General features: G+C 63.0%; 193 protein-coding genes, 1 tRNA gene, 3 rRNA genes and 2 pseudogenes (2 of these 199 running past the window's edge). 84 read left to right on the top strand and 115 right to left on the bottom strand.

What is annotated here, in order from left to right; genetic code table 11:
* Window positions 1-741, top strand: partial view of a helicase HerA-like domain-containing protein gene (locus tag OCX61_RS22275; RefSeq protein WP_261941410.1) — the 3' portion only. The gene continues 735 nt to the left of window position 1, outside the view; only the last 741 of its 1,476 coding nucleotides appear in the window; its start codon lies off the left edge, out of view; the stop codon is at window positions 739-741.
* 167 nt (window positions 742-908) lie between these two features.
* Here OCX61_RS22275 and OCX61_RS22270 read toward each other — a convergent pair whose 3' ends face one another.
* Both OCX61_RS22270 and OCX61_RS22265 read right to left on the bottom strand, forming a co-directional pair.
* On the bottom strand, window positions 909-2,381 hold the full coding sequence (locus OCX61_RS22270; RefSeq protein ID WP_261941409.1) for an inorganic phosphate transporter: 1,473 nt from the start codon (window positions 2,379-2,381) through the stop codon (window positions 909-911).
* Between the two features lie 315 nt (window positions 2,382-2,696).
* Window positions 2,697-2,897: a hypothetical protein gene (locus OCX61_RS22265; RefSeq protein ID WP_085675141.1), complete on the bottom strand. Its 201-nt coding sequence runs from the start codon at window positions 2,895-2,897 to the stop codon at window positions 2,697-2,699.
* 457 nt (window positions 2,898-3,354) lie between these two features.
* On the opposite strand from OCX61_RS22265, the gene pcaR reads away from it, so the two are divergent.
* From pcaR to pcaC, 7 genes are all read left to right on the top strand, one after another.
* A complete protein-coding gene (gene pcaR / locus OCX61_RS22260; protein ID WP_261941408.1) occupies window positions 3,355-4,230 on the top strand; it encodes a pca regulon transcriptional regulator PcaR in 876 nt (291 codons plus the stop codon).
* 293 nt (window positions 4,231-4,523) lie between these two features.
* Complete coding sequence (pcaK, locus tag OCX61_RS22255) at window positions 4,524-5,867, top strand: 4-hydroxybenzoate transporter PcaK (RefSeq protein ID WP_261941407.1); 1,344 nt, start codon at window positions 4,524-4,526, stop codon at window positions 5,865-5,867.
* A 152-nt stretch (window positions 5,868-6,019) separates the two neighbouring features.
* On the top strand, window positions 6,020-7,225 hold the full coding sequence (pcaF, locus tag OCX61_RS22250) for a 3-oxoadipyl-CoA thiolase (RefSeq protein ID WP_205524627.1): 1,206 nt from the start codon (window positions 6,020-6,022) through the stop codon (window positions 7,223-7,225).
* Between the two features lie 187 nt (window positions 7,226-7,412).
* On the top strand, window positions 7,413-8,702 hold the full coding sequence (locus OCX61_RS22245) for an MFS family transporter (RefSeq protein WP_261941406.1): 1,290 nt from the start codon (window positions 7,413-7,415) through the stop codon (window positions 8,700-8,702).
* A gap of 9 nt (window positions 8,703-8,711) precedes the next feature.
* On the top strand, window positions 8,712-10,064 hold the full coding sequence (locus OCX61_RS22240; RefSeq protein WP_261941405.1) for a 3-carboxy-cis,cis-muconate cycloisomerase: 1,353 nt from the start codon (window positions 8,712-8,714) through the stop codon (window positions 10,062-10,064).
* Window positions 10,065-10,075: 11 nt separating this feature from the next.
* Window positions 10,076-10,867, top strand: a complete 792-nt coding sequence (gene pcaD, locus OCX61_RS22235) for a 3-oxoadipate enol-lactonase (protein ID WP_261941404.1) — start codon at window positions 10,076-10,078, stop codon at window positions 10,865-10,867.
* A gap of 10 nt (window positions 10,868-10,877) precedes the next feature.
* Window positions 10,878-11,273 (top strand): 4-carboxymuconolactone decarboxylase, encoded by a 396-nt coding sequence (gene pcaC, locus OCX61_RS22230; protein ID WP_261941403.1) that lies wholly within the window; start codon window positions 10,878-10,880, stop codon window positions 11,271-11,273.
* Window positions 11,274-11,390: 117 nt separating this feature from the next.
* Here the strand turns inward: pcaC and OCX61_RS22225 are convergent, their stop codons facing one another.
* From OCX61_RS22225 to ttgA, 6 genes are all read right to left on the bottom strand, one after another.
* Window positions 11,391-11,909: an Mpo1 family 2-hydroxy fatty acid dioxygenase gene (locus OCX61_RS22225; protein WP_261941402.1), complete on the bottom strand. Its 519-nt coding sequence runs from the start codon at window positions 11,907-11,909 to the stop codon at window positions 11,391-11,393.
* A 203-nt stretch (window positions 11,910-12,112) separates the two neighbouring features.
* Complete coding sequence (locus tag OCX61_RS22220) at window positions 12,113-13,036, bottom strand: LysR family transcriptional regulator (protein WP_261941401.1); 924 nt, start codon at window positions 13,034-13,036, stop codon at window positions 12,113-12,115.
* 225 nt (window positions 13,037-13,261) lie between these two features.
* Window positions 13,262-14,518 (bottom strand): OprD family porin, encoded by a 1,257-nt coding sequence (locus tag OCX61_RS22215; RefSeq protein ID WP_261941400.1) that lies wholly within the window; start codon window positions 14,516-14,518, stop codon window positions 13,262-13,264.
* 295 nt (window positions 14,519-14,813) lie between these two features.
* Complete coding sequence (locus OCX61_RS22210; protein ID WP_261941399.1) at window positions 14,814-16,268, bottom strand: AdeC/AdeK/OprM family multidrug efflux complex outer membrane factor; 1,455 nt, start codon at window positions 16,266-16,268, stop codon at window positions 14,814-14,816.
* Entirely contained in the window at window positions 16,265-19,417 is a 3,153-nt protein-coding gene (ttgB, locus tag OCX61_RS22205; RefSeq protein ID WP_261941398.1) for a multidrug efflux RND transporter permease subunit TtgB, read from the bottom strand. Before ttgB ends, OCX61_RS22210 begins: the two co-directional genes overlap by 4 nt.
* 3 nt (window positions 19,418-19,420) lie before the next feature.
* Window positions 19,421-20,575, bottom strand: coding sequence for a toluene efflux RND transporter periplasmic adaptor subunit TtgA (gene ttgA / locus OCX61_RS22200; RefSeq protein ID WP_261941397.1), 1,155 nt, complete (start codon window positions 20,573-20,575; stop codon window positions 19,421-19,423).
* Between the two features lie 255 nt (window positions 20,576-20,830).
* Between ttgA and ttgR the strand changes: the two genes are divergently transcribed.
* Window positions 20,831-21,463, top strand: a complete 633-nt coding sequence (gene ttgR, locus OCX61_RS22195) for an efflux transport transcriptional regulator TtgR (protein ID WP_261941396.1) — start codon at window positions 20,831-20,833, stop codon at window positions 21,461-21,463.
* A gap of 77 nt (window positions 21,464-21,540) precedes the next feature.
* Here the strand turns inward: ttgR and OCX61_RS22190 are convergent, their stop codons facing one another.
* Window positions 21,541-22,992 carry an MDR family MFS transporter gene (locus OCX61_RS22190; RefSeq protein WP_261941395.1) on the bottom strand — a complete coding sequence of 484 codons (1,452 nt, stop codon included), beginning with the start codon at window positions 22,990-22,992 and terminating at the stop codon, window positions 21,541-21,543.
* A gap of 351 nt (window positions 22,993-23,343) precedes the next feature.
* Between OCX61_RS22190 and OCX61_RS22185 the strand changes: the two genes are divergently transcribed.
* Window positions 23,344-24,213, top strand: a complete 870-nt coding sequence (locus tag OCX61_RS22185) for an oxaloacetate decarboxylase (RefSeq protein WP_261941394.1) — start codon at window positions 23,344-23,346, stop codon at window positions 24,211-24,213.
* Between the two features lie 19 nt (window positions 24,214-24,232).
* Here the strand turns inward: OCX61_RS22185 and OCX61_RS22180 are convergent, their stop codons facing one another.
* Together OCX61_RS22180 and OCX61_RS22175 are read right to left on the bottom strand one after the other, a co-directional pair.
* Window positions 24,233-24,406: a hypothetical protein gene (locus OCX61_RS22180; RefSeq protein WP_177408513.1), complete on the bottom strand. Its 174-nt coding sequence runs from the start codon at window positions 24,404-24,406 to the stop codon at window positions 24,233-24,235.
* A gap of 45 nt (window positions 24,407-24,451) precedes the next feature.
* Entirely contained in the window at window positions 24,452-25,360 is a 909-nt protein-coding gene (locus tag OCX61_RS22175; protein ID WP_261941393.1) for a LysR family transcriptional regulator, read from the bottom strand.
* 108 nt (window positions 25,361-25,468) lie between these two features.
* Between OCX61_RS22175 and OCX61_RS22170 the strand changes: the two genes are divergently transcribed.
* On the top strand, window positions 25,469-26,083 hold the full coding sequence (locus OCX61_RS22170) for an NAD(P)-dependent oxidoreductase (protein WP_261941392.1): 615 nt from the start codon (window positions 25,469-25,471) through the stop codon (window positions 26,081-26,083).
* A gap of 42 nt (window positions 26,084-26,125) precedes the next feature.
* Here the strand turns inward: OCX61_RS22170 and OCX61_RS22165 are convergent, their stop codons facing one another.
* Complete coding sequence (locus OCX61_RS22165; RefSeq protein WP_261941391.1) at window positions 26,126-27,007, bottom strand: LysR substrate-binding domain-containing protein; 882 nt, start codon at window positions 27,005-27,007, stop codon at window positions 26,126-26,128.
* A 129-nt stretch (window positions 27,008-27,136) separates the two neighbouring features.
* Between OCX61_RS22165 and OCX61_RS22160 the strand changes: the two genes are divergently transcribed.
* Entirely contained in the window at window positions 27,137-28,774 is a 1,638-nt protein-coding gene (locus OCX61_RS22160) for a 5-guanidino-2-oxopentanoate decarboxylase (protein WP_261941390.1), read from the top strand.
* A gap of 2 nt (window positions 28,775-28,776) precedes the next feature.
* Here OCX61_RS22160 and OCX61_RS22155 read toward each other — a convergent pair whose 3' ends face one another.
* Window positions 28,777-29,697, bottom strand: coding sequence for an AraC family transcriptional regulator (locus OCX61_RS22155; RefSeq protein ID WP_261941389.1), 921 nt, complete (start codon window positions 29,695-29,697; stop codon window positions 28,777-28,779).
* A gap of 202 nt (window positions 29,698-29,899) precedes the next feature.
* Here OCX61_RS22155 and OCX61_RS22150 point away from each other — a divergent pair, with 202 nt between their 5' ends.
* A complete protein-coding gene (locus OCX61_RS22150; protein WP_103449332.1) occupies window positions 29,900-30,193 on the top strand; it encodes a putative quinol monooxygenase in 294 nt (97 codons plus the stop codon).
* A 12-nt stretch (window positions 30,194-30,205) separates the two neighbouring features.
* Window positions 30,206-30,472: a hypothetical protein gene (locus OCX61_RS22145; protein ID WP_079226713.1), complete on the top strand. Its 267-nt coding sequence runs from the start codon at window positions 30,206-30,208 to the stop codon at window positions 30,470-30,472.
* Here OCX61_RS22145 and OCX61_RS22140 read toward each other — a convergent pair whose 3' ends face one another.
* The gene (locus tag OCX61_RS22140; RefSeq protein WP_261941388.1) at window positions 30,473-31,078 is read right to left on the bottom strand and encodes a flavin reductase family protein; all 606 of its coding nucleotides are present in this window, start codon (window positions 31,076-31,078) and stop codon (window positions 30,473-30,475) included.
* A 101-nt stretch (window positions 31,079-31,179) separates the two neighbouring features.
* On the bottom strand, window positions 31,180-31,584 hold the full coding sequence (locus OCX61_RS22135) for a heme utilization protein (RefSeq protein ID WP_261941387.1): 405 nt from the start codon (window positions 31,582-31,584) through the stop codon (window positions 31,180-31,182).
* Window positions 31,585-31,936: 352 nt separating this feature from the next.
* Here OCX61_RS22135 and OCX61_RS22130 point away from each other — a divergent pair, with 352 nt between their 5' ends.
* Window positions 31,937-32,689 carry a COG4705 family protein gene (locus tag OCX61_RS22130; RefSeq protein WP_261941386.1) on the top strand — a complete coding sequence of 251 codons (753 nt, stop codon included), beginning with the start codon at window positions 31,937-31,939 and terminating at the stop codon, window positions 32,687-32,689.
* 347 nt (window positions 32,690-33,036) lie between these two features.
* Here OCX61_RS22130 and OCX61_RS22125 read toward each other — a convergent pair whose 3' ends face one another.
* From OCX61_RS22125 to bglX, 4 genes are all read right to left on the bottom strand, one after another.
* On the bottom strand, window positions 33,037-34,356 hold the full coding sequence (locus OCX61_RS22125) for an MFS transporter (protein WP_261941385.1): 1,320 nt from the start codon (window positions 34,354-34,356) through the stop codon (window positions 33,037-33,039).
* A gap of 255 nt (window positions 34,357-34,611) precedes the next feature.
* The gene (gene mifR, locus OCX61_RS22120; RefSeq protein ID WP_261941384.1) at window positions 34,612-35,946 is read right to left on the bottom strand and encodes a two-component system response regulator MifR; all 1,335 of its coding nucleotides are present in this window, start codon (window positions 35,944-35,946) and stop codon (window positions 34,612-34,614) included.
* Window positions 35,940-37,697 carry a two-component system sensor histidine kinase MifS gene (gene mifS, locus OCX61_RS22115; protein ID WP_261941383.1) on the bottom strand — a complete coding sequence of 586 codons (1,758 nt, stop codon included), beginning with the start codon at window positions 37,695-37,697 and terminating at the stop codon, window positions 35,940-35,942. Before mifS ends, mifR begins: the two co-directional genes overlap by 7 nt.
* Window positions 37,698-37,833: 136 nt before the next feature.
* Window positions 37,834-40,125 (bottom strand): beta-glucosidase BglX, encoded by a 2,292-nt coding sequence (gene bglX, locus OCX61_RS22110; protein WP_261941382.1) that lies wholly within the window; start codon window positions 40,123-40,125, stop codon window positions 37,834-37,836.
* Between the two features lie 187 nt (window positions 40,126-40,312).
* Here bglX and OCX61_RS22105 point away from each other — a divergent pair, with 187 nt between their 5' ends.
* From OCX61_RS22105 to OCX61_RS22090, 4 genes are all read left to right on the top strand, one after another.
* Window positions 40,313-40,930: a TPM domain-containing protein gene (locus OCX61_RS22105; RefSeq protein ID WP_261941381.1), complete on the top strand. Its 618-nt coding sequence runs from the start codon at window positions 40,313-40,315 to the stop codon at window positions 40,928-40,930.
* Between the two features lie 163 nt (window positions 40,931-41,093).
* Window positions 41,094-42,308, top strand: coding sequence for a class I SAM-dependent methyltransferase (locus OCX61_RS22100; protein WP_261941380.1), 1,215 nt, complete (start codon window positions 41,094-41,096; stop codon window positions 42,306-42,308).
* Window positions 42,309-42,486: 178 nt separating this feature from the next.
* Window positions 42,487-42,750 (top strand): hypothetical protein, encoded by a 264-nt coding sequence (locus tag OCX61_RS22095; protein ID WP_261941379.1) that lies wholly within the window; start codon window positions 42,487-42,489, stop codon window positions 42,748-42,750.
* 2 nt (window positions 42,751-42,752) lie between these two features.
* Window positions 42,753-43,241, top strand: coding sequence for a helix-turn-helix transcriptional regulator (locus OCX61_RS22090; RefSeq protein ID WP_261941378.1), 489 nt, complete (start codon window positions 42,753-42,755; stop codon window positions 43,239-43,241).
* 27 nt (window positions 43,242-43,268) lie between these two features.
* Here OCX61_RS22090 and OCX61_RS22085 read toward each other — a convergent pair whose 3' ends face one another.
* The 8 genes and pseudogenes from OCX61_RS22085 to OCX61_RS22045 form a co-directional block, all read right to left on the bottom strand.
* Window positions 43,269-44,279 carry a DUF4917 family protein gene (locus OCX61_RS22085; protein WP_261941377.1) on the bottom strand — a complete coding sequence of 337 codons (1,011 nt, stop codon included), beginning with the start codon at window positions 44,277-44,279 and terminating at the stop codon, window positions 43,269-43,271.
* Between the two features lie 294 nt (window positions 44,280-44,573).
* A pseudogene (gene relB / locus OCX61_RS22075) lies at window positions 44,574-44,747 on the bottom strand (type II toxin-antitoxin system RelB family anti-toxin transcriptional regulator); the annotation flags it as partial.
* Between the two features lie 9 nt (window positions 44,748-44,756).
* On the bottom strand, window positions 44,757-46,457 hold the full coding sequence (locus OCX61_RS22070; protein WP_261941376.1) for a SulP family inorganic anion transporter: 1,701 nt from the start codon (window positions 46,455-46,457) through the stop codon (window positions 44,757-44,759).
* A gap of 200 nt (window positions 46,458-46,657) precedes the next feature.
* Window positions 46,658-46,731, bottom strand: a tRNA-Gly gene (locus OCX61_RS22065).
* Window positions 46,732-46,842: 111 nt separating this feature from the next.
* Window positions 46,843-47,730 carry an alpha/beta fold hydrolase gene (locus OCX61_RS22060; protein WP_261941375.1) on the bottom strand — a complete coding sequence of 296 codons (888 nt, stop codon included), beginning with the start codon at window positions 47,728-47,730 and terminating at the stop codon, window positions 46,843-46,845.
* Window positions 47,731-48,063: 333 nt separating this feature from the next.
* Window positions 48,064-48,756, bottom strand: a complete 693-nt coding sequence (locus OCX61_RS22055; RefSeq protein ID WP_261941374.1) for a pseudouridine synthase — start codon at window positions 48,754-48,756, stop codon at window positions 48,064-48,066.
* A 127-nt stretch (window positions 48,757-48,883) separates the two neighbouring features.
* The gene (locus tag OCX61_RS22050) at window positions 48,884-49,114 is read right to left on the bottom strand and encodes a cysteine-rich CWC family protein (RefSeq protein WP_261941373.1); all 231 of its coding nucleotides are present in this window, start codon (window positions 49,112-49,114) and stop codon (window positions 48,884-48,886) included.
* On the bottom strand, window positions 49,107-50,597 hold the full coding sequence (locus OCX61_RS22045) for a sensor domain-containing diguanylate cyclase (protein ID WP_261941372.1): 1,491 nt from the start codon (window positions 50,595-50,597) through the stop codon (window positions 49,107-49,109). Before OCX61_RS22045 ends, OCX61_RS22050 begins: the two co-directional genes overlap by 8 nt.
* 212 nt (window positions 50,598-50,809) lie before the next feature.
* Between OCX61_RS22045 and OCX61_RS22040 the strand changes: the two genes are divergently transcribed.
* A complete protein-coding gene (locus OCX61_RS22040; protein WP_261941371.1) occupies window positions 50,810-51,250 on the top strand; it encodes a hypothetical protein in 441 nt (146 codons plus the stop codon).
* Here the strand turns inward: OCX61_RS22040 and dspII are convergent, their stop codons facing one another.
* Entirely contained in the window at window positions 51,251-52,366 is a 1,116-nt protein-coding gene (gene dspII, locus OCX61_RS22035; RefSeq protein WP_261941370.1) for an enoyl-CoA hydratase/isomerase DspII, read from the bottom strand.
* A 126-nt stretch (window positions 52,367-52,492) separates the two neighbouring features.
* Between dspII and ung the strand changes: the two genes are divergently transcribed.
* The gene (gene ung / locus OCX61_RS22030; RefSeq protein ID WP_261941369.1) at window positions 52,493-53,185 is read left to right on the top strand and encodes a uracil-DNA glycosylase; all 693 of its coding nucleotides are present in this window, start codon (window positions 52,493-52,495) and stop codon (window positions 53,183-53,185) included.
* Between the two features lie 52 nt (window positions 53,186-53,237).
* On the opposite strand, the gene OCX61_RS22025 is transcribed toward ung, so the two are convergent.
* The 5 genes from OCX61_RS22025 to OCX61_RS22005 all read right to left on the bottom strand — a co-directional run bounded on the left by OCX61_RS22025 (window position 53,238) and on the right by OCX61_RS22005 (window position 58,687).
* Window positions 53,238-54,269 (bottom strand): AbrB family protein, encoded by a 1,032-nt coding sequence (locus tag OCX61_RS22025; protein ID WP_261941368.1) that lies wholly within the window; start codon window positions 54,267-54,269, stop codon window positions 53,238-53,240.
* Window positions 54,262-55,776, bottom strand: a complete 1,515-nt coding sequence (locus OCX61_RS22020) for a tripartite tricarboxylate transporter permease (protein WP_261941367.1) — start codon at window positions 55,774-55,776, stop codon at window positions 54,262-54,264. The genes OCX61_RS22025 and OCX61_RS22020 overlap by 8 nt, the downstream gene beginning before the upstream one ends.
* A 3-nt stretch (window positions 55,777-55,779) precedes the next feature.
* Complete coding sequence (locus OCX61_RS22015; RefSeq protein ID WP_261941366.1) at window positions 55,780-56,238, bottom strand: tripartite tricarboxylate transporter TctB family protein; 459 nt, start codon at window positions 56,236-56,238, stop codon at window positions 55,780-55,782.
* Window positions 56,239-56,373: 135 nt separating this feature from the next.
* Entirely contained in the window at window positions 56,374-57,354 is a 981-nt protein-coding gene (locus OCX61_RS22010; protein WP_261941365.1) for a Bug family tripartite tricarboxylate transporter substrate binding protein, read from the bottom strand.
* Between the two features lie 43 nt (window positions 57,355-57,397).
* Window positions 57,398-58,687 carry an OprD family porin gene (locus OCX61_RS22005; protein WP_261941364.1) on the bottom strand — a complete coding sequence of 430 codons (1,290 nt, stop codon included), beginning with the start codon at window positions 58,685-58,687 and terminating at the stop codon, window positions 57,398-57,400.
* Between the two features lie 198 nt (window positions 58,688-58,885).
* On the opposite strand from OCX61_RS22005, the gene tctD reads away from it, so the two are divergent.
* Both tctD and tctE read left to right on the top strand, forming a co-directional pair.
* Window positions 58,886-59,557, top strand: a complete 672-nt coding sequence (tctD, locus tag OCX61_RS22000) for a two-component system response regulator TctD (protein WP_027594137.1) — start codon at window positions 58,886-58,888, stop codon at window positions 59,555-59,557.
* Window positions 59,550-60,929, top strand: coding sequence for a two-component system sensor histidine kinase TctE (gene tctE / locus OCX61_RS21995; RefSeq protein WP_261941363.1), 1,380 nt, complete (start codon window positions 59,550-59,552; stop codon window positions 60,927-60,929). The genes tctD and tctE overlap by 8 nt, the downstream gene beginning before the upstream one ends.
* A gap of 352 nt (window positions 60,930-61,281) precedes the next feature.
* Here the strand turns inward: tctE and OCX61_RS21990 are convergent, their stop codons facing one another.
* Window positions 61,282-62,088 carry an HDOD domain-containing protein gene (locus OCX61_RS21990; RefSeq protein ID WP_079226737.1) on the bottom strand — a complete coding sequence of 269 codons (807 nt, stop codon included), beginning with the start codon at window positions 62,086-62,088 and terminating at the stop codon, window positions 61,282-61,284.
* A 31-nt stretch (window positions 62,089-62,119) separates the two neighbouring features.
* Window positions 62,120-63,061 carry a CAF17-like 4Fe-4S cluster assembly/insertion protein YgfZ gene (ygfZ, locus tag OCX61_RS21985; protein WP_261941362.1) on the bottom strand — a complete coding sequence of 314 codons (942 nt, stop codon included), beginning with the start codon at window positions 63,059-63,061 and terminating at the stop codon, window positions 62,120-62,122.
* A gap of 133 nt (window positions 63,062-63,194) precedes the next feature.
* Here ygfZ and OCX61_RS21980 point away from each other — a divergent pair, with 133 nt between their 5' ends.
* Together OCX61_RS21980 and OCX61_RS21975 are read left to right on the top strand one after the other, a co-directional pair.
* The gene (locus OCX61_RS21980) at window positions 63,195-63,449 is read left to right on the top strand and encodes an FAD assembly factor SdhE (RefSeq protein WP_008094993.1); all 255 of its coding nucleotides are present in this window, start codon (window positions 63,195-63,197) and stop codon (window positions 63,447-63,449) included.
* Window positions 63,433-63,894, top strand: coding sequence for a protein YgfX (locus OCX61_RS21975; RefSeq protein WP_261941361.1), 462 nt, complete (start codon window positions 63,433-63,435; stop codon window positions 63,892-63,894). The genes OCX61_RS21980 and OCX61_RS21975 overlap by 17 nt, the downstream gene beginning before the upstream one ends.
* Here OCX61_RS21975 and nadB read toward each other — a convergent pair.
* On the bottom strand, window positions 63,881-65,485 hold the full coding sequence (gene nadB, locus OCX61_RS21970) for an L-aspartate oxidase (protein ID WP_261941360.1): 1,605 nt from the start codon (window positions 65,483-65,485) through the stop codon (window positions 63,881-63,883). The two genes, OCX61_RS21975 and nadB, sit on opposite strands and share 14 nt — an antisense overlap.
* 436 nt (window positions 65,486-65,921) lie before the next feature.
* Between nadB and rpoE the strand changes: the two genes are divergently transcribed.
* The 10 genes from rpoE (at window position 65,922) to pdxJ (ending at window position 75,939) form a co-directional block, all read left to right on the top strand.
* Window positions 65,922-66,503, top strand: coding sequence for an RNA polymerase sigma factor RpoE/AlgU (rpoE, locus tag OCX61_RS21965; protein WP_003252049.1), 582 nt, complete (start codon window positions 65,922-65,924; stop codon window positions 66,501-66,503).
* Between the two features lie 31 nt (window positions 66,504-66,534).
* Entirely contained in the window at window positions 66,535-67,125 is a 591-nt protein-coding gene (locus OCX61_RS21960; RefSeq protein ID WP_261941359.1) for a sigma-E factor negative regulatory protein, read from the top strand.
* A gap of 12 nt (window positions 67,126-67,137) precedes the next feature.
* Window positions 67,138-68,103: a MucB/RseB family sigma factor regulatory protein gene (locus OCX61_RS21955; RefSeq protein ID WP_261941358.1), complete on the top strand. Its 966-nt coding sequence runs from the start codon at window positions 67,138-67,140 to the stop codon at window positions 68,101-68,103.
* A gap of 189 nt (window positions 68,104-68,292) precedes the next feature.
* Window positions 68,293-69,729, top strand: a complete 1,437-nt coding sequence (locus tag OCX61_RS21950) for a DegQ family serine endoprotease (RefSeq protein ID WP_261941357.1) — start codon at window positions 68,293-68,295, stop codon at window positions 69,727-69,729.
* 182 nt (window positions 69,730-69,911) lie between these two features.
* Window positions 69,912-71,711 (top strand): translation elongation factor 4, encoded by a 1,800-nt coding sequence (lepA, locus tag OCX61_RS21945; RefSeq protein ID WP_261941356.1) that lies wholly within the window; start codon window positions 69,912-69,914, stop codon window positions 71,709-71,711.
* A gap of 5 nt (window positions 71,712-71,716) precedes the next feature.
* Window positions 71,717-72,571 (top strand): signal peptidase I, encoded by an 855-nt coding sequence (gene lepB, locus OCX61_RS21940; protein ID WP_152954572.1) that lies wholly within the window; start codon window positions 71,717-71,719, stop codon window positions 72,569-72,571.
* A gap of 161 nt (window positions 72,572-72,732) precedes the next feature.
* Window positions 72,733-73,422, top strand: coding sequence for a ribonuclease III (rnc, locus tag OCX61_RS21935; protein WP_027917873.1), 690 nt, complete (start codon window positions 72,733-72,735; stop codon window positions 73,420-73,422).
* Window positions 73,415-74,317: a GTPase Era gene (gene era / locus OCX61_RS21930; protein ID WP_016498176.1), complete on the top strand. Its 903-nt coding sequence runs from the start codon at window positions 73,415-73,417 to the stop codon at window positions 74,315-74,317. The genes rnc and era overlap by 8 nt, the downstream gene beginning before the upstream one ends.
* A 154-nt stretch (window positions 74,318-74,471) precedes the next feature.
* Window positions 74,472-75,155 carry a DNA repair protein RecO gene (recO, locus tag OCX61_RS21925; RefSeq protein ID WP_261941355.1) on the top strand — a complete coding sequence of 228 codons (684 nt, stop codon included), beginning with the start codon at window positions 74,472-74,474 and terminating at the stop codon, window positions 75,153-75,155.
* 61 nt (window positions 75,156-75,216) lie between these two features.
* Window positions 75,217-75,939: a pyridoxine 5'-phosphate synthase gene (gene pdxJ / locus OCX61_RS21920; protein WP_152954894.1), complete on the top strand. Its 723-nt coding sequence runs from the start codon at window positions 75,217-75,219 to the stop codon at window positions 75,937-75,939.
* Window positions 75,940-76,161: 222 nt separating this feature from the next.
* Here the strand turns inward: pdxJ and OCX61_RS21915 are convergent, their stop codons facing one another.
* On the bottom strand, window positions 76,162-77,544 hold the full coding sequence (locus OCX61_RS21915; protein WP_261941354.1) for a heavy metal sensor histidine kinase: 1,383 nt from the start codon (window positions 77,542-77,544) through the stop codon (window positions 76,162-76,164).
* Window positions 77,541-78,215 (bottom strand): heavy metal response regulator transcription factor, encoded by a 675-nt coding sequence (locus OCX61_RS21910; protein WP_261941353.1) that lies wholly within the window; start codon window positions 78,213-78,215, stop codon window positions 77,541-77,543. The genes OCX61_RS21915 and OCX61_RS21910 overlap by 4 nt, the downstream gene beginning before the upstream one ends.
* 269 nt (window positions 78,216-78,484) lie before the next feature.
* On the opposite strand from OCX61_RS21910, the gene OCX61_RS21905 reads away from it, so the two are divergent.
* On the top strand, window positions 78,485-78,688 hold the full coding sequence (locus tag OCX61_RS21905) for a hypothetical protein (RefSeq protein ID WP_261941352.1): 204 nt from the start codon (window positions 78,485-78,487) through the stop codon (window positions 78,686-78,688).
* A gap of 70 nt (window positions 78,689-78,758) precedes the next feature.
* Here OCX61_RS21905 and cmoB read toward each other — a convergent pair whose 3' ends face one another.
* From cmoB to OCX61_RS21870, 7 genes are all read right to left on the bottom strand, one after another.
* Entirely contained in the window at window positions 78,759-79,715 is a 957-nt protein-coding gene (gene cmoB / locus OCX61_RS21900) for a tRNA 5-methoxyuridine(34)/uridine 5-oxyacetic acid(34) synthase CmoB (RefSeq protein WP_261941351.1), read from the bottom strand.
* Window positions 79,712-80,455 (bottom strand): carboxy-S-adenosyl-L-methionine synthase CmoA, encoded by a 744-nt coding sequence (gene cmoA / locus OCX61_RS21895; protein WP_261941350.1) that lies wholly within the window; start codon window positions 80,453-80,455, stop codon window positions 79,712-79,714. The genes cmoB and cmoA overlap by 4 nt, the downstream gene beginning before the upstream one ends.
* 89 nt (window positions 80,456-80,544) lie before the next feature.
* Window positions 80,545-80,937 carry a protease inhibitor I42 family protein gene (locus tag OCX61_RS21890; protein ID WP_110636148.1) on the bottom strand — a complete coding sequence of 131 codons (393 nt, stop codon included), beginning with the start codon at window positions 80,935-80,937 and terminating at the stop codon, window positions 80,545-80,547.
* Between the two features lie 170 nt (window positions 80,938-81,107).
* Complete coding sequence (gene lon / locus OCX61_RS21885) at window positions 81,108-83,528, bottom strand: endopeptidase La (RefSeq protein WP_261941349.1); 2,421 nt, start codon at window positions 83,526-83,528, stop codon at window positions 81,108-81,110.
* A gap of 231 nt (window positions 83,529-83,759) precedes the next feature.
* Window positions 83,760-86,171 (bottom strand): glucose/quinate/shikimate family membrane-bound PQQ-dependent dehydrogenase, encoded by a 2,412-nt coding sequence (locus tag OCX61_RS21880; RefSeq protein WP_261941348.1) that lies wholly within the window; start codon window positions 86,169-86,171, stop codon window positions 83,760-83,762.
* 42 nt (window positions 86,172-86,213) lie between these two features.
* On the bottom strand, window positions 86,214-87,560 hold the full coding sequence (locus OCX61_RS21875; RefSeq protein WP_261941347.1) for a carbohydrate porin: 1,347 nt from the start codon (window positions 87,558-87,560) through the stop codon (window positions 86,214-86,216).
* Between the two features lie 298 nt (window positions 87,561-87,858).
* Window positions 87,859-89,904 carry a TonB-dependent receptor gene (locus tag OCX61_RS21870; protein WP_261941346.1) on the bottom strand — a complete coding sequence of 682 codons (2,046 nt, stop codon included), beginning with the start codon at window positions 89,902-89,904 and terminating at the stop codon, window positions 87,859-87,861.
* A gap of 165 nt (window positions 89,905-90,069) precedes the next feature.
* Here OCX61_RS21870 and OCX61_RS21865 point away from each other — a divergent pair, with 165 nt between their 5' ends.
* Window positions 90,070-90,291, top strand: a complete 222-nt coding sequence (locus OCX61_RS21865) for a VF530 family protein (protein WP_023378991.1) — start codon at window positions 90,070-90,072, stop codon at window positions 90,289-90,291.
* A 1-nt stretch (window position 90,292) separates the two neighbouring features.
* Complete coding sequence (locus OCX61_RS21860) at window positions 90,293-90,928, top strand: Pr6Pr family membrane protein (RefSeq protein ID WP_261941345.1); 636 nt, start codon at window positions 90,293-90,295, stop codon at window positions 90,926-90,928.
* Window positions 90,929-91,002: 74 nt separating this feature from the next.
* Here OCX61_RS21860 and OCX61_RS21855 read toward each other — a convergent pair whose 3' ends face one another.
* The 3 genes from OCX61_RS21855 to OCX61_RS21845 all read right to left on the bottom strand — a co-directional run bounded on the left by OCX61_RS21855 (window position 91,003) and on the right by OCX61_RS21845 (window position 95,523).
* Complete coding sequence (locus tag OCX61_RS21855; RefSeq protein WP_261941344.1) at window positions 91,003-91,761, bottom strand: siderophore-interacting protein; 759 nt, start codon at window positions 91,759-91,761, stop codon at window positions 91,003-91,005.
* Entirely contained in the window at window positions 91,754-92,299 is a 546-nt protein-coding gene (locus OCX61_RS21850) for a PadR family transcriptional regulator (RefSeq protein ID WP_261941343.1), read from the bottom strand. Before OCX61_RS21850 ends, OCX61_RS21855 begins: the two co-directional genes overlap by 8 nt.
* An 86-nt stretch (window positions 92,300-92,385) precedes the next feature.
* The gene (locus OCX61_RS21845; RefSeq protein ID WP_261941342.1) at window positions 92,386-95,523 is read right to left on the bottom strand and encodes a transglycosylase domain-containing protein; all 3,138 of its coding nucleotides are present in this window, start codon (window positions 95,521-95,523) and stop codon (window positions 92,386-92,388) included.
* A gap of 391 nt (window positions 95,524-95,914) precedes the next feature.
* On the opposite strand from OCX61_RS21845, the gene OCX61_RS21840 reads away from it, so the two are divergent.
* Window positions 95,915-97,333, top strand: a complete 1,419-nt coding sequence (locus OCX61_RS21840; RefSeq protein WP_261941341.1) for an amino acid permease — start codon at window positions 95,915-95,917, stop codon at window positions 97,331-97,333.
* A gap of 40 nt (window positions 97,334-97,373) precedes the next feature.
* Here OCX61_RS21840 and OCX61_RS21835 read toward each other — a convergent pair whose 3' ends face one another.
* Window positions 97,374-98,993: an FMN-binding glutamate synthase family protein gene (locus OCX61_RS21835; RefSeq protein WP_261941340.1), complete on the bottom strand. Its 1,620-nt coding sequence runs from the start codon at window positions 98,991-98,993 to the stop codon at window positions 97,374-97,376.
* Window positions 98,994-99,364: 371 nt separating this feature from the next.
* Entirely contained in the window at window positions 99,365-103,651 is a 4,287-nt protein-coding gene (locus OCX61_RS21830; protein WP_261941339.1) for a DEAD/DEAH box helicase, read from the bottom strand.
* Window positions 103,652-103,741: 90 nt separating this feature from the next.
* Here OCX61_RS21830 and OCX61_RS21825 point away from each other — a divergent pair, with 90 nt between their 5' ends.
* Window positions 103,742-104,155, top strand: coding sequence for an NUDIX hydrolase (locus tag OCX61_RS21825; RefSeq protein ID WP_261941338.1), 414 nt, complete (start codon window positions 103,742-103,744; stop codon window positions 104,153-104,155).
* On the opposite strand, the gene metR is transcribed toward OCX61_RS21825, so the two are convergent.
* Entirely contained in the window at window positions 104,139-105,056 is a 918-nt protein-coding gene (metR, locus tag OCX61_RS21820; protein ID WP_003258025.1) for a transcriptional regulator MetR, read from the bottom strand. The two genes, OCX61_RS21825 and metR, sit on opposite strands and share 17 nt — an antisense overlap.
* A 197-nt stretch (window positions 105,057-105,253) precedes the next feature.
* Here metR and OCX61_RS21815 point away from each other — a divergent pair, with 197 nt between their 5' ends.
* Window positions 105,254-106,249: an alpha/beta fold hydrolase gene (locus OCX61_RS21815; RefSeq protein ID WP_261941337.1), complete on the top strand. Its 996-nt coding sequence runs from the start codon at window positions 105,254-105,256 to the stop codon at window positions 106,247-106,249.
* Between the two features lie 36 nt (window positions 106,250-106,285).
* Here the strand turns inward: OCX61_RS21815 and aauR are convergent, their stop codons facing one another.
* From aauR to OCX61_RS21785, 6 genes are all read right to left on the bottom strand, one after another.
* On the bottom strand, window positions 106,286-107,563 hold the full coding sequence (gene aauR / locus OCX61_RS21810; RefSeq protein ID WP_410011124.1) for a two-component response regulator AauR: 1,278 nt from the start codon (window positions 107,561-107,563) through the stop codon (window positions 106,286-106,288).
* A 47-nt stretch (window positions 107,564-107,610) separates the two neighbouring features.
* Window positions 107,611-109,515 (bottom strand): two-component sensor histidine kinase AauS, encoded by a 1,905-nt coding sequence (gene aauS / locus OCX61_RS21805; protein ID WP_261941335.1) that lies wholly within the window; start codon window positions 109,513-109,515, stop codon window positions 107,611-107,613.
* Window positions 109,516-109,584: 69 nt separating this feature from the next.
* Complete coding sequence (locus OCX61_RS21800; protein ID WP_003258023.1) at window positions 109,585-110,319, bottom strand: amino acid ABC transporter ATP-binding protein; 735 nt, start codon at window positions 110,317-110,319, stop codon at window positions 109,585-109,587.
* Window positions 110,316-110,987: an amino acid ABC transporter permease gene (locus tag OCX61_RS21795; protein ID WP_159409110.1), complete on the bottom strand. Its 672-nt coding sequence runs from the start codon at window positions 110,985-110,987 to the stop codon at window positions 110,316-110,318. The genes OCX61_RS21800 and OCX61_RS21795 overlap by 4 nt, the downstream gene beginning before the upstream one ends.
* Window positions 110,988-111,734, bottom strand: a complete 747-nt coding sequence (locus OCX61_RS21790) for an amino acid ABC transporter permease (protein ID WP_103449397.1) — start codon at window positions 111,732-111,734, stop codon at window positions 110,988-110,990.
* Between the two features lie 142 nt (window positions 111,735-111,876).
* Window positions 111,877-112,794, bottom strand: coding sequence for a glutamate/aspartate ABC transporter substrate-binding protein (locus tag OCX61_RS21785; protein WP_261941334.1), 918 nt, complete (start codon window positions 112,792-112,794; stop codon window positions 111,877-111,879).
* 314 nt (window positions 112,795-113,108) lie between these two features.
* On the opposite strand from OCX61_RS21785, the gene OCX61_RS21780 reads away from it, so the two are divergent.
* A complete protein-coding gene (locus tag OCX61_RS21780) occupies window positions 113,109-117,248 on the top strand; it encodes an NEL-type E3 ubiquitin ligase domain-containing protein (protein ID WP_315973261.1) in 4,140 nt (1,379 codons plus the stop codon).
* A gap of 43 nt (window positions 117,249-117,291) precedes the next feature.
* On the opposite strand, the gene glpD is transcribed toward OCX61_RS21780, so the two are convergent.
* The 4 genes from glpD to OCX61_RS21760 all read right to left on the bottom strand — a co-directional run bounded on the left by glpD (window position 117,292) and on the right by OCX61_RS21760 (window position 122,524).
* Entirely contained in the window at window positions 117,292-118,830 is a 1,539-nt protein-coding gene (glpD, locus tag OCX61_RS21775; protein ID WP_261941332.1) for a glycerol-3-phosphate dehydrogenase, read from the bottom strand.
* Window positions 118,831-119,274: 444 nt separating this feature from the next.
* Window positions 119,275-120,030, bottom strand: a complete 756-nt coding sequence (gene glpR / locus OCX61_RS21770; protein ID WP_027918980.1) for a DNA-binding transcriptional repressor GlpR — start codon at window positions 120,028-120,030, stop codon at window positions 119,275-119,277.
* Window positions 120,031-120,131: 101 nt separating this feature from the next.
* Window positions 120,132-121,631 carry a glycerol kinase GlpK gene (gene glpK, locus OCX61_RS21765; RefSeq protein WP_261941331.1) on the bottom strand — a complete coding sequence of 500 codons (1,500 nt, stop codon included), beginning with the start codon at window positions 121,629-121,631 and terminating at the stop codon, window positions 120,132-120,134.
* Between the two features lie 41 nt (window positions 121,632-121,672).
* A complete protein-coding gene (locus OCX61_RS21760) occupies window positions 121,673-122,524 on the bottom strand; it encodes an MIP/aquaporin family protein (protein ID WP_261941330.1) in 852 nt (283 codons plus the stop codon).
* 302 nt (window positions 122,525-122,826) lie between these two features.
* Here OCX61_RS21760 and ybaK point away from each other — a divergent pair, with 302 nt between their 5' ends.
* Window positions 122,827-123,297, top strand: a complete 471-nt coding sequence (gene ybaK, locus OCX61_RS21755; RefSeq protein ID WP_261941329.1) for a Cys-tRNA(Pro) deacylase — start codon at window positions 122,827-122,829, stop codon at window positions 123,295-123,297.
* Between the two features lie 36 nt (window positions 123,298-123,333).
* Here ybaK and OCX61_RS21750 read toward each other — a convergent pair whose 3' ends face one another.
* Together OCX61_RS21750 and argF are read right to left on the bottom strand one after the other, a co-directional pair.
* A complete protein-coding gene (locus OCX61_RS21750; protein WP_261941328.1) occupies window positions 123,334-124,443 on the bottom strand; it encodes an ABC transporter ATP-binding protein in 1,110 nt (369 codons plus the stop codon).
* Window positions 124,440-125,360 (bottom strand): ornithine carbamoyltransferase, encoded by a 921-nt coding sequence (argF, locus tag OCX61_RS21745; RefSeq protein WP_261941327.1) that lies wholly within the window; start codon window positions 125,358-125,360, stop codon window positions 124,440-124,442. Before argF ends, OCX61_RS21750 begins: the two co-directional genes overlap by 4 nt.
* 383 nt (window positions 125,361-125,743) lie before the next feature.
* On the opposite strand from argF, the gene OCX61_RS21740 reads away from it, so the two are divergent.
* The gene (locus OCX61_RS21740; protein ID WP_261941326.1) at window positions 125,744-127,852 is read left to right on the top strand and encodes a molybdopterin-dependent oxidoreductase; all 2,109 of its coding nucleotides are present in this window, start codon (window positions 125,744-125,746) and stop codon (window positions 127,850-127,852) included.
* A gap of 91 nt (window positions 127,853-127,943) precedes the next feature.
* Window positions 127,944-128,279, top strand: coding sequence for a Grx4 family monothiol glutaredoxin (grxD, locus tag OCX61_RS21735; RefSeq protein WP_003254949.1), 336 nt, complete (start codon window positions 127,944-127,946; stop codon window positions 128,277-128,279).
* Between the two features lie 57 nt (window positions 128,280-128,336).
* Here grxD and bfr read toward each other — a convergent pair whose 3' ends face one another.
* A complete protein-coding gene (bfr, locus tag OCX61_RS21730) occupies window positions 128,337-128,810 on the bottom strand; it encodes a bacterioferritin (protein ID WP_003258014.1) in 474 nt (157 codons plus the stop codon).
* Window positions 128,811-129,011: 201 nt separating this feature from the next.
* The gene (locus OCX61_RS21725) at window positions 129,012-129,233 is read right to left on the bottom strand and encodes a bacterioferritin-associated ferredoxin (RefSeq protein WP_085675228.1); all 222 of its coding nucleotides are present in this window, start codon (window positions 129,231-129,233) and stop codon (window positions 129,012-129,014) included.
* A 213-nt stretch (window positions 129,234-129,446) separates the two neighbouring features.
* Here OCX61_RS21725 and OCX61_RS21720 point away from each other — a divergent pair, with 213 nt between their 5' ends.
* On the top strand, window positions 129,447-130,049 hold the full coding sequence (locus OCX61_RS21720) for a peroxiredoxin (protein ID WP_261941325.1): 603 nt from the start codon (window positions 129,447-129,449) through the stop codon (window positions 130,047-130,049).
* Between the two features lie 123 nt (window positions 130,050-130,172).
* On the opposite strand, the gene rnt is transcribed toward OCX61_RS21720, so the two are convergent.
* The gene (rnt, locus tag OCX61_RS21715) at window positions 130,173-130,784 is read right to left on the bottom strand and encodes a ribonuclease T (protein ID WP_400810782.1); all 612 of its coding nucleotides are present in this window, start codon (window positions 130,782-130,784) and stop codon (window positions 130,173-130,175) included.
* A 59-nt stretch (window positions 130,785-130,843) separates the two neighbouring features.
* The gene (gene pyrC / locus OCX61_RS21710; protein WP_261941323.1) at window positions 130,844-131,890 is read right to left on the bottom strand and encodes a dihydroorotase; all 1,047 of its coding nucleotides are present in this window, start codon (window positions 131,888-131,890) and stop codon (window positions 130,844-130,846) included.
* Between the two features lie 130 nt (window positions 131,891-132,020).
* Here pyrC and OCX61_RS21705 point away from each other — a divergent pair, with 130 nt between their 5' ends.
* Window positions 132,021-132,989, top strand: a complete 969-nt coding sequence (locus tag OCX61_RS21705; RefSeq protein WP_261941322.1) for a flagellar protein MotY — start codon at window positions 132,021-132,023, stop codon at window positions 132,987-132,989.
* 465 nt (window positions 132,990-133,454) lie between these two features.
* On the top strand, window positions 133,455-134,672 hold the full coding sequence (locus OCX61_RS21700; protein WP_054885859.1) for an argininosuccinate synthase: 1,218 nt from the start codon (window positions 133,455-133,457) through the stop codon (window positions 134,670-134,672).
* Between the two features lie 74 nt (window positions 134,673-134,746).
* Here OCX61_RS21700 and OCX61_RS21695 read toward each other — a convergent pair whose 3' ends face one another.
* Window positions 134,747-135,187, bottom strand: a complete 441-nt coding sequence (locus tag OCX61_RS21695; protein WP_261941321.1) for a hypothetical protein — start codon at window positions 135,185-135,187, stop codon at window positions 134,747-134,749.
* A 307-nt stretch (window positions 135,188-135,494) separates the two neighbouring features.
* On the opposite strand from OCX61_RS21695, the gene OCX61_RS21690 reads away from it, so the two are divergent.
* A complete protein-coding gene (locus tag OCX61_RS21690) occupies window positions 135,495-136,121 on the top strand; it encodes a response regulator transcription factor (RefSeq protein WP_261941320.1) in 627 nt (208 codons plus the stop codon).
* 43 nt (window positions 136,122-136,164) lie between these two features.
* Here OCX61_RS21690 and OCX61_RS21685 read toward each other — a convergent pair whose 3' ends face one another.
* The 8 genes and pseudogenes from OCX61_RS21685 to metG form a co-directional block, all read right to left on the bottom strand.
* Entirely contained in the window at window positions 136,165-136,341 is a 177-nt protein-coding gene (locus OCX61_RS21685; protein WP_027918964.1) for a PA3496 family putative envelope integrity protein, read from the bottom strand.
* A 104-nt stretch (window positions 136,342-136,445) separates the two neighbouring features.
* The gene (gene nth / locus OCX61_RS21680) at window positions 136,446-137,084 is read right to left on the bottom strand and encodes an endonuclease III (RefSeq protein WP_261941319.1); all 639 of its coding nucleotides are present in this window, start codon (window positions 137,082-137,084) and stop codon (window positions 136,446-136,448) included.
* Window positions 137,085-137,088: 4 nt separating this feature from the next.
* On the bottom strand, window positions 137,089-137,607 hold the full coding sequence (locus tag OCX61_RS21675; protein ID WP_261941318.1) for an Rnf-Nqr domain containing protein: 519 nt from the start codon (window positions 137,605-137,607) through the stop codon (window positions 137,089-137,091).
* A complete protein-coding gene (locus OCX61_RS21670) occupies window positions 137,600-138,202 on the bottom strand; it encodes an RnfABCDGE type electron transport complex subunit G (RefSeq protein WP_261941317.1) in 603 nt (200 codons plus the stop codon). The genes OCX61_RS21675 and OCX61_RS21670 overlap by 8 nt, the downstream gene beginning before the upstream one ends.
* Complete coding sequence (locus OCX61_RS21665) at window positions 138,199-139,170, bottom strand: RnfABCDGE type electron transport complex subunit D (RefSeq protein WP_261941316.1); 972 nt, start codon at window positions 139,168-139,170, stop codon at window positions 138,199-138,201. The genes OCX61_RS21670 and OCX61_RS21665 overlap by 4 nt, the downstream gene beginning before the upstream one ends.
* 22 nt (window positions 139,171-139,192) lie before the next feature.
* A pseudogene (locus OCX61_RS21660) lies at window positions 139,193-139,834 on the bottom strand (RnfABCDGE type electron transport complex subunit B); the annotation flags it as partial.
* Window positions 139,831-140,379: an Rnf-Nqr domain containing protein gene (locus OCX61_RS21655; RefSeq protein WP_261941315.1), complete on the bottom strand. Its 549-nt coding sequence runs from the start codon at window positions 140,377-140,379 to the stop codon at window positions 139,831-139,833. The gene OCX61_RS21655 and the pseudogene OCX61_RS21660, both read right to left, overlap by 4 nt.
* Window positions 140,380-140,469: 90 nt before the next feature.
* Window positions 140,470-142,509: a methionine--tRNA ligase gene (gene metG, locus OCX61_RS21650; RefSeq protein ID WP_261941314.1), complete on the bottom strand. Its 2,040-nt coding sequence runs from the start codon at window positions 142,507-142,509 to the stop codon at window positions 140,470-140,472.
* 156 nt (window positions 142,510-142,665) lie between these two features.
* Here metG and apbC point away from each other — a divergent pair, with 156 nt between their 5' ends.
* Window positions 142,666-143,760 (top strand): iron-sulfur cluster carrier protein ApbC, encoded by a 1,095-nt coding sequence (apbC, locus tag OCX61_RS21645; RefSeq protein WP_261941313.1) that lies wholly within the window; start codon window positions 142,666-142,668, stop codon window positions 143,758-143,760.
* A gap of 181 nt (window positions 143,761-143,941) precedes the next feature.
* On the opposite strand, the gene OCX61_RS21640 is transcribed toward apbC, so the two are convergent.
* A complete protein-coding gene (locus tag OCX61_RS21640; RefSeq protein WP_003254922.1) occupies window positions 143,942-144,151 on the bottom strand; it encodes a cold-shock protein in 210 nt (69 codons plus the stop codon).
* Window positions 144,152-144,478: 327 nt separating this feature from the next.
* On the opposite strand from OCX61_RS21640, the gene dcd reads away from it, so the two are divergent.
* On the top strand, window positions 144,479-145,045 hold the full coding sequence (dcd, locus tag OCX61_RS21635) for a dCTP deaminase (RefSeq protein WP_012313046.1): 567 nt from the start codon (window positions 144,479-144,481) through the stop codon (window positions 145,043-145,045).
* A gap of 98 nt (window positions 145,046-145,143) precedes the next feature.
* Complete coding sequence (locus OCX61_RS21630) at window positions 145,144-145,371, top strand: hypothetical protein (RefSeq protein WP_261941312.1); 228 nt, start codon at window positions 145,144-145,146, stop codon at window positions 145,369-145,371.
* Here OCX61_RS21630 and pdeM read toward each other — a convergent pair whose 3' ends face one another.
* The 10 genes from pdeM to OCX61_RS21580 form a co-directional block, all read right to left on the bottom strand.
* The gene (gene pdeM, locus OCX61_RS21625) at window positions 145,372-146,031 is read right to left on the bottom strand and encodes a ligase-associated DNA damage response endonuclease PdeM (protein ID WP_261941311.1); all 660 of its coding nucleotides are present in this window, start codon (window positions 146,029-146,031) and stop codon (window positions 145,372-145,374) included. It abuts the gene before it with no gap.
* Window positions 146,028-148,478, bottom strand: coding sequence for a ligase-associated DNA damage response DEXH box helicase (locus OCX61_RS21620; RefSeq protein WP_261941310.1), 2,451 nt, complete (start codon window positions 148,476-148,478; stop codon window positions 146,028-146,030). Before OCX61_RS21620 ends, pdeM begins: the two co-directional genes overlap by 4 nt.
* Before the next feature lie 68 nt (window positions 148,479-148,546).
* The gene (locus tag OCX61_RS21615; RefSeq protein ID WP_261941309.1) at window positions 148,547-149,662 is read right to left on the bottom strand and encodes a succinylglutamate desuccinylase/aspartoacylase family protein; all 1,116 of its coding nucleotides are present in this window, start codon (window positions 149,660-149,662) and stop codon (window positions 148,547-148,549) included.
* A 98-nt stretch (window positions 149,663-149,760) separates the two neighbouring features.
* The gene (locus OCX61_RS21610) at window positions 149,761-151,419 is read right to left on the bottom strand and encodes an ATP-dependent DNA ligase (protein ID WP_261941308.1); all 1,659 of its coding nucleotides are present in this window, start codon (window positions 151,417-151,419) and stop codon (window positions 149,761-149,763) included.
* A complete protein-coding gene (locus OCX61_RS21605) occupies window positions 151,416-152,432 on the bottom strand; it encodes a ligase-associated DNA damage response exonuclease (RefSeq protein ID WP_261941307.1) in 1,017 nt (338 codons plus the stop codon). The genes OCX61_RS21610 and OCX61_RS21605 overlap by 4 nt, the downstream gene beginning before the upstream one ends.
* A 405-nt stretch (window positions 152,433-152,837) precedes the next feature.
* Window positions 152,838-155,279, bottom strand: coding sequence for a penicillin acylase family protein (locus OCX61_RS21600; protein WP_261941306.1), 2,442 nt, complete (start codon window positions 155,277-155,279; stop codon window positions 152,838-152,840).
* Between the two features lie 366 nt (window positions 155,280-155,645).
* A complete protein-coding gene (locus OCX61_RS21595) occupies window positions 155,646-155,849 on the bottom strand; it encodes an SEC-C metal-binding domain-containing protein (RefSeq protein ID WP_060486211.1) in 204 nt (67 codons plus the stop codon).
* 7 nt (window positions 155,850-155,856) lie between these two features.
* A complete protein-coding gene (locus OCX61_RS21590) occupies window positions 155,857-156,333 on the bottom strand; it encodes an LEA/WHy family protein (RefSeq protein ID WP_261941305.1) in 477 nt (158 codons plus the stop codon).
* A 2-nt stretch (window positions 156,334-156,335) separates the two neighbouring features.
* Complete coding sequence (locus tag OCX61_RS21585; RefSeq protein ID WP_261941304.1) at window positions 156,336-156,812, bottom strand: YchJ family protein; 477 nt, start codon at window positions 156,810-156,812, stop codon at window positions 156,336-156,338.
* A gap of 2 nt (window positions 156,813-156,814) precedes the next feature.
* Window positions 156,815-157,309: a DUF6231 family protein gene (locus OCX61_RS21580; protein WP_261941303.1), complete on the bottom strand. Its 495-nt coding sequence runs from the start codon at window positions 157,307-157,309 to the stop codon at window positions 156,815-156,817.
* Window positions 157,310-157,469: 160 nt separating this feature from the next.
* Between OCX61_RS21580 and OCX61_RS21575 the strand changes: the two genes are divergently transcribed.
* The 4 genes from OCX61_RS21575 (at window position 157,470) to OCX61_RS21560 (ending at window position 160,089) form a co-directional block, all read left to right on the top strand.
* Window positions 157,470-158,159 (top strand): PA1041 family peptidoglycan-binding anchor lipoprotein, encoded by a 690-nt coding sequence (locus tag OCX61_RS21575; RefSeq protein ID WP_261941302.1) that lies wholly within the window; start codon window positions 157,470-157,472, stop codon window positions 158,157-158,159.
* 88 nt (window positions 158,160-158,247) lie between these two features.
* On the top strand, window positions 158,248-158,961 hold the full coding sequence (locus OCX61_RS21570) for a PA1041 family peptidoglycan-binding anchor lipoprotein (RefSeq protein ID WP_261941301.1): 714 nt from the start codon (window positions 158,248-158,250) through the stop codon (window positions 158,959-158,961).
* 101 nt (window positions 158,962-159,062) lie between these two features.
* Window positions 159,063-159,338 carry a DUF1145 domain-containing protein gene (locus OCX61_RS21565; protein ID WP_079226805.1) on the top strand — a complete coding sequence of 92 codons (276 nt, stop codon included), beginning with the start codon at window positions 159,063-159,065 and terminating at the stop codon, window positions 159,336-159,338.
* Complete coding sequence (locus OCX61_RS21560; protein ID WP_261941300.1) at window positions 159,331-160,089, top strand: collagen-like protein; 759 nt, start codon at window positions 159,331-159,333, stop codon at window positions 160,087-160,089. The genes OCX61_RS21565 and OCX61_RS21560 overlap by 8 nt, the downstream gene beginning before the upstream one ends.
* Before the next feature lie 287 nt (window positions 160,090-160,376).
* On the opposite strand, the gene OCX61_RS21555 is transcribed toward OCX61_RS21560, so the two are convergent.
* The gene (locus OCX61_RS21555) at window positions 160,377-160,841 is read right to left on the bottom strand and encodes a CopD family protein (protein WP_261941299.1); all 465 of its coding nucleotides are present in this window, start codon (window positions 160,839-160,841) and stop codon (window positions 160,377-160,379) included.
* Window positions 160,842-160,939: 98 nt separating this feature from the next.
* On the opposite strand from OCX61_RS21555, the gene dinG reads away from it, so the two are divergent.
* From dinG to OCX61_RS21525, 6 genes are all read left to right on the top strand, one after another.
* Entirely contained in the window at window positions 160,940-163,084 is a 2,145-nt protein-coding gene (gene dinG / locus OCX61_RS21550) for an ATP-dependent DNA helicase DinG (protein WP_261941298.1), read from the top strand.
* An 81-nt stretch (window positions 163,085-163,165) separates the two neighbouring features.
* Window positions 163,166-165,403 (top strand): beta-galactosidase, encoded by a 2,238-nt coding sequence (locus tag OCX61_RS21545; RefSeq protein ID WP_261941297.1) that lies wholly within the window; start codon window positions 163,166-163,168, stop codon window positions 165,401-165,403.
* A 144-nt stretch (window positions 165,404-165,547) separates the two neighbouring features.
* A complete protein-coding gene (locus tag OCX61_RS21540) occupies window positions 165,548-166,693 on the top strand; it encodes a serine hydrolase domain-containing protein (protein ID WP_261941296.1) in 1,146 nt (381 codons plus the stop codon).
* A 99-nt stretch (window positions 166,694-166,792) separates the two neighbouring features.
* Complete coding sequence (locus OCX61_RS21535) at window positions 166,793-167,770, top strand: OmpA family protein (protein ID WP_261941295.1); 978 nt, start codon at window positions 166,793-166,795, stop codon at window positions 167,768-167,770.
* A 19-nt stretch (window positions 167,771-167,789) separates the two neighbouring features.
* On the top strand, window positions 167,790-168,437 hold the full coding sequence (gene pdxH, locus OCX61_RS21530; RefSeq protein ID WP_103449444.1) for a pyridoxamine 5'-phosphate oxidase: 648 nt from the start codon (window positions 167,790-167,792) through the stop codon (window positions 168,435-168,437).
* Between the two features lie 223 nt (window positions 168,438-168,660).
* Window positions 168,661-169,125, top strand: coding sequence for an outer membrane lipoprotein (locus OCX61_RS21525; RefSeq protein ID WP_261941294.1), 465 nt, complete (start codon window positions 168,661-168,663; stop codon window positions 169,123-169,125).
* Between the two features lie 175 nt (window positions 169,126-169,300).
* On the opposite strand, the gene OCX61_RS21520 is transcribed toward OCX61_RS21525, so the two are convergent.
* The 7 genes from OCX61_RS21520 to OCX61_RS21490 form a co-directional block, all read right to left on the bottom strand.
* Complete coding sequence (locus OCX61_RS21520; RefSeq protein ID WP_261941293.1) at window positions 169,301-170,908, bottom strand: NAD(P)/FAD-dependent oxidoreductase; 1,608 nt, start codon at window positions 170,906-170,908, stop codon at window positions 169,301-169,303.
* Between the two features lie 103 nt (window positions 170,909-171,011).
* Entirely contained in the window at window positions 171,012-171,686 is a 675-nt protein-coding gene (locus OCX61_RS21515) for a COG3650 family protein (protein WP_261941292.1), read from the bottom strand.
* Between the two features lie 228 nt (window positions 171,687-171,914).
* Entirely contained in the window at window positions 171,915-172,616 is a 702-nt protein-coding gene (locus OCX61_RS21510) for an ABC transporter ATP-binding protein (protein ID WP_003254879.1), read from the bottom strand.
* Window positions 172,617-173,384, bottom strand: a complete 768-nt coding sequence (livG, locus tag OCX61_RS21505) for a high-affinity branched-chain amino acid ABC transporter ATP-binding protein LivG (RefSeq protein ID WP_003254878.1) — start codon at window positions 173,382-173,384, stop codon at window positions 172,617-172,619.
* Window positions 173,381-174,637, bottom strand: coding sequence for a high-affinity branched-chain amino acid ABC transporter permease LivM (locus tag OCX61_RS21500; RefSeq protein ID WP_261941291.1), 1,257 nt, complete (start codon window positions 174,635-174,637; stop codon window positions 173,381-173,383). The genes livG and OCX61_RS21500 overlap by 4 nt, the downstream gene beginning before the upstream one ends.
* On the bottom strand, window positions 174,634-175,557 hold the full coding sequence (livH, locus tag OCX61_RS21495; RefSeq protein WP_085675265.1) for a high-affinity branched-chain amino acid ABC transporter permease LivH: 924 nt from the start codon (window positions 175,555-175,557) through the stop codon (window positions 174,634-174,636). Before livH ends, OCX61_RS21500 begins: the two co-directional genes overlap by 4 nt.
* 185 nt (window positions 175,558-175,742) lie before the next feature.
* Window positions 175,743-176,858, bottom strand: coding sequence for a branched-chain amino acid ABC transporter substrate-binding protein (locus OCX61_RS21490; protein ID WP_103449448.1), 1,116 nt, complete (start codon window positions 176,856-176,858; stop codon window positions 175,743-175,745).
* Window positions 176,859-177,218: 360 nt separating this feature from the next.
* On the opposite strand from OCX61_RS21490, the gene OCX61_RS21485 reads away from it, so the two are divergent.
* The gene (locus OCX61_RS21485; protein WP_261941290.1) at window positions 177,219-177,524 is read left to right on the top strand and encodes a DUF2288 domain-containing protein; all 306 of its coding nucleotides are present in this window, start codon (window positions 177,219-177,221) and stop codon (window positions 177,522-177,524) included.
* Between the two features lie 347 nt (window positions 177,525-177,871).
* On the opposite strand, the gene OCX61_RS21480 is transcribed toward OCX61_RS21485, so the two are convergent.
* A complete protein-coding gene (locus OCX61_RS21480) occupies window positions 177,872-180,046 on the bottom strand; it encodes a hypothetical protein (RefSeq protein WP_261941289.1) in 2,175 nt (724 codons plus the stop codon).
* A gap of 198 nt (window positions 180,047-180,244) precedes the next feature.
* Between OCX61_RS21480 and OCX61_RS21475 the strand changes: the two genes are divergently transcribed.
* On the top strand, window positions 180,245-181,132 hold the full coding sequence (locus OCX61_RS21475) for an NAD(P)-dependent oxidoreductase (protein ID WP_261941288.1): 888 nt from the start codon (window positions 180,245-180,247) through the stop codon (window positions 181,130-181,132).
* Here the strand turns inward: OCX61_RS21475 and OCX61_RS21470 are convergent.
* Both OCX61_RS21470 and rapA read right to left on the bottom strand, forming a co-directional pair.
* On the bottom strand, window positions 181,032-183,296 hold the full coding sequence (locus tag OCX61_RS21470) for a putative bifunctional diguanylate cyclase/phosphodiesterase (RefSeq protein ID WP_261941287.1): 2,265 nt from the start codon (window positions 183,294-183,296) through the stop codon (window positions 181,032-181,034). The two genes, OCX61_RS21475 and OCX61_RS21470, sit on opposite strands and share 101 nt — an antisense overlap.
* Window positions 183,297-183,492: 196 nt before the next feature.
* The gene (gene rapA, locus OCX61_RS21465; RefSeq protein WP_261941286.1) at window positions 183,493-186,339 is read right to left on the bottom strand and encodes an RNA polymerase-associated protein RapA; all 2,847 of its coding nucleotides are present in this window, start codon (window positions 186,337-186,339) and stop codon (window positions 183,493-183,495) included.
* Window positions 186,340-186,471: 132 nt separating this feature from the next.
* Between rapA and OCX61_RS21460 the strand changes: the two genes are divergently transcribed.
* The 7 genes from OCX61_RS21460 (at window position 186,472) to OCX61_RS21435 (ending at window position 191,316) form a co-directional block, all read left to right on the top strand.
* Window positions 186,472-187,167, top strand: a complete 696-nt coding sequence (locus tag OCX61_RS21460; protein WP_261941285.1) for a M949_RS01915 family surface polysaccharide biosynthesis protein — start codon at window positions 186,472-186,474, stop codon at window positions 187,165-187,167.
* Between the two features lie 106 nt (window positions 187,168-187,273).
* A complete protein-coding gene (locus OCX61_RS21455; protein WP_261941284.1) occupies window positions 187,274-187,603 on the top strand; it encodes an aspartate-semialdehyde dehydrogenase in 330 nt (109 codons plus the stop codon).
* 67 nt (window positions 187,604-187,670) lie between these two features.
* Complete coding sequence (locus tag OCX61_RS21450; RefSeq protein WP_261941283.1) at window positions 187,671-187,832, top strand: hypothetical protein; 162 nt, start codon at window positions 187,671-187,673, stop codon at window positions 187,830-187,832.
* Window positions 187,833-187,967: 135 nt separating this feature from the next.
* Window positions 187,968-188,084, top strand: a complete 117-nt coding sequence (gene ccoM, locus OCX61_RS27235; protein ID WP_060512656.1) for a cytochrome c oxidase subunit CcoM — start codon at window positions 187,968-187,970, stop codon at window positions 188,082-188,084.
* 169 nt (window positions 188,085-188,253) lie between these two features.
* Complete coding sequence (locus OCX61_RS21445; protein WP_261941282.1) at window positions 188,254-190,242, top strand: FUSC family protein; 1,989 nt, start codon at window positions 188,254-188,256, stop codon at window positions 190,240-190,242.
* Complete coding sequence (locus OCX61_RS21440; protein WP_261941281.1) at window positions 190,229-190,435, top strand: DUF1656 domain-containing protein; 207 nt, start codon at window positions 190,229-190,231, stop codon at window positions 190,433-190,435. The genes OCX61_RS21445 and OCX61_RS21440 overlap by 14 nt, the downstream gene beginning before the upstream one ends.
* A gap of 11 nt (window positions 190,436-190,446) precedes the next feature.
* Window positions 190,447-191,316 carry an efflux RND transporter periplasmic adaptor subunit gene (locus tag OCX61_RS21435; protein WP_261941280.1) on the top strand — a complete coding sequence of 290 codons (870 nt, stop codon included), beginning with the start codon at window positions 190,447-190,449 and terminating at the stop codon, window positions 191,314-191,316.
* A 154-nt stretch (window positions 191,317-191,470) separates the two neighbouring features.
* Here the strand turns inward: OCX61_RS21435 and OCX61_RS21430 are convergent, their stop codons facing one another.
* Window positions 191,471-192,229: an SDR family NAD(P)-dependent oxidoreductase gene (locus OCX61_RS21430; protein WP_261941279.1), complete on the bottom strand. Its 759-nt coding sequence runs from the start codon at window positions 192,227-192,229 to the stop codon at window positions 191,471-191,473.
* Between the two features lie 112 nt (window positions 192,230-192,341).
* Between OCX61_RS21430 and OCX61_RS21425 the strand changes: the two genes are divergently transcribed.
* Together OCX61_RS21425 and OCX61_RS21420 are read left to right on the top strand one after the other, a co-directional pair.
* The gene (locus tag OCX61_RS21425) at window positions 192,342-193,283 is read left to right on the top strand and encodes a LysR family transcriptional regulator (RefSeq protein ID WP_261941278.1); all 942 of its coding nucleotides are present in this window, start codon (window positions 192,342-192,344) and stop codon (window positions 193,281-193,283) included.
* An 87-nt stretch (window positions 193,284-193,370) separates the two neighbouring features.
* On the top strand, window positions 193,371-193,691 hold the full coding sequence (locus OCX61_RS21420; protein ID WP_261941277.1) for a DUF2025 family protein: 321 nt from the start codon (window positions 193,371-193,373) through the stop codon (window positions 193,689-193,691).
* 8 nt (window positions 193,692-193,699) lie between these two features.
* Here OCX61_RS21420 and OCX61_RS21415 read toward each other — a convergent pair whose 3' ends face one another.
* Together OCX61_RS21415 and OCX61_RS21410 are read right to left on the bottom strand one after the other, a co-directional pair.
* The gene (locus OCX61_RS21415) at window positions 193,700-196,270 is read right to left on the bottom strand and encodes a bifunctional diguanylate cyclase/phosphodiesterase (RefSeq protein ID WP_261941276.1); all 2,571 of its coding nucleotides are present in this window, start codon (window positions 196,268-196,270) and stop codon (window positions 193,700-193,702) included.
* Window positions 196,271-196,324: 54 nt separating this feature from the next.
* Window positions 196,325-197,398, bottom strand: a complete 1,074-nt coding sequence (locus tag OCX61_RS21410) for a diguanylate cyclase (RefSeq protein WP_261944351.1) — start codon at window positions 197,396-197,398, stop codon at window positions 196,325-196,327.
* Between the two features lie 130 nt (window positions 197,399-197,528).
* Between OCX61_RS21410 and OCX61_RS21405 the strand changes: the two genes are divergently transcribed.
* A complete protein-coding gene (locus tag OCX61_RS21405; protein WP_261941275.1) occupies window positions 197,529-198,623 on the top strand; it encodes an MBL fold metallo-hydrolase in 1,095 nt (364 codons plus the stop codon).
* A gap of 2 nt (window positions 198,624-198,625) precedes the next feature.
* Here OCX61_RS21405 and OCX61_RS21400 read toward each other — a convergent pair whose 3' ends face one another.
* Complete coding sequence (locus tag OCX61_RS21400) at window positions 198,626-199,504, bottom strand: formate/nitrite transporter family protein (protein WP_261941274.1); 879 nt, start codon at window positions 199,502-199,504, stop codon at window positions 198,626-198,628.
* A 458-nt stretch (window positions 199,505-199,962) separates the two neighbouring features.
* Between OCX61_RS21400 and OCX61_RS21395 the strand changes: the two genes are divergently transcribed.
* The 9 genes from OCX61_RS21395 (at window position 199,963) to OCX61_RS21355 (ending at window position 212,952) form a co-directional block, all read left to right on the top strand.
* Window positions 199,963-201,499: ribosomal RNA gene (locus tag OCX61_RS21395) — 16S ribosomal RNA — on the top strand.
* A 291-nt stretch (window positions 201,500-201,790) separates the two neighbouring features.
* Window positions 201,791-204,682, top strand: a 23S ribosomal RNA gene (locus tag OCX61_RS21390).
* Window positions 204,683-204,817: 135 nt separating this feature from the next.
* A 5S ribosomal RNA gene (rrf, locus tag OCX61_RS21385) occupies window positions 204,818-204,933 on the top strand.
* Together the 16S, 23S and 5S rRNA genes form the textbook arrangement of a ribosomal RNA operon.
* Window positions 204,934-205,225: 292 nt before the next feature.
* The gene (locus OCX61_RS21380; protein WP_261941273.1) at window positions 205,226-206,869 is read left to right on the top strand and encodes an acetolactate synthase large subunit; all 1,644 of its coding nucleotides are present in this window, start codon (window positions 205,226-205,228) and stop codon (window positions 206,867-206,869) included.
* A 180-nt stretch (window positions 206,870-207,049) separates the two neighbouring features.
* Entirely contained in the window at window positions 207,050-207,604 is a 555-nt protein-coding gene (locus OCX61_RS21375) for a UPF0149 family protein (protein ID WP_261941272.1), read from the top strand.
* Between the two features lie 123 nt (window positions 207,605-207,727).
* Entirely contained in the window at window positions 207,728-208,351 is a 624-nt protein-coding gene (locus OCX61_RS21370) for a glutathione S-transferase family protein (protein ID WP_261941271.1), read from the top strand.
* 27 nt (window positions 208,352-208,378) lie between these two features.
* Window positions 208,379-210,391, top strand: a complete 2,013-nt coding sequence (locus tag OCX61_RS21365) for a pyridoxamine 5'-phosphate oxidase family protein (protein ID WP_261941270.1) — start codon at window positions 208,379-208,381, stop codon at window positions 210,389-210,391.
* Between the two features lie 173 nt (window positions 210,392-210,564).
* Window positions 210,565-211,461 (top strand): LysR family transcriptional regulator, encoded by an 897-nt coding sequence (locus OCX61_RS21360; RefSeq protein WP_261941269.1) that lies wholly within the window; start codon window positions 210,565-210,567, stop codon window positions 211,459-211,461.
* Window positions 211,462-211,656: 195 nt separating this feature from the next.
* Complete coding sequence (locus OCX61_RS21355) at window positions 211,657-212,952, top strand: MFS transporter (protein WP_261941268.1); 1,296 nt, start codon at window positions 211,657-211,659, stop codon at window positions 212,950-212,952.
* Window positions 212,953-212,996: 44 nt separating this feature from the next.
* Here OCX61_RS21355 and OCX61_RS21350 read toward each other — a convergent pair whose 3' ends face one another.
* The 8 genes from OCX61_RS21350 to OCX61_RS21315 form a co-directional block, all read right to left on the bottom strand.
* Window positions 212,997-213,866 (bottom strand): aldose 1-epimerase, encoded by an 870-nt coding sequence (locus OCX61_RS21350; protein WP_261941267.1) that lies wholly within the window; start codon window positions 213,864-213,866, stop codon window positions 212,997-212,999.
* On the bottom strand, window positions 213,866-214,786 hold the full coding sequence (locus OCX61_RS21345) for an EamA family transporter (protein ID WP_261941266.1): 921 nt from the start codon (window positions 214,784-214,786) through the stop codon (window positions 213,866-213,868). Before OCX61_RS21345 ends, OCX61_RS21350 begins: the two co-directional genes overlap by 1 nt.
* Window positions 214,787-214,936: 150 nt before the next feature.
* A complete protein-coding gene (locus OCX61_RS21340; protein ID WP_254481126.1) occupies window positions 214,937-216,217 on the bottom strand; it encodes a TRAP transporter large permease in 1,281 nt (426 codons plus the stop codon).
* Window positions 216,218-216,745 carry a TRAP transporter small permease gene (locus tag OCX61_RS21335; RefSeq protein ID WP_261941265.1) on the bottom strand — a complete coding sequence of 176 codons (528 nt, stop codon included), beginning with the start codon at window positions 216,743-216,745 and terminating at the stop codon, window positions 216,218-216,220.
* Window positions 216,746-216,812: 67 nt separating this feature from the next.
* Window positions 216,813-217,784, bottom strand: coding sequence for a TRAP transporter substrate-binding protein (locus tag OCX61_RS21330; RefSeq protein ID WP_261941264.1), 972 nt, complete (start codon window positions 217,782-217,784; stop codon window positions 216,813-216,815).
* 74 nt (window positions 217,785-217,858) lie between these two features.
* Entirely contained in the window at window positions 217,859-218,734 is an 876-nt protein-coding gene (locus OCX61_RS21325) for a glucurono-1,5-lactonase (protein WP_261941263.1), read from the bottom strand.
* Window positions 218,735-218,759: 25 nt separating this feature from the next.
* The gene (locus OCX61_RS21320) at window positions 218,760-219,566 is read right to left on the bottom strand and encodes an NAD-dependent epimerase/dehydratase family protein (protein WP_261941262.1); all 807 of its coding nucleotides are present in this window, start codon (window positions 219,564-219,566) and stop codon (window positions 218,760-218,762) included.
* Window positions 219,567-219,760: 194 nt separating this feature from the next.
* The gene (locus OCX61_RS21315; RefSeq protein ID WP_261941261.1) at window positions 219,761-221,005 is read right to left on the bottom strand and encodes an OprD family porin; all 1,245 of its coding nucleotides are present in this window, start codon (window positions 221,003-221,005) and stop codon (window positions 219,761-219,763) included.
* Between the two features lie 307 nt (window positions 221,006-221,312).
* Here OCX61_RS21315 and OCX61_RS21310 point away from each other — a divergent pair, with 307 nt between their 5' ends.
* Window positions 221,313-222,149 (top strand): hypothetical protein, encoded by an 837-nt coding sequence (locus OCX61_RS21310; protein ID WP_261941260.1) that lies wholly within the window; start codon window positions 221,313-221,315, stop codon window positions 222,147-222,149.
* Between the two features lie 543 nt (window positions 222,150-222,692).
* Here the strand turns inward: OCX61_RS21310 and OCX61_RS21305 are convergent.
* From OCX61_RS21305 to OCX61_RS21285, 5 genes are all read right to left on the bottom strand, one after another.
* Window positions 222,693-223,916 carry a type II toxin-antitoxin system HipA family toxin gene (locus OCX61_RS21305; protein ID WP_261941259.1) on the bottom strand — a complete coding sequence of 408 codons (1,224 nt, stop codon included), beginning with the start codon at window positions 223,914-223,916 and terminating at the stop codon, window positions 222,693-222,695.
* On the bottom strand, window positions 223,916-224,218 hold the full coding sequence (locus tag OCX61_RS21300; protein ID WP_261941258.1) for a helix-turn-helix domain-containing protein: 303 nt from the start codon (window positions 224,216-224,218) through the stop codon (window positions 223,916-223,918). Before OCX61_RS21300 ends, OCX61_RS21305 begins: the two co-directional genes overlap by 1 nt.
* Window positions 224,219-224,403: 185 nt before the next feature.
* Window positions 224,404-225,141 carry a BRO-N domain-containing protein gene (locus OCX61_RS21295; RefSeq protein WP_261941257.1) on the bottom strand — a complete coding sequence of 246 codons (738 nt, stop codon included), beginning with the start codon at window positions 225,139-225,141 and terminating at the stop codon, window positions 224,404-224,406.
* Between the two features lie 191 nt (window positions 225,142-225,332).
* A complete protein-coding gene (locus tag OCX61_RS21290) occupies window positions 225,333-226,583 on the bottom strand; it encodes a ribonucleotide-diphosphate reductase subunit beta (RefSeq protein WP_027918055.1) in 1,251 nt (416 codons plus the stop codon).
* Between the two features lie 266 nt (window positions 226,584-226,849).
* Window positions 226,850-228,428, bottom strand: partial view of a ribonucleoside-diphosphate reductase subunit alpha gene (locus OCX61_RS21285; protein ID WP_261941256.1) — the 3' portion only. 1,301 nt of this gene lie beyond the right edge of the window; 1,579 of the gene's 2,880 nt are visible here — the last part of the coding sequence; its start codon lies off the right edge, out of view; it ends in the stop codon at window positions 226,850-226,852.

Below are 228,428 nucleotides of genomic sequence, written 5' to 3'. Positions count from 1 at the left end.
CTGCTGGCTGAACTGTTCGAGCAGTTGCCGGAGCGCGGTGATGCCGACAAACCGGTACTGGCGCTGTTCTTCGACGAGGCCCATCTGTTGTTCAACGGCACGCCGAAAGCGCTGCAGGACCGCCTGGAGCAGGTGGTACGGCTGATCCGCTCCAAGGGCGTTGGCGTGTATTTCGTCACCCAGTCGCCGGGCGATCTGCCTGATAGCGTGCTGGCCCAGTTGGGCTTGCGTATCCAGCACGGCCTGCGCGCCTTCACCGCCAAGGAGCAGAAGTCGCTCAGGGCTGTGGCAGATGGCTTCCGCCCAAACCCGGCGTTCGATAGCCTGGCGGTGCTGACCGAGCTGGGGATTGGCGAGGCGTTGGTCGGCACTCTGGAAGACAAGGGCACGCCGGCGATGGTTCAGCGGGTGCTGATTGCGCCACCGCAATCGCGGATCGGCCCATTGAGTGCTGCCGAACGCAGCGCGTTGATTGCGGCTTCACCCCTGCTGGGGCGGTATGACAAGGCGATTGACCGGGAGTCGGCGTATGAAATGCTGACCCAGCGTAAAGGTGAGCCGACGGAACCGGCGCCAGTGCCGAAGGCGGACGAAGAGAGTTTCGCTGACAAGGCAGGGGATTTTTTGCAGAGTGCGGCGGGGCAGGCGATCAAGTCGGCGGTGCGCCAGGCGGCCAATCAGTTGGGGCGGCAGTTGGTGCGGGGGTTGATGGGGTCGTTGCTAGGCGGCAAGAAAAAGTGACTTTTCGTACCGATCTCGTCGTGCGCAGCCCGCTGCCACAGGTATAGCGTTGCCCTGAGTCCAGGTGCCATCTCTGTGGGAGCGGGCTTGCCCGCGAAGAGGCCGGTACAGGAACGCGCCCACGAAAAAGGCGCCCTAGAGCGCCTTTTTCAGTGCAGCGGAATCGCTCAGGCCAGGGCCTTGGAGGCCAGCCAGAACAGCCCGGCCGCCAGGCCCATCGAGGCCGGCAGGGTCAACACCCAGGCCAGCAGGATGGTCTTCACGGTGCCGCCTTGCAGGCCGCTCTTGTTGGCGACCATGGTGCCGGCAACGCCGGACGACAGCACATGGGTGGTCGACACCGGCAGGGCGAACACGTTGGCCATGCCGATGGCGCAGGCCGCGGTGATCTGCGCCGACATGCCCTGGGCATAGGTCATGCCCTGCTTGCCGATCTTCTCACCGACGGTCAGCACCACACGCTTCCAACCAACCATGGTGCCCAGGCCCAAGGCCAGGGCGACGGCCACGATCACCCAGAACGGGGCGTATTCGGTGGTGGCGGTCAGGTCCTTGCGCAGCTTCTCCAGGTCGGCCTTTTCACGGGCGTCCAGGCCAGGCAGCTTGCCTACCTTCTTCGCGGTGTCGTCCAGGCACAGCAGGTAGCGGCGCACTTCAACACGCTTTTCGGCATCCAGCGCGTGATAGTCGGTCACGCCTTGCAGCGAGGACTGCAGTGCAGCGATGGTCGGTTCGGTCTGCTGCGGGTTGCAGCTGAACTGCTCCGGCAGGTCGGTCGACTGGGCCTTGCCCAGTGCCAGGAACTCGCCCAGGGTGGCGGCGTTGCGCTGGTAGAACTGGCTCATGTGCAGGGTGGCGTCGCGGGTGCGCTCGATCTGGTAGGTGGTGCTGTTCAGGTCGAGGACGAACTTGGCCGGTACGATACCGATCAGTACCAGCATGATCAGGCCGATGCCTTTCTGGCCATCGTTGGAGCCGTGCACGAAGCTCACGCCCATGGCCGAAATCACCAGGACCAGGCGGTTCCAGAATGGCGGGTGCTTCTTGTCGTCGAGTTTGCGGCGCTGCTCCGGGGTTTTATGCATCTTCGACAGTGGGCGCCACCATTTCAGGCCGATCAGCACCAGTGCGGCGACTGCGAAGCCGGCAATCGGCGAGACCACCAGCGACATGGCGATGTCGATCGCCTTCTGCCAGTTGACGCCATCGCCCAGCGGGATGTCGTTGATCAGTGCGTTGGCCAGGCCCACGCCGAGGATCGAGCCGATCAGGGTGTGCGAGCTGGAAGCGGGGATGCCGAAGTACCAGGTACCCAGGTTCCAGGTGATGGCGGCAGCCAGCAACGAGAAGACCATGGCCAGGCCATGCCCGGTATTCACATTGATCAGCAGTTCGACCGGCAGCAGGTGGACGATGGCGTAGGCCACCCCGACACCGCCGAGCAGAACGCCGAAGAAGTTGAACACCCCGGAGAAGAACACGGCCAGGTGTGGTGGCATGGCTTTGGTATAGATGACGGTGGCTACCGCGTTGGCGGTGTCATGAAAGCCATTGATGAACTCGAATGCAAGCACGAAGGTCAGGGCGAGCAGCAGGCTCACCAATACCCAGGCATCCAGTCCGCTGAATAAATCGATCATGAAGGTTGTCTGGCGGTCATAGGGGGGCGGGATTATGCCAGAAAACCTTGGCAATCGATGCACCCACTGCTGACCGATGGCAGCTTCGTGAGCACCCTCTCAGCCCAGCAGGTGACGGAGTCTGGCGGAAAAAGTTCCGTTAAAAACCCAGAAATAGCGAAAAATTCGTTAAATTTCTGGAAAAATCTCAGCGCGGTAGCGCTTCAAACGGTTGTATGAAATTTGTGTAATTCCATTTCATCCTCGGCCATTCGGTAAAGATCAGCCGCGTCGAGGGCGCTTGGCCCGCGACGTGAGGGCGGAGCAGCGGGCAGCTCAGGGTTGCTCGCTGCGCAGTTCCTTTTCCATTTTTTCCAGTTCCTGGCTGAATGCCTGGTCCTGGACAGTGGCACGTTTGCGCCAAGGCTTGCGTTCCGGGTCCGGTTGCGCGGCATAGGTGGTGACTTCACCACCGTAAACTTCCTTGTAACGTTCTGCCTGGCGCTCGAGTTCTGCGCGCAGTTCATCTTTCGTCACAGTAATACCTGAATAAGTAGAAGTGGCTGGTGTTGTATGCAGGTGCAAGTTGCCCGTGCACACGACGTGCTGGTTGGCGGATGAAAGCCGGGCCAGTATTCCATTGCCGGAGTGTCGATCCGGGCCAGCGGAATCGATTATAGCAATCGGTAAATCGCCAAACAGGGATATTTATGCAACAGCGTGCAAACTTTCAAGGCCTGCGGTGGCCTGTACAAACTTTGAGCAAACAGCACCTGGAATAGTTCGCTGTCGTTTTGCGCAAAGCACAAATAAAACGGCCCCGCACGAGGCGAGGCCGTTGCCTGGGGACTTCTACGGTGGGTACCTGACCAGTCTCTCCAAAGAAGCCACATGTGGCAGGAGAAAGGTATAAGTAAATTTGTCGGCGGTCAATTGCGATTATCGGCCGTTCGTTCGATAATCGCACGAGCCAGCGATTTTTTTGAGGTGAGCGATGAACGACGAAACCACGCCCAACGAATCTGCCAACCCAGAGGTGGCCCGCCCGAGCGCACCCGCACTGGCACCGCCGATCGTGGCCTCGCCGGCCAAGCGCATCCAGGCATTTACCGGCGACCCTGACTTCATGACCTCCCTGGCGCGTGGTCTGGCAGTGATCCAGGCCTTCCAGGAGCGCAAACGCCACCTGACCATCGCGCAGATCAGCCATCGCACCGAAATCCCCAGGGCCGCCGTGCGCCGCTGCCTGCATACGTTGATCAAGCTGGGTTACGCCACTACTGACGGGCGTACCTATTCGCTGCTGCCGAAAGTGTTGACCCTGGGGCACGCCTACCTGTCGTCGACGCCGCTGGCGGTTTCGGCCCAGCCCTACCTCGACCGCATCAGCGACCAGTTGCACGAGGCTGCCAACATGGCCACCCTCGAAGGCGACGACATTCTTTATATAGCCCGTTCGGCCACGGTGGAGCGGCTGATTTCGGTCGACCTCTCGGTGGGTGGGCGGTTGCCGGCCTATTGCACGTCCATGGGGCGCATCCTGCTGGCGGCGATGGACGACACCAGCCTGCGCGAATACCTCGAGCGCGCTGACCTCAAGGCGCGCACCAGCCGTACCCTGAACGACCCCGACTCGTTGTTCGCCTGTATCCAGCAGGTGCGGGAGCAGGGCTGGTGCGTGGTCGACCAGGAACTGGAGCAGGGGCTGCGCTCGATCGCAGTGCCAATCTATGATGCGTCCGGGCAGGTGCTGGCGGCGCTGAACGTGAGCACCCATGTCGGGCGGGTGACGCGCAGCGAGCTGGAGCAGCGCTTCCTGCCGATCCTGCTGGCGGCCAGCCGCGACCTTTGCCACCAGTTGTTCGGCTAGCGGCAGTGGCGACACTGTTTCCTGTTCGATAAACGCACAGTGTCGCTCCGGGTCAATTGCGCCTCCCCCGATCGCTGATTAATGTCTCTCGCAACGGTCGGCTCTGCCGACCGATACAAGAAAAACATAAGAGGCGCATCCCATGACCACTGTCACTCGACTGCCGCGGCCGCACCCGTTCGCAGTACCGTTGTATCCAGGCTGATTCAGGCCGCACTTAATCGCTATTGAAGCCCTGTGCTATTGACCCAAGTGCAGCGGCCCGACCGTGCCCCCCTTTCTGGATAACAACAATGAACCAACCACACTCTGTCGGGAACAATCTCGACGTCCAGTCATTCATCAATGAACAACCGCTGTCGCGCTATCAGTGGCGCGTGGTGATCCTCTGCTTCCTGATCGTTTTCCTCGATGGCCTCGATACCGCGGCCATGGGCTTCATCGCGCCTGCCTTGTCGCAGGAGTGGGGCATCGACCGCGCCAGCCTCGGCCCGGTGATGAGTGCCGCGTTGATCGGCATGGTGTTCGGTGCCCTGGGTTCCGGGCCGCTGGCTGACCGTTTCGGGCGCAAGGGCGTACTGGTCGGTGCGGTGCTGGTGTTCGGTGGTTTCAGCCTGGCCTCGGCTTATGCCGGCAACGTCGACCAGTTGATGGTGCTGCGCTTCCTGACTGGCCTGGGGCTGGGGGCGGGGATGCCCAATGCCACCACGCTGCTGTCCGAATACACCCCCGAGCGCCTCAAGTCGCTGCTGGTGACCAGCATGTTCTGCGGCTTCAACCTCGGCATGGCCGGTGGTGGTTTCATTTCCGCGAAGATGATCCCGGCCTACGGCTGGCACAGCCTGCTGGTGATCGGTGGCGTGCTGCCGCTGCTGCTGGCCGTGGTGCTGATGGTCTGGCTGCCGGAATCGGCGCGCTTCCTGGTGGTGCGCAACCGCGGTAACGACAAGGTGCGCAAGACCCTCGCGCCGATTGCGCCAGCGGTGGTTGCGCAGGCGGCCAGCTTCAGCGTGCCGGAGCAGAAGGCCGTGGCTGCGCGCAACGTGTTTGCGCTGATCTTCTCCGGGACCTACGGCCTGGGCACGGTGCTGCTGTGGCTGACCTACTTCATGGGCCTGGTGATCGTCTACCTGCTGACCAGCTGGCTGCCGACACTGATGCGCGACAGCGGCGCCAGCATGGAACAGGCCGCGTTCATCGGTGCGCTGTTCCAGTTCGGCGGTGTGCTCAGTGCGGTAGCGGTGGGTTGGGCCATGGACCGCTTCAACCCGCACAAGGTCATTGGCATCTTCTACCTGTTGGCCGGCGTGTTTGCCTACGCCGTAGGTCAGAGTCTGGGCAACATCACCGTGCTCGCCACCCTGGTGCTGGTCGCCGGCATGTGCGTCAACGGCGCGCAGTCGGCCATGCCGTCGCTGGCCGCACGCTTCTACCCGACCCAAGCTCGCGCCACAGGCGTATCGTGGATGCTGGGCATCGGCCGCTTCGGCGCGATTCTCGGGGCCTGGAGCGGTGCGACGCTGCTGGGGCTGGGCTGGAACTTCGAGCAGGTACTGACCGCATTGCTGGTGCCGGCGGCGCTGGCGACAGTGGGCGTGATCGTGAAAGGTCTGGTAAGCCACGCCGACGCGACCTGACCAGGCGGGGCCCACTGCGGCCCCGTCATTCGACGAACGATAGTAGGGCAACATTTGGTTCGATAATCGCACGAATAGTCGATTATCGAATTGTAAGCGACCCCTGTGTCTCCTTAATCTGGGCTCAACGTAGCACCCCTGGCAGGAGAAGCCTGATGCGTGAAGTATTTATCTGTGACGCCATCCGCACCCCGATCGGCCGCTTCGGCGGCGCCCTGGCCGGCGTGCGTGCCGACGACCTGGCGGCCGTGCCGCTGAAGGCGCTGATCGAACGCAACCCCTCGGTCCAGTGGGACCAGCTCGACGAAGTGTTCTTCGGCTGCGCCAACCAGGCCGGTGAAGACAACCGCAACGTCGCGCGCATGGCCCTGCTGCTGGCGGGCCTGCCAGAGAGCGTTCCGGGCGTGACCCTGAACCGCCTGTGCGCTTCGGGCATGGACGCCATTGGTACCGCTTTCCGCGCCATTGCCAGCGGCGAGATGGAGTTTGTGATTGCCGGTGGCGTCGAATCGATGTCGCGTGCGCCCTTCGTCATGGGCAAGGCCGAAAGCGGCTACTCGCGCAACATGAAGCTCGAGGACACCACCATCGGCTGGCGTTTCATCAACCCGCTGATGAAGAGCCAGTACGGCGTCGACGCCATGCCGGAGACCGCCGACAACGTGGCTGACGACTACCAGGTTTCCCGCGCTGATCAGGACGCCTTTGCCCTGCGCAGCCAGCAGAAGGCTGCTGCGGCCCAGGCTGCCGGCTTCTTCGCCGAAGAGATCGTGCCGGTGCGTATCGCCCACAAGAAGGGCGAAACCATCGTCGAGCGTGACGAGCACCTGCGCCCGGAAACCACGCTGGAAGCGCTGACCAAGCTCAAGCCAGTCAACGGCCCGGACAAGACCGTCACCGCTGGCAACGCCTCCGGCGTGAACGATGGCGCCGCGGCACTGATCCTGGCCTCGGCCGAGGCGGTGAAGAAACACGGCCTGACCCCACGTGCCCGTGTGCTGGGCATGGCCAGCGCCGGGGTTGCTCCGCGTGTCATGGGCATCGGCCCGGTGCCGGCGGTGCGCAAGCTGACCGAGCGCCTGGGCGTGGCGGTGAATGATTTCGATGTGATCGAGCTCAACGAAGCCTTCGCCAGCCAAGGCCTGGCGGTGCTGCGTGAGCTGGGTGTGGCCGACGATGCGCCGCAGGTGAACCCCAATGGTGGCGCGATCGCCCTGGGCCACCCGCTGGGCATGAGCGGTGCGCGCCTGGTGCTGACTGCGCTTCACCAGCTGGAGAAAAGCGGCGGCCGCAAGGGCCTGGCGACCATGTGTGTGGGCGTTGGCCAAGGCCTGGCGTTGGCCATCGAACGGGTTTGACCTGTACCGGCCTCTTCGCGGGTGAACCCGCTCCCACAGGGGGAACCACGCCTCCCTCTGTGGGAGCGGGTTTACCCGCGAAGAGGCCGGCACTTACGGCAGAAGGCCAATTGCCAGCCCGCAAGCGGAACGAGTGTGTTACTAGGTATGTCTAGACTTACCTAGGACCCTCCAGGAGTAAACCGTCATGACCTCAACCTATTACACCGGTGAAGAGCGCAGTAAACGCATCTTCGCCATCGTCGGTGCCTCTTCGGGCAACCTGGTGGAATGGTTCGACTTCTACGTCTATGCCTTCAGTGCGATCTACTTCGCCGCGTCCTTCTTCCCCTCCGGCGACCCTACCGTGCAACTGCTCAACACGGCCGGGGTATTCGCTGCAGGCTTCCTGATGCGCCCTATCGGTGGCTGGATCTTCGGTCGCCTGGCCGACCGCCATGGCCGCAAGAATTCCCTGATGATCTCGGTGCTGATGATGTGCTTCGGCTCGCTGATGATCGCCTGCCTGCCCACCTATGCCAGCATCGGCGCCTGGGCACCGGCGCTGCTTTTACTTGCGCGGCTGATCCAGGGCCTGTCGGTGGGTGGCGAGTACGGCACCACCGCAACCTACATGAGTGAAGTGGCCCTGCGCGGTCAGCGTGGCTTCTTTGCGTCGTTCCAGTATGTGACCCTGATCGGCGGCCAGTTGCTGGCGGTGCTGGTGGTGGTGATCATGCAGCAACTGCTGAGCGAGGAAGAACTGCGCGCCTGGGGCTGGCGCATTCCGTTCGTGGTCGGTGCCATCGCCGCGCTGATCTCGCTGATGCTGCGCCGCTCGCTGCACGAGACCAGCAGCGCCGAAACCCGCAAGGACAAGGACGCCGGCACCATCAAGGGGTTGTTCCGCAACCACACCGCAGCATTCATTACGGTGCTTGGCTACACCGCCGGTGGTTCGCTGATCTTCTACACCTTCACCACCTACATGCAGAAGTACCTGGTCAACACGGCAGGCATGAATGCCAAGACCGCCAGTTTCGTAATGACCGGGGCGCTGTTCCTGTACATGGTGATGCAGCCCTTCTTCGGCATGCTCTCCGACCGCATCGGCCGGCGTAACTCGATGCTGCTGTTCGGTGCGTTGGGCACCCTCTGCACCGTACCGTTGCTGATGGCACTTAAGACCGTGAGCAGCCCGTTCATGGCTTTCGTGTTGATCACCCTGGCCCTGTGCATCGTCAGTTTCTACACCTCGATCAGTGGCCTGGTGAAAGCCGAGATGTTCCCGCCGCAGGTCCGCGCGCTGGGCGTGGGCCTGGCGTATGCGGTGGCCAACGCGGCGTTTGGTGGCTCGGCCGAGTACGTGGCCCTGGGCCTGAAGACCATGGGCATGGAAAACACCTTCTACTGGTACGTGACGGCCATGATGGCGATCGCCTTCCTGTTCAGCCTGCGCCTGCCGAAGCAGGCGCAATACCTGCACCACGATGATTAAGGACGTTGCATGAGCAACCAACTGTTCGACGCCTACTTCACCGCGCCGGCCATGCGCGAAGTGTTCTCTGACCGCGGCCGCTTGCAGGGCATGCTCGACTTCGAGGCTGCACTGGCCCGTGCCGAAGCCGCTGCCGGCCTGGTGCCGCACAGTGCCGTGGCGGCCATCGAGGCGGCCTGCCAGGCTGAGCGCTATGACGTGCGCGCCTTGGCGGATGCCATCGCCACCGCCGGCAACTCGGCGATCCCCCTGGTCAAGGCGCTGGGCAAGGTGATCGCCAGCGGTGTGCCCGAGGCCGAGCGCTACGTGCACCTGGGCGCCACCAGTCAGGATGCGATGGATACCGGGCTGGTCTTGCAGTTGCGCGATGCACTGGAGCTGATCGAAGCCGATCTTGGCAAGCTGGCCGACACCCTGGCGCGCCAGGCCTTGCAGCATGCCGATACGCCGCTGGTTGGCCGTACCTGGTTGCAGCACGCCACGCCGGTGACCCTGGGCATGAAGCTGGCCGGTGTGCTCGGTGCCTTGACCCGCCATCGCCAGCGCCTGCAGGAGCTGCGACCGCGTTTGCTGGTGCTGCAGTTCGGCGGTGCCTCCGGCAGCCTCGCGGCCCTGGGTAGCAAAGCCATGCCGGTGGCTGAAGCGCTGGCCGAGCAACTCAAGCTGACCTTGCCTGAGCAGCCTTGGCACACCCAGCGTGATCGCCTGGTGGAGTTCGCTTCGGTGCTGGGCCTGGTTGCCGGTAGCCTGGGCAAGTTCGGCCGTGATGTCAGCCTGCTGATGCAGACCGAAGCCGGTGAGGTGTTCGAGCCGTCGGCGCCGGGCAAGGGCGGTTCGTCGACCATGCCGCACAAGCGCAACCCGGTCGGTGCGGCGGTGCTGATCGGCGCCGCTACCCGCGTGCCGGGCCTGCTTTCGACGCTGTTCGCCGCCATGCCCCAGGAGCACGAGCGCAGCCTCGGCCTGTGGCATGCCGAATGGGAAACCTTGCCGGACATTTGCTGCCTGGTCTCTGGCGCCCTGCGCCAGGCCCAGGTGATCGCCGAAGGCATGCAAGTGGATGCCGAGCGCATGCGCCACAACCTCGACCTGACCCAGGGCCTGGTGCTGGCCGAAGCGGTGAGCATCGTGCTCGCCCAGCGCCTGGGCCGTGACCGCGCCCACCACCTGCTGGAGCAATGCTGCCAGCGTGCCGTGGCCGAACAGCGCCACCTGCGCGCCGTACTGGGTGACGAGCCGCAGGTCAGTGTCGAACTGAGCGCGGAAGAACTCGACCGCCTGCTCGACCCTGCCCATTACCTCGGCCAGGCCCGCGTCTGGGTGGCGCGCGCCGTGGCTGAACATCAACGTTTGACTGCCTGAAGGAGACCGCTGTGGCGCACTTGCAACTGGCCGATGGCGTACTGAACTACCAACTCGACGGCCCGGCCGATGCTCCGGTGCTGGTCCTGTCCAACTCGCTGGGTACCGACCTGGGCATGTGGGACAGCCAGATTCCGCTGTGGAGCGAACACTTCCGCGTGCTGCGCTACGACACCCGTGGCCATGGCGCTTCGCAGGTCACTGAAGGCCCGTACAGCATCGAGCAGCTGGGCCGGGATGTACTGGCGCTGCTGGACGCGCTGGACATCCAGCACGCGCACTTCGTCGGCCTGTCCATGGGCGGCCTGATCGGCCAGTGGCTGGGCATCCATGCCGGCGCGCGCCTGCACAGCCTGACCCTGTGCAACACCGCCGCCAAGATCGCCAACGACGAGGTGTGGAACACCCGGATCGACACCGTGCTCAAGGGCGGTCACCAAGCCATGGTCGGCCTGCGCGATGCCTCCATCGCCCGCTGGTTCACCCCGGCGTTTGCCGAGCAGCAGCCGCAGGAGGCCCAGCGCATCTGCCAGATGCTCGCGCAGACCAGCCCCGAGGGTTATGCCGCCAACTGCGCAGCCGTGCGCGACGCCGATTTCCGTGAACAGTTGGGCCGCATCCAGGTGGCGACGCTGATCGTTGCCGGTACCGAAGACGTGGTCACCACGCCGGAGCATGGCCGCTTCATGCAGGCCGGTATCATCGGTGCCACTTACGCCGAGTTCCCGGCGGCGCACCTGTCCAACGTCGAGATTGGCGAGGCATTCAGCCGCCGCGTGCTCGACTTCCTGCTGGCTCGCTGAGGAATTGGCCATGGATGAGAAACAACGTTACGACGCCGGCATGCAGGTTCGCCGCGCAGTGCTGGGCGACGCCCACGTGGACCGCAGCCTGGAGAAGCTCAACGACTTCAACGGCGAGTTCCAGGAAATGATCACCCGCCATGCCTGGGGCGATATCTGGACCCGCCCGGGCCTGCCGCGTCACACCCGCAGCCTGATCACCATTGCCATGCTGATCGGCATGAACCGCAACGAAGAGCTCAAGCTGCACTTGCGGGCGGCGGCCAATAACGGCGTGACCCGCGACGAGATCAAGGAAGTGCTGATGCAGAGCGCGATCTACTGCGGCATTCCGGCAGCCAATGCCACCTTCCACCTGGCCGAGTCGGTGTGGGATGAGCTGGGCGTGGAGTCGCGCCAGCAGTAATACCTGTACTGGCCTCAACGCCGGCAAGCCGGCGCCCCCCGGGATAGCATCAAGCCTGAGAACAGTGCAGTACCTGTGGGAGCCGGCTTGCCGGCGATGAAGCCGGCGGCCCTCTTGCTAGGCTGCTTTGTGTCGCAGTGCTACTGGCCCGGCATTGGCCTCCACGGCCTGTTTCAATGCCGGGCACAGGCCCACCATGAACGCCGCTTCAGCCACCACGAACAGCGGGCCGATGATCAGCCCGCTGATATCGTCGACGAACGCCGGCTTGCGGCCTTCGTAATGATGCCCGACGAACTGGATGATCCAGCCCACCACGAACGCACCCAGCCCGGCGCTCAGCCACAGGCCGGTGGACTGCGTGGCCAGTGCCTGGCCGATCCACAGGCACAAGCCCAGCAGCAGGCCCATGACCAGGCCGAAGCGCAGGTCCAGGCGCAGGTAGAAACGCACTGCAGCGGCTGCGGCGAGCAGGGCGGGGGATAGCCAGATGCCGGCCAGGTCCCAGCCGGGGCGCGACAGCAACACCGTGACAGCCACGACGATCAGCGGTATGCCGACGAAGTGGGTGGCGATGTTGCGCGGGTCGCGGTGGTAGTTGGCGTACTGGCTCAGGTGTTCGACGAGGTTTTTCATTGTTGTTCCTCCCTGGGTGGCCTGTTCAGCGTGGTGTTGCCTGTACCTGCCCTTTCGCGGGCAAGCCCGCTCCCACAGGATTACTGCAGCGCTTGAGAGAGCCGCTGTACCTGTGGGAGCGGGCTTGCCCGCGAAGAGGGCGTCACTGGCAACCCATGATCTGATAGTGATCAGAATAGCCCGCAGCCACCACCATCATCAGTTCAGCGAATGGCAGCAGCGCGCATTGGCGCATCCAACCCCACCAAGGTCTCGATCATCGCCCGTGCTGCCGGTGACAAGCGGTATCCGCTACGGCTGACCACCCCGCAGCGCACGCTCAGTACCTCCAGAGCCGGTGGCAGGTTGCGCCAGTGCAGGCGTACCAGGTTGCCCGCCGCCAGGTCGTCGGCCACCGCTTCCTCGCTGGCCGTGCCTATGGCATCGCTGGCCAGCACCACGCTGCGCAATACCGCCAGGTGTTCGGTCTGCAGGTGCGGAGTGAAGTCGCTGCGCCCGCTGAGGTTGGCCAGGCGCTTGCGCACCCCGGGGGCGAGCAAGGCACTGGCCAAGGGGTAGGCGAACAGGTCGTTGGTCGACAGGCTGTCCTTGGCCAACAGCGGGTGGCCGGGCCGGCAGAAGAACAGCCCAGGGCGCGGGGTGAGCGGTTCGGTGTGGAAGTTGGGGTCGGCTTCGAAGGGGCGGATGTCGTCGACGAAGAACTCGATCTGCTCACGGCGCAGGGCCTGGCCGAGGCGTTCGGCGTTGTCCACCAACAGGGCCGTGCGGATACCGGGGTGGCTGGCGATGAAATGCTGCAGTGCTTGAGGGACCAGGCGCACGGCCAGGGCCGGGCCGCTGCCGAAATGCAGTTCGCCGGCGTCGAGCTTGGTCATTTGCAGCACTTCGTTGCTCAGTTGGGTGGCGCCCTGTACCAGGCGGCGGGCGTGCTGCAGCACCACCAGGCCCTCGGGGGTCGGGCGCAGGGCTTTGCTGGCACGGTCGACCAGCGGGCAGCCGAAGGTGTGTTCGAGGCCCTGGATGGCCCGGCTGAAGGCGGGTTGGGTGATGCCCATGGCTTCGGCGGCACGGACGAAACTGCGGTATTCGGTGAGGGCGATGAAGTAACGCAGTTGGCGAAGGTCCATGTCGAGGCTCTGCGGTGGAACAGGGCTCGATTTAAGCGATTGTTTTATATGTCGTCAAAGAAGGTTTTTTGATTTGTTTATTCTTTTTGGTTATTCGTAAAGGCGTCTGGCCTCTTCGCGGCTAAAGCCGCTCCCACAGGGATCGCACAGGATTTGAATTTTGTGGAGGACCTTGTGGGAGCGGCGGTTCGGCGCCCCGATTTACCCGCGAAGAGGCCAGTGAACTCAGAGGAGGTTCAGCGGGTAGCTCACGATCAGCCGGTTCTCATCAAACGAGTTGGTGCTGAAATCCCGGCGCATGGTGGAGTTGCGCCACTTCACCGACAGGTCCTTGAAGGTGCCCGACTGGATCACATAGGCCAGCTCGGTCTCCCGCGCCCATTCCTTGCCGTCGGTCACGCCGCCTGCGGTGACATTGTCGCCCTTGATGTAGCGGTTCATCAGGGTCAGGCCGGGGATGCCGACGCTGACGAAGTTGAAGTCGTGGCGTACCTGCCAGGAGCGCTCCTTGGCATTGTCGAAGCTCGAGTTGTAGCTGTCGTTGGCCAGGGTGCCGCCACTGGTGCCGTTGACCCGCAGCCAGGCATTGTCGCCACTGACCTTCTGCAGGCCGACGTAGAAGGTGTTGCCCTTGTAGCGCGCCGACAGCAACGCCGAGGCGGTTTTGTTGTCCAGCTGGCCTGCGCGTTCCGCGCCATCTTCCTTGCCCCAGAAGTAACCCAGGTTGGCACCCAGGGTCCATTCGCCCAACGGCTGGCTATGCACCAGGTTCAGGTATTGCTGGCGGTAGATGTCCTTGAGCTGGGCGTCCCACAGGCCGATCATGGTGCGCTTGTCGTTGAAGGTGTATTCACCGCCGCCAAAGTTGAAGCGGTCGGAGGTGAAGGCCGCGCGGCCGTTGAGCGACATGTCTTCCATGCTGGCGTCGTTGCGCGGGCTGTTGCCGCGGAACTGGCCGGCGTACAGGGTCAGGCCTTCGATTTCCTTCGAAGTGACCTGGCCACCGCGGAAGGTCTGTGGCAGCGAACGGCCGTCGTCCGAGCGCAAGATTGGCAGTACCGGCATCCATTCACCGACTTTCAGTTCGGTCTCGGACAGCTTGGCTTTCAATGCCACGCCCAGGCGGCCGAAGTCGTCCGCGGGGCGGCCGTCGTCATGCACCGGTAGCAGCTGGGTGTTGGTGGTGCCTTTGCCGCCATCGAGCTTGACCGAATACAGGCCCAGTACGTCCACGCCGAAGCCGACGGTGCCTTGGGTGAAACCGGAGCGGGCATCGAGGATGAAGCTCTGAGTCCATTCTTCGGCCTTGCCCTGTGGGTGGGCCGGGTCGACGAAGTTACGGTTGATGTAGAAGTTGCGCAGGTTGAGGCTGGCCTTGGCGTCCTCCATGAACCCACCATTGTCGGCGGCGCATACAGGCAGGGCGCAGGAAATGGCCAACAGGCCGGGCAGCAGCTGGCGTGCGGGTTGTGAAGTGCTCATCTGTCGTGGATCTCTTGTTTTTATGGTCGAACCTACGCAGCAGGGTGCGGCCTGCAGGCGTGGTCTTTTGATCAACTTGTGCAGCGTTGCGTGGGGGATGTTGCGGGGCTGGGCGGGGGTGAGGCAATTCGCCGCAAACGGTTTTGGGCGATAATCGAACGCTATGTAACGCCTAGTTAATTATTTGCCTGCACCGGCCTCTTCGAGGCGTCGAACCGCCGCGAAGAGGCCGGTGCAGGCAATCGACAAACAAAAAGCCCAGCGCGAGGCTGGGCTTGTTGCTGTTGCGGGTCGATCAGCTCTTCGGTGTGTCCACCGAGGCTTGCTGATTGGCCTGGCCAGTCTGCTCGTACCAGCCACCGCCGAGTGCCTTGTACAGGTTGACCTCGCTGGTCAGCTGCGAGAGGCGGTCGGTGATCAGTGACTGCTGGGACGAGTACAGGTTGCGCTGGGCATCGAGGAACGTCAGGTTGCTGTCGATACCGATGCGGTAGCGGCGTTCGGCCAGGCGGTAGTAGTCCTGGTTCGCCTGCACCAGGTCGCGTTGCGCCTGCAGCTGCTCTTCGAAGGTCTTGCGCGCCGCCAGGCCATCGGAGACTTCCTGGAAGGCGGTCTGGATGGTCTTTTCGTACTTGGCGACGTTGATGTCCTTCTGGATCTTCGAGTAGTCCAGGCTGGCCTTCAGGCTGCCGGCGTTGAAGATCGGCAGGTTGATCTGCGGCTGGAACAGCCAGGTGCCCTGGCCGCCTGCGAACAAGTGGCCCATGTCGGGGCTCAGGCTGCCGGCATTGGCCGTCAGGCTGATGCTCGGGAAGAACGCTGCACGGGCAGCACCGATGTTGGCATTGGCAGCCTTGAGCAGGTGCTCGGCTTCCTGGATGTCCGGGCGACGCTGAAGGATCTCGGACGGCAGGCCGGCCGGTACCTCGGCCAGCTGGTCGGCATTGAGCTCCAGTGGCTTGGCCAGGTCGGCCGGAATGCCGGTGCCCAGCAGCACGGTCAGGCTGTTGACGTCCTGGGCGACCAGGCGCTGGTACTGCGAGTACTTGACCCGTGCACCTTCCACGGCGGTGCGCGACTGGCTGACGTCGAGCGCCGAAGCCACACCGACTTCGTTGCTGCGACGGGTCAGGTTGTAGCTTTCCTCGTAGGTCTTGAGCGTCTCTTCGGTCAGCTTGAACAGCGCCTGGTCGGCCTGCCAAGTGTAGTAGGCGTTGGCCACGCTGGCTACCAGGGCAATCTGCGTGGAACGGCGCGCCTGCTCGCTGGACAGGTAGGTTTCCAGGGCCTGCTCGGTCAGGCTGCGCACGCGGCCGAACAGGTCCAGCTCATAGGCACTGACGCCCAGGGTGGCCGAGTACTGGCTGGTGATGCTGGACTCACCGCTGGTCGACATGTTCGCCGGCACGCGCTGGCGGCTGCCGCTGCCGGTAGCCGAAACTGCCGGGAACAGGTCGGCGCGCTGGATGCGGTACTGGGCGCGGTAGGCGTCGATGTTCAACGCTGCCACACGCAGGTCGCGGTTGTTCACCAGCGAGGTCTGGATCAACTGCTGCAGTGCCGGGTCATGGAAGAACTGGCGCCAGCCCTGTTCGGCGGCGGCCACCTCGGCCGACTGGGTCGGCGAGTACGCAGGGCCTTGCGGCCACTGCGCAGCCACCGGCGATTCCGGGGTCTGGTAGTCAGGGATCAGCGAGCAGCCGCCGAGAATGAAAGCGGTTACCGCCAGGGACAATAAAGACTTGGTCATTGCCCAGCCTCATAACGTGGAGTTTCAGGGGAGTCGTGTTTTTCCGGCTCTTTGCTGCCGAACAGCGACGACACTGCGACGAAGAATAGCGGTACCCAGAAGATTGCCAGTACGGTCGCACTGATCATGCCGCCGATCACACCGGTGCCGATGGCGTGCTGGCTGCCGGCGCCGGCGCCGCTGGCGATGGTCAACGGTACCACGCCGAGGATGAACGCCAGCGAGGTCATGATGATCGGGCGCAGACGCATGCGGCACGCCTCGATGGCCGAGTCGTACAGGCTGCGGCCCTGCTCGTGCAGTTCCTTGGCGAACTCGACGATCAGGATCGCGTTCTTCGCCGCCAGGCCGATGGTGGTCAACAGGCCGACCAGGAAGTACACGTCGTTGGACAGCCCGCGCAGGCTGGTGGCGATCAGAGCACCGATGATACCCAGTGGGACGACCAGCACGACGGCGATCGGGATCGACCAGCTCTCGTACAGCGCTGCCAGGCAGAGGAACACGAACAGTACCGAAAGGGCGAACAGCGCCGGCATCTGCGAGCCGGAGAGCTTTTCCTCGTAGGACATGCCAGTCCAGGAGTAGCCGATACCTGCTGGCAGTTCGCCAGCGATGCGCTCGACTTCGGCCATGGCCTCACCGGTACTGTAGCCTGGCGCTGGCGCACCGAGGATTTCCATCGCTTCGACGCCGTTGTAACGCGACAGCTTCGGCGAACCGTAGGTCCACTCGCCCTTGGCGAAGGAGGAGAACGGTACCATCTCGCCGGCGCCGTTGCGCACGTACCACTTCTGCAGGTCTTCCGGGCTCATCCGCGAGTTGGGTTCACCCTGGATGTACACCTTCTTGACCCGGCCACGGTCGATGAAGTCGTTGACGTAGCTGGCACCCAGGGCAATCGACAGGGTGTTGTTGATGTCGGCGATGGTCACGCCCAGGGCGCTGGCACGTTCGTCATCGATGGTCAGCTGGTACTGCGGTTCATCGTTCAGGCCGTTCGGGCGCACAGCGCTGAGGATCTTGCTCTGCGCGGCCTTGGCCAGGAACTGGTTGCGCGCTTCCATCAGCTTGGCGTGGCCGACACCGCCGCGGTCCTGGAGGAACACGTCGAAGCCGGTGGCGTTACCCAGCTCGAGTACTGCCGGTGGAGCGAAGGCGAACACCATCGCGTCACGGAAGGTGAAGAAGTGCTGCTGGGCACGCTGGGCCAGGGCGAACACGCTGTTTTCCTTGGAGCGTTCATCCCAGGGTTTGAGCATGATGAACGCCATGCCCGAGCTCTGGCCGCGGCCGGCGAAGTTGAAGCCGTTGACGGTGAACACCGACGAAACGGTGTCAGATTCATCCTTGAGCAGGTACTCGCGCATCTGGTCGACCACCACCTGGGTGCGCTCGGCACTGGAGCCGGCCGGGGTCTGCACCTGGGCGAACAGTACGCCCTGGTCTTCTTCAGGCAGGAACGCGGTAGGGATGCGGGCGAACAGCCAGATCATGCCGACCACGATCAGGGCATAGGCCAGCAGGAACGGCACCTTGTTGCGCAGGATGCCGCCCACGCTGCGCTCGTAGCCGTTGACGCTGCGGTCGAAGTTGCGGTTGAACCAGCCGAAGAAGCCACCTTTGGCGGTGTGGTGCTCGCCTTTCTTCAGCGGCTTGAGCATGGTTGCGCACAAGGCCGGGGTGAAGATCAGCGCTACCAGGACCGAGAGGCCCATTGCCGAAACGATGGTGATGGAGAACTGCCGGTAGATCACGCCGGTGGAACCACCGAAGAACGCCATGGGCAGCAGTACCGCCGACAGCACCAGGGCGATACCCACCAGGGCGCCCTGGATCTGCTCCATGGAGCGCTTGGTCGCCTCCTTGGGCGGCAGGCCTTCCTCGGACATCACCCGCTCGACGTTCTCCACCACGACGATGGCGTCGTCCACCAGCAAGCCGATGGCCAGGACCATGGCGAACATGGTCAGGGTGTTGATGCTGAAGCCCGCGGCGGCAAGGATGCCGAAGGTACCCAGCAACACCACCGGTACGGTCATGGTGGTGATGATGGTGGCGCGGAAGTTCTGCAGGAACAGGTACATCACCAGGAACACCAGGACCACGGCTTCGATCAAGGTGTGGATCACGCCGCTGATCGATTCGGTGACCACCGGGGTGGTGTCATACGGGAACACCGCTTTCACCCCAGGCGGGAAGAACGGTTCAAGGTCGGAAATGGTCTTGCGCAGGGCCTTGGCGGTGTCCAGGGCGTTGGCGCCGGTGGCCAGTTTTACCGCAAGGCCGGAAGCCGGCTTGCCGTTGAACTGAGCGCTGACCGCGTAGTTTTCACCGCCCAGGCCTACCTGGGCAACATCACCCAGACGCACCTGCGAACCGTCGTTGTTGACCTTGAGCAGGATCTTCTCGAACTGCTCGGCGGTCTGCAGGCGGGTCTTGCCGATGATGGTGGCGTTCAGCTGGGTGCCAGGCATGGCAGGCAAGCCGCCAAGCTGGCCGGAGGACACCTGCACGTTCTGCGCGGCAACTGCGGTCTTGACGTCGACCGGGGTCAGCTGGAACTTGTTCAGCTTGGCCGGATCGAGCCAGATACGCATGGCGTACTGTGCACCGAACACCTGGAAGTCACCCACGCCGGCAGTCCGCGAAATCGGGTCCTGCATGTTGGAGACGATGTAGTTGGCCAGGTCGTCCTTGGTCATGCTGCCGTCTTCGGACACCAGTCCGATCACCAGCAGGAAGTTCTTCACTGCCTTGGTGACGCGGATACCTTGCTGCTGCACTTCCTGCGGCAGCAGCGGGGTGGCCAGGTTGAGCTTGTTCTGCACCTGGACCTGGGCGGTGTCAGGGTTGGTGCCCTGTTCGAAGGTGGCGGTAATGGTCATGCTGCCGTCGGAGTTACTTTCCGACGACACATAACGCAGGTTGTCGATACCGTTGAGCTGCTGCTCGATGACCTGCACCACGGTGTCCTGCACGGTCTGCGCCGAGGCGCCCGGGTAGGTCACGGCGATGGCGATGGCCGGCGGCGCGATGCTCGGGTACTGGTTGATCGGCAGCTTCAGGATCGACAAGGCGCCGACCAGCATGATCACCAAGGCGATCACCCAGGCGAAGATCGGGCGATCGATAAAGAACTTCGACATGGTTTACTCCGCTTTGGCGTCTGCTTTGGCCGCGTTGGCCTGATCAGGGCTGCCCGGCTTCTTGACGTTGGTGGCGTCGCTGACCTTGACCTCGACGCCTGGGCGTACGTATTGCAGGCCTTCGGTGATCAGGCGGTCGCCCGGGTTCAAGCCTTCCTCGATCAGCCAGTCGCTGCCCAGGGTGCGGCTGGCCTTGAGCTGGCGCAGTTCGACCTTGTTCTCCTGGTTGACCACCAGCGCGGTCGGCGCGCCCTTGAGGTCGCGGGTCACGCCCTGCTGAGGGGCCAGGATGGCGTTGGCGTTGACCCCGGCCTTGAGCCGCGCATGCACGAACATGCCTGGCAGCAGGGTGTGGTCGGGGTTGGGGAAGAGCGCGCGCAGGGTCACCGAGCCGGTGGTCTCGTCGACCGAGACTTCGGAGAATTCGAGGCGACCTTCCTGCTTGAACAGGCTGCCGTCTTCCAGTACCAGCTGCACCGAGGCGGCGTTGTCGCCGGCCTTCTGCAGCTGGCCGCTTTCCAGGTCACGGCGCAGCTTGAGCAGTTCGGCGGTGGACTGGGTGACGTCGACGTAGATCGGGTCGAGCTGCTGGATGGTGGCCATGGCGTTGGTCTGGCCATTGTTCACCAACGCGCCCTCGGTGACCGAAGAGCGCCCGATACGGCCGCTGATCGGTGCCAGGACCTTGGTGTAACGCAGGTCGATCTGCGCGCTTTTCAGCGAAGCTTCGGCCTGCAATCGTTTGGCACTGGCATCGTCGTATTCCTGTTTCGATACCGCCTGTTCGTTGACCAGCTGCTTGTAGCGCTCGGCCAGCGACTTGGTCGACTGCAGGTTGGCCTGGGCATTGGCCAGGTTGGCTTCGTACACGGCTGGGTCGATCTGGTACAGCTGCTGGCCTTCCTTGACCTCGCTGCCTTCCTTGAACAGGCGCTTGAGGATGATGCCGTTGACCTGCGGGCGCACTTCGGCAACGCGGTAGGCGCTGGTGCGCCCCGGTAGTTCCGAGGTCAGGGTGAAGGACTGTGGCTGCAAGGTGACGACGCCGACCAGAGGAGCCTGCGCTGCGGGCGCGGCTTCTTCTTTCTTACAGCCACTTAGCAGGGTTGCCAGGGCGACGGCGGAAACCAGAGCGGTAACGGCTGGCTTGAATTGCATGAGGATCCTCGGGTCGCAAGAGCAGGGAGACGCTCAAGAGTAATGGAAGAGTCTTGTCAGAAAAAAACTATCCGGTGGATAAATAGCTTACTAACGAATATACTTACATTCACGGTTGTTTGTAAATACCGCTGGGTAGTACTTGGCTACTACCACAGCCCTCGATTAGCCCATTCGGGAGGCACCCTGCAGAGGTGACCCCGGCGTTTTTCCCCGGCTGCGCAGCGCAGCGGGCCCAGATGAGGTTGCACTGCCATGGTCCGTCGAACAAAAGAAGAAGCCCAGGAGACCCGCGCCCAGATCATCGAGGCAGCGGAGAAGGCCTTCTACAAGCGCGGGGTTGCGCGCACCACGCTGGCCGACATCGCCGAGCTGGCGGGCGTGACCCGGGGCGCGATCTACTGGCATTTCAACAACAAGGCGGAACTGGTACAGGCGCTGCTCGACAGCCTGCATGAAACCCATGACCACCTGGCGCGGGCCAGTGAAAGCGAAGACGAACTGGACCCGCTCGGCTGCATGCGCAAGCTGTTGCTGCAGGTGCTCAACGAGCTGGTGCTCGACGCCCGTACCCGGCGTATCAATGAAATCTTGCATCACAAGTGCGAGTTCACCGATGACATGTGTGAAATTCGCCAGCAGCGCCAAGGTGCGGTGCTGGATTGCCATGTGGGCATCAAGCTGGCCTTCGCCAATGCCGTGCGCCGCGGTCAGCTACCTGCGGATATCGATATAGAACGAGCGGCTGTGGCTTTGTTCGCCTATGTCGATGGCCTGATCGGGCGCTGGTTGCTGCTGCCTGACAGTTTCGATCTGCTGCGCGACGCGGAAAAATGGGTCGACACAGGGCTGGATATGCTGCGCTTGAGCCCTGCGCTGCGCAAATGACACTTTGTTAAGGATTGTGAGGAAGTGTTTCCCTTGTGTATTAACCAAGCATTAACGCCTGCCGGCAAGCGCAGCCGTCAACGGCCGCGCAATTGCCGGTCCGGCAGTGCCACGGCCGCCAGCAACCCCAGCAGCGCAATCGCAGCACTGCCCAGCAGCAGGTGACGGAAGGTCTCCAGCAGCCTCATCTGTGTGTCTGGGTCCGCCTCGCCCGCCTTCAAGCTCCCCAGCAGTGGGTTGCCCAGCAACTCGAAACCACCCTGTTGCAGCAGCGCCAGCAGCAGGCTGGACATGCACGCCACGCCCATGGCTCCACCCAGCGAACGGAACAGGTTGGTGGTGCTGGTGGCCACGCCGATATCCTTGCTGGCCACTGCGCTCTGCGTACCCACCAGCGAGGTCGGGAATTGCAGGCCGCAGGCAATACCGGTGAGCAGCATGAACACGGCACTGAGCACGCCGGACTGCGGCGGGGTGATGGCCATGGCGAAGATCGCCACGGGCATCAGCACCGCACCTGCCAGAATTTGCGGCTTGAAGCGCCCGGTGCGGCTGGTCATGCGGCCACCGGTGAAGGCACCCATGGGCAGCCCCATGGCCAACGGCAGCAGGTGCAGCGCGGCGCTGTCGGCCCCGGCGCCGGTGATGCCCTGGTAGCGCAGCGGCATCAGCATGGTCAGCGAGATCGACTGGAAGCTGGCGAAGAAGATCACCCCCCAGCACAGCACGGCAACCCGGTTGCCGAACAGGTCCATGGGCAGCAGCGGTTCCTGGCAGCGCCGCTCATGGCCGATGAACAAGGCCAGGCCAAGCGCTGCGCAGGCGAACAAGGCCAGCACGGCAGGCGCGGTCCAGGGCTGGCCCTGGCCGACCAGGGTGATGCCCAGCAGCAAGCTGCCCAGGCCTAGGATCAGCAGCACGGCGCCGAGGTAATCGACCCGGGCCTGACGGCGTTGCACGGGCATGCCGGCCAGGGCGCGGTGGATCGCCCACAGCGCGACCAGGCCCAGCGGCAGGTTGATCCAGAACACCCAGCGCCAGGACAGGTACTCGGTCAGCCAGCCGCCGAGCACTGGCCCGGCCACGCTGGCCACGGCGTACATGCTGCTGAAGTAGCCCTGGTAGCGGCCGCGTTCACGCGGTGGCACGAAGTCGCCGATGATCGCCTGGCTCACCGACACCATACCGCCGGCACCGATGCCTTGCAGCACGCGCGCCATCACCAGCTGCTGCATGTCCTGGGCCAGGGCGCAGGCGATCGAGGCCAGGGTGAACAGGCTGATGCCGGTGAGGATCATGCGCCGGCGGCCATACAGGTCGCCGAGCTTGCCGTAGATCGGCACGGCCACCGTCATCGCCACCATGTAGCCGGAGATCACCCAGGCCAGCAGGCCGACGTCGTTGAACTGGGCCGAGATGGCCGGCATGGAGACGGCAACGATGGTCTGGTCGAGGGCGCCGAGAAAGATCGCCAGCATCAGGGCGGTCAACACGTTGCGCAGGACGGTCGGGGGCAGGGCGGCGGTCACGGGGGTACCTTGTCTGAGGGTGACGCGAATAGCGCGATTGTAACCCGGGTTAGGTAGCTCCCTATGTACTATCTGCATCGCCTATGCAAGATCGGCATTGGCGCATTCATCCAGCGCTGCATGGCTGCGTGATATCGTTGGTATGCCACAGGGGCTGTACGCCGCGGCCTGCACCAGCTTGGTGCAGCATTTTGTCGCAGCACTGCACGCCGCTGTCTCCCACACCTTTTATTCCTCTGCCTGCATGTCGAGCATGACCGCCCAGATGGCGACGGTTGGAACAGGTCAGGTAGACCCGATTCAGGGGTCGGTAGCAACCGTTCAATTTCTACATATATAAGCGGAGTGATCATGCCCAAGGCTTCCCATCAAGATCTGCGTTTTGCCTTCCGCGAGCTGCTCGCTTCAGGTTCCTGCTATCACACCGCCTCCGTGTTCGACCCGATGTCGGCACGCATCGCTGCCGACCTGGGTTTTGAGGTCGGCATCCTCGGCGGTTCGGTGGCTTCGTTGCAGGTGCTGGCCGCCCCCGACTTCGCCCTGATCACCTTGAGTGAGTTTGTCGAGCAGGCCACCCGTATTGGTCGCGTGGCGCAACTGCCGGTGCTCGCCGATGCCGACCATGGTTATGGCAATGCGCTCAACGTGATGCGCACGGTCGTCGAACTGGAGCGCGCCGGCGTGGCGGCGCTGACCATCGAAGACACTCTGCTGCCCGCCCAGTTCGGGCGCAAGTCCACCGACCTGATCTCGGTCGAGGAGGGCGTAGGCAAGATTCGTGCGGCCCTGGAAGCGCGCGTCGACTCGTCGCTGTCGATCATCGCCCGGACCAACGCAGGGGTGCTCACCACCGAGGAAATCATCGTGCGCACCCAGAGCTACCAGAAGGCCGGTGCCGACGGTATCTGCATGGTCGGGGTGAAGGATTTCGAGCAGCTGGAACAGATTGCCGAGCACCTGACGGTGCCGCTGATGCTGGTGACCTACGCCAACCCCAACCTGCGTGACGACGAACGCCTCGCTCGCCTGGGCGTGCGTATCGTGGTTGATGGCCATGCCGCTTACTTCGCCGCGATCAAGGCCACTTACGATTGCCTGCGCCTGCAGCGCGGCCAGCAGAACAAGTCCGAGAACCTCAGCGCCACCGAGCTCTCGCACACCTACACCCAGCCTGAGGACTACATCCGCTGGGCCAAGGAGTACATGAGCGTCGAGGAGTGATCGGCGTGGCGCCGGTCAACTAACGGACGGCACTCAAGGTTGCGGTGTGGGGCACGCAGTGTTCCTGCTCGCAACGGTTGGCCGCACTGGGCTGGCTGCGTAGCAGCTCGGCGCGCCAGCAGGCCGAGCCATACAGCGCTGCGACTGCGGTCAGGGCCATGACCAGGGCGACCCTTCTGGACTTGATTCCCATGGTGCTCGCCTCCTGTGACTGCAACAGGTGATGCTGTAAGCATAGTCAATACAGGTCTCGGTCCCACTCCGGTTCGTCCTTGAACCGTTGCACCAGAAAATCCAGCATGCTGCGCAAGGTCGCTGGCATATGCTTGCGCGAGGTGTATACCGCGTTCAGGCTCAGCTCCCGTGGCCGCGCTTGCGGTAGCAGGCGCACCAGGGCGCCGCTGCGCAGGGCCATGGCCGCCTGGTAGGTCGGCAGCATGGCGATGCCGGCAGCTGCCAGCGTCGCGTTCTGCAGTGTCATGACCTCGTTGGCGCTGATGTTGCCTTGCACTGGCACGGCGATCTGCTGGCCATCCACCTCGAAATGCCACAGGCTGTGGCCGAAGTAGGCATGGGTCAGGCAGTTGTGCTGGCTCAGTTCCTCGACCCGTTGCGGTGTGCCGTGCTCGCGCAGGTAGGCGGGCGAGGCGCAGATCACTGAGCGGCATACGGTCAGGCGCCTGGCGATCAGGTTGGGGTCCAGGTCGTTGCTGGTGCGGATTGCCAGGTCGATGCGCTCATCCACCAGGTTGACCGTGCGATCGAGCATCTGCAGTTCAACCTTCACGCCTGGGTAGCGCCGCACATAATCGGCCACTGCATCCACCAGCTGCGCCTGGCCAAACGATGTACTCACGCTGATGCGCAGGGCCCCCTTTGGTGCATCTTGCGGTTGTTGCACGGCGGCTTGCAGGTCGCCGGCCAGCTCCAGCAGCTGGCGGCAGCGGGGCAGGGTTTCCTGGCCGGCGGCGGTCAGGCTGAGCTTGCGCGTGGTGCGCTGCATCAGCCGTGCGCCGACCCAGTCCTCCAGCTCGGCCAGGTAGCGCGACACCACTGGCCGCGACAGCTGCAGATGGTCTGCCGCTGCCGACTGGCTGCCCAGGTCGACGACGGTGACGAAAACGCGCATGGCGTTGAGACGGTCCATGATTTGCCCGATTTCAGAAACAAACTATGTCTGAGCATCGCATTTTTTGTCATGGATCGGGCAACTAAGCTGTGTGCATTCGTTGTTCAACTGCTGGAGAACCTACCCATGAGCAAGATCGCAATCATCGGTGCCACCGGCCGTGCCGGCAGCCAATTGCTGGAAGAAGCCCTGCGCCGTGGTCACAGCGTCGTGGCCATCGCCCGCGACCCCTCGAAGCTGCAGGGGCGTGATGGTGTAACTACCCGGGCGCTGGATGCCAAGGACAGTGCCGCTTTGCAGCAGGCGGTTGCGGGTGTCGACGCGGTGCTGAGTGCAGCGCATTTCTCGACCCTTGAACCCCACGCCGTCATCGAACCGGTCAAGCGCGCCGGGGTCAAGCGCCTGTTGGTGGTGGGCGGTGCCGGTAGCCTGCTGCTGCCTTCCGGCCACCGTGTGATCGACAGCCCCGACTTCCCTGAAGCCTACAAGGCAGAAGCCACTGCCGGCGTGCGTTTTCTCGAGGTGCTGCGCCAGGAGCCGACGCTGGACTGGACCTTCCTGTCGCCGTCGGCGGAGTTCGTCGAAGGTGAGCGCAGTGGGCACTACACGCTGGGCAAGGACCATCTGCTGATCGGTGCGGATGGCAAGAGCTGGATCACCTTTGCCGACTTCGCCATCGCGATGCTCGATGAGCTGGAGAAACCGGCGCACTCGCGCCAGCGCTTTACCGTCGGCTACTGAATCGTCTGGTTTTTCTGTAGGAGCGCCCCGGCAAGGCCGCTCCTACAGTCGAGGATTGGCGCGATCTTCAAGCCAATCCAGCAACTCCACCAGCCCCGGCGGCAGGCTCTTCGCCTGGCTCGCCAGGTAATACCCTTTACCGGTTTTAACCTTCAGCGCAAACGGCATGCACAACCGCCCGCTGAGTAGGTCATCCCCAATCAGCGACCAGTCACCAATCGCCACGCCAGTGCCTTGGGATGCCATGGCCATCGCCATGTCCAGGGTTTCGAAATGCTGCTTCGGGCCCTGGGCCTCCAGCAGCACGCCTGCTGCCTGCAGCCACAGCCGCCAGTCATGCTCATCCCGTGACGGGTGCAGCAGCATATGGCGCGCCAGGTCCTGGATCTGGTGCAGCGCGATCGGCCCATTCAACAGCGACGGTGCGCACACCGGCGTGAGCTGCTCGTCGAACAGCTTGCGCACTCGCAGCCCATGGTTCGGCGCCTCGCCATAGACCACGGCGGCATCGAAACCTTCACGGCGAAAATCCACCCCGTGCTGCACCGTGGTGGTCAGCTCCACCGGCACGTCGGGCCGCAGCGCCTGCCATTCCATCAGCCGCGGCAGCAGCCAGCGCATCACGCAGGTCGGAGCCTTGAGCTGCAAGGTGGCGCTGCGCCCGCCCACTTCGCGTACACCTTGTTCGATCAGGCCAAAGATCTGCTGCACCCGTGGCAGCCAGTCCTGGCCCTCGCGGGTCAGGCTCAGGCCACGGGCCTGGCGCTGGAACAAGGCGTAGCCCAGGTGCTCCTCAAGCCCGGCGATCTGCCGGCTTACGGCCCCCTGGGTAATGTGCAGCTGCTGCGCGGCACGGGTGAAATTGCAGTGCTGGGCGGTGACCAGGAAGGTGTGCAGGGCGGGCAGGGGCGGTAGCCGTTTCATTGCGCTGAGCCATGATTACAGGACATGGCTAGTATGTGTTTTTTTGCATTGTGGCGGTAGCCATGCCTTGGGTCCAATGGGCGCAGATTCCAACAAGATGCTCCCCAACAAGATCTTAGGTGAAACCCGATGGCTACCTGTGGCGAAGTACTGGTCAAACTCCTTGAAGGCTATGGCGTGGACCATGTCTTCGGCATCCCCGGCGTACACACCGTGGAGCTCTACCGTGGCCTGGCGGGCTCGTCGATCCGCCACATCACCCCGCGCCACGAGCAGGGCGCCGGCTTCATGGCTGATGGCTATGCGCGTACCCGTGGCAAGCCTGGCGTGTGCTTCATCATTACTGGCCCGGGGATGACCAACATCACCACCGCCATGGGCCAGGCCTATGCCGATTCGATCCCGATGCTGGTGATTTCCAGCGTGCAGTCGCGGGATCAACTGGGCGGTGGTCGCGGCAAGCTGCACGAGCTGCCGAACCAGTCCGCGCTGGTGTCGGGCGTGGCGGCGTTCTCGCAGACGCTGATGAGCGCCGATGACCTGCCGCAGGTGCTGGCCCGCGCCTTCGCCGTGTTCGACGGCGCCCGCCCGCGCCCGGTGCACATCGAGATCCCCCTGGACGTGCTGGTCGAGCCCGCTGATCACCTGCTGCCGGGCCGCCCTGTGCGCAGTGCCCGTGCTGGCGCCGCCCCCCAGGCAGTGGCCGCCATGGCCGAGCGCCTGGCCAAGGCACGTCGGCCGCTGATCCTCGCCGGTGGTGGTGCGCTGGCTGCGGGCGCGCCACTGGCGCTGCTGGCCGAGCACTTGCAGGCGCCGGTGGCGCTGACCATCAATGCCAAGGGCCTGCTGCCGGCCAGCCACCCGTTGCAGATCGGTTCGACCCAATCGCTGGTTGCCACCCGTGAGCTGGTGGAAGAGGCCGATGTGGTGCTGGCGATCGGCACCGAACTGGCCGAGACCGACTATGACGTGACTTTCAAGGGTGGCTTCAAGATCCCCGGCAGTTTGCTGCGCATCGATATCGACCCGGACCAGACCGTGCGCAATTACCTGCCCGAGCTGGCACTGGTGGCGGATGCCGAGCTTGCCGCCCAGGCCGTGCTCGAAGCCTTGCGGCAGCTGCCGTCGCCGGTGCGCGCCGAGGGCTGGGGGGGGGGCCGTGCGCAGCGCTTGCGCGAGTCGTTGGCGGCAAGCTGGGACCAGCCGACGCTGAGCCAGACCCGGTTGCTGACTGGCATCCTGGAGCGGCTGCCCAACGCCATCCTGGTCGGTGATTCGACCCAGCCGGTGTACACCGGCAACCTGACCCTGGACATGCCGGCGCCACGCCGCTGGTTCAATGCTTCCACCGGTTACGGCACCCTGGGTTACGCCTTGCCGGCGGCGATGGGCGCCTGGTTGGGCTGCGCCGAACAGATCAGCGAGCGAGCACCTGCGGTATGCCTGATTGGCGATGGCGGCATGCAGTTCACCCTGCCGGAGCTGGCCAGCGCAGTCGAGGCTCAGGTGCCGCTGATCGTTTTGCTGTGGAACAACCAAGGCTACGAGGAAATCAAGAAGTACATGGTCAACCGGGCCATCGAGCCGGTTGGCGTGGACATCCATACCCCGGACTTCATCGGCGTGGCGCGGGCGTTGGGCGCCGACGCCGAGCATGTGGCCGATGTCGAGCAACTGCAGGCTGCGCTGGGCAGGGCAGTGGAACGCAAGGGGCCGACGCTGATCCAGGTTGATCAGAACCAGTGGCAGGCAGCGGTCGCGGGCTGATATCAACCCGCACTGGCGCGCAACCTTGCGACATCTCGAATCGGTGGTGCGCCATATAGCCGGCTGTACTCGCGGCTGAACTGCGACGGGCTTTCGTACCCCACCCGATAGCCCGCTACCGCCGCTTCCAGGCCGTCGTTGAGCATCAGCCGCCGCGCCTCCTGCAGGCGCAGTTGCTTTTGGTACTGCAACGGGCTCATGGAAGTCACGGCCTTGAAACGGTGATGCAAGGTCGAGGTGCTGAGGTTGACCTCGCGGGCCAGGTCCTCGATGCGCAGCGGCTGCTGGAAGTTCTGGTTGAGCCAGGTGATGGCTTGGCACACCCTGTGAGTCTGGCTGTTGGCCAGGGCAATTTCGTACAGGCGATAACCCTGCGGCCCACGCAGCAGGCGGTAGAGAATCTCGCGACGAATGAGCGGCGCCAGCATGCCGATGTCGCGCGGTGAATCCAGCAGGCGGATCAGCCGCAGCAACGCGTCGAGCAGCTGTGGATCGGTGCGCTCCACATACAGGCCACGGCCAGAGGGCAGGTTGGGCACCAGCATCGGCCCGCTCTCTGCGATCAACTGGCTGATTTCGGGAGGGTCGAGGTCCATGCGGATACCCAGGCTAGGGTTCTCCGGGCTGGCGTCCAGCTTCACGCCGCTCAGCGGCAAGGTCACCGAAACCACCATGTAGTGCAACGGGTCGTAGGCGTACTGTTCGTCGCCGAGGAACAGGCTCTTGCTGCCCTGCGCCAGGATGCACAAAGCGGGTTGGGCCAAGGTCGGCACAGATCGAACGTTCTCGGTGTAGCGCACCAGGTAGAGGTCGTCGATGGCCGAGGCGGGGCCATAGGGCTCACCGGCGTGCTTGCGAATCAGCTCGGCCAGTTCCTGGCGTTGCACTTCCAGAGTCGGGTCGATGGACGGGGCGGTGGTCATGATGGCTTTCCTCTGCTGACCGACGCAGCATAGGTTTGGGCAATGGCGGGCGCTAGTCGAAAGCTGCACGTCGATTGCCTGATCCTGCCGTGCTGCAGGATCAGGCAATCGGTGAGCAGTAATGGCCTAACGCGTCGCGCGCGCCAGCCCCTAACCTTGGCAGCCTGGTTTTTCCGCCCGCCTGCTTCAAGGAGATCAAGCAATGACCCTACGACAACCGGTCACCCATCTGGCTTTCATCCGCGCCAGCAGCGGTCGTTCCGCAGAGCTCGGCGCCCGCTTGCGCGACCTGCTGGAGCCATCCTTGCGCACACCGGGTTGCCTGAGCTTCACCGTGCAGCGCTCCCAGGCCGATGCCGACCTGTGGCTGCTCAGTGGCAGCTGGCAGGATCAGCAGGCGATGAGTGGCTACTTCGCCTCGCCCACCCTCAATGTGTTCGGCGAGCTGGTTCAGGCGCAGGTCGTCAGCAGCCTCGACTTGCATACCTTCGATTGAAACACGGTTAGAATGCCGCCCCTCGATCAACAGGCGGATGGCAACATGGCACGTAGAGAATTCCCGCATTTCGAAGCGGTATCGGCGATGGTCCCGGTGGAAGGCGGTGGCTACAACGCCGCTATCGCGGTCAAGGCACTGGGCATGGGCGGCGCACCACGCTTTCACAAGGTGCTCGACGAGCAAGTGTTCAAAAGCGCCATGGCGGCCGACGAGGCCGCCTGCGCCGAACTCGCACGCCTGCAGGGCGTGGGCGAGGAAGGCGAACTGATCTGGTGATCAGGCCTGTGGGCGAGCCATCTTGAACAGGTTGCCCAACTCGAAGTAATCCGCCGGGCCACCGCCACGCAGGATCGGTTCGGCGGCAGCGGTATCGTAGATACCGTTCTTCAGCAGGTGCTCGGCAATGTGCACTGCCACCACTTCACCAAGAATCAGCCAACTCGGCACCGGTTCCTGGTCGGCGCGCTTGAGCTGGACGATCTGAGTCACCTTGCACTCGAAGGCCACCGGCGTTTCGCCCACCCGTGGCACCTTGACGATACTCGATGGCGCCGCAGTCAGGCCGCTGAGTTCGAACTCGTTGATATCGGCGGCAACAGCCGCGCAGCTCTGGTTCATCTGCTCGGCCAGCGGGCGGGTGGCCAGGTTCCAGACGAATTCGCCGGTCTGCTCGATGTTGTTCAGGCTGTCTTTGCGCCCGACGCTGCAGAAACCGATGATCGGTGGAATGTAGTTGAAGGCGTTGAAGAAGCTGTAAGGCGCGAGGTTCAACTGGCCGTCCTGGCTCTGCGAAGAGATCCAGCCGATCGGGCGTGGGCCGACGATGGCGTTGAACGGGTCGTGGGGCAGGCCGTGGCCTTTGGCGGGTTCGTAGTAGTACATCTGGCTACATCCTGGGTGCGAGGCGCCTAGTGTGCCAAGCCTTGGGCCGCCTGGAAATGATCAAGCCCGGCCGAGGCCGGGCTGGTAGCACACAACAGGGATCAACTGATGCGGTGGCTGTTGGTGCGGTCGAAGCCGTCTTCGGCGAAGCGTTGGCCGCCAGTGCGGTCGAAGCCGTCTTCGGCGAAGCGTTGGCCACCAGTGCGGTCGAAGCCGTCTTCGGCGAAGCGTTGGCCGCCAGTGCGGTCGAAGCCGTCTTCGGCGAAGCGTTGGCCACCAGTGCGGTCGAAGCCGTCTTCGGCGAAGCGTTGGCCACCAGTGCGGTCGAAGCCGTCTTCAGCGAAGCGTTGTGCGCCAGTGTGGTCAAAACCGTCTTCTGCGTAGGTGGCCGATTGCGTCTGGGCGGCGGTGAAGGTGTGGGCGTTGGTGCGGTCGAAACCGTCTTCGGCAAATGCGCCAGCAGCGAATACCGAGAGGGCCAGGGTGAGGATCAGTTTGCTTTTCATGGTCGTTGCTCCTTTGGTGCGAGAGGTTGTTTGTTTCTATGGGTTCAATGCTACGCCTATTAATTTGATTAAAAAGCGCAAAAAATAACGCCTAAAAATCGAATTAATAGATGTATTGGTCCGCACACGCTGCAAGTCAGCGTATGCTGCAGCCACTTCTTCAGGAGATTCGAACCCAGGGCGAGCGCAATGCTTCGCCAGCCATTGCAGATTGAGGGAGCGGGATTAATCGGCGGTTAAGAACGAAAAATCTTAATTTGTAACAACGTATGACGCTTTTTTCATATATCGCCAACCGATTTTTCAGGCCTTGCTCAGCACCATCGCCGCACCTAATTCCGGAGCGGTGACAATGAACAAACTTCCGCAAATCACCTTGGTCTTCTGGGTCATGAAGATCTGCGCCACCACCCTTGGCGAAACAGCCGGTGATCTGCTGTCGATGACCCTCAACGTTGGCTATGCGGTCAGCTCCATGGTGCTGATCAGCGTGTTCCTGGTGACGTTGTTCGGTCAGCTGTTTTCGCGTCGCTATCACCCGATGCTGTACTGGCTGGTGATCCTCTCCACCAGTACTGCGGGCACCACCATGTCCGACTTCATGGACCGCACCCTGGGTCTGGGCTATGCCACGGGCTCGGCAATCCTGATCGGTACCTTGCTGCTGACCTTCCTGGTCTGGCGCCTGAGCGGCAACCCGCTTGACGTCACCCGTATCAAGAACCGCACCGGTGAAATCTTCTACTGGGTGGCGATCCTGTTCTCCAACACCTTGGGAACCGCGCTGGGCGATTACCTGGCGGATGATTCGGGCCTGGGCTTTGCGGGCGGTGCATTGCTGGTTGGCAGCGCCATCGCCTTGGTGGTACTGGCCCGCTATTGGACGCGTATCCCGGGCGTGGTGCTGTTCTGGGTAGCCTTCGTGCTGACCCGCCCGTTTGGCGCCACCCTTGGCGACGTGCTGACCAAACCGCACGAGAAGGGCGGCCTGGACTTCGGCACCATCGGTTCTTCCGCGGTGCTGGGTGGTGTGCTGCTGGTGCTGGTGCTGATGGCGAGCTGGTACCAGCGCCGTGAGCCGCGTCAGGTGTTAGAGATGTCGTGAGTGCCTGACTGAACGGTGGTGTGGGCTGAAATCGAGCGCCGCCCGCGCGGCGCATCGCGAGCTGCGCTCGCTCCTACGTTTGTTTCGGGCCAGTAATCTCTGTGACAGGCGCGCGCGACCGCTTTGTTGGTACGACACGATATCGCGTCGAGCACCAAAGGGTTCGCGTGCAAATCTCACAGGAATAATTGGCCCGAAACAAACGTAGGAGCGAGCGCAGCTCGCGATGCGCCGCGCGGGCGGCGCTCGATCTCATAAGCGCTGAAGATCTCCAGGCAAACCCCTGGTAGCCACAAAAAAGGGGGTGTCCGTATTACGGAACACCCCCTCTCAATCGCTGAATACTGTCAGTCAGTAGTAATCCGCGAATGCTGCTTGGTGTCCTTCATGGTCGCGTACACCAGCAGCGAGCAGGCGATGCATGCCGTGACGTACCAGTAGAAGCCGCTTTCCATGCCAGCGCTCTTGAACCACAGGGCCACGTACTCGGCGGTGCCGCCGAAGATCGACACGGTCAGCGCGTATGGCAGGCCGACGCCCAGGGCGCGGATTTCGGTAGGGAACAGCTCGGCCTTCACCACCGCGTTGATCGAGGTGTAGCCGCTGACGATGATCAGCGCTGCCATGATCAGGAAGAACGCGCCCCACCAGGTCTGAATGGTGTGCAGGGTGCTGAGGATCGGCACGGTGAACAGGGTGCCGAGTACGCCGAAGGCGATCAGGATCGGGCGACGGCCGATCTTGTCGGACAGGCCACCGATCACCGGCTGCAGGCACATGAACAGGAACAGCGTGGCCGCCGAGATGGTGGTCGAATCACTGATGCTCATGCCCACGGTGTTGACCAGGTACTTCTGCATGTAAGTGGTGTAGGTGTAGAAGGCCAGGGTGCCGCCCATGGTCAGGCCAACCACGGTCATCAGCTCTTTAGGGTGGCGCATGAGCGTGCGCATCAGGCTTTCCTTGGCCTTTTCCTTCTTGGTGAAGGAGGCGGTTTCTTCCATGCCGCGGCGCAGGTAAAGCGCAACCACCGCGCACAGCGCGCCGATCACGAAGGGTACGCGCCAGCCCCAGGCATACAGCTGCTCGGTGGTCAGGGTCTGTTGCAGGATGATCAGCACCGCCAGGGCGATGAGCTGGCCGGAGATCAGCGTCACGTACTGGAAGCTTGAGAAGAAGCCACGGCGGTCCTTGCTGGCCATCTCGCTCAGGTAGGTGGCCGAGGTACCGTATTCGCCGCCCACCGACAGGCCCTGCATCAGGCGTGCGACGACCAGCAGGACCGGCGCCGCGACGCCGATGGTTTCATAGCCCGGGGTCAGGGCGATCACCAGGGAGCCGGCGCACATCAGCAGCACCGAAGCCATCAGGGCGGCTTTGCGACCCTTGCGATCGGCATACAGGCCCATCAGCCAGCCACCGATCGGGCGCATCAGGAAGCCCACGGCGAAGATTGCGGCGGTATTGAGCAGTTGTGCGGTGGAGTCGCCAGCGGGGAAGAAGGCCTTGGCGAAGTACAGCGAGAATGCGGCGTAGACGTACCAGTCGTACCATTCGACCATATTGCCGATGGAACCACTGAAGATCGACTTGAGGCGGCTGGTGGTGGTTTTTTCAGCGGCGGGCGCGACGGCCGCCCCGGCTGGCAGGGAGGTGGCGTTATCCATCAGGGATACCTTCTCGTTGTTTTTGTGGAGCGCGCCGAAGCGCAGCTTGCCAGGGCAGTTGCAGAAGGTGTGCCAAATGGGTGCGCAACGATCCAAATGGGGGCGTTCGCGGGCACAGGGGCCGCATGCTGCTTGAGCCAGCAGCTCCCTCTGTGGGAGCGGGCTTGCCCGCGAAGGGCTGCAAAGCAGCCCCGGGATGGTCTGGAAATGAGCGGATATTTGCCTATTGATGTCAGGCGATAAGCGGATTTCCGCCTACTGCCGCGCGATAAAGTCTTCACGCACCAAACCATGCCGTTGCATCTTCTCGTTCAACGTTCGCCGAGGCAGCTGCAAGGCCTCCATCACCGCCTTGATCTCCCCGCCATGCTGACGCAGCGCCGCTCGCAGGCACTGGGCCTCGAAGGCCTCGATCTGCTCGACCAGCGATTGCCCTGCGGGCACCGCCTCGATGTTCGGTGAGCCCAGCCCCAACGCATGGCGCTCCGCCGCATTGGCCAGCTCACGCACGTTGCCCGGCCAGTCATGGGTGAGCAATTGCGCCAGCTGCGCGCCCGACAATGCCGGCGTCTGGCGTCCAAGCTTCTCGGCCGTCGCCCGGGCAAAGTGCTCGAACAGCAGCGGGATATCCTCACGCCGCTCACGCAACGGCGCCAGGCGCAGTTCCGCCACGTTCAGGCGATAGGCCAGGTCTTCGCGAAAACGCCCGGCGCGTGCCTCTTCGAGCAAGTCAGGCTTGGTTGCGGCAACGATTCGCAGGTCGACGCTGATGCTCTGGTTGGCCCCCAACCGCTCCAGCTTCTGCTCCTGGATCACCCGCAACAGCTTGGCCTGCTGGGCCAGCGGCATGCTCTCGATTTCATCGAGGAACACGGTACCGCCGTTGGCGTATTCCAGTTTGCCTATGCGTTTGCCCTGGGCGCCGGTGAATGCACCGCTTTCGTGACCAAACAGTTCGGCTTCGAACAGCGATTCGGGAATGGCCGCGCAGTTGAGCGCGACGAACGGTTTGTCGGCACGCGGTCCGAAGTCGTGCAGGCAGCGCGCCACGCGCTCCTTGCCGCTACCGGTTTCGCCGCGGATCAGCACATTGACCGGCAGGTTGGCCAGGTCGAGCACCTGCCGGCGTAGCTGCTGCAGGCCTTGCGACATACCCAGCAGGGTTGCTTCCAGGCGCGACTTGAGGTCGGCCTGTTCATGCAGGCGGCGGTTCTCCAGGACCAGCTGGCGTTTCTCCAGGGCGCGGCGCAGGCTGCCCAGCAAGTGCTGAGGGGTGAAGGGCTTTTCGAGGAAATCGTAGGCGCCGTTGCGCATCGCTTCGACCGCCATTGGCACATCGCCATGGCCGGTCAGCAGGATCACCGGCAGGTCCGGGTCATCCGCCTGCAGGCGTCCGAGCAGTTGCAGGCCACCCATGCCCGGCATGCGGACGTCGCTGATGATCACCCCGGCAAAGTGCGTGGGCAGCTGGGCCAGGCAGTCTTCGGCGCGAGCGAACAGCTGCACGCTGAAGCCCGACAGGCTCAGCCACTGCTCGACTGCAGTGCGGATGCTGGCTTCATCATCGACGACGATCACCGAATTCAACATACAGGCTCCAGGTCACGGGGCAGGGTCAGGCTCAGGCGGGCACCACCCGGCAGGTTCTCGGCGTGCAACTGGCCGCCGGCTTCGACGATGATGCCATAGGAAATCGCCAGGCCCAGGCCCAGGCCTTCGCCCACCGGCTTGGTGGTGAAAAACGGGTCGAAGACTTTCGCCAGGTCCGATTCGGCAATACCGCCGCCGGAATCCAGCACGCTCAGGCGCCACTGCTCGTGCTCAGGTTCGATGCGGACCTCCAGGCGCTTGTAGCTTTTGTCGGCCATGGCGTCGAGGGCGTTGCGCAGCAGGTTGATCAGTACCTGTTCGAGGCGAATCGCATCGCCCCGAACCCAGGCTGGGCGGGCCAGGTACAGGGCCACCTCGACTTCCTCGCTGCGAATGCGGGTGTCCAGCAGGTGCAGGGCCTGGTCGACCACGGTGGCCAGGTCGAGGCGCTCGCGCAAGCCGACCGGGCTGTTGCGGGCGAAGGTCTTCAGGTGGCTGGTCAGCGCGGCCATGCGCGTGAGCATCTGCTCCAGCGGTTCGAGGGCCTTGCGTGCGTCGTCGTAGCGGCCGTGGTCGAGCAGCAGGCGCAGGGTTTCCAGCTGCATGCGCTGGGTGGTCAGCGGCTGGTTGATTTCGTGGGCCATGGCCGCCGACATCTGCCCCAGCGCCGCCAGCTTGGCTGACTGCACCAGGCCTTCCTGGGCGGTGCGCAGCTCGCGGGTGCGTTCCTCGACCTGGCGCTTGAGCTCTTCGCGGCTGCGCTGGCGCAGGCGGGCCAGGCGCAGGCGCTGGCTGACGAACAGCGCGGCGAACACCAGGCTCAACCACACAGCGGCGGCGCCCAGTGCCGCGTTGCGGCCAGCGGCTTCGACCTGCGGCTTGCGCAGCAGGTGCAAGGTCCAGTCCTCGCCTTCCAGCGGCAGGCTTTCCCAGAGGTATTCGGCGGGGCCGTCGGGGCCCTGCACGCGGCTCAGGTAACTGTTGCTGGCGAAGCGGGTAAGTACCTGGTGCTGAAGCGGCACCAGCGGCTGTTTGTCGTATTGGCGAGTTTCGCCAAGCTCGGCGCGGTCGGCGCCGCTGAGCGGTTTGAGTTCGCGGTAGCGCCAGCCGTCCTGGTTGGCGATGAAGGTAATGCCGCGGGCGTCACTGACCAGCAGGATGTCGCTGCCCTGGCGCCATTCGCGCTCAAGCTCGGGGAATTCCAGCTTGACCACCATGGCGCCGAGGAAGCGCCCCTGTTCGTCGCTGACTGCACTGGACAGGAAGTAGCCTGGCACGCCACTGGTCACGCCCACCGCATAGAAGCGGCCGCTACCCTGGCTGCGGGTCTGTTTGAAGTAGGGGCGAAAGCCGTAGTTGGAGCCTACGTAGGTGGTCGGCAGGCGCCAGTTGCTGGCGGCTACGGCCAGCCCGGTGCGGTCGAGCAACTCCAGGGTCGAGGAGTTGGCGGCGCCGTTGATGCGTTCGAGCTTGAGGTTGAGCGCGTGCTGCACCGGCTCGCTGACCGGGCCGCGCAGGGCGTCGATCAGCTCCGGGTCCAGGGCCAGCACGGCGGGCAGGGCGCGGTAGCGATCGATCAGGGTGTGCAGGGCATTGGCGTACAGCACCAGCTGCTGGCTGGCGCGCAGGGCGTCGTCTTCCATTGCCTGGCGTTTGGCCTGGTGCATGGCCCAGCCGGCGCTGAGAACGGTGCCGAGCACGATCAGCAGAGTGATCACCCCCAAACGCAGGGCGCGAAAGGAATAGGGCATGGGGCGGATCCAACTGAAGGAATATCGGGTCCGGCCCTTTCGCGGGCAAGCCCGCTCCCACCCGTGTTCTGCACACAGTCAGATTTGATGGGAGCGGGCTTGTCCCGCGAAAGGGCCAGCGCTGGCGACCAATCAGTTACAGCAGTTCGAAGCTCTTCTGCTGCACAGCCTCGGAATCCAGCCCGACCTGGACATTGAACTCACCAGGCTCGGCCACCCGCTGCAACTGGCCATTGTAGAACTTAAGGTCGTCCTCGCTGATGCGGAAGGTCAAGGTCCGCGACTCACCGGCCTTGAGCATCAGTTTCTGGAAGTTTTTCAGCTCCTTGACCGGGCGGCTCATCGACGCCGACACATCCTGCAGGTACAGCTGCACCACCGTCTCGCCGTCGAGCTTGCCGGTGTTCTTCACCGTCACCTTGGCCTCCAGGGTGTCGCCACGCTTGAGGTCCTTGTTCGACAGGGTCAGGCCCGACAGCTCGAAGCTGCTGTAGCTCAGGCCATAGCCGAACGGGTACAGCGGGCCGTTGGGTTCTTCGAAGTACTGCGAGGTGTAGTTGCCCGGCTTGCCTGGGGTGTACGGCCGGCCGATGCGTGTGTGGTTGTAGTACATCGGGATCTGCCCGACCGAGCGCGGGAAGGTGATGGCCAGCTTGCCCGATGGGTTGTAGTCGCCAAACAGCACGTCGGCGATGGCGTTGCCGCCTTCGGTGCCGGAGAACCAGGTTTCGAGGATGGCGTCGGCTTGCTCACGCTCCCAGCTGATCGACAGTGGGCGGCCGTTCATCAGGACCAGCACCAGCGGCTTGCCGGTTGCCTTCAGGGCCTTGATCAGCTCGCGCTGGCTGGCCGGGATTTCCAGGGTGGTGCGGCTCGACGACTCGTGGGACATGCCACGCGACTCGCCGACCACAGCCACCACCACATCGGACTGCTTGGCGGCTTTGACCGCTTCATCGATCAACACCGCCGCAGGGCGTGGGTCATCGACGATTTCCGGGGCATCGAAGTTGAGGAAGTTCAGGTAATCGAGGATCGCCTTGTCGCCCGTGACGTTGGAGCCCTTGGCGTACACCAGCTTGGCCTTGCCCTCGACAGCGCGGCGCAGGCCCTCGCGCACGGTAACCGAATGCATCGGCTTGCCGTCTGCAGCCCAGCTGCCCATCATGTCGATCGGGGCATCGGCCAGCGGGCCGACCAGGGCGATGGTGCCGGCCTTTTTCAGCGGCAGGGTCTGGTTGCGGTTTTCCAGCAGTACCAGGCTGCGGCGCGCCACGTCGCGGGCCGCGTCGCGGTGCAGGCGGTTGTCGGCGTAGTAGTCTTTCAGGTCGGTTTCGGCCTTGCCGATGCGCACGTACGGGTCCTTGAACAGGCCCATGTCGTACTTGGCGCCGAGCACCTCGCGCACGGCCTGGTCAAGCTCGTGCTCGGTCACCTCGCCGGACTTCAGCAGCCCTGGCAGCTCTTCGCCGTACAGGGTGTCGTTCATGCTCATGTCGATGCCGGCCTTGATCGCCAGCTTGGCGGCTTCACGGCCGTCGCGGGCGACACCGTGGCGGATCAGTTCCTGGATGGCGCCGTGGTCACTGATGGTGACGCCCTTGAAGCCCCACTGCTTGCGCAGCAGGTCGTTCATCAGCCAGGTGTTGGAGGTGGCCGGCACGCCGTTGATCGAGTTGAGCGCCACCATCACCCCGCCGGCACCTGCGTCGAGCGCAGCACGGTAGGGCGGCAGGTAGTCGTTGTACATCTTCGGCAGGCTCATATCGACCGTGTTGTAGTCGCGCCCGCCCTCGACTGCGCCGTACAGGGCGAAGTGCTTGACGATGGCCATGATGCTGTCGGGGTTTGCCGGGCTGCTGCCCTGGAACGAGCGGACCATCACCTGGCCGATCTTCGAGGTCAGGTAGGTGTCTTCGCCGAAGCCTTCACTGGTGCGGCCCCAGCGTGGGTCGCGGGCGATGTCGACCATTGGCGCGAAGGTCATGTCCAGGGCGTCGGCCGACGCTTCGATGGCCGAGGTGCGGCCGACCTTGGCGATGGCGTCCATGTCCCAGCTGGCAGCCAGGCCCAGGCCGATCGGGAAGATGGTGCGTTCGCCGTGGATGGTGTCGTAGGCGAAGAACATCGGGATCTTCAGGCGGCTGCGCATGGCAGCGTCCTGCATCGGCCGGTTCTCGGGAGCGGTGCGCGAGTTGAAGGTGCCGCCGATGCGCCCGGCGGCGATTTCTTCGCGGATCTTGTCGCGGGGCATTTCCGGGCCGATGCTGATCAGGCGCAACTGGCCGATCTTCTCGGCTTCAGTCATCTGGCTGATCAGATGGTCGATGAACGCCTGCTTGTCCTGCAAGGGCGGGGCGGTAGGGGCGGCAAGGGCCGCCTGGCTGGCAAGGCCCATGGCCAGGCCCAGCAAAGACAGTTTCATCATCAATTCCATTGTCGAGGCCCTTGCCGTATCCATGGTGATACGTGCGTGGCCGAAGTTTTCAGGCGGCTATTGTTGTACGATTCGCCGGTAATTCATCCAGCGGCGGATTATGCCTGAATATGTCGGCCGCGGAGGAAGCCCCGAATGCCGGGACAACAACTATAAGAACGCTGAAGAGACCGACGGCATGACTTCCCTCAACGAATACGAACACCGCCAGGTGGCCGAGGCCATTGCCCGTGTGGAACGGCGCACCGATGCGCAGCTGGTGACCGTGCTGGCGCGTCGCGCCGATGACTACGCTTACCTGCCACTGTTGTGGGCTGCAGTGCTGGCGCTGGCCATGCCCGGCCTGCTGCACGGCTTGTTCGGCTGGCCAGGTGTGCGCGGGCTGCTGGTCGCCAACATGCTGCTGTTCATCGGCTTGTGCCTGCTGCTGCGCAGCCCGCGCCTGGCAGCCCTGCTGATCCCTGCAGCCTTGCGCCGCTGGCGCGCTTCGAGCCTGGCGCGCCAGCAGTTTCGCGAGCAGAACCTGCAGGGCACGGAGGGGGCCACAGGGGTGCTGATCTTTGTCGCCGAGGCCGAGCGGCATGTGGAAATCCTGGTCGACCAAGGCATCGACCAACATCTCGATGCCAAGGCCCGGGCAGCGATGGTTGCGCGTTTCACCGAGCAGGTGCGCCAAGGGCGGACCTTGCAGGGCTTTGTCGAGTGCATCGAGGCGTGCGGTGAGCTGCTGTGCGAACACGTGCCGCGCACTCACACACGCAACGAACTGCCTAACCGTCTGGTGATTCTCGACTGAACCGGAAGGCGCTACGGTCTCTGTGGGCGCGGGCTTGGCCCGCGAAGCAGGCACTGCGGTGGATGGCACCGGCTTCGCCGTTGTTCGCGGGGCAAGCCCGCTCCCACAGGGGCCTTGGCACACGGTAGAATGTGCGCTCCGCTACCCAAGGCTGCTTTTCTCCATGTCCGCCAGTACTTCCGCTTCCACCGCGCCGGATGCGCGCGCCCAGTTCCTCGACCTGCTGAGCGCCGCCCTGCACGGCAACACCTTGGTCAAGCTGGTGCTGGCGCGCCATGTCGGTACCGACCAGACCTTGCAGCGCATCATCGCCAAGCCGCTGCTGGTGAAGGGCCAGGCCCAGCTGTCGCTGGTCTACCGCCACCAGACCCGCGACATCACTCGCAACCTGCCGCTGGACCAGGCCCAGGCGCTGGTTGCCGAGCTGCTGCCGGAGAGCTTTCGCAATGCCCACCTGTTCGAGGCCGATGGCGAAGTGCAGCTGACCTTCAGCAAGAAGGGCAAGCCGATGCTGCAGCGCCATGGCGCGCAGGCGCCACGCGAGGCGGCTGCCAACAGCGGCCATGACCGCGAGAAGAAACGCTACCTGGCGCTGTCGCGGCCATTTCTGCGTGACCTGGGCGTGACCGATGCCCAAGGCGCGCTGATCCCGTCGATGTCGCGCAAGTGGAAGCAGATCAACAAGTTCATCGAAGTCTTCGACCACGCCCTGGCCAACGCCCCGGTGTCGGCCGAGCAGCCGCTGCGGGTCGCGGACTTTGGTTCGGGCAAGGGTTACCTGACCTTCGCCATGCATGACTACCTGCGCAACACCCTGAGCCGCGAGGCACAGGTGACCGGGGTGGAGCTGCGCCAGGACATGGTCGACCTGTGCAATGCCGCCGCCCAGCGCCTGGAGCATTCGGGCCTGGAATTCCAGTGCGGCGACGTGCGCAGCGTGGTGCCCGAGGCCATCGAGGTGATGATTGCCTTGCACGCCTGCGACATCGCCACCGACTACGCCATCCACACCGGCATCCGCTGCAACGCCGCGATCATCATGTGCTCGCCGTGCTGCCACAAACAGATCCGCCCGCAACTGCACAGCCCGGGGCTGCTGCAGCCGATGCTGCAATACGGGCTGCACCTGGGGCAGCAGGCCGAGATGCTCACCGACAGCCTGCGCGCGTTGTATCTGGAAGCCTGTGGTTACGAGACCAAGGTGTTCGAGTTCATCTCCCTGGAGCACACCAACAAGAACAAAATGATTCTTGCGGTGAAGCGCCGGCAGGTGGGCGACAACGCGGCATTGCTGGAGAAAATCGGGCAGCTCAAGGCGTTTTATGGGGTGCAGGAGCATTGCCTGGAGACGTTGTTGCAGGCGGACAAGTTGATCTGACAACAGCACGATGGGGTGCATTGAAGCACCGCTCCTGTATTCCTGTGGGAAAATTCCTAAGAGCAACCTGCAGCCGTTTTGACTCTGAAGGGTTCTGTAGTGTGGCGTGATCGTTTGTCAATTCAGTGGGTTGTCATTTGACAACCTGCTATTCACAAGCCCACACTGGAGAAAGCTGATGTCACGCCCCAGTCATGCCAAGAAAGAGGTCGAGCAGGCCTTGAGGCACGCTGAGTCACAGGGATGGACGGTGGTGGTAGGCGGCGGGCATTGTTGGGGAAAGCTGTATTGCCCCTTGAATGATGCTGATTGCCGTTGCGGGGAGTTTTGCATTACCAGCGTCTGGAGCACCCCGAAGAACCCTGGCAATTTCGCCCGTCAGCTCAGGCGCGTCGTGGACAACTGCACCAGCAGCATGACCAAAGCTGGTGAGGAGAGGTAGCAGTGGAATACGAATTCACCCTGAAATATCAACTCATCGAAGACGAAAACGTCGATGCGATGCTGGAGCGTCTGGCCGAATCCGGCTGTGATGATGCAATGGTGGGTGTTGGGCAGCCTGGCCGCCTGGCATTGACTTTTGTACGTGAAGCGCCCTCTGCCAGGGAGGCCATTGAAAGTGCGCTGAGAGATGTGCGTACTGCCGTGCCCAGTGCCCGCTTGATCGAAGCAACCCCCGACTTGGTGGGGCTGACTGACGTAGCTGAAATCATCGGCGTGTCACGGCAAAACATGCGCAAGTTGATGCTTTCGCATATGTACAGTTTCCCGGCACCCATCCATGAGGGCAGCACCTCGCTTTGGCATCTTGCGGATGTTCTGATCTGGCTGCAGGCGCGGGGTAGTTACGCCATTGGTCAGGACATTGTAGATCTGGCTCGGGTAGCAATGTCAGTCAATGTATCCCGAGCGCATCAGCGCATTTTCGGTTGAGCGTTGAACGCGTATCGAACTCGTCATCTAGCGACGCGCTGACGGCACCTCGATCGCCAATCCCGCAAACCCCAACGGATGCGTGCTGGCATCGAAGAAGTGCAGCGCCGTCCCGGTCATGTCCCCGAACCGCTCGACAAAGTGCTGTTTCTGGTTGAGCACCGAAGCCTCGCTCAATGGCCGGATGGCAATCGACAGACGCGCCGGCCGCGCCTGGCGAATGGCTTCGACCAGGTGCTGGTCAGTGCTGTCGAGATGCTGACCGAACAGGCACAGGCCCTGGCTTTCCTGTGCCAGTTGTCCCAACCCCCAGGCCAGGTAGTCCGAGTTGCGAATGGCGCGCAGTTTCTCGTCGCTGCGTTCTTCGTTGACGAACAACGGCACCTCGCCAGGAATGTTCACGGCAAAGCCATCCAGCAACTCGGCGCTGTCGGCGCTGCGCTGGCGGGTGCTACCGTCGGGCAGCTTGAGCAGGTGCAGGCCGCCATGCAGATGCAGCACGCGGGTGCCTTCACTGCGGGTGCGGCGTACGTCGAAGAACCCTTGATCGTCGAACAGCGCGGCGAAGCCCTGTGGATCGTGCAGCAGGGCCCAAGGCAGAATGAGGTCGTAGTTGCTGGTATAGACGCTTTGGTATTCGCGCAGGGCCTGGTTGATCGACGCCAGGGTGGTGGCGGGCATCAGCGGCCAGGGCAGGTGCAGGGTGCGGATGGCGTGGATCAGGCCTTCCTTGATCGAGTAGTAGCGGTTCAACGGCGCGGTGGAGTTGATGGCCAGGGCGGCGTTGGCGCGCACGGTGTGGTTGAGGGTGCTCAGCACCGGCTCGAACAACTCGGTGCCCAGCGACTTGAACAGGGCCTGGTCGCTGATCGCCAGGCCCTTCTTGCGCCCGGCGCGCTGGGCCTCTTCGTACAGCGAGAAGTAGCCGAACGGTTTCCACAGCGCGCGACTGGCGCCGTTGCCCAGCAGCAGGGCTGTGCACGGGTGGCGCTGGTTGAGGTCTGGCCAAGAGGCGAGGCGGGCGTCGAGAGCTGGCATGGGCGGTCCGTTCGGTGGTGCGGGAAACGGCGGGGACTTTAGCATGTCATGCAAGGTGTGCGAGGGTTGCTGTTTACATTGCCGTCTTGTCTTGCCTGCGCCGGCCTCTTCGCGGGTGAACCCGCTCCCACAGTTACCGCACTGCCCTGAAGCAAGTGGTGACCCTGTGGGAGCGGGTTTACCTGAAATCCGGTGTCGACGGGATCTTCACCAACCGGGCGGGAGAGTTGTTGCGTGCTTATCGACGCCCGGCAGAAAGCGAGGCGGTTTTGCTGAAGCGTTTGGGATACTGAACTAATGGGCAAGTGCCCTGAGGACATGGTCAGGCTCGTTGCGTATGGCACGTAACAAAGCCTTGGCCGGCCCGGTAGGCTCCCTGCGCCCTTGCTCCCAGTTCCTAAGCGTGGCGACCTGAACATCGATCATCTCGGCGAAGCGTACTTGGGACAAACCCGTGGATGTGCGGAGTCCGATTCCTCAATCGGCCACCGGCTCCCTGCGACTCCTGTTCCGCCAAACCCGATAAGCCCGTATCCCCGCCCGCACCGAGCCGAACAGCAACTTGTCTTCCATCTCTCGCGCCATCCCCGAGCGCACCAGCATGCGCAGGAAAGTGCCGCGGGCGCGGGCGATTGCAAAGTGGATGCCCTGCGCTGCAAGGGTATCGCGCACCTCGCGCAGGGCGGCGATGCCGCTGACGTCAATGCTGCTCACCGCTTCTGCATCGAACAGCAGCACCTGCGGCTGGGCCTGGCTCTGCACGGCTTCGAGCAGGCGCATCTTGAAGTAGTCGGCGTTGAAGAACAGGATCGCGTCGTCGAAGCGGTATACCACCAGGCCCGGCACGGTGCGGGCGTCTTTGTTCTTGCGGATGTCGACCTGGCCCTCGGTGCCCGGCAGCCAGCCGAGCACGGCGTCGGTCGGTTGGTAGATGGTGTAGAGCAGGCGCAGGATCGCCAGGGTCACGGCAAACACGATGCCCGGCAGCACGCCCAGGCCGAGCACACCGACCGTGGTCAGCAGGCACAGCCAGAACTCGAAGCGGCTCAGGCGTCTGATGCTGCCCAGCGACTTGATATCGATCAGGCCCCAGCCGGCCATTAGCAGCACGGCACCTAGCACTGCCTGCGGGATCCAGGCCATCGGTGCGGTAAAGAACAACAGGATCAAGGCGATGACCAGTGCCGCGATGATGCCGACCAGCTGGCTTTTGCCACCGACCATGTCATTGACTGCCGTGCGCGAGTCGGCGCCGCTGATGGCAAAGCCCTGGGAAATGCCAGCGGCCAGGTTGCTGACGCCGAGTGCGACGAACTCATGGTTGGCGTTGATCGCATAGCCGTGCCGCGCGGCGAAGCTGCGTGCGGTGAGCATGGCGCTGCAGAAACTTACGGTGGCAATACCCAGGGCATCGCGCAGCAGGGCCTTGGTTTCATCAAGGTTGCTGTGGGGCCAGGCGAGCTTGGGGATGCCGGATGGCACCGGCCCGAGAATGGCGACGCCGAAACGGTCCAGGCCGAGCAGGCCGGCCAGCAAGGTAAAGACTGCCACGGTCACCAGGGCCGCCGGCAGGCGAGGGTAGCGGCGCGGCAGCCAGATCAGCAGCGCCAGGCCCGCCAGGCCGATGGCCAGGGTCATCCAGTGGATCTCGTTCAGGCGCTGGAAGAAATTGACCACGCTGAGGATGAACCCGTCACCCTCGATCCTGAAGCCCACGACCTTGGACAATTGCCCGGCAATCAGGCTCAGGCCGATGCCGTTCAGGTAACCGATCAGGATCGGTCGCGAGAAGAAGCTGGCGATAAAGCCGGCACGTGCCAGGCCGGCGACAATCAGCATCAACCCGACCAGCACCGTGACAATCACTGAAAGCTCGGCGATGCGTTGCGGGTCGCCCATGGCCAGTGGCGCCACGGCGCCGGCAATCATCGCGCAGGTGGCGGCGTCCGGGCCGACCATCAGCTGGCGTGAGCTGCCGATAAGGGCATACACCATCATCGGCAGCACGCACGCGTACAGGCCGTATTGCGGTGGCAGGCCGACGATCTGTGCATAGGCGATGGCGATGGGGATCTGGATCGCTGCCACCGACAGCCCTGCCTGCAGGTCGGCATGGAACCATTCGCGGCGGTAGTGCAACAGGTTGGCAAGGCCGGGGAGCCAGCGGGAGAGAAACATGCGTGGTCCTTTCGAAATGTTTCACGGATCCATGAAGCATATGCACTTCAAGCCGTTTCGCTTGCAAGCGAATTGGAACGGAAAACATCGAGCGCGGCCATGGGCCCAGTCAAGGAAGGCGGCAGAAACGAAAAAAGGAGCCGTGGGCTCCTTTTGACAGCGATGACGTTGCTGGAACGCCATGCGGGGAATGCTATGTGTGGAGCGGGTAGAGGGAATCGAACCCTCAACTAAAGCTTGGGAAGCTTTCGTTTTGCCACTAAACTATACCCGCGTCTGCGCTGGACTTTTTACCAGAACCCTCCCTGAAATAGAAGCCCAAGTTATAAAAAAGCTTGTCGGCGACCCATAACCTGCGGGTGTGGGCTACAGGACGCCGATGCGCTCAAATGGCCAATGCATGCTGCCCCTGGGTGTATGAATTACCACGTTGACGGGACTCGCGCACGGTTGGCTTGAGGAAGCCAAGCATGACGTTGCGGGTGTCTTCACAGGCAGACTTGTTTTCCATGTCGAGGAAGTGGCCAGCGTCGCGGATCACGCTGAACTGGCTGTTGCCTACATGCTTGCCGAACTCGCGTGCATCTTCCACGGTGGTGTATTCGTCGCGCTCGCCATTGATGAACAGCACCGGGATGTCGATGTTGCGTGCGCCCCTCAAAGCCCGTTCCAGGTCACGCTGCAGCACTTCGTTGATGTGGAAGTGCATCTGCGCATACTCGTGGCTGTCCAGGCTGCTGACATGCCGGTAGTTGAAGCGCTTGAACAGCGATGGCAGGTGCTTGCCGATGGTGTCGTTGACCAGGTTGCCGACCTGGTAGCGATCGCACGCAGCCAGGTACTGGCAGCCACGCTCCAGGTAGTCGCGCATCGGTTCGTTGATCACCGGCGAGAACGAACTGACCACCGCCTTTTTCACCTGCCGCGGCTGGTGCGCCAGCGCCAGCAAGGTGCAGGCACCGCCCCAGGAAAAGGACATGACGTGGTCGCACTGGAAGCGCTCGATCAGTTCGAGGAGGATATGCGCCTCGTCTTCCTTGCTGATCAGCCGTTCCTGGCGGTTGTGCGGCTTGGACTTGCCGGCATACGGCTGGTCGTACAGCACAACGTTGAATTGGGGGTGCAGGTTACGCACCGTCTGGGCGAACGAAGCCGTGGTGGCCAGCGAACCATTGATCAGGATGATCGTCTTCTCGGCCGCATCCGCGCGATAGAACTCCGTGTAAACCCGATACTGACCTTGGATATCAAGTACAGCAATTTCTGGCCTCATGTCATCGACTCCTGGCGCAAAAAGGGTAATCGCGTCACCTAGGGTGCACGTTCTTTATGACAGGTAGGCATTTGCCTGAATAAATCGGGGGGCCCTGTGTCGATCCTTCGCACACGTGTCGACGATATTGTTTTGGCGGGCAATCTGCCGTGCCCCAAGGCATCTGGGCTTTGGGTGGCCGGCAAAAGGTGTCATGAACTGCGGGCGTGACTGTTTGGTCACTCGCGGACTGACGAGTTAGGAGTCAAGCAGCGGGTCGGGGATCCCGCAAGTGCTGTTTGCGCAAATTTGTGACTTGAGCCGCTCAGCGGTCGTATGCCTGTATTACGGCATTCACACCGAAGCGATTTCTTCGGCCGTCAGGGCCCTGAAATCCCCAGGTTGCAGGGCAGGATCGAGGCGGATCGTCCCCATGCTTTCGCGATGCAGGCCGATCACCTTGTTGCCGAAATGGCCGAACATGCGCTTGACCTGGTGATAGCGCCCTTCGACGATTGCCAGCCGCGCCTGGCGCGGGCCGAGGATATCGAGCTGGGCGGGCAGGGTGGTCAGGTCTTCGAAGGCGAAATACAAACCTTCGCGGAACTTGGCCGCATAGTGCGCGCCAATCTCGTCTTCGGTTTCTACCAGGTAATGCTTTGGCTGCTTGGTGGCCGGCTGGGTCAGGCGCCGTGACCACTGGCCATCGTTGGTCAGGATCATCAGGCCGGTGGTATTGAAGTCCAGGCGCCCGGCGATGTGCAGGTCGTCGCGCAACTCGCCGGGCAGCAGGTCGAGCACGGTGCGGTGCTGCGGGTCTTGCGTGGCGCTGACGCAGCCAGTGGGTTTGTGCAGCATCAGGTAGCGTGCAGGTCGGCCGGCCTGCAGCAATTGATCGTCCACTTCGACGCGGCTGAACTCACGGACCTCGGCTTTGGGATCGCTGACCATTTCGCCGTCCAGGCGCACACGGCGCTGTGCCAGCAGCAGGCGCACTTGCTGACGGTTGTAACAGGGCAGGTTGGCGAGGAAGCGGTCTAGGCGCATGTAAGTCTCTGATTTATGGGGACTCTGTGGGAGCGGCTTTAGCCGCGAACACCGGCATGGCCGGTGCCAGCCACCGCGTCGCCTGCTTCGCGGCTAAAGCCGCTGCCACAGGAGTCGCGGCAAACTTTCAAAATTGAGCAGGATGGTTGCTCCCACTTGCAGTTTTCAACTGCTCTTCCACGGCGGCGCAGCGCGGGCACAGGCAGGCCTTGTCGCGCAGTTCGGCAGGCAGGGCCTGGAGCACGGCGGGGTCGATGCTCACGCTGTAGCACCAGCAGGCCTGGGTGGCGCTGCGTGGGTCGGCCAGGCTGCATTGGTTGAAGGCGCCACAGGCGGGGCAGTGCTGGCTGTCATTCATGTTCGGCTCCGGGTGTTTCACTGCAGACACGGTTGCGGCCGGCCTGCTTGGCACGATAGAGCGCACGGTCGGCGCGGGTCAGCAGGGCGTGCAGGGTGTCGGCAGGCTGCAAGGCGCTGAGGCCGATACTGGTGGTCAGGTGCAAGGGTTGATCTTCGTAACTGAACGTCAGTTGCTCGGTACGACGGCGGATCTTCTGCGCCACTTCGATGGCCTGCCGGCCTTCGGTCTCACGCAGCAGCACGATGAACTCCTCACCGCCCCAGCGGCAGAGTATATCCGACTGCCGCAGGCTGCCCTGCAGCACGTTGGCGAACTGGCGCAGCACTTCGTCGCCTGCCAGGTGGCCGTGGGTATCGTTGAGCACCTTGAAATGATCGAGGTCGATCAGCAAGGCGACCAGCGGTGCGCAATCGCGTTGGGCCTCCTGCAAAGCCTGGGCAGCCAGCAGGTCGAAGCTGCGCCGGTTGGGCAGCCCGGTGAGGCTGTCGAGGGTCGCCAGCGCTTCGGTGCTGGCCTGGTGGCGCCTGAGCATGCCATTGAGCAGTGACAGCACCACCAGGGTGATCATCGTGCAGATCACCAGGTTCAGGTACAGCGAGTGGCGGATGTGGTCGAGGGCGCCGGTCTCGCGTTTGTCGACCAGCAGGTACCAGCCCAGTTCCGGCAATTGCCGGACGTTGAGGAAGTGGCTGTGGCCTTTGCTGTCCTTGTACTCATGGCTGCCCTCGGTGGGTGTCGGGCGCTGCGCCAGCACATCGCTGAGGTCGGCATTGTCGGCCAAGGCTTGCCCGACCTTGAGGCCATGGGGGGCACCCTCCGAGCCAGTCAGAATGACCTTGCCCTTGGCGTCGGTGAAGAATACCGAGCGCTGGTAGCGGCGCTGGTACTTGTCGATCAGCTGGACCACCGCGTTCACGCTCAGGCCGACCCCGGCGGCGCCGATGAAGCGCTGCTGGTAGTCGAGCACCCGATAGTTGATGAACACCGTCAGGCTGTCCTGGTTGGCCATGTCCAGGTCGACGTTGATCTCATAGGGCGCTGTCATTTCGCGCAGGCGGAAGTACCAGGCATCGCGCCAGGTGTTCGGTACCACGTGCTTGAGCACGCCCTTGGCCTGGTAGTAGGTGAGGCTGCGGTCGGAAACGAAGAACGAGGTGAACGTGTCCTGCTTGCCCATGACCTCGCCGAGAAAGCGCGTGATGCGCTGGGTGTCCTGTTCACCTGCCAGTACCCAGTCGCGCAGGAAGGTGTCCTGGGCCATCATCGAGGCGATCAGCACTGGGCGGATCAGGTCTTTCTGGATCTCTGAATAGACGGTATCGGAGGTCAGCGGCAACTCGGTGTTGACGATGCCGTCGCGGATCGCGCTGCGCGAGGCGAAATAGCTGATCAGCGATGTGGCGAGGAAGCCGCAGGCCAGCAACAGCAGCAGGGTGAGGATCAGCGAGCGCTGTGAAAACAGGGCGGAGCGTGAAGGCATGATCTTCCCATGATGTGTGCCGAGGCGCACATTCTAGTGAGATGACAGGTAAATGACTGCATGTATTTCAGGGTTATTTCGACCTGTATCAATTTGTTGCTGAAATGGCACTGCACCTCGGCGCCGTTGTCTGATTCATTGTCGATGAGCGCATTTTCGTCGATGCTCGCCAGCGCCGCTGTTCGGGCACCTTAGCGGTCCAGGAGGCCGCCATGTCCTATCGAATTCTGTTGATCGCCCTGTTGGGGCTGATGACGTCCGCCTGCGCGCCCTACTACGAGAGTGGCGGCTATTCCCGTTCTGAGTACTATTCGACCGATCGCTACGTGACGCCGGGGTACTACCGCTATGACCGCTACTATGTGACGCCGCAGCCCCGCTACTACTACCAGCCGGCACCTCGCTACTACCGCCCGGCGCCGGCACCATACTACCGGCCCTATCCTGCGCCTGGGATGAACCAGTGGCATGGCAACCCGCGTTACGACTATGGCAATCGCCAGCGCAACGACTATGGGCGCGATCGCGACCGCCATGACTATCGCGATGGCAGCCAGCGCTACCAGCACGATCGCTGGCATTCCAACAACCGCGGGGACAACGATCGCCAGTCAGATCATGGGCGTGGAGGGGACCACAACTGGCAACGCTGATCAGCCCATGGCCCCCAGATCGGCCAAAGGATGGCGCCCTTCCCACGCCTTGGCGAAATGCGCCTCGACCACCGCCGCTGGCACCTGAGCCACATCCGGCCAGTGCCAGCGCGGCTGGTTGTCCTTGTCCAGCAGGCGGGCACGCACACCTTCACTGAATTCCGGGTGCCGGCAGCAATTGAGGCTCATGCTGTACTCCATCTGGAATACCTGGGCCAGTGACAGGTGCCGGGCACGCTGGATCTGCTCCCAGACCAGGTGCGCCGTCAGCGGGCAACCCTCATGCAGGCGTTGGCCGGCTTCGGCCAGCAGCGGGTCGCTGTGATGCTTGAGGCCTTCCAGTGCCCGCCAGGCTGCAGCCGGGTCGGCCACATCGAGCAGTGCGTCGATCACCTGGCGCCGCGGCAGCCACTGCGCCGCAGGCAGCTCGGCCCAGGCGCGATGCTGTTCGGCTTTGAGCAGGCTGTTCAGTTGCAGGTCGGTCTGTTCCTGCCAGTTCAGTTGCAGCAGCTCTTCGATCAACGCCTCTTGCTGTGCTTCGCCGAAGAAACGATCAGCCAGGTCCAGGTCGAGAGCATCACGGGCATTGATCGCTGCCCCGGTCAAGCCGAGGAACAGGCCGAGCTTGCCCGGCAGGCGGGCGAGGAACCAGCTGGCCCCTACGTCCGGGTAAAGGCCGATGCTGATTTCCGGCATGGCCAAGCGGCTGCTGGGCGTGACGATACGCACCCCGGCACCCTGCAGCAGCCCCATGCCGCCGCCCAGCACATGCCCGTGGCCCCAGCACAGCAGCGGCTTCGGGTAGGTGTGCAAGAGGTAGTCGAGGCGGTACTCGGCGGCAAAGAAGGTGGCGGCCAGCGGTGGCACGCTGCCGCGGTGGGCCAGGCAGGCCTGGGCCAATGCCCGCACATCGCCGCCAGCGCAGAAGGCCTTGGCACCGCTGCCGCGCAACAGCACGCAGACCACCCCAGGATCGCTGGCCCAGCTGTGCAACTGTTCGCCGAGCACTTCGATCATCGGCAGGTTGAGGGCATTGAGCGCCTTGGGGGCATCGAGGGTGGCGATGCCGATTCGGGCGCCATCGGCGCCGGTGAGTACCTCGCATTGAATGGCCATGGACTACCTCACGCAAGTCATCCCCCAAGTATGGCCTGCGTGGCCGATCATGCCGGTCGTCGGTCGGATCGATTGACAAGGGCAGGTGGCTTACCTAGTGTCGCGCCATTGTTTACGGATGGCCCCATGACTGAAGACGATCGCATCAAACTCGAACCCAGCTGGAAGGCTGCACTGCGCGCCGAGTTCGACCAGCCCTACATGCATCAGCTGCGTGAGTTCCTGCGCCAGGAGTACGCGGCCGGCAAGGAAATCTACCCGCCGGGGCCGCTGATCTTCAATGCGCTGAACTCCACGCCGCTGGAGCAGGTCAAGGTGGTGATCCTCGGCCAGGACCCCTACCACGGCCCGGGCCAGGCACATGGCTTGTGCTTTTCGGTACAGCCAGGCGTGCCGGCGCCGCCGTCGCTGGTCAACATCTACAAAGAGTTGCAGCGCGACCTCAACATCCCGATCGCCAGCCACGGCTACCTGCAGAGCTGGGCCGAGCAGGGCGTGTTGCTGCTCAACACGACCATGACCGTCGAACGCGCCAATGCCGCTTCGCATGCCAAGAAGGGTTGGGAGTTCTTTACCGACCGGATCATCCAGGTGGTCAGCGAGCAGTGCCCGAACGTGGTGTTCCTGCTGTGGGGGGCGCATGCCCAGAGCAAGCAGAAGCTGATCGATGGCACCAAGCACCTGGTGCTCAAGTCGGTGCACCCGTCGCCGCTGTCGGCGTATCGCGGGTTCCTGGGTTGCGGGCACTTCAGCCGCACCAACAGCTTCCTCGAACAGCGTGGCATGGCGCCGATCAACTGGACATTGCCGCCTCTCTGAAGCCGTGTCGCCTCTTCGCGGGTAAATCGTGGCGCCGAAGAGGCCGGCACATCTAATCTGGGTTTGCATTCCATAGTCGGAACAACGGCTCTGCCAGAAACAGCACCAGGATCAACCGTACCACCTGCAGCGCCGTCACCAGCGGCACCGACAGTTGCAAGGTTTCGGCTGTCAGGCTCATCTCGGCGATCCCGCCCGGCATCATCCCCAGCGTCAGCGAGCGCAGGTCCAGTTCGGTCATCACGCTCAACACCCACGCGGCACTGCCGGCAATTGCCATGCACAGCGCCGTGGCCAACAACGTACGCCCGAGAAAGGACGGCGCGCGGCGGAAGAACGCGCGGTTGAAGTGGCAGGCCAGGCCGCTGCCGATCAGCCACTGGCCGATCTGGCTGGCACCGTTGGGCAGGGCGATCTGCAGGCTGCCCGCCAGGTTCACCGAGGCGGCCACCAACAAGGGCCCGAACAGCCACGGGTTAGGCTGGCGCAAGCGTTGCCAGACAAACCCCACCGCCACGCCCAGCGGCACGATCAGCGCCAGCCAACCCCAACTGACGTTGCCATTGTGATTCAGCGCCACGCCGTCACCGAGCAGGAACTTGAACAGTGCCGGTACGCACAGCACCACGGCCAGCACGCGCAGGCTCTGTGCCGCGGCCACCTGGCTGAGCACCGCACCGTTGCGTGCGCCAAGGTTGACCATCTCGCCCGAGCCACCGGGCATGCTGGCGAAGAACGCCGTTGCGCGGTCTTCGCCGGTGCGCCGCAGCAGCCACACGCTGATTACGCTGGAGAGGGTGGTGAACAGCGCGCCGAAGCAGATCAGCGCAAAGTGGCTGGCGACCTGCTCGATCACCGCCGGGGTAAAGTGCAGGCCGATACCGATACCGATGATGCATTGCCCGCATTTGCGGCCATTGGGTATTTCCGAGAGCTGCCAGGGCGTCAGGCAGCGTACCAGGATGATTGCCAGCAACGCACCGATCATCCACGGCAAAGGCCAGCCGACCTTGCTGGCGGCAAAGCCACCCGCAAGGCCGACCAGCCCGGTTGCGACAAACAGCGGCAGTGGCCGGTCAGGCATCAGCCATGGCCCGGCGCTGCAGGCTGCGCTTGCGCCAGCTGCGCAGCAACGGCAGGGTCAGCATGACCGCCACCAGCACCCAGACACCCATGCTGATCGGGCTCGACCAGAGGATGCCCAGCTCACCGTTGGAAATCGACAGTGCCCGGCGCAGGTTCTGCTCCATCAGGCCGCCGAGGATGAAGCCGAGCAGGATCGGCGACAGCGGGAAGTCCAGCTTGCGCAGGATATAGCCCATGATGCCGATGCCGACCATCAGGAACAGGTCGAAGGTGGTGGCATGCACCGCATATACCCCGATCGCGGTGATGATCGCGATTACCGGCACCAGCGCCCAGTTCGGCACGGCGAGGATGCGGGTGAAGATGCGGATCATCGGGATGTTCAGGATCACCAGCATGATGTTGGCGATGAACAGCGAGGCGATCAGGCCCCAGACGATGTCCGGCTGCTGTTCGAACAGCAGTGGGCCTGGGGTGATGTTGTACAGGGTCAGTGCGCCGATCATCACCGCCGTGGTGCCCGAACCGGGCACGCCGAGGGTCAGCATCGGCACCAGGGCGCCGCAGCAGGAAGCGCCAATGGCGGTTTCCGGGGCCGCCAGGCCGCGGGCGTCACCTTTGCCGAACTTGCCTTTGTCACCGGCGATGCGTTTCTCGGTCATGTAGGCCACGGCGCTGGCCAGGGTCGCGCCGGCACCCGGCAGCACACCCATGATGAAGCCCAGCAGGCCGCAACGGATATTGACCACGAACACCGAAGCCGCTTCCTTGAGGTTGAACAGCATGCGCCCGGTGGCCTTGACCGCTTCGTGGCCATGGTGAGTCTTTTCCAGTAACAGCAGGATTTCGCTGACGGAGAACAGGCCCAGTACCAGCACGACGAACTGGATACCGTCGGCCAGGTGCACGCTGTCACCGGTGAAGCGGTATACGCCGCTGTTGGCATCGATACCGACCGCCGACAGGAACAGGCCGATCAGTGCCGCAATGAATGTCTTCAGGGGCTTGTCACCGGCCATGCCGCCGAGGGCGACGATGGCGAACACCATCAGCACGAAGTATTCCGCCGGGCCAAAGGCGATCGCCCATTTCGCCAGCAGCGGGGCGAACAGCACCATGCCGCAGGTGGCGATGAACGCGCCGATGAACGAGCTCCACGCCGACAGCGACAGGGCCACGCCAGCCAAACCCTGGCGTGCCATCGGGTAACCGTCGAGGGTGGTCATCACGGTCGAGGCTTCGCCCGGGATGTTCAGCAGGATCGAGCTGATCCGGCCGCCGTATTCGCAGCCCAGGTATACCGCAGCCAGCAGGATCAGCGCCGACTCCGGCGGCAGGCCGAGGGCGAAGGCGATCGGGATCAGCAGCGCCACGCCGTTGATCGGGCCCAGGCCTGGCAACAGGCCGACCACGGTGCCGATCAGCGTGCCCGACAGGGCCGTGACCAGGTTGTATGGGGACAGGGCGACGCCAAAGCCCTGGCCTAGGTAGCTCAAGGTATCCATGTGTCAGTTCTCCAGTACGCTCAGCAGGCCAAGGGGCAGGGGGACGTCCATGACGCGGTCGAACAGCCAGTACAGCAGCACGCTCATGCCCACCACCACGAGGGTGCTATGCAGCCAGCGGCCGCCATACAGGCGAGCCATGGGGATGCCGACCAGGATGGCGCTGAGAATGAAGCCCAGGGCTTCGAAGGTGCCGGCGAAGATGATCAGCAGGCCGACGCAGGCGGCGATCTTGGTCAAGGTTTCGCGGTCGAGCTCTGGCTCGTCGTCCTTGCGCACGATGGGTGTGGGGCGAATGGCCAGGTACAGCAGGCCCAGGCTCATCAGGCCAAGCATCAGCAACGGGTAGGCGCGCGGCCCTACCGGTTCGTAGGAGAACGCGGCCTGGTAGGGCCAGGCCATCACGGCCAGGGCGGCGCACACCGCCAGCAGGGCCAGGGCGAAGATGCGTTGCAGGATCATCAAGAAGTCCTCGTTGGACGCGGGCCCTGTGGGAGCGGGCTTGCCCGCGAACACCGGCAGAGCCGGTGCCATGCACCGCGGTGCTTGCTTCGCGGGCAAGCCCGCTCCCACAGAGGTCGGTGAAAGATCGGGGGCTTACTGGATCAGGCCGAATTCCCTGGCCAGTGCCTTGTAGTCAGCCACCTGCTTCTTCACGTAGCCGTCCAGCTCCGCACCGGTCATGGCGAACGGGAACAGCTCGCGCTGGTCACGCAGCTTGGCGAAGTCTTCCGAGGCCAGCATCTTGTCGAACGACTCCTTCCACCAGGCGTAGTCTTCGTCGCTCACCTTCGGCCCGAGGTAGAAACCGCGCACCACTGGCCAGACGATGTCGTAGCCCTGTTCCTTGGCGGTGGGGATGTCTTTCATTTCCGGCTCGTCCAGGCGGTTTTCCGAGAACACCGCGAGGATGCGCATGTTGCCGCTCTGGATGTGCGGCATGGAGTCGGAGATGTCGGTGGAGCCGACCTGGATGTGCCCGCCCAGCAACGCGGTGGCGATCTCGCCGCCGCCTTCCAGGGCCACGTAGCGCAGGTCGCGCGGGTTGATGCCGGCAGCCTTGGCGATCAGCGCGGTCTGCATCCAGTCCTGGCTGCCGACCGTGCCGCCGGAGCCAATCACCACTTTGCTCGGGTCTTTCTTCAGCGCCGCGACCAGGTCGTCGAGGGTCTTGTAGGGCGAGTCGCTCTTGACCGCAATGGCGCCGTAGCTGGTGCCGACCGCCGCCAGCCATTTCACCGCGTTCTCGTCGAAGCGGCCGAATTTGCCCTGGGCAAGGTTCAGCAGCGAACCGCTGGACCAGGCCACCAGGGTGCCGGCATCGGCCGGGCGCTGGGCGACCACGGCGTTGTACGCCACGGCGCCGACACCGCCTGGCATGTAGGTCACGCGCATCGGTTTACTGAGGATCTTCTCCTGCACCAGGGCACTCTGCGCCAGTTTGCAGGTCAGGTCGAAGCCACCGCCGGGTGAGGCGGGGGCGATGCATTCAGGTCGTTTCGGTTCGGCAGCGAGGGTGTTGCCTGCCAGTAGCAGGCAGCCGGTGGCGAGGACGAGGCGGCGCAGTGAAAAGGTCATCGAATGTCTCCGTGAGCGTTGTTGTTATGGGTTACCGCATGGGTTACCACAGCGCGACGCTGTAGCTCACCAGCAACCGCACTTCGTCGGCATCGCGGGCGAAGTTGGAGCGGAAGGTGGCGTTGCGCAGGCGCACGGCGACGTTCTTCAACGGGCCGCTTTGTACCACGTACTTGAGTTCGGTGTTGCGTTCCCACTCCTTGCCCTCGCCACCGGCGGCACGGCTGACGTTGTCGCCGTTGATGTAGCGGGTCATGAAGGTCAGGCCGGGGATGCCGAGGGCGGCGAAGTTGTAGTCGTAGCGCGCTTGCCAGGAACGCTCGTCGGCACCTGCGAAGTCGTTGATCTGGACGAAGTTGACCAGGTACGGGTCGGCGCCATCGATGTAGGGGAAGGCGCTGTCACCCGACAGCTGCTGCCAGGCGGCGCTGACCTTGTGCCCGCCCAGGCTGTAGCTGAGCATCGTGTTGAAGGTGGTGTTGTCGATGCGCCCGGCCTTGGCGGCGCCCGCATCGTCGCTGATCGCCAGGCGCATGTCGGCGCCAAAGGTGCCTGGGCCCCACGGTTGGGTGGCGAGCATGCCGACGAAGTGCTGACGGTAGATATCATCGAGCTGGGCGAAGTGATAGCTGCCGGTGATGCGGTCGGTGAATTTGTAGTCCAGGCCAGCCAGGTCGAGATTGTCGGCGCTGAAGGTGCCCCCGAAACGGCCGTTCTTGTTGTTGAGGGCCAGGTCTTCCCAGTTGGTGTCGTTGCGGTCCTTGGCCTTGTCCAGGCGCGCGCCGGTGAAGGTCAGGCCCTTGATTTCCTGTGAGGTCAGCAGGCCGCCTTCGAAGGTTTGCGGCAGGATGCGGCCGTCGTTGGGCTGCAGGGTCGGCAGTTCAGGGATCAGGCTGCCGATCTTCAGCTCGGTCTTCGACACTTTCACCTTGCCGGTCAGGCCGAGCTTGGAATACTCGTCGGCGGCCTTGCCGTCATCGTGGGTCGGCAGCAGGCCGGTGTCGGTGCGGTCGGGGCTGGAGTCGAGCTTGATGCCCAGCATGCCCAGCGCATCCAGGCCGAAGCCCACAGGGCCATCGGTGTAACCGGACTCGAAGTTGAGCATGAAGCCCTGGGCCCATTCGTCGCGCTTGGATTGCTGCGCGCTGGTGCCGTCGCGGAAGTCGCGATTGAAGTACATGTTGCGGGTTTCGAAGGTCGCCGTGCTGTCTTCGAAGAAGGCGGCCTGGCTCAGCGGGGCGACACCGGCAAGTGCAAGGGCACTGGCGATGGCAGAAGGGCGTGCGGACAGGGAACGGCTAGGCGCGAACGCCTGAGGCTGCGATGACAGCATCGGGATGACTCCGTTTTTGTTCTTATTCGTTGCACCTTGCTGGTGCTTTTTTCGGCGCGTGGGGCGACCGTGGTGCGATGCTAGGCAACGAACCTTTCGCTAACCTTTCAGCGTGAAAGGTTTGTGCCGAGGGGCTTCACAGGCTTGCCGACGGCGGTACACTCCGCGCCACCGTCCCACCCGAGCAGGGAGAATCCGATGCGTGTGCTGCTGGTCGAAGACCATCTGCAACTGGCCGAAAGCGTGGCCCAGGCCCTGAAAAGTCACGGCCTGACCGTGGATGTATTGCATGATGGCGTGGCTGCCGACCTGGCCCTGGCCAGCGAGGAATACGCCGTTGCCGTGCTTGATGTGGGGCTGCCGCGCATGGACGGTTTCGAGGTGCTGGCGCGCCTGCGCGGCCGTGGCAAGACCTTGCCGGTGCTGATGCTTACCGCGCGCAGCGATGTGAAGGACCGGGTCCATGGCCTGAACCTTGGCGCCGATGATTACCTGGCCAAGCCCTTTGAGCTGACCGAACTGGAAGCGCGGGTAAAGGCCTTGCTCAGGCGCAGTGTGCTCGGTGGCGAACGCCAGCAGCGCTGCGGGCCACTGGTATACGACCTGGACACGCGTCGCTTCAGCCTTGGCGAGGACAACCTGACCCTGACCTCGCGCGAACAGAGCGTGCTCGAAGCGTTGATCGCCCGCCCAGGCCGGGTGATGAGCAAGGAACAGCTGGCTGCCCAGGTGTTCGGCCTGGATGAAGAGGCCAGCCCCGACGCCATCGAAATCTACATCCATCGCCTGCGCAAGAAGCTCGATGGCCACCCGGTCGCCATCGTCACCTTCCGTGGCCTGGGTTATCTGCTCGAGCACCGCGATGCGTGACAACGGCAGCTTGCGCGGCCGGCTGCTGGGCAACCTGGCGCTGCTGCTGGTGGTGCTGATGCTGGCCAGCGGCCTGAGCGCCTACTGGAACGGTCGCGAAGCGGCCGATACGGCCTATGACCGTACCTTGCTGGCGTCGGCGCGGACCATCGCCGCCGGGCTGTCGCAACGCGATGGCAGCCTCAGCGCCGATGTGCCCTACGTGGCGTTGGACACCTTCGCCTACGACAGCGCCGGGCGTATCTACTACCAGGTGCTGGACATCAACCAGAAACTGATTTCCGGCTACGAGCACCTGCCGTCCCCGCCACCCGGCACCCCGCGCACCGATGACTATCCGGCATTGGCGCGCTTCTACGACGCCACCTACCTTGGCCAGGATGTACGTGTGGTCAGTTTGTTGAAGGCGGTGAGCGAGCCGAACATGAACGGCATGGCGGAAATTCGCGTGGCCGAGACTGAAGAGGCGCGGGTGCGCATGGCTCGCGGGCTGATGGCCGATACGTTGCTGCGTCTGGGCATGCTGGCGCTGGGTGCACTGGTCATGGTGTGGTTCGCGGTGAGCGCGGCACTGCGCCCGCTGGAGCGCCTGCGCACGGCGGTTGAAGAGCGCCAGCCGGATGACCTGCGGGCGCTGCCGGTGGTGCAGGTGCAACGCGAGCTGAGCCCGCTGGTGCGTGCCCTGAACCACTTCACCGAACGCTTGCGCGGTCAGTTCGAACGCCAGGCGCAGTTCATTGCTGAAGCTGCCCACGAACTGCGCACGCCGCTGGCGGCGCTGAAGGCACGGGTGGAGCTGGGGTTGCGTTCGCAGCAGCCCGAAGAATGGCGGCAAACCCTGGAATCCGCAGCACAAGGTACTGATCGCCTGACCCATCTGGCCAATCAGTTGCTGTCGCTGGCGCGGGTTGAAAACGGAGCACGGGCGATAGCCGAGGGCGGCGCCCAGCGCCTGGACCTGAGTCAGCTGGCCCGCGAGCTGGGCATGGCCATGGCGCCATTGGCATACAACCGGGGCGTCGCCTTGGCGCTGGAGGCCGAGGCGCCGGTGTGGTTGAAGGGGGAGCCAACGTTGCTCAACGAGCTGCTCAGCAACCTGGTGGACAATGCGCTGGCGCACACCCCGTCGGGGGGAAACGTGATTTTGCGGGTGCTGGCGCCGGCGGTGCTGGAGGTCGAAGACGATGGGCCCGGAATCCCCGAAGATGAGCGCGAGCGGGTGTTCGAGCGGTTCTACCGGCGGGGTGTGCAGGGCAGTGGGCTGGGGTTGGCAATCGTTGGCGAAATCTGCCGGGCGCACCTGGCGCAGATCAGCCTGCATGATGGTGAGAAGGGCGGGTTGAAGGTACGGGTCAGCTTCATCGCCGACTGATTGGTTGCCTGTCCCGGCCTCTTCGCGGGCAAGCCCGCTCCCACAGGTACAGCGTAAGCCTCAGGCCAGTGATATCCCTGTGGGAGGTACGGGTCAGCTTCATCGCCGACTGATTGGTTGCCTGTCCCGGCCTCTTCGCGGGCAAGCCCGCTCCCACAGGTACAGCGTAAACCTCAGGGCAGTGATATCCCTGTGGGAGGTACGGGTCAGCTTCATCGCCGACTGATTGGTTGCCTGTCCCGGCCCTTTCGCGGGTACACCCGCTCCCACAGGTACAGCGTACGCCTCAGGCCTGTGATATTCCTGTGGGAGCGGGTTTACCCGCGAAGAGGCCGGGGCAGGTAAGGCAGGATCAGCGCAGCATGCTCCGCGCTTCCAGCAGCTCGGCAATCTCCAGTTCGGTGCCATACGGCAGGCCCAGGTGCCGATAGGCCGGCAATGCTGGCAATGGCCTGCTGCGTCCGCGCTGGCTCAGGCACTTGGCGATCTGCACCACATCGATGTAGTCGACCTTGTCAGTTCGACGGTCCAGGTCCTGCACCTGGCTCGGCAGGTTGACCAACTGCTCGGGAAATTCCCACGACGAGAGAATCTTGTCCCCCAGCACCGGCTGGATCTGCTCGATCACATAGTGCAGGCAGACCGGGTCGGACAGCAGCTCGTTGTGCTCTTCAGCGTAGATCAGCACCGGCAGCGCACCGATCTGGTTGACCAGCCCGCCGAGCGTCGCCTGGTCGGGTTTCAGTTGTGTATAGCGACGGCACAGTTCATAGCTGATGCCTGCCACTTCAAGGCTGTTCGACCAGATATCACGCAATTTTTGTTCAACTGCAGACGAGCGGGCATGGAAGATCTGTTCGATTACCAGGCCGATGGCCAAGTTGCAACTGTAGTTGATGCCCAGGCGGGTGATGGCCGTGTGCAGGTCGGTGACTTCGACCGCTGCGCGCAACAGCGGGCTGTTGACCACCTTGATCAGGCGCGCCGACAGGGCAGCGTCGCGTCCGATCACCTTGCTCAGAGCGGCAACGCTGATTTCGCTGTCTTCAGCCGCCTCGCGAATGCTCAGGGCAACCTCGGGCAGGGTTGGCAGGACCAGGTCATCGTTGTCGATGGCAGCGAGCAACTGCGCTTGAACCATCTCGGCCAGCTTGTTCATGAACGTCTCAACGGCAAGGGTGGTGCACTGTTCAGCGCTGGATTTCCCGGTCGCGGTCCAGCTCGTACGGCAGGGTCAACACCCGCAGGCGCGGGCCTTCCGGGCTGCCCAGGTGCAGGTTGTCGTCCTCCACCGACTCGGCGCTCAGTACCGCGAGCAGCTCGCAGCCCTGGCCGCTGCCGGCGGCAATGACCACTTCACCTACCGATGAACCATGGGTCGGCGAGAAGATTTCCGTGCCTGGGGCTGGAACATCCTGCAGGTCGAGCGCCAACCGATACTGACGACGCTTGAGCTTGCCCAGGTACTGCATGCGCGCGACGATTTCCTGGCCGGTGTAGCAGCCTTTCTTGAAGCTCACGCCATCGACTGCCTGCAGGTTGATCATCTGTGGGATGAACAGCTCACGGGTCGGGCCCATGACCTGGCCGATGCCAGCGCGAACTTGCCCCAACAGCCAATCGTTGAGGCTGCCCTCGGGCAGCGTGGCGGCCAGCTGCTGGCGAACGCTGGCGGCCTGGTCTGCCGGTACCCAGAGTTCGCTGCGGTCAGCCGAGACGGCAATGGCGATCAGGCCATCATGGCGCACGGTGCTACCCGCTGCTGTCGGCACGTCCAGCCCCAATGCCTGCAGCGCGGCGCCGCCACCTTGCAGGCCGAAGCGTGCCCAGGCCGCACTCTCGTCGGTGAGCGTGGCCTTGGAGAACACGGCGTACTTTTTCAGGTCGGCCAGTTGCAGCTCCAGCAACTCGCTGGCCATGGCCAGCAGGTAGCCATTGCCCTCGGGCAGGATGCGGAAGCTCGACTGCATGCGCCCCTTGACCATGCAGCGGGCGCCGAGGCTGGCGTGCTCGAGGCTGAGGTAGTTGATGTTGCAGGTCAGCTGGCCCTGCAGGAACTTGCCGGCGTCGGAGCCGCGGACGGCGAGGATGCCCTCGTGGGACAGGGGGCTGAAGAAAGCGGAATCGGCCATGGGTCATCGCGGTGGCTAAAGACTGGCGGCCATCATAGAACGCCAGTAACAAAATAGGTAGGTGACTAGACCAACGCCCTGTGCCGCTTCGTTCACTGCGCGGTATACTGCGCGACCATTCGAGGAGGGCCCCATGGTCGAACAAACTGAACTCAACCGGCTTTTCTGGCACAGCCGCCGCGGCATGCTGGAACTGGACGTACTGCTGGTGCCATTCACCCAGGAGGTCTACCCGACCCTGAGCGAAGCCGACCGCGAACTTTATGTCCGCCTGTTGAGCTGTGAAGATCAGGACATGTTCGGCTGGTTCATGGAGCGTACCGAGTCGGAAGACCCGGAGCTGCAGCGCATGGTTCGCATCATTCTGGATCGTGTCCAGCCCAAGTGAGTGTTTCGAGTGCCGTTGGCAGGGCTCGCGCCTGTTGCTGGCGGCCTATCTGGTTTGCCAGGTGCTGGCACTGCAGGTCTTGTGGCTGAGCGTGCTGCCCTGGTGGCTTGGCCTTTGTCTGCTTGCCGCGTGCATTGCCCACGCCTGCTGGGCCATCCCACGTCGTATCCTGCTGACTGATCCCTGTGCCGTTACCGGTCTGCGCCGAGATGCTTCGGGCTGGCGCGTGTTCAGCCAGGCGCTGGGCTGGCAGCCGGTGCGCTTGTGTCGGGACAGTGTGGCGCTGCCGGGGTTGGTGGTGTTGCGGTTCGTCAGGGCAGGGCACTGGCTTGGCGAGAGCCAGTGCGTGCCTCGAGATGCCCTGGGGGCTGACTTGCATCGACGTTTGCGGGTGAGGCTGAAGTTCAGCCGACGCCGCTTCGACAGCTGCTTCAGATCGGGCTGAGGATGGTGTCCTTGGCCTCGGGCAGCATCCCCGGATAATCCAGGGTGTAATGCAGGCCACGGCTTTCCTTGCGCTGCATTGCCGAGCGGATCATCAGCTCGGCCACCTGGGCCAGGTTGCGCAGCTCGATCAAGTCGCGGCTGACCTTGTAGTTGCTGTAGAACTCGTCGATCTCGTCGAGCAGCAGGCGAACGCGATGTTCGGCGCGCTGCAGGCGCTTGCTGGTACGCACGATGCCCACATAGTCCCACATGAACCGCCGCAACTCGTCCCAGTTGTGCGCGATGATCACGTCTTCGTCCGAATCGGTCACCTGGCTGGCGTCCCAGCAGGGCAGGGCCCTGGGCATGGCGATCTGCTCCAGATGCGCCTCGATGTCAGCGGCGGCGGCGCGGCCATAGACGAAGCACTCCAGCAGCGAGTTGCTGGCCATGCGGTTGGCGCCGTGCAGGCCGGTGAAGCTGGTTTCGCCGATAGCGTACAGGCCGGGGACATCGGTATGGCCGCGATCATCGACCACGACCCCGCCACAGGTGTAGTGGGCCGCTGGAACCACCGGGATCGGCTGGCGGGTGATGTCGATGCCGAAGGCCAGGCAGCGCTCGTAGACGGTCGGGAAGTGGCTCTTGATGAAATCGGCCGGCTTGTGGGTGATGTCGAGGTAGACGCAATCGACGCCCAGGCGCTTCATTTCGTGGTCGATGGCACGGGCGACGATGTCACGCGGGGCCAGCTCTTCTCGCGGGTCGAAACGCGGCATGAAGCGCTCGCCGTTGGGCAGGCGCAGTAACGCCCCTTCGCCACGCAAGGCTTCGGTGATCAGGAAGCTCTTGGCCTGCGGGTGATACAGGCAGGTCGGGTGGAACTGGTTGAATTCCAGGTTCGCCACCCGGCAGCCGGCGCGCCAGGCCATGGCAATGCCATCACCGCAGGCGCCGTCGGGGTTGCTGGTGTAGAGGTAGACCTTGGCCGCGCCCCCGGTGGCCAGCACGGTGAAACGTGCGCCGAAGGTGTCGACTTCTCCGCTGTTGCGGTTCAGTACGTAGGCGCCCAGGCAGCGATCACCCGCCAGACCAAGGCGGCGCTCGGTGATCAGGTCGACCGCCACGCGCTGCTCCAGCAGCTCGATGTTCGGGCGCTTGCGGGCTTGCTCCAGCAAGGTGGTGAAAATCGCCGCGCCGGTGGCGTCGGCGGCATGGATGATGCGCCGATGGCTGTGGCCACCTTCGCGGGTCAGATGGAATTCGAAACCGCCATCATCGACGCTGTAGTGTTCGTCGCGGGTAAAAGGTACGCCTTGCTCGATCAGCCATTCGATGGCTTCGCGGCTGTGCTCGACGGTAAAGCGCACAGCCTCCTCGTTGCACAGGCCGCCACCGGCATTGAGGGTGTCCTCGACATGCGACTGTACGGTGTCGGTGTCGTCGAGAACGGCGGCGACCCCACCCTGGGCCCAGAAAGTCGAACCGTTGGCCAGGTCACCCTTGCTCAGCACGGCAATGCGCAGGTGGCCGGGAAGGTTAAGTGCCAGGCTGAGACCGGCTGCGCCGCTGCCGATCACCAGGACATCATGTTGGAATTGTTGGCTCATGTCGGGACACTAGTAATCTTTGGAAAGGGCGCGGCACAATAGTCACGTGCAGATGGCAATGTGAAACTATCGTGAATGCTGGCCGGGCTGCCTTTATAGCAGCCTGCGGTAGCCAATTTCCATGCCAGTAAGGACGTTGCGTCAATCTTTCCGGGAACTTTCCGACACGGCCGGAAATCCTATGAAGGCTGTCCGCACGCCACCATTTGCCGCGGCGACGCGAGGCGGCAGCTCTATTCGGGCTGACACCCTGCGTATTCGAAACCTGATTATCGACGCAGCGGGCCGTGACCGTGCCGCGTCTTCCGTGCGAGCCGACCAAGGGCCGCAGGAAACTTGCTTGGAGGGGAGAACTTTTGCGTAAAGCCCGAGTCTATGGTTGCAAGCCTGAACAAAGGCTGTTGCAACGCTCCTTCGAGTTCACTGAGGAGTGTTCATGCTAACCCAGGAAGAGGATCAGCAGCTTGTCGAGCGCGTGCAGCGCGGAGACAGGCGAGCGTTCGATCTGTTGGTGCTGAAGTATCAGCACAAGATTCTAGGGTTGATCGTGCGGTTCGTTCACGACACCCACGAGGCCCAGGATGTGGCGCAGGAAGCCTTTATCAAGGCCTACCGTGCGCTTGGCAATTTCCGCGGTGACAGTGCGTTTTATACCTGGCTGTACCGCATCGCCATCAACACGGCGAAGAACTACCTGGTGTCCCGTGGAAGACGGCCACCAGACAGCGATGTGAGCTCCGAGGATGCGGAGTTTTACGACGGCGATCATGGTCTCAAGGATCTCGAGTCCCCAGAGCGCTCGTTGTTGCGGGATGAAATCGAAGGCACTGTCCATCGCACCATCCAGCAGCTGCCCGAAGATCTGCGCACGGCATTGACCCTGCGTGAATTCGACGGGTTGAGTTACGAAGACATTGCCAGCGTCATGCAATGTCCGGTGGGTACCGTGCGCTCTCGAATCTTCCGCGCTCGGGAGGCCATAGACAAAGCCCTGCAGCCGTTGTTGCAGGAAACCTGAGACAGCGGCGACAGCCAAGAGAGGAACCGCCATGAGTCGTGAAGCTTTGCAGGAATCGCTGTCCGCGGTAATGGATAACGAAGCGGACGAACTGGAATTGCGTCGGGTGTTGAACGCCGTCGACGATGCCGAAACCCGTGCCACCTGGTCGCGTTACCAGGTAGCCCGCGCAGCGATGCACAAGGAACTGTTGCTGCCCAAGCTGGATATCGCCTCGGCGGTCTCCGCCGCGCTGGCTGATGAAGCCGTGCCGGCCAAGGTCAAGCAGGGCCCGTGGCGCAGCATTGGCCGCCTGGCCGTCGCTGCCTCGGTCACCGTAGCGGTGCTGGCTGGCGTGCGCATGTACAACCAGGACGAAATCACCGGTGCCGAACTGGCTGCCCAGCAGCCTGCGCAGCAAGGCCTGAGCATGCCACAAAGTCAGGGCCCGGCGGTTTTGGCAGGCTATAGTGAAAGCAGTGAGCAACCGACCGGGCCGATGGCCAACGGCGTGCTGCAGAACCAGGCCGGCTGGGATCAGCGTCTGCCAGGTTATCTGCGCCAGCACGCGCAGGAATCCGCGCTCAAGGGCACTGAAAGCGCCCTGCCGTATGCCCGCGCCGCCAGCCTGGAAAACCGCTAAGTAAGGAGGATCATGCGCGCGCTACCTCTCCTGTCGCTGCTGATAGGCAGCTGCATGACGGTGCCAGCGTTGGCAGCCAATTCTTCGCCTGAGGCGAGCGAGTGGTTGAGCAAGCTGGCACAGGCCGAGCAGAAGCAGAGTTACCAGGGCTCCTTCGTCTACGAACGTAACGGCAGCTTCTCTTCCCACGATATCTGGCATCGCGTTCAGGACGGCAAGGTCAGCGAGCGGCTACTGCAGCTTGATGGCCCGGCCCAGGAAGTGTTGCGCGTGGATGGCAAGGTGCAGTGCGTCAGTGGCGGCCTGGCCAGTGGCGTTGGTGGTCCGCCGGAGTCTGCGCCGCGAACGCTTGATCCCCTCAAGCTGATGGGTTGGTATGACCTGAGTGTGGCGGGCAAGGCACGGGTCGCCGACCGTGATGCCGTGATCGTCACGCTGACTCCCCGCGATCAGCATCGCTATGCATTCGAACTTCATCTGGATCGCCAGACCGGCCTGCCTCTGCGCTCATTGATGCTCAATGACAAGGGGCAGTTGCTCGAGCGCTTCCAGATGATCCAGCTAAATACTGACGCTGTGCCCAGTGACGAGGCAATGCGTGCACGTGCCACGTGCAAACCGGTTGAGCAGGTAGCCAGTGCTGCAACCGAAGCCGTCGCCGGCTGGCGGTCGGACTGGCTGCCGCCGGGTTTCGAGCTGATCAACAGTACGGTGCGTCGCGATCCCGAGCGCAACAGCTCGATAAGCAGCCTGATGTATGACGATGGACTGGCCCGTTTTTCGGTGTTCCTCGAACCCGTGAAGGATGATGCCGGTGCCGATGTGCGCACCCAGCTTGGTCCGACCTCGGCCGTTTCACGGCGCCTGAATACGCCCAAGGGCAAGGTGCAAGTCACCGTGGTCGGCGAAATTCCGCTGGGTACGGCAGAACGTGTCGCGCTGTCGATGCGCCCTCAGGATGCCCAGGCGCGCCAGTGATGGCGCGCTTTTCCGGGCCGGCACCAAGGGCAATGCGCAGGCAAACGGACATGCGGCTGAAATGAAATTAAAGCATTGTCATTTGCAATCCTTCGGCAAATTTTCTATAGGTCAGGCTTCATAGGAGTCTGGCCTTTCCTGCTTTGGGCAGGGCTATTTCCAACTACCGCTCGTTGTGACGGGAGCCGTATGTCAATACCACGCTTGAAATCCTACCTAACGATGTTCGCCGCCGTGCTCATGCTCGGCCAGGTGCTCAGCGCCCAGGCCGATGAAGCCCTGCCGGACTTCACCACCCTGGTCGAGCAGGCCTCGCCGGCGGTGGTCAACATCAGCACCAAGCAGAAGTTGCCGGACCGCCTCGCCTCCGGCCAGATGCCGGACCTCGAAGGCCTGCCGCCGATGTTCCGCGAGTTCTTCGAGCGCAACATGCCGCAGCAGCCGCGTTCGCCGCGCGGTGATCGCCAGCGCGAGGCCATGTCGCTGGGTTCGGGCTTCATCATTTCCAGTGATGGCTATGTACTGACCAACAACCACGTGGTTGCCGATGCCGACGAGATCATCGTCCGCCTGTCGGACCGCAGCGAGCTGCAGGCCAAGCTGATCGGCACCGACCCACGCACCGACGTGGCCTTGCTCAAGGTCGAGGGCAAGAACCTGCCGACCGTCAAGCTGGGTGACTCCGAGAAGCTCAAGGTCGGGGAGTGGGTGCTGGCCATCGGTTCGCCGTTCGGCTTCGACCATTCGGTGACCAAAGGTATCGTCAGCGCCAAGGGCCGGACCCTGCCCAACGACACCTATGTGCCGTTCATCCAGACCGATGTGGCCATCAACCCGGGTAACTCCGGCGGCCCGCTGTTCAACATGAAAGGTGAGGTGGTGGGTATCAACTCGCAGATCTTCACCCGCTCTGGCGGCTTCATGGGCCTGTCCTTCGCCATCCCGATCGATGTGGCCATCGATGTGTCCAACCAGCTGAAGAAAGACGGCAAGGTCAGCCGCGGCTGGCTGGGTGTGGTGATTCAGGAGGTCAACAAGGACCTGGCTGAGTCGTTCGGCCTCGACAAACCGGCGGGTGCCCTGGTGGCGCAGGTGCTGGAAAACGGCCCGGCAGCCAAGGGCGGCTTGCAGGTGGGTGACGTGATCCTGAGCATGAACGGCCAGCCGATCGTCATGTCGGCAGACCTGCCGCACCTGGTTGGCAGCTTGAAGGACGGCGAGAAGGCCAAGCTCGAGATCATCCGCAACGGCAAGCGCCAGACCCTGGACGTTGCCGTCGGTCCAATGCCCGATGACGATGCCGACATCGCTGCCGGTAGCAGCCCTGAAGGCAGCGCCGAGCGCAACAGCAACCGCCTGGGCGTATCTGTATCGGACCTGACCGCAGAACAGAAGAAGACCCTGGAGCTCAAGGGTGGCGTGGTCATCAAGGAAGTTCAGGACGGCCCGGCCGCGATGATCGGGCTGCGCCCGGGCGACGTGATCAGCCACCTGAACAACCAGGCGGTCGCCTCGGCCAAGCAATTCACCGAAATCGCCAAGGACCTGCCGAAGAATCGTTCGGTGTCGATGCGCGTGCTGCGTCAGGGGCGTGCCAGCTTCATCACCTTCAAACTTGCTGAATAAGCGAGCTCAGGGGGAGGAAAGGGCAGCTTCGGCTGCCCTTTTTCATGAAAGTTCACAATTGCAGGTGCGAATGCTGTGTACAGTCCGATAGAGGAATCTCCCATATCCCAGCAGCTTAAGGTACAATTCCCGGCTATTTTTCGGCGGGCGTCCGGCTCGCAGCCTTTTCCGAGTGTTGACCCGTGAGTGATTTGAGTCATATCCGCAATTTCTCCATCATCGCCCACATCGACCATGGCAAGTCGACGCTGGCCGACCGTTTCATTCAAATGTGCGGTGGCCTGTCGGCGCGCGAAATGGAAGCCCAGGTACTGGACTCCATGGACCTTGAGCGCGAACGCGGTATCACCATCAAGGCCCACAGCGTCACGCTCAACTACAAGGCGCAGGACGGCAAGGTCTATCAGCTGAACTTCATCGATACCCCCGGCCACGTTGACTTTACCTACGAAGTCTCGCGTTCGCTGGCGGCCTGTGAAGGCGCGCTGCTGGTGGTGGACGCTGGCCAGGGTGTCGAAGCCCAGTCCGTGGCCAACTGCTACACCGCCATCGAGCAGGGCCTGGAAGTCATGCCGGTCCTGAACAAGATGGACCTGCCCCAGGCCGATCCGGACCGCGTGAAGGACGAGATCGAGAAGATCATCGGCATCGATGCCACCGACGCCGTGGCTTGCAGCGCCAAGAGCGGCATGGGCGTGGACGAAGTGCTCGAGCGCCTGGTGCAGACCATCCCTGCGCCGGAAGGCGATATCGAAGCGCCACTGCAGGCGCTGATCATCGACTCCTGGTTCGACAACTACCTGGGCGTGGTCTCGCTGGTGCGTGTGCGCCACGGCCGCGTCAAGAAAGGCGACAAGATCCTGGTCAAGTCCACCGGCAAGGTGCACCTGGTCGACAGCGTCGGTGTGTTCACGCCGAAGCACACCCAGACCGCCGACCTCAAGGCCGGTGAGGTAGGCTTCATCATCGCCAGCATCAAGGACATTCACGGTGCGCCGGTGGGTGACACCCTGACCCTGTCCACGACCCCCGAGGTCGAGGTGCTGCCTGGCTTCAAGAAGATCCAGCCACAGGTCTATGCCGGCCTGTTCCCGGTCAGCTCCGACGACTTCGAGGACTTCCGCGATGCCCTGCAGAAGCTGACCCTCAACGACTCGTCGCTGCAATACATGCCGGAAAGCTCCGACGCCCTGGGCTTCGGCTTCCGCTGCGGCTTCCTCGGCATGCTGCACATGGAGATCATCCAGGAGCGCCTGGAGCGCGAATACGACCTGGACCTGATCACCACCGCGCCAAGCGTGATCTACGAGCTCGAACTCAAGACCGGTGAGACCATCGTCGTCGATAACCCGTCGAAGTTGCCGGATGTCTCGTCCGTGGCCGATTTCCGCGAGCCGATCGTTACCGCGACCATCCTGGTGCCACAGGAGCACCTGGGCAACGTCATCACCCTGTGCATCGAGAAGCGTGGCGTGCAGCGCGACATGCAGTTCCTCGGCAGCCAGGTGCAGGTGCGCTACGACCTGCCGATGAACGAAGTGGTACTGGACTTCTTCGACCGCCTGAAGTCGACCAGCCGCGGCTATGCTTCGCTGGACTATCATTTCGATCGCTACCAGTCGGCCAACCTGGTCAAGCTGGACGTACTGATCAACGGCGACAAGGTCGATGCCCTGGCATTGATCGTGCACCGCGACAACGCGGCCTACAAAGGCCGTGCGTTGACCGAAAAGATGAAGGAACTGATCCCTCGGCAGATGTTTGACGTGGCGATCCAGGCAGCCATTGGCGGCCAGATCATCGCGCGGACGACCGTCAAGGCACTCAGAAAGAACGTACTGGCCAAGTGCTACGGTGGTGACGTCAGCCGTAAGAAGAAACTGCTGGAGAAGCAGAAGGCCGGTAAGAAACGCATGAAACAGGTGGGCAACGTGGAGATTCCACAGGAAGCCTTCCTCGCCGTGCTCAGGTTGGATAGCTAGGTCCTATGTCGCTAAATTTCCCGCTGTTGCTAGTCATCGCCGTCTTTGTCTGCGGTCTGCTGGGCTTGATCGATCTGCTGTTCCTGGCTCCGCGCCGGCGGGCAGCGATCGCCAACTACCAGGGCAGCGTCACTCAGCCCGAAATGGCGGTGGTCGAGCGCCTGAGCAAAGAACCGCTGCTGGTCGAGTACGGCAAGTCGTTCTTCCCGGTACTGTTCATCGTGCTGGTGCTGCGCTCGTTCCTGGTCGAGCCGTTCCAGATCCCTTCGGGGTCGATGAAACCGACCCTGGAAGTGGGCGATTTCATCCTGGTGAACAAGTTCTCCTACGGCATCCGCCTGCCGGTGATCGACAAGAAGGTCATCGAGGTCGGTGACCCGCAACGCGGCGATGTGATGGTGTTCCGCTACCCGAGCGACCCGAACGTCAACTACATCAAGCGTGTGGTCGGCCTGCCGGGCGACAAGATCAGCTACACCAGCGACAAGCGGCTGTTCGTCAACGGCCAGCCGATCGCCGAGCAGCTGGTTGGCGCCGAACCCGGTACCTTGGGCAGCGCCGAGCTGTACAAGGAAAAACTCGGCGAAGCCGAGCACCTGATCCGCAAGGAGATGACCCGTTATCGCATGCCGCCGGACCAGCAATGGACCGTGCCGGCCGGCCATTACTTCATGATGGGCGACAACCGCGACAACTCCAACGACAGCCGTTACTGGGATGACCCGAAGATCCCTCAAGCGCTGCACGGCATGGTTCCGGACCGGAACATTGTCGGCAAGGCCTTCGCGGTCTGGATGAGCTGGCCCGAGCCCAAGCTCAGCCACTTGCCCAACCTGTCGCGGGTCGGTCTGATCCATTGATACCCTTCGGCGCTGTCCTGCAGACAGCGCCGAATGCATTTCTGACATAGGCTGTGTTCTCAAGGAACGAGAGATTCGCCGCTCGCCGCGACGGACCACAGCCAAACAGTCTTTCAGGATGTTGATTTGAACAACGCGTTGAACAACCAACGGGTGGCTGCATGAGTGCTTCCCTTGCCCGTCTCGAGCGCAAGCTCGGCTATACCTTCAAGAACCAGGAGCAGATGCTGCTGGCCCTGACTCACCGCAGCTATGCCGGGCGCAACAACGAGCGCCTGGAGTTCCTCGGTGACGCCATTCTCAACTTCGTTGCCGGCGAGGCGCTGTTCGAGCGCTTCCCGCAGGCCCGTGAAGGCCAGCTGTCGCGTCTGCGCGCCCGCCTGGTCAAGGGCGAGACCCTGGCCCGGCTGGCCCGTGGTTTCGACCTGGGCGATTACCTGCGCCTGGGTTCGGGCGAACTCAAGAGCGGTGGCTTCCGCCGCGAGTCGATCCTGGCCGACGCCCTGGAAGCGCTGATCGGCGCCATCTACCTGGACGCGGACATGCAGACCGCGCGCGAGCGTGTGCTCGCCTGGCTGACCGACGAGTTCGAAGGCCTGACCCTGGTCGACACCAACAAGGATCCGAAAACCCGCCTGCAGGAATTCCTGCAATCGCGCAGCTGCGAGCTGCCGCGTTACGAGGTGGTCGACATCCAGGGCGAACCGCACTGCCGCACCTTCTTCGTCGAATGCGAAGTGGTGCTGCTGAACAACAAGAGCCGTGGCCAGGGCGTTAGCCGGCGTATCGCCGAGCAGGTCGCCGCCGCTGCTGCATTGATCGCCCTGGGCGTGGAGAATGGCAATGACTGATAACAACCCGACCCGCTGCGGTTACGTGGCCATCGTCGGCCGCCCGAACGTGGGCAAGTCGACCCTGCTCAACCACATCCTCGGCCAGAAGCTGGCGATCACCTCGCGCAAGCCGCAGACCACCCGCCACAACATGCTCGGCATCAAGACCGAGGGTGACGTGCAGGCGATCTACGTCGACACCCCGGGCATGCACAAGGCCAATGACAAGGCCTTGAACCGTTACATGAACCGTAACGCATCGGCGGCCCTGAAGGACGTCGACGTGGTGATCTTCGTGGTCGACCGCACCAAGTGGACCGACGAGGACCAGCTGGTGCTGGAGCGCGTGCAGTACGTGACCGGTCCGCTGATCATCGCCGTCAACAAGACCGACCGCATGGAAGAGAAGGCCGAGTTGATTCCGCACCTGCAGTGGTTGCAGGAACAACTGCCGAACGCTGAAGTGATGCCGATTTCCGCGCAGCAGGGCCACAACCTGGAAGCGCTGGAAGCCCAGATCGCCAAGCACCTGCCGGAAAACGACCACTTCTTCCCGGAAGACCAGATCACCGACCGCAGCAGCCGCTTCCTCGCTGCTGAACTGGTGCGCGAGAAGATCATGCGCCAGTTGGGTGCGGAGTTGCCGTACCAGATCACCGTGGAAATCGAAGAGTTCAAGCAGCAGGGCCATGTGCTGCACATTCATGCCCTGATCCTGGTCGAGCGTGATGGCCAGAAGAAAATCATCATTGGTGACAAGGGCGAGCGCATAAAGCGCATTGGCTCTGAAGCGCGCAAGGACATGGAAGTGCTGTTCGACTCCAAGGTCATGCTCAACCTCTGGGTCAAGGTCAAAGGCGGCTGGTCCGACGACGAGCGCGCCCTGCGTTCGCTGGGCTACGGCGACCTTTAACTCACCCTGAGCAATCGACGTACCCTGTGGGAGCGGGCTTGCCGGGGCGCCGAACCGCCGCGAATGCGATGGTGAATTCACCGCCGCTTTCGCGGCGGTTCGGCGCTCCGACAAGCCCGCTCCCACAGTTACATCTGACCTTCAGAGATAGCGCATGGACCAACCCACGCCGCAGCCGGCCTACGTCCTGCACAGCCGCGCCTACAAGGAAACCAGTGCACTGGTGGACTTGTTCACGCCCCAGGGCCGCCTGCGCGCGGTGCTGCGCCGTGCGCGGGGTAAGGGCGGCAGCCTGGTGCGGCCGTTCGTACCGCTGGAAGTGGAACTGTTCGGCAAAGGGGAGCTGAAGAACGTCAGGCGCCTGGACACCGTTGGTATTGCCGCGTGGCTGCATGGCGACGCGCTGTTCAGCGGCCTCTACCTCAACGAACTGCTGATGCGCCTGCTGCCCGCCGAGGCGCCGCAACCAGAGCTGTTCGAGCATTACGCCCTGACCCTGCAGGCATTGGCCGAGGGAAGGCCACTGGAGCCACTGCTGCGTTCGTTCGAGTGGCGGCTGCTGGAAGACCTGGGCTACACCTTTTCGCTGAGCAACGACATCAACGACGACCCGGTCGAAGGCGACGGCCTGTACCGCTTGCGGGTCGATGCCGGCCTCGAGCGCGTGCACCTGGCCCAGCCTGGCCTGTTCAAGGGCACCGAGCTGCTGGCGCTGGCCCAGGCCGACTGGGACGCACCGGGTGCATTGCTGGCGGCCAAGCGCCTGATGCGCCAGGCACTGGCGGTGCACCTGGGGCCAAAGCCGCTGGTCAGCCGGGAACTGTTTCGCAAGCGCTGAGCACGTCGTATGCTGTGCGGCTCAAACTTCAGGAGAGCCTTTCGTGACTCACAGCAACCGCATGCTTCTCGGCGTCAACATCGACCACGTGGCGACCCTGCGCCAGGCCCGCGGCACCCGTTACCCGGACCCGGTCAAGGCGGCGCTGGATGCCGAGGAAGCGGGCGCCGATGGCATCACCGTGCACCTGCGTGAAGACCGTCGGCACATCCAGGAGCGCGACGTGGTGCTGCTCAAGGACGTGCTGCAGACGCGCATGAACTTCGAAATGGGCGTCACTGAAGAGATGATGGCCTTTGCCGAGAAAATCCGCCCGGCGCATATCTGCCTGGTTCCCGAAACCCGTCAGGAGCTGACCACCGAGGGTGGCCTGGACGTGGCCGGCCAGGAGGCGCGGATCAAGGCAGCGGTCGAGCGCCTGTCGCGTACGGGGGCAGAAGTGTCGCTGTTCATCGATGCCGACGAGCGGCAGATCGAGGCTTCGCGCCGAGTGGGCGCGCCGGCCATCGAGCTGCACACCGGGCGCTATGCCGATGCCGAAACACCGACCGAAGTGGCCGAGGAACTGCAGCGCATCGTCGATGGCGTAGCGTTTGGCGTGGGCCAGGGGCTGATCGTCAATGCCGGCCATGGCCTGCATTACCACAACGTCGAGGCGGTGGCGGCGATCAAGGGGATCAATGAGCTGAACATCGGCCATGCGTTGGTGGCGCATGCCTTGTTCGTTGGCTTCAAGGCTGCCGTGGCCGAGATGAAGGCCCTGATCGTCGCGGCTTCGCGCTGATTCATCAGTCGCCTGCACTGGCCCATTCGCGGGCAAGCCCGCTCCCACAGGGACAGCACTGATCCAAGGTACTGTGCAGTACCTGCGGGAGCCACAGGGACAGGGCTGATCCAAGGTGCTGTGCAGTACCTTCGCAAGCCACAGGGACAGTACTTATCCAAGGTACTGTGCAGTACCTGTGGGAGCGGGTTTACCCGCGAAGAGGCCAGTGCAGGCTGCGCTTTACTCTGCTTGAAACACCAGTGTGAAGCGAGTCGGGCCTGATGGGCTGCTGCTCACCTCGACTCGCCCACCATGCAGTTGCATGATCGACTTCACGATCGCCAACCCCAGGCCCGTGCCGCCCTCCAGCCGCGAACGCCCAGACCCCACGCGGTAGAACCGCTCGAACAATTGCGGCCAATGTGCTTCGGCAATCCCCGGCCCCTGGTTCTCCACCCACATCAGCACTTCACTGCCTTGGCGCTCGATGCCCAGCTTCACAGCCTGTCCGTCCGGGCCATGCCGTATGGCATTGCTCAACAGGTTCGACAGCGCCCGCTGGAACATCAAGCGGTCCGCCAGTGCGGTCCCCCAGCCCTGCAGCCGCAGCTCGATGTCCTTGAGCTCGGCACTGAAGGCAAACAGCTCGCTGACCTGCGCCGCTTCATCTGCCAATGCCAGCGGCTTGAGCGCTACCTGCGCCTGTGGCTGGCTGACCTGGGCGAGGAACAGCATGTCGTTGATGATGCGGTTGAGCCGGGTCAGCTCTTCGATGCTGTCTTCCAGCACTTCCCGGTAGTGCTTGCCATCACGCTCGCGGGCCAGGGTGACCTGGGCCTTGCCCATCAGGTTGCTCAGCGGGGTACGCAGTTCGTGGGCCAGGTCGTCGGAGAACTGCGACAGCTGGCGCACACCCTGGTCCAGGCGGTCGAGCATCACGTTGATACTGCGTGCCAGCTCCGTCAGCTCCAGGGGCAACCCGCTCACGGGCAGGCGGTGTTGCAGGTCCTGGGCAGAGACTTGCCCGGCGATGCGGCGAAAGTGGCGCAGAGGCTTCAGGCCGCGTTGCACGAGCCACCAGGCGCCAGCGCCAATCAACAGCAACAGCAGTGGCAGGGCCAGCAGGGTCGAATGCAGATAGGCCTGAAGCAAGGCATGGTCGTCGGCGCGGTTGAGCGACATCATCACCCGCACCGGGGTGTCGTCGCGCAGGCGCATCTGCCGGGTGACAGTGAGGATCTGGTTGCCGCTGCTATCGCGCCATTGGTGATAGTTCAGGTGTGAATCGGTATGCAATTCGCCAACCCGGGACTCAAGGGCAGGGCCGAGGCTGAGCAGGTGCGAGTGGCGGCCCTCAAGGGCCAGTACGCTGAGGCTGAGGTTGTCGTGGCCCATCACCAGGTCGAGCAACGGATGGGCGCGGCTACCCAGGTCTTCGCTGCGCAGGTCGACCCGCAGGTTGTGCTCCACCTGCAACATCTTGCGCGCCAGGTCCTTGCGGGCGCGGCTGTCCAGTTCGTGGTCGAGGGCGAACACGGCCAGGCAGGCGAGCAGCAACACCAGAGCGGCACCCATCAGGGTCACGCTCAGGCCCAGGCGCAGTGACAGGCTGGCGTGCTTCACACACGGGCCTCAAGGACATAGCCGACGCCGCGCAGGGTGTGGATCAGCTTGTCGTCGAACGGGTCGTCGATCTTCGCCCGCAGGCGGCGGATCGAAACTTCGACCACATTGGTGTCGCAGTCGAAATTCATGTCCCACACCAGCGAGATGATCTGCGTGCGCGACAGCACCTCGCCGCTCTGGCGCATCAGCAGGTGCAGCAGGGCGAACTCCTTGGCGGTCAGGTCGATGCGCTTGCCGGCGCGGTAGGCGCGGTGGCGGCCGGGGTCCAGCTCCAGGTCGGCAACGCGCAGGGTGCTCGGTTGCAGTTGCTGGTCGTTACGGCGCAGCAGGCTGCGAATGCGCGCCAGCAACTCGGGGAATTCGAACGGTTTGAGCAGGTAGTCGTCAGCGCCCAGGTCCAGGCCTTTGACCCGGTCTGACAGACGACCATGGGCTGTCAGCATCATGATCCGCGTGGCCGATTCGGCGCGCAGGCGCTGCAGCACAGTCCAGCCGTCCAGTTCGGGCAGGTTGACGTCGAGAATGACCAGGTCGTAGGGCTGCTGGCGCGCCAGGTGCAGGCCGTCGACGCCGGTGTGGGCGCAATCGACCACGTAGCCGTTTTCGCGCAGGCCTTGCTGCAGGTAGTCGGCGGTACGCAGTTCGTCCTCGATGATCAGTAGGCGCATGGGCAGGCTCGGTGTGCTGGAAAAGGCGGGATTCTCAAGCCTGTAGGGGCTTCAGGGTCAAGCCGCAGGATGTTACGGCATGCGAACGGCCCTTCGGCGCAGATAACGGATTTGTAATGCTGGTGTCATCTGGCTGCCTGTTCCGGCGCTATCGCCGGAGCAGGCCATGTGAAGCCACATTGCAAGACTGTAATGCTCGCCTCACCTTGGCGTTAGCTGCCCCTGGTTACGCTTGCCCTGTCTGATCGGTTATCAACGAGGCAAGCACGATGAACCTGACCAAATACCTGCTGCTGGCGACCCTCGCCCTGGGCAGCGCCAGTGTCTACGCCGAAGGGGGCGCAGAACGTTCCCAGCAGTTCTGGCAAGCGTTCCGCCAGGATCAGCAGCGCCTGCACGGCGATAAGCAACAGGCCATCGCCGAGCGCGAGCGCAAGGCACAGGAGAAGGCCCGCGAGGTGGCCAAAGACTGAGGCAACAGCAGCTGTGCCAGCACTGCTCCCTGGCGCAGGTGTGATTCAGGCGTCCCCATGGACGCCTTTTTTATTTGCGCGCCAGCAGGGTGGCACGGCGCGGAGCGGGCAGGCCTTCGATGGTCTTGCTGTGGTCGTTCGGGTCAAGGAAATCGCCCAGCGACTGGTAGCGCATCCATTCGGTGCTGCGCTGTTCCTCGACGCTGGTGACGCTCACGTCGACGCAGCGCACATCAGTGAAGCCGGCGCGGCGCAACCAGCGCTCCAGCGCCGGTACCGACGGCAAGTACCAGACGTTGCGCATCTGCGCGTAACGGTCTTCGGGTACCAGCACCTGGTTTTCGTCGCCCTCGATCACCAGGGTTTCTAGCACCAGCTCGCCGCCTTTGACCAGGCAGTCCTTGAGCGCCAGCAGGTGCTCGATGGGTGAGCGGCGGTGGTAGAACACACCCATGGAGAAAACGGTGTCGAAGCCTTCGAGGTTGGCCGGCAGCTCCTCCAGGGCGAACGGCAGGTGCCAGGCGGGCAGTTCCGGCAGGTACTGTTGCACGGCCTGGAACTGGCAGAAGAACAGCCAGTTGGGGTCGACGCCGATGACCATGTCGGCGCCGGCGCCGAGCATGCGCCACTGGTAGTAGCCATTGCCGCAGCCGACATCGAGCACGCGCTTGCCCTTGAGGTCCAGGTGCGGGCCGACCCGTGACCACTTCCAGTCCGAGCGCCATTCGGTGTCGACATGCACGCCAAACAGGTCGAACGGCCCCTTGCGCCAGGGCGACAGGCCCATCAATGCCTGGCGCATCTGCGCGCGGGTGGCGTCATCACACTCGCAATCCAGGCGCAGGCCGTCGACCAGGTCTATTTCGCTGGGCCGCAGGGCTGGCAACGCGTCGAGCGCACCGCGCCAGCGGTCGAGGTCGCCGTGGCCTTTTTCCAGCTTGGCTTGCAGTTGTGCTTGCAGGCCCTGGGACCAGGAAGCCAGGGGCGTGCCCGCCAGGCGGCGGACGAGGGGGGACAGATCGATCATGGCAGGGCTATCAGCGAGGCAAAATTGAGGCATTGGAACCACGGCACCACCTTGGTGAAGCCGGCCGCGTGCAGGCGCTCCTTATGGGCTTCCAGGGTGTCGGGCTTCATCACGTTTTCGATGGCGCTGCGCTTCTGGGCAATTTCCAGTTCGCTGTAGCCATTGGCCCGCTTGAAGTCCAGGTGCAGTTCGTTAAGCAGAGTCTGCTCCTCGTCATCGGCGAAGCGCAGTTTCTCCGAGAGGATCAGCGCGCCGCCGGGCAGCAATGCCTGGCGGATCTGGCCGAGCAGCGCCAGGCGTTGTTCAGGTGCGATGAACTGCAGGGTGAAGTTCATTGCCACCACCGAGGCCGGCTCGAAGGGCAGAGTGAGGATGTCGGCCTCCAGCACTTCGACGGGCAGCAGCTCCTGGAACATTGAATCCTGGGCGGTGAGGTACTGGCGGCAACGTTCGACCATGGCGGCCGAATTGTCCACCGCGATCACCCGGCAGCCGTCGCTGCGCACATGGCGGCGCAGCGACTGGGTGACGGCACCCAGGGAAGCGCCCAGGTCATACAGCGCGGTGTGCGGTTGGGCGAAGCGCGCGGCCAGCACGCCGAGGTTTTCGACGATGGTCGGGTAACCGGGCACCGAGCGCTTGATCATGTCCGGGAACACGCGCACCACGTCTTCGTTGAACACGAAGTCGGGGACTTGCTCCAGAGGTTGGGCGAAAAGGCGGTCGGGTTGTTTGCTCACGGTGAATCCAGGCGGCTGGCGATATGCAGGGCCGGCATTCTAGCCAAACCGCAGTCAGGATGCATGGTTGGCTGACCAGCGCTGACTGTTCAGTTGACCCGGATGGCGCAATCGAAGGTCTGTACCGGGCGCACTTCCGGGGCCCAGGGCTGCTGGTAGACCAGCACCAGGTGGCCTTCACCGGCGGTGCGGGCCTGGTAGCGCCAGGTCGAGATCCCCGAACTGCCGACGATGCCGGCGTCTTCGGGGGCACTGTAGACCTCGGGGCCCAGGCTTTGCAGCACGTTGGATGCAGGGTTCTGTACCAGCCAGCGGTAGCCGGTGGTGGGGTTGCTGGGCAGGGTCAGGGTAAGGCTCTGGCCGACCTGCAGGCGCTTGGGGCATTCGCTTTCGGCGTCCAGTTCGACGGTTTGCTTTGGCTGCTGGGCGCAGGCGGCGAGCAGGGCGAGGCTCAGGGGAACGAGCAGACGAGGGGCGGTCATGGTGGCTCCGAAGGCTGGCGATGGCCTGAGGATAACCGATGATCAAGGGATTTTGTGTTGCCAGTGCCGGCCTCTTCGCGGCTAAAGCCACTCCCACAGGTACAACACAGCGCTTGAAAACTGTGATTACCCTGTGGGAGCGGGTTCACCCGCGAAGAGGACGGTACAGGTCAGAACAGGACTTTGGCCACGTCTGCGAAGCGCCTGGCGAAATGCACGGTCAGGCCTTCGCGCAGGTAGTCCGGCAGCTCTTCGAAGTCCCCGCGGTTCGGCTCCGGCAGGATCAGCTTGAAGATCTTCTGCCGCCGCGCCGCGATCACCTTTTCGCGCACGCCGCCAATCGGCAGCACCTGGCCAGTGAGGGTCAGCTCGCCGGTCATGGCCACGCCTTTCTTCGGCGCCTGGTCGCGGGCCAGCGACAGCAGCGCGCTGGCCATGGTGATGCCGGCACTCGGGCCATCCTTCGGTGTGGCGCCTTCAGGCACGTGCAGGTGAATGAACGCTTCGTTGAAGAAGCCCGGGTCACCACCAAACTGCTTGAGGTTGGAACTGACGTAGCTGTAGGCGATTTCAGCGGATTCCTTCATCACGTCACCCAGCTTGCCGGTGAGCTTGAAGCCGCGGTTCAGCGTGTGGATGCGGGTGGCCTCGATCGGCAGGGTCGCGCCGCCCATGCTGGTCCAGGCAAGGCCGGTGATCACGCCTTTGCCAGCCAGCACCTGTTCGCTGCGGAACACCGGCATGCCCAACGCGGCCTCCAGGTCCTTGTTGCCGATCTTGAGCTTGGCATCCGGGTTCTCCAGCAGCTTGACCACGGCCTTGCGCACCAGCTTGCCCAACTGTTTCTCCAGCTGGCGCACGCCGGCTTCTCGCGCATAGCCCTCGATCACCGTTCGCAGGGCGCTGTCGCTGATGCTCAGGCTGGTCTTGGCCACGCCGGCCTTTTCCAGCTGTTTGGGCCACAGGTGGCGCTTGGCGATGGCCAGCTTCTCTTCGGTAATGTAGCCGGACAGGCGGATCACCTCCATGCGGTCGAGTAGCGGGCCAGGGATCGAGTCAAGGGTGTTGGCAGTGCACACGAACAGCACCTTGGACAGGTCCAGGCGCAGGTCCAGGTAGTGGTCGAGGAAATCGACGTTCTGCTCCGGGTCGAGGGTTTCCAGCAGCGCCGAGGCCGGGTCGCCCTGGTAGCTCTGGCCCATCTTGTCGATCTCGTCGAGCATGATCACCGGGTTCATCACTTCGACATCCTTCAGCGCCTGCACCAGCTTGCCCGGCTGGGCGCCGATGTAGGTGCGGCGATGGCCCTTGATCTCGGCCTCGTCGCGCATGCCGCCGACGCTGAAGCGGTAGAACGGCCGGCCGAGGGATTCGGCGATGGACTTGCCGATGCTGGTCTTGCCCACCCCGGGCGGGCCCACCAGCAGCACGATCGAGCCACTGATCTCACCTTTCCAGGCCCCGACGGCGAGGAATTCGAGGATACGTTCCTTGATGTCGTCCAGGCCTGCGTGGTGCTGGTCGAGCACCTTGCGTGCATGTTTCAGGTCGAGCTTGTCCTTGCCGTACAGGCCCCAGGGCAGCGCGGTGGCCCATTCCAGGTAATTGCGGGTTACGGCGTATTCGGGCGAGCCGGTCTCGAGGATGGCCAGCTTGCCCATTTCTTCGTCGATGCGCTTCTTCGCCTGTTCGGGCAGGGTCTTGCCGGTCAGGCGTTGCTCGAACTGTTCGAGGTCGGCACTGCGGTCGTCCTTGGTCAGGCCCAGCTCCTGCTGGATGACCTTGAGCTGCTCCTTGAGGAAGAACTCGCGCTGGTGCTCGCCGATCTGCCGGTTGACCTCGGCGGAAATCTCGTTTTGCAGGCGCGCAACCTCGACCTCCTTGCGCAGCATCGGCAGGACCTTCTCCATGCGCTTGAGCATGGGCACGCAGTCGAGCACTTCCTGCAGCTCGTTGCCGGTGGCAGAGGTGAGCGCGGCGGCAAAGTCGGTGAGCGGTGACGGGTCGTTGGGGCTGAAGCGGTTGAGGTAGTTCTTCAGTTCTTCGCTGTACAGCGGGTTGAGCGGCAGCAGTTCCTTGATCGCGTTGATCAGCGCCATGCCGTAGGCCTTGACCTCGTCGGTCGGCTCGGCCGGCTGGCGCGGGTATTCGACCTCGACCAGGTACGGCGGGCGATGGTGCTTGAGCCAGGTACGGATGCGTACCCGGGTCAGACCCTGGGCGACGAACTGCAATTTGCCGTTTTCGCGGCTGGCGTGGTGCACCTTGACCAAGGTGCCGTACTCCGGCAGGGCCGAGGTGTCGAAATGGCGGTGGTCTTCCGGCGGGGTGTCCATGAAGAACAGTGCCAGCGAGTGGTGCTCGGTCTTGGCGACCAGGTCGAGGGTTTCGGCCCAGGGCTCTTCGTTGACGATCACCGGCAGCACTTGCGCGGGGAAGAACGGGCGGTTGTGGATCGGGATCACATAGACCTTGTCCGGCAGCTGTTGGCCGGGCAGGGCAAGGGCGTGGCCGGTATCGGCCTGGGTGGCGGGCTGTTCGACTGCGCTGTGTTCGTCGGGTTGTTCCGGGAAATCCTGCTGGTCGCTCATGGGGCACCTGCGTAAATGACTATGGTGCTTAGATGGGGCGCGCAGGGATGGGTTTCAATGGGAGACGAAGGGTACAAGGGGAGGGTTTCATCATTGCACGGCTTGCGCCGGCCTCGTCGCGGGACAAGCCCGTTCCCACAGGTATGGCGAAGTCCTTTAGAACGGTGCGATACCTGTGGGAGCGGGCTTGCTCCGCGAATGCGGCGGTGATGCCACCGCCGCAACAGAGCCTTACTCGGCCAATTTGTAAGCGATGATGTAATCGCCCATCCTGGTGCCCAGCGAGCCATGGCCGCCAGCGACGATCAGCACATATTGCTTGCCGTCCTTGCCGGTATAGGTCATCGGCGTGGCTTGGCCACCCGCAGGCAGGCGGGCCTTCCACAGTTCCTTGCCGTTGTTCACGTCATAGGCACGCAGATACTGGTCGAGGGTGCCGCTGAGGAAGCCAACACCACCTGCGGTAACGATCGAGCCGCCCATGCTCGGGACACCCACCGGCATGCCGATCGGCACCGGGGTGCTGTCACGGGTCGTGCCGTTCTTGCGCTTCCACACCACCTTGTTGGTGAACAGGTCGATGGCCGCCACATAACCCCAGGCCGGCGCCTGGCACGGGATGCCGATCGGCGACATGAACGGGTGCATGGTCACCGCGTAGGGAGCGCCGGTGTTCGGCTGCACGCCACTGGTCTCGCTTTCGCGCTTGCTGCCGGCGGCCACCTGCTCGCGCGGCACCATCTTCGACACGAAGGCCATGTAGTTGGGCGAAGTGAACAGCAGCTGACGCACCGGGTCGACCGACACGCCGCCCCAGTTGAACACGCCGACGTTGCCTGGGTAGATCAGGCTGCCCTGTTCGGACGGCGGGGTGTACTGGCCTTCATAGCGCAGCTCGCGGAACTGGATGCGGCACAGCATCTGGTCGAACGGCGTGGCGCCCCACATGGCCTGTTCGGTCAGCTCTGGGCCGAGCAGGTTGAGGTCGGAGCGGGCCTGGGTCGGTGCGGTGTGGTCACCCTTGACCGCGCCCTGCGGGACCGGGATCTCGCGGATCGGCACGATCGGTGTGCCGTCGCGGCGGTCGAGCACGTACAGGCTGCCCTGCTTGGTCGGCACGATGATCGCCGGCTTGATGTCGTCCTTGGTCTTCAGGTGCACCAGGGTCGGCTGGCTGCCGACGTCCATGTCCCACAGGTCGTGGTGGGTGAACTGGTAGTTCCAGCGGGCCTTGCCGGTGGCAAGGTCCAGGGCGACCACACCGGCGCTGTACTTCTCGGCGCCCGGGGTGCGGTCAGCGCCCCACTGGTCAGGGGTCTGGTTGCCCAGCGGCAGGTAGACCATGCCCAGGTCTTCGTCGACGCTGGCCAGCGACCACATGTTGGCCGAGTTGCGGCTGTACATCTTGCCCGGGGCCAGCGGCTTGGTGTCGTCCGGGTTGTTGCTGTCCCAGTTCCACACCAGGCGGCCGTCGTGCACGTCGTAGGCGCGGATCACGCCGGACGGTTCGTTGGTCGACTCGTTGTCGGTGACATGGCCGCCGATGATCACCAGGCTGCGGGTGATCGCCACTGGCGAGGTGGAGTAGTAGCCGCCAGCGGTGAACGGGCCGATGCCCGTGGTCAGGTCGATCGCGCCCTGGTTGGCGAAGCCTTCGCAGACCTTGCCGTTATCAGCGTTGATGGCGATCAGGCGGGCGTCGGCAGTCGGCAGGTAGAGGCGGCGTGGGCAGGCCTGGGCCACGGCCTGGCCGGCATCGGACACCTTCGGTGCCGGGCTGCCGTCACGGCTGACGTAGCTGTTCTCGTCGTAGTACGAGACGCCGCGGCAGGTCATGTGGGCGAAGCCCTTGAAGGTGCCGACCGGGGTCTTGATCTGCGGGTCGTAGCGCCAGATCTCGGCGCCGGTGTCCGGGTCCAGGGCCAGCACCTTGCTGTGGGCGGTGCAGGCATAGAGCATGCCGTTGGCCTTCAGCGGGGTGTTTTCGTTGGTCAGCTCGACCGGGTCGTCGTCGGTCGGCAGGTCGCCGGTGCGGATGCGCCAGGCTTCTTCCAGGCGGTAGGCGTTCTGCGGGGTGATCTGGCGCAGCGGCGAATAGCGGTCGCCGTGCTCGGTGCGGCCATACGCCTGCCAGTCGCCATCGGGCATGGCCGGTGCGGCGCTGCCCATTTCGCTGTTGTCGCGGCCGAGTTCGCCGAACACTTCGCCCGGGTGGGTGAACTGGCTGCCCAGGGCACAGGCACCCGACGCCAGCACGGCGATGCTCAGCAGCGCGGTATTGGCCTTGGCTGCAGGGCCGGTCAGCGGGCGACGGGCCCACGGCAACAGCAGCACCACTCCGATGGCGAACCAGATGGCCAGGCGTGGTACCAGTTGCCACCAGTCCAGGCCCACTTCGAGCATGGCCCACACGGTGCTGCCCAGCAGCACCAGGCCATACAGGCCCAGGGCGATGCGGCGCTTGGCCAGCAGCAGGGCGCCCGACAGGGCAAAGCCGATACCGGCAATCAGGTAGTACAGCGATCCGCCCAGCTGGCTCAGCTTGATGCCGCCGGCCAGCAGGGCCAGGCCCATCAGCAACAGCAGCACGCCCATCAGGCGCGGTAGCCAGCGGGTTCCTTGGTTGGCACCGTCAGTGCTCATCGTAGGTTCTCCGTTATGTGAAGGTGGTCAGGGTGAAGGTGGTCAGAACGTGCTTTGAATCTTCAGGCCGCCGATCAGCGCGCTGTCGACCTGCGACACCCCGCCCGGATGGCGGATGTACTGCAGGTTCGGGCGCACCGTGAGCCAGTCGGCCAGGTGAATGCCGTAATAGAGTTCGGCGCTGTACTCGGTGTCTTGCACCGGCAGGTAGCCTGGGTTGTCGTAGTCGTCGAGGCCAGCCGCCTGATTGGCCAGGCGGGCGTTCTTGCGGTAGGCCGGGTTGGCGTGCACGCGGGCGACGGCGAAGCCGATGTCGTCCTTGGCGCGGGCGTCGAAGGGGCCTTTGTAAACCAGTCCAGCTTGAACATAGTTGTCGATGACATTGGTCTTCTTGTCGTGCACCGTGGCGTTGGCGAACAGGCTCAGGCCGCGCGACTGGTCGGATGCCAGCGAGGTGACCTGCTGCTGGGCCCCGAGCCACAAGCCGTGCTTGCTCGAACTGCTGCGGTAGGCGGCGCCACTGAGGGCGGCCGGCTGGCCGTTGCTGTCCTTGAGAACATCCTGTGCCTTGGCATTACTGTAGTAGTAGCCGGCGCGATATTCCCCTTTCAGGCCTTGGAAACGTGGGCTCCATACCAGTTCAATCGGCATCACCGCGCCCTGGGTGCCACTGCCGCTGAGCTTGAAGCCGTTGCCCGATTCGAGGTTGGACGGGTTCTGCTCATAGATGCCAACCTGGGCGTACAGCTCCGGGTTGAGGTTGTAGCGCACGCGCATGGCCCATTGGCTGACCGGCCAGTTGTACCAGATGCCGCCGACCCAGTTGCCCACCTGCGAGCCGCAGAAGGCCAGGTTCTGGAAGTCGCAGGGGAAGCTGTTGAAGTCCTCGCCTTCGCCGAAGCGGCCGACCTTCACGTCCAGGGCGCCGTCGAAGTATTTCTGCTTGATCCACATTTGCGTCAGCCGCCAGGTTTCGCCTCTGCCCCAGACTTCCTGGGCCGAAGTGAAGCCGCCGACTCGTGGGTCGTTGATGCGGTCGTTGCTGATGTTGTCGCCGTGGCGTTCGGTGATGGTCAGCTGGAACTCGGTGTCGTTCCAGCCGAGGATCTTCTCCAGATCCAGGTGGCTGGCGAAGGTGAACTGGTCGCTGTAGCGCGCGGTGTGGTCGTGGTCGTAGCCGCCGTGCAGGTTGCTGCCCATCTCGCCGGTGTAGCCGAGGGTGAAGTCGTAGCCCTTTTGCAGCAGCTCGGTGCGGGTGCCGCCCCAGTCACCGAACATCCACGGGGAGTCCTTGGCAAACGCTTCGCTAGCGTTGGCCGTAACGGGTAAGCCTGCGGCAATGGCAGCGAAGGCCAAGCCGGTGTAGCGGGTTTTGGGCAGTTGAAGCATGAGATAGCGCTATCTTTTGATTATTGAGAAAAACGGCAGGTGCACCGAGGAGCGGGCTCTTCGATGGGAGTGGCAATTGGGAATGCTGGGTGAAGCGATTCAGCTTGCGGCGGGGAGGATATAGGGGAAGTTGTAAGAAAAAAAGACAAATTGTCGCAGTTGATTGTTGCTGATCTGGCAACAAACCACGTTGCCAAGGCGTAGGGCACACCCTGTGGGAGCGGGTCTCCCGCGAATGCGGCATTCGCTCTGGCATCGCATTCGCGGGTAAACCCGCTCCCACAAGGACCGCGTCAGGTCAGAAGGTGGTACGCACCCCGACTTCCACGCTACGCCCCGGTGCCGGTGCGATATCGCGCAGGATCGAACTGGCATAGCGTACGGTCTGGTCGGTCAGGTTCTCGCCGCGCACGAAGGCCAGCCACTGGCTCTGGCCGATGTCGAAGCGGTAACCGACGCTGGCCCCGAGCGTGGTGTAGCCATCGGTGCTGGTCTCGTTCTCAGGCTTGCGATGCTGTGACGCGGCGTGTTGCACATCGACCCGCGCCTGCCAACGGTCCAGCTCCCAGACCAGGCCACTGTTCAGGCGCAGCGGGGCAATGCGCGGCAACGGCTCGCCGCTGTCGAGGTTCTTTGCCCGGGTGTAGTCGCCGGACAGCTCCAGCGCAAAGCTGCCATAGCGGTTCTCGGCCAGTTGCCAGCGGTCCTGCGCCTCGATGCCGTAGAAGCGGGCCCGCACGCCCTGGTACTGGTATTCGGGGAAGCCGCCATCGTCATGATCGTGGTCGTGATCATCCTCGTCATGGTCATGGTCATGGCCTTCGCGCAGGTTGCCCGTGCCGATCAGGCCGATGTAGTTGCGAAAGTGGCTGTAGAACACCCCGACGCTGCCTTTGTGGGTGCCATTGTCGAAGCGCAGGGCCAGGTCGGCGGAAATGGCCTTTTCCTTGTTCAGGCTGGCATCACCCACTTCGAATGCGCCGGTGGCGACGTGGGCGCCGTTGGCGTAGAGCTCGTAGAAAGTCGGTGCGCGCTCGGTGTAGCCGAGGTTGGCCGCCAACGACCAGATCGGGTCGAGCTGGTACACCGCGCCCGAGGACAGGCTGAAGGCGTTGAAGCTGCTGGCGCTGTCGGCGTCGACGAAGTTTTCGTTGCCCTTGGCATCGGGGTCGACACGGGTGTGCTCCAGACGTGCACCGAGGCTCAGGTTCAGGCGTTCGGTGGCTTGCCACTGCTCAAGCATGAACAGCGCCAGGCTGTCGGTGTCGGTGTGCGGGACGAAGGCTTCCTCGCCCAGTGCCGAGAACTCGTTGCGGCTGACCTGCGCGCCAATCACGCCTTCGAGCGGTCCGAGCGGTTGATGACGGGCTTCGATGCGGGCTTCGTAGCCCTTGTTCTTGAAGGTGGTGTGAACCTCGCCTTGTTCGATCTCGCTGTGCTCGTAGTCGGTGTAGCCGGCATCGACCTTGACTGAGCTGAACGGGCCGTCCAGGTCGCGCAGTTCCGAGGCAAAGGCGTAATGGTCCTGCTTCATGTCCAGGCGCACACCAGACTCGGCCACCGAGCCGTAGTTGCTGTCATAGCGGCTGTAGGACAGACCGGCATAGCCATGCTCCCAGTTGTAGGAACCGCCGATTGCGCCACCGTCCTGGCGGCCGTCGCTGTTTTCCAGGCGGTGGCGGCTGCCTGGGTTGTCGGCGTCACGCACCTTGGCGCTCTGCGCGTAGCCGGGAATGCGCAGGTCGTTGAACTGGCGGCTGTTGGCGTCCAGGTGGAGGGCGAAGGTGCCGTCACCGGCCTCCAGCTTGCCGGCACTGCTGCGGGTGGTGTCGGCGCCGCCGTAGCGCAATTCGCCGGCACCATGGATGCCCTCGATCGGCGAATCGGGGATGCGGTTGTCGAAGGTGTTGATCACGCCGCCGATGGCATTGCCGCCGTAGAGCAGGGCGGCCGGGCCGCGGACGATTTCCACGCGCTCGACCGTGACCGGGTCCAGCGGTACCGCGTGGTCATAGGACAGCGATGAGGCATCCAGGGCCCCCACGCCATTGCGCAGGATGCGGATACGGTCGCCATCCAGGCCGCGAATCACCGGGCGGCTGGCACCTGGGCCGAACCAGGTGGAGGCCACGCCGGGTTGCTTGTTCAGGGTTTCACCGAGGCTGCCGTGTTGCTGTTGCAGCAGGTCGTCACCTTCCAGCACGGTGCTGGGTGCGGCCAGTTGCCGGTTGCCGAGCGGGTTGGCGGTGATGACCTGGGGTTCCAGTTCCACGGCTTGGCTGGGTGAAGAAGCGAGCCACAGGGCAACAGCGAGGGGGGAGAGGCGGAGCGGGATGTGCAGCATGGGGATGAGGCGTTCCTTGGCAGATGCTTTTGTGTTGTTACAATATAACATCACTATTTCAGCACAGAGGATTTGCCCTTGGCCAGCGCTTATTCCTCAGGCAATACGGATCCCACCCGCCACTACACTCGTGTAAGGTGCGCATCTTTCCCATGGAGCACTGGCATGAGCACGGCCCAACACAACGCGCTGCACGGCAAGACCCTCGAACAGATCCTCACCGAACTGGTGGCGCACTACCAATGGCAGGGCCTGGCCGAACGTGTTGATGTGCGGTGCTTCAAGAGCAATCCGAGCATCAAGTCGAGCCTGACCTTCCTGCGCAAGACGCCCTGGGCGCGGGAGAAGGTCGAGCAGTTGTACGTGAAATTGCAGCGCCAGGCCTGACATGCCACGGCGCCCCTGGCTGACGTCGATGGCGTTGCTTGGCTGGTTCGGCCTGGCGGTGCAGGTCTACCTGGTGCTGCTGGCGCGCTGGCAGGAGCAGGCCAGCCTGATCGGCGGGCTGATCAATGTGTTCGGTTACTTCACGGTGCTGACCAATACCTTGGTGGCGACGGTACTCAGTTACGCGGCCTTTGGCCGGGCGTCAGCAGCCAGGCGCTTCTTTCTGTCGCCCTCGGTGAGCTCTGCAGTGGCGGCCAGCATCGTGCTGGTGGCGCTGGCCTACAGTGTGCTGCTGCGCCACCTGTGGCAGCCCGAAGGCTGGCAGTGGCTGGCGGATGAGCTGCTGCACGATGTGATGCCGCTGCTATTCACCTTGTACTGGTGGTTCGAGGTGCCCAAGGGCAGCCTGCGCCTTTGGCACCTGGCGATTTGGGCGCTATACCCGGTGGTGTATTTCGCCTATGCGTTGTGGCGGGGGAGCGAGATCGGGGCGTATGCCTATCCGTTCATCGATGTGGCGAGTCTGGGCTATGGGCAGGTGATGCTCAATGCCCTCGGCGTCTTGGCGGGGTTCTGGGGCGTTGGGCTGATGTTGCTGGGGCTGGATCGGTGGCGTGGGTTGCACGGAAAAGGTTGACCTGCACCGGCCGCTTCGCGGGTAAATCGGCGCCCCGATTTACCCGCGAAGAGGCCAGTACAGGGCAGAACGGATCACTCGTCGTCCGCGGTCCCGTCGGCACGCCAGTAAGCGGCGGCCTTGAGGGCATCTTCGGCCACGCCTTTCTCCAGCAACAATGCCTTGGCCTGCCGGGTCAGCGACTTCTCCAGCGCCACCCAGCTGTACAGTTTGCCTTCGGGCAGATTCAGCCCCTTCAGCAGTGCCATCAGGTCCTCGTTGCGCTTGACCCAGATGACTTCCACCTGCGCCGCACTTGGCAGCGGCTGGCGCTCCTGGTCATCTTCGATCTGGATCACCGCCAGCACGCGACGCCCGGCTGGCAGTTCTTCCAGGCGCCGGCCAATCGCCGGGATCGCCGTCTCGTCACCCACCAGCAAATAGCTGTCAAAAATATCCGGTACCACCATCGATGCCCGTGGCCCGGCAATGTTCAGGGTCTGCCCTGGCGCTGCCTGGGCCGCCCAGGTCGAAGCAGGGCCGTCGCCGTGCAGCACGAAGTCGATGTCCAGTTCATTGGCCACCAGGTCGATACGCCGCGGTGTGTACTCGCGCATGGTCGGCCGGGTACCACCGTCACGGCCCAGGTTGCGCGCGTCGATGGCCTGCTGCTGCTCGGCGGTTTCAGCGAACAGCAACTTGATGTGGTCGTCACTGCCCAGGCTGGTGAAGCCTTGCAACTCGTCGCCACCGAGGGTGATGCGGCGCATGCGCGGGGTGAGGTCGTTCACCCGCAGCACCTGCAGGCGACGTTGGCGGATCTCGTGGTTGACGCGGTGAATGGTGTCACTCATGGGGATTCTCCCTGACTGGATCGGCAGGCCCGGAGGCGATGGCTTTGGCAGTGTCGTTGAGCAGGTTGCGCACCCGTTCGATTTCTTCCGGGGTCCAGCGGCCACTGTGCATGTGCAGGGCATGGCGCAGGTTGCCGACTGCTTCGTGGATTTCCGGCGGGCGATCGTGGCCACGCAGGGCGCGCTTGCTGACGTCGATGCGCATGCGCACGCCGTCAAGGGCGACGGCCTGATCGGCCAGCGCGTTCCGGCCGGCAGCGGTGATGGCGTACAGGCGTTTGCTGCCCTGCACCTGGCCGCTGATCAACTCGGCTTCTTCGAGGAAATTGAGGGTGGGGTAGATCACGCCGGGGCTCGGTGTGTAGCTGCCATCGAACAGGTTCTCGATCTGGCGGATCAAGTCGTAGCCGTGGCCGGGTTGTTCGGCCAGCATCGACAGCATCAGCAGCTTCAGGTCGCCCGGGGCAAACACCCGCGGGCCACGCTCGCCACGGGCGGGGCGGCGGTCAAAAGGGTCATGTGCGGAGTGGTCACGCATTTAGCGGCTCCCTGTGTTTCGATATATCGCAAGATATTACTCAAGATATATCTAAACACAAGCCTCTAAATGCCGATGATTATCATCTACGTTTTAGATGAGTCGTTGCCATGCATGGCCACCTGTGGTGGCTTGCACTCGTTCGGGTTGCCTGGCTGCAAATACGGCATGAGGATCGGCGCCATGCCCTTGAGCACCTGCACCGGCAGCGCCGAGGTGAACTTGAAGGCTTCCGCCGAGCGCCCAGGGACAAAGGCCGTCAGGGTGCCGAAGTGGTTTTCACCCAGGAAGAACACGAAGGTGGCGGTACGGTTGAGCGAGCGCGAGCCGATCAGCCGGCCGCCAGCACCGAAGCTTTCGATACGGTTGTCGCCGGTACCGGTCTTGCCACCCATCACCAGCGGCGTGCCGTCGTTGAGCTTGAAGCTGCCGGAGATGCGCCGTGCGGTACCGGCATCGACCACCTGCGACATGGCGCCTTTCAGCGCCCGTGCCACTTCAACCGGCAGAATCCGTACGCCACGGTCCGGGTCGCTGACCAGCTTGGTCTCGTAGGGGGTATTGGCGGCGAAGTGCAGGGTGTCGATACGCAGCGTCGGCAGGCGCACGCCGTCGTTCTGGATGATGCCGACCAGTTCCGACAGTGCGGCCGGGCGGTCGCCGGAGCTGCCGATGGCGGTGGCCAGCGAGGGCACCAGGTGGTCGAACGGGTAGCCCACGCGTTTCCAGCGTTGATGGATATCGAGAAACGCCTCAATCTCGACCATGGTGCGGATGCGGCTGTCACGTGCGCCCTGGTGCCGGCTCTTGAACAGCCAGCTGTAGACTTCCTGGCGTTCGAAGTGGCTGGCATTGACCATTTCGGTAAGCGTGGAGCTCGGGTTCTTCAACAGGTAGCCCAACAGCCACAGGTCCAACGGGTGAACCTTGGCGATGTAGCCCTGGTCGGGCAGGTCGTACTTACCGGGGCCGTAGGCTTCGTACATCTCCGCCAGCTTGCCGTCGGTGAGTTTGCCCAGGGCGATCTTGTCGTCCTTGCTGTGGGCGCGGACAAAGGCATTGAAGGTTTCCTGGCCTGCTTCCGGGAACAGGTAGCGGTGCACCGCTGCCAGGCGCTGCGGGGTGGCGCGCATGCTGTCGAGGAAAGTATCCAGGCGCTGCTGGGAGGTCTTGCGCTGGTACTTCTTCCAGAAGCGCATCAGGTAGCTGGTGCCTTCCTTGTCGGCGAAGCGCGCCAGGTATTCCTGGCGGCGCGGATCGGAGTCGTCCTTGAGCAGGGGCACGCGGTTGAACGGCTGCTGGTAGGTGACGTAGCGCACCAGGTCGCGCATCAGGCGAATGAACGGCAGGTTGATCGACTCGCGCAGGGCATCCTTGAGGGTCGGGTTGCGGTTGTTGTCTTCCTTGCGGAAGTTGTTGAACACGTGCATGCCGCCGCCGGTGAAGAAGGCCTCGCCGGTGTTGGCCGAGTACTTGCGCTCCAGCGCCGCATCGAGCATGGCGTCCAGGCTCTGGTTCTTGCTGTTCTGCGCCAGCCACTCCAGCGACCACTGAGTGATGCGGTCGAGTTCGGCGACTTCGACTTTCTTCAACTCGGCGGCAGGTTTGCCGGCGTACTTGTCGTGCAGTTCGGCGATGATTTCCAGATAGGTCGTGAGCACCCGCAGCTTGGCGGTCGAGCCCAGCTCCAGCTTGCTGCCCTCGTTGATGTCGAAGGGCTGGTTGGTACTGTCGGTCTGTACCCGTACCCGTGAGCCATCGGCGGTGCGCTCGAACAAGGTGAAGCTGTAGCTCACCTGGTCGGTGGTCTTGGCAGTGAGCAGGCGCTCGCCGATCAGGCCGATCTGCGCCGCGAATTCGGGGTCGGCAAGGTTTTTCAGGTACTGGCTGACCTGCAGCTGCAGGTCGGCTTGCAGGGTGCTGGTGGCCGACACATCGAGGCGGTCGAGGTCGTACAACGGGCGGTTGAGCATGGCCGCCAGGCGGTTGCGGGCCAGGCTGATGCCTTTGTTGGTGATGATCGGCACGATGGTCGGCTGGGCGACCCAGTCGCGGTAGATCGCCTTGCTGGCCAGCGCCGCATCGGCCAGCGGTTGCTCGATGATCTTGTTGGCCGCCAGCACGCGGATGTGCGAGTCGGTGAGCTCGGCCAGTTCAACGCGGCCTTTGGCCAGGTAATGCGAAGGGCGGCGCTGGGCGATCATCAGCGACAGCACCTGGCGCAGGGCCAGGCCGCGCGCAGCCATGCTTTGCGGGTCTGTGGCGGTGGAAACCAGCGCCTGGTTGACCTGGTCGAAATCGGCGCCGTACCACACCCGCAGGCCCTCGGCCATGCCATGCACCTCGCCATGCCCGGGCACTGCCGACAGCGGCACGCTGTTGAGGTAGTCGCGCACGATCCGGTGCCGCGCTTCACTGGTGTCGGGGCCGCCCTGGTAGGCGCGCACGCTGGCCGAGATCATCTGGCGGATTTTCTCTGCACCGTTTACGGTCAGGCCATCCGGTGAATGGCGGTACTTCTCCAGCTGGGTGGCAAGGGTACTGCCACCCGCCGACTGGCCGGGCAGGGCCAGGTACTTGGCCACCTGGCTGTAGGCGGCCTTGGCAAAGCGCGGCCAGTCGACGGCCGGGTTGTTCTTCACGTCCTTGGTATCGAGCAAGTCGCGGTTTTCGATGAACAGCAGGCTGTTGACCATCACCGGTGGGATGGAATCGAAGTCGGGATACAGGTGCTGCGGGTAGTTGTACTGGTACAGCGTTTCACCGCGGCAGTCGGTGATCGACAGGCCGGCCTGGATCTTCTCGATATAGGGGGCGAACAGGCCGTGACCGACATAGCGCATCAGGGCCGGGGAGAACTGCACTTGTTCGCTGATCAGGTAATCGCGTTTCAGCAGACGCGGCAGGAACTCGCCCAGCCCGCTGTAACCCAGGCGTTTGTCGAATGGCCCTTCGCCCGGGTAGATGATCGCATCGCTCGGCCCTGCCTTCAGCGAATAGGTGAGGGTGGTGGCCAGCTTGCTGAATTCGCGCGACTGCAGGTTGGAGGTGCGGAACTCGTCGTATGCGGCGAAACCGAGAGCAATCAGTGCCACCAGCAGGATCAGGAAAATCAGCCGCCACCAGAGCTTGCGCTGACGTGGGGACTGCGGTTGTGGCGTCTTGGCCGGAGGTGCTTCAGCTGCTTCCGTTCTGGTTGGTTCCGATTGCCACAGTGCGCCCATAGTCTTCTATCCGGCCAGGTATTTTCGTCTTGCTTGTCTGAAGCTTAGACGGTGACTGGAACAGGTGAAAAATTTGTAGGAGGCCGAGAAAAGTGGGGTAGGGCTATGCGGCTTTGGTGTGGGTTTTTTCCTGTAACGATGTTGTTAGGGTAGCAATGGCGTCGGGGTTGGCACTGCACTCCCCGGAAAATCTCGCTGATTTTCCCTGTTTATACAGCGAAAACTCCTGTAACGGACTTCCTATACTGCTCGGCCCTTCGCCCTGCCGGCCGCTCTAGCCCGGCATACGGGCCGGCCCACGAGGCCAGTCCGGCAAGCCAACGCCACGCCTATCGGTATGGCCGGTGCTGCACGAAGGTCAAATCCAATAACAAAATGAGGTTGTATTGCTATGCCAGTTGGCAACCATCCTGCCCCTGCCGAGCCCATCGAGGGCGGCCCGCTCAAGCGTGAGCTGGGTGAACGGCACATCCGTCTGATGGCGCTGGGCGCCTGTATCGGCGTTGGTCTCTTCCTCGGTTCGGCCAAAGCCATCGAAATGGCCGGCCCCGCGATCATGCTGTCCTACATCATTGGTGGCCTGGCGATCCTGGTGATCATGCGTGCCCTCGGCGAGATGGCCGTGCACAACCCGGTCGCCGGCTCGTTCAGCCGCTATGCCCAGGACTATCTTGGCCCGCTGGCGGGCTTCCTCACCGGCTGGAACTACTGGTTCCTGTGGCTGGTCACCTGCGTCGCGGAAATTACCGCCGTGGCCATCTACATGGGTATCTGGTTCCCCGATGTACCGCGCTGGATCTGGGCCCTGGCGGCACTGGGCAGCATGGGCGCGGTCAACCTGATCGCGGTGAAGGCGTTCGGCGAGTTCGAATTCTGGTTCGCCCTGATCAAGATCGTCACCATCATCGCCATGGTCCTCGGGGGCATCGGCGTAATTGCCTTCGGTTTCGGTAATGACGGCGTCGCCGTGGGCATCTCCAACCTGTGGAGCAATGGCGGCTTCATGCCCAATGGCGTGACGGGCGTGCTGATGTCGCTGCAGATGGTGATGTTCGCCTACCTGGGCGTGGAAATGATCGGCCTCACCGCCGGCGAAGCACGCAACCCGCAGAAAACCATCCCCCAGGCGATCGGTTCGGTGTTCTGGCGCATCCTGCTGTTCTACGTCGGCGCACTGTTCGTGATCCTGTCGATCTACCCGTGGGACGCTATCGGCAGCCAGGGCAGCCCGTTCGTCATGACCTTCGAGCGCTTAGGGATCAAGACGGCCGCCGGTATCATCAACTTCGTGGTGATCACCGCTGCGCTGTCGTCTTGCAACGGCGGCATCTTCAGCACCGGGCGCATGCTCTACAGCCTGGCGCAGAACGGCCAGGCCCCGGCCGCCTTTGCCCGCACCTCGAAAAGCGGCGTGCCGCGCAATGCACTGCTGCTGTCGATCGGCGCGCTGCTGCTGGGCGTGCTGGCCAACTACCTGGTGCCGGAGAAAGTGTTCGTCTGGGTGACCTCGATTGCCACCTTCGGTGCCATCTGGACCTGGGTGATGATTCTGCTGGCGCAGATCAAGTTCCGCGCCGGCCTGTCGAGCGCCGAGCAGAAGGCGCTGAAATACCGCATGTGGCTGTGGCCGCTGAGCTCCTACCTGGCCTTGGCCTTCCTGGTGCTGGTGGTGGGCCTGATGGCGTACTTCGAGGATACCCGCGTGGCGTTGTACATCGGCCCGGCGTTCCTGGTGCTGTTGACGGTACTGTATTACGCCTTCCGGCTGGCGCCGAAAGACGTGCGGGGTGTGGCGAGTACTGCTTCCTGATCTGAAATCCCTGGGGCTGCGCGGCAGCCCCAGGGATCTGTCAGGCTGCCACTTCGCTGTGTGGCTCGAAACTGTCCGCCCGTGCCATTTGCCACATGCGCGAATAGAACTGCCCATTGACCTCTCCGGTGAGCAATTCGCCCGGTTTGAGGAATACGTGCATCTGCGAGAACAGCTTGATCTCGGTGGCCGACACGCGTCGTACCAAATGTTTGGCTTCCAGCTGCGCCGGGTGTTCAAGGCCCGCTGCAGCCAGCATCTCGGCCAGCGCACGCAGGGTGTTGTGGTGGAAGTTCAGCACCCGCTGGGCCTTGTCCGGCACCACCAGGGCGCGCTGGCGCAACGGGTCCTGAGTCGCGACGCCGGTCGGGCACTTGTTGGTGTGGCAGCTCTGCGACTGGATGCAGCCAATGGCGAACATGAAGCCACGCGCCGAGTTGGCCCAGTCGGCGCCGATGGCCAGTACGCTGGCGATGTCGAAGGCGCTGACGATCTTGCCGCTGGCACCGAGCTTGATCTTGTCGCGCAGGTTCAGGCCAACCAGGGTGTTGTGCACGAACAACAGGCCTTCGCGCAGCGGCACTCCGATATGGTCGGTGAACTCTACCGGCGCGGCACCGGTGCCGCCTTCCTTGCCATCGACCACGATGAAGTCTGGCAGGATGCCAGTCTCCAGCATCGCCTTGGCGATGCCCATGAATTCCCACGGGTGACCCAGGCAGAACTTGAAGCCCACCGGCTTGCCACCGGACAGCTCACGCAGCTGGGCGATGAAGTGCATCATCTCGATCGGTGTGGAGAAGGCGCTGTGGCGGGATGGCGAAATGCAGTCCTCGCCCATCAGCACACCACGGGTTTCGGCAATTTCCCTGGTGACCTTGTGCTTGGGCAGGATGCCGCCATGACCGGGCTTGGCACCCTGGCTCATCTTGATCTCGATCATCCGCACCTGTGGGGTGCGTGCCTGGGCGGCAAAGCGTTCCGGGTCGAAGCGGCCGTCGGCGGTGCGGCAGCCGAAGTAGCCGCTGCCCAGCTCCCAGACCAGGTCGCCGCCGTTTTCACGGTGGTAGGGGCTGATGCTGCCTTCACCGGTGTCGTGGTGGAAGTTGCCCAGCTTGGCACCCTTGTTGAGGGCGCGGATGGCGTTGGCGCTGAGCGAGCCGAAGCTCATGGCCGAGATGTTGAAGATCGAGGCCGAGTACGGCTGGCTGCACTGCGGGCCGCCGACCATGACACGGAAGCTCGTCGGGTCGGTCAGTGGCGCCGGGCGCATGGAGTGGCCGATGAACTCGAAGCCCGACTCGTAGACGTCGATCAGGGTGCCGAAGGGTTTGTCCGAGGCTTCGTTCTTGGCCCGGGCGTACACCAGCGAGCGCTGGGCGCGGGAGAAGGGCAGGGCGTCGCTGTCGGCTTCGAGCAGGTACTGACGGATTTCCGGGCGAATGCCCTCGACCAGGTAGCGGATGTTGCCGAGGATCGGGTAGTTGCGGCGTACCGCATGGCGTTGCTGCATGAGGTCGAACAGCCCAATCAGGCTTAGCACCCCGGTGGCCAGGGTGAATGGCCACAACCATTCATGGTGGAGAAACGGCAGGCTCGCCAGGGTGAACAGTACACAGGCGGTGAAGAAGGCATAGCGGCTGAGAAGTGACAGGCTCATACGGGATCCTTGCGATGGCGCGGTCAGGCTCAGGGCCTGGGGCAAACCCCGACCATAGCCAACTTGAGTGGCAGTGCAAATCAAAATCGGGGTAGCGAAAAACATTTTGCGTACGCCGACAGTGTTTTCGCGCCTGTGAGATCGAGCGCCGCCCACGCGGCGCATCGCGAGCTGCGCTCGCTCCTACGTTTGTTTCGGGCCAGTAATGCCTGTGACAGGCGCGCGCGATCGCCTGGTTTGTGCGACTCGATATCGAGGCAGGCGCCAAGGCGTTCGCGCGCAAATCCCACAGGAATAACTGGCCAGAAACAAACGTAGGAGCGAGCGCAGCTCGCGATGCGCCGCGTGGGCGGCGCGCGATCTCACAGGCGCTAAAACACTGTCGGCGTTCGCAGCAATTTCTCCTTCCATCTAGCCTGCTCCTGCGCCGCCCCCTCCACCAGATAGCTGTACCGCCCAGCCACTCGCACCGCCACCGGGACACCATCGCGATACAGCAGCCGGTTGCCACCTACCGCAGGCACTTTAGCCCCAGGCAGCAGCGAGCCGACCAGGTTCAGCGGGTCGCTCGCACTCACCACCACCAGCACATCATCCAGTGCTCGCCGACGTACTTGCCTGAGCAAACCGACCGCCTCCGGCAAGGCAAATTGCTCACCCGCCAACCCGGCAATGAAACGGCCACCACGGATTTCGCCACGTGCCTCGAGGCGGTGATAGCAGCGCAGCAGTTCACGCCAGGGCGGCAGTACATCGCTTTCCCGTTCCAGCAGCCGCCAGCAGATCACCCCGTAGCGCCGTAGCAGGGCGCGGGCGATGAGCTCCGTGCGCTGGCCCTCGTCAACCCTGGCGCTGCCCCTGCGCAGCAATGCCCAACGCCCGGCATGGGCCATGCTGCTGGACAGCGGCGGGTGACCGCGGCGGCTGTTGCGCGATGAACGCTTCGCGGCCGGGGTGATCAGGCTGCGCAAGCCGGTGAAGCTGTCGGCGCCAACCAGACCGGCACCGACCAGCTCCTGCAACGCCGTCTCCAATTCGCTGGGCAGCAGATGGGCTTCAACGGTCAGCTCGTCGAAGAACAGTGCCCCTTGCGCGTGCAGTGCTTCCAGCACCCGTTGCGCCCGCCCGCCAAGTGCTTCCCGAGCAGGCTCGGGGGCGAGGCTGCGCCACTGGCCCAGGTGCTCGCGTGGCAACAGCACCAGCGGTGTACTCGACAAGGTGCTGCTCGCCGTCGTCGCCGCCAGCCGGCTCCAGGCAAACTGCCCGCTGCGGCAGGCATCGTCCAGCCAGTGCGGGCTGTAGTCCTTGATCCGCGCGGGCAGCAGCTCCGCTTCCCAGGCGCTGGCTGCACTGGGGAAACCCTGCAACTGGCCCAGCACTTCGGCCACCGCCTCTGGGCCTCGCAGGCGCTCATCCGGGGCCAGGTGTTGCCAGTCGAACAGAAAGCGCATGAAGTCCTGCAGGCTGACGGGCTCGATCTCCCGGCGCAGGCGTTTCACCGTGTAGCGATGGATGCGCGCCAGCAGGTGGCGCTCACACCATTGCACGTCGCCAGCCCCAGGGCTGAAGTGGCCACGCAACACATAGCCTTCGGCTTCCAGACGGGCCAAGGCCTGTTCGACCTGGACAGTGGGCTTGCTCAGTGGCGCAGCGATCTGGACCACGCTCAGTGGGCCGTGGCCACTCAGGCGAGCGCGCAACAGTTCGGCCAGTGCATTGTCCGGGTCGAAGGCCTGGTCGAAGCCGGGCAGTACGTCCAGCATGGGCTCCAGGCGCGCTGCCGGATATAGCGTTTGCAGCAGGTCAAGGCGCTCGCGCGCCAGCCAGAGTTTTTCATCGATCAGGCGCAAGGCCCGCCCGGCCTTGGCCAGCTGGCGCAGCAGCAGGCCCCAGCTGGGGTTGGCCTGGACTTCATCATGGCTGATGGCACCCAGGCTCATCAGCGCCTCGTGCATTTCGTCGGCATTGCCAGGTTGCGGCCAGGCTTCGGCCTGTACAGCGGCTATAGCATCGGCATCCAGTGCGCCCAGGTCATCGCCACTGTGCACTTCGTTCCAGCGCCGGTTGAGCACCGCCTGGGCGCGTCGCTCCTCCAGCGGCGCGTCGTCGAGGAACGCGTAGGGCCTGGCATTGAGAATGGCCGAGGCCAGTGGGGAAGGCGCTGGCAGATCGCGGCACAACAGGCGCACCTCGCCGCTTTCCATGCGCCGCAGCAGGGCCAGCCAGCCTTCGCTGTCCATGGCTTCGTGCAGGCAGTCATCGAGGGTTTGCTCGACCAGCGGGTGATCGGGGATCTGCCGCTCGCCGACGATGTTCTCCAGGCAGGCGATCTGGTCGGGGAAAACCGCGGCAATCAGGTCCTCGCTCTTCATGCGCTGGATCTGCGGCGCCACCTTGCGCCCGCCGACGAAGCGCGGCAAGGCCATGGCCACACCCGCGTTCCAGCGCCAGCGGACGCCAAACAACGGCGCTTCGAGCAGGGCCTGGATGAGGATCTGCTCGGCGTTGCGGCTGTTGAGGTAGCGCCATACTTCATCCAGCTCGAAACTGTGGCTGGTCGACAGCGAAAGCACGATGGCGTCTTCGCTGGCCGCTGCCTGCAACTCGAAATTGAAGGTGCGGCAGAAGCGCTTGCGCAGGGCCAGGCCCCAGGCGCGGTTGATACGGCTGCCATAGGGCGAATGGATGATCAGCTGGGTGCCGCCGGACTCGTCGAAGAAGCGCTCCATCACCAGGGTCTGTTGCGAGGGCAGGGCGCCCAGTGCTTCGCGGGTGCGGCCCAGGTAGTCGAGCAACTGGCTGGCGCTGTCTTCGCTCAACTCGAAGGTGTTCTGCAGCCACTGCAGCACGGCTGCAGGATCGCCCTCGTTCAACCCGAACTGTTCGTCGATTCGCGCCTGCAGACGGGCAACCGCGGCGGACAGTTCGTCGCTGCGCCCCGGTGCCTCGCCCAGCCAGAACGGAATGGTCGGCGGCAGGCCTTGAGCGTCTTCGACCCGCACCCGGCCAGGCTCGACCCGCAGGATACGGTAGGACGCATTGCCCAGCTGGAAGATGTCGCCAGCGATGCTCTCCACGGCGAAGTCTTCGTTGACGCTGCCGATGTTCAGCGCCTGGGGTTCGAGCAGCACGGCGTAGTCGGCGGTCTCGGGAATGGTGCCGCCGCTGGTCAGTGCGGTCAGCTGGCTACCCCGGCGCCCGCGCACGGTGCCACTGACTGCATCGCGATGCAGGTAGGCACTGCGCACGCCCTGGCGACCGTTGTAGCCCTCGGCGAGCATGCGCAGCAATGCCTGGTAATGTTCGGGGTCGAGGGCTGCATAAGGCATGGCCTGGCGCAGGCAGTCGAACAGCGCCTGTTCCTCCCAGGCCTGGTTGCTGGCTTCGGCGACGATCTGCTGGGCCAGTACATCCAGGGGAGCATTGGCAATGTGCAGTTCGTCGAGTTCACCCAGGCGGATGCAGTCGAGCAAGGCCACGCATTCGATCAGGTCGTCGCGTGAGGTCGCGAACAGTCGCCCTTTGGGGATGCCATCGACCTGGTGCCCGGAGCGCCCGACACGTTGCAGGAAGGCGGCGATCGAGCCGGGCGATTCGATCTGGCAGACCAGGTCGACATCGCCGATATCGATGCCCAGTTCCAGCGACGCGGTGGCCACGAGCACCTGCAACTGGCCGTTTTTCAAGCGCTGCTCGGCGTCCAGGCGCAGTTCCTTGGCCAGGCTGCCATGGTGTGCCGCCACGGCCTCCTTGCCCAGGCGGTCGCTCAGGTGGCGGGTAATGCGCTCGGCAAGGCGCCGGGTGTTGACGAACACCAGCGTGGTGCGATGTTCTCGGGCCAATTGCGCGAGGCGGTCGTAGACCAGGCCCCAGACGTCCGTGGCCATGACCGCGCCGAGCGGCACTGGAGGTACTTCGATGGCGAGGTCGCGCTGACGGGCATGGCCGACGTCGACGATCGCGCAAGGGCGCTGCTGGCCGACCAGGAACTGCGCCACGCGCTCGACCGGGCGCTGGGTGGCGGACAGCCCAATGCGTCGAAGTGGGCGCCCGCACAAGGCCTGCAGGCGCTCCAGGGTCAGCGCCAGGTGGGCACCGCGCTTGTTGCCGGCCAGGGCGTGTATCTCGTCGACGATGACCGTATGCACGCTGGCCAGCCCTTCGCGGCCGGAAGCCGAGCCCATCAGTACGTACAGCGACTCGGGTGTGGTCACGAGCACATGAGGGGCCACCTTGCGCATCGCCGCACGCTCCTTCTGCGGGGTATCGCCGGTGCGCACGGTGGTGGTGATGCGCGGTGCTTTCAGGCCCTGGTCTTCAAGGGCCTGGCTGATGCCTTCGAGCGGGGCCTGCAGGTTCAGACGGATGTCGTTGGACAGCGCCTTGAGCGGCGATACGTAGACGACCTGGGTCTGTGCAGGCAGCTCGCCGCCATGCGTCAGGCCCTCGCGAAACAGTTCGTCGAGCACGGCCAGGAAGGCGCTCAAGGTCTTGCCCGAACCGGTCGGCGCAGCGAGCAGCAGCGACTGGCCGGCATGGATCAGCGGCCAGGCCTGGGCCTGGGCATCGGTGACCGTGGCGAAGTGGCGGCGGAACCAGGTAGCGACGGCCGGGTGGAACAGCTCGAGCACCGGGTGTTGGTGGGCTGGCAGGTTCATCTGTTGGTTATGGCGGGTGAGCGACCGGTTGGCAAGGGGCCGTTCGTCGTTGATCTTCTGTAGACTGTCGCCTTTTCAGCGAGCTCACCCATGCCCAATATCATCCGCATCGCCGCTGCCCTGCTGATCGACCCGCAAGGCCGGACCCTGCTGGTGCGCAAGCGCGGCACCCAGGCGTTCATGCAACCTGGGGGCAAGATCGATGCCGGCGAGTCGCCCGTTCAGGCGCTGGTGCGTGAACTGCACGAAGAACTGGGGTTGCACATCGACCCTGAGCAGGCTGTGCACCTGGGCCAGTTCAGCGCGCCTGCCGCCAACGAGCCGGGCTTCGAGGTGCAGGCCGAACTGTTCCGCGTCGACAGTGCCGAGGCCGTGGCCCCGGCGGCGGAAATCGAAGAAGTGCAGTGGCTGGCCGCCGATCAGGCCGCAACGCTGGAGCTGGCGCCACTGACCCGCGATCTGATCCTGCCGTTGTACCGCCAGGCCGTCAGCGTACCGCACTGACCCCGTCGAGCGTGGCGAACGAGGTGTCCTTGGCGGTCAACAGGAAGTCCCGCATGTAAGGCGCATCGAGCATGTCGGTGCGTACTGCCGCATACAGCGTGGCGAACAGGCCTTTTTCGCCCAGGCGCTTGCCTTTCACATAGCCCCGCGAGCTGTACTCGTGCAGCGCCCAGTGCGGCATGCCGCACACGCCACGGCCGCTGGCCACCAGCTGCATCATCATCACCGTCAGCTCGGACGTGCGCACGGCGGCCGGCTCGATGTCGGCCGGCTCCAGGAAGCGGGTGAAGATATCCAGGCGGTCGCGCTCCACCGGGTAGGTGATCAGGGTCTGGTCGAGCAGGTCCTGGGGCACGATGTACGGCTTGCTGGCCAGCGGGTGCTGGTTGGCCACGGCGAGCATGGCTTCGTAGGTGAACAGCGGTACGTAGGTGATGCCGGCCAGATCCAGCGGGTCGGAAGTCACCACCAGGTCGAGGTCGCCACGGGCCAGCGCCGGTAACGGGGCGAAGGCGAAGCCTGAGGCCAGGTCCAGCTCCACTTCCGGCCAGGCATCGCGGAACTGGTCGATGGTTGGCATCAGCCACTGGAAGCAACTATGGCATTCGATGGCCATGTGCAGGCGTCCGGCGGTGCCGCCCGCCAGCCGGGCGATGTCGCGCTCGGCGCCGCGCAGCAGCGGCAGGGTGGCATCGGCCAGTTGCAGCAGGCGCAAGCCGGCGCTGGTGAAGCGGATCGGCTTGGTCTTGCGCACGAACAGCGGCAGCCCCAGGCGCTCTTCCAGCTCCTTGAACTGGTGCGACAGCGCTGACTGGGTCAGGTGCAGGCGTTCTGCGGCCTCCACCAGGCTGTCGGCCTCGCGCAGGGCATGGAGGGTTTTAAGGTGGCGGATCTCCAGCACGGCTGACTCCGAGAAAATTTTTAAAGTAAACGGGGAATGAGTTGAGTTTCGCTCATGTTGCCCCAGGCTGTCGACTGGACCTTGTGCCGCACCGCTCGGCAGGGTTCATCAAACTGTCACCGAACTGTGGCAGCGCCCCCGAATTAAATTCATCAGACTCGCGCTCTACTGGGGATCTGCATTCTGGTGTTTCTTTCATGCGGGCTTTTCTGCTGTTTTTCTTTCTCGTGTTCAGTGCTTCGGCAAGCTTTGCCGACACGCGCTGTGACGCCCATGTGCCGGTACAACGCGCTGAGATCGGCGAGCTGAGCCTGGTCTACCAGAGTGTCGGCGCGCCCCGCGATCCGGCCTTGCTGCTGGTGATGGGCCTGGGCGGGCAACTCATCCATTGGCCGGACGATGTCGTCGAAGCGTTGTGCCGCCAGGGCTTCCGGGTCATTCGCTACGACAACCGCGATGTCGGCCTGTCGCGCTGGAATCAGCTGCCGCCTTCGGCCAACCTCACGGTCGAACTGTTGCGCTACAAGCTGGGCCTGGCGGTCGACGCGCCTTACACCTTGACCGACATGGCGAACGATGGCCTGCAGTTGATGGATGTGCTGGGCATTCGCCAGTTCCATGTGCTCGGCGTGAGCATGGGCGGGATGATCGCCCAGCACCTGGCAGCCATGGCGCCTGAGCGGGTGCGCAGCCTGACCCTGGTGATGTCCAGTTCGGGGGCGGCAGGGCTGCCGGCGCCGGATCCGGCCCTGGTGCAGTTGCTGGCGCGGCGCAGTGCGCCGAGCCGTGAGGTGGCCATCGAGCAGCAGGCGGACTTGCTGGCAGCGCTGGGCAGCCCGCAAGTACATGATGATCGGGCTGTGCTACTACAGCAGGCGGCGGTGGCCTATGACCGGGCATTCAACCCAGATGGTGCGAAGCGTCAGATCATGGCGATCCTGGCCGAGCCGAGCCGGGTGCAGTTGCTCAATGGGTTGCGGGTACCGACGCTGGTGGTGCATGGCACGGCCGATCCGCTGTTGCCGGTGATGCACGGGGTGCACCTGGCGGCGCATATCCAGGGCAGTCAGTTGCGGTTGATCCCAGGGTTGGCACACCGCTTCCAGGAACCGTTCAAGGCACCTTTGCTGGCGGCGGTGCTGCCCTACCTGCAATCGCATCGGCAGGATGTCACCCATATCGCCGGGCTTTGAATCGGCGTCGCCTGCTTCGCGGGCGACACCGGTTCATCAACCAAGCCCGTACTTCTTCACTTTGTCGAACAGGGTTGTCTTGGCCATACCCAGTTCCTGGCTGGCCTGGCTGAGGTTGCCGCCGGTCCGCTGCAAGGCATCGCTGAGCAGGTTGCGCTCGAACGCTTCAACCGCCTCGGCAAACCCGACCCCCTGGCTTGCACCGCTGCTCGGCCCCTTCTTGAAAGCCGGCAACCCCAGGGCATAACGCTCGGCCACGTTACGCAACTCGCGCACGTTGCCCGGCCAGTCGTGGGCCATCAGCCGCGACAAGGTCTGGCTGTCCAGGGTGGGCGCCTCGCGGTCGAAACGCAGCGCCGACTGCTGCAGGAAATGTTCGAACAGTTGCAGGATGTCTTCCCGGCGTTCACGCAGCGGTGGCAGCTCCAGGGTCACCACGTTCAGCCGGTAATACAGGTCGCTGCGGAACTGCCCGCTCTGGCCGAGCGCGTCGAGGTCGGATTTGGTGGCTGCGATCACCCGGCAATCCACCGCAATGCTCTGGTTCGAGCCCAGCCGTTCCAGGGTACGCTCCTGCAGTACGCGCAGCAGCTTGATCTGCAGGTTGATCGGCATGCTTTCCACTTCGTCGAGGAACAGTGTGCCGCCGTTGGCGTGTTCGATCTTGCCGATGCGGCGCTTGCCGGCACCGGTGAAGGCGTTGGCTTCGTGGCCGAAGATTTCGCTTTCGAACAGGTTTTCTGGCAGGCCGCCACAGTTCAGCGCCACGAACGGCTGGCTTTGGCGCCGGCTGAAGTCATGCAGGCAGCGGGCGACCAGCTCCTTGCCGGTGCCGGTTTCACCTTCGATCAATACGTTGGCCGAGGTATCGGCGACATTGGCGATCAGTTCGCGCAGCTGCTCCATGGCTGGCGAGCGGCCAATGATACGGCCCTCCAGGCTGCTCTGTTCGGCCAGTTGCCGGCGCAGCGCCACCACCTCGCGGGACAGCCCGCGCTGTTCCAGCGCACGGCGCACCACATCGACCAGGCGCTCGGGGGAGAAGGGCTTTTCCATGAAGTCGTAGGCGCCATTGCGCATGGCACCGACCGCCATGTCGATATCGCCGTGGCCGGTGATCAGCACCACCGGCAGGCTGCGGTCGCGGGCCTTGAGGCGGTTGAGCAGCTCCAGGCCATCGATGCCGGGCAGGCGGATATCGCTGACGACGATCCCGGCAAAATCATCGCCGATGCGCTCCAGGGCCTGTTCGGCACTGCCAACCCCCTCGCAGGCGATGTCTTCCAGGGCCAGCGCCTGCTGGCAGCCGAGCAGCACATGCGGGTCGTCTTCGACGATCAGAACGGTAAGTGGCGCTTGGTTCATGGTTGCTCTGCCGATTCGCTGGGGGGCGTGACCAAGGGCAGGGCGAGGACGAAGGCCGTGCCGCCAGTGGCGGGGTGCTCGACGTTCAGGCTGCCCTTGGCGGCGGCGGCAAGGCTCGCCGACAGGGTCAGCCCCAGGCCCAGGCCGTGTTCGCCCGGTTTGGTGGTGAAGAAGGGTTCGAACAGGTGCTTGCGGGTCTCGGCATCGATGCCGTGGCCATTGTCGCGCACCTGCAGACGGTACTTGTCGCCTTGCTGTTCACCTTCGAGCCAGAGTTCCGGCAGCGGCACGGAGGCCATGGCGTCGAGGGCATTGCCGATCAGGTTGACCAGGATCTGTTCGAGGCGGGTCTGGTCGATCGCCAGTTGCTGGTCGTCGAACTGGCGGTGCAATTGCAGGTGGCAGCTGTTGATGCGCTCGCTCAACACTTGCAGGGTGGCGTCAACGGCTTTGGCCAGCGAAGCCTGGCCACTGTCGTCGCCGCGTCGGGCAAACGAACGCAGGCTGGCAGTGATGCGGCCCATGCGGTCGATCAGGTCGTTCATGGTGCGCAGGTTGGTGCTGGCGGTTTCCAGCGCGCCACGTTCGAGGAACCGCACGGTATTGCCGGACAGCGTACGCAGCGCCGCCAGCGGCTGGTTGAGCTCGTGGGCGATGCTGGTGGACATCTGCCCGATCGCCGCCAGCTTGCCGGCCTGGACCAGCTCGTCCTGGGCCTGGCGCAGGGTCTGTTCGGCGTGGCGGCGTTCGCGGATCTGGCCCTTGAGCCTTTCGTTGCTGGCGCGCAGGTCGGCGGTGCGGTCGGCAATGCGCCGTTCCAGCTGGCTGTTGGCTTCCTCCAGTGCCTCCCGGGCGGCCAGGCGCGTGGCAACTACCTTGCGCCGCTCGTTCCAGGCAATGCCGAGGATCGTCAGCAGGGCGAAGGCCACGGCGACCAGGATGCCCTGCACCATGGATTCGCGGCGCAGGTCCTGCAGCGGGGTGAGCAAGGTAAAGTGCCAGGGGGTATCGACCAGGCGCCGGGTCTGTGCCAGGTAGCTCACCTCATGGGGCTTGCCCCGGGCGGTTTCGGCGTTGGCCGGGAAGGTCAGTTTCTCCACGCCGTCGGCCAGGGTTTCGCGGGCCAGCGGCTGCAGTTCGTTCAGCGGCCACCAGTAATACTGCAGGCTGCGCGCAAGGCGCTCCTTGATCTGTGGGGTCAGCGGGCGCACTGACTTCAGGCGCCGCGCCGGGTCGCTGGAAAGGATGATGATGCCATTCTCGTCGCTGACGAAGGCTTCCAGGCGGGCGCGCTGCCAGCGTTCTTCAAGGGTGTCCAGGCGCACCTTGATAACCGCCACGCCGATGATCTTGCCGTGCTCTTCGAGACCGTGGGCCAGGTAGTAGCCCGCCTCGCCAGTGGTGCTGCCGATACCGTAGAACCGCCCCGGTTCGCCGCGCACGGCATTCTGGAAATAGGCACGGAACGACAGATCCTCGCCGAGGAACGAGTCGGCATCGCGCCAGTTGCTGCTGGCCTGCACCCGGCCGTTGGTGTCGAGCACGAAGATCGCCCGGCTGCGGCTGCGACGGTTCAGGCCTTCGAGGTATTCATTGACGGTCTGCCGGTTGGCGCCATCAGGGTCGGTGAGCAACTGCGAGACGCTGTCTTCCAGCTCCAGCAGGCTTGGCAGGTAGGTGTACTTGCTGATTTCGCTTTCGACCGTGCGCGCATGCAGTTCGAGCGCACGCTCGCCGTTTTCGCTGAGGGTGCGGATGCCGTTGCTTTCGCTGATCAGGAAGCCAGCCATGCCCAGCCCGACCATCAGCAGAATGATCAGGGGCGGCAGCAGCAATTGACGAATCAGGCGGGATTTCACGGCGGGCTTGGCAGGAAGAAGAAGCGAGGGATCGCATTTCATCACAGTGGCCTTGTCACGGCCAGCATCCACTGCCGGGCGAGCCCGGTCAGCGGTGCCGTTGTTGCCGAATCAGTGTTGCAGGATCTTGCTGAGGAAGTGCTGGGTGCGTTCGTGGCGGGCACTCGGGTTGCCGAAGAAATCTTCCTTCTGGCAGTCCTCGATGATGTTGCCCTTGTCCATGAAGATCACCCGGTTGGCCACCTTACGGGCGAAGCCCATCTCGTGGGTCACGCACATCATGGTCATGCCTTCGTGGGCCAGCTCGACCATCACGTCCAGTACTTCGTTGACCATTTCAGGGTCCAGCGCCGAGGTCGGTTCGTCGAACAGCATGACGATCGGGTCCATCGACAGCGCGCGGGCAATCGCCACGCGTTGCTGCTGGCCGCCGGACAGCTGGCCAGGGTGCTTCTTGGCGTGGGCGCCAAGGCCGACGCGGTCGAGCAGGGCCAGGCCTTTCTTGGTCGCTTCCGCCTCGCTGCGGCCGAGCACCTTGCGCTGGGCGATGGTCAGGTTCTCGGTGATGCTCAGGTGCGGGAACAGTTCGAAGTGCTGGAACACCATGCCCACCCGCGAACGCAGCTTGGGCAGGTTGGTCTTGGGGTCGGCGATCGAGGTGCCATCGACCACGATGTCGCCTTTCTGGAACGGTTCCAGGGCGTTGACGCACTTGATCAGGGTCGACTTGCCCGAGCCCGAAGGGCCGCAGACGACAACCACTTCACCCTTCTTGACCTCGGTGCTGCAATCGGTCAGCACCTGGAAGTCGCCGTACCACTTGTTGACGTTCTTGATGGAAATCATACGGTGATCCTTTTTTGCAGGCGCTTGACCAGCCACGAAGCGGAGAAGCTGATGACGAAGTACACGACCCCGGCGAAGATCAGGAACTCATGGGAGCGCCCGATGATGTCGCCGTTGGAGCGTGCCGAGTTGAGGAAGTCCACCAGGCCTACGGTGTACACCAGCGAGGTGTCCTGGAACAGGATGATGCTCTGCTGCAGCAGCAGCGGGGTCATCTTGCGGAAGGCCTGGGGCAGGATGATCAGGCGCATGGTCTGGCCATAGGTCATGCCCAGGGCCTGGGCGGCGCCCATCTGGCCCTTGGAGATCGACTGCACGCCAGCACGGACGATTTCGCAGAAGTACGCGGCCTCGAACATCATGAAGGCCACTACGCAGGAGGTGAAGGCACCCACCGGGGTGTCCTCGCCAGTGATCCAGCGCAGCACGAAGGGCACTGCCAGGTAGAACCAGGTGATCACCAGCAGCAGCGGGATCGAGCGGAAATAGTTGACGTAGGCGCCGGCCACGCGTGACAGCAGCTTGCTCGACGACAAACGCATCAGCGCCAGGATGGTGCCCAGCACGATGCCACCGACCACGCCCATGACCATCAGTTGCAGGGTCATGACCATGCCTTCCCACAGGGCAGGCAGGGCCGGGATGATTTCGCTGAAATCCATGTCCATTTACTTGCCCCCCACGGAGATCAGGCCAGGCACGGCAACTTTCTTCTCGACCATGCGCATCAGCAGCATCAGGCCCATGTTCAGGGTGAAGTAGATCAGCGTGGCCAGGGTGAAGGCCTCGAACAGGTTGGCCGAGAATTCGGCGGTCTGCTTGGTCTGCGCCAGCAGCTCCATCAGGCCGATCAGCGAAGCCACCGAGGAGTTCTTGAATACGTTCAGGAATTCCGAGGTGAGTGGCGGAATGATGATCCGGTAGGCCTGCGGCAGCAGCACGTTGTTGTAGATCTGCGGCAGGCTGAAGCCCATGGCGCGGGCCGCGGCTTCCTGGCCGCGGGGCAGCGCCTGGATGCCGGTGCGCACCTGTTCGCAGACGCGGGCGGCGGTGAACAGCCCCAGGCAGATGACCACGCTGATCAGCGCCGAGGTGGTCGGGTTCAGATCCTGCTTGAACCATTCCTGCAGGCCTTCGGGCAGCAGGTCTGGCACCAGGAAGTACCAGATGAACAGCTGCACCAGCAGCGGCACGTTGCGGAACAGTTCCACATAGGCGGTGGCGATGCCCGATACCAGACGGTTCGGCACGGTACGCATGACGCCGAGGAGCGACCCCAGCAGCAATGCGATGATCCAGGCGGTGATGGCGATGGCGATGGTCCAGCCCAGACCGGTGATGTACCAGTCCAGGTAGGTCTCGCTGCCCACGCCGGTGGACTTGAAGAACACGCCCCAGTCCCAGTTGTAATTCATCGGGATTTCCCCTCAGACGATTGTTTCACGGGCACCTTCGAGCATCCAAGGGCGCCGGGCGCCCTCGGATGAAAGGTTAGACACTAATGAGTGGCCTGCAGCTTTGATTGGTGTGCTTGCGCACCAGGCCACTATCTGAGGGTCAGGACTTCTTCTCGTCCGCAGCCTTGTCGGTTGGCTCGGCGATCAGTTTTTTCAGCTCGTCGCTCATCTGGAAGTTCAGGTTGAGGCCCTTGGGCGGGATCGGCTGGGTGAACCACTTGTCGTAGCTCTTGTTGACTTCGCCCGACTTGAAGTAGGCGACGATGGCGTCATCGACGGCTTTCTTGAACGCAGGGTCATCCTTGCGCACCATGCAGCCGTAGATTTCATACGATTGCGGAGTACCGGTGATGACCCAGTCTTTAGGGTTGCGCGCCTTGGCCATTTCACCGGCCAGCAGGGCGTCGTCCATCATGAAGGCCACGGCGCGGCCGCTTTCGAGCATGTTGAAGGCTTCACCGTGGTCCTTGGCGGAAATCACGTTCATCTTCATCTGCTTGTCGGCGTTCATCGCCTTGAGGATGCGCTCCGAGGTGGTGCCAGCGGTGGTCACCACGTTCTTGCCGGCCAGGTCCGGGAAGTCCTTGTAGGAAGGTTGACCGTCCTTGACCTTGGTCAGCAGGCGGGTACCGACTTCGAAGATGCCGACCGAAAAGCCGACTTGCTGCTGGCGCTCGACGTTGTTGGTGGTGGAGCCGCACTCAAGGTCCACGGTGCCGTTCTGCACCAGCGGAATGCGGGTCTGGGAGGTGACCAGGTTGTACTTGACCTTGATGTCGGTACCCAGTTGCTTCTTCAGGGCATCGACCACGGCCAGCTGGATGTCGTGGGAGTAGCCCACGGGCGTTTGACCGCCGGCCAGGTAGGAAAACGGGATGGAAGAGTCGCGGTGGCCCAGGGTGATGGTGCCCGAGTCCTTGATCTTCTTCAGGGTACCGGTCAGTTCTTCAGCCATGGCTGGCGAAGCGATGATCGCGGCGGCGATGGTTGCGCCCAACAGATGACGAACGATACGCATCAATCTTTCCTCGACGTGTTTGTTTTTTTTATGGAGCCGTTGGCGGACTCTTTCGTTCAACGAATACAACAAGAAGCGAGTGCATTCGGCTACCAAGTGTAGAGCATGAGTCGTGCCAAGCTCTGATATCGATCATAACGTCGCATGTTCCGCGGGGAGCAAGCCATTTTTCGAGTTCCAGCGTAGCTAAGCACTAACGGGTTTCCGAACGGATGGATTGATTGCATTCGGAAATCCGAATGACTGATCTATCTACCACGAGGGTCATCGGGGCGCGTGCTCAGATCGGGGTTTTCCTGTTTGGAGATCCCACTGTGGCAGTGAATCCGGTGTTTCCTGCAACCTCCGTCGACCATCTGATCGAGCGAAACCTGCCTCAATGGCTCATCCGTGCCGAGGCTGAACATGCACGCGCCTACCATCAGGCATTGCTGGCGCAGCAAGGGTATGCCGAGCGGCTTCGGCAGCTGTTGGAGCCAGTTCCGTCCATCGAGGCTTTTGCGTTGCCTCGTTTGCAAAGGGCTTTGAATGAAGCGGGGCTTGCGCATGTCGACCCCCGGCAGGCATTTGTGTCGATCAATGAACGGTTCGAGCTGCCGTCCGCCGCCGAGAAGCTCTACCAACCCGCGGCCACCTACACTTCCCGGCACAGTTTGCTCGCGGCTGCGTTGCACAACTTCCAGGATCATGAAACCAGGCCCTGGCTTCTGCGCAGCGCCAGGCTCGTCGGCGCCAAGGGGGCTGTGCTGGCGCTGCCGTTCGAGCGATTTGCCAGTATCTGCCGCAGCCTGGATATCGGTGCGGGCTACCAGGCTGTGCTCAAGAGCGTGCTGCAGCCCAAATCTGGGCGCGGCCAGCCTTGGGATCAGGCTCGCCGGCACGTCGAACAGCTGTTTCAGGACTGCCTGCGTGCTCGCCTGAAAGCCGAGGTATACGAGGCCAGGATCAAGCGACAGATCGACGAAGCGGACCTGCAGCGCCTGCTCGCGTATCTCGCCGGGACCGAAGAGCGGGTAGAGGCCAAGGGAAGCTTCACTGCGCGGCAGCTCTACCTGCTCGGCAAGTGCATCGTCGGTGTGATCGCCCTGGAATGGCGAGCGGCCGGCCGCGATGAAATCGACGAGATCATCGTCTGGATGCCAGGTGATCCGGATAAAGCCATCCGCCACTACGATTGCTGGTCAGACGTTTACGAGGACATCGCCATACGCTTGCGCGTGCCCACCTTCCGCAGCTGGTTCAGCCGCTTCATCAAGGCTCGTGACAGTGCTGGGTTCAATCAGGCGCTTACCCGGTTGCTCAAGGCACCGGCTGCGCCGGCAGTGGTTGAACTCGATGGCCGCAACCTGCCCATTACCGGGCACGCAGTCGCCCATGTTCAGGCGCAGCAGGTCGCGAGGATTTTCGACGATGCGCGGTTCATCGCCGTGCCGACGGATGATGAAGATCGCCAGAGCCGGCAGGAGCGCTTGCAGCAGATGCTGTCGGCCGGCCTGGACCTGTTGGGCATGGCGGCATTCTTCGTTCCTGGACTGGGTGAGTTGCTGTTGGTTGTTAACGCCGTTCAGTTGCTGGACGAAGTCTACGAAGGTTACCAAGCCTGGCAGTTGGGTGATCGCCAGGGGGCACTGAATCATCTGTTCGGCGTGGTCGAGAGCGTGGCGCTGGCTGGGGCGTTGTCGGGAGTGGTGCATGTTCTGCCGCGCATTGCATTCGTCGACGCGCTGGAGCCTGGGATGGCGGCTGATGGCACGGTGAAGCTCAGGCACCGCAGCCTGCGCGCGCATCTGGAAGAAAGCCCGGCAGCACTGTTGCAGGCGCTTGCCCCACAAGCGTTTGGCAGTGTGCTGGAGGATGATGCCCGGACCTTGCTGACGGTCACTGGCTTCAACGCTGACAAGGTGCGCCGACTGTGTGTGGAACACGCCCCGGCCCCGGCCCGGATCCTGGACATGCATGAGCGCATTGCCCTGCACCATGCCTCGCCAGGGCTCAAAGGCGCAGCGTTCGAAGAGGCACTGGGTGGCTTGCGCCAGGCGACTGACCCAGACCAGGCGGTGCTGATGGCGGCTTTCAAGGGCCTGACGCCACGTGGGGCCGAGGAAATCATCCGGCATACCTGTTCAGCGCAGCTGGAGAACTGGCGTGCCAACGGACGAGTACCACTGGGCATGGCGGAACGGGCGCGCGCTCATGTTCGCCAAACCCGCCTGGACAACGCTTGCCTGGGCGTGCGCCTGCATGGCATGGGCAGCCCGGACAGCGAGAGGTTGGTGATGGGGCTGCTGGCGCACAAAGTGCCTTGGCCTTCTACCCACCCGGTAGAGCTGCGTTCTGGCAGCCGTGAAGGCCCATTGCTGTTTGCCAGCCACGCAGAACCGGCTGCAAAGCCCCGGCTCATCGTGCGTCACGAGCAAGGCTACCGCCTCTATGACAGCGATGGCTCGCTCGACGTCGGTGCTGGCGAGTCGCTGCTCAAGGTGCTCGTGCTTTGCCTGGACGATGAGCAGAAGGCCGTGTTGAATTCCACCAGCCTGAATGCCAGGCAGCTGCGTGACTGGCTGATGGCGAGCATTGCGGCCGACCGAGAACAGGCAGGGCGGTTGATCGGCGCTGCCCCCTCAGGCGCAGCGATCCATCCGCCCAGGCGTTTCGGTGACGGGCGCCTGGGTTACCGGCTGAGTGGCGGAGGGGAGAGTAGCCAGCAGGCGATCAGGCGTGGCATCCACCAGATCTTCCCGACACTCAGTGAACTGCAGTTGCAGGCCTACCTGAATGCCGTGCGGGCGCAAGGGCATAACTTGTGGGATCACTACCAACTGCTGCAACGCCAGCTGGCCGAACTGCGTGGGGCACTGAGTGAATGGCAGGGGCAGTGGCGAACGCCAGCCGACGCCATCAGGCGACGTCGGGTTGCCGATACCTTGCGTCGCAGCTGGCGGCGCAAGCTGGTCGATGTCAATGACGAGTACGAGTTGGTGCTGGACGGTGAGCATGTCAGCGAATTGCCGACGTTGCCCGCTGGCTTGGAGTTTGCCCATGTACATCGGCTGGTCCTGCGCAACATGGGCCTGGAGAGCATCGCCCCGGACTTCCTCGGGCGTTTCCCCAACCTGGTCGAACTGGATCTCAGCGAAAATCGCCTTACCCAGGTGCCGCCTGGCATCGAAGGGCTCACTCACCTGCGGCGTCTGAACCTCACCAGCAACCAGATCGTGATCGACGAGCAGGCCAATCGCCGTTTCGCCCCGCTTGCACTGCTCGATACCGTCGAACTCAGCTTCAATCCGTTGGGGCAAGCGCCTGACCTTTCGGGCTTGCGCCACGTGCGGCAGTTGCATTTGCGGGCGACGGAGCTGGTCGATGTCGAAGAGTTGCTCTCGCGTGCCTCCTGGCGAGCGATGATCGACGCGCGAGAAAACCGGATTCGGCAATTGCAGCAGGAGATGCAAGGGCTGGATCTGCGCCTGGCGCGCGTTCAGCTACATGACAACCCGTTAAACCAGACCAGCCACCAACAGCTCGACCTGAGGCGCGCAGGTGCCGCGCCAGGCGCTCGCGGAAGTGCATCGTACAAGCATCGGGAAGCCAACGCCGAGGTGCGGGAACTGTGGACGCAAACGCGCGACCGGGTGCTCCGCCTGCAGCGTGAAGCGACCTGGGACCGGTTGCGCCAGGAGGCTGGTTCGAGCGATTTGTTCCGCTTCCTGGCCGATCTGGGGCAGGGCGATGATTTTGTCGAGCATCCAGGGCATTTCCGGCGGCGAGTATGGCGCATTCTGGATGCCTGCGAGCACAACGAGGTACTGCGCGAGCAAGTGTTCCGTGAGGTGGGAGGGCCGCGCAGCTGCGAGGACCGCTTGCTGCTGATGCTTAACCAGATGGAAATCGGCGTATTGGTGCAGCAGGGGGTTAGCGGTGTGCCGGCCAACCAGGTGGAGCAGAGCCTGGTACGTCTGGGGCGGCAGCTGTACCGCCTGGATCTGGTCGACTCGATAGCTACCCGGCACGTGCAGCACCTGCGTGCCAATACGTCAGGTCGGGTCGATGAAATCGAAGTGAGGCTGTTGTACCGCAATCGCTTGGCACAAGCGCTGGAGCTGCCGGTCCAGGTCGAGGACATGCACTATGCCCAGTACGCCAATGTAACGGACGATGACCTGCTCGAGGCGCAACTTGATGTCCTGCAGGCCGAGACGCCTGAAGAGATTCAGCAGACGCTGGCGCAGCGGCCCTTTTGGGCCAGTTACGCCAGGCGGCGTTATGCTGAGCGCTTCGATGCGTTGGTCGAGCCTTACCACCAGCGCCTTGCTGAACATGAGGCACAAGCTGCCAGCGGCGGCGAGCAGCTCTATCTGCAGAGGGCTGATGAGTTGATGCGCGAACTTGAGGTCGCCGAGCAGCGGCTGCTGAGGACGCTGGCGGAAGAAGCGTGGGCGCGATTCACTGATTGAGGCCGGCCGCCGCCAGCGTTGCCTGGCGGCAGGCCCAGCCTGCTCATGCCGCGCGAGTTGCGGCCTGCTTCACGTGTTTGTCGTGCAGGTACTGCACCAGCGCCTGCTGCTGCGCAGCGCTGGTGAACAGGCCAAGCTTGGTGCGACGCCAGAGAATGTCATCGGCGCTGGCGGCCCATTCGTGCTCGACAAGGTAGTCCACTTCGCGGCCGAACAAACCGCCACCGATGGATTGGCCCAGATCCTCCGGGCCCTGCACGCCTTCGAGCAGCTGCCATACGCGGCTGCCATAGGTCACAGCCCAACGCTTGGCGATATCCACCGCCAGCCAGCCACAACGGGCCAGCACGGCATCGACCAAGGCTTGCACGGTAGTCATCTGCTCACCCCCCGGCAGGGGCGCAGCGGCCGTCCAGCTGCCGCGCAGTTGCGGGAAGTGGGGCTTGAGTTCGGCCATGGCCGACTCTGCCAGCTTGCGGTAAGTCGTCAGCTTGCCGCCGAACACCGACAGCAACGGCGCCTGCCCTTCGCTGGCAGACAGCGCCAGGGTGTAGTCGCGGGTCACGGCAGAAGGGTTGTCCGATTCATCGTTGCACAGCGGGCGAACCCCGGAATAGGTATGGACGATGTCGCTGCGTTCGAGCTGATGGTTGAAGTGCTCATTGACAACCTTCAGCAGGTAATCGGTTTCCTGCTCGGTGATGGCGACCTTGGCAGGGTCGCCACTGTATTCGCGGTCGGTGGTGCCAATCAGGGTAAAGCGTTCGAGGTAGGGGATGCAGAACACGATGCGCTGGTCTTCGTTCTGCAGGATGTAGGCATGTTCGCCGTCGTACAGCCGCGGCACGATGATGTGGCTGCCCTGGATCAGGCGGATACCGTAAGGGGCATCGAGCTTGAGGTCGTCCTTGATGAAGCTGGCGACCCAGGGGCCGGCGGCGTTGACCAGGGCGCGGGCGCGAATGGTCTGCAGGCTGCCATCGGCATGCTGCAACTCGACCTGCCACAGGCCATTCATGCGTTCGGCGCGCAGGCAGCGGGTGCGGGTGCGGATGTGCGCACCCTGCTCGCGGGCGGCCATGGCGTTGAGCACCACCAGGCGAGCGTCGTCCACGGCGCAGTCAGCATATTCGAAGCCACGGGTGATCGACGGCTTCAGTGGGTAGCCAGGGCCGAAGCGCAGGCTGCGCGAGGCGCCCAGGCGCTTGCGCTTGCCCAGGTGGTCGTAAAGGAACAGGCCGGCGCGGATCATCCAGGCCGGGCGCAGGTGCGGGCGGTGCGGGAGCACGAAACGCATCGGCTTGACGATGTGCGGGGCTTTGGCGAGCAGTACTTCACGCTCGGCCAGGGCTTCGCGAACCAGGCGGAATTCGTAGTGTTCCAGGTAGCGCAGGCCACCGTGGATCAACTTGCTGCTGGCCGAAGAGGTGTGCTGGGCGAGGTCGTCCCGCTCACAGAGAAACACGCTGAGGCCGCGGCCAGCGGCGTCGGCAGCAATGCCCACACCATTGATGCCACCGCCGATCACGGCGAGGTCATAGCAGTCGGCGAGGGGGGGCTGTGACGAAACTGGCTGGGACACGGGCAAGGCCTCCTGGGGCTGTTCACATCGAATATGAACATTAATGTTCGTTTTCGAAAATACTAGCGCAACAGAAAGCGGGTCGCCAGTCAGTTTTCATAGAAAAAACTGATCAGGTGACAATAAAGTGAACATTTATGAAAATTCGGATGATCAGTTTGAGAGGTTTGGCGCCTGTGAGATCAAGCGCCGCCCGCGCGGCGCATCGCGAGCTGCGCTCGCTCCTACGTTTGTTTCTGGCCAGTAACGCCAGCGCCAGGCGCGCGCGACCGCCTTGTTGGTACGACGCGATATCGAGTCATGCACCGCGGCGTTCGCGCGCAAATCCCGCAGGAATAATTGGCCCGAAACAACCGTAGGAGCGAGCGCAGCTCGCGATGCGCCGCGCGGGCGGCGCTCGATCTCACAGGCGACAAAAGACTCATGGCATGCGCCCAGAGGCCCTCACACCACCTCAAGGCGGATCTTGTACTGGTTCAGCAGCTGGGTGAGGGCAGGTGTAGGCGCCTGGTCGGTCACCAGGCAATCGACCAGGCTGATCGAGCCCAGGCGCACCATGGCATTGCGCCCGAACTTGCTGGAGTCGGCGGCGAGGATGACTTGCCGGGCATTGGCGATGATCGCCTGGGACACCCGCACCTCCTGGTAATCGAAGTCGAGCAGGCTACCGTCTTCATCGATGCCGCTGATGCCGACCAGGGCGAAGTCGACCTTGAACTGGTGGATGAAGTCGACGCTGGCCTGGCCAACCACGCCGCCATCGCGGCGTACCGTGCCCCCCGCCACCAACACTTCGAAGTCATCCTTGGCCGCGAGAATCGCCGCCACGTGCAGGTTGTTGGTGATGACCTTCAAGTGGTTGTGATTGAGCAGCGCCCGGGCAATCGACTCGGTGGTGGTGCCGATGTTGATGAACAGCGACGCATGGTCGGGAATCTGCTTGGCCACAGCTTCGGCGATGCGCTGTTTTTCATCGCGCATCTGGTCGGCGCGCATGGCGTAGGCGGTGTTCTCGATGCTCGAATCATAGGCCGCACCCCCGTGGTAGCGGCGCAGCAGGTTGAGCTCGGCAAGCTGGTTGATGTCGCGTCGGATGGTTTGCGGGGTGACGACGAACAATTGCGCCATTTCTTCGATGCTGACGTAGCCGCGATCGCGCACCAGCTCGAGGATTTGTTGTTGGCGTGGGGGCAGATTCATGGGCGGTCCTTTGGGGCTGCCGGACAAATTCTGCAATGATGCCGTAGGAAGGGGGCTACGGCCAGTAGCCGATGGGGGCCGCACGGCGGCCCCCTTGGGTGTCACCCCTCGTGATCTTCCCAGTCACGGGTGCGCTCAACGGCCTTCTTCCAGCCGGCATACAGCTTCTCTTTCTGCGCCTCATCCAGCTGCGGGCTGAACTCGCGCTCGATGATCGCCTTGTCGCGCAGTTCCTCCAGTCCGCTCCAGAAACCACAGGCCAGGCCTGCCAGGTAGGCGGCGCCGAGGGCGGTGGTTTCGCGCATTTTCGGGCGCTCCACACAGGTGCCGAGAATGTCGGCCTGGAACTGCATGAGGAAGTTGTTGGCCACCGCGCCACCGTCCACACGCAGTTCCGACAGCCGTTCGCCGCAGTCCTGTTGCATGGCGTCGAGGACGTCGCGGGTCTGGTAGGCGATCGATTCGAGCGCGGCGCGAATGATGTGGTCGACCTTCACGCCACGGGTCAGGCCGAACAGCGCGCCACGGGCATACGGGTCCCAGTACGGGGCGCCCAGGCCCGTGAAGGCCGGCACCAGGTACACGCCATTGCTGTCCTTGACCTTGCTGGCGAAGTACTCGGTGTCCAGGGCGTCGTTGACGATCTTCAGCTCGTCACGCAGCCATTGTACGGTGGAGCCACCATTGAACACCGCACCTTCCAGGGCATAGGCCACCTCGCCGCGCGGGCCGCAGGCGATGGTGGTAAGCAGGCCGTGGGAGGACTTCACGGCCTTGTCGCCGGTATTCATCAGCAGGAAGCAGCCGGTGCCGTAGGTGTTCTTGGCCTGGCCCGGTTCCACGCACATCTGGCCGAACAGCGCCGACTGCTGGTCGCCGGCGATACCGGCGATGGCGATGCCGCTCTTGGTGTGGCCGTACACTTCTGACGAAGGACGCACTTCTGGCAGCATCTGCCGCGGGATGCCGAGGATTTCCAGCAGCTTCTCGTCCCACTGCAGGCTGTGGATGTTGAACATCAGCGTGCGCGAGGCGTTGGTGTAGTCCGTGACATGTACCTTGCCACCGGAAAACTTCCAGATCAGCCAGGTATCGATGGTGCCGAACAGCAGCTCGCCACGCTCGGCGCGTTCGCGGGCACCGTCGACATTATCGAGGATCCACTTCAGCTTGGTACCGGAGAAGTAGGGGTCGGTGACCAGCCCGGTGGCTTCGCGGATGTAATCCTCATGGCCATCGCGCTTGAGCTGGGCGCAGATCTCGGTGCTGCGGCGGCACTGCCAGACGATGGCGTTGTACACCGGGCGGCCGGTTTCCTTGTCCCACACCACGGTGGTTTCACGCTGGTTGGTAATGCCCAGCGCGGCAACTTGTGCATGGCTGATACCGGCCTGGGCCAGGGCCTCGACCATGGTCGCGCTCTGCGTGGCGAAGATCTCCATCGGGTCGTGCTCGACCCAGCCAGCCTGTGGGTAGTGTTGAGCGAACTCGCGCTGCGAGGTACCCACCACGTTGGCATCGCGGTCGAAGATGATCGCCCGGGAACTGGTGGTGCCCTGGTCCAGGGCGATGATGTAGTTCTTATCCTGGGTGTCTGTCATGGTCGTAGGCCTTGCTTAAAGAGGAGTTCAGGGCGTCAGCATCAGTTGGCTTGAGTATCGCCCTGGCGATTGTCGGTTGTCTCGGCGCCTGAGCCTTGCGCCGTCGGCAGGTTGCGGGCGATAAGGCCGCGATAGCTCGCGGCACCCAGGCATGCGCCGAGGATCGGTGCGAACACCGGAACCAGGAAATAAGGAATGTTCCGACCGCCAGTGAAGGCGATTTCGCCCCAGCCAGCCAGGAAGGTCATCAATTTTGGCCCGAAATCGCGGGCGGGATTCATCGCGAAGCCGGTCAGCGGGCCCATGGCGCTGCCGATCACGGCGATCAGCAGGCCGATCAGCAACGGCGCCATGGCGCCCCGCGGCAGGCCGTTGTTGTCATCGGTCAGAGCCATGATCACGGCCATCAGGATCGCGGTGATCACCACTTCGACCAGGAACGCCTGGCCAGTGGAAAGTGACGGGTGCGGATACGTCGAGAATACCGAGGCCAGTTCGAGGCTCTCGGTGCTGCCACGCAGCATGGCGTGGGCCTGTTCGAAATCGAAGAACAGGTTGCTGTAGAGGGTATAGACCAGTGCCGCTCCACAGAACGCCCCGCAGATCTGAGCGAGGGCATAGAACGGCAGCTTGCGCTTGTCGAAGCCGGCGAACAGGGCCAGTGCGATGCTCACGGCCGGGTTCAGGTGCGCGCCGGAAAGGCCGGCGGTGAGGTAGATCGCCATGCTCACACCGACGCCCCAGATGATGCTGATTTCCCATAGACCGAAGCTGGCGCCAGCGACTTTGAGCGCGGCGACGCAGCCGGTACCGAAGAAGATCAGCAAGGCGGTGCCGAGGAACTCGGCCAGGCATTGGCTGGACAGTGTGGGTTCGCGTAGAGCAGTCGTCATGTATGACCTCGTTGTTTTTGTTGTGAGGCGCGAAGCGCTCGACAGCAAAGCCTGGTGTCTATCCCCATTGACCTCAGGCGGGTGTTAAGAAGCGCACCTTAAAAGGGCACCATTTATTCAGAAACGAAAAAATATAGACAAGAAACGCTGATGTCAAAGGTCGAAAGTGAACGGGTAGTCACGTTCTGATCGCCTATTTACAGGGCTGATGCCCGAAGTAGAGGGCGGCGTCAGCCATTGGCTGGCTGGGATGTGGGATTTGCCCTAAAGTAGCCGCGACCTGTCCCAGACCGGAGCACTGCATGACCCCCGCACTCGACCTGTTGAAAAAAGCCCGCGCCGAACATCGCGTGCACAGTTATGAACATGACCCCAAGTCGGCGTCATACGGGCTGGAGGCGGCTGAAAAGCTTGGGCTCGATCCGCAACAGGTATTCAAGACCCTGCTGGCGAGCAGCGAGAAGGGCGAACTGCTGGTGGCGGTGGTGCCGGTGGTAGGGACGTTGGACCTCAAGGCCCTGGCCCATGCGGCCGGGGTGAAAAAATGCGAAATGGCCGACCCGGCAGCGGCTCAGCGGGCGACGGGCTATCTGGTGGGCGGGATCAGCCCGTTGGGGCAGAAGAAGCGCCTGCGCACGTTCATCGATGATTCAGCGCACAACTTTACAACCATCCATGTCAGCGCCGGGCGGCGGGGGCTGGAGGTCGAGTTGGCGGCGGCGGTGCTGGCCGAGCATACCCAGGGCAAATTCGCCGGGATTGGCCGCGGCTGAGGGGCTGGGGCCGCAAAACGGCCCCAGGTGGTTGAGTCAGGTCGCCGAACTGTAGCGGCGAACCCCATTTTCCTCGCGCGACACCTGTGTCGCTACACTGCCAGGCACCGGGAACAGCACCAGGTGGTCCGCCTTCACCGCAATCCCCACATCTTCACCGACCTGGTGGTCGATATGGCTCGGGAAGATCGCCTCGAGCTGGCTGCCCGTTGGCAACTGCAGGCGGTACAGCGTCGACGCGCCAAGGAAGCTCTTGCCAACGATGTTCGCCTGCAGCGCGCTGCCCGGGGCGGGCACGATGTCATCAGGGCGCAGCAGCACATCCACCGAGCTGCCCGGCGCCATGGTGTAGGCACGGTTGCCACGCAGCTCGCCGAGTTCGGTATTGACCGCTTCATGGCTGCTCATCTGGCCACGGATGAAGTAGCCCTGGCCGACGAAACTGGCCACGAACGGCGTCTGCGGTTCGTGGTACAGGTTGTAGGGTGTGTCCCACTGCTCCAGCCGGCCTTCCTTGAACACACCGACGTGGTCGCTGACCGCGAACGCTTCTTCCTGGTCATGGGTGACCAGGATCGCGCTGGTGCCGCGGCTCTTGAGGATGTCGCGCACTTCGTGGCTCAGGCGCCGGCGCAGTTCCACATCGAGGTTGGAGAACGGCTCGTCGAGCAGCAGCAGTTGTGGTTCCGGTGCCAGCGCACGGGCCAGGGCGACACGCTGTTGCTGGCCACCCGACAGCTCATGCGGGTAGCGCCCACCGAGGCCGCCGAGCTTGACCAGTTCGAGCATCTCTTCGATCACTTGCGCCTGGCGCGGGTGCTTGGCGATGCCGAAGGCAATGTTCTGCGCCACGGTCAGGTGCGGGAACAGCGCATAGTCCTGGAACACCATGCCGATCCGGCGCTTTTCCGGGGCCAGGGTGAAGCCTGCGCGGGAAATGACCTCGCCAGCCAACTGGATCTCACCTTCGTGTACCGGCTCGAAGCCGGCGATGGCGCGCAGGGTGGTGGTCTTGCCGCAACCCGAGGAGCCCAGCAGGCAACCGATGTCGCCTGCGTTCAGGTGCAGGTTGAGGTTCTGGACGATGCGCTGCTCGCCGTAGCCGCAGGCGAGGTTGCGCAGGTTGAGCAGTAGGGGTTGACTCATGCGTGGTGGTAAGCCGGTTCGACAAGGAATTCGAGAAGGGCCTTCTGTGCATGCAAGCGGTTCTCAGCCTCGTCCCAGGCGACCGAACGCGGGTCGCCGAGCAGGTCCTGGCTGATTTCCTCGCCACGGTGGGCGGGGAGGCAGTGCATGAAAAGGACGTCTGGTGCCGCCAGGTCGAGCAGTTCGCGGGTGACCTGGTAAGGCGCGAAATGCGCCAGGCGCCGTGCAGTTTCCTCCTCCTGGCCCATGGAAGTCCAGACATCGGTGACCACCAGGTGCGCGCCACGCACGGCTTCCCTGGCGTCGCGAATGATCTGCACGCGGTCACCGCCCAGCGTCAGGAAGCGCTGATCGGGTTCATAACCTTCGGGGCACGCGATGCGCAGCTGGAAATCGAACTGCAGGGCGGCCTCGATATACGAGTTGCACATGTTGAAGCCGTCACCGATCCAGGTCACGGTCTTGCCCTGGATCGAGCCGCGATGTTCGATGAACGTCTGCATGTCGGCCAGCAGCTGGCAGGGGTGCGATTCGTCAGACAGGCCATTGATCACCGGTACCTGCGAATGGGCGGCGAACTCGGTCAGGGTGCTGTGGGCGTGGGTACGGATCATCACCGCATCGACCATGCTCGAGAGCACGATGGCGCTGTCGCTGATCGGCTCGCCACGGCCCAGTTGGGTGTCACGTGGCGACAGGAAGATGGCCTGGCCACCGAGCTGGATCATGCCGGCTTCGAACGACACGCGGGTACGGGTCGAGGATTTCTCGAAGATCATGCCCAGCACACGGTTCTTCAGGGGCTCGAACAATACGCCGCGCTTGCGCAGGTCCTTCAGCTCGATGCCTCGGCGGATCACACCGAGCAATTCGTCGGTGGTGAAATCCAGCAGGGAGAGAAAGTGCCTAGCGCTCATGATTGACTACCTTATCTGCAACGGTATGCAGGTCGACCGTATGGTTTTTTTTGACAACGGGAGTGACCTGCGGCGTAAGCCGCACGGGGCGGACGAATTGGGGAAAGGCGCAATACTATAATTAAATGTCGCCTGAAACCAAGAGGGGAAACAGCAGCTCCTTCTTAAGATGTTGCAAAGGGTGTCGTACCCCTTGAACCCGTGCTGTTTTTTATTTGCTACAGCAGGTTGTACACGGCTTGCTGGCAATTTGGCAAATGCCTGTCGCGAATCGTGCGCCTGATGTCGCGGGATTCACGCCGCGAAGCGCGCTGGCCGGTGAAGGGGCAGGGGCGCATAGTCATTGTTCGACCATTTCTAACAAGAGCAAGGTAGAGGCGGCCATGACCAAGACTCTGCATCACCGTGCCTGTCACCTGTGCGAGGCGATCTGCGGGCTGAACATCGAAGTCAGCCATGACCACGACGGGCGGGCACTGATCAGCTCGATCAAGGGCGACCCAGAAGACGCTTTCAGCCGCGGTCATGTGTGCCCCAAGGCGGTAGCCTTGCAAGACATCCAGAACGACCCTGATCGCCTTCGCCAGCCACATCTGCGGGTGGGCGAGCAGTGGCAGGCGATCGACTGGGACCAGGCCTTTGCCCTGGCTGCCGACAGGCTGTGGGCGATCCAGCAGGCGCATGGGCGCAACGCGGTGGCGGTGTATCAGGGCAACCCGAGCGTACACAACTACGGGCTGATGACTCACAGCAACTACTTCCTGGGCCTGCTCAAGACGCGCAACCGCTTCTCTGCCACCTCGGTGGACCAGTTGCCGCAACACCTCACCAGCCACCTGATGTATGGCCATGGTCTGTTGTTGCCAATCCCAGATATCGACCACACCGACTTCATGCTGATTCTCGGCGGCAACCCTCTGGCCTCCAACGGCAGCATCATGACCGTGCCGGACGTGGAAAAACGCCTGAAAGCCCTGCGCGGGCGCGGTGGTCGCCTGGTAGTGGTCGACCCCCGGCGCAGCGAAACTGCCGCCATGGCCGATCAGCATCTGTTCATTCGGCCCGGTGGCGATGCTGCCTTGCTCTGTGGATTGCTCAACACCTTGTTTGATGAGGATCTCGCACGCGGATCGCATCTGCCGGTGACTGGCCTGGAGCACGTCCGTGAAGCGATCCTGCCGTTCAGCGCAGAGGCGATGAGCGCGCACTGTGGCATTGCCGCAACCCGGATACGCCAACTGGCACGGGACTTTGCCGCTGCAGACAAGGCGGTCTGCTATGGGCGCATGGGGGTATCGACCCAAGTGTTCGGCACGCTGTGTCACTGGCTGGTACAAGTAATCAACCTGGTGACCGGCAACCTCGACCGAGAGGGAGGGGCGCTGTGTACCGAACCTGCGGTCGATCTGGTGGCGACCACTTCGGGTGGCCATTTCAACGCCTGGCAGAGCCGGGTGTCAGGCCTGCCTGAGTACGGCGGTGAACTGCCGGTGGCAGCACTGGCCGAAGAGATGCTGACCCCCGGGGAGGGGCAGGTTCGCGCCCTGGTGACGGTAGCCGGCAATCCGGTGCTGTCCACGCCCAACGGCCGGCAGCTGGATGCGGCACTTGACGGGCTCGAATTCATGCTCAGCATCGACCTCTATATCAATGAAACCACCCGCCATGCCGACCTGATCCTGCCTTCGACCTCGGCGTTGGAAAACGACCATTACGACAGCACATTCAACCTGCTGGCCGTGCGCAATGTGACCCGTTTCAATCGCGCCATCCTGGCCAAGCCGGAAGGTGCCTTGCACGACTGGGAGATTTTCGTCGGCCTGGCGCAGGCGTTCGCCAAACGTGCAGCGCTCGAACTGAAACCGACCTGGCCACCGGCGCAGATGATCGATGTGGCCCTGCGCAAAGGCCGCTATGGCGAAAGCAGCGCCTGGAATCTCTCGCTGCAGGCCCTGGACGAGCACCCTCACGGGCTTGATCTGGGGCCGCTGCGCGCCAATCTGCAGATGCGCCTGGCAACCGCCAGCAAAACCGTCGAGGCGGCGCCGCAGGTGTTGCTCGATGATCTGCAACGGTTAGCCTTGCAGGCGCCGCCTGCGCCGGGCGATTTGTTGCTGATTGGCCGCCGCCACGTGCGCAGCAACAATTCCTGGATGCACAACTTTCATCGCCTGGTCAAAGGCAAGCCGCGCCATCAACTGCTGATGCACCCGCAAGATCTACAGCAGCGGCAACTGCAGGATGGCCAGCGGGTGCGTATCCGTTCGCGCACCGGCACGCTGGAGGTCGAGGTTCAGGCCTGTGAAGACATGATGCCCGGCGTGGTCAGCCTGCCCCATGGTTTCGGCCATGGCCGCCAGGGTGTGCAGCTGCAGGTTGCCCAGGCACAAGCGGGTGTGAGTGCCAACGACCTCACGGATGAACGCCTGCGTGATCAGGTTTCCGGTAACGCTGCGCTGAATGGCGTACCCGTGCAGGTCGAGGCCGCATGAGCAACGGTAAGGCCGAGCACGCTGCTCGGCTTTCCGATACAATGCGTCACCGTGCCGACGACCGCGTCGGAAAGTTCAGCCGAGGTGCTACATGGATATCATCGAAACGATCAAAGAGCAGATTGCCAACAACACCATTCTGCTTTACATGAAAGGCTCGCCGAATGCCCCACAGTGTGGCTTCTCTGCGCGTGCCTCGCAGGCTGTGATGGGTTGCGGCGAAAAGTTCGCCTACGTCGACATCCTGCAGAACCCGGAAATCCGCGCCAACCTGCCAAAATACGCCAACTGGCCGACCTTCCCGCAACTGTGGGTTGCCGGTGAGCTGGTTGGCGGTAGCGACATCATGCTGGAAATGTTCGAGAAGGGTGAGCTGCAGACCCTGATCAAGGAAGCGGCCGCCAAGGCCAAGGCTTCCGAAGCCTGATAATCAGGCAGTCATGAAAAAACCCGCTCAAGGCGGGTTTTTTCATGGGTAGAGAATTTACTCTTCGCCCATCTGCGACTGCAGGTAGTTCTCGATGCCGATCTTGTCGATCAGGCCGAGCTGAGTTTCCAGCCAGTCGATGTGTTCTTCCTCGGACTCGAGGATGTCTTCGAGCATGTCACGCGAGCCGAAGTCGCCCGCGGTTTCGCAGTGGGCGATGGCAGCTTTCAGGTCGACCAGGCCCTTCTGTTCGATCTTCAGGTCGCATTCGAGCATCTCTTTGGTGTGCTCGCCAATCAGCAGCTTGCCCAGGTCCTGGACGTTGGGAATACCTTCGAGGAAGAGAATACGCTTGATCAATTTGTCAGCGTGCTTCATCTCGTCGATCGATTCCTTGTACTCGTGCTTGCCGAGCTTGTTCAGGCCCCAATCTTCGTACATGCGCGCGTGCAGGAAGTACTGGTTGATCGCGACCAGCTCGTTTCCGAGGATCTTGTTGAGATGCTGGATGACGCTTACGTCGCCTTTCATGTCGGGTTCCTGCCCTGTAGAAGTGTGCCAATACAGGGAAGTTTGAGCCTGATACCCAGGGCTGTCAAACCTAAGTTATTGAATAATAAGTGAAAATTAATAGGAATAAGAATGTTTGTGAACCGCGTTGGAGCGCTAACTTATTGATATTCAGGCATAAAAAAACCGGACGCGCGGTCCGGTTCTTCAAATTCTGTAATATCAGGCGGCACTAAATTCCACCGGATAGGGCAGGGCGGCGTGCTGGCTCACCTGCAATTCGGTGAGGGTCTCGCGGACCACCTGCTTGGCCAGGCAGGCGCATTTGCCACACTGGCTGGCGACATTGGTCGCGGCTCGGACTTCCTTGTAACTGCAGCATCCTTCATAGATCGCATCGCGGATCTGTCCGTCGGTGACGCCGACACAAAGACACACATACATAGAGGCTGACCATCGCGGGTTGAGTCGATGGGGTGGAGCTTAATGTTAATGAGAATGCTTGTCAAAGGACTTTCTGAAAGGGCCGTCCTTGAGCGACCGACGGTTGCATTCGGCCTGTCACCGGAAGCCGTGTATGATGGGCGGCCTTTGTTGGATGTCGGGCAAGCCTGCTTGGCCCGGCAAACGGTTTTCCACTCTCACTAGGAGATTGCAATGAGCGTACTCGTTGGCAAACAAGCCCCCGACTTCACCGTCCCAGCCGTTCTGGGCAACGGCGAGATCGTCGACAGCTTCAACCTGGCTTCGGCCATCAAGGGCAAGTACGGCCTGGTGTTCTTCTACCCACTGGACTTCACCTTCGTCTGCCCGTCCGAGCTGATCGCCCTGGACAACCGCATTCCTGATTTCCAGGCGCGCAACGTTGAAGTGATCGGCGTTTCGATCGACTCGCACTTCACCCACAACGCCTGGCGTAACACCCCGGTCAACGCCGGTGGTATCGGCCAGGTCAAGTACACCCTGGCAGCCGACATGACCCACGAAATCTGCAAGGCCTACGACGTCGAGTCCGAAGGCGGCGTAGCCTTCCGTGGCGCCTTCCTGATCGACACCAACGGCGTTGTCCGTTCGCAGATCGTCAACGACCTGCCACTGGGCCGCAACATGGACGAGCTGCTGCGTCTGGTCGACGCCCTGCAATTCCACGAAGAGCACGGCGAAGTCTGCCCAGCCAACTGGAAGAAAGGCGACCAGGGCATGACCGCTTCGCCAGAAGGCGTTGCTGCTTACCTGAGCGAGAACGCTGGCAAGCTGTAATCGCCACGCGCATGAAAAAACCGGCCCATGTGGCCGGTTTTTTTGTGCCGTCCTGGGCCGGCCTCTTCGCGGGCAATTGGGGCGCCGAACCGCCGCTCCGACTTGCCCGCGAAGCTTTTCAGGTCAGTCGTTGAAGTCGCGCCAGCCGCCCATTTCCTTCCAGCGGTTGACGATGCCGCAGAACAGCTCGGCAGTCTTCTCGGTGTCGTAACGCGCCGAGTGCGCCTCACGGCCGTCGAAGTCGATGTCGGCGCTCTGGCAGGCCCGCGCCAGCACGGTCTGGCCATAGGCAAGACCAGCCAGGGTCGCGGTGTCGAAGCTGGAGAACGGGTGGAACGGGTTACGCTTGATATCGTTACGCGTTACCGCTGCATTGAGGAAGCCAAGGTCGAAGCTGCTGTTGTGGCCGACCAGGATCGCCCGTTTGCAGCCGTTGGCCTTCAGCGCCTTGCGCACACCGCGGAAAATGTCGGTGAGCGCGCTCTCCTCGCTCACCGCCATGCGCAGCGGGTGGTCCAGCTTGATGCCGGTGAACTCCAGTGCGGCCGCCTCGATATTGGCTCCTTCGAACGGCTCGACCCGGTAGAAGTAGGTGTGCTCGGGGAACAGGAAGCCCTTCTCGTCCATGCCGATGGTCACTGCGGCAATTTCCAGCAGGGCGTCAGTGGCGCTGTTGAAGCCGCCGGTCTCGACATCCACCACTACCGGCAGATAGCCACGGAAGCGTTCGGCCATGGGGTGGCGCGAACCGCTGCCGACCTGACCGTCCTGGTCGTCTTCGTAGAGGTCTTCGCTCACGCGTTGTCCTCCAGCAGGCGCCAGCGCAGTTTCTCACCGGCGCGCAGCGGGATCACGGTCTGCTCGCCAAACGGCAGGCTGTCCGGGGCGGTCCATTCTTCACGGACCAGGGTGATGCTGTCGGTGTTCGCCGGCAGGCCATAGAAAGCCGGGCCGTGCAGGCTGGCGAAGCCTTCCAGCTTGTCCAGCGCATTGCGCTGCTCGAACGCCTCGGCGTACATCTCGATGGCGGCGTAGGCGGTGTAGCAGCCGGCGCAACCGCAGGCGGCTTCCTTGGCGTGACGGGCGTGGGGTGCCGAATCGGTGCCGAGGAAGAACTTCGGGTTGCCGCTGGTGGCCGCATCCAGCAGCGCCACCTGGTGGGTGTTGCGCTTGAGGATCGGCAGGCAATAGAAGTGCGGGCGGATACCACCGACCAGCATGTGGTTGCGGTTGTACAGCAGGTGCTGGGCAGTGATGGTGGCGCCGACGTTGGCCGGAGCCTCGGTGACGAACTGCGCGGCGTCACCGGTGGTGATGTGTTCGAACACCACTTTCAGGGTCGGGAAGCGCTCGACCAGGCGGCGCATGTGCTCGTCGATGAAGCGCTTTTCGCGATCGAACACGTCGATCTCGCTGCGGGTCACTTCACCGTGCACCAGCAGCGGCATGCCGACTTCTGCCAGCGCCTCGATGGCCGGGAAGATGTTGTCGATGCTGGTGACGCCCGAATCGGAGTTGGTGGTGGCACCGGCCGGGTACAGCTTGGCGGCGTACACGATCCCGCTGGCCTTGGCCGCGCGGATGTCCTCGGGGCTGGTGCGGTCGGTGAGGTACAGCACCATCAGCGGTTCAAAACGGCTGCCAGCCGGGCGGGCCGCAAGGATGCGCTCGCGGTAGGCACCGGCTTCGACGGCATTGCGTACCGGCGGAACCAGGTTGGGCATGATGATGGCACGGGCGAAAGTACGCGCCACATCGCCAACGGTATGGGGCAGGACGGCACCATCGCGCAGATGGATGTGCCAGTCGTCGGGACGCAGGAGGGTCAGGCGATCGGACATTGGGAATTCCAGGCGGGTCGAACTCAGGCCCCAATGCTACCGGAAAACCCCGGTCCGAGCACGGCTATCAAGTTTTCCGGCAAGCGCCCGATAGCCTGCCTGTAAGCCGTCAGAATTTGTGGAGCCGCCCGTGCGCCAGCGTTACCTAGCCCTGTTGACCCTTGTCGCCAGCCTGCCGGCCGGTGCACTGACCTTCCAGACCCGCATGGAAAATGTCGCCTGGAAAGTCGAGGGTGACCAGTTCGAATGCCGCCTGATCCAGCCGATCGACGGTTTCGGCAGCGGCGAGTTCGTGCGCAAGGCGGGTGAGCAGCCGGTGTTCCAGTTGCGCTCGCACAGCAATGTGCTGGGTGCAGGTTCGGCCACCTTGCTGGCGGCCGCTGCCCCTTGGCAGCCGGGCCGCGGTGATGTGAACCTCGGTGCCGTACGCATGGCGCGCAGCGGGGTGCTGTTCAGCTCGTCGCAGAGCCAGGCCAGCCGCCTGATCAATGGCTTGCTCGATGGCCGCAGCACGGTCGTGCGCAACTACACCGGCGAAGGCGGGCGGGTGATGGAGGTTCGGGTGTTGCCGGTCAGCTTCGCCAAGGCGTATAGCGACTATCAGGCCTGTGCCAGCAAGATGCTGCCGATGAACTATGACCAGGTGCGCCAGACCCAGGTTGGCTTCCCGGGCGGAGGCTACGATCTTGATGCCGATGCCCGTGCACGGCTGGATGTGATCCTTGATTACCTCAAGGCCGACCCTTCGGTGAACCACATCGAACTCAACGGCCATTCCGACAACAGTGGCAATCGCCTGACCAATCGTGACACGTCGCGGCGTCGAGCGTTGGCCGTTGCCGATTACTTCAAGGCCCATGGTGTGCCGGAAGAACAGATTGTCGTGCGCTTCCATGGCGAGCGCTATCCGCTGGTGAAGAACAACAGCCCGGCCAATCGTGCGCGTAACCGGCGGGTGAATATCGAACTGGACAGGGTGGCGCAGGTGGAGAAGCCGGCTGCTCAGGCGGTGCAGCAAGCTGCGCCTGTGACACCGCCTGCAGCTGGAGTGCCGGCTCCGGGTGCGGGTGCGTCCGCGCCGGGGGCGAAGGCGCTCTGATTTTAAGGCAGCTTTTTGAGGTGGCCGCCTGTTGTGGGGCTTGGGGGGGCATCAGGGCCACCAAGTGCTTGCCGCGACATTTTCAGCGCCTGTCAGATCGAGCGCCGCCCGTGCGGCGCATCGCGAGCTGCGCTCGCTCCTACGTTTGTTTCGGGCCAGTAATGCCAGTGACAGGCGCGCGCGACCGCCTGGTTTGTAAGACTTGATATCGAGTCAGGCGCCAAGGCGTTCGCGCGCAAATTCCCCAGGAATAACTGGCCAGAAACAAGCGTAGGAGCGAGCGCAGCTCGCGATGCGCCGCGCGGGCGGCGCTCGATCTGACAGGCGCTGGAGATGTTGTGGCAAGCACGTCGCCCCATCGACAGTTCCTGTCGCTTTGTCGTCAGAAGCTGTCGCCCCACTGTAAATTTATCCGCAACGCCGGTAGAATCGATCCCTTTCCGTACAACCCCGTGGAGTGATGGCATGGCGGACGTAAAAAAGGTCGTACTGGCGTATTCCGGCGGCCTTGATACTTCGGTGATTCTCAAGTGGCTGCAGGATACCTACAACTGCGAAGTGGTGACCTTCACCGCTGACCTGGGTCAGGGCGAAGAAGTCGAGCCGGCTCGCGCCAAAGCCCAGGCGATGGGCGTAAAAGAGATCTACATCGACGACCTGCGCGAAGAGTTCGTGCGTGATTTCGTCTTCCCGATGTTCCGCGCCAACACCGTCTACGAAGGCGAGTACCTGCTGGGTACCTCCATCGCCCGCCCGCTGATCGCCAAGCGCCTGATCGAAATCGCCAACGAAACCGGCGCCGATGCCATTTCCCACGGTGCTACCGGCAAGGGTAACGACCAGGTTCGCTTCGAGCTGGGTGCCTACGCCCTCAAGCCAGGCGTCAAGGTCATCGCCCCATGGCGCGAGTGGGACCTGCTGTCCCGCGAGAAACTGATGGACTATGCCGAGAAGCACGGTATCCCGATCGAGCGCCACGGCAAGAAGAAGTCGCCGTACTCGATGGACGCCAACCTGCTGCACATCTCCTACGAGGGCGGTGTCCTGGAAGATACCTGGACCGAGCACGAAGAAGACATGTGGCGCTGGAGCGTCTCGCCAGAGAACGCCCCGGACCAGGCTACCTACATCGAACTGACCTACCGCAATGGTGACATCGTCGCCATCGACGGCGTCGACATGACTCCGGCCACCGTGCTTGCCGAACTGAACCGCATTGGCGGCGCCAACGGTATCGGCCGTCTGGATATCGTCGAGAACCGTTATGTGGGCATGAAGTCCCGCGGCTGCTACGAAACCCCTGGCGGCACCATCATGCTCAAGGCCCACCGTGCCATCGAGTCGATCACCCTGGACCGCGAAGTCGCTCACCTGAAAGACGAGCTGATGCCGAAGTACGCCAGCCTGATCTACACCGGCTACTGGTGGAGCCCGGAGCGTCTGATGCTGCAGAAGATGATCGACGCTTCGCAGGTCAACGTTAACGGCGTTGTGCGCCTGAAACTGTACAAGGGCAACGTCATCGTGGTTGGCCGCAAGTCGGACGACTCGCTGTTCGATGCCAACATCGCGACCTTCGAAGAAGACGGCGGCGCCTACAACCAGGCCGATGCTGCTGGCTTCATCAAGCTCAATGCGCTGCGCATGCGCATCGCTGCCAACAAGGGCCGCGGGATGCTCTGAGCATCAGGCTGAATTGGCAAATGAACCCCGGCTCAGGTCGGGGTTTTTTTTTGCCTTCAGGGGCGTGCATCTGATCAATGCCCTTGGGATAAGTCCTCAGGCAAGCGGGTGGTCGACAGCACGACGCATTGATGTAGATCCATATTGCACAAGCGCCACTGCCTGTTCTCGGTATGCGGCTGGGCAATGGCTTGCATGAGGTGTTGTTGAATCAGTTTCTGCGCGTCAGGCCCGGAAAACATCATGGTTACCGTTTCTTGCGTGTCGGGACGCTCCGCTTGTTCGGTGGAGCTCTTCTGCTCGTCCGGGGGGGGCTTGTAAAAAGATTTGTAGTTGAAGTTCAGGGTGAGAAAGAACAGGGCAGTGAGGAAGAATGGAAACCCTACGAGGAACCATGTGTAGTACGTCTGACTCTTCTCGCTGAGAAAAGGCAAGGTTGCTAAAGCAGAAGCTTCGATGATGCCTGCGAAGATGGCGATTATTGTCAACGGAGCAACAGGTTGATTGTCGGTCATGTTATTGCCTCCTGCATATTCTGCTTATCAATAACCCACTGGCTGCCTCAACTAAATTGTGGAATTTTTCCGGGGGAGGGAATTTTTCAACGGGGTTGATGAAGCGCGCGATTCAATCATTTTTCATTCGCGTGCTCACAAGCACTTTCGCGAGGATTCTGTAAATTTTTTCTTGTAGGAAAATTCCCAAACCGACGTAGGGTTCATCTATTCGGCTATTTGTGCGGGGAATGAGTGCGCCATTGAGCGTTCTGCTCGGTTAAGGTGAGTCAGTCGTCAAAGCAAAATAACGAATGATGGATATCGCATGAATAAAGTCCTTATCGTGGATGATCATCCGGTCATACGCTTGGCAGTGCGCATGCTGATGGAGCGGCATGGGTACGATGTTGTCGCGGAAACCGACAACGGCATAGCGGCCTTGCAGCTCACTCGCGAACACCTTCCCGATGTTGTCGTACTCGATATCGGCATCCCCAAACTCGACGGCTTGGAGGTCATTGCCCGCATGGCAGCGGCCAGCCCTGGCAGCCGTGTCCTGGTGCTGACTTCCCAGGCCCCTGGGCATTTCTCCATGCGCTGCATGCAGGCGGGAGCTTCAGGCTACGTGTGCAAGCAGCAGGAACTCACCGAACTGCTCAGTGCCATCAAGGCTGTGCTCTCTGGTTACAGTTATTTCCCGAACCAGGCATTGCACAAGTCGCGTGGCCGGGTGGGGGGCACTAGCGAGGCGGAAATGGTTGATCGTCTGTCGACAAGGGAGATGATGGTGCTGCAGCAGCTTGCACGGGGGCGGTCCAACAAGGAGATTGCCGATAGCATGTTCCTCAGCAACAAGACGGTCAGCACCTACAAGACCCGCCTGCTACTGAAACTGAATGCCCACTCCCTGGTGGACCTGATCGAACTGGCCCGGCGGCATGGCCTGAACTGAACCTGCAATGCACCAAGCCTCCGTTAGGAGGCTTGCTGCGAGGTTACAGGTCGTAGTCGAAATCGGCGAGTTGCCGTTGCAGGCGCCGCTCTTCGAGGAGGTTGTCTATGGTGCGACGCTTGCTCAGGTTGGTCTTAGCGGTTTCCACCTGGGGCTCCGCTTCGTCGTCAGCGGTGGCAAAGTCATCTTCGATCGACAGGTCGTCTTTATCGGTACTCATGAGTCGCTCCAAGCCAAAGGGCCATTGGCCGTCCTTATAGCGAGAAAGCGAAGTCTGGTAAAAAAGATTTTTTCAATCGCAATGCAGCTGTTTTTACTATTGGCTCAATCGTCGGAGGTCTTGTGCTTGTATTCGCAAAGGTCTTCGATGCGGCAGCTGCCGCAGCGCGGCTTGCGTGCCTGGCAAACGTAGCGGCCATGCAGGATGAGCCAGTGGTGGGCGTCGAGCAGGTAATCCTTGGGGACGAACTTGAGCAGTTTCTTCTCGACTTCGAGCACGGTCTTGCCAGGTGCGATGCCAGTGCGATTGCTGACCCGGAAGATGTGCGTGTCCACAGCCATGGCGGGCTGGCGGAAGGCAGTGTTGAGCACCACGTTGGCGGTCTTGCGGCCAACGCCCGGTAACGCCTCCAGTGCTTCGCGGGTCTGTGGGACCTCGCCGCCATGGCGCTCGATCAACAGGCGGCAGGCCTCGATGACATTCTTGGCCTTGCTGTTGTAGAGACCGATGGTCTTGATGTATTCACTCAGCCCCGCGACACCAAGTGCATAGATGGCTTGCGGCGTATTGGCGACCGGGAACAGGCGCGCGGTGGCCTTGTTGACGCCAACATCGGTGGACTGAGCGGAAAGCGTCACGGCAACCAGCAACTCGAAAGGGGTGGTGTAAGCCAATTCCGTTTTCGGATCGGGATTGTCTTCGTGCAGCCTGCGAAAAATCTCCAGGCGTTTGGCGGCATTCATGGGGTCAACGCTTTCCTTGACGACGTGTGAGGGTGGGGCGTAGCCAATTGTACAAGGCCAGCAGCGCGCCGAGCAGCAGCAGCGCACCTGATGGCAGGTTGGCCAGGTGCATGCCAGCGACCTGATCCAGCCATTGGCGACCGGCACCCAGCAGCAGGCAGGCCAGCAGCAGGCCGGTCAAATGAAGCAACAGTGGGCGCCAGCGCCCTGTGCTGGGCAGCAATGTATCGATGGCAAGGCATTGCAGGCAGATCAGCGCCGGAAAGTAACCAAGCATCAGTGCCAATGGCAATGCCCAGGCCCGCAGCGCCAGTTGCAGGCAACTGGCAAGCGCAGCAAGTAGCAGCAGGCTTGCCAGCCAGTATCTTGCGCCACTGAGCGTTGCCCGCAGTGGCCATAGCAAGGCTTGGTGGAGAAGGGGCAGCACGAGCATGCACATGCCGAGGGCCACCGCTTGAGGGAAGGTTCGAGTCGCGCCAAGCAGCGGAGCCAGGCCGGTTACCAGCACGCAGAATCTATTCATGGCCGGGTGCTCCGAGCAGTTCGCTGCGATGCCGGTCAAAATAGCGCAAGGCTTCCTGCTGGGCTTGGATGACTGCCCGGGAAGTAACGGTCGCCCCGGCCAACTGGTCGAAGTCGCCCTGGTCGCGCCGGATCGCCCAGCGATCGGCAAGGTCATGCTTGGCAAACTGCGCCAGCCAGCCAAGTTGCGGATCGGCAATCCGGCCGCCCAGCCCAGGGCTTTCCTGCTGCTCGACCACCCGGGTACCAATCAGGCGGCCATCGGCGTCGATGGCAATGCTCAGCCTGATAGGGCCGGCATAGCCCTGTACCTGGCTCACCAGCACGATGGCAGTTGGCGAGGTACCGTGGGTTGCGCGATAGGCAGCGAGTACCGTGCTGTGCTGTGGTTGGTCGGCTGGCAATGGCAACGCACTGTCCAGCGGGTGATTGTCGTAGCTTTGCGCTGGCAGGGCCGCGAGGAACTGGCTGGCTTGCAACTGCCGCTCGGCATCGGCGATGGTGGGGCGGGTCCAGTGCTGCCAGGCCAACGTCACCGCTACAGCCGATCCACCGATGGCAAGTAGCAGCAACGTGCTGCGAACGGGCGTGATCATGGCAAGGCCTGCTGGCGCCGCAAGGCGAACCGATCCAGGGCGGGCGCCGCCAGGTTCATCAGCAGGATGGCGAAAGCCGTGCCATCCGGGTAACTGCCCCAGGTCCGAATCAGGTAGATCAGCGCGCCTGCGCCAAAGCCGAACAGCAGCCTGGCCAGGTTGGCCTTGGGGCCGGAAACCGGCTCCGTGGCGATGAAGAATGCCGCCAGCATGGTCGAGCCGCTGAACAGATGCAGCAGTGGTGAGCCGTTAGAATCCGAACCGGAGCCATTCCAGGCCAGCAGGCTGAACAGGAACAGGCCGCTCAGCAGGCCCGCCGGGGCATGCCAGCTGATGACCTTGCGCAGCATCAGAAACAGCCCGCCGAACAGCAGTGCCAGGTTGACCCACTCGCTGCTGCGGCCGCCAATGCTGCCAAACCCGGGGTGGCTGGCGAACAGCTCGTCGAGGGTCAGGCTGCGGTTGTGGCGCAGGCCGTCGAGAATGGTCGGCCCCGCCCAGGCATCGATCTGGGGGCTACTGCCAGACACCAGCTGAAGGCTGTCGATAAAACCGAGAGGCTGGCTGGGCCAATGGTTCATCTGCAGCGGAAAGTTGAGCAGCACAAAGGCGTAACCGACCATCGCCGGGTTGAACAGGTTGCGGCCCACTCCGCCAAAGGCCTGCTTGCCGACGCCGATGGCGATGCCTGCGGCTGTCACTGGCAACCACCAGGGTGCCGCTACAGGCAGGGCGATGGCCAGCAGTACGGCAGTCACCAGGGCACTGCCGTCGTTCAATGCCGGTAGAACAGGCTGGCGACGCACGGCCAGCAGGGCCGCTTCGCAACTCAATGCACTACTGGCGCACAGCAACAGGCTTGACAGCACCCCCCAGCCCTGCGTCCAGAACACCGCGAGCAAACCGGGTAGGCAGGCCAGCAGCACCAGGCCCATGGCCTTGCGCAAGCGTGGATCAGGGCTTGCCATGGTCGTGCCCGGCCGCTGTGTGCGCAGCATCGGCAGCGGCGGTTTTTTGCGCCTTGATCCGCTCGAGGGCAGCCTTGATCGGGTCTGCCGCGCCTTTTGCGGCATCTGCCGTACGTGCCAGGCGTTGCGCTTCCCGGCGCGCCACATCGCGTTGCAGGCGGGCGCTGCGCTGTTCGTGGCGCTGGCGCGCATGATCACGGCGCTGGCGGCGGGCCAGCAGTTGTTCGGGGGTATGGGCAAGGCCGCTGACAATCGGTACCACCGTCGCCGGCAGTGGCTGCATGTCGATGCAGTCGACCGGGCAAGGAGCCAGGCAAAGGTCACAGCCGGTGCATTCGCTGGCGATGACCGTGTGCATCAGCTTGGCGGCGCCGATGATGGCATCCACCGGGCAAACCTGGATGCATTTGGTGCAACCGATGCACTCGGCTTCGCGAATAAAGGCCACCTGGGGCGGTGCGCTGCCACGCTGCGGGTCAGGGTCAAGCAGCGGCACCTTGAGCAGTGCGGCCAGGGCGGCGATGGTTTCGCTGCCGCCAGGCGGGCACTTGTTGATCGCTTCGCCCGCTGCCAGGCCTTCGGCGTAGGGCCGGCAACCATTGTGGCCACATTTGCCGCATTGGGTCTGCGGTAGCAGGGCGTCGATGCGTTGAATCAAGTTCATTGCGTGAATAGTCCGTTGAATCCCGAGAACGCCAGGGCCATGACCCCCGTACCGATCAATGTAATGGGCAGGCCGCGCAGCGCAGCCGGCACTTCAGCCTGCTGGCTGCGCTGGTGCAGGTCATCGAACAGCGCCAGTGCAAGCCAGAAGCCCAGGCCGGCCACTATCGCTGTGCGCAACGTGGCAAGCACCGTGGCGTTATCGCCTGCCGCTTGCAGTGCAAGGCCCAGCAGCAATGCATTGCCCAGCAATGGCAGCGCAAGGTGCCCGGTGGGCCACTGCGGGCGTAGCCTTGCCAGCACCTGCGGCACGCCCCATGCCAGCAACCCCAGCCAGGGCAGCAGCAGGAACAGGCGCAGGTCCTGTATCTGCCAGGGCGCTACGACCAGCCGTTCGAGCACTTGCCCGCCGGCTACCCCGAGTGCGATCGACAAGGCGCTTGCCAGGCCGCACACGTGCAGGCGCATCCGGCTCAACGGCTGTTGTTGCAAGAGCAGGTGGCTGACCAGCGCAGCGCTGGCCAGGATCAGCATGTAATCGTTCATGTGAATGACGATAGCCGGGAATCGCCCGGATCGTCCGGCATTGGCCCAGCAGATGGCATTGCCCCGGCGGTGAGGCCGGGGCAGGAGGGATTACTTGATACGCTGACCTGGCTTGGCGCCGCTGTCAGGGCTGAGCAGGTAGATCTCTTCGCCGCCAGGGCCGGCCGCCATGACCATGCCCTCGGACATGCCGAAGCGCATTTTCCGCGGCTTGAGGTTAGCCACCATCATGGTCAGGCGGCCTTCCAGCTTGGATGGGTCCGGGTATGCCGACTTGATGCCGGAGAACACGTTACGGCGCTCGTCACCGATATCCAGGGTCAGCTGCAGCAGCTTGTCGGCGCCGGGCACGGCTTCGGCCTTGACGATCAGTGCGACGCGCAGGTCGACGGCAGCAAAGGTGTCGAACTCGATCTCGGCCGACAGCGGGTCCTTGGCCAGCTCGCCATTGCCGGCGGGCGCCTGGGCTTCGGCGGCCAGCAGGTCTTCCTTGCTGGCGGCGACCATGGCTTCGACCTTGGCCGGTTCGATACGGCTCATCAGTGCCTTGAACGGGTTCAGCTGGTGGTTTTCCAGGCGCGACTGATGGTCGTTCCAGGTCAGCGGGGCGACGTTGAGGAACGCCTCGGCATCAGCGGCGAGCAGCGGCAGCACCGGCTTGAGGAAGATCACCAGCTGGCGGAACAGGTTGATGCCCTGGGCGCAGATGGCCTGGACTTCATCCTGCTTGCCTTCCTGCTTGGCCAGCGACCAGGGCGCCTTGTCGGCGATCCAGGCGTTGGCACGATCGGCCAGGGCCATGATTTCGCGCATGGCACGGCCGAAGTCGCGGCCTTCATAAGCCTCGGCGATCGACGGGGCGGCAGCGAGGAAGGCCTCGGTCAGCTCCGGCGCAGCGTCGCCAGCGACCATAACGCCCGCATTGCCCTTGTGGATGAAGCCGGCGCAACGGCTGGCGATGTTGACCACTTTGCCGACCAGGTCGGAGTTGACCTTCTGCACGAAGTCCTCGAGGTTCAGGTCGAGGTCATCGACGCCACGGCCAAGCTTGGCGGCGTAGTAGTAGCGCAGGTATTCCGGCTGCAGGTGGTCCAGGTAGGTGCGGGCCTTGATGAAGGTGCCACGCGACTTCGACATCTTGGCGCCGTTGACGGTCAGGTAACCGTGCACGTTGACCGCGGTCGGTTTGCGCAAGCCGGCGCCTTCGAGCATGGCTGGCCAGAACAGGGCGTGGAAGTTGACGATGTCCTTGCCGATGAAGTGGTACAGCTCGGCCTTGGAGTCTTTGTTCCAGAACGCGTCGAAGTCCAGCTCCGGGCGGCGTGCGCAGAGGTTCTTGAAGCTGGCCATGTAGCCGATCGGCGCATCCAGCCAGACGTAGAAGTACTTGCCTGGCTCGCCCGGAATTTCGAAGCCGAAGTACGGCGCATCACGCGAGATGTCCCACTCCTGCAGGCCGGAATCCAGCCATTCGGCGAGCTTGTTGGCCACTGCGTCCTGCAAGGCGCCGCTGCGGGTCCACTGCTGCAGCATGGCCTGGAAGTCTGGCAGCTTGAAGAAGAAATGCTGGGAATCGCGCAGTACCGGGGTGGCACCGGAGATCGCCGACTTGGGGTTCTTCAGTTCGGTCGGGGCATAGGTGGCACCGCATTTCTCGCAGTTGTCGCCGTACTGGTCTTCAGCCGCACATTTCGGGCAGGTGCCCTTGATGAAGCGGTCGGCGAGGAACATGCCTTTCTCAGGGTCGAAGTACTGGGTCACCGAACGGGTAGCGATGTGCCCGGCGTCACGCAGGCGCCCGTAGATCAGGCCCGACAGCTCACGGTTTTCGTCACTGTGGGTGGAGTGGAAGTTGTCGAAGTCAACCAGGAAGTCGGCGAAGTCGCCGCTGTGCTCGGCCTGGACATTGGCGATCAGTTGCTCCGGGGTGATGCCTTCTTTCTCGGCACGCAACATGATGGCCGAACCGTGTGCATCGTCGGCGCAGACGTAGATGCACTGGTTGCCGCGCAGCTTCTGGAAGCGCACCCACATGTCCGTCTGGATGTACTCCAGCATATGGCCAAGGTGGATGGATCCATTGGCATAGGGCAGGGCGCTGGTAACGAGAATCTGACGTGGCTCGGACATGGTGGCTCGGCTACTTATCTGGCTCGGGTAAAAATGAGGGTGATCGGCCACTATAAAGGGCCGGCGAAGATATTTCACCCCAAGCACGCATCTGCTGACGATTGACGGGTTAGGATAGGCGTCTGTTTCGTACTCAGTTTGCCAATGGGAGTGTCCATGAGTGCCGTCACCCGTGCCGCCGTCGAAGGCGTGCTTCGCCAGTACACCGACCCCTACCTGAACCAGGACCCGGTCAGCGCCGGTTGCGTGCGCGCCATCGACATCCAGAGCGGTCAGGTTGCTGTGCAGTTGCAGCTGGGCTATGCCGCCGGCCTGTTCAAGAACGGCTGGGCCCAGGTGCTGCAGACCGCGATCGAGAATCTCGACGGCGTCAGTTCGGCCCAGGTGTCGATCGACTGCGTGGTGGCCGCGCACAAGGCCCAGGCCCAGGTGCCGGCCATGGCCAACGTCAAGAACATCATTGCCGTTGCCTCGGGCAAGGGCGGGGTCGGCAAGTCGACCACCGCCGCCAACCTGGCCTTGGCCCTGGCCCGTGAAGGTGCCCGCGTGGGCATTCTCGATGCCGACATCTATGGCCCCAGCCAGGGCGTGATGTTCGGTATCGCCGAGGGCACCCGCCCGCAGATCCGCGAACAGAAGTGGTTCGTGCCGATCAAGGCCCATGGCGTGGAAGTGATGTCCATGGCGTTCCTCACCGATGACAACACGCCGATGGTCTGGCGTGGGCCGATGGTGTCCGGTGCATTGCTGCAGCTGGTGACCCAGACTGCCTGGGATGACCTGGACTATCTGGTCATCGACATGCCGCCGGGTACCGGCGATATCCAGCTGACCCTGGCGCAGAAGGTGCCGGTGGCCGGTTCGGTCATCGTCACCACGCCACAGGACCTGGCCCTGCTGGATGCCAAGAAGGGCGTGGAGATGTTCCGCAAGGTCAACATTCCGGTGCTGGGTGTGGTGGAGAACATGGCCGTGCACATCTGCTCGAACTGCGGCCATGCCGAGCACCTGTTCGGTGAAGGCGGTGGCGAGAAGCTGGCGGCGCAGTACGGTGTCGACCTGCTGGCCTCGCTGCCGCTGTCGATGCTGATCCGTGAGCAGGCCGACAGCGGCAAGCCGACGGCGATCGCCGAGCCGGAAAGCCAGATTGCCATGGTCTACCAGGAGCTGGCCCGTCAGGTGGGTGCACGGATCGTGCTGCAGGAAGCGGCGGCCCCGGCGATGCCGAGCATTACCATCAGCGAGGACTGAAGACCGCGCTGGTTTCTTCGCGGGTAAACCCGCTCCCACAGGGATCGCGTAGGTTTCAAGCCTTTTGCAGTCCCTGTGGGAGCGGGCTTGCCCGCGAAGCAGGCGACTCGGTATTTCGCTCAGGCATAAAAAAACCCGCCAGAAGGCGGGTTTTTTTGAAAGCTAGGAAGCTTAGATCGACTTAGGCGATCTGAACTTCTTCAGCCTGCATGCCTTTCTGGCCGCGGGTAGCGACGAAAGTAACAGCCTGGCCTTCTTTCAGGGTTTTGAAGCCGTCAGCTTGGATGGCTTTGAAGTGCACGAACAGGTCGTCGCCCGACTGAGGGGTGATGAAGCCGTAGCCTTTCTCATCGTTGAACCACTTAACAACACCGGATTGACGGTTGGACATTTTTCTGTCTCCTTGGACAATTTGATAACGGTCAGGAAAAACCCTGGCCGGGACTGAGCGCAAAGAGAGCAGAAAATTCAGCGATGGGCCGATCAGGATCGTGCATCAAACTAGAGATTCTCGGTGTCACGTGCAGCACAGTGGCGCCACCTTACCCCACTTTCCACGAGCTGCCAATGGTCTGTGAACGCTTTACGCAAATTCGGATCGACGGCGGCTGCAGCCCCCGTCCGGCGCGGGATGTGGCATTGAACTTTAACCCAGGCGCCGGGACCGGTAATATGCGCGTCTGGATTTTCCCCTCGCAACTCTTCAGGACACCCCGCCATGAGCATCAAATCGGACAAGTGGATTCGCCGCATGGCGCAGGAACACGGCATGATCGAACCGTTCGTCGAGCGCCAGGTGCGCGGCGAGCACGACAGCCGGGTCATCTCCTTCGGCGTCTCCAGCTACGGCTACGACGTGCGCTGCGCCGATGAATTCAAGGTGTTCACCAACATCAACTCGGCCACCGTCGACCCGAAGAACTTCGACGCCGGCAGCTTCGTCGACGTCAAGAGCGACGTCTGCATCATCCCGCCGAACTCCTTCGCCCTGGCCCGTACCGTCGAGTACTTCCGCATCCCGCGCAACGTGCTGACCATCTGCCTGGGCAAAAGCACCTATGCCCGTTGCGGGATCATCGTCAACGTCACCCCGCTCGAGCCGGAGTGGGAAGGCCACGTGACCCTGGAGTTCTCCAACACCACCACGCTGCCGGCGAAGATCTACGCCAACGAAGGCGTGGCGCAGATGCTGTTCCTCGAGTCCGATGAAGAGTGCGAAGTGTCGTACAAGGACCGTGGCGGCAAGTACCAGGGGCAGCGCGGCGTCACCCTGCCGCGCACCTGATCCGACGAGCGCGGGGAATTAGTTTCCCTGATGGCACTCCAACGCTGTGAACAGTGCCGACAGGTATGAAGCGTGTCGGCCCTTGTCAGGAGCTGCCAATGAAACTCAACCCCGCAATCAGTGCGAAGCTGGCTGTACTTCAGCCCAATCAGGTCGGGTTGCTGGCGTGGTCACTGCTGGCGCATCCGCTGCCCATGCAAGCCGGCGGCGTGCCGCACCAGCCTGGTCCCGATACGCCGCAGCCGCCGGAGCCCGGTGAACATCCGCCGATGGAGCCAGGTGAGCCCACCCTTCCCGATGAGCCACCGCCTTCTCCCGTAGCCTGATCAGTCGCCAAGTGCCCAGACCTGATCGCCGCCGGCAAGGAAAACGCGGGCGCCCAGGCCTGGCTCGACCAGCCATCCCCCGGTGAATTCACCGAATGCCGGCAGCAGGCTGACCTGAGCATCGATCAGGAAGCAGGGTAGCCTGAGCCGTTGCCGTGCCCGCCCTCGCAGCATGTATACCGGATGCACATGCCCGGCCAGCACAGGGTGGCTGGGGTGTGGCAAGGGTTCGTGCTGCAGGGCGAAGGGTTCCAGCAGCAAAGGCTCGTCTTTTACCTCGATAGCCAGAACCACAGGCGGATCACCGGCGTGGCGGTCATGGTTGCCGCGCACCAGGACTACCTTCAGCGTTTCATGGCGGTTTCTCCATGCGTACAGGCTGGCCAGGATGTCCGGCGAATGTGCAGCGCGCGCATGAAGAAAGTCACCGAGGATGATCAACTGCTCGCAGTCATGGCTGTTCAGTAGCGCATCCAGGCGTGCCAGGGTGGTGGCCGTGGTGCCGCGCGGAACAGGTTGATGCAAGGCTCGGTAACTGGCCGCCTTGCCGATATGCACGTCTGCCACCAGCAAGGCGCGGCGGGCTGGCCAGTAGATGGCCTTGTCCGGTAGCAGCCAGAGCGTTTCGCCACAGTGTTCGATAGGCAGACAGGTATTCATGGCCGGTTTGCCGCTTTTTCCAGGTCGGCCACCATTCGAGCAATGCGGTCCGCCAACTTTTCCGTGCTCAGGGTCTCGCGCATGCCCTCGACCAGCAGGGCGAAGGCCAGCGGGCCAGGGCGTTGCAGCGCGCGCAGGTCCAGTTGCAGGGCGCGCATCTTGAGCAACTGGCGGTGCAGGCGCTCGATCTCCAGTTCTTCGCTCAGCACTTCATCGCGCGCCTGGCCGAGCAGCAAGTTGCCTGCATCATGTTTGCGGAACACCTCGTAGAACAACCCGCTGGAGGCCTGGATCTGCCGCGTGCTCTTCTGCGCGGCCGGGTAGCCGCCGAAAACCAGCCCGGCGATCTGGGCGATTTCTCGAAAGCGCCTGAGCGCCATTTCGCCAGCGTTCAGGCTGGCCAGCACGTCCTCCAGCAGGTTTTCGCCCGACAGCGCTTCTGGCAGGCAGCTGGCCCAATCCACGGTGCCGGGGCTGAGCAGCTCGAAACCATAGTCGTTCACTGCGATGGATACCGATAGTGGCTGCACCCGGCTCACTCGCCAGGCGATCAGGTTGGCCAGGCCCAGGTTGGCCATGCGCCCGGCGAAGGGGTAGAGAAACAGGTGCGAGCCCTGGCGCGACTCCAGCGTTTCGGCCAGCAGCGTGCCGCTGGTGGGCAAGGCCGACCACCGCGACTGCAAGGCCAGCAGGGGCTTTACGGCGTGCATTTCCGGGCCAATGTAATGCCCGTGGGCGGCTGCATCGAGTTGCCCGACCAGCGCGTCGGCCAGTTCGCTGGACAGTGGCATGCGCCCGCCATTCCAGCGCGCCACGGCGGCCTTGCGTGCGGTGCTGCGGCGCACATAGGCGGTCATGCCTTCGACCCGTACCAACTCCAGCACCCGGCCGCCGAATACCAGGGTATCGCCAGGGCGCAGTCGGGCGATGAAGGCTTCCTCGACACTGCCCAGGTGCTTGCCGCCGCCACCCTTGCTCCAGTACTTGAGCTGCAAGCTGGCGTCGCTGACGATGGTGCCGATGCCCATGCGGTGGCGACGCGCGAGGCGTTCGCTGGCCACCCGCCAGACTCCGTCGGGGTGCGCCTCGACACGCTGATAATCGGGGTAGGCCGTCAGTGTATGGCCGCCGTGATTGACGAAGTCCAGCGCCCACTGCCACTGGCTGTCAAGCAGGTCACGGAATGCCCAGGTGCTGCGGACTTCCGCGAGCAGTTCATCAGGGCGAAAGCCACTGCCCAGCGCCATACTGACCAGGTGTTGAACCAGCACGTCCATGCACAGGCGCGGCGAGTGGCGCGCTTCGATATGGCCGGCAGTCAGTGCGGCGCGGGCGGCGGCGGCTTCTACCAGCTCCAGGCTATGGGTCGGTACCAGAGTGACGCGCGAGCGGCGCCCCGGCGCATGGCCAGAGCGACCGGCGCGCTGCATCAGGCGGGCTATGCCTTTGGCCGAGCCGATCTGCAGCACCCGCTCGACTGGCAGGAAGTCCACGCCCAGGTCCAGGCTGGAGGTGCAGATGACGGCCTTGAGCGTGCCCTGCTTGAGGCTCTGCTCAACCCAGTCGCGGCTCGCCCGGGCCAGTGAGGCATGGTGCAAGGCGATCTGCCCGGCCCAATCGGGGCGGGCGTCGAGCAAGGCCTGGTACCAGAGTTCGGCCTGGGCACGGGTGTTGGTGAACACCAGGCTGCTGGTGCTGGCGTCGAGTTCATCGGCAACCTGGTCGAGCATCTTCAGGCCCATGTGCCCGGCCCAGGGGAAGCGCTCGATGGCATCGGGCAGCAAGGTGTCAACAAGCAGCTGTTTGTCCTGGCGGCCTTTCACCAACTGTCCACCCCCCGGCAGCAGCACGTCGATGGCGTGCGGCAGATTGCCGAGGGTGGCCGACAAGCCCCAGGTCATCAGGCCCGGATGCCAACGGCGCAGGCGTGCCAGGGCCAGTTGCAGTTGCACGCCACGCTTGTTACCGAGCAGTTCATGCCATTCATCCACCACCACCAGGCGCAGGCCGGCGAAGTCATCACGGGCTTGTGCACGAGTCAGTAGCAAGGTCAGGCTTTCCGGCGTGGTGATCAGGGTGCTGGGCAGGCGCCGGGCCTGGCGTGCGCGCTCGGCGCTGCCGGTGTCGCCACTGCGCACGCCGACCGTCCAGTTCAGGCCAAGCTCATCCAATGGCGTTTGCAGGGCGCGCGCGGTATCTGCGGCCAGAGCGCGCATGGGGGTGATCCAGAGCACCTGCAGTGCTGCGGGCTGGCGCCCGTCGCCTGGCCTGGCGAAAGCGCGCAATGCCGCGAGCCAGACTGCATACGTCTTGCCTGCTCCGGTGCTGGCATGCAGCAGCCCGGACTCACCGCGCCCAACCGCTGCCCATATCTGGCGCTGGAAGGCGAAAGGCTTCCAGCCGCGGGCGCTGAACCAGGCACTGGCGAGGTCGGAAGAGGCGGGCATGGCGGCGAGCGGTCCTGAAAAGGCTGTGCTTCTACAGACCACTCGCAACAGGCTTTGGTTTAAACCGGTCAGTTGGCCAGCAGATAGCCGCTGCGTAGCACCTGTTCACCGGCGACATGGGCGATGACCATGCCGGCCGTGGCCATGCGTCGCACGCTGCGGGCGTAGAGCAGGCCGGGGTGGCTGTTGCGCACGGCCGTTACCCGGTCGCTGAGCGGGTCGATGACTTCAGCGATCAGTTGCCCGGCCTCCAGGTGCTGGCCGGGGCGGGCGTGGTACACCAGCAGCCCGCCAAGGGGCGCAGCCACGGGTTCGACGGCGGCCAGTGGTGTGGCCGGGCGTGTCAGCGCCGGCAGTGGGGCGGCGGTGCCTTCGATGACGTTGGCGTGGGTCAGGTAGTCGAGAATCGCCTGGCAGTCCTGGCTGGCCAGGTCATGGCTTACATCGGCTTGGCCGCGCAGCTCGACAGTCACGGCAATGCTGCCCTGCGGGATCGGGAAGCGCTTGCCGAAGCGCTGTTGCAGCTGCCACCAGACCAGGCTGAAGCACTCGTCGAACGATTGGCCACCGGAATCGGTAGCCAGCAGGCTGGCCTGGGCCCCGAGGTAACGGGCCAGCGGCTCGACCTGTGGCCAGGCTTCAGGGGTGGTGTAGAGATGTTCGACAGCCTCGAAGTCACAGTGCAGGTCCAGCACCAGGTCGGCATCGCAGGCCAGCCGTTGCAAGGTCAGGCGCTGGGACTGCAACGGCGTGTGCGCCGGGTGAGCATCCAGGCCGCGGCGCAAGTATTCGCGGATCAATGCCACGTTGTGCGCCGGGTCCTGGGTCAGGTGGCTTTCGATCTGGTCGCCGATGCTGTCGGACAGGTCGACGAAGTTGCGGTTGAAGTTCTCGCCGCTTTGCAATTCGAAACGGCCCAGGGGCGCGTCCAGCATCACCTGTTCCAGGCCGACAGGGTTGGCCACCGGTACCAGGATGATCTCGCGCAACAGGCGACCTTGCTGTTCCAGCTCGGCCAAGCGGCGCTTGAGATGCCAGGCGACCAGCATGCCGGGCAGTTCGTCGGCATGCAGCGAGGCCTGGATGTACACCTTGGCGCCACCCCGTGGGCCGAAGTGGAAACTGTGCAATTGGCGGGTAATGCCCGGTACGGGCGCGAGCAGGTCGTGGGTCGAATGGTGCATGGTGGTCCTGGCTGCGTGGCGAAAACGGTCTGCGACACGGGTCGGCTCAAAGATAGAAGCATAAATTCCGTTATCGCGCCTCACCGTGTTGCCTTCTTTCAGACCAGCAATGCCTGCAGGCTTGCCAGGTCATCGGCTTCGTCGACCGGCTTGTCCAGGCGCCAGCGCAACATCCGCGGAAACCTGACGGCGATACCACTCTTGTGGCGCTTGGACAGTGCTATGCCCTCGAAGCCGAGCTCGAACACCAGGGTCGGCGTGACGCTGCGCACTGGCCCGAAGGTTTCCACCGTGGTCTTGCGGATGATCGCATCCACCTTGCGCATCTCTTCGTCGCTGAGCCCCGAATATGCCTTGGCGAAGGGTACCAGCGTGCGCTCGGGCGTGCCGGGTGGCGCGTTCCACACCGCGAAGGTGTAGTCGCTGTAGAGGCTGGCACGGCGGCCATGACCGCGCTGGGCGTAGACCAGTACAGCATCGACGCTGAAGGGGTCGATCTTCCACTTCCACCACAGGCCCATGTCCTTGGTTCGGCCCACGCCATACAGCGAATCACGCTGCTTGAGCATCAACCCCTCCACGCCAAGGTTGCGCGACTGTTCGCGTTGCCTGGCCAGGTCGTTCCAGTCATTGCCCTCGAGCAGCGGTGAAAGCAACAGCGGGGCCAGGGGATACTCGGCAACCAGGTGCTGCAATTGCTGGCGCCGTTCATGTTGCGGGCGGTTGCGCCAGTCCTCGCCTTGCCATTCCAGCACGTCGTAGGCTTGCAGCACCACCGGCGCGTCGGCCAGCAGCTTCTTGCTCAGGGTCTTGCGGCCAATGCGTTGTTGCAGCACGGCGAACGGCTGTACAGCCGGCATGCTGGCATCGGCGCCTGGCTTCCAGACCAGGATCTCGCCGTCGAGCACCGTGCCGTCCGGCAAGCTTTCGGCCAGGCCATGCAGCTCGGGAAAACGCTCGGTGACCAACTCTTCGCCCCGCGACCAGACCCACAGCTGGCCTTCGCGCTTGACGACTTGCGCGCGGATGCCATCCCACTTCCATTCGATCTGCCACGCAGCGGGCGGGCCGAGCAGGGCGTCGAACTGCTCCACCGGGGCCTGCAGGGCGTGAGCCAGGAAGAAGGGGTAAGGCTGGCCACCGCGCTGGCTATGTTCATCTGCGGATTCTTCGGCGATCAGCTTGTGGTAACTGGCGGCCGTTGGGCGATGGCCGATATCGGTATAGCCGACCAGCCGCTGGGCCACGCGTTTGGCATCCAGCCCGGCCAGTTGTGCCAGGGCGCGGGTGACCAGTAGCTTGGACACGCCGACGCGAAAGCTGCCAGTGATCAGCTTCAGGCACAGCATCAGACTGGGGCGGTCCAGTTGTGCCCACAGGGGCGGCAGGCGCTGCTGGACTGCTTCAGCAGGCAGGCCACGCAAGGGCAGCAGGTGCGCTTCGACCCAGTATGCCAGGCCGTCGTCACTGGCATGGGCAGCTTGCGGCAACAACAGCGAGATGGTCTCGGCCAGATCACCCACGGCCTGGTAGCTCTCTTCGAACAACCATTCGGGCAACCCCGCCAAGGTCGTGGCCAGCTCACGCAGCATACGCGTGGGCACCAGCTGGCGCGGGCGCCCGCCAGCGAGGAAGTACACGGCCCAGGCGGCGTCTTCGGCGGGCGCTGCAGCAAAATAGTCGCGCAACGCTTCGAGCTTGGCATTGCTGGAGGTGGTGGCATCCAGGCGCAGATACAGTTCGGCGAAGGCTTTCATGCCTCAGGCTCCGTGACTGTGGTGTCATCTTCTTCGCCGTATTCGGTGACGAAGGCGCGGGCGTCCAGGCCTTGTTCGTTGAGGTAGCGCACCAGCACATTCACTGAGCCGTGGGTAACCATGACCCGCTCGGCACCGGTCTGGCCGATGGCCCACAGCAGCCCCGGCCAGTCGGCATGGTCGGACAACACGAAGCCACGATCCACACCGCGCCGTCGCCGGGTACCGCGCAGCAGCATCCAGCCGCTGGCAAAGGCATCGCTGTACTCGCCGAAACGGCGCATCCAGCTGCTACCTGCGGCAGAGGGTGGTGCCAGGATCAATGCCTGACGCATCAGCGGGTCGTTGCGCGGGACATCACCGGCATAGCGGGTAACCGGCAGCTGCACACCCGCTTCGCGGTACACCCGGTTCAGCGGCTCGACAGCGCCATGCACGAGGATCGGCCCGATGTCCGGGTCCAGGCCATGGAGAACTCGCTGGGCCTTGCCGAAGGCATAGCAGAACAGCACGCTGGCCTTGCCTTGCTCGCGGTTGCTCCGCCACCAGGCATTGATCCCGGCGAAGATGGTCGCCTGGCTGGGCCAGCGGTAGATGGGCAGGCCGAACGTGGACTCGGTGATAAAGGTATGGCAGCGCACCGGCTCGAAGGCGGCGCAGGTCCCGTCCGGCTCGACCTTGTAATCACCCGAAGCGACCCAGACTTCGCCCTGATACTCCAGACGCACCTGTGCCGAACCCAGCACATGGCCGGCCGGGTGCAGGCTGAGGGTGACGCCGTGGTGCCGGATTTGCTCGCCGTAGGCCAGGGTCTGCAGGTCTATGTCCTGGCCCAGTCGGCTGCGCAGGATGCCCGCGCCAGGGGCGGCGGTCAGGTAATGACGGTTGCCGGTGCGAGCGTGGTCGCCATGACCATGGGTGATCACGGCACGCTCGACCGGGCGCCAGGGGTCTATGTAGAAGTCGCCGGGTGGGCAGTACAGGCCTTCGGGGCGGGCGATGACGAGGTCCATGGCTTCTGTGCGCTGGTTTGGGGTTACCAGTTAGGAGCCGTGGGCGTAGGGAGAAGTTCGGATGGAGTTGGGGCTGACAAATGCCTGACGGGAGATTTTCAGCGCCTGTGAGATCGAGCGCCGCCCGCGCGGCGCATCGCGAGCTGCGCTCGCTCCTACGTTTGTTTCGGGCCAGGAATGCCTGTGACAGGCGCGCGCGATCGCCTGGTTTGTACGACTCGATATCGAGTCAGGCGCCAAGGCGTTCGCGCGCAAATCCCCCAGGAATAACTGGCCCGAAACAAACGTAGGAGCGAGCGCAGCTCGCGATGCGCCGCGCGGGCGGCGCTCGATCTCACAGGCGCTGAAAATCTAGCGGCGAGCCCCTGGTGGCCCTGACTCACCTTTCAATTTTTCCGAAATCCCTTACCGCCCCGGAACCAGCGTCAACCGCTGGCTGCCATATGCCCGCCCGAAGTTCTGCGGCTGTAGCGGCAGGCTCGTGAACCGCCCCTTGAACCAGGCATCCAGCCCGTCGCTGTAATGCGAACTGGCCGGGTTGCCCGACTGGCCATTGCTGGTCAGTACCTGCAGCGGCTCGGCCTGGCCGAAGTCGACGATCATCCGCGCCGAGGCCGGCAGGCGGGTGTCGAAATCGCTGCCCCAGGCGTAAGGCGTCAGGGCGAGGGTGGTGAAGTCGCCACCGGCGGCCATTGACGAGCGGTTCAGCGCATCGCCCAGCCCGTGGTAGGCAGGGGCAGGCCAGCGGTACTGGTGCAACTTGCCCCACTGCCAGGCACGGCGCTCGCTGCCCAGTTGCGCGGTGCCGGCATCCACGGCCGCGGCCAGGCTGCGGGCGAGGATGGCAGGTTTGTCTTCTTTTTGCGGGGTGTTGCGATCGTCCCAGAACGGGCTGTCGTCGCGGCCCAGCAGGTGGTCGGCCTGGGCCGAGTACGACAGGCGGGCATTGCTGACGAACGCCTGCCAGGCCGGGCTCGATTCCGGGCCGAGGTCGTCGAGGAAGGTCTGCCGGGTCACTTCCTGGAGGAACAGCTCGTACAGCGCGGCATCTGCCGATACCGGGCTCAGGCGGCCATCGAAGGCTTTCAGCCGGGCAAGTGCGTCGCGCGCCTTGTCGCGCTGGGGCGCAGGCAGAGCGTCGATGGCCTGCTTGAGCGGCTGGGCCATGCCCGGAGCATCGAACATCTGCTTGAGCTTGTCAGCCAGCAGCGTCACCTGGTCGTTCTGCAACGCCATCAGGCTGCGGCTGTCGTGGCGGCCGTTGCCAGCCAGCTGGCCCAGGCGCTCGGCGCGCTCAGGGTAGTACCAGGTGCTGGACAGCTGCATGCCATAGCCACGCGGCAGGCTGCGCTGGTTGGCGTGGGCGATCCAGCCGGCCGGTGGGTCCTGGTCATAGGGGTGCAGCATCGGGTCGGCATAACCGTCCCAGTCATAGCGACCGTCCCAGCCAGGCGACGGCAGCAGGCCCTGGCCTTCACGGCGGTTCGGGTAGCGGCCGCTGACTTGCCAGCCGATGTGTTCGGGTTCGGCGAAGACGAAGTTCAGCGCGGCAGTGGCGACTTCACGGGTACTCTCGAAGGCGCGTTCTATGTTCTGCGCGCGGGTCAGGTCGAACAGCGCATCGAGGCTACGGTCGCCCTTGAGTTGTGGCAGGCTCAGTGCCAGGCCGAGGCTGGCGTTGTCCGCCTGGGGCAGCAGGGTGCCGTGGCGGGTGTCGTACATCACCTCGCGCTGCGGGCGCTGGCCGCGAACAAAGAAGGTCTCGCTGCGGGCCCGGGCCGGCAGCCACTTGCCGTCGGCCAGGTAGGTCACCTGGTTGCCCGCATGACGCAGCTGCTCCAGGTACAGGTCTTGGTTGTCGGCCATCACCGCGCTGCTGCTCCAGGCGAGCTTGCCGTTGTAGCCGGCCAGCACGATCGGCAGGCCCGGCAGTGACAGGCCGGCAACCTGGTACTTGCCCGTGTGGATCTGTACCGGGCTGAGGGCCCAGGCGGCGCGGCTGTCGCTGGCCAGCAGGCTCTTGCCGCTGCGGCTGCGTTGCGGGCCGAGCGCCAGGTTGGCCGAGCCGGGGCTGCCGAGCAGGTCGAGGTCGGCGAGCTTCTGGCTGGCCGCCGCCAACGCGGACAGGCCTGGCAGCTGGCTACCCAGGTTCAGGCCCTTGAGTTTTTCCACCTCGGCGTCAGCCAAGGGTTCGTCCGGTGCGCCGGGCAGCAGCCAGGGCAGCTTGTCGTTGCCAACCTTCTGCGCCAAGATCAGGGCGCTGAGCTCTTCCTGCAGGTTTACCGACTGGCTGAAGGCGTACAGGTTGAAGATCAGTGCCGAATCCTCAGGCTTCCAGTATTCCGGGCGATAACCGCTGCTGGCCAGGTTGGCCGGCAGCTTGTCGCGGTAGCGGAACAGGTAGGCGTTGACCCCACGGGCATACACCTCGAAGAAGCGCTTCAGGCGCGGCGAGGCATCGGCGTACTGCTGCGCGGCGTTCTGCTTGAGGTTGGCAGCACGCATCAGCCGGTCGATGTCCAGCGCTTCGCTGCCGGCCAGCTCCGCCAGGCGGCCCTGGGCGAGCAGGCGCATGGCGAGCATCTGCTCGATGCGGTCGCCTGCATGCACATAGCCGAGGGTGAACAGGGCGTCATGGAAGCTGCTGCTTTCGATCAGCGGTGCACCCATGGTGTTGCGCCGGACCGAGACGTTCTGTGCCAGGCCTTTGAGCGGCTGCACGCCGGTGGTTGGTGGCACGCTGTCCTGGTAGCCCCCCATCTGGCAGCCGGCGAGCCCGAGCATGCCGAGCAGCGTGGCGGCGGCGCTGAGCCGCGGGCGGAAGGGAGGAAGGACGGGGGCGGCCATGACAAGGGCTCCTGCAAGGCGTGGCGGGTGTTGGGAGGCGCTAAGGTAGCATGGCGACAGGGTTTCGGCGCCTGTGAGATCGAGCGCCGCCCGCGCGGCGCATCGCGAGCTGCGCTCGCTCCTACGTTTGTTTCGGGCCAGTAATGCCTGTGGCAGGCGCGCGCGGCCGCCCTGTTGGTACGACGCGATATCGTGCCAAGCACCAGGGCATTCGCGCCCAAATCCCCCAGGATTAATTGGCCAGAAACAAACGTAGGAGCGAGCGCAGCTCGCGATGCGCCGCGCGGGCGGCGCTCGATCTGACAGGCACCGCAGGACTCTAGCCCTGCACCTCTCAGCCAAAATGCAATTTGTAGCTAAAAACCATCAAGCGCCGTGGCACTTCTTGAACTTTTTCTGGCTGCCGCATGGGCACGGGTCGTTGCGGCCAACGTCTTTCAGGGCGTTGCGCACCGGCTCCTGGTGGCCGTGGTTGCAGTGCGGGCCGTGTACATGGCCGTGGTCGTGATCATGCTGATGATCGTGACCGTGGTTGCAGTCCGGGCCATGAACATGGGGTTGCTGGGTCATTGCAGGGTTACTCCGGTATGAAATCGCCGGGGATTATCTCACCACTGCGCGACAAGTGCAGGTCCTGATGGATGATCAGCCCGGTCTCCAGTTCGCCTTGCAGGCGGTAATGCAGCGGCTGCCCGCTCTTGAGCAGCTTGGCCAACGGCTTCAGGTGCTGCCACAGGTTGGTCCGCGCAGTGATCTTGAACGTGCGCCGGGCATGCCCGCCGACACTGCGCCAGAGGCTGACGTCATCCTGCGCCAGCAGCAAGTCGTCGAGCCATACCGAATAGCTCAGGTTGCGAATGAACAGGCGGCTGTCGTTCGGGTTGTCGACGCGCAGGTGCAGGACGAACTCCTGTTGCAGCAGCCGCGCCTTCACCGTTTCGACCTTGTCCAGGTGCAGTTCCGGCACGCGCGCATCATCGCTGCCCCAACTCGCACAGCCCGCCAGCAGCGCCAGCAGGGCGCTGAGCAAAAGCAGGCGGGTGGCGGCGATCATGCTCAGTTACCGACGTAGCTGGCGCAGCATTTCTTGAATTTCTGCCCGCTGGCGCAGGGGCAGGGGTCGTTGCGCCCGGCTTTGAGCGCGACGGTGGGGTCGATGAAGTACCAGCGCCGCTCGTGCTGCACGAAAGCAGAACGCTCCCGGTGCTGATGGTCGCCCTCCTGGTCATGCCAGCGCGCGGTAAAGGTCACGAAGGCATGTTCGGGCTGGCCGCCGAGCACCTCGGCGCTTTCCACCTCCAGGCCCAGCCAGGTGCTCCGGGCGCTCCACGCCGCCATGGCGGCGCGGTCCAGCCCGGCCTGCTGGGCCGGCAGGGTGGTGGCGACCAGGTAGTCGATCAGCCCCATTACATAGGCGCTGTAACGCGAACGCATCAGCGTCTGGGCATCGGGCGCCGGGGTGCCGGCATGGTAATGCCCGCAGCAGGCGTCGAGCAGATTGCCGCTGCCACAAGGGCAAACCGAGACACTCATCATCACCACCAATACTTGCCGAAGTTTTCAGGGTTGGCCCAGAACTTGGCGTTGAGCCAGTCCGGGACCTGCTTGTAGTCATGTAGATCATAGGTGAACAAGCTCAACACCTGTTGATCGCGGCGGAATTTCTCGCTGGCCTGCAGCGCCAAGGAGAAGAAATCGGTGTCTTGCCAGCCGCAGGCGGGCAGGTCTGCCAGCACTGCAACCCGGCTTGCGTTGAGGTTGCGGATGCCGCCCAGCAGTTGCAGGCCGGTGCGTTTGGGCAAGTGCTCCAGGCAGTCCACCAGCACCGCCAGGTCAAAGCGCTGGGCCGCCAGCGCTGCCGGCAATGGCCCCGGCTCACAGGTTTCGATGATCACCTGGGGGTGAGCCTGGGCAAAGGCATCCAGGGCCGGGAAGCGGGTGCCCACCAGCAGCAGGCGTTGCGGGGTGAAGCGCTCCAGCAGGGCGGCCAGGGCTTGTTGCGGGGTGCGCTGGGAAAAACCGTCGGTCATTGCCAATCCTCGTTCAAGTCATCCAAGACTAGCGGGCTGCTGTTCGCCGGCATAGAGGCAAGTGGCCGCGTCGTGGCTTATTGCTGGCAGGGATGGATTGCGCGGTCTTTACTGCCAGAGATCGGTCTTATGCCGATTCCCCCTAGGAGAAGCTACGAAAATGAGCATAGTACGCACAGCGTTACCCCTGGTACTGCTCACCAGTGTGTTGACTGGTTGTGCAGGTTTGCAAAAAACCGACTGGCCGAAGTGCGCTGCCGTCGGGGGCGTCGCCGGTGCCGGCCTGGGTGCCATCGAGAGTTCCAGCTGGGCGGGCTGGGGCGCGCTGCTCGGTGGTGGCCTGGCAGCAGGCTATTGCTGGGCTCACGGCGATGGCGACGAGGACGGTGATGGCGTGCCGGACAGCCGTGACAAGTGCCCCGGCACGCCGCACGGTGTGAAGGTCGATGCCAATGGCTGCCCGCCGCCGCCTCCCGTCGTCGAGGAAGTGGTAGTGCAAAAAGAGGAGGTGATCGTCATCCGTGATGTGCACTTCGAATTCAACTCTTCGCGCCTGACCGCGGCCGACAAGGAACGCCTCAACAAGGTTGCCACTCGCCTGAAGCAAGAAGCGCCGAGTGCCCGCCTGACCGTGACCGGCCACACCGACAGTGTGGGTTCCGACAAGTACAACCAGAAGTTGTCCGAGCAGCGTGCCCACGCGGTAACTGACTATCTGATTGATAGCGGTGTGCCTCGCGCCAGCTTCGTTTCGGTGGTAGGTGCTGGCGAAACCCAGCCGGTGGCAGACAATGCCACGGCCGAAGGCCGAGCCATGAACCGTCGTACCGAGATCAAGATCCAGCGTTGACGTCCCGGCGCCCGCGCCTTGAGAAGTGGCGCGGGCGCGTCTTTAATCCTGTTAGCCGGTTGCGGCCGATGACACAGGAGCATTCATGATGAGTGTATCGTCGAAGGCGGCGTTGCCGTTGCTGGTGGTGACCGGCCTGCTGGCAGGCTGCGCCACCCACAGTGACGGCAGTGCGCCCCTCAATCAAAGGACTTGGCCCATCTGCAGCCTGCTCGGCGGCGCGGTAGGTGGTGGCCTGGGCGCCATCGAGAGTTCAAGCTGGGCGGCTGGCGCCGGTACCCTGGGTGCGATCGCCGGTGGCCTGATCTGCTACGCCCAGGATGGCGACGAAGATGGCGACGGTGTCTTCGACCGTCGCGACCGCTGCCCCGACACCCCCGCCAACACCACAGTTGACCACATGGGCTGCCCGCTTGCGCAGTACCCGCCGTCCCAGCCCGCACCCGAGCCCAAGCCCGAGGTGATCACCCTCGACGACCAGGGGCAGGTGATGTTTGCCTTCAATTCAGCCGACCTCACTCCGGGTAGCGAGGAGCGCCTGAAAAGCCTGTTGCCGCGCCTCAACGAACTGGGGGTTACCCGTATCAAAGTGGTGGGCCATACCGACAGCGTTGGCTCCGACAGCTACAACCAGGCGCTTTCCCAACGCCGTGCCGCCAGTGTCGCCGAGTACCTGATCAGTCAGGGCCTGGCGCCGCAGAAGGTGACCAGCGAGGGCCGTGGCGCCCATGAGCCGATCGCCGACAACGCCACCGAAGAGGGGCGTGCGCACAACCGACGGGTGGACCTGCACCTCAACTGACTGCACTGGCGTGTGCCCAGGCATGCAGGTAGTGTTGGCTGCGCGGCGCGCTTGCTCGGGCCGCGTAGACATAACAATAAATAGACATGTAGGGGCGGGGTATGAAATTCATCCTGGGCCTGGGCAAGGTCCTCACCGTGGCGTTCTGGGGCGTGGTGCTGTTCAATCTGATGATGCCGCAACCGCTGCCGTTGAATCTGCTGATCAATGCGCTTGGGATTCTTGTGCTGAGCCTGCATTTTCTTGAAGTGCTGTTTTTCAATGGCAGCCTGCGTGGCCGCAGCCATCGCTGGTTCGACCGGTTGCAGATCCTGCTGACCGGTATCTTTCATGTCATGTCCATTCCCCGTCCGCAGGAGGCGCCTCGCCATGCGTAAATTGATGTTGCTGGCGCTATTGGCTGCGCCCATGACCCAGGCGCAGAGCCTGGAGGTTGCCTCCCATTCCATGCTGCGCCTGCCGAACAAGTCGGCCAGCGTGCACCTGGAGCAATTGCGCGTGGCGGATTCGGCGACTTTGCTGTTGCCGGCTAGCTTGACCGAACTGAAGGTCGATCATCTGCAACTGGGCCGCGATGCACGGATTGCCGTTGCACCTGCCGAAGCACCGCTGCTCATCGATGTACGCAGTGCTGTGCTGGGTGAGGGCAGCGAGATCAGCGCGCCAGGGGCGCCCGGCACCTATGAACGGGCTGCCCGCTCTGGGCGCAGCCTGGATTTGAAGCTCGCCGCGGTCGATGCCGAGCGGCTGGCCATTGATGCCCGAGGTGGTGCCGGGGCGCCAGGTTACGTGGGCCTTGATGGCGCCAATGGCCAGGCTGGCGGTTGCACTTGGGGCCAGGCAAGCCCAGGGGCGAATGGCGATGATGGTGGCAACGGGCATGATGGTGCGCCTGGTGGGCGGATTCGCCTGAGCCTGCCGCAGGGCTTCCCGCAGGAGCGCATCGTGGTACGCCTGGATGGTGGTGCGCCGGGCAAGGCCGGAGCTGCCGGCAAGGCCGGTAAAGGCGGGGCAAGCAAGGGCTGCCTGGTGTATCGCACCGGTGCCGGGGCCAATGGCCGACCTGGGCAGGAGGGGCAGCCTGGGCTTGCAGGTGCCGAGGGTGAACTGGTCCTGCAGCGCCTCTGAGGGGCAAGCCTTTGGATCTGTGGTGCCTGCGAGATCGAGCGCCGCCCGCGCGGCGCATCGCGAGCTGCGCTCGCTCCTACGTTTGTTTCGGGCCAGTAATGCCAGTGACAGGCGCGCGCGACCGCCTGGTTTGTACGACTTGATATCGAGTCAGGCGCCAAGGCGTTCGCGCGCAAATTCCCCAGGAATAACTGGCCAGAAACAAACGTAGGAGCGAGCGCAGCTCGCGATGCGCCGCGCGGGCGGCGCTCGATCTCGCAGGCACTTAAAATGCCGCGGAGAACCCCTCACATCAACAGCCGTGAACTGGCCACTGCAACGACGGCCAAGCCCAGCAGCAGGTTGATCCCCACCATCCGCCGAATGCGTCCGAGCACCGCAGCGCCCGCCGGCCAGTCTTCAGCCTGCACCGCTGCCTTCAGTTCCGGCAGCAGCAAAGCCTGGATGCGCATGAACAGCGCGAACATGGCAATCCCGCCGCCAATCATCACCTGCACATATTTGGGCGCAGTCTCGAAGCCGCTGAAGCGCATGTGCAACATGCCGATACCACTTATCGCCAAAATCGCCACGGCCAGCCAGACCCAGACGAAGAAGCGTCGGAAAACTTCCACCCACAGGCGCAGGCGGGCAGGCCCGTCAAGGGCTGCAACCGTTGCCGGGCGCAGTACCAGCCAGGCGAAGAACATGCCGCCGACCCATACCAGGGCGGCGAGGACATGCAGGGTGTAGGGCAGGGCAAAGGCTAGCATCCGGATCTCCATGCGGCACAAAGGGCAATAGCGGGGTATGATAGCCGCCCCATGTGAAACACTGAAAATATATCCAGCCCTCCGGGCGCCTGCAGACCATGATCAGCAACGAACTCAAAGCCACCATCCAGGGCGCCTACACGCGTTTTCTCGAAGCCAAGAGCCTCAAGCCGCGGTATGGCCAGCGCCTGATGATCGCCGAAGTGGCCAAGGTGCTCGGCGACATCGCCTGTGACGACGAAGGCCGCCGCGCCGGCGAACCCGCCGTGGTTGCGGTGGAGGCGGGCACCGGTACCGGCAAGACGGTCGCCTACGCGCTGGCCGCTATCCCGGCCGCCAAGGCCGCCGGCAAGCGCCTGGTGATTGCCACCGCGACCGTGGCCTTGCAGGAGCAGATCGTCATCAAGGACCTGCCGGACCTGATGCGTAACAGCGGCCTGAACTTCAGCTTCGCCCTGGCCAAGGGTCGCGGTCGTTACCTGTGCCTGTCCAAGCTGGACATCCTGCTGCAGGAGGGGCATGCACAGTCGGCCACCGCTCAGCTGTTCGAGGAAGAAGGCTTCCACATCGAGGTCGACGAGCGCAGTCAGAAGCTGTTCAACAGCATGATCGAAAAGCTCGCCGGCAACCGTTGGGACGGCGACCGCGACAGCTGGTCGGAGGCCATCGAGGACCAGGACTGGGCGCGCCTGACCACTGACCACAGCCAGTGCACCGGCCGCCACTGCCCGAACTTCCAGCAGTGCGTGTTCTACAAGGCCCGCGAAGGCATGGGCAAGGTCGATGTGATCGTCACCAACCACGACATGGTCCTGGCCGACCTGGCCCTGGGCGGTGGCGCGGTGCTGCCTGACCCGCGCGACACCCTGTACGTGTTCGACGAAGGTCACCACCTGCCAGACAAGGCCATCGGCCACTTCGCCCATTATTCGCGCCTGCGCTCCACTGCCGACTGGCTGGAGCAGACTGCCAAGAACCTCACCAAGCTGCTGGCCCAGCACCCGTTGCCGGGCGACCTGGGCAAGTACATCGAGCAGGTGCCGGAGCTGGCACGGGAAGTGCGCACCCAGCAGCAGTTCATGTTCACCCTGTGCGAGCAGGTCGCCGACTTCCGCCCGAGCGAGGACACCGAAGGCCGCGAGCGCCCGCGTTACCGCTTTGAAGGTGGCGTGGTACCGGAGCAGATCCGCGAAGTCGGCATCGAACTGAAAAAGGGCTTCGCCCGCCTCAACGACCTGTTCACCCGCCTGGCCGACTTGCTCAAGGAAGGCATGGACGGTGAGGTCAACATCGGCATCGCCAGCCACCAGGCCGAAGAGTGGTACCCACTGTTCGGCAGCTTGGTCACCCGTGCCCAGGGCAACTGGGAGCTGTGGACCGCGTTCACCGCCGAAGACCCGGAAGACAGCCCGCCCATGGCGCGTTGGCTGACCCTGGCGGAAAGCGGCGCGCTGTTCGACATCGAGGTCAATGCCAGCCCGATTCTCGCCGCCGAGATGCTGCGGCGCAGCCTCTGGAGTGTCGCCCATGGCGCCCTGGTGACCTCGGCCACGCTGACTGCACTGGGCAAGTTCGACCGCTTCCGCATGCGCTCGGGGTTGCCCCGCGATGCCGTCACCTGCGTGGTCCCAAGCCCGTTCGTGCACGGCGATGCCGGCCTGTTGCGGGTCCCCGACCTCAAGGCCGATCCGCGCGACGCGGCAGCGCACACTGCGGCGATCATTCGTGAACTGCCGAACATCGTCGCAGATGCCCGCGGTGCGCTGGTGCTGTTCTCTTCGCGCAAGCAGATGCAGGAAGTGTTCGACGGCCTGGATCGCGACTGGCGCAAGCTGGTGCTGATCCAGGGCAATCTGTCCAAGCAGGAAACCCTGAACAAGCACAAGGCACGGGTCGACGATGGTCAGCACAGTGTGCTGTTCGGCCTGGCCAGCTTCGCCGAGGGTGTCGACCTGCCAGGCGCCTATTGTGAACACGTGGTCATCGCCAAGATCCCCTTCGCCGTGCCCGACGACCCGGTCGAGGCGGCCCTGGCCGAATGGATCGAAGCCCGTGGCGGCAACCCGTTCATGGAAATTGCCGTGCCCGACGCCTCGCTGCGCCTGATTCAGGCCTGCGGTCGCCTGCTGCGTACCGAGCAGGATCGCGGCGTCATCACCTTGCTGGATCGGCGACTGGTCACGCAGCGCTACGGCAAGGCTATTCTCAATGCGCTGCCGCCTTTCCGGCGGGAGATTTCCTGACGGCCGAAGCACGATGCGCCGGCCCGTTGTCCATTACTCAGTCGCGGGCCCATGAGGGCCTGGAAGGAGAGCCCCAGCCTTATGTTCCGCCGCACCTTGCCCGTGGTACTTACCCTGCTGTTCAGCACGCCTTTGCTGGCCGGGCAGCAGACGCTGTTCAGCTTCGTTCGCCCGGCCTCGGTGGTCAATGTGGTGACCGAAGGCACCGGCATGCCGCAGTACAACGCGGAGCAGACGGCCGAAGGCGAGGTGCTCAGGCGGGTGGTGTTCAATCCGGTCGAACGCCCGACTCTGCGCCTGAGCCCGCAGAGCGGCGTATGGGACTGGTCGGCCGGGCAGTTCCTCACCTTGCGCATGCAAAGCGCCCAGGACTGGGCATTGACCGTCGACGTCACGGTGCTCGGCAGCGATGGGCGCACGCTGACCAGCCGTATCGACCTACCTGCAGGGCCTGCGCAAACCGTCATGGTGCCGCTCAAGGCCAGTTCGCCGCTGAGCCAGGGCATGCGTGCCGGCCCGCCCATGCCATGGGCCTACGAAGGGCAACGGTTACTGTTGACCAGCAGTGCCGGCGAGGTTGACCTCAAGCAGGTGGTGGCCGTCAGCCTGACCATACCCAACCCGAAGGTGGCGCAGAACCTGCTGATCGAAAAGGTCGGCATCCAGGACGACGACCAGGCCTACCAGGCGGCCTACCACGAGTTGATCGATGCCTACGGCCAATCCACCCGGGGGCATTGGCCCGAGAAGATCGTCAACGACGAGCAACTCAAGGCCGCCGACAGCCGTGAACAACAGCAGCTCAAGGGCTGGTTGGCCGATCGTCAGAAGCTACAACTGGACAGCTACGGTGGCTTGCTGGCCGGGCCGGCGTTCGCAGCCAAGGGTTTTTTCCGCACCGAAAAGCGCGAAGGTCGCTGGTACCTGGTCACGCCGCAAGGCCATCCGTTCTTTTCCCTCGGCGTCAATGCCGTGGCCGCCGATGGCGGGCGCACCTACGTTGCCGGCCGCGAGGGGATGTTCAAGGCCTTGCCAGGTGAAGGCGACGCACTCACGGCCTTTTATGGTGAAGGCAATAACGACGATGGCAACGCCTCGTCGCAAGGGCGCAGTTTCAAGCAGGGGCGCTGGTTCGACTTCTATGCCGCCAACATCCAGCGCACCTACGGCAAACCTTGCCCGCCAGCCGTGGAGGGGCAAGCCACCCCCGTGTGCCCACCGCTGGCATTGGATGCCGAACGCTGGCAGGGGCACACGCTGGACCGGCTGCAGGCCTGGGGCTTCAACACCCTGGGCAACTGGAGCGACCCGGCCGTCGGCCAGGCCAAACGCATGCCCTATACCTTGCCGCTGTCGATCGTCGGTGACTATGCCAGCATCAGCACCGGCATGGACTGGTGGGGCCGCATGCCTGACCCGTTCGACCCACGGTTTGCCATGGCCACTGAACGCGCCGTGGCCATTGCCGCGCGCGACCACCGTGACGACCCGTGGCTGATCGGCTATTTCGCCGACAACGAACTGGCCTGGGCCGCGCCCGGCAATGATCCCAAGGCGCGCTATGGCCTGGCCTACGGTACCTTGCGCCTGACCACCGACGTGCCGGCCAAACGCGCCTTCCTCAAGCAGCTGCGCGACAAGTACCGCAACCAGGAGGGGTTGTCCAAGGCCTGGGGCATCGACCTGCAGGCCTGGGAGCTGATGGAAGACCCAGGCTTCGAGGCGCCGCTGCCCGACCCAGAACATCCGGAAATCGAGCGTGATTACCAGTATTTCCAGCAGGTATTCGCCGAAACCTACTTCAAGACCATTTCCGATGCGCTTAAGTGGCATGCGCCCAATCACCTGCTGCTGGGCGGTCGCTACGCCGTGAGCACACCGGAGGCGGTCAAGGCCTGCGCCGAGTTCTGCGATGTGCTGAGTTTCAATTTCTATACCCTCAAGCCCGAGGATGGATATGACTTTGCTCGTCTGGCCGAACTCGACAAGCCGGTGCTGGTGTCCGAGTTCCAGTTTGGTTCCCGCGATCGTGGGCCGTTCTGGCCGGGGCCGGTTGAGGTGGCAAGGGAAGAGGACCGTGGGCCGGCCTACAGTAACTTCCTCAAGGCCGCCCTGGCACAGCCGATGATCGTGGGCGTGCATTGGTTCCAGTACCTCGACCAGCCGGCCAGTGGGCGTTTGCTCGATGGTGAGAACGGCCACCTGGGCCTGGTGGCGATTACGGATGTGCCCTACCCAGGGTTCGTCGACGCAGTGCGCAAGAGCAACCTGCAGGCCGTTGGTCAGTTGAGCGGTGTACTGGAGAAAAAGGCCCCCTGAAGGTCTATCAGGGGCGCTCTGCGCCCCTGGCACGGCTGACACTGCGGTTTCGGTACGGACCATCCGGCCTTGCCCAGTATGCAAAACTGCCAACTACTGAAACAATGCACGCCTTTGTCAGCAAGGTCGTACGGAGAACAGTGGGTGCAGATCCAGGGTCACTATGAGCTGAAGTTCGAAGCGGTGCGTGAAGCGTTTGCGGCATTGTTCGAAGATCCCCAGGAGCGTGGCGCTGCGCTGTGCATCCAGATCGGTGGCGAGACCGTGGTCGATCTGTGGGCGGGCAGTGCCGACAAGGACGGCCAGCAGGCCTGGCACAGCGATACCATCGCCAACCTGTTTTCCTGCACCAAGACCTTCACCGCCGTGACGGCGCTGCAGCTGGTGGGTGAGGGCAAACTTGCCCTGGATGCCCCGGTAGCGCGCTACTGGCCGGAGTTCGCCCAGGCCGGCAAGCAGAACATCACCTTGCGCCAGTTGCTCAGCCACCGTGCCGGCCTGCCGGCCATTCGTGAGTTGCTGCCGGCGCAAGCCCTGTATGACTGGCAAACCATGGTTGATGCCCTGGCCGCCGAAACGCCCTGGTGGACGCCCGGCACTGAACACGGCTATGCCGCCATCACCTACGGCTGGCTGATTGGCGAGCTGATCCGCCGTGTCGATGGCCGTGGCCCGGGTGAGTCGATCGTTGCCCGTACGGCACGGCCGCTGGGGCTGGACTTCCACGTCGGCCTGGCCGACGAAGAGTTCCACCGCGTGGCGCATATTGCCCGTGGCAAGGGCAACGCGGGTGATGCCGCCGCCCAGCGCCTGCTACAGGTGACCATGCGTGAACCCGAGGCGCTGTCGACGCGTGCCTTCACCAACCCACCAGCGATCCTGACCAGCACCAACAAGCCCGAATGGCGGCGCATGCAGCAGCCGGCGGCCAATGGCCACGGCAATGCGCGCAGCCTGGCAGGTTTCTACGCGGGCCTGCTCGACGGCAGCCTGCTCGAATCCGAACTGCTCGACGAGCTGACCCGAGAACACAGCCTTGGCCAGGACCGTACCTTGTTGACCCAGACCCGTTTCGGCCTGGGTTGCATGCTCGACCAGCCCGATGTGGCCAACGCCACCTTTGGCCTCGGCGCCCGGGCCTTCGGCCATCCAGGGGCTGGTGGCTCGGTCGGTTTCGCCGACCCGGAGCACGACGTGGCCTTCGGTTTCGTGGTCAATACCCTTGGCCCCTACGTGCTCATGGATCCAAGAGCCCAGCAGCTGGTACGCGTGCTTGGCACTTGCCTTTGATCGGGTAAAGCGGGTATTAGGCAACCGCTTTGACTATCCTCAATGCCAACGCCTGAAGTGCGTTGGCAAAATATCTTTCAATTTCATGGTGTATCGCTGATGTCTTCACATAAAACCTTAGCTCTCGCCCTGTGCCTGGCCGCTATGACCGGTTGCGCCAGCCACTCCCAGGACGCCTCCAAGGAAGGCGGTAGCAGCTGGTGGCCGTTCGGTTCGGACAAGGTAGCCGACAAGGAAGTGAAAGCGGCGGTAACCGATAAAGTCGCCAAGGCCGATGCCAAGTCCGAGAGCGCCAGTCACTGGTGGTGGCCGTTTGGCGGTGACGACCAGCAGGCCAAAGGGCCAGCGGTGCCGAAGATTGACGAAAAGGCCACCCAGGCCTGGTTGGACCAGTACGAGCCGAAGCTGCGTGAAGCGGTCAAGGACAGCAAGCTGGAGCTGGAGCGCCGCGACAACGTGCTGGTGGTAACCATCCCGGTCGACAGCTCGTACAACCCGGATCGTCCGAACATGCTGCTGCCGATGACCCTGGGCCCGATCACCCGCGTGGCCAAGGCTGTCGAAGGTGACTCGAAGACTGCCGTGCTGGTACTCGGCCATGCCGACAGCAGCGGTGTGGCTGCTGCCAACCAGAAGCTGAGCCTGGAGCGCGCCGCCTCGGTATCGGCGATCTTCCGCCTGAGTGGCCTGCAACGTGACCGCCTGTCGCTCAAGGGCATGGGCTCGGAAATGCCGCGCGCCGCCAACGACAGTGCCGAAGGCCGCGCACTGAACCGTCGTGTGGAAATGCTGCTGACGCCGCAGAACACCATGGTTGCCCTGCTGGCCAAGTACCAGCAGGCTGCCCCGGTGGCAACCCCGGCTTCGATGGTTGCCGTGCAGGATGCCAAGGCGCCTGCCGCCAAGCCTGTCGAGACCAAGAAACCGGCCGCCAAGCCAGCAGCGAAAAAAGCCGCAGCCAAACCTGCGGCGAAGGCCACCGCCAAGAAAAAAGCCGCGCCAGCCAAGCCTGCCGCCAAGAAGGCTGCTGCCACCGACAAGAAAGTAGCCGCCAACAGCCCTGCGAAGACCAACTGATCGTCAAGGAAACGCAGCCATGACCCAATCCCTGGCCGATATGCGCCGCGACTACACCCGTGATGGCCTGGCTGAAGCCCAGGCCCCGGGTGAGCCGTTCGCCCTGTTCCACCAGTGGTTTGCCGATGCCGTGAAGACCGAGCAGCCGCCGGTGGAGGCCAACGCGCTGACCCTCGCCACGGTCGATGGCGAGGGCCGCCCGCATTGCCGCGTGCTGCTGCTCAAGGGCCTCGATGACCGTGGCTTCACCTTCTTCACCAACTATGACAGCGCCAAGGGCCAGCAGCTGCTGGCCAACCCGTTCGCTGCCATGACCTTCTTCTGGCCGGCGCTGGAGCGCCAGGTGCGGATCGAAGGGCGGGTGGAAAAGGTCACGGCCAAGGAGTCGGATGACTACTACCAGGTACGCCCGCTGGGCAGCCGCCTGGGGGCCTGGGCTTCGCCGCAGAGTCGGGTGATTGCCAATCGTGAGGAGCTCGAAGGGTTGGTCAAGGCCACCGAAGCGCGCTTTTCCGATACCCAACCGCATTGCCCGGAGCATTGGGGCGGCTACCGTTTGCTGCCGGAGCGGATCGAGTTCTGGCAAGGACGAGCCAGCCGCCTGCATGACCGCTTGAACTACCGCCTGGTCGATGGCCAGTGGGCGCGGGAGCGCCTGGCGCCGTGACAACCTGGGGCCGCTTTTGCGGCCCCTTGCTTTCCTGATGCCACAACTTCTGCACACGACGATGAAGTAATCCGTGGCTATGCTTGGTCTGAGCTGTAACGCCCGCATTACTGCCCTACGTGGCTGTACAGGGGCTGAATGGAAATAAATTTTTCGCGTTAGCGCCGTGACAGCCGTCAATGCGCAGCGTCTAATGGACACCTGTTTTCTGGAGATTGTACCCATGCGTAAATCCGCTTTGCTGGTGGCGACTTTCACCACCATGTCGCTGCTGCTCGGTGGCTGTGCCTCGAGCCTGACCGGTGACAGCTACTCCCGTGATGAGGCCCGTCGCGTGCAGACCGTGCGCATGGGGACCATCGAATCCCTGCGTCCGGTCAAGATCGAAGGTACCAAGACCCCGATCGGCGGTGGCGCTGGCGCCATCGTCGGTGGCGTGGCTGGCAGCGCCGTTGGCGGTGGCCGTGGCAGCGTCGTCGCTGCGGTGATCGGTGCCGTTGCCGGTGGCCTGGCAGGTTCGGCTGCCGAGGAAGGCATCACCCGTACCCAGGGTGTGGAAATCACCGTGCGCGAAGACGATGGCAGCATGCGCGCCTATGTCCAGGCCGTGCAGGAGAATGAAGTCTTCCGCGTTGGCGACCGCGTGCGCATCATGACCGTTGACGGTACCAGCCGCGTTTCGCACTGATTGCCGCGGCAAGTAAAAACCCCGAACGGTCCAGCACTGTTCGGGGTTTTTCGTTTTCTGGGCTGGCCTCTTCGCGGGTCAACCCGCTCCCACAGGTACTGCACAGTTTTCAAGGGCTGCGCAATCCCTGTGGGAGCGGGTTGACCCGCGAAGAGGCCAGCCCAGGCAATGCAGCTCAGAGCCCGAGCATATCCCGCGCCACTGCTTCGGCAATGCGGATGCCATCCACACCTGCCGAAAGAATGCCGCCGGCATACCCGGCACCTTCACCTGCCGGGAACAACCCCTTCAGGTTCAAGCTCTGGAAGTCAGCGCCACGGGTAATGCGCAGTGGCGACGAGGTGCGTGTCTCGATCCCGGTCAACACCGCATCATGCAGGTTGTAGCCTTTGATCTGGCGGTCGAATGCCGGCAGTGCCTCGCGGATGGCCTCGATGGCGAAGTCCGGCAGGCTCGGCGCCAGGTCACCCAAGGTCACCCCTGGTTTGTACGACGGCTCGACGCTGCCCAGGGCGGTGGACGGCTTGCCAGCGACGAAGTCGCCCACCAGCTGCGCCGGCGCCTGGTAGTTGCTGCCGCCCATGACGTAGGCGTGGGCTTCCAGGCGCTCCTGCAACTCGATACCGGCCAGCGGGCCACCCGGGTAGTCGCGCTCGGGGTCGATGCCGACGACGATGCCGGAGTTGGCGTTGCGCTCGTTACGCGAGTACTGGCTCATGCCATTGGTAACGACGCGGCCCGGTTCGCTGGTGGCCGCGACCACGGTGCCGCCCGGGCACATGCAGAAGCTGTACACCGAGCGACCGTTCTTGGCGTGATACACCAGCTTGTAGTCGGCCGCGCCGAGTTTCGGGTGGCCGGCATACTTGCCCAGGCGCGCCTTGTCGATCAGCGTTTGTGGATGCTCGATACGGAAACCCACCGAGAACGGCTTGGCTTCCATGTACACCCCCTTGGCGTGCAGCATGCGGAAGGTGTCGCGGGCGCTGTGGCCGAGGGCCAGGACCACATGGCGCGAGTGCAGCTGCTCGCCACTCTCCAGCACCACGCCAGTCAGCTGGCCGTCTTCGATCAGCAGGTCGGTGACTTTCTCCTGGAAGCGCACTTCGGCGCCGAGGGCAATCATGTCCTGGCGCATCTGCTCGACCATGCCGGTCAGGCGGAAGGTGCCGATGTGCGGTTTGTTGATGTACAGGATCTCGTCTGGCGCACCGGCCTTGACGAACTCTTCCAGGACCTTGCGGCCGTGGTGGTTCGGGTCCTTGATCTGGCTGTAGAGCTTGCCGTCGGAGAAGGTCCCGGCGCCGCCTTCACCGAACTGCACGTTGGACTCGGGATTGAGCACGCTTTTGCGCCACAGGCCCCAGGTGTCCTTGGTGCGCTGGCGTACTTCCTTGCCACGTTCGAGGATGATCGGCTTGAAGCCCATCTGCGCCAGCAGCAGGCCGGCAAAGATACCGCACGGGCCGAAGCCGACCACGATCGGGCGTTCCTGCAGATCGGCCGGGGCCTGGCCGACGAACTTGTAGGTAACGTCCGGGGCCACGCCGATGTTGTGATCGTCGGCGAACTTGCTGAGAAGTTCGGCTTCGTTGCTGGCTTCCAGGTCGATGGTGTAGATGAACAGCAGTTCGCTGTTCTTCTTGCGCGCATCGTAACTGCGTTTGAACAGGTTGAAGCTGAGCAGTTGCTCGTCGCGGATGCCCAGGCGCTGGACGATGGCTTCACGCAGGGCTTCGTCGGGATGGTCCAGGGGCAGCTTCAGTTCGGTGATTCGTAGCATGGCAGGGTCCAGTATCCCGGCCATGGGCGGCCGGCGGCTTTACACAAACCGCCAAGTATAAGCTGTTCGCCGCCCTGACTGGCAGGATAAAAGCGCCCGGCGATCAGTTGTCGCGCGCGCCGCCGTAGTAACCGCAGCCGCGCAAGGTCTGGCCGTCGATACGCAGCTCGGCGCGCAGGTGGCGCACGGCGCCCGTGGCGGCATCGACGCAGCGTTGTGGGGCGACCCACAGTTCAACATGCTGGCCGTTGGCTTCGCTGGTCAGGGTCAGGCCACCGCCGGGCACTTCTTCTTCGAGGAACGGCAAGGGCAGTGGGTCTTTGCCGACGCGGTTGAGCACCATGCCCTTGCCACTGGCCTTGATGTCCCAATCCGGTTCATGGCCATTGGCGCGCAAGGTCAGCTGCTTGAAGTTGGGGTCGTCGCAGGCGCGGGTGGACGGCTCCAGGCGGTACAGGCGGCTGACCTCCAGCTGGCCATCGTTGTCGGCCTGCTTGGCACCGGTGAGGCGCCCGCGCACGTCGGCGAACAGCTTGGCGTTGGCGTCCTTGGCCAGGTTGACTGACTCCTGGAGGATGCCGGTGCCGGCGACATCGTTGATCACGAAGTGGCGGCTCTCACCACAGGGTTTGAACAGCAGCCGGCCGCCACCTGCGCTCAGCTCACCCTGCATGCGCGTGGTACCGATGTTCGGGTCACGGGGCTGCTCGGCCAGCAACTGGCAGCCGGCGAACAGGGGCAGCACGGCACTGAGCAGCAGGGTAGGGGTGAGGCGCATGGGGCGGGCTCCGGGGAATCTTTGCCAAAGAGCTGGCCACGTTACTCAGGCTCGGCGGGGATCACAAGCCTTTGGTAAGCCTGTGCCGGCTTCTTCGCGGGCAAGCCCGCTCCCACAGGGATCCCACAGGTTCTGAAACTCTGCAGAACCTGTGGGAGCGGGCTTGCCCGCGAAGAGGCCGACACATTTGTGACAGGCAGAAAAAAGGGCCCGAAGGCCCTTTTTCATTCAACCACCCAAGTACGCGTCGCGCACCTTCGGGTCGGTCAGCAGTGCCTCACCGGTACCTTGCATCACCACCCGGCCGTTCTCCAGCACATAGGCCCGGTCGGCGATCTTCAGCGCCTGGTTGGCGTTCTGCTCCACCAGGAACACCGTCACGCCATCGCGGCGCAGCTGTTCGATGATGTCGAAGATCTGCTGGATGATGATCGGCGCCAAGCCCAGCGAAGGCTCGTCGAGCAGCAGCAGTTTGGGCTTGCTCATCAGCGCCCGGCCGATGGCCAGCATCTGCTGCTCACCACCGGACATGGTGCCACCGCGCTGGATGTAACGCTCCTTCAGCCGCGGGAACAGTTGCAGGACCTTGTCCAGCTGCTCCTGGTAGTCGCCCTTGTCGGTGAAGAAACCGCCCATGGCCAGGTTTTCCTCGACGGTCAGGCGGGCGAACACTCGACGGCCTTCCGGCACCACCGCGATGCTCTTGCGCATGATGTGCGAGGACGGCTGGCCGACCAGCTCTTCGCCGAGGTACTTGATGCTGCCGCTGTGCGCCTGCGGCGAGCCGCACAGGGTCATCAGCAAGGTCGACTTGCCGGCGCCGTTGGCACCGATCAGGGTGACGATCTCGCCCTGGTTGATCTCCACGTTGACGCTGTGCAGCGCCTGGATCTTGCCGTAGAAGGTGGAAACGTTCTCGAACTTCAGCATTTACGCTTCCCCCAGGTAGGCTTTGATCACGTCAGGGTTGTCGCGGATCTCTTCCGGCGTGCCGTGGGCCAGGGGCGTGCCCTGGTTGATCACGACGATGTGGTCGGAGATGCTCATCACCAGCTTCATGTCGTGTTCGATCAGCAGCACGGTGACGTTGTGCGACTCACGCAGGTAGGCGATCAGCGCCTTGAGGTCTTCGGTTTCCTTCGGGTTCAGGCCGGCGGCCGGTTCGTCGAGCATGATGATCCGTGGCTGGGTCATCATGCAGCGGGCGATTTCCAGGCGGCGTTGCTGGCCGTAGGCGAGGGTGCCGGCAGTACGGTTGGCGAACTCGGTCAGGTTGACCTTCTCCAGCCAGTACTGCGCGCGTTCCATGGCCTCCTTCTCGCTGCGGCGGAAGCTTGGTGTCTTGAACAGGCCGGCGAAGAAGTTGGTGTTAAGGTGGCGGTGCTGGGCGATCAGCAGGTTTTCCAGCGCAGTCATTTCCTTGAACAGGCGCACGTTCTGGAAGGTTCGCACCACGCCCTTGCGGGCGATCTGGTGACCGGCCAGGCCCTGGATCGGCTGGCCGTCGAGCAGGATGGTGCCGCCGCTAGGCTTGTAGAAGCCGGTCAGGCAGTTGAACACCGTAGTCTTGCCGGCGCCGTTCGGGCCGATCAGCGCCACCACCTGTTTTTCCTTGACGGTCAGGGCCACGCCGTTGACCGCCAACAAGCCGCCGAAGCGCATGCTCAGGCCGCTGACTTGCAGAATTTCACGGCTCATCGATGCAGCTCCATGTGGGGACGTTGCATAGGCAGCAGGCCTTGCGGACGCCAGATCATCATCAACACCATCAGCGCACCGAACATCAGCATCCGGTATTCGCTGAACTCACGCATCAGCTCCGGCAGCAGGATCATCACGATGGCCGCGAGAATCACGCCCAGTTGTGAACCCATGCCGCCGAGCACGACGATGGCGAGGATGATCGCCGACTCGATGAAAGTGAACGACTCCGGCGTCACCAGGCCCTGGCGCGCAGCGAAGAAGCTGCCGGCGAAACCGGCGAAGCAGGCACCCAGGGTGAAAGCCGAGAGCTTGATCACGGTAGGGTTCAGGCCCAGCGCACGGCAGGCGATCTCGTCCTCGCGCAGCGCTTCCCAGGCACGGCCGATCGGCATGCGCAGCAGGCGGTTGATCACGAATAGCGCCAGCAGGGCCAGCAGCAGTGCGACCAGGTAGAGGAAGATGACCTTGTTGATCGAGTTGTATTCCAGCCCGAAGAACTCGTGGAAGGTCTGCATCCCTTCGGCAGCCTTGCGCTCGAAGGTCAGGCCGAAGAACTCCGGCTTGGGGATGTTGCTGATGCCGTTGGGGCCGCCGGTCCAGTCGGTGAGGTTACGCAGGAACAGGCGGATGATCTCGCCGAAGCCGAGGGTCACGATTGCCAGGTAGTCACCGCGCAAGCGCAGCACCGGGAAGCCGAGCAGGAAGCCGAAGGTAGCAGCCATCAGACCGGCGATCGGCAGGCAGACCCAGAAGCTCCAGCCCAGGTAGTGCGAGAGCATCGCGTAGCTGTAGGCACCGACGGCGTAGAAGCCGACGTAACCGAGGTCGAGCAGACCGGCCAGGCCGACCACGATGTTCAGGCCCAGGCCCAGCAGTACGTAGATCAGGATCAGCGTGGCGATGTCGACCGCCCCGCGCGAGCCGAAGAACGGCCACACCAGCGCCGCGACGATCAGGCCGATGATCACATAGCGCTGGGTTTTCGGCAGGGTCAGGTAGTTGCTGACGGCTGGCGGGATCAGCTTGCGATCCGAGCGACGGCCCATCACCGAGTTCCACTGCTTGTCGAACAGCACGCGCAGGAACATCAGTACCGAGCACACGGCGATGATGCTGATGGTGAACGAACCCTGGCTGTGCACCGCCAGGCTGATGCCATCGATGCTCAGTTTCAGGCCCAGCACCGGGAAGGCCACGGCCCAGACCAGCAAGGCGCTGAAGAACGCCTGTTTGAGATTTCTGTTCATACTTTTTCAACCTCCGGGCGGCCGAGGATGCCGGTCGGCCGGAACAGCAGGACAAGAACCAACAAGCCGAATGCCACCACGTCCTTGTACTGGTCACCGAAGACATCGGCGCCGAACGCTTCGGCCACGCCCAGCACCAGCCCGCCGAGCATGGCGCCCGGGATGCTGCCGATGCCGCCCAGTACCGCCGCGGTGAAGGCCTTCAGGCCCACCAGGAAACCGGCGTTGGGGTTGATCACCCCGTACTGCATGCTCAGCAGCACGGCCGCCACGGCCGCCAGGGCGGCACCGATGACGAAGGTCAGGGCGATGATGTTGTTGGTGTTGATGCCCAGCAGGTTGGCCATCTTGATGTCCTCGGCGCAGGCGCGGCAGGCGCGGCCCAGACGGGAACGGGAGATGAACAGGGTCAGGCAGGTCATGGCCACCAGGGTGACCACGAACACCAGGATCTGCATGTAGGAAACCAGGACTTCTTCCGCACCACCCGGCCCGAAGGAGAAGGCTCCCGGGATCAGGTTGGGGATGGATTTGTCCTTCGAGTCTTGCGACAGCAAGACCGTGTTCTGCAGGAAGATCGACATACCGATGGCGGAGATCAGCGGGATCAGGCGGTTGCTGTTACGCAGAGGGCGGTAGGCAACCCGTTCGATGCTGTAGCCATAGGCACTGGTGACACAGATCGTCGCGACGAAGGCGACGGTCATCAGGATCGGCAACGAATGGATACCCATCATGGCCAGGCCCGCCAAGGCGATGAAGGCCACGTAGGAACCGATCATGTACACCTCGCCGTGGGCGAAGTTGATCATGCCGATGATGCCGTACACCATCGTGTAGCCGATGGCGATCAAGGCATAGGTGCTGCCGATGGTCAATCCATTAACCAGTTGTTGGAAGAAATGGTAGATCTCAGGCATTACAGCGCTCCTAAAAACCTGATTTGCATTTCGCTGGCGGGGGTAGGCCAGGAAACCGCGGGTGACGGTTTTAAGATTTTCAGGTGGGTCGGCCCCCGGATCGCGGGGATCAGGCCCATGAACCTCGTAAAACAAAGCCCACTGCTCGCACAGTGGGCTTCTACGGTCAGCTATTAGTCACGCAGTTACTGAGGGGAGACTTCGGTCTTCGGCTTGCCGAAGTGCCATTCGTAGACCACGAACTTGAAGTCTTTCAGGTCGCCCTTCTCGTCGTACGACAAGGTGCCGGTCGGGGTCTTGAAGGAGCCGGCGTGGATGGCGGCTGCCACCTTGTCGGTGTCTTCGGACTTGGCCGCTTCGATACCTTTGGCGATCAGTTCGACAGCCGAGTAGGCCGGGAACACGAACGGGCCGCTTGGGTCCTTGCCGTCGGCCTTGATGGCGTCGACGATGGCTTTGTTCTCTGGGTCTGCATCGAACGACTTCGGCAGGGTGACCAGCAGGCCTTCGGAGGCGTTCTGGGCGATTTGCGAGATGGAGTCGTTACCCACGCCTTCCGGACCCATGAACTTGGCTTTCAGGCCTTTTTCCTGGGCTTGGCGCAGGATCAGGCCCAGCTCTGGGTGGTAGCCGCCGTAGTAGACGAAGTCGACGTTGTTCTGCTTGAGCTTCTGGATGATCGAGGAGAAGTCCTTGTCACCGGCGTTGAGGCCTTCGAAGACGGCAACCTTGGTGCCTTTCTTCTCCAGCGTCTGCTTGACCGCGGTGGCGATGCCTTCACCGTACTGCTGCTTGTCGTGCAGTACCGCGACGACCTTCGGCTTGACGTGGTCGGCGATGTAGTTGCCGGCCGCCGGGCCCTGAGCGCTGTCCAGGCCGATGGTGCGGAAGATCAGTTTGTAGCCACGGGCGGTGATTTCCGGCGAGGTGGCCGCCGGGGTGATCATGATCACGCCTTCGTCTTCGTAGATGTCGGACGCTGGCTGGGTGGAGCTGGAGCACAGGTGGCCGATGACGAACTTGACGCCGTCGTTGACCACTTTGTTGGCGACTGCCACGGCCTGTTTAGGGTCGCAGGCGTCGTCGTATTCCTTGGCTTCGAGCATCTTGCCATCGACGCCGCCCTTGGCGTTGATATCCTTGATGGCCTGCTTGGCGCCGATGAACTGCATGTCGCCGTACTGGGTCACAGGGCCGGTCTTGGGGCCCGCGATCCCGATCTTGATGGTATCGGCGGCAAACGAATGGCTGGCTACCCCGGCCAGTACCATTGCGGCGAACAGCTTGGAAATCTTGATCATAGTGCTCCACTCATTCTGTTGTAATTCTTATAGTCCTGGCGGCCAGGGCTACAGACCGGGCGGGATTTGCGGCATGGCCACGCCATACTGCATGCCCACCTTCCCCCGGAACTTGTCCCGGAACTGTACCGGTACAGTGTAGAGCGCTGTTCGCGCGCTTGAAAAGCGGGCAAAAAGTGCCTGTTCCGCGGCTTGTCGCATGCTCGACACAAAGATACAGAAAAGCGCCATCACTTTGCCTGCATCCCGGGCTCCACCCCACAACTTCGGAGCCAATCGACCAAATTACATATTTGAAACCGGGTTTTTCTGCAAAAATGCCGGCCTTTTTTCATTGGCCGAATTTGCGGGTACAAACCCATGACTGATCAAACAAGCACCCTCTATGCCAAATTGCTCGGCGAGACCGCGACAATCGAGTGGAAAGCTTTGGAGCGTTTCTGGGCCAAGGGTGACCTGATTTGGGTCGACCCCGGTCTCGACCTGATCGAGGTTGCCGCGGCAATGGCCGAGAATCGCAGCGAGATCTTCGCCAAGTGGCGTAGTGATGGCACTGTCGGGCCGGTCACCGCCGAGCAGGCACTCGACCTGCAAAGCCGCGATCCAGAGATCTGGGCGGTGGTGGTTTCGCCGTTTATCGTGATCCAGGCGAAACAAGCGGAATAACGGAGCGCTTTTTTAGTGCGTAAAAATACGCAGCCGCCCCGTGATGGTGCTCGTTGACGCTCACGTAAGGTGGAAGTAAGTAACAACGACCGGGGGATTCGGCGGGGCGGTAACAGTTTACGGCATGCGTAATGGGGCCGCTGTGCAGTCCATCGCGGGCAAGTCGGATCGCCGCACCGCCGCTCCCAAAGGACTGGCGCTGCCTTCAGGATCTACACAGAACCCTGTGGGAGATCACCCAGCCCTGTGGGCTGCGCTGTCGCGTAGAGAACTGAGTTCGCAAGCGGTCCGCATTCCCTGTGGGAGCAGGCTTGCCCGCGATGGGCCGCGCAGCGGCCCTGGCAGTATCAGTAATCGACCCGGCCGGTGTGGCTGTTCAGCGAAATCACCCGAGTCTTGCCGATGCGGTGGCGGAATATCTCGCGCAGGTACTTCACGGCCTTCTTCACACATTCACGCGACAGGCGGATATCGTTGATCGACACGAAGCGGCTCTTGTCGTTGATCAACTCGCGGTACTTCTTCTCGTACATCGGCTTGATCGCGTACCAGTTGGTGTCGAGGATCTTCGCCGGGTTTTCGAACTCGTTCAGCAGGTCGTCGATCCGCTCCTCCGCGAAATGTTCGCTGGTGATGAACTCGAGGATGGCGTTGTCCAGGGTGTCATCGAAACGGTACGGCGTACGGGCAAAGCAGCGCTTGATGAAGGCCACGATCAGGGTCAGGAAATCGTCCGACAGGCACGGGCTCTTGGCGATCAGGGTGGTCAGCGACAGGTTGGCCGAGGCACCGATCACCAGCGCATAGCGCTTGAGCGTGGTATTGGGGAACAGGCTGTTGAGGTGGGTCTTGAGCCGGTTGAGGTCCATGTACGACAGCTTGTAGTCCTTGGGCAGCGAAACGATCGACACTACCGACGAGCAGTTCTTGAAGAAGTGCAGGTCATGCAGCGCCGCCGCGTCGTAACCCGAAGCCTGGTATTGCTCCAGGGCCGCGCGGTAGCGGCGCGACTCGATCGGCAGCAGGCTGATGCCTTCGATGGCCTGGGTCTGCTTGTTGAAATGCGGCAGGTCGATTGAGCGCAAGAACAGGTCATCGATGTCCAACCGTGGGGTTTCGCGCTCGAACACCTTGAACTTGTCCGAACCCTGGGCGGGCGCCTCGGGCACCACCGACTCGGCGTAGGCAATGGCTACCGGGCCGGCCAGGCTCATGAACAGGTCGTTGGCGTCCAGGCGGATGGTTTCGCCGATGTCGATACCGGCGCGGCGGAAGTAGTTCTGGTCGTAGTCGGTAGTCACCGCCTGGGCGGTGAGGATGTTGAAGATCTGCTGGGAGATGTACTGGTTGGCGTGCTTCTCCATGGCGTTGACGTCGATATTGTGGATGGTGCCGTCATCGCTTTCTTCGGCGTAGCGCATGATGTCGTTGGAGATCAGCATCATCGCGTTCCATGGGCGGATACGGCCCATCACGCTGGCTTCGCTGCTGTCTTCATTATCGAAGTTATAAGAGAAGTCCCATTCTTCCGACAGGTATTTGCACAATAGCCGGCCGGCGTTGATGTGCAGGGCTTCGGACATCTCGCTGCGATGATCCGTAGCATTGGGCAGCACGCAGATGCCGCTGGTGAAGATCGGCTCGAAGACGAACGAGTGCCCACCCTTGCCATCGTTCTCGTCGGCCGGCTTGGTGTCGAAGGTCTTGTTCATGTACGAGTACTGTTGGGCCAGGCCGAACTCCGAAGCCATGCCGGAGCCGGTACCACCACCGGCACTGAAGATGTAGAAGTACAGCCGCGACTGGTTGGCCTTGATGCCGCAGGAGTCGATCAGGTACGAGTGGATCAGTTTCCAGTCGGCACTGGAGAAACGCTGGGTGTCCTTGTTGAGGATGATCTTCGCCAGGTACTGGCCGAGGATCGGCGCGTTACCGGCACCGCCTGCATGCACCTCGGACAGGTCCATGATCTTCATCTTGCTGTAGTCGCGCAGGAACTCGCCACGTTCGCCCTTGCGCGAGAAACGGATGCGCCCGGCGATGTCCTTGTCCAGGTCGCCGAGCATTACCAGCGGTTCGACCAGGAACACCGGCTTGGCCCCCTTGTTCTGCACCAGGCGCAGGTTCTGGCGGATCCAGCGCGCCGGGCTGTAGCCCGATTCGCCCTTGAGGCGGTCCTCGTTGTTGAACTCATTGAGGAAGAACGTGCGGGCGTTGTAGACCAGTTCAGCCACGTCCAAGGCGATGTTGGAGCCGCAACGGCCCAGGCCGATCAGGCACACCGATGGGAACTGCTGCTCCATGCGCAGTTGTTCATCGTCATCGATGTGCTGGTTGCTGGGAAACACCAAGTCACGCAAGCCGTCGAGATTGTCGAGGATGCGCTGGATGTCCTGCTCGGTGAAGTACAGGTACTGCTGGGTGGCTGAGCTGCGTGCTGGCAGCGTGTCACGAACACCATTGGGGTTGGGCAGAGTCGAAGGCTCGGAAACCGCATTGGCAGAAGTGTTCGTAGAGGTCATAGTGCGCCATTTGCCTGGTGTCAGTGATTATTAGTGGGTTATGCCATATGGCCATCACGCGAAATGCCGCGACTCTAGCAGTGCGCCATTTACGGATGCGATAGGGGTTTCCCTTACTTGTTTTAAGGGTTTTTTGGTCGAGCTGGCATTGCATCGCCCGCTTGTCACACTTCTTTAATCTTCTGCCTGGAGTCGTTCATGAGTACTGCACTGCCTTCGCTGGGATTTGCCGGGATTGGCCTTATGGGCTTGCCGATGTGCCAGCGCCTGTTGGCTGCGGGTTATCCGCTGACGGTCTGGAACCGCAGCCCGGACAAATGCGCCGCATTGGTGGCCGCAGGTGCGCGCTTGGCTGCCAGCCCCGCCGAGTTGTGCCGTGACAGCGACATGGTGCTGCTGTGCCTGGCCGACACGGCGGTGGTGCGTGAGGTGGTGTTTGGCGAGCAAGGCATCGCCGAGGGCGGGCGCAGGGGGCAGCTACTGGTGGACTTCTCCAGCCTCGAGCCGACCGCTACCCGGGAAATGGCGGCCGAGCTGGCTGCGCTGTGCGGCATGGCCTGGCTGGATGCGCCGGTATCCGGCGGCACGCCAGGGGCCGAGGCGGGGACCTTGGCGATCATGGTGGGCGGCGATGCCACTGACCTGCAGCGTGCGCGCCCGGTTCTGCAGGTGCTCGGCCAACGGGTGACGCACATGGGCGGGGTGGGGGCAGGGCAGGTGACCAAGGCCTGCAATCAGATGATCGTGGCCTGCAATGCGTTGGTCATCGCCGAGGTGGTGGCACTGGCCGAGCAGTCAGGCGTCGACGCCACCTTGATCGCTGAAGCCCTTGCTGGTGGCTTTGCCGATTCGAAGCCGCTGCAGATCCTGGCACCGCAAATGGCCGAAAGCCGTTTCGAACCGATCAAGTGGCATGTGCGCACGTTGCTCAAGGACCTCGACGGTGCTGTCAAACTTTCCCGCGAGCAGGGCGCAGCCACGCCGCTCAGTGGCCTCGCCGCGCAGTTGATGCGCCTGCACGGTAGCCAGGGCTATCTGCAAAAAGATCCGGCGACCCTGGTAGAGCTGTATCGCAACAAGGGATGAATACCGTGTCCTGGCGGTCGAGCTGGTCAAGCAGCGGGCGCAGCTCGCTCATCGGCACCGGGCGGCTGAGCAGGTAGCCCTGCAGGTAATCGCAGCCGTTGCTGGCCAGGAATTCGTGTTGCTCGACGGTTTCGACGCCTTCGCTGACCACTTCCAGATGCAGGGTGTGGGCCATGGCGATGATGGCCTGGATGATTTCGCGATCCTTGGGGCTGGCGGGCACATCCTGCAGGAAGCTGCGGTCGATCTTCAGCACGTCCAAGGGCAGGCGCTTGAGGTAGGCCAGCGACGAATAGCCGGTGCCGAAATCGTCGATCGACAGGCCGACGCCCTGGCCACGGATGCGCTTGAGCAGAGCGACGGTCTGCTGGATATCACCCATCAGGGCATTTTCGGTGACTTCGAGCTCCAGATGGCGAGGTGCCAGGCCCGCCTGGAACAACGCCACTTCCACTTCGTTGGGCAGGCTTTCATCGCCCAGGGTCACCGCCGAGCAATTGACCGTGACCTTGAGGCTGGCAAAACCATGTTGGTGAAGCCGGGTCAGGTCCTGGCAGGCACGGCGCAACACCCACAGGTCGAGGTCGACGATCAGGCCGTTGGCTTCGGCGATGCCGATGAACCGGTCAGGTCCCATCAGCCCGTGCAGTGGGTGCTGCCAGCGCACCAACGCTTCGAGCTTGGCCACCTGGCCAGTGCGCAGGTCGAAGATTGGCTGGTAATGCACGCACAGGCCGCGTTCTTCAAGCAGGGCAATGCGCAGTTCCTCTTCCAGTTGCAGTGCCAGGCTGGCATGGCTTTTCAGGCTGCTGTTGAAAAAGTGCAGGCTGTTGCGCCCGCTGCCCTTGGACTGGTAGAGGGCCAGGTCGGCATGCTTGAGCAATTCTTCAGCTGTCAGGCCGTCATCAGGGAAAATGCTGATGCCAATGCTGGTGGTCATGACCATGCGCCGGCCACCCAGATCGATCGGATCCTTCATCCGCTGCATGATGCGCTGGGCCAGGTGGCGGGCCTCGTCGCGGTTGTTGAGGCTGGTGACCACGCAGAACTCGTCGCCGCCGAAGCGGGCGACCAGATCATGACTGCGGGTGGCAGCCTTGATGTGGTTGGCGATCACCTTGAGCAATTCGTCGCCGGCGTCGTGGCCGAGGCTGTCGTTGATCCGCTTGAAGTGGTCGATGTCGAGGAACATCAATGCCAGGCGGCTTTCGCCAGGGTCCAGTTCCGCCAGGCGCTCGGCGAAGATCTGGTTGAAACCGCGGCGGTTGACCAGATTGGTCAGGGCATCATAGTGAGCTGCCTGCTGCAGTGACGCGCGGGCCTGGTCCAGTTGGCTGAGCAGCACACCGTAGCGGCGCAGGTCGTCCTCCTTGCTTTGCAGCTTCTTGTCGGCCAGGGCGGCGCTGATGCTGCTGCCGCTGATCAGCAAGGTGATGAAGGCCACGGTCAGTCCCAACTGCAGGCTGTTGTCTCCGGATGGCAGGCTCAGGGCAGCAGAGGCCGGAATCACCAAGGTCATGGCAGCCATGGCGGTGAAATGTGTGGCGATGATGCCGCCGGCCATCAGCAGGCTGGCGCCATATTTCAAGGTCTGGTGCAGGGTACCGCTGCCGTTGCGGAAGTAACGGGCCAGCAGCAAGGCAGCCAGGCTGGTCAGCAGGGCGATGGCAGCGCTGCCCAGCAGCAGGCTGGTCTGGTAGTACTGCTGGGCACCGGTCTGCAGCGCAGCCATGCCGACGAAATGCATCAGGATGATGCCCAGCCCGATGAGCAGGGCGCTTTGCAGGTAGTGGTGCAGACGCATGTGGATGCGGTCGAGGCTGGCCATCGCCATCCAGGCCACCAGCAGTGCGATCAGCAGCGAAAGGCCGGTCAGCGACACGTCGTAGTGCATTTCAACCGGGGCCTGGAAGGCCAGCATGCTGATGAAGTGCATGGCCCAGATGCCGCCTGCCAGGCAGCAGGCACCGAGCATGCGCCATTGCCGTTGCGCGGCGGGGTGTTCGCTGTGGGATTGGCGCTCCGCCATGTCGAGGGTGGCAAAGCAGGCTGCACTGGCCACCGCAAAGGCGATCAGGACCAGTAGCGGTTCATGGCGGCAGTTGATGACGATGCGCCCGGTAACCGGCAGCTCGGTGAACAGTTGCAGACCCAGCCATTCCATTGCTTGCCCTTTGCTCGAGTTTTCACTCGTCTCCGTTCAAGCCCTGTGGAGACTGTCCTGGGGCAGTATAGAAACAGCTGGCTAAACCTTCCTGAGTAATGGCACTTTGGCTTCAATGATTTGGTTCTCAAATCGATAGCCAGCCGTAATAACGAACGGGGGCGCAAGGCGCCCCCAGTTGGCATGGCTTGTCAGTTTACCCGGCAACGAGTACGCGGATGGCTTCAAGCCGCAAGGCGGCCTTGTCCAGCATCGCCATGCCCTGTTCCCGCTGCTTGCGCAGCGCATCGATCTCGCTGTCACGCACGCTCGGGTTGACCGCCTGAAGTGCGGTCAGGCGGGCCAGCTCTTCATCGGCCTCGGCGGCCAGGCGGCGCTGTGCCTCGGCCACGCGCTCGACGTGCACTGGCATGACCTTGGCCTCGCCACCGCTGATGCGCTTGGCCAGCACGTCACGCTGGGCCTGGACGAACTTGTTGGCGCTGGCACGTGGCACGCTTTCGAGCTGGTCATTGAGGGTTTCGAACGCCACGCGCGACGCCAGGTCGTTGCCGTTGGCATCGAGCAGGCAGCGCAGTGCCGCTGGCGGCAGGTAGCGGCCCAGTTGCAGGCTGCGTGGCGCCACCACCTCGCTGACGAACAGCAGTTCAAGCAGTACGGTACCGGGCTTGAGCGCCTTGTTCTTGATCAGCGCGACGGCGGTGTTGCCCATCGAGCCGGACAGCACCAGGTCCATGCCGCCCTGGACCATCGGGTGCTCCCAGGTCAGGAACTGCATGTCTTCACGTGACAGGGCCTGGGCACGGTCGTAGGTGATGGTCACGCCTTCGTCGTCGCCCAGCGGGAAACTGGCGTCGAGCATTTTCTCGCTCGGCTTGAGGATCAGGGCGTTTTCCGAGTGGTCTTCGCTGTCGATGCCGAAGGCGTCGAACAGGGTTTCCATATAGATAGGCAAGGCGAACTGGTCGTCCTGCTCGAGGATGGCCTCGACCAGCGCCTGGCCTTCACCGGCGCCACCGGAGTTCAGTTCCAGCAGGCGGTCACGGCCGCTGTGCAGTTCTGCCTCCAGGCGCTCGCGCTCGCCACGGGCCTCGCTGACCAGTGCGGTCCAGGCCTTGGCGTCGCCGCCCTCGAGCATCGGCAGCAGGCGCGGGCCGAACTGGTGCTGCAGGGCGTTGCCGGTCGGGCAGGTATTGAGGAAGGCGTTGAGGCCATCGTGGTACCACTGGAACAGGCGCTCCTGCGGGCTGTCCTGCAGGTAAGGGATATGCAGTTCGATGGTGTGCTTCTGACCGATCCGGTCGAGACGGCCGATACGCTGTTCGAGCAGGTCCGGGTGGGCCGGCAGGTCGAACATCACCAGGTGATGGGCGAACTGGAAGTTACGGCCTTCACTGCCGATCTCGGAGCAGATCAGCACCTGGGCGCCGAATTCCTCGTCGGCAAAGTAGGCAGCGGCACGGTCGCGTTCGAGGATGCTCATGCCTTCGTGGAACACCGTGGCCGGGATGCCGGAGCGCACGCGCAGGGCGTCTTCCAGGTCCATGGCGGTTTCGGCGTGGGCGCAGATCACCAGGACCTTGGTGCGCTTGAGCATCTTCAGTGTGTCGATCAGCCAGTCGACCCGAGGGTCGAAGCGCCACCAGCGCTCGTCATCGCTGACGTCACCCTGGGCCTGGAAGGCCACTTCCGGGTACAACTCGGCGTGTTCGCCGGCTGGCAGGTCCTGGTACTGCGCGGGGTTGGCCAGTGGATACGGGTGCAGCTGGCGCTCGGGGAAACCCTGGACTGCCGCACGGGTGTTGCGGAACAGCACGCGGCCGGTGCCGTGGCGGTCAAGCAGCTCGCGGATCAGGCGGGCGCTGGCCTGGGTATCGCCATCGTTGACCGCCGCCAGCAGGGCTTCGCCTTCGGCGCCGAGGAAGCCTTGAATGGTGGCATGGGCCTTGGGTGACAGGCGGCCTTCTTCAAGCAGCTCCTGCACGGCCTCGGCCACCGGGCGGTAGTTTTCGCTCTCGGCGCGGAACGCTGCGAGGTCATGGAAACGGTTGGGGTCGAGCAGGCGCAGGCGGGCGAAGTGGCTGTCCTGGCCGAGTTGTTCAGGGGTAGCGGTCAGCAGCAGCACGCCCGGGATGACCTGGGCCAGTTGCTCGACCAGGCCGTACTCGGCGCTGACCTGGTCTTCGTGCCACACCAGGTGGTGCGCCTCGTCGACCACCATCAGGTCCCAGCCAGCGGCAAACAGCGCGTCCTGGGCCTTTTCGTCATCGACCAGCCATTCCAGAGCGACCAGCGCCAGTTGGGCATCCTCGAACGGGTTGCTGGCGTCGCTTTCGATGAAGCGCTCGGCGTCGAACAAGGCGACCTGCAGGTTGAAGCGCCGGCGCATTTCCACCAGCCACTGGTGCTGGAGGTTTTCCGGAACCAGGATCAGCACGCGGCTGGCGCGGCCGGACAGCAGCTGGCGGTGAATCACCAGGCCGGCCTCGATGGTCTTGCCCAGGCCTACTTCGTCGGCCAGCAATACCCGTGGGGCGCTGCGGTCGGCGACTTCGCGGGCGATGTGCAACTGGTGGGCGATCGGTTGCGCGCGGCAGCCACCCAGGCCCCACAGCGACGACTGCATCTGCTTGCTGGTGTGGTGCAAGGTGTTGTAACGCAGGCTGAACCACGACAGCGGGTCGATCTGCCCGGCGAACAGGCGGTCGCTGGCCAGGCGGAACTGGATGAAGTTCGACAGCTGGGTTTCCGGCAGGGTGCGCGGCTGGTTCTGGCCATCCAGGCCGTGGTAGACCATCAGCCCGTCGATGTCCTCGACTTCGCGCACGGTCAGCTTCCAGCCTTCGAAGTGGGTGATCTGGTCACCTGGCGAGAAGCGCACGCGGGTCAGCGGCGCATTGCGCAGGGAATACTGGCGGGTGTCGCCAGTGGCCGGGTAGAGCACGGTCAGCAGGCGGCCATCCTGCGCCAGGATGGTCCCCAGGCCGAGCTCCGCTTCGCTGTCGCTGATCCAGCGTTGCCCCGGTTGATACTGCTGCGCCATACTGCCTGAACTCCCGCGATGAAAAAGCCGGCTATGTTAACGGATAGGCCGGGCGGACCATAGACCAGAAGTCCATCAGTCTAGCTGTTTCATCGCAGATCACCGTCTTGCTGACGAGGGCTACGCACCGATATGCCGCTCAAGCACCGCTGGTTGCACACCTCCCTGGCCATGGGCAGCTTGCTGCTGCTGGCCGCCTGCGAACAGAAAAATTTTGAAACCCTGCCTGCGATCCCGGTCGAGCAGCTCGAAGTGCTGGGCGTGCAGACGCCGATCAAGAGCGTGCACTTCCGTGACCGCGACGGCGAGGGGCTGCTGGTGCTCAGCCGCAGCGATGGCCAGGCCGTGGATGCCGAATCCGAGCAGGAAGTCGACAAGGTGGTGCTCAAGGCCACCCTCTACGGGCGCACCGCCGAGCGCGACGCGTTCAAGCCGCGCTGGCAGATCGAGCAGGAAACCACCTGCCCCGGGCTGGACCTGGATGTTGACTTCTATACCGATGTCAGTGACGTCAGTGACCTGAACAAGGACGGTGTCGCCGAGGTGACCGTGGCCAGCCACGCCTTCTGCGGTGGCGGCATCGATCCGCACGACATCGCCATTGAAATGCGCGAGGGGCAGAACGCCTACACCATCACCGGTCAGTCGCTGATCACCCCGGCAGGTGAAGAGCCGGTCGGCGGCGAGCGTGAAGACAGCGCGTCGCTGAAGAATGCGCCGCAGGTACTGCGCGAGCATATGGATTCGGTCTGGCAGCAGGTCTACAAGCGGCCCTGGAGCGAAGCCAGCCCGCCGGTCGACGACGACCCTGAGGACGATACCGAGTAACCACTGTCTACACTGGCATGATGCGGCCATGAGCGGCCGCACACCCATACCTTGACGCTCAAGCTGGCTAACGGACGGCCGATACAGTGGGCACAGGAGAACTGCCATGCTGCCGCCGATCATCCCGCTCAGTGCCGCCCCGGTGACCTCACAACTGGACCCGGTCAAACAGACCCCCGACATCAAGCCGGTGGTGCCGGTGCAGCCTTCGTCCAATGAAAGTGCCATCGACCTGAAGCAGCAGCGCGACCCTCAGGAGCAAGTCCTGCTGCTGCGCGAGGAGCAGCGCCGCCAGCAGCGGCGCAACAAAAAGGACGAAGCGGAGCTTTACAGCGCCATGCCGGGTGACGAAGTCAATGCCGACAACACCGTGCCGGTGGCACCGCTGATGGGCGAGAACCCGCGCCAGGGCCTGCTGGTCGATATCGAAGTCTGACGCGGGGCTGGTCACGGCCAGCGCCTGGCTTCATGATGCAAGTCTCTGTAGATCGTCGAGCCCACCCATGAGCCAAGACAACCTCATCGACTTCGATGCCGAGCGCGCCAAGCGCATCCATGACCTCAAGGAAAAACGCCTGAACGAAGTGCGCCAGGCGTTCGAGCAGGCCATGCCACTTGCCGCTACGAAGAAAAAGAAGCCAAAGGGCAAGCCCAAGAAGCGCTGAAACTTGACGCAGGTCAACCCTGCACCCGCCTCGCGTGCCCGGTCCCGGGCAGCATTGACCCTGATCAATTTTCCCCGCCCCCGTATTCGTTACCTTGCATCCATCGGACAACGGCAAACGAATCGGGAGGCCAGCATGTTCTTCGACAATGTGGTTATCGCGGGCGTGGTAACGGTCGGGTTGATGGTTGCATTCTTTGCCGGTCTGGGCATTTTCATCTGGAAGGATTCGCACAAGCGCAAGCCGCGCTGACCTTTCGGATTCACGAGCACGCAAGGCATTTAGGGCGACTTCGGTCGCCCATTTTTTTGCCTGCGTATTTTGCCGATAAAGATGGTTAGCTAGCTAATTATTCGATCCCGCAGTATCCTGCTCGCCATTGTCTATTGTTTAACTCACCATCCCCCGCAAGGTCCGATTCGTGCCCATCACCTTCCAGGCCCTGTTCGCACCCAGCAGCCTCGCCATCAAGTTCGCCATCAAGACATTGCTTGGGGCGGGGCTGGCGTTGTGGCTGGCCATGCGCTGGGGGCTGGAGCAACCGTCCTGGGCCTTGATGACCGCGTTCATCGTCGCCCAGCCGCTGTCCGGAATGGTGGTGCAGAAAGGCCTGGCGCGTCTGGCCGGGACCTTGGTCGGCACGGTCATGTCGGTGGTGTTCATCGGCCTGTTTGCCCAGACCCCATGGCTGTTCCTGATCACCCTGGCGCTGTGGCTGGCCTTGTGCACGGCGGCCTCCACGCAATTGCGCAGTGCCTGGGCCTATTCGTTCGTCCTGGCTGGCTATACGGCGGCCATCATTGCCTTGCCCGCCATCAATCATCCCTTGCAGGTGTTTGACCAGGCGGTGGCGCGGTGCACTGAAATCTGTCTGGGGATCTTCTGCGCCACCGCCAGCAGCGCCCTGATCTGGCCGATGCGGGTCGAGCAGCAGCTTGCCGGGCAAGCCCGTCAGGCCTGGCAGAACGGTCTGCAGGCGGCAAGCGCCATGCTGGGTGGCGAGGATGAAGCACGCAAAGGGCTGTTGGACAGCCTGGGTCGCATCGTCGCCATCGATACCCAGCGCGAGCATGCCTGGTTCGAAGGCCCACGCGGGCGGCAGCGAGCCAAGGCCATCCGTGGGCTGAGCCAGAAACTCATGGTGCTGCTGCGTATTTCACGCTCGGTGCGCCGGCAGTGGCGGCAACTGGACGAGCACGAAGCCGGGCAACTCGCGCCTTGGCTTGACGAAGTGCGGGCGCAGCTGGTCAAGCCCGATCAGCCGAACTTGCTGGTGTTGCGTCAGCGTATCTGGGACGCGGCCCATGATGAGCAGATCAGCTCCGCCGAGCACTTCTGCCTGGCGCGCATGGCCTTGCTGCTGGACTACGCCATGGCTGCCACCCAGGCCCTGGACGATGTCGAGGCGGGCAGGGCGCCGAAAGATGTATCCCAGGGCCTGGCGGCGCACCGCGACTGGTCGCTGGCCTTGTTGTTCGGTTCACGCAGTGCCTTGGCCTTTCTGGTGATGAGCAGCTTCTGGCTGGCCACCGCCTGGCCGTCGGCGCCTGGCGGCCTGGTGCTGACCTGCGTGGTGTGCAGCCTGTTCGCCAGCCGGGAGAACGGCGCGCAGATTGGCCTGAGCTTCTTGCGCGGGATCTTCCTGGCGATCCCCGCAGCTTTTCTGGTCGGGCAGATCATCCTGCCGCAGTGGAGCAGTTTCGCCATGCTCTGCCTGGGCATGGGTGTGCCGCTGTTCTTCGGCGCGTTGGGCATGGCCCACCCGCGTACCGGCGCCACGGCCACTTCCTATTGCCTGCATTTCATCGTGCTGGTCTCGCCGCTCAACGCCATGACGTTCGGTGTGGCGACCATGTTCAACAGCGCCCTGTCCATGTTGGTGGGTGTGGGTGCTGCGGTATTGGCCTTCCGCTTGCTGGTGTTTCGCCACCCGGCCTGGCTTGGCCGGCGCCTGCGCGCCGCAACCCAGAGCGACCTGGTGCGCCTGACCCGGCGCGAACTGCGCGGTGCCGACAGCTGGTTTGGCGGGCGCATGGCCGACCGCCTGATGCAACTGGCCCGGCATGCCAGCGAGCTGCCAGCCACCGAACGCAAGCGCTGGGATGATGGCCTGCATGGGCTGGATATCGGAGACGAGCTGGTGCACCTGCGCATGTGCCTGGCGGTGGCCCAGGTGCCATTGGCTGGCGCCGAGCGTGAATACCTGCAGCAGGTCGAGGCGGTGCTGGCCAACGGCCCGGCCGTTGGCCGCGAGCAGCGCCTGGATACGGCCAGCGAGCAGTTTATCGCCGCCTTGCAACGGGCGCCGGCCAGCGACCCGTTGCGCCTGGCCCAGGGCGCGGTGCTGCAGTTGCAGAAAAGTTGGGGTAAATGGTGCCGCGCACAGGAGGATGCCCATGGGCTTGCGTGAGTGGGAGCTGGGCGGTGTGCTGCTCAGCCCGTTCCTGATTTATGTGCTGATGGCGCTGGCGCTGACCGGGGCGTTGCGCCTGGTGGTACAGGCCACGCCGCTGGGGCGCTGGATATGGCATGAAGCGCTGTTCGACACGGCGTTGTTCGTTTGTGTGCTGTTCCTGGTAGTTCGCCTGCTGGGGCCTTTGTAAGGAGGGATTCAATGCGTGCTGTCGTCCGTATTCTGGTGACCTTGTGCGTGGTCGCCATTGCCGTTCTGGCCGGCTTCAAGCTCTGGCAGTACTACATGCTCACGCCGTGGACGCGTGATGCCCGGGTACGCGCCGATGTGGTGGTGATCGCCCCGGACGTATCTGGCTGGGTGCGTGAGCTCAAGGTGCAGGACAACCAGCAGGTCAAGGCTGGCGATCTGTTGATGAGCATCGACCGCGAGCGTTTCCAGGCGGCCTTCGAGCAGGCCAGCGCGGTGGCTGAAACCCGCGCCCAGCAGTTGCACCTGCGTGAGCGTGAAGCCGCGCGGCGCACGGCGCTGGGCCCGGAGGCGATCAGCGCCGAACTGCGCGAAAATGCCCAGATCAACGCCGCCATCGCCCGTGGCGAACTGCATGAGGCCGAAGCCCAGTTGCAAGTGGCAAAGATCAACCTGGCGCGCAGTGAAGTGCGAGCGCCGCGCAGCGGGCATATCACCAACCTGCGTCTGGCCCAGGGCAACTATGTCAACACCGGTCAGTCGGTGATGGCCCTGGTGGATGATTCGACGTTCTACATCCAGGCCTACTTCGAGGAGACCAAGCTGCCGCGCATCCGGGTTGGCGATGAGGTGAAAGTCTGGCTGATGGGCGCGGGCGATGCGATGAAGGGGCATGTGGAAAGCATCAGCCGCGGCATCACCGACAGCAACAGCAATCCGGACAGCCAGCTGCTGCCGGTTGTGGAGCCGACGTTCAACTGGGTGCGGCTGGCGCAACGGATTCCGGTGCGGATCAGGCTGGATCAGATTCCCGAAGGGGTTCACCTGAGTGCGGGGATGACCGCCAGCGTGCAGGTGCATGAGGATCAGGCAGAACAGTGATGGCCAAAGGGCTGCTTCGCAGCCCATCGACGCGGTTCGTCGCCACGACAAGCGCGGCTCCCACAAGTACTGCACATGCCTGCGGGTTAGCGCGGTCGTTGTGGGAGCTGGCTTGCCGGCGATGGGCCGCAAAGCGGCCCCAAGTTTTTCTGCCTTAAAGGAACATCCCGCCAGACACTTCCAGCCGCTGCCCGGTAATCCAGCCATTGCCTTCCTCCAGCAGCAGCGCGATGGCAGCGCCGATATCGTCCGGCAACCCGACCCGCCCGAGCGCTGTATTGCCAGCAATGAAGTCGTTGACCTGCTGGTTGTCGCGCACCACGCCGCCACCAAAGTCAGTCTCGATCGCCCCCGGGGCAAGGATGTTGACGCGAATGCCGCGTGCCCCCAGCTCCTTGGCCTGATACCGGGTCAAAACCTCCATCGCCCCCTTCATGGCGGCATAGGCGGCATACCCAGGCAACGCAAAGCGCGCCAACCCGGACGAGATGTTGACGATGCGCCCGCCATCGACCAGCAATGGCAGCAGCCGCTGTGTGAGGAAGAACGGCCCCTTGAACTGGATGTTCAGCAACTGGTCGAACTGCGCCTCGCTGGTTTCACTGAACGGTACATTCAGGCCGATACCGGCATTGTTCACCAGGAAATCGAAGCGCTCACGGCCAAAGTGTTGTTGCAGGGTCGTACCCAGGCGCTCGGCAAAGCCGGCGAAGCTGCTGCTGTCGCCGACATCCAGCTGGAGCATGGCAGCCTTGGCTCCAGCCGCTTCGAGGGCCTTGGCCACGCGCTGGGCCTCGTCGGCCTTGCTGTGGTATGTGCCGATGATGTCGATACCGCGTGCAGCCAGATGTTCGGCGGCATTGCGGCCCAGCCCACGGCTGGCGCCAGTGATCAGAGCGATCTTGCGAGTCATGTCGTATCCCTCGTGGATGGTGGATGCAGGACAGGTTATTGATCGTGCTGTGGCTGTTAAATCCAGTTGAATCGGAAATACTGTTCGTCTGGTCCGAACAGTGGGGGTGGATATGAACAAGTTGGAACTGCTGCGCACGTTCGTTCGCGTCAGTGAGCTGAGCAGTTTCACACTGGCGGCAGACAGCCTGGGCCTGCCGCGCTCGACGGTGTCGGAGCAGGTGAGGGCGCTGGAGCAACTGCTTGGCACGCGCCTGTTCAACCGCACCACGCGGCGCGTCCAGGCAACCCAGGACGGTACTCTGCTGTATGAGCGCAGCAAGGATCTGCTGTCGGGCATGGACGAGATCGAAAGCCTGTTCCGCGCCGACGATGCCGAGCTGGCCGGCTGCCTACGGGTCGACATGCCGACCATGATGGCCCGCCGTGTAATCATTCCGGCCTTGCCGCAATTTTTGTCACGGTTTCCCAGGCTGGAAGTGGAGATCAGTTGCACCGACCGCCAGGTCGACCTGCTACGTGAAGGTTTCGACTGCGTCATGCGAATTGGTGCGCTGAGTGACCTGGATGTCGTGGCGCGGCCGATCGGCCAGTTGAGCATGCGCAATTGCGCCAGCCCGGACTACCTTGACCGTTGCGGCGTACCGCATAGCCTGGACGACCTGGGCAAGCACCGACTGGTCCACTATGTACGCAACCTGGGTGCGCGCAGCGCGGGCTTTGAATACATGCAGGCCGGCCGGGTGTGCTTTCAGCCCATGGCCGGCGTGGTCACGGTCAACAATGCCGAGGCCTATTCGGCGGCCTGCCTGGCGGGCCTCGGTTTGATCCAGGTGCCGGCAGTCGGTGTGGCGCATCACCTGGCAAGTGGTGAGCTGATGGAGGTGATGCACGGCTGGCAGGCCCAGGCCATGCCGGTGTCCTTGTTGTATGCCCGGCAACGGCATGTACCTCGCCGGGTCCAGGCGTTCATGAGCTGGCTGGGCGGGCTACTGGCGTCGCAGGTCGACCCGATGCCAGGCGACGAAAACCTTGGCACAACGATGAACACTTGAGCTAGGCTGCCCACTGCGCGTCGCCCAACAGAGGCGACCGTTGCCTGCCTGGCGTGCGTCACTTCCGTTCATTTGCGAGGTTACGTCATGGCCATCACTTCCCAGGACATCTGCAGCGCTGCCGACCAGCTCAATGGCTTTGTCGGCTTTCATGGCAAGCGCGGTGTCCATATCGTGCGGTTTTCCGAAGACGCGTTCGGCATGGACGTGGCGGATGACAGCATCACCCCCTGCAGCGAATTCGTCTGGCGGCCGCAACAGGGCTCGCGCATGTCGCTGTGCCGGGAGCGCCTGGCGCTGTTGCTGGAGCAACATGTGGATGACCGGCTGAACATCGGCGAGCCATTGCGCATTTACCTGCGGCGTCGTGATCTGCCGGAAATCGTGGCTGAGCGCTCGCTGCGCTGAGCTGCGGATTACAAAGCATCTGCGGACCCGTCAGGCTTGCGCCTCAATAATTGCTCGAAGCCGGCCTTGTCCAATGGCCGGCTCAGGTAGTAACCCTGCACTTCGTGGCAGCGATCCTTCTGCAGCGCACGCAATTGTTGCTCGGTCTCCACGCCCTCGGCCGTCACCGTCAGCCCCATTGCTTCCCCCAGGTTGATGATCGCCTGCACCACGGCGCGGTCGCTGCCGGTGCTATTGGCCAGGCCGGCGATGAAGCGCTTGTCGATCTTGATGCTGTCGAACGGGTAGGTCCGCAGGTAGCCGAGCGAGGAATACCCCGTGCCGAAGTCATCCATGTTAAGCCGCACGCCCAGCTCCTTGAGCGCGAGCATGGTGCCCAGGGCGCCCTCGATGTCGTTGAGCATCACGTTCTCGGTAATCTCCAGCTCCAGCTGCTGGGCAGGGAAGGTGGTTTCCAGAAGGATTTCGCGAACATCGGCGACCACGTCACTGCGCATGAATTGCGCAGGTGACAGGTTTACCGAAACCAGCAGGTGCTCTGGCCAGTCGAGTGCGTTGCGGCATGCTTCGCGCAGTACCCAACGGCCCAGGGTGACGATCAGTCCGCTTTGCTCGGCCAGGGGAATGAAGGTATCCGGGGCGAGCAGGCCTTCCTGTGGGTGCTGCCAGCGCAGCAAGGCTTCGACCGAGACGATGCGCAGGTCGCTGAGGCGGTAGCGTGGCTGGTAATGGATGACGAACTCGTTGTTCTTCAGGGCGCGGCGCAGGTCGTTTTCCAGCTGGCGGCGGTACTGGATCTGCTGGTTCATCTCGGCGGCGAAGTAGCGCCAGGTGCCCTTGCCATCTGCCTTGGCCTGGTACAGGGCGATATCGGCGCAGCGGATCAGCTCGCCGGCATCGAACCCCTGGCTGCGGGTCTGGGCGATGCCGAGGCTGGCGCCGATGTGCAGCTGCTGGTTTTCAAAGGTGATGGGTTGCTGCAGCAGTTCGATCAGCCGCCGGCACAGGCGGTCGATCTCGCTGCGGTTATCCACGCCTTCCAGTACCAGCACGAATTCGTCACCGCCCAGGCGTGCCACCAGGTCAACGTCGCGTGTGGTGTCGCGCAGGCGGGCGGCCACTTCCTGCAGCACCGCATCACCTGCTGCATGGCCAAGGGAGTCGTTGATCGGCTTGAAGTTGTCCAGGTCGAGCAGCAGCAAGGTCAGCGGCGGCGAGTCGCTGCCGCGCAACAGCGCCTGCTCCAGGTGCCTGGCCAGTTTGTTGCGATTGGCAAGGCCGGTCAGTGGGTCGTGCAGCGACAGGTGCTGGATGCGCGCATGGGCCTCGACTTCGTCGGTGATATCGCTGGCCGTACCGCGAAAGCCGGCGTGCTTGCCATCGAGCCGGATGGCCCGTGCCGAGATGCGGCAATAGCGGCTCAGGCCGTTGTGGTCGCGGTAGGCGCAGCGCAGGTTGGCCGGCTGTTCCGAATCGGTTTCGATCTGCCCATCGAGCCAGGCTGACAACGGCGTGGTTTCACAGCTGAGCAGCTGATTGAGCGGCTGGCCGAGCCAGGCCTCGACCGGGTCGCCGGTCACTTTGACGAAACGCTGGGACAGGTACGTGAGCCGTTGTTGTCGGTCGGTTTCCCAGATCCAGTCGGAGGCCGCCTCAGCCACTGCGCGAAAACGCTGCTCGCTGGCTTCCAGGGCCTGATTGCTCTTCTGCAGGCGCTGCAGGCTGTGATCGATGGCGCGGGAGCTGCGCAACGCAAGGCGAAACAGGTAAAGCATGACCAAGCCCAGTATCAGTAGCGCGCAGAGCAACGGCGGCAACACGGCCCAGAGCAGCTGTCGCCCAGGCAACGGGCTGATCCAGGCCAGGCGATAACCGGTATCGCCCAGGGCAATATGCGGGTGACCGTGGGTGTGCTCTTCGATCTTTTCTATATGCATGCGCTCAAGGCCCGCGCCTTTGCCCAGGCGCGCGAGTTTGGCCTCGGTAAGCTGGTCGACGAACAGCATGACCGGTGCCTGGCTCACTTCTGCTGCGGTGACGTCCTTGTCCGGGCGTACGGCGGCGGCGCTGAGTACCGCTGGCCAGTTGTTGAACATGACGAAACGGGTGACCTGCTCGCGGGCGCTGGCGGCCGCGCGCGCAGCAGCGATGATTTCAGCCAGGGGGGCATCGATGAAACTGCCCGCAGCGGCCTCGGTAGGCGCACCCTTGAACAGCGCGTAGGTGGTGCGCTGGTCTTCGACCACGAATACCCCTTCGTAACCGCTGGCGCTGTAGAGCGATTCCCCGACGTTCTTTTGTGCATAGGCCCACTGCCAGTCGACCTTGCCAGCCAGGTGCTCGAAGGCCGCGTCCCATACCGCGTAGCTCGACAGAAACTGCCGCGAGGCCAGCAGGCGTTGCTCCAGCGCCTGGGTGGCATGGAAGGCACTGCGTTGTTGCTCCTGCTGGTCGAGGGTAGCCGCGATGTTGAACAGTGCACCCAGGGTGACCAGGCAAGCGAGGCCGAAGACTACGCAGAAAACGCCGATCAGGCGGCGGACCTGAAGACGTGGGGGAGGGCTGGCGGTCCTGGCCATGCGCGACAACTCCTTGATGACTGCAGTCCCCCGCCGGTCAATCAGCAAGGAGGTTCAGTCAGGATAGGCCAGCCTGAGCGGGGTGGCTTCGCCTTGGGCAAAATTGACCTGGTCGCGCCCGCGGCGCTTGGCGCTGTACAGCGCCTTGTCGGCCTGTTCCAGCCAGTGCTCGGGGGACTGCAGGTCGGTGTGGAAGGACGCCAGGCCGATGCTCAGGCTGATGCGCAGATGCGGCAGTTGCGGATTGCGGTAGCTGGCGACCCGTTCGCGCAGGCGCTCCATGGCCTGGCAGGCCTGGGCCTCGCTGGAGGCAGGGAGGATCACGCAGAACTCATCGCCGCCATAGCGCCCGGCCTGGTCGGTTTCACGCAGGTTGCGCTTGAGCTCCTCGCTCATCTGGCGCAGCACGCAATCGCCGACCACATGGCCGAAGGTGTCGTTGATGGTCTTGAAGTGATCGATGTCGATCAGCGCGATCACGGCTGGCGACTGTTGTTGCTGGCAGGCCTGGAACCTGAGCAGCAGCAGGTCTTTCCAGGCGCCGTGGTTGAGCAGGCCGGTCAGGCTGTCGGTCAGGCTCAGGGCGCTCAAGCGTCGCTTGTGTTCGCCCAGTTTGATTGCCAGGCGGTAGCAGACCCAGCCCAGCGCCAGCGGATACAGGGTCAACATTGGCAGGCAGGCGTAGATTTGCAGTGGCGTGGCATTCAACTGCAGCCCTGTGCCCAGCAGCACACTGGCCAGCAGCATGCCGACCAGCTGAGCCATTGCCCCGTGAATGATCAGGCGCTTGCCGCCTGCGGCCACGTTGTTCATGGTCATCATCGACAGCACGGTCACGGTCGGCAGCGGGTTGAAGTGCATGGCTGCGGTCCAGAACCCACCCAGTAGCGAGTCCAGCAGCAGGTTGCGCTGTTCTGCCTGATAAGGCGCCGCCGAGCGCGATGCCCACTGATAGGCGACATGCGGCCAGAGCAAGCCATTGAACAGCAGCAATCCCCAAGCCCAGGCTGGCAGCGATAGCGGCGCCACGGCAGCGGCTACGCTGAACAGGCCGATCCCCAGGCCGATGACGCGCGGCAGATAGATGCGCTTGACGAATGAAAGTCCCTTGCCGCTGCGATTGTCCATCATGGTCGTTGTTCTTCTGCCGGGGTTCCGTTTATCGCATAACTCACGTGAATATTGTTGAACAGTGTTTCATCGACGAAAAATGACCTTACAAGCCATTTCACGGTTGATGTGATCCCAGTGGGGTACCATGAAGCCTTTCCTCTTGCTTGGAGTGTTGCTGCTCATGGCTCCCATGGCTAATCCTGGCGACCAATCGGCGCCGCAGCGGGACGGACGTTTTCACAACCAGGCCAGCCTGCCCCAGGATGGCGCGCTGAAGAAGCTGCGCATCGGCCTCAAGTACCTGTTGCTGCGCAAACCGCCAGAAACCCGGCCGGCGGCGGCGATCAGCGTGCAGCCCATGACCCGCCAGCAGGTGCTCGATGCGCCGGACCATAGCCTCTGGCGCCTGGGCCACTCCACAGTATTGCTCAAGCTGCGCGGTCGCTACTTCATCACCGACCCGGTATTCGCCGAGCGCGCCTCGCCGGTGCAATGGGCCGGGCCGCTACGCTTCCATGCGCCACCGCTGGGGCTGGACGAGTTGCCGCCGCTGACGGCGGTGATCCTGTCTCACGATCATTTCGACCATCTCGATGAGCAGGCGATACGCCGATTGGCCCCGCGTGCCGAGCGATTTCTGGCCCCGCTCGGGGTGGGTGACTTGCTGATCGAGTGGGGTGTGCCTGCGGCCAAGGTCACGCAGCTGGACTGGTGGCAGGAAACCGAAGTGGAGGGTGTGCGTTTCATCGCGACGCCCGCGCAACACTTCTCAGGGCGTGGGCTATTCGACAGTAACCGGACCTTGTGGGCCTCCTGGGTGCTGATAGACGACCAGACACGCGTGTTCTTCAGCGGTGACACGGGGTACTTCGCCGGTTTTGCCGAAATCGGCGAGCGCTTTGGCCCGTTCGACCTGACGCTGATCGAGACCGGTGCCTACAACGTGGCCTGGCCCAACGTCCACATGCAGCCTGAACAAAGCCTGCAGGCGCATCTGGATCTGCTCGGGCGCTGGATGCTGCCAATCCATAACGGCACCTTCGATCTGTCCATCCACGGCTGGCAGGAACCATTCGAACGCATCGTCAGCCTGGCAGCGGCGGCCCAGGTGCGGCTGAGCACGCCGCAGATGGGGGAGCGGGTCAGCATCGATTCACCTCACGAGGGGCAGAACTGGTGGCAGCCGCATCCGGCGCGGCAGCGGGGCAGGGCGGTCGAACGGGCGCTGGCGGCGCGCTGAGTTCAGTCCCGGTGCTGATGCTCTTCTTCCTTCAGTAGTTGCGATGGTGGTTTGCCGCTGTCGCTGCGTACCTGAGCATGGCTGATCAGGGCGAAGATGCAGCTGCCGCCGATGATGTTGCCGGCCAGGGTCGGCAAGGCGAATGACAGCCAGAAGCTGCGCCAGGTTTCGTCGCCGGCCCACACCAGGTACGAAACCTCCACTGAGCCGACGACGATATGGGTGAAATCGCCCAGGGCCATCAGGTAGGTGATCAACAGGATGATCCAGATCTTGGCCTGCTCCATCGACGGGATCATCCAGACCATGGTAGCGATCATCCAGCCCGAAACGATGCCTTTGGCGAACATCTGGCTGATGTCGTTCTTCATCACCTTGCGCCCGACCTCGAGGAAGGCCACGTCGGTCTTGCTGTCGAAGATCGGCAGTTCGAGCATGACCCATGCCACCAGCAAGGTGCCCGCCAGATTGCCCAGCAGCACCACGCCCCACAGCCGCAGCAAGCGCCCGAGGTTGGCCAGGGTAGGCGTGGTCATGACGGGGAGTACGGCAGTAAGGGTGTTTTCCGTGAACAATTGCTGGCGTGCCAGGATCACTGCAAGAAAGCCGGCGCTGTAGCCGATGCTGGCAATGACCTGCGCGCTGTCACCTTCAGGCAGTCGGGCATAGAACAGCCCCATGGCCATCAGTGACAGGCCCATGGTCAGGCCTGCGGCCAGGGCGGACCACCACAATGCCGCGAGGGTGCGCTCCAGTTCCAGGTCGCCCTGGGCCCGAATGATCTCGTGCAATACCGCGGCCCGCGGCGGCTGGTTGAGGCTGACTTCCTTCTCTTCGTCCGCCGACAGGCCTGGGGTCTTCTCGCTCTGGGCATTGCTCATGGCCGTTACGCTCCACGGGTTGTTTCTCTACAGAGCGGTGCTTCATGCATTTAGTTGCCAGGTCGCCGCAGAAGAAGATCGAAAGTTTTTTCAGATCAAGGTGTTGACTCTGATTTCAAAGCGCGTATTATTCGCCTCCTCGCAGCGTTGAACGCAACGAGGCAGGCGGTAAGTTGTTGAAGTTGAACGCTTTTGAAAGAAAGCAGCTTCGAAAAAACTTCAAAATAATCGCTTGACAGCAAATGAGGAAGGCGTAGAATGCGCGCCTCGGTTGAGACGAAAGGCTCTTAACCAAACGCTCTTTAACAAATCGAATCAAGCAATTCGTGTGGGTGCTTGTGAGTACGGACTGATAGTCACAAAGATTATCAGCATCACAAGTGGCCATGCGAGAAATCACATAGTCATTTGAGATTGCTGAGCCAAGTTTAGGGTTTCTTAAAAACCCAAGCAGTATTGAACTGAAGAGTTTGATCATGGCTCAGATTGAACGCTGGCGGCAGGCCTAACACATGCAAGTCGAGCGGATGACGGGAGCTTGCTCCTTGATTCAGCGGCGGACGGGTGAGTAATGCCTAGGAATCTGCCTGGTAGTGGGGGACAACGTTTCGAAAGGAACGCTAATACCGCATACGTCCTACGGGAGAAAGCAGGGGACCTTCGGGCCTTGCGCTATCAGATGAGCCTAGGTCGGATTAGCTAGTTGGTGGGGTAATGGCTCACCAAGGCGACGATCCGTAACTGGTCTGAGAGGATGATCAGTCACACTGGAACTGAGACACGGTCCAGACTCCTACGGGAGGCAGCAGTGGGGAATATTGGACAATGGGCGAAAGCCTGATCCAGCCATGCCGCGTGTGTGAAGAAGGTCTTCGGATTGTAAAGCACTTTAAGTTGGGAGGAAGGGCAGTAAGTTAATACCTTGCTGTTTTGACGTTACCGACAGAATAAGCACCGGCTAACTCTGTGCCAGCAGCCGCGGTAATACAGAGGGTGCAAGCGTTAATCGGAATTACTGGGCGTAAAGCGCGCGTAGGTGGTTTGTTAAGTTGGATGTGAAAGCCCCGGGCTCAACCTGGGAACTGCATCCAAAACTGGCAAGCTAGAGTACGGTAGAGGGTGGTGGAATTTCCTGTGTAGCGGTGAAATGCGTAGATATAGGAAGGAACACCAGTGGCGAAGGCGACCACCTGGACTGATACTGACACTGAGGTGCGAAAGCGTGGGGAGCAAACAGGATTAGATACCCTGGTAGTCCACGCCGTAAACGATGTCAACTAGCCGTTGGAATCCTTGAGATTTTAGTGGCGCAGCTAACGCATTAAGTTGACCGCCTGGGGAGTACGGCCGCAAGGTTAAAACTCAAATGAATTGACGGGGGCCCGCACAAGCGGTGGAGCATGTGGTTTAATTCGAAGCAACGCGAAGAACCTTACCAGGCCTTGACATGCAGAGAACTTTCCAGAGATGGATTGGTGCCTTCGGGAACTCTGACACAGGTGCTGCATGGCTGTCGTCAGCTCGTGTCGTGAGATGTTGGGTTAAGTCCCGTAACGAGCGCAACCCTTGTCCTTAGTTACCAGCACGTTATGGTGGGCACTCTAAGGAGACTGCCGGTGACAAACCGGAGGAAGGTGGGGATGACGTCAAGTCATCATGGCCCTTACGGCCTGGGCTACACACGTGCTACAATGGTCGGTACAGAGGGTTGCCAAGCCGCGAGGTGGAGCTAATCTCACAAAACCGATCGTAGTCCGGATCGCAGTCTGCAACTCGACTGCGTGAAGTCGGAATCGCTAGTAATCGCGAATCAGAATGTCGCGGTGAATACGTTCCCGGGCCTTGTACACACCGCCCGTCACACCATGGGAGTGGGTTGCACCAGAAGTAGCTAGTCTAACCTTCGGGAGGACGGTTACCACGGTGTGATTCATGACTGGGGTGAAGTCGTAACAAGGTAGCCGTAGGGGAACCTGCGGCTGGATCACCTCCTTAATCGACGACATCAGCCTGCTGATGAGCTCCCACACGAATTGCTTGATTCATGGTTGAAGGCACAGTTGATCAGAGCTTAGAAATGAGCATTCAGATCGAATGTTGATTTCTGACTTCTGTCAGATCGTTCTTTAAAAATTCGGATATGTGATAGATATAGACTGAACACCAGTTTCACTGCTGGTGGATCAGGCTAAGGTAAAATTTGTGAGTTCTGCTCAGCAATGAGCAACATGCGAATTTTCGGCGAATGTCGTCTTCACAGTATAACCAGATTGCTTGGGGTTATATGGTCAAGTGAAGAAGCGCATACGGTGGATGCCTTGGCAGTCAGAGGCGATGAAAGACGTGGTAGCCTGCGATAAGCTTTGGGGAGTCGGCAAACAGACTGTGATCCAGAGATCTCTGAATGGGGGAACCCACTCAGCATAAGCTGAGTATCTTGTACTGAATACATAGGTGCAAGAGGCGAACCAGGGGAACTGAAACATCTAAGTACCCTGAGGAAAAGAAATCAACCGAGATTCCCTTAGTAGTGGCGAGCGAACGGGGACCAGCCCTTAAGTTGATTTGAGATTAGTGGAACGCTCTGGAAAGTGCGGCCATAGTGGGTGATAGCCCCGTACACGAAAATCTCTTGTCAATGAAATCGAGTAGGACGGAGCACGAGAAACTTTGTCTGAACATGGGGGGACCATCCTCCAAGGCTAAATACTACTGACTGACCGATAGTGAACCAGTACCGTGAGGGAAAGGCGAAAAGAACCCCGGAGAGGGGAGTGAAATAGAACCTGAAACCGTATGCGTACAAGCAGTGGGAGCCTACTTGTTAGGTGACTGCGTACCTTTTGTATAATGGGTCAGCGACTTATATTCAGTGGCGAGCTTAACCGAATAGGGGAGGCGTAGCGAAAGCGAGTCTTAATAGGGCGTTTAGTCGCTGGGTATAGACCCGAAACCGGGCGATCTATCCATGGGCAGGTTGAAGGTTAGGTAACACTGACTGGAGGACCGAACCGACTACCGTTGAAAAGTTAGCGGATGACCTGTGGATCGGAGTGAAAGGCTAATCAAGCTCGGAGATAGCTGGTTCTCCTCGAAAGCTATTTAGGTAGCGCCTCATGTATCACTGTAGGGGGTAGAGCACTGTTTCGGCTAGGGGGTCATCCCGACTTACCAAACCGATGCAAACTCCGAATACCTACAAGTGCCGAGCATGGGAGACACACGGCGGGTGCTAACGTCCGTCGTGAAAAGGGAAACAACCCAGACCGTCAGCTAAGGTCCCAAAGTCATGGTTAAGTGGGAAACGATGTGGGAAGGCTTAGACAGCTAGGAGGTTGGCTTAGAAGCAGCCATCCTTTAAAGAAAGCGTAATAGCTCACTAGTCGAGTCGGCCTGCGCGGAAGATGTAACGGGGCTCAAACCATGCACCGAAGCTACGGGTATCACCTTAGGGTGATGCGGTAGAGGAGCGTTCTGTAAGCCTGTGAAGGTGAGTTGAGAAGCTTGCTGGAGGTATCAGAAGTGCGAATGCTGACATGAGTAACGACAATGCGAGTGAAAAACTCGCACGCCGAAAGACCAAGGTTTCCTGCGCAACGTTAATCGACGCAGGGTTAGTCGGTCCCTAAGGCGAGGCTGAAAAGCGTAGTCGATGGAAAACAGGTTAATATTCCTGTACTTCCAGTTATTGCGATGGAGGGACGGAGAAGGCTAGGCCAGCTTGGCGTTGGTTGTCCAAGTTTAAGGTGGTAGGCTGAAATCTTAGGCAAATCCGGGATTTCAAGGCCGAGAGCTGATGACGAGTGCTCTTTAGAGCGCGAAGTGGTTGATGCCATGCTTCCAAGAAAAGCTCCTAAGCTTCAGATAACTGGGAACCGTACCCCAAACCGACACAGGTGGTTAGGTAGAGAATACCAAGGCGCTTGAGAGAACTCGGGTGAAGGAACTAGGCAAAATGGCACCGTAACTTCGGGAGAAGGTGCGCCGGCGAGGGTGAAGGACTTGCTCCGTAAGCCCATGCCGGTCGAAGATACCAGGCCGCTGCGACTGTTTATTAAAAACACAGCACTCTGCAAACACGAAAGTGGACGTATAGGGTGTGACGCCTGCCCGGTGCCGGAAGGTTAATTGATGGGGTTAGCGCAAGCGAAGCTCTTGATCGAAGCCCCGGTAAACGGCGGCCGTAACTATAACGGTCCTAAGGTAGCGAAATTCCTTGTCGGGTAAGTTCCGACCTGCACGAATGGCGTAACGATGGCGGCGCTGTCTCCACCCGAGACTCAGTGAAATTGAAATCGCTGTGAAGATGCAGTGTATCCGCGGCTAGACGGAAAGACCCCGTGAACCTTTACTATAGCTTTGCACTGGACTTTGAATTTGCTTGTGTAGGATAGGTGGGAGGCTTTGAAGTGGGGACGCCAGTTCTCATGGAGCCATCCTTGAAATACCACCCTGGCAACTTTGAGGTTCTAACTCAGGTCCGTTATCCGGATCGAGGACAGTGTATGGTGGGTAGTTTGACTGGGGCGGTCTCCTCCCAAAGAGTAACGGAGGAGTACGAAGGTGCGCTCAGACCGGTCGGAAATCGGTCGTAGAGTATAAAGGCAAAAGCGCGCTTGACTGCGAGACAAACACGTCGAGCAGGTACGAAAGTAGGTCTTAGTGATCCGGTGGTTCTGTATGGAAGGGCCATCGCTCAACGGATAAAAGGTACTCCGGGGATAACAGGCTGATACCGCCCAAGAGTTCATATCGACGGCGGTGTTTGGCACCTCGATGTCGGCTCATCACATCCTGGGGCTGAAGCCGGTCCCAAGGGTATGGCTGTTCGCCATTTAAAGTGGTACGCGAGCTGGGTTTAGAACGTCGTGAGACAGTTCGGTCCCTATCTGCCGTGGACGTTTGAGATTTGAGAGGGGCTGCTCCTAGTACGAGAGGACCGGAGTGGACGAACCTCTGGTGTTCCGGTTGTCACGCCAGTGGCATTGCCGGGTAGCTATGTTCGGAAGAGATAACCGCTGAAAGCATCTAAGCGGGAAACTTGCCTCAAGATGAGATCTCACTGGGATCTTGAATCCCCTAAAGGGCCGTCGAAGACTACGACGTTGATAGGTTGGGTGTGTAAGCGCTGTGAGGCGTTGAGCTAACCAATACTAATTGCCCGTGAGGCTTGACCATATAACACCCAAGCAATTTGCTAGCGCAGATTGCGGTGGTGAAGACGAAACGAACCGAAAGTTCGCAGCAACATCACAAATATCGCATATCCGAATTCGCTGGGCTGTCCAACGGGACATTCTGGCTACAGAATTTCTTGACGACCATAGAGCATTGGAACCACCTGATCCCATCCCGAACTCAGTAGTGAAACGATGCATCGCCGATGGTAGTGTGGGGTTTCCCCATGTGAGAGTAGGTCATCGTCAAGATTCATTTCGCAAAACCCCTATCTGCGCATGCAGGTAGGGGTTTTGTCTTTTCCGCCCTTCGCTAATGCGGCGCTTTGGCACTGCAGCCAAATGTCTTTTGTCTGTATCCTCCTATCGGCACCGTTCGTACGGTGCGACAATATTTCTCGCAAATTAACGTGACTTGTTCGCGCTTAGGCTGCGTCAAGACTTAAGTTCGGGGCAATCCTGGCCCCCGAATCGAGCGATGCCAGCGTACCGTGCTGCGCATTTCTGGACTTCCACCGTCCGATCACTTGAGGTTACAAGCAAGATGGCCAAGGCCGCCGATGTCGTTGTGCAATGCCTGGAAAACGAAGGTGTCGAGTATGTGTTCGGCATTCCTGGTGAGGAAAACCTCGACCTGCTGGAATCCCTGCGCAAGTCGAAGATCAAGCTGGTTCTGACCCGTCACGAGCAGTCCGCGGGCTTCATGGCCGCCACCTATGGCCGCCTGACCGGCAAGACCGGCGTCAGCCTGTCGACCCTGGGCCCTGGCGCAACCAACCTGGTAACCGCCAGTGCCTACGCCTACCTGGGCGGTATGCCGATGATGATGATCACCGGCCAGAAGCCGATCAAGAAGTCCAAGCAAGGCCGCTTCCAGATCATTGACGTGTGCGGCATGATGGACCCCATCACCAAGTACACCCACCAGTTCGCCTCGGCCGACAACATCCCGGCCCGCATGCGCGAAGCGTTCCGCCTGGCTGAAGAAGAAAAGCCGGGCGCCGTGCACCTGGAGCTGCCTGAAGACATCGCCGCCGAGCAGACCGACGCCCTGCCGATCCCGCGCAGCCTGCACCGTCGCCCGCTGGCCGAGCACGTGGCCATCGACGCCGCCGTGGAGAAACTGCAGAAGGCCCGCAGCCCGATCCTGGTGATCGGCGCCGGCGCCAACCGCAAGATGACCGCCAAGGTCCTCAAGCAGCTGATCGACAAGACCGGCATCCCGTTCATCACCACCCAGATGGGTAAAGGTGTGGTCGACGAGCGCCACCCGCGCTTCCTCGGCAACGCTGCGCTGTCGTCCGGTGACTTCGTCCACCGCGCCATCGAAGCGGCCGACCTGATCATCAACATCGGCCACGACGTGATCGAGAAGCCGCCGTTCTTCATGGTCCGTGGCGGTACCGAAGTCATCCACATCAGCTTCCGCTCGGCTGAAGTCGATGCCGTGTACTTCCCGCAGGTCGAAGTGATCGGTGACATCGCCAACGCCGTATGGCAGATCAGCGAAGCGCTGAACGATACCGCGCACTGGGACTTCACCCGCCTGATGGCGATCCGTGAAGCCAACGAAGCACAGATCGCCGAAGGTGCCGACGACAACCGCTTCCCGGTCTACCCGCAGCGTATGGTTGCCGACATCCGTCGCGTACTGCCGTCCGAAGGCATCGTTGCCCTGGACAACGGCATCTACAAGATCTGGTTCGCCCGCAACTACAAGGCGCACAAGCCGAATACCGTGCTGCTCGACAACGCCCTGGCGACCATGGGCGCCGGCCTGCCTTCGGCGATGGCTTCGCACCTGGTCTACCCGGACCGCCCGGTGATCTCGGTGTGTGGCGACGGCGGCTTCATGATGAACAGCCAGGAGCTGGAAACGGCTGTGCGTCTGGGCATGCACATCACCGTGGTGATCCTGCGTGACGACGGCTACGGCATGATCCGCTGGAAGCAGGCCAACATGGGCTTCACCGATTTCGGCCTGGACTACGGCAACCCGGACTTCGTCAAGTACGCCGAAGCCTACGGTGCCAATGGCCACCGCGTGGAAAGCGCCGAAGCCTTCCTGCCGCTGCTCGAGCACTGCATCAAGACCCCAGGTGTGCACGTGATCGACTGCCCGGTGGATTACAGCGAGAACGACCGCATCCTCAACAGCGAGCTGCGTGAGCGCGCGCTGGCGGTATAAGGCTTAACGGCCTCATCGCCGGCAAGCCGGCTCCCACAGGTATTTCACTGGCCTCATGGCCAGTGCAGGACCTGATGGGGGCTGGTTTGCCGGCGATTGCTTTTGTACAGGCAACAAATCCCTCCTGCTGAACGCCATGTGCTAGGGTGCACGCAAATCTTCACCCCAGGACGCCCGCACATGCTCCCCGCCCTCAGCGAAAAAGAACTCGCCCGCCTCGAAGACCTGCTGATCACCTACGGCAACGACTATTCGGTGCTCAACCTGGCCGAGCTCAACGGCTTTTTCACTGCCTTGGCCAGCTCTCCGGTCGACGTGCTGCCAGAGCAATGGCTGCCCACAGTCGCCGGCGGCAAGGTACCGAAATTCAAGAAACCTGCCCATGAAGAGGCCTACACCGCCTTGATGCTGCGCTATGCCTACCAGGTCGCCGAGCAACTGGCGGAGAACCTCGACGGCTTCGAGCCGGTGTTTGAAGAGAGTGAGGCAGAGGAAGGTCCGGCGATCATCATGGAAGAGTGGTGCTTCGGCTACATGCGTGGCACACAGGTAGCCGGTTGGGGCGAGCTACCGCCAGAGCAGGATCAGCTGCTCAAGGCGATTTCACTGCATGGTCTGGAAGATAACTTCGAGTTGCTCGATGCCATGAGCTTCGATGAGCTGCAGGCCTGCGTGCCTCACGTGGTCGAAGCTGCGCGCGGTCTATATCGCTATCAGAAGCAGTCGCGGCACTGATTCGCGGATTATTTCGCCGAGCGAAATTATGGTTTGCTCCTTGCACTGATTCTGCTGCCCGCCGAATCGGCGCAGGATGGGCTCCAGCTGGCACCACCCCGGTGCCTTTCTGGAGCCCAGCCCATGATCAAACTCTACAACTTCCCCAAGTCCGGCCATGCCCACCGTATCGAGCTGATGCTGTCGCTGCTCGGCCTGCCCAGCGAACAGGTATTCGTCGACCTGGCCAAAGGCGCGCACAAGCAGCCGGACTTCCTCGCCCTCAACCCGTTCGGCCAGGTGCCGGTGATCGATGACAACGGCACCGTCATCGCTGACTCCAACGCCATTCTGGTCTACCTGGCCAGCACCTACGACAAGGCGGGCAAGTGGCTGCCCCATGACCCGCTGAATGCCGCCCGCGTGCAGCGCTGGCTGTCGGTTGCCGCCGGGCCACTGGCCTTTGGCCCTGCCGCAGCCCGCCTGGTGACCGTGTTCGGCGCTTCGTTCAATACCGACGAAGTCATCGGTCGTGCGCACACCTTGCTCAAGGTGATGGACGCCGAACTGGCCAAGTCTGCTTTCCTGGTCGGCAATCAACCGACCATCGCCGATGTCGCCAACTACTCGTACATCGCCCACGCCCCTGAGGGCAATGTCTCGCTGGAACCCTATCCCAACGTCCGCGCCTGGCTGGCTCGGATCGAAGCGTTGCCTGGCTTTGTTGCCATGCCACGCACCGCCATCGGCCTGCAGACCAGCGTCTGAGCCGCCACCTACGCGAGGACTGCCGCCATGCAGCAACTCCCCAACCATCGCACCTCGCCCTGGCATGCCGGCGAGAAACGCCTGCAGGAGCAGGTCGGTGTATCGGAGCGCATGGAAGTGTTCGGGCAGAAGGTCATCCGTGACTACATGCCCGACCAGCACCGCACTTTCTACCAGCAACTGCCATTCATCGTCGCAGGTACGGTGGACCCTCGCGGCAGGCCCTGGGCGACCTTGCTGGAAGGCCGGGAGGGTTTCATCAGCTCGCCCGACCCACGGCAGTTGCTGATTGACACCCAGCTTGCCAGCGACGATCCGGCAACGCCAGGGCTGGCGGCTGGCGAGGCTATCGGCCTGCTCGGCATCGAGCTGCATACGCGCCGGCGCAACCGCATCAATGGGCAGATTGCACAGGCCGCAAGTGGTGCGCTGCAGGTGCAGGTTGAGCAGGCTTTCGGCAATTGCCCGCAGTATATCCAGCTGCGTGAATACTCCCGGGTCGATGAGCCGGCGCAAGGGCGGATCGATGCGCAAGCGCTGGATGCCATGACCACCCGGATGATCGCCAACGCCGACACGATGTTCGTCGCCAGTTATATCGATCACGCTGACGGCCAGCGTTCTGTAGATGTCTCGCACCGTGGGGGCCGGCCTGGTTTCGTCAGGGTCGAAGGCAACCGCCTGACCATTCCGGACTATGCCGGCAACCTGCATTTCAATACCCTGGGCAACCTGCTGGAGAATCCGCAGGCCGGGCTGTTGTTCGTCGATTTCAGCAGTGGCGATGTGTTGCAGGTGAGCGGTCGCACCGCGGTGATACTCCACAGCCCGCTGATCAATGCCTTCGAGGGGGCCGAGCGGTTGTGGACGCTGGATGTCGAGCAAGTGGTGGTCCGCCCGGCGGCGGTAAGCTTGCGATGGGCGTTCCAGGAGTACGCGCCAACCAGCCTCATGACCGGCACCTGGGCCGAGGCCGAACAGAAGCTGCAGCAACGTGAGCGGCAGCATCAGTGGCTGGCCTGGCGGGTAGCGCGCATCGAGCAGGAGAGTCGCGATATCCGCTCGTTCTACCTCGCGGCCGATGAACCGGTGGCGTTCTCGCCCGGCCAGCACATTCCGGTGCGTATCCCACTGGGCGGCGATGCACCGCTGATTCGTACCTACAGCCTGTCTTGCGCGCCATCCGATGGCTACCTGCGCATCAGCGTCAAGGCGCAGGGGCCGGCATCGCGCTATCTGCATGAGCAGGTCAAGGTCGGCGACATGCTGGACGTACGGATGCCGATGGGCAGCTTCACGCTGGCCAGCACCATCGAGCGGCCCATCGTGCTGATCGCAGCTGGGGTGGGCATCACGCCACTGATCGCCATGCTGCGCGAGCTGCTGGCGAGCGAGGAGGGGCGCGGTGTCCACCTGTTCCATGGCGCACGCAGCCTGGCTGATCTGCCGTTTCAACAGGAGCTGGCAGCGTTGCGTCGGCGGGCGGGGGCACGCTTGAGTGTGCATCGCTCGCTGAGCCAGCCGGAGCCAGAGGCCGTGCAAGGGCGTGACTACGAGCACGCCGGGCGCCTGGGCATCGAACAGGTCAAGGCAATGCTGGCACTGGATGATTACGACTTTTACCTGTGTGGCCCGGCCAGCTTCACCCAGGACCTGTATGAAGGGCTGCGCGGCGTGCATGTGCCGGATGCGCGTATTCATGCCGAAGCCTTCGGGCCATCGACGTTGCGCCGGCATGGCGATGACAACCAGCCGACGTTGCAACAGCCACCGGCTGCCAGCGAGCCGGTACCGGTGTATTTTGCCAGCTCTGCCAAGGAGGCGCGTTGGGTACCGGGTAGCGGGACGTTGCTGGAATTGGCCGAGGCGCGCGGGCTGGCACCAGACTTCAGTTGCCGGGGTGGGTCCTGTGGTACCTGCAAGACCAAGGTGTTGAGTGGGCAGGTTCATTACCCGAATCCGCCCGCAGAAATGCCAGAGGAGGGCACTGCGCTGATCTGTTGTGCGGTGCCGGCCCAGGCGTTGGTGCTGGAGCTATGAGGTTGCTGGTGCTGGCCCTTTCGCGGGCACGCCCGCTCCCACAGGGATTGCGCATGCCTTGAGGTAAGCATTGAACCTGTGGGAGCGGGTTCACCCGCGAAGAGGCCGGAACGGGCAGCGAAAATTGCCCAGATAATCGATAATCCCCGCATCCCCGATACCCAGGAGCGCGCATGGACCAGATCCACCTGATGAAGGTGTTCGTCGCCGTCGGCGAACTGGAAAGCTTCGCCGCTGCCGCCCGCCGCCTGGACATCTCACCCGCTGCCGTTACCCGTGCTGTCAGCGCTCTCGAAGAACAGATCGGGGTCAAGCTGCTGCTGCGCACCACCCGCAGCGTGCGCCTGACCGAGGCCGGCAGCCGCTATCTGGAAGACACCCGCAACATTCTGGCCAGCATCCACGAAGCCAACGAAGCCGCCGCCGGTATCAACGCCAAGCCCAAGGGTGAACTGGCGATCACCGCGCCGATCCTGTTCGGCAAGAAGTTCGTCATGCCCTGTATCGTGCGCTACTTGCAGCAATACCCCGAGGTCGACGTATCGGCGTACTTCCTCGACCGCGTGGTGAACATGGTCGAGGAGGGCATGGACGTGGCCGTACGCATCGGGCCGCTGCCCGACTCCGGCCTCAAGGCCCTGCGTGTGGGCCGGGTGCGGCGGATGCTGTGCGCATCGCCCGACTACCTCGAACGCATGGGCGAGCCACAGCACCCGTCGGACTTGCCGGACCATTCAGTGATCGCTACCACCAACCTCTCGCCACGGGCCGGCTGGCGCTTCGGCCTGGCCGACGAGCCGACCCTGGTGCGCATGAAGCCGCGGCTGACGGTCACCAGCAACGACGGTGCGATCGCTGCTGCAGTGGGCGGGTTGGGCATCGCCCGGCTGCTGTCGTACCAGGTGGTCGATGAACTGGCCAGCGGCCAGTTGCAGGTCATTCTAGCCGACTACGAAGAAGCGCCCTGGCCCATCCACATCTTGCACCGCGAGAGCAAGTACGGCTCGGCCAAGGTGCGTTCGTTCATCGACCTGCTGGCGCAGGACCTGCGGGCTCGCCAATTGGATTGACCTTTGAGATCGTACAACGCAACTGGATTTTCTTTGGTCCTAATGCGAAGACCGCATTTTTTCAGTCATGAATAATTGTTGTTGTACGACGACCTATGACGTGGCACTCTTCGCCTGAAACAATTTGTCTCATTTAGCCCTGCCGGCGAATGAGCCAAATCACCCGTCACTCTAAAAATAAGATTCAGGTGAACAATGAAGATCAAAGGCATCCGTTGGTGGATGGTCAGCCTTGTCACGGCCGGGCTCGTCGTCAACTACCTCGCCCGTAACACCCTCTCGGTGGCAGCCCCCACGCTGATGACCGACCTCTCGATCACTACCGAGCAATACGCCAAGATCGTCGCGACCTGGCAGATGTGCTACGCGCTCATGCAGCCGATCGCCGGCTGGCTCATCGATTTCATCGGCACCAAGCTGGGGTTTGCCGTGTTCGCCCTGGCCTGGTCGCTGGCCTGCGCGGGTGCGGCACTGGCCAGCGGCTGGCAGAGCATGGCGTTCCTGCGCGGTTTGCTGGGCATGACCGAGGCCGCCGGCTTGCCTGCCGGGGTCAAGGCCACCACCGAGTGGTTCCCGGCCAAGGAGCGCTCGGTCGCCATTGGCTGGTTCAACATCGGTTCGTCGCTGGGTGCACTGCTGGCGCCGCCTCTGGTGGTGTGGGCGATCCTGCACAGCGGCTGGCAGCTGGCGTTCGTCATCGTCGGCGTGTCTGGTGTGCTGTGGACCCTGTTGTGGATGCTGCTGTACAAGCATCCGCGTGATCAGAAACGCCTGAGCGCCGAGGAGCGGGATTACATCCTGTCCGGCCAGGAAGCCCACTTCAAGGCCGAGCAGCGCGAGAAGGGCGCCTGGAAGCGCATCTTCAGGACCCGCAACTTCTACGCCATCGCCTCGGCACGGATTCTCTCCGAGCCGGCCTGGCAGACCTTCAACGCCTGGATCCCGCTGTACCTGATGACCGAGCGGCACATGAACATCAAGGAAGTGGCGATGTTCGCCTGGTTGCCGTTCCTCGCTGCCGACATCGGCTGTGTGCTTGGGGGTTACCTGAGCCCGATGTTCCACCGCTACTTCAAGGTGTCGCTGTTCACCTCGCGCAAGATGGTGCTGGTGTTCGGTGCCAGCTGCATGATCGGCCCGGCCTGCATCGGCCTGGTCGAAAGCCCTTACACGGCGATCTTGCTGCTGTGCATCGGCGGCTTTGCCCACCAGACGTTGTCGGGCGCGCTGTATTCGATCACGTCGGATTCCTTCAGCAAGGACCAGGTGGCGACTGCGACCGGCATGGGCGGGATGTGCGGCTACCTGGGCGCGGCGCTGTTCACCCTGGTGTTCGGCATCCTGGTCACGCAGATCGGATACAGCCCGCTGTTCGTGGTGCTGGCGGCGTTCGACATCGTGGCGGCGGTGCTGGTGTGGAAGGTGGCGCGCGAGGTGCAAGGGGCGGCTTGGCAAAGGCCGCTGGCAGCGTCGCCCGAGGCACTGGCGTAAGGCGTGAGGATACGGGGCCGCACAGCGGCCTCGATTTCAAGCAGTCACAATGGCTGATAGTGCATCCTGAATCCCAGGCTGGTTGATTCTCCCTCTTCCAACAATCGCAATCCCGGTCGCCCTGGCAAGTGATGCGCATTGATCGGGTGGCTCACCGGCTCGAAACAGAAGAACGGCTGCTCATGCGGGCAGAACAACAGAAAATGCTCGGCCCCGCTGGCGCTGCACACCAGCCGATACCCCGCGCCCGGTTGTTCGATCACGCAGGTGCCGGGCCATCCGCTGAAGGCATGGTCGACCACCGTAGTCGGCAGCGTCCGCGCGCTGGCGAAGTTCCAGTGATCAGGTGGCTCAGCTTGCCGGGACGGCAACGCGCCATGCTCGGCCAGCCATACGCTGCTCGCCTGTGCATGCAATCGCGTATCGCCATGGCGCGGAAAGTAGGGATGCAGCCCCAGCCCGTACCACGTGGCGGCCAAATCCAGGTGCGTCACGTGCAGATCGATGTGCAGGCAGCCCTCGTGCAGGTGAACATCGAGCGTCGCCCGGTAGGCGAACGGCACAGTGCTATCGAGGCTCAAGCGGGCACGGCGCTCGCTGTGGTGCTCCACCTGCCAGGCCTGCTGCCAGGCGCTGCCGTGGATCGGGTAAGGGTCATGCCCGGTGTTGGGTGCCAGGGCCAGCCAGCCGTCAGGGCGCAGGAAGCCACCCTGGGCGATGCGGTTGGACCACGGTGCCAGCGGGTAGCAGCCCAGGCGTCGTGGGTTGCCACTGGCCAGGGCGGCCTCGTCGGCAGGGCGCAGCAGCGCCTGGCCGGTGGCTCTGGCCTGCCAGTTGGCCAGGCTGGCGCCCAGCGCGGGGGCGATGCTCAGGCGGGTCAGGCGGTCTTGCAGGTGCAGCAGGGGGACGCTCATCAGGGCCTCCGGTAGGTCAGCAGGACGATGCCGCACACCACCACGGCGCCGCCAATCAATTGCGAGCCACTGAGTTGCTGGTCGAGCAACGCCCAGCCCAGCAGCAAGGTGGCGATGGGTTCGACGTTCATCACCGGCGCGTTCTGCGCCATGTTCAGTTTCGGCACGCAGACGAACAGCAAGGTGAAGGCCACGCCATACAACACCACCAGGCTGGCCAGCGCCATCCAGCCGCTGGCGCTGCCCGGCAACGACAAACCGGCAGGCATCACGCCGCTGATGCCCGCGACCAGCATGCTGGCGAACACGATCAGCAAGGTCAGCAGGCTGCGTACCGGGCCGCGCACGGCGGCCAGCTTGTGGTCGGTGATCCACAGGGCGCAGGCGAACACACAGGCGGCGCAGAACGCCAGGCCCACGCCCAAGGCCCAGTGCGGGTTGGCGTCGCTACCGTCGGTCAGCCGTGCCGGTACATCCAGCGCCAGTACCAGGCCACACAGGATCAGCCCCATGAACAGCAGCGTACGCCCGCTCGGGCGGGCACCGCCCAGCGCCCAGGTGAGCAGTGCCAGGAGCATGGGGAAGGTGTTGCCTACCAGTAGCGCCAGGGCCACCGGAATGCGCGCCACTGCCGAATACAGGCACAGGCTCTGGGTGGCGATCAGCAGGCCCAGCAGCAGTTGCCAGCGCCGTGTGCCGGCTGGCAGGCCCAGCGGCTGGCGCTGCCACAGCACCAGGCTGGCCAGCGCCAGGAAGGTGATGCCCGAGCGGCAGAGGATGGCCAGCAGCACGCCGGTGTCGTCGTCGAAGGCGATGCGTGCGGCAATGTGGTTGCCGGCGAACGAACAGGCCAGCAGGGCGAGCAGGGCGATGGCCAGCTTGCGCGGGAAGAAGGTTGCAGCAGAAGAGGGGGCAGCCATGTGCAGGATCCGTTTGCTGAGAGAACCTGGGGCTGCTGCGCAGCCCATCGCAGGCAAGCCAGCTCCCACAGGGGGGGCGCAAGCCCTCAGCATGGCGCGGTCCCTGTGGGAGCTTGCCTGCGATGGGCCGCAAAGCGGCCCCCGTTGCGATTACAAGACCACGCTCGGCAACCACAGGGAAATGGCCGGAATGTAGGTCACCGCCATCAGCACCAGGAACAGCGCCAGGTAGAACGGCAGCAGCGCCTTCACCGTGGCCTCGATGCTGACTTTGCCAATCGCTGAGCCGACGAACAGCACCGCACCCACTGGCGGCGTGATCAGCCCGATCCCCAGGTTGACCAGCATGATCATGCCGAAGTGCACCGGGTCGACGCCGATACCGGTAATCACCGGCAGCAGGATCGGCGTGAGGATCAGGATCAGCGGGGCCATGTCCATCACCGTGCCCAGCAGCAGGAGCATGAAGTTGATGCACATCAGGATCACGTAACGGTTGTCCGACAGGGTCAGGAACGCCGTGGTGATCTTCGACGGGATCTGCATCAGGGTCATCACGTAGCCGAAGCTGGCGGCGAAGCCGATCAGGATCATCACGATCGAAATGGTCCGCACCGTGCGGTGCATCAGCTTGGGCAGGTCGCGCCACTTGTAGTCGCGGTAGATGAACATGGTCACGAAGAACGACCACACCACCGCCACGGCCGCCGATTCGGTGGCGGTGAACACGCCGGACAGAATGCCGCCGAGGATGATCACCATGGCCATCAGGCCCCACAGTGCCTCACCGGCAATCTTCAACGCCTGGCGCAGCGGGATCACCTCGCCCTTGGGGTAGTTGCGTTTCTTGGCGAAGATCAGGCACAGGCCCATCATCACCGCGCTCAGCAGCAGCCCGGGCATGACCCCGGCCATGAACAGCGAAGCGATCGACACCGTGCCGCCGGCCGCCAGCGAGTACAGCACCGAGTTGTGACTGGGCGGGGTCAGCAATGCCTGCACCGAGCCGCTGACGGTCACTGCGGTGGAGAATTCGCGCGGGTAGCCCTTGCGTTCCATTTCCGGTATCAGCACCGAGCCTACCGACGCGGTGTCGGCCACCGACGAGCCGGAGATGGCGCCGAAGAAGGTCGACGCAGTGATGTTGACCAGCGACAGCCCGCCGCGCACGAAGCCCACCAGCACCCCGGCGAACGCCACCAGGCGCCGCGACATGCCACCCTCGGCCATGATCGCGCCGGCGAGAACGAAGAACGGAATCGCCAGCAGCGAGAACTTGTTAACCCCGCTGGCCACCTGGATCATCATCGCCTGCAGCGGGATGTCGATGTACCAGGCGCCGATCAGCGCCGACAGGCCCAGGGCATAGGCCACCGGCATGCCCAGCAGGATCAGCGCAATGAAACTGCCCAACAGTATGAACGCATCCATTTACGCCGCCCCCTCGTTTTCTTCCACCAGGTCGAACCGCACCACCTTGCGCTGGCTCTGATCGCCCAGCAGGAGTTTTTCCAGCACGAAGATCAGCGTCAGCACGCCGCCGACCGGGATCGGTGCATAGCTCATGCCCACCCGCACGCTGGGCAGCGAGGCCATGTACTGGTTCCAGGTGGTCACGCACAGCTTGTAGCCGTACCAGGTCATGAACACGCACACCCCTACCATCAACAGTTGCGTGAACACCGCCACCAGCCGGCGCACAGGGTCCGGCAGCCGGTCGGTGATCATCGCCACCGCCATGTGCGCGCCGGCGCGGTAGCTGGCGGCGGCGCCGATGAAGGTGAACAGCACCATCAGCAGGATCGACACGGGCTCCGGCCAGCTGGAGCCGGTGCCGAGCACGTAGCGGGCAAAGATGCCCCACGGGATGATCAGCGACATGGCCAGGATCGACAGGCCGGCGACCCAGATGCAGGCGCGGTACAGCGTGTCGTTGACGCTCAGGAAAAGCAGTTTCATAGGCATCACCAAAGCGGCAGGGCGACGGGCGTCGCACTGCCGAGGTCATCTTGGAAAAGGGCCGGGGTTACTGGACCGCGTCGATACGTTTCATCAGGTCGGCGTACTGCGCGCCGTACTTCTCGCGCACCGGGGCGGTGGCGTCGTAGAACGGCTTGGTGTCGACGGCGATGAACTCGACGCCGGCGGCTTTGAGCTTCTCTTCGCTGGCGGCGGACTTGGCGTCCCACAGCGCGCGTTCCTCCATCTGCGCTTCACGGGCGACCTTCTTCACCAGCACCTGCTGCTCGGGGGTGAGCTTGTTCCAGGTGGTCTTGGACATCACCACCGGCTCCGGCAGGATCAGGTGATTGGTCAGGGTGAAGTACTTGGCGCTCTGGTAGTGGTTGTGTTCGAGCAGGGTCGGCGGGTTGTTCTCGGCGCCGTCGATTACCCCGGTCTGCAGGGCGCTGAAGATTTCGCCGGTGTCCATGGCGATGCCGTTGCCGCCCATGGCGTTCATCATGTCGATGAACAGCGGGTTGCCCTGTACGCGAATCTTCATGCCCTTGAGGTCTTCGAGGCTGCGTACCGGCTTCTTGGTGTAGAGGCTGCGCGAGCCGCCATCCATCCACGCCAGCGCCACCAGGTTGAATTCGGAGTTGGTGATCTTGTCGAGGATCTCCTGGCCGATGTCGCCGTCGATGATCTTGCGCATGTGCTCATGGTCACGGAACACGAACGGCATGTTGAACACGTTCACGTCCGGCACCACCGGGCCGACGATGCCCAGGCTGACGCGGGTCATCTGCACCGCACCGATCTGCGCCTGTTCGATCACTTCCTTCTCCGAGCCCAGCACGCCGCCGGCGAACATCTTGAAGGTGATTTCGCCATTGCTGGCCTGTTCGAGCTTCTTGCCCATGTTCTGTTCGGCGACCACGGTCGGGTAGCCGGCCGGGTGGATCTCGGCGAACTTGATGTCGAGTGCCGAGGCCGGCATCGACAGGCTGAAGGCGAATGGGAGTACGGCAAGAAGCAGCTTGCGTTTGAAGGTCATGGTGAAACTCCGTGGTTTTTATTATCTGGTTTCGCGCGTGAGTGTTGGGTGTTGCGGTGTTGTGCAGGTCGCGTTCAGCCGCGCCAGGCAGGCTCCTCCAGGCCCTGGACACCGGGGCGCAGGGCAAACACGCCACCGGCCAGGGGCTGGTCGCTGAGGTCGCAGCCTGCAGGGCGGATCGAGGTGACGAACAATGTGTCGAGGTTGCTGCCACCGAAGGCGCACATCGCCGGTTTCTTCACCGGCACGCTGAGCGAGCGGTCGAGGCGCCCGTCGGGGGTGAAACGGTGGATCTGCCCGGCGTCGTTGCCGCAGATCCAGTAGCAGCCGTCGGCATCGATGGCGGCGCCGTCGGGGCGGCCGGGGAAGGCACGCATGTCGACGAACAGCCGCTGGTTGTGCGGGGTGCCGCTGTCGATGTCGTAGTCGAAGCGCCAGATCTTCTGCACGTTGGGGTGCGAGTCGGACAGGTACATGCGTGTGCCGTCAGGGCTGAAGGCCAGGCCGTTGGGCACGATCATGTCCTTGAGCTGCTGGTGCAGCTGGCCCTCGCCATCGACCCGGTACAGCGCGCCGACATGGGCGCCTTGCTGCATGTCCATGAGCATGCTGCCGGCCCAGAAACGGCCTTGGCGGTCGCAGCGGCCATCATTGAAGCGCATGCCCTGTTGTGGGTGTTCGACTGCCGCGAACAGGCGGCTGTCGAGGCTGCCGTCGGCCTGGGCCTGCAGCTGGAAGATGCCGCTTTCCATGCCAGCGACCCAACCCCGTTCGGTGCGGGCGATGCAGGCGAGCATCTGCTCGCCCTGCCAGACCTGATGGGTGCCGTCCTGCCAGCGGTGCAGCTGGCGGGCCGGGATGTCGACCCAGTACAGGGCCTGTTCGCTGGGGTGCCACACCGGGCTTTCACCCGTACCGTTGCGGGCGTCGACGATCAGTTCGCAGTGCATGCTGGAGCCTCCTGGCAGGGCGGGATCAGCTGAATGGGCCAGCAGCGACGAAGGCGCCACCTTGGTAGACCATGCTCGGGTCGTCGGCGGCGGGTGTCGGCTTGGCCTCCACCGCAGCGCGGAATACTTCCGAGCTGTCCTTGGGCTGGTAGCCCAGGTGTTCGGCGTAGCGGTTGTCCCACCAGACAGTACGGTTGTTGGACGCGCCGTAGACCACGGTGTGGCCGACGTCGGCAGTGAACAGGCCGCGTTCGATCAGCTGGGTCAGGTCGTCGTAGCTCAGCCAGGTGCTGAGCATGCGCAGGTTCTGCGGTTCATCGAACGAGGAGCCAATGCGAATGCTGACGGTCTCGATGCCGTAGCGGTCGAAGTAGAAGCTGGCGACATCCTCGCCGTAGCACTTGGACAGGCCGTAGTAGCTGTCGGGCCGGCGCGGCGCATGGGCGTCGATCCGCTGGTCCTGGCGGTAGAAACCGATCACATGGTTGGAGCTGGCGAAGATGATGCGTTTGACCCCGTGCTGGCGCGCGGCTTCGTAGATGTGGAACACGCCGCAGATGTTGGGGCCGAGGATGTCCTCGAACGCGTGCTCGGTGGAGACGCCGCCGAAGTGGACGATGGCGTCGACGCCTTCGACCAGGGCATGGACCGCCGCCTTGTCAGCGAGGTCGCAGGGGATGACTTCTTCATGGGGGCCGGTGGCGGGTGCCATCGGGGCGATGTCGGAAAGGCGCAGGACTTCGGTGTAGCCGTTGAGGCGTTGGCGAAGCACCTTGCCCAGGCCGCCTGCGGCTCCGGTGAGCAGCAGGCGCTTGAAGGGGGTGATGGTCATGGCGGCTCTACTTGTGATTGTTGTAAGTTGTCGTATGACTATGCTGATTATCGGCAGCGCTTTCCGCGGTTGTCAATGCTGCTTGCGGGGTTTCTCGGGCCTCTTCGCGGGCAAGCCCGCTCCCACAGGGATTAGCAGCGCTGCTGATCTTGTGGGAGCGGGCTTGCCCGCGAAGGGCCGCAAGGCGGCCCCGATTACAGCAGCGAAAGCGGATAGTTGAAGATCAACCGGTTCTCATCGAACTCGTTGTTGCTGTAGTCCCGGCGAATGGTCGAGTTGCGCCACTTCACGCTCAGGTCCTTGAACGGCCCGCTCTGGATCACATACGCCAGCTCCGATTCACGCACCCACTCCTTGCCATCGGTCACCGCCCCGGTGTGGACATCGCGGCCACTGATATAGCGGTTCATCAGGGTCAGCCCCGGCACCCCGAGCGTCACGAAGTTGAAGTCATGGCGCACTTGCCACGAGCGCTCGTTGGCGTTGTCGAAGCTGGAGTTGTAACTGTCGTTGGCCAAGGTCCCGCCGCTGGTGCCGTTGACCCGCATCCAGGTATCGCCATCGACTTTCTGCAGGCCGACCCAGAAGGTATTGCCGCCATACTTGGCCGAGAACATTCCCGAATAGGTCTTGTTGTCCAGCTTGCCGGCGCGTTCCGAGCCGTCCTCGCCGCCGTGGAAGTAGCCCAGGTTGGCGCCGAGGGTCCAGTCGCCCAGCGGCTGGCTGTGGCTCAGCTGCAGGTACTGCTGTTCGTAGACATCCTTGAGCACCGCGTTCCACAGCCCGACCAGGGTCCGATCCTGGTTGAACTTGTATTCGCCTCCGACAAAGTTGAAACGGTCCGACAGGCCGCCGCCGTAACTCATGTCTTCCATGCTCGCGTCGTTGCGTGGGCTGTTGCCGCGGAACTGGCCACCGTACAGGGTCAGCCCGGCGATTTCGTTGGAGGTCACCTGGCCACCGCGGAAGGTCTGCGGCAGCGAGCGGCCATCGTCCGAACGCAGGATCGGCAGCACCGGCATCCACTCGCCGATCTTCAGTTCGGTCTTGGAGATGCGCGCCTTGCCCGCCACCGCCAGGCGGCCGTAGTCATCCGCCGGCCGCCCATCGTCATGGCGTGGCAACAGCCCCGTGCCATAGGTGCCGCCACCGCCATCGAGCTTCACCGACCATAGCCCCAGCACATCGGCACCAAACCCCACCGGCCCCTCGGTGAAGCCGGAACGGGCATCGAGAATGAAGCTCTGGGTCCATTCCTCAGCCTTGCTCTGTGGGTTGCTGGGGTTGGTGAAATTACGGTTGATGTAGAAATTGCGCAGGCCCAGCACGGCCTTGCTGTCTTCGACGAAGCCTTGGGCGAGGCTGGTCCCTGGCATGCTGCCGAGCAGGCTGGCGCCAAGCAGCGCAAAGGGGAGGGTTGTCTGGCAGATTTTCGACATGGGATGGGTCCGCTGATGTTGTTTTTGTTATGTGTTGTCGTACAACTGCGGCGTTTTGTATCAAGCTCAAAATCAACTGTCAACGCTGGGCGGCGCAATAAATTCGCGCCGTCAAGTGAAAAATCAGCGGCGAGGGCTCTAAATCAAGGAGTCAGGTAAATTAAAGGTCATAGTATGACGGTAGGCCCATTGGTGCATTTGGCTGAAAAACCAGTTAATAGCTTTCGCGCTGAACAAATTGAAACAAGTCATGTCTCATCGCCAGCAGAAGCATGACGTTTCATTTCCCAAGCAAGGAGGCTCCACCATGCAATCCACCCCACCTGCGTCCACCGGCAAGCTGTTGGGCAGTTATGGCTACGGCAAGTCGCTGATCATCTGCATGCTCATCCTGGGCAGTATTTTCCTCGGCCTGGCTGCCTTCGTTGGCTACCTGAGTGTTGACAGTTCCCTGAATTTCAACGGCCCGAAAAACCTTTTCTACTCCACCATCGCCTTGCTGGCGGTGCTCGGCGTGGTGATGTTCGCCCTGGCCCTGTGGCAGAAGAAACTGCGCATTGCGCGTTATGAGGTGTACGAGAAAGGCATTTGCCAGATCATCGGCGACCAGCGCGACTATGTGCCTTTCAGCGAGATGGGCGACTTTTACCTGTTCGCCTCGGGCCAGACCGCGATTGCCGGCCTGATCAACAATCTCGCGTACCGCCGCAACGCCAGCGAACCCTTCCGCCGGGTCAACCCACACCTGCAAAAGCTGTACGTGTTCCTCGAGCAGGTGCGTGAGCAGTACCTGAACGAACGCTTGCCAGCGGTGTTCGCCACGCTGGAGAACGGCGGTGCGGTGCAGTTCAACTACCTTGAAACGTCGCAAGTGTGGGGCAAGCGCATGAGCGGCGATTTCTTCAATGTCGCCACCAAACCGCTGACCATCACCCGCGACGCCCTCGAAGTTGATGGCCGCAAAGTCGCGCTGAGCAGCCTGCGTAACGTTGATCTGAGCCAGTGGACCGAATTGGTGGTGATCAAGGACGAAAACGGTCAGACCGTGCTGTCGACCGTGGCCACCGGCATCATCAGCTTCGACCTGTTCCTCAATACGTTGCACAACCTGCTAGAGGCCGAACAGATACAGGTGACCGTGTAGGAGCGGGCTTGTGTCGCGAAAAGGGCGCAAGGCTCCCTCTGCGATCGATCATGTGAAGCTGGTAGCCCGCTGAAGAACAGATCAGCTTGATTGGCATTTTTCGAGACGCATTTTTTTACTCATCAACGGCCTCGCTCTCGACCACGTAGACTGGCATGTCCAGTCCCGGCACATGGCAACCGAGTGTGCCGTACCCCTCCTGTCGGCGTGGGCGAGGTCTCTTGTTTTATGTATTGAGGACAGCTCCAATCGAGCTTGCCCTCAAAGCCTCTTGCGGAAGCTGGTAGTCCTGATATGTCTAAAACCAAGCGCATGCGCCAGGCGCCACAGGCGATACCGGCGTCCTGTAAAGCTTCACTGCCTGTCGATCATGCTGTACCAAAACAAGACCTCATTGCGACTTTGACAGAGCGACTGGCGTCCCCGCAGCGCATTCGGGTTCAGCTGGAAGACCTCTAGGTTCGAAAGAATCCCGCCGGGTCAGAAACGCTTCGCCACCCTACGCAACGGGCGCAAGCGTATCGAACGACCAATGACCCTGACTCAGATGCGCAGCTTGTCAGCGCCGATGGCGGCTAATGCCAGCTCAAGCTCAGCACGTTGGAGATGCTGTCGATAGTGCGCCGCTAATTCAGCTTCCCATCCAGCCACTTCATCAATGATGGATTCTGCCTGGGTGTGAGAAAGGCCATAGTGGCCAACCTGGCTCAGCAAATTGCGCCGCGACAGTTCCTTTCCGAAACTTCCGACGCCCATGGCGAGGCTGGTAGGTGCATCCCCTTCGGTGGTCGGCAGAACGTCGTACATGGGTGACAGCCGCCATCTGCCATTCAGGTAAATTACGGCCACGTTCTTGGGATGGTCATCATCGTTGCCGACCAGAATGTTGAAACAGATGCGCTTGAACAGCTCCTGGAGATCATTCAGCGGCACACCTCGGCGGTTCATTTCGTCTACGAGCAATCCATAGTGCCACTCGTGCGCCCAGCCCAGCGGGTTGTTCCAGTCACTGTCGAGTAATGTCAAACCGCTCAACATGGGGATGCGGTAGAAATGTCCGTCGTCAGCGGGCACTCGGTCGAAGCGTTCGACCAGCAACGTGTTTACCCGACCACGGTGCAAGTGCACACGCGCCACGTTCATGCCTTTGCTTGCTGCGAATGTCATGCAGGCATGTTCAAGCGCCGGCACATCGTAGGCATCGTGGCGGTCCCTTGGCTTGGCCAGCAGCAGCCGGTCTTCATTGATCAGTGTGCATTTGGGGCGAGCACCGCCCAGTGACGAGCGCTGCTGCAGCGTTGCTTTTGTCGCGCTGTCGGTATCGCGTGGAAATCCACCTTGCACACCGTCTGCAAATTGTATGAAGGCTTCCAGTTGGGTGATCTTGCCCAGTCCAGCCTGGCCGATACCGGCAGGTGGCTTGCGGCCAGCGCCAGCCATGAGGTTCCCCGTACGATCATGGTTTGGAGACTTCAGAATAAAACCAACGGCATCCTTCTGATCACCGTGCTCTCGCGCAACCAGGCGCTCACCCCAGCCATCAGGAGCCGCATCCCGGATGAATCCAGGTATGCCCCGGTTCTTGGTGATGCGTTTATACGGCTGCGTTCGAAGTGGGTAGCGCGAGGCATCAGGTACCCAACCCCCAGCTTCGACATGGGTTGGGTTGTAAACAAATTCGCCGACATTGTTCTCCACGCTCAACCGCCCAATGGTGGAAACCTCCAGCGAGTCTGGCATCTGCATGTAGAGGTAGATCACCGTCATCAGAAATCATCCTCGGTCACGTTCTTAAGGCGTACCCTGTGCTCAGTGGCGAAGGAGGCCGGGGAAGACATCGGCACGTCCTGGAAAACCTCGTCGAGCAAGCCCAGGTGCCACAGCGCGATCATGTAGCTGCGCATCTCCACAGTCGGCGTTCCTGCCTCGATTTTGGCAAGCGTGGTGATGGACAATCCGGACTGAGCGGCAAGGTCTTTCTGGCGAATTTTTCGTTCAAGGCGCCTTGTTTTGGCGAGAAGCCCTATTTTCATTAGCCTGTCGGCGCATGCCAAGGGAAAAACATTCATATTAAGGCCTGCTATAGCAGTGCTTATGTGATATAAAAACTACTATAGCAGCTCTTATGATTCACTGTCTTCTGGGTGTCTTAGGGCTATGCATTACCCAAATCCTCACATCAGGTAGCGCGGTGCATGGCACTGGCTCCGCCAGTGTTCGCGGGTAAGCACATTCCCATAGGATGCTCGTCTGCTCAGCCTCTGGCGGTCACTGTAGGAGCTTGCCCTGCCAGCGATGAAGCCAGTCCAGGCATATCTATGCTCTGGGCGATATGCAAACCCTGTGGGAGCGGGCTTGTCCCGCGAAGCAAGCGACGCGGTGCCTGGCACCGGCTGTGCCGGTGTTCGCGGGGCAAGCCCGCTCCTACAAGATCTGCGCAGCCCAGCTTGACCCCGTGTAGCCTGAGTGCCCGCTGAGCACACTCCCGCCAGTTCATCCTGCGCTTCACCAGCGGCGCCATCTCTGCGTCTTCAGCCGCCATCACCACCGGCATATCCCGCATCCTCACCCACGGCTCACTCTGCCAATACAACAACGTCGCCGTCCGCCCTCCAGGCCAGCACATCTGCCCCAGCCGCGGTGTATCCGCTTCTCCATCCACCTGCCCATCACGCAGCACCGCCACCACCTCATGGGTCAGCCACCAGCGCAGATGGCGGTTCTCCGGAACATGGTGATGCGCCAGCAAGGTAAAGGCCCCGGACTCGCTGACCATCGTGGTCTCCTGATACTGCCCGTAGCGCAGCAGCTGCACGTTGCGGTACTGGTCCGGGTCGAGCTTGCGGATGCAGTGCTCGTCGAAGAAGCGAGCGCTCAGCCGACCGAGTTCGTGGGCGCAGAACCAGGCCTGGGATTCGAGCCAGAGGGTGTGGGGGGGCGATTGTGGCGGGTAAAGAGGGTAGGGGTATAAACACTGTTCATGCTTGGCCATCCTGATGTGGGAGAGCCGTTTCTGACGGGAACGGGATTCCGCTATGTGAGCGTTCTTAAGCGTTGGAGAACGTTATCGCGATGCCCGGGCACAGGCAATGCAGGACGCTGTAGGACACATCCTGTTTTCAATTCGGACAGGCATAAAAAAGGCTGCCATTCGGCAGCCTTCTCGATGTTCAGCCCGGACAATCAATCCCAGCTCAGCGCACCGCCAGTCTGATACTCGATCACGCGCGTCTCGAAGAAGTTCTTCTCCTTCTTCAAGTCCATGATCTCGCTCATCCATGGGAACGGGTTGGTAGTCCCCGGGTACTCTTCCTTCAGGCCGATCTGGGTCAGGCGACGGTTGGCGATGAACTTGAGGTAGTCCTCCATCATTGCTGCGTTCATGCCCAGTACGCCGCGTGGCATGGTGTCACGGGCGTATTCGATCTCCAGCTGGGTCCCTTGCAGGATCATCTGGGTCGCTTCTTCCTTCATCGCCGCGTCCCACAGGTGCGGGTTCTCGATCTTGATCTGGTTGATCACGTCGATACCGAAGTTCAGGTGCATCGACTCGTCACGCAGGATGTACTGGAACTGCTCGGCAACGCCGGTCATCTTGTTGCGGCGGCCCATGGACAGGATCTGGGTGAAGCCGCAGTAGAAGAAGATGCCTTCCAGCACGCAGTAGTAGGCGATCAGGTTGCGCAGCAGCTCTTTGTCGGTCTCGACGGTACCGGTGTTGAATTCCGGGTCGGAGATGGCGCGGGTGTACTTCAGGCCCCAGGCGGCTTTCTTCGCGACCGACGGGATCTCGTGGTACATGTTGAAGATCTCGCCTTCATCCATGCCCAGCGACTCGATGCAGTACTGGTAGGCGTGGGTGTGGATCGCCTCTTCGAAGGCCTGGCGCAGGATGTACTGGCGGCACTCCGGGTTGGTGATCAGGCGGTACACGGCCAGGGCCAGGTTGTTGGCAACCAGCGAGTCGGCGGTGGAGAAGAAGCCGAGGTTGCGCATGACGATGCGGCGCTCGTCTTCGGTCAGGCCGTCCATGCTCTTCCACAGGGCGATGTCCGCGGTCATGTTGACCTCTTGCGGCATCCAGTGGTTGGCGCAGCCGTCGAGGTACTTCTGCCAGGCCCAGTCGTACTTGAACGGTACCAGCTGGTTGAGGTCGGCGCGGCAGTTGATCATGCGCTTCTCGTCAACGGCGACACGGGCCGAGGAGCCTTCCAGCTCGGCCAGGCCTTCGGCGATGTCGAGGGCGTCGAGGGCGGCCTTGGCGCGCTTCACCGCGTCGGAATCGGCGGCAGTGGCGGCGCGGGCTTCCAGGGCGGCGGCACCGCCGGCGCTGTCGAGCTTGTCGAGGGTGGCGGCGGCAGTGGCCTGCGCAGGGGTGTTGCCTTTGGCGGCGACTTCGCCGTCTTCTTTATCGAATTCGTCCCAGCTCAGCATGGTGAGATTCTCCTGCTTGAGGGCCATCTGTGAAGTATGGCCGGTGGATCTTGGTTGCGTTGCTTTGGCCCCGGATGGGGTACAGCAGTGCACGCAAATCTGAATGCCCTGTAAGGGCTGACCTGGGCATTGGCGCCCGGGCCTATTGTGTTTGGCTGTGGGGCAGGACGCGGCAGTGCCGGCCTCTTCGCGGGTAAACCCGCTGCCACAGGGTTCCGTGTGGCTACACGGAAAAGAGGCTTCCCGGGGGAAGCCTCAGCCAAGCCTTACTGGCAGGCTTCGCAATCCGGCTCGTCGATCGCGCAGGCCTTCGGCACTGGCGCTGGGCCCGCTGCCTGGACCGGGGCGCTGTCGCCGCCGCTGGAAACGGCGTTGAGCTTGCCGGTGTTGATGGTCGACTTCTCGGTGCTGGTCGCGGCCAGGGCACGGAGGTAGTAGGTGGTCTTCAGACCACGGTACCAGGCCATGCGGTAGGTCACGTCCAGTTTCTTGCCCGAAGCGCCGGCGATGTACAGGTTCAGCGACTGCGCCTGGTCGATCCACTTCTGGCGACGGGAGGCGGCGTCGACGATCCACTTGGTCTCGACTTCGAACGCGGTGGCGTACAGGTCTTTCAGCTCTTGCGGAATGCGCTCGATCTGCTGCACCGAACCGTCGTAGTACTTCAGGTCGTTGATCATCACCGAGTCCCACAGGCCGCGGGCCTTCAGGTCGCGGACCAGGTACGGGTTGATCACGGTGAACTCGCCCGACAGGTTCGATTTCACGTACAGGTTCTGGTAGGTCGGCTCGATCGACTGCGACACGCCAGTGATGTTGGCGATGGTCGCGGTTGGCGCGATGGCCATGATGTTCGAGTTACGAATGCCTTTCTGCACGCGGGCACGGACCGGCGCCCAGTCCAGCGACTCTTCCAGGTTGACGTCGATGTACTTCTGGCCACGGGCTTCGATCAGGATCTGTTGCGAATCCAGCGGCAGGATGCCCTTGGACCACAGCGAACCCTGGAAGGTCTCGTAGGCGCCGCGCTCGTCGGCCAGGTCGCAGGAAGCCTGGATCGCGTAGTAGCTGACCGCTTCCATCGACTTGTCGGCGAACTCGACGGCAGCGTCGGAGCCGTACGGGATGTGCTGCAGGTACAGCGCGTCCTGGAAGCCCATGATGCCGAGGCCGACCGGGCGGTGCTTGAAGTTCGAGTTACGCGCTTGCGGCACCGAGTAGTAGTTGATGTCGATCACGTTGTCGAGCATGCGCACGGCGGTGTTCACGGTGCGTTGCAGCTTGGCGGTGTCCAGCTTGCCATCGACGATGTGGTTCGGCAGGTTGATCGAGCCCAGGTTGCAGACCGCGATCTCGTCCTTGTTGGTGTTCAGGGTGATCTCGGTGCACAGGTTCGAGCTGTGGACCACGCCCACGTGCTGCTGCGGCGAACGCAGGTTGCACGGGTCCTTGAAGGTCAGCCATGGGTGGCCGGTCTCGAACAGCATCGACAGCATCTTGCGCCACAGGTCTTTGGCCTGGATGGTCTTGAACACCTTGATCTTGTTGTACTCGGTCAGGGCTTCGTAGTACTCGTAACGCTCTTCGAAGGCCTTGCCGGTCAGGTCGTGCAGATCAGGCACTTCCGATGGCGAGAACAGGGTCCACTTGCCGTCATCGAAGACGCGCTTCATGAACAGGTCAGGGATCCAGTTGGCGGTGTTCATGTCGTGGGTACGACGACGGTCATCACCGGTGTTCTTGCGCAGCTCGATGAATTCTTCGATGTCAAGGTGCCAGGTTTCCAGGTAGGCACACACGGCGCCTTTGCGCTTGCCACCCTGGTTCACGGCTACGGCGGTGTCG

Source organism: Pseudomonas sp. LRP2-20 (assembly GCF_024349685.1).
Taxonomy (GTDB): domain Bacteria; phylum Pseudomonadota; class Gammaproteobacteria; order Pseudomonadales; family Pseudomonadaceae; genus Aquipseudomonas.
The sequence above is the reverse complement of the archived record's forward strand: the minus strand, read 5'-3'. Positions and strand labels throughout refer to the sequence as shown.

What these genes read in the sequence shown, in the direction of transcription:
- OCX61_RS21545 (WP_261941297.1), top strand. Translation starts at nt 163,166, where the DNA reads ATGTTCCGCCGCACCTTGCCCGTGGTACTTACCCTGCTGTTCAGCACG.
- pcaR (WP_261941408.1), top strand. Translation starts at nt 3,355, where the DNA reads ATGAACGACGAAACCACGCCCAACGAATCTGCCAACCCAGAGGTGGCC.
- OCX61_RS21905 (WP_261941352.1), top strand. Translation starts at nt 78,485, where the DNA reads ATGAACCTGACCAAATACCTGCTGCTGGCGACCCTCGCCCTGGGCAGC.
- OCX61_RS22125 (WP_261941385.1), bottom strand. Translation starts at nt 34,356, where the DNA reads ATGGATAACGCCACCTCCCTGCCAGCCGGGGCGGCCGTCGCGCCCGCC.
- OCX61_RS21590 (WP_261941305.1), bottom strand. Translation starts at nt 156,333, where the DNA reads ATGATCGCCGCCACCCGCCTGCTTTTGCTCAGCGCCCTGCTGGCGCTG.
- OCX61_RS21815 (WP_261941337.1), top strand. Translation starts at nt 105,254, where the DNA reads ATGCGGGCTTTTCTGCTGTTTTTCTTTCTCGTGTTCAGTGCTTCGGCA.
- OCX61_RS21520 (WP_261941293.1), bottom strand. Translation starts at nt 170,908, where the DNA reads ATGCTACGAATCACCGAACTGAAGCTGCCCCTGGACCATCCCGACGAA.
- OCX61_RS21315 (WP_261941261.1), bottom strand. Translation starts at nt 221,005, where the DNA reads ATGTCGAAAATCTGCCAGACAACCCTCCCCTTTGCGCTGCTTGGCGCC.
- pcaC (WP_261941403.1), top strand. Translation starts at nt 10,878, where the DNA reads ATGGATGAGAAACAACGTTACGACGCCGGCATGCAGGTTCGCCGCGCA.
- cmoB (WP_261941351.1), bottom strand. Translation starts at nt 79,715, where the DNA reads ATGATCGATCTGTCCCCCCTCGTCCGCCGCCTGGCGGGCACGCCCCTG.
- rnt (WP_400810782.1), bottom strand. Translation starts at nt 130,784, where the DNA reads ATGGCCGAACGCTTCCGTGGCTATCTGCCGGTAGTGGTGGATGTCGAG.
- OCX61_RS21460 (WP_261941285.1), top strand. Translation starts at nt 186,472, where the DNA reads ATGCCGCTCAAGCACCGCTGGTTGCACACCTCCCTGGCCATGGGCAGC.
- OCX61_RS21695 (WP_261941321.1), bottom strand. Translation starts at nt 135,187, where the DNA reads ATGACCGACAATCAACCTGTTGCTCCGTTGACAATAATCGCCATCTTC.
- OCX61_RS21830 (WP_261941339.1), bottom strand. Translation starts at nt 103,651, where the DNA reads ATGAACCTGCCAGCCCACCAACACCCGGTGCTCGAGCTGTTCCACCCG.
- OCX61_RS22015 (WP_261941366.1), bottom strand. Translation starts at nt 56,238, where the DNA reads ATGATCCTGCAACGCATCTTCGCCCTGGCCCTGCTGGCGGTGTGCGCC.
- OCX61_RS21610 (WP_261941308.1), bottom strand. Translation starts at nt 151,419, where the DNA reads ATGAAAGCCTTCGCCGAACTGTATCTGCGCCTGGATGCCACCACCTCC.
- OCX61_RS21955 (WP_261941358.1), top strand. Translation starts at nt 67,138, where the DNA reads ATGCGCGCGCTACCTCTCCTGTCGCTGCTGATAGGCAGCTGCATGACG.
- OCX61_RS21525 (WP_261941294.1), top strand. Translation starts at nt 168,661, where the DNA reads ATGCGTAAATCCGCTTTGCTGGTGGCGACTTTCACCACCATGTCGCTG.
- OCX61_RS22155 (WP_261941389.1), bottom strand. Translation starts at nt 29,697, where the DNA reads ATGACCACCGCCCCGTCCATCGACCCGACTCTGGAAGTGCAACGCCAG.
- OCX61_RS21690 (WP_261941320.1), top strand. Translation starts at nt 135,495, where the DNA reads ATGAATAAAGTCCTTATCGTGGATGATCATCCGGTCATACGCTTGGCA.
- OCX61_RS21425 (WP_261941278.1), top strand. Translation starts at nt 192,342, where the DNA reads ATGAACAAGTTGGAACTGCTGCGCACGTTCGTTCGCGTCAGTGAGCTG.
- OCX61_RS21620 (WP_261941310.1), bottom strand. Translation starts at nt 148,478, where the DNA reads ATGCCCGCCTCTTCCGACCTCGCCAGTGCCTGGTTCAGCGCCCGCGGC.
- ttgA (WP_261941397.1), bottom strand. Translation starts at nt 20,575, where the DNA reads ATGCAATTCAAGCCAGCCGTTACCGCTCTGGTTTCCGCCGTCGCCCTG.
- OCX61_RS21360 (WP_261941269.1), top strand. Translation starts at nt 210,565, where the DNA reads ATGGACCAGATCCACCTGATGAAGGTGTTCGTCGCCGTCGGCGAACTG.
- ung (WP_261941369.1), top strand. Translation starts at nt 52,493, where the DNA reads ATGACTGAAGACGATCGCATCAAACTCGAACCCAGCTGGAAGGCTGCA.
- OCX61_RS22050 (WP_261941373.1), bottom strand. Translation starts at nt 49,114, where the DNA reads ATGAATGACAGCCAGCACTGCCCCGCCTGTGGCGCCTTCAACCAATGC.
- OCX61_RS21335 (WP_261941265.1), bottom strand. Translation starts at nt 216,745, where the DNA reads ATGAAACTGCTTTTCCTGAGCGTCAACGACACGCTGTACCGCGCCTGC.
- OCX61_RS21850 (WP_261941343.1), bottom strand. Translation starts at nt 92,299, where the DNA reads ATGCGTGACCACTCCGCACATGACCCTTTTGACCGCCGCCCCGCCCGT.
- OCX61_RS21740 (WP_261941326.1), top strand. Translation starts at nt 125,744, where the DNA reads ATGACCAAGACTCTGCATCACCGTGCCTGTCACCTGTGCGAGGCGATC.
- aauS (WP_261941335.1), bottom strand. Translation starts at nt 109,515, where the DNA reads ATGAAATGCGATCCCTCGCTTCTTCTTCCTGCCAAGCCCGCCGTGAAA.
- pcaK (WP_261941407.1), top strand. Translation starts at nt 4,524, where the DNA reads ATGAACCAACCACACTCTGTCGGGAACAATCTCGACGTCCAGTCATTC.
- OCX61_RS21560 (WP_261941300.1), top strand. Translation starts at nt 159,331, where the DNA reads ATGCGTAAATTGATGTTGCTGGCGCTATTGGCTGCGCCCATGACCCAG.
- OCX61_RS22025 (WP_261941368.1), bottom strand. Translation starts at nt 54,269, where the DNA reads ATGCCTGACCGGCCACTGCCGCTGTTTGTCGCAACCGGGCTGGTCGGC.
- OCX61_RS21950 (WP_261941357.1), top strand. Translation starts at nt 68,293, where the DNA reads ATGTCAATACCACGCTTGAAATCCTACCTAACGATGTTCGCCGCCGTG.
- OCX61_RS21640 (WP_003254922.1), bottom strand. Translation starts at nt 144,151, where the DNA reads ATGTCCAACCGTCAATCCGGTGTTGTTAAGTGGTTCAACGATGAGAAA.
- tctE (WP_261941363.1), top strand. Translation starts at nt 59,550, where the DNA reads ATGCGTGACAACGGCAGCTTGCGCGGCCGGCTGCTGGGCAACCTGGCG.
- OCX61_RS22215 (WP_261941400.1), bottom strand. Translation starts at nt 14,518, where the DNA reads ATGAGCACTTCACAACCCGCACGCCAGCTGCTGCCCGGCCTGTTGGCC.
- glpR (WP_027918980.1), bottom strand. Translation starts at nt 120,030, where the DNA reads ATGAATCTGCCCCCACGCCAACAACAAATCCTCGAGCTGGTGCGCGAT.
- OCX61_RS21840 (WP_261941341.1), top strand. Translation starts at nt 95,915, where the DNA reads ATGCCAGTTGGCAACCATCCTGCCCCTGCCGAGCCCATCGAGGGCGGC.
- grxD (WP_003254949.1), top strand. Translation starts at nt 127,944, where the DNA reads ATGGATATCATCGAAACGATCAAAGAGCAGATTGCCAACAACACCATT.
- OCX61_RS21365 (WP_261941270.1), top strand. Translation starts at nt 208,379, where the DNA reads ATGCAGCAACTCCCCAACCATCGCACCTCGCCCTGGCATGCCGGCGAG.
- OCX61_RS22180 (WP_177408513.1), bottom strand. Translation starts at nt 24,406, where the DNA reads ATGGGAATCAAGTCCAGAAGGGTCGCCCTGGTCATGGCCCTGACCGCA.
- OCX61_RS21880 (WP_261941348.1), bottom strand. Translation starts at nt 86,171, where the DNA reads ATGAGCACTGACGGTGCCAACCAAGGAACCCGCTGGCTACCGCGCCTG.
- OCX61_RS22060 (WP_261941375.1), bottom strand. Translation starts at nt 47,730, where the DNA reads ATGAGGCCAGAAATTGCTGTACTTGATATCCAAGGTCAGTATCGGGTT.
- OCX61_RS21320 (WP_261941262.1), bottom strand. Translation starts at nt 219,566, where the DNA reads ATGACCATCACCCCCTTCAAGCGCCTGCTGCTCACCGGAGCCGCAGGC.
- bglX (WP_261941382.1), bottom strand. Translation starts at nt 40,125, where the DNA reads ATGATGAAACTGTCTTTGCTGGGCCTGGCCATGGGCCTTGCCAGCCAG.
- OCX61_RS21515 (WP_261941292.1), bottom strand. Translation starts at nt 171,686, where the DNA reads ATGCGCCTCACCCCTACCCTGCTGCTCAGTGCCGTGCTGCCCCTGTTC.
- OCX61_RS21410 (WP_261944351.1), bottom strand. Translation starts at nt 197,398, where the DNA reads ATGGACAATCGCAGCGGCAAGGGACTTTCATTCGTCAAGCGCATCTAT.
- OCX61_RS22010 (WP_261941365.1), bottom strand. Translation starts at nt 57,354, where the DNA reads ATGACCTTTTCACTGCGCCGCCTCGTCCTCGCCACCGGCTGCCTGCTA.
- ttgB (WP_261941398.1), bottom strand. Translation starts at nt 19,417, where the DNA reads ATGTCGAAGTTCTTTATCGATCGCCCGATCTTCGCCTGGGTGATCGCC.
- OCX61_RS21960 (WP_261941359.1), top strand. Translation starts at nt 66,535, where the DNA reads ATGAGTCGTGAAGCTTTGCAGGAATCGCTGTCCGCGGTAATGGATAAC.
- OCX61_RS21980 (WP_008094993.1), top strand. Translation starts at nt 63,195, where the DNA reads ATGGTCGAACAAACTGAACTCAACCGGCTTTTCTGGCACAGCCGCCGC.
- OCX61_RS21990 (WP_079226737.1), bottom strand. Translation starts at nt 62,088, where the DNA reads ATGAACAAGCTGGCCGAGATGGTTCAAGCGCAGTTGCTCGCTGCCATC.
- OCX61_RS21435 (WP_261941280.1), top strand. Translation starts at nt 190,447, where the DNA reads ATGCGTGCTGTCGTCCGTATTCTGGTGACCTTGTGCGTGGTCGCCATT.
- OCX61_RS22210 (WP_261941399.1), bottom strand. Translation starts at nt 16,268, where the DNA reads ATGACCAAGTCTTTATTGTCCCTGGCGGTAACCGCTTTCATTCTCGGC.
- OCX61_RS21440 (WP_261941281.1), top strand. Translation starts at nt 190,229, where the DNA reads ATGGGCTTGCGTGAGTGGGAGCTGGGCGGTGTGCTGCTCAGCCCGTTC.
- OCX61_RS21480 (WP_261941289.1), bottom strand. Translation starts at nt 180,046, where the DNA reads ATGACCTCTACGAACACTTCTGCCAATGCGGTTTCCGAGCCTTCGACT.
- OCX61_RS21720 (WP_261941325.1), top strand. Translation starts at nt 129,447, where the DNA reads ATGAGCGTACTCGTTGGCAAACAAGCCCCCGACTTCACCGTCCCAGCC.
- tctD (WP_027594137.1), top strand. Translation starts at nt 58,886, where the DNA reads ATGCGTGTGCTGCTGGTCGAAGACCATCTGCAACTGGCCGAAAGCGTG.
- bfr (WP_003258014.1), bottom strand. Translation starts at nt 128,810, where the DNA reads ATGAAAGGCGACGTAAGCGTCATCCAGCATCTCAACAAGATCCTCGGA.
- apbC (WP_261941313.1), top strand. Translation starts at nt 142,666, where the DNA reads ATGAGTGCCGTCACCCGTGCCGCCGTCGAAGGCGTGCTTCGCCAGTAC.
- OCX61_RS21825 (WP_261941338.1), top strand. Translation starts at nt 103,742, where the DNA reads ATGCCCAATATCATCCGCATCGCCGCTGCCCTGCTGATCGACCCGCAA.
- OCX61_RS22160 (WP_261941390.1), top strand. Translation starts at nt 27,137, where the DNA reads ATGGCTACCTGTGGCGAAGTACTGGTCAAACTCCTTGAAGGCTATGGC.
- OCX61_RS21340 (WP_254481126.1), bottom strand. Translation starts at nt 216,217, where the DNA reads ATGGATGCGTTCATACTGTTGGGCAGTTTCATTGCGCTGATCCTGCTG.
- OCX61_RS21795 (WP_159409110.1), bottom strand. Translation starts at nt 110,987, where the DNA reads ATGGACATGGATTTCAGCGAAATCATCCCGGCCCTGCCTGCCCTGTGG.
- OCX61_RS21570 (WP_261941301.1), top strand. Translation starts at nt 158,248, where the DNA reads ATGAGTGTATCGTCGAAGGCGGCGTTGCCGTTGCTGGTGGTGACCGGC.
- OCX61_RS21655 (WP_261941315.1), bottom strand. Translation starts at nt 140,379, where the DNA reads ATGAACGATTACATGCTGATCCTGGCCAGCGCTGCGCTGGTCAGCCAC.
- OCX61_RS21860 (WP_261941345.1), top strand. Translation starts at nt 90,293, where the DNA reads ATGCCACGGCGCCCCTGGCTGACGTCGATGGCGTTGCTTGGCTGGTTC.
- OCX61_RS21295 (WP_261941257.1), bottom strand. Translation starts at nt 225,141, where the DNA reads ATGGCCAAGCATGAACAGTGTTTATACCCCTACCCTCTTTACCCGCCA.
- recO (WP_261941355.1), top strand. Translation starts at nt 74,472, where the DNA reads ATGGACCAACCCACGCCGCAGCCGGCCTACGTCCTGCACAGCCGCGCC.
- OCX61_RS21790 (WP_103449397.1), bottom strand. Translation starts at nt 111,734, where the DNA reads ATGAATTACAACTGGGACTGGGGCGTGTTCTTCAAGTCCACCGGCGTG.
- ttgR (WP_261941396.1), top strand. Translation starts at nt 20,831, where the DNA reads ATGGTCCGTCGAACAAAAGAAGAAGCCCAGGAGACCCGCGCCCAGATC.
- dcd (WP_012313046.1), top strand. Translation starts at nt 144,479, where the DNA reads ATGAGCATCAAATCGGACAAGTGGATTCGCCGCATGGCGCAGGAACAC.
- nth (WP_261941319.1), bottom strand. Translation starts at nt 137,084, where the DNA reads ATGAATGCCGCCAAACGCCTGGAGATTTTTCGCAGGCTGCACGAAGAC.
- OCX61_RS21890 (WP_110636148.1), bottom strand. Translation starts at nt 80,937, where the DNA reads ATGACCGCCCCTCGTCTGCTCGTTCCCCTGAGCCTCGCCCTGCTCGCC.
- OCX61_RS21310 (WP_261941260.1), top strand. Translation starts at nt 221,313, where the DNA reads ATGCAATCCACCCCACCTGCGTCCACCGGCAAGCTGTTGGGCAGTTAT.
- OCX61_RS21875 (WP_261941347.1), bottom strand. Translation starts at nt 87,560, where the DNA reads ATGCTTCAACTGCCCAAAACCCGCTACACCGGCTTGGCCTTCGCTGCC.
- OCX61_RS22145 (WP_079226713.1), top strand. Translation starts at nt 30,206, where the DNA reads ATGCCGCCCCTCGATCAACAGGCGGATGGCAACATGGCACGTAGAGAA.
- OCX61_RS21370 (WP_261941271.1), top strand. Translation starts at nt 207,728, where the DNA reads ATGATCAAACTCTACAACTTCCCCAAGTCCGGCCATGCCCACCGTATC.
- OCX61_RS22005 (WP_261941364.1), bottom strand. Translation starts at nt 58,687, where the DNA reads ATGCTGTCATCGCAGCCTCAGGCGTTCGCGCCTAGCCGTTCCCTGTCC.
- argF (WP_261941327.1), bottom strand. Translation starts at nt 125,360, where the DNA reads ATGAGCGCTAGGCACTTTCTCTCCCTGCTGGATTTCACCACCGACGAA.
- OCX61_RS21450 (WP_261941283.1), top strand. Translation starts at nt 187,671, where the DNA reads ATGAGCCAAGACAACCTCATCGACTTCGATGCCGAGCGCGCCAAGCGC.
- rpoE (WP_003252049.1), top strand. Translation starts at nt 65,922, where the DNA reads ATGCTAACCCAGGAAGAGGATCAGCAGCTTGTCGAGCGCGTGCAGCGC.
- ccoM (WP_060512656.1), top strand. Translation starts at nt 187,968, where the DNA reads ATGTTCTTCGACAATGTGGTTATCGCGGGCGTGGTAACGGTCGGGTTG.
- OCX61_RS22130 (WP_261941386.1), top strand. Translation starts at nt 31,937, where the DNA reads ATGAACAAACTTCCGCAAATCACCTTGGTCTTCTGGGTCATGAAGATC.
- pyrC (WP_261941323.1), bottom strand. Translation starts at nt 131,890, where the DNA reads ATGTCCGATCGCCTGACCCTCCTGCGTCCCGACGACTGGCACATCCAT.
- pdxJ (WP_152954894.1), top strand. Translation starts at nt 75,217, where the DNA reads ATGCTTCTCGGCGTCAACATCGACCACGTGGCGACCCTGCGCCAGGCC.
- OCX61_RS22245 (WP_261941406.1), top strand. Translation starts at nt 7,413, where the DNA reads ATGACCTCAACCTATTACACCGGTGAAGAGCGCAGTAAACGCATCTTC.
- OCX61_RS21350 (WP_261941267.1), bottom strand. Translation starts at nt 213,866, where the DNA reads ATGAGCGTCCCCCTGCTGCACCTGCAAGACCGCCTGACCCGCCTGAGC.
- OCX61_RS21330 (WP_261941264.1), bottom strand. Translation starts at nt 217,784, where the DNA reads ATGACCTTCAAACGCAAGCTGCTTCTTGCCGTACTCCCATTCGCCTTC.
- OCX61_RS21785 (WP_261941334.1), bottom strand. Translation starts at nt 112,794, where the DNA reads ATGCGTATCGTTCGTCATCTGTTGGGCGCAACCATCGCCGCCGCGATC.
- mifR (WP_261941384.1), bottom strand. Translation starts at nt 35,946, where the DNA reads ATGTTGAATTCGGTGATCGTCGTCGATGATGAAGCCAGCATCCGCACT.
- OCX61_RS21305 (WP_261941259.1), bottom strand. Translation starts at nt 223,916, where the DNA reads ATGACGGTGATCTACCTCTACATGCAGATGCCAGACTCGCTGGAGGTT.
- OCX61_RS22270 (WP_261941409.1), bottom strand. Translation starts at nt 2,381, where the DNA reads ATGATCGATTTATTCAGCGGACTGGATGCCTGGGTATTGGTGAGCCTG.
- ybaK (WP_261941329.1), top strand. Translation starts at nt 122,827, where the DNA reads ATGACCCCCGCACTCGACCTGTTGAAAAAAGCCCGCGCCGAACATCGC.
- era (WP_016498176.1), top strand. Translation starts at nt 73,415, where the DNA reads ATGACTGATAACAACCCGACCCGCTGCGGTTACGTGGCCATCGTCGGC.
- OCX61_RS21555 (WP_261941299.1), bottom strand. Translation starts at nt 160,841, where the DNA reads ATGCTAGCCTTTGCCCTGCCCTACACCCTGCATGTCCTCGCCGCCCTG.
- OCX61_RS22020 (WP_261941367.1), bottom strand. Translation starts at nt 55,776, where the DNA reads ATGGATACCTTGAGCTACCTAGGCCAGGGCTTTGGCGTCGCCCTGTCC.
- OCX61_RS22085 (WP_261941377.1), bottom strand. Translation starts at nt 44,279, where the DNA reads ATGCCAGCTCTCGACGCCCGCCTCGCCTCTTGGCCAGACCTCAACCAG.
- OCX61_RS21355 (WP_261941268.1), top strand. Translation starts at nt 211,657, where the DNA reads ATGAAGATCAAAGGCATCCGTTGGTGGATGGTCAGCCTTGTCACGGCC.
- pdxH (WP_103449444.1), top strand. Translation starts at nt 167,790, where the DNA reads ATGACCCAATCCCTGGCCGATATGCGCCGCGACTACACCCGTGATGGC.
- OCX61_RS21600 (WP_261941306.1), bottom strand. Translation starts at nt 155,279, where the DNA reads ATGGCCGCCCCCGTCCTTCCTCCCTTCCGCCCGCGGCTCAGCGCCGCC.
- OCX61_RS21400 (WP_261941274.1), bottom strand. Translation starts at nt 199,504, where the DNA reads ATGAGCAATGCCCAGAGCGAGAAGACCCCAGGCCTGTCGGCGGACGAA.
- OCX61_RS22055 (WP_261941374.1), bottom strand. Translation starts at nt 48,756, where the DNA reads ATGCGCCTAGACCGCTTCCTCGCCAACCTGCCCTGTTACAACCGTCAG.
- OCX61_RS21475 (WP_261941288.1), top strand. Translation starts at nt 180,245, where the DNA reads ATGAGTACTGCACTGCCTTCGCTGGGATTTGCCGGGATTGGCCTTATG.
- OCX61_RS22040 (WP_261941371.1), top strand. Translation starts at nt 50,810, where the DNA reads ATGTCCTATCGAATTCTGTTGATCGCCCTGTTGGGGCTGATGACGTCC.
- pdeM (WP_261941311.1), bottom strand. Translation starts at nt 146,031, where the DNA reads ATGAATACCTGTCTGCCTATCGAACACTGTGGCGAAACGCTCTGGCTG.
- OCX61_RS21535 (WP_261941295.1), top strand. Translation starts at nt 166,793, where the DNA reads ATGTCTTCACATAAAACCTTAGCTCTCGCCCTGTGCCTGGCCGCTATG.
- OCX61_RS22140 (WP_261941388.1), bottom strand. Translation starts at nt 31,078, where the DNA reads ATGTACTACTACGAACCCGCCAAAGGCCACGGCCTGCCCCACGACCCG.
- OCX61_RS21290 (WP_027918055.1), bottom strand. Translation starts at nt 226,583, where the DNA reads ATGCTGAGCTGGGACGAATTCGATAAAGAAGACGGCGAAGTCGCCGCC.
- OCX61_RS21685 (WP_027918964.1), bottom strand. Translation starts at nt 136,341, where the DNA reads ATGAGTACCGATAAAGACGACCTGTCGATCGAAGATGACTTTGCCACC.
- OCX61_RS21870 (WP_261941346.1), bottom strand. Translation starts at nt 89,904, where the DNA reads ATGCTGCACATCCCGCTCCGCCTCTCCCCCCTCGCTGTTGCCCTGTGG.
- OCX61_RS21910 (WP_261941353.1), bottom strand. Translation starts at nt 78,215, where the DNA reads ATGCGCCTACTGATCATCGAGGACGAACTGCGTACCGCCGACTACCTG.
- dspII (WP_261941370.1), bottom strand. Translation starts at nt 52,366, where the DNA reads ATGGCCATTCAATGCGAGGTACTCACCGGCGCCGATGGCGCCCGAATC.
- OCX61_RS21665 (WP_261941316.1), bottom strand. Translation starts at nt 139,170, where the DNA reads ATGGCAAGCCCTGATCCACGCTTGCGCAAGGCCATGGGCCTGGTGCTG.
- OCX61_RS21300 (WP_261941258.1), bottom strand. Translation starts at nt 224,218, where the DNA reads ATGAATGTTTTTCCCTTGGCATGCGCCGACAGGCTAATGAAAATAGGG.
- glpK (WP_261941331.1), bottom strand. Translation starts at nt 121,631, where the DNA reads ATGACAGACACCCAGGATAAGAACTACATCATCGCCCTGGACCAGGGC.
- OCX61_RS22225 (WP_261941402.1), bottom strand. Translation starts at nt 11,909, where the DNA reads ATGAAAAACCTCGTCGAACACCTGAGCCAGTACGCCAACTACCACCGC.
- OCX61_RS21510 (WP_003254879.1), bottom strand. Translation starts at nt 172,616, where the DNA reads ATGCTGAAGTTCGAGAACGTTTCCACCTTCTACGGCAAGATCCAGGCG.
- metG (WP_261941314.1), bottom strand. Translation starts at nt 142,509, where the DNA reads ATGTCCGAGCCACGTCAGATTCTCGTTACCAGCGCCCTGCCCTATGCC.
- OCX61_RS22165 (WP_261941391.1), bottom strand. Translation starts at nt 27,007, where the DNA reads ATGAAACGGCTACCGCCCCTGCCCGCCCTGCACACCTTCCTGGTCACC.
- OCX61_RS22100 (WP_261941380.1), top strand. Translation starts at nt 41,094, where the DNA reads ATGTCCGCCAGTACTTCCGCTTCCACCGCGCCGGATGCGCGCGCCCAG.
- OCX61_RS21490 (WP_103449448.1), bottom strand. Translation starts at nt 176,858, where the DNA reads ATGATCAAGATTTCCAAGCTGTTCGCCGCAATGGTACTGGCCGGGGTA.
- OCX61_RS21585 (WP_261941304.1), bottom strand. Translation starts at nt 156,812, where the DNA reads ATGAGTGTCTCGGTTTGCCCTTGTGGCAGCGGCAATCTGCTCGACGCC.
- OCX61_RS21615 (WP_261941309.1), bottom strand. Translation starts at nt 149,662, where the DNA reads ATGCACCATTCGACCCACGACCTGCTCGCGCCCGTACCGGGCATTACC.
- OCX61_RS21485 (WP_261941290.1), top strand. Translation starts at nt 177,219, where the DNA reads ATGACTGATCAAACAAGCACCCTCTATGCCAAATTGCTCGGCGAGACC.
- lon (WP_261941349.1), bottom strand. Translation starts at nt 83,528, where the DNA reads ATGAGCGACCAGCAGGATTTCCCGGAACAACCCGACGAACACAGCGCA.
- ygfZ (WP_261941362.1), bottom strand. Translation starts at nt 63,061, where the DNA reads ATGGCCGATTCCGCTTTCTTCAGCCCCCTGTCCCACGAGGGCATCCTC.
- OCX61_RS22150 (WP_103449332.1), top strand. Translation starts at nt 29,900, where the DNA reads ATGACCCTACGACAACCGGTCACCCATCTGGCTTTCATCCGCGCCAGC.
- OCX61_RS21595 (WP_060486211.1), bottom strand. Translation starts at nt 155,849, where the DNA reads ATGACCCAGCAACCCCATGTTCATGGCCCGGACTGCAACCACGGTCAC.
- OCX61_RS22175 (WP_261941393.1), bottom strand. Translation starts at nt 25,360, where the DNA reads ATGGACCGTCTCAACGCCATGCGCGTTTTCGTCACCGTCGTCGACCTG.
- OCX61_RS21470 (WP_261941287.1), bottom strand. Translation starts at nt 183,296, where the DNA reads ATGGAATGGCTGGGTCTGCAACTGTTCACCGAGCTGCCGGTTACCGGG.
- OCX61_RS22095 (WP_261941379.1), top strand. Translation starts at nt 42,487, where the DNA reads ATGTCACGCCCCAGTCATGCCAAGAAAGAGGTCGAGCAGGCCTTGAGG.
- OCX61_RS21760 (WP_261941330.1), bottom strand. Translation starts at nt 122,524, where the DNA reads ATGACGACTGCTCTACGCGAACCCACACTGTCCAGCCAATGCCTGGCC.
- OCX61_RS21575 (WP_261941302.1), top strand. Translation starts at nt 157,470, where the DNA reads ATGAGCATAGTACGCACAGCGTTACCCCTGGTACTGCTCACCAGTGTG.
- rnc (WP_027917873.1), top strand. Translation starts at nt 72,733, where the DNA reads ATGAGTGCTTCCCTTGCCCGTCTCGAGCGCAAGCTCGGCTATACCTTC.
- OCX61_RS21725 (WP_085675228.1), bottom strand. Translation starts at nt 129,233, where the DNA reads ATGTATGTGTGTCTTTGTGTCGGCGTCACCGACGGACAGATCCGCGAT.
- OCX61_RS21430 (WP_261941279.1), bottom strand. Translation starts at nt 192,229, where the DNA reads ATGACTCGCAAGATCGCTCTGATCACTGGCGCCAGCCGTGGGCTGGGC.
- OCX61_RS21420 (WP_261941277.1), top strand. Translation starts at nt 193,371, where the DNA reads ATGGCCATCACTTCCCAGGACATCTGCAGCGCTGCCGACCAGCTCAAT.
- lepB (WP_152954572.1), top strand. Translation starts at nt 71,717, where the DNA reads ATGTCGCTAAATTTCCCGCTGTTGCTAGTCATCGCCGTCTTTGTCTGC.
- OCX61_RS22045 (WP_261941372.1), bottom strand. Translation starts at nt 50,597, where the DNA reads ATGCCTTCACGCTCCGCCCTGTTTTCACAGCGCTCGCTGATCCTCACC.
- OCX61_RS22240 (WP_261941405.1), top strand. Translation starts at nt 8,712, where the DNA reads ATGAGCAACCAACTGTTCGACGCCTACTTCACCGCGCCGGCCATGCGC.
- OCX61_RS21405 (WP_261941275.1), top strand. Translation starts at nt 197,529, where the DNA reads ATGAAGCCTTTCCTCTTGCTTGGAGTGTTGCTGCTCATGGCTCCCATG.
- rapA (WP_261941286.1), bottom strand. Translation starts at nt 186,339, where the DNA reads ATGGCGCAGCAGTATCAACCGGGGCAACGCTGGATCAGCGACAGCGAA.
- OCX61_RS22170 (WP_261941392.1), top strand. Translation starts at nt 25,469, where the DNA reads ATGAGCAAGATCGCAATCATCGGTGCCACCGGCCGTGCCGGCAGCCAA.
- OCX61_RS21375 (WP_261941272.1), top strand. Translation starts at nt 207,050, where the DNA reads ATGCTCCCCGCCCTCAGCGAAAAAGAACTCGCCCGCCTCGAAGACCTG.
- mifS (WP_261941383.1), bottom strand. Translation starts at nt 37,697, where the DNA reads ATGCCCTATTCCTTTCGCGCCCTGCGTTTGGGGGTGATCACTCTGCTG.
- OCX61_RS22105 (WP_261941381.1), top strand. Translation starts at nt 40,313, where the DNA reads ATGACTTCCCTCAACGAATACGAACACCGCCAGGTGGCCGAGGCCATT.
- OCX61_RS21845 (WP_261941342.1), bottom strand. Translation starts at nt 95,523, where the DNA reads ATGGGCGCACTGTGGCAATCGGAACCAACCAGAACGGAAGCAGCTGAA.
- OCX61_RS22070 (WP_261941376.1), bottom strand. Translation starts at nt 46,457, where the DNA reads ATGTTTCTCTCCCGCTGGCTCCCCGGCCTTGCCAACCTGTTGCACTAC.
- OCX61_RS21670 (WP_261941317.1), bottom strand. Translation starts at nt 138,202, where the DNA reads ATGATCACGCCCGTTCGCAGCACGTTGCTGCTACTTGCCATCGGTGGA.
- OCX61_RS22185 (WP_261941394.1), top strand. Translation starts at nt 23,344, where the DNA reads ATGCCCAAGGCTTCCCATCAAGATCTGCGTTTTGCCTTCCGCGAGCTG.
- OCX61_RS21565 (WP_079226805.1), top strand. Translation starts at nt 159,063, where the DNA reads ATGAAATTCATCCTGGGCCTGGGCAAGGTCCTCACCGTGGCGTTCTGG.
- OCX61_RS21750 (WP_261941328.1), bottom strand. Translation starts at nt 124,443, where the DNA reads ATGAGTCAACCCCTACTGCTCAACCTGCGCAACCTCGCCTGCGGCTAC.
- OCX61_RS21675 (WP_261941318.1), bottom strand. Translation starts at nt 137,607, where the DNA reads ATGAATAGATTCTGCGTGCTGGTAACCGGCCTGGCTCCGCTGCTTGGC.
- OCX61_RS21455 (WP_261941284.1), top strand. Translation starts at nt 187,274, where the DNA reads ATGCTGCCGCCGATCATCCCGCTCAGTGCCGCCCCGGTGACCTCACAA.
- dinG (WP_261941298.1), top strand. Translation starts at nt 160,940, where the DNA reads ATGATCAGCAACGAACTCAAAGCCACCATCCAGGGCGCCTACACGCGT.
- livH (WP_085675265.1), bottom strand. Translation starts at nt 175,557, where the DNA reads ATGCCTGAGATCTACCATTTCTTCCAACAACTGGTTAATGGATTGACC.
- OCX61_RS21415 (WP_261941276.1), bottom strand. Translation starts at nt 196,270, where the DNA reads ATGGCCAGGACCGCCAGCCCTCCCCCACGTCTTCAGGTCCGCCGCCTG.
- OCX61_RS21345 (WP_261941266.1), bottom strand. Translation starts at nt 214,786, where the DNA reads ATGGCTGCCCCCTCTTCTGCTGCAACCTTCTTCCCGCGCAAGCTGGCC.
- OCX61_RS22135 (WP_261941387.1), bottom strand. Translation starts at nt 31,584, where the DNA reads ATGAAAAGCAAACTGATCCTCACCCTGGCCCTCTCGGTATTCGCTGCT.
- livG (WP_003254878.1), bottom strand. Translation starts at nt 173,384, where the DNA reads ATGAGCCGTGAAATTCTGCAAGTCAGCGGCCTGAGCATGCGCTTCGGC.
- OCX61_RS22220 (WP_261941401.1), bottom strand. Translation starts at nt 13,036, where the DNA reads ATGGACCTTCGCCAACTGCGTTACTTCATCGCCCTCACCGAATACCGC.
- OCX61_RS21855 (WP_261941344.1), bottom strand. Translation starts at nt 91,761, where the DNA reads ATGAGTGACACCATTCACCGCGTCAACCACGAGATCCGCCAACGTCGC.
- OCX61_RS21580 (WP_261941303.1), bottom strand. Translation starts at nt 157,309, where the DNA reads ATGACCGACGGTTTTTCCCAGCGCACCCCGCAACAAGCCCTGGCCGCC.
- OCX61_RS21700 (WP_054885859.1), top strand. Translation starts at nt 133,455, where the DNA reads ATGGCGGACGTAAAAAAGGTCGTACTGGCGTATTCCGGCGGCCTTGAT.
- OCX61_RS21630 (WP_261941312.1), top strand. Translation starts at nt 145,144, where the DNA reads ATGAAACTCAACCCCGCAATCAGTGCGAAGCTGGCTGTACTTCAGCCC.
- OCX61_RS21605 (WP_261941307.1), bottom strand. Translation starts at nt 152,432, where the DNA reads ATGGACCTCGTCATCGCCCGCCCCGAAGGCCTGTACTGCCCACCCGGC.
- OCX61_RS21325 (WP_261941263.1), bottom strand. Translation starts at nt 218,734, where the DNA reads ATGCACTGCGAACTGATCGTCGACGCCCGCAACGGTACGGGTGAAAGC.
- OCX61_RS21835 (WP_261941340.1), bottom strand. Translation starts at nt 98,993, where the DNA reads ATGAGCCTGTCACTTCTCAGCCGCTATGCCTTCTTCACCGCCTGTGTA.
- OCX61_RS21865 (WP_023378991.1), top strand. Translation starts at nt 90,070, where the DNA reads ATGAGCACGGCCCAACACAACGCGCTGCACGGCAAGACCCTCGAACAG.
- OCX61_RS21500 (WP_261941291.1), bottom strand. Translation starts at nt 174,637, where the DNA reads ATGAACAGAAATCTCAAACAGGCGTTCTTCAGCGCCTTGCTGGTCTGG.
- nadB (WP_261941360.1), bottom strand. Translation starts at nt 65,485, where the DNA reads ATGAGCCAACAATTCCAACATGATGTCCTGGTGATCGGCAGCGGCGCA.
- OCX61_RS21800 (WP_003258023.1), bottom strand. Translation starts at nt 110,319, where the DNA reads ATGATTTCCATCAAGAACGTCAACAAGTGGTACGGCGACTTCCAGGTG.
- OCX61_RS21380 (WP_261941273.1), top strand. Translation starts at nt 205,226, where the DNA reads ATGGCCAAGGCCGCCGATGTCGTTGTGCAATGCCTGGAAAACGAAGGT.